The organism is Aristophania sp. ESL1142 (assembly GCF_058107345.1).
On the sequence record NZ_JBYLUH010000002.1, the window covers coordinates 111,119 to 341,804 of the forward strand.

Annotated in this window: 194 protein-coding genes and 4 tRNA genes (2 of these 198 cut by a window edge); 119 read left to right on the plus strand and 79 right to left on the minus strand. The window is 46.8% G+C overall.

The annotated features are described in order from the left end of the window. Nucleotides 1–382: the 5' end (the start) of a helicase HerA domain-containing protein gene (locus AC3B6P_RS08250; protein ID WP_489805655.1), read on the minus strand. 1,094 nt of this gene lie to the left of the window's left edge; the window shows 382 of its 1,476 coding nt (coding positions 1–382); its start codon is at nucleotides 380–382; its stop codon lies off the left edge, out of view. 4 nt (nucleotides 383–386) lie between these two features. Beyond that, entirely contained in the window at nucleotides 387–1,622 is a 1,236-nt protein-coding gene (locus tag AC3B6P_RS08255) for an NAD(P)-dependent oxidoreductase (protein WP_489805656.1), read from the minus strand. A 76-nt stretch (nucleotides 1,623–1,698) separates the two neighbouring features. Between AC3B6P_RS08255 and panC the strand changes: the two genes are divergently transcribed. From panC to AC3B6P_RS08275, 4 genes are all read left to right on the plus strand, one after another. After that, nucleotides 1,699–2,535, plus strand: coding sequence for a pantoate--beta-alanine ligase (gene panC, locus AC3B6P_RS08260; protein WP_489805657.1), 837 nt, complete (start codon nucleotides 1,699–1,701; stop codon nucleotides 2,533–2,535). Between the two features lie 84 nt (nucleotides 2,536–2,619). Further along, nucleotides 2,620–3,534 carry a DMT family transporter gene (locus AC3B6P_RS08265; protein ID WP_489805658.1) on the plus strand — a complete coding sequence of 305 codons (915 nt, stop codon included), beginning with the start codon at nucleotides 2,620–2,622 and terminating at the stop codon, nucleotides 3,532–3,534. Nucleotides 3,535–3,675: 141 nt separating this feature from the next. After that, entirely contained in the window at nucleotides 3,676–4,785 is a 1,110-nt protein-coding gene (locus AC3B6P_RS08270; RefSeq protein ID WP_489805659.1) for a glycerol dehydrogenase, read from the plus strand. Nucleotides 4,786–4,924: 139 nt separating this feature from the next. Further along, on the plus strand, nucleotides 4,925–5,533 hold the full coding sequence (locus tag AC3B6P_RS08275; protein ID WP_489805660.1) for an HAD family hydrolase: 609 nt from the start codon (nucleotides 4,925–4,927) through the stop codon (nucleotides 5,531–5,533). An 80-nt stretch (nucleotides 5,534–5,613) separates the two neighbouring features. Here the strand turns inward: AC3B6P_RS08275 and AC3B6P_RS08280 are convergent, their stop codons facing one another. After that, nucleotides 5,614–6,093: a 5-fold beta-flower protein gene (locus AC3B6P_RS08280; RefSeq protein ID WP_489805661.1), complete on the minus strand. Its 480-nt coding sequence runs from the start codon at nucleotides 6,091–6,093 to the stop codon at nucleotides 5,614–5,616. Nucleotides 6,094–6,751: 658 nt separating this feature from the next. Next, a complete protein-coding gene (locus AC3B6P_RS08285) occupies nucleotides 6,752–7,654 on the minus strand; it encodes a diacylglycerol/lipid kinase family protein (protein WP_489805662.1) in 903 nt (300 codons plus the stop codon). A gap of 620 nt (nucleotides 7,655–8,274) precedes the next feature. Here AC3B6P_RS08285 and AC3B6P_RS08290 point away from each other — a divergent pair. Continuing rightward, a complete protein-coding gene (locus tag AC3B6P_RS08290) occupies nucleotides 8,275–8,532 on the plus strand; it encodes a GTP-binding protein (protein WP_489805663.1) in 258 nt (85 codons plus the stop codon). Between the two features lie 131 nt (nucleotides 8,533–8,663). Here AC3B6P_RS08290 and AC3B6P_RS08295 read toward each other — a convergent pair whose 3' ends face one another. The 4 genes from AC3B6P_RS08295 to AC3B6P_RS08310 all read right to left on the minus strand — a co-directional run bounded on the left by AC3B6P_RS08295 (nucleotide 8,664) and on the right by AC3B6P_RS08310 (nucleotide 9,946). Then, a complete protein-coding gene (locus AC3B6P_RS08295; protein WP_489805664.1) occupies nucleotides 8,664–8,984 on the minus strand; it encodes a HoxN/HupN/NixA family nickel/cobalt transporter in 321 nt (106 codons plus the stop codon). Then, nucleotides 8,954–9,262: a hypothetical protein gene (locus AC3B6P_RS08300; protein ID WP_489805665.1), complete on the minus strand. Its 309-nt coding sequence runs from the start codon at nucleotides 9,260–9,262 to the stop codon at nucleotides 8,954–8,956. The genes AC3B6P_RS08295 and AC3B6P_RS08300 overlap by 31 nt, the downstream gene beginning before the upstream one ends. Nucleotides 9,263–9,305: 43 nt before the next feature. Further along, nucleotides 9,306–9,662: a hypothetical protein gene (locus AC3B6P_RS08305; RefSeq protein ID WP_489805666.1), complete on the minus strand. Its 357-nt coding sequence runs from the start codon at nucleotides 9,660–9,662 to the stop codon at nucleotides 9,306–9,308. Nucleotides 9,663–9,781: 119 nt separating this feature from the next. Beyond that, nucleotides 9,782–9,946: a hypothetical protein gene (locus AC3B6P_RS08310; protein WP_489805667.1), complete on the minus strand. Its 165-nt coding sequence runs from the start codon at nucleotides 9,944–9,946 to the stop codon at nucleotides 9,782–9,784. Between the two features lie 839 nt (nucleotides 9,947–10,785). Between AC3B6P_RS08310 and AC3B6P_RS08315 the strand changes: the two genes are divergently transcribed. Beyond that, complete coding sequence (locus tag AC3B6P_RS08315) at nucleotides 10,786–17,088, plus strand: autotransporter-associated beta strand repeat-containing protein (RefSeq protein WP_489805668.1); 6,303 nt, start codon at nucleotides 10,786–10,788, stop codon at nucleotides 17,086–17,088. 616 nt (nucleotides 17,089–17,704) lie between these two features. On the opposite strand, the gene wrbA is transcribed toward AC3B6P_RS08315, so the two are convergent. Then, nucleotides 17,705–18,301, minus strand: a complete 597-nt coding sequence (gene wrbA / locus AC3B6P_RS08320; RefSeq protein ID WP_489805669.1) for an NAD(P)H:quinone oxidoreductase — start codon at nucleotides 18,299–18,301, stop codon at nucleotides 17,705–17,707. 622 nt (nucleotides 18,302–18,923) lie between these two features. On the opposite strand from wrbA, the gene AC3B6P_RS08325 reads away from it, so the two are divergent. Beyond that, the gene (locus AC3B6P_RS08325) at nucleotides 18,924–20,852 is read left to right on the plus strand and encodes a P-loop NTPase fold protein (RefSeq protein WP_489805670.1); all 1,929 of its coding nucleotides are present in this window, start codon (nucleotides 18,924–18,926) and stop codon (nucleotides 20,850–20,852) included. A gap of 302 nt (nucleotides 20,853–21,154) precedes the next feature. Here the strand turns inward: AC3B6P_RS08325 and AC3B6P_RS08330 are convergent. Then, a tRNA-Arg gene (locus tag AC3B6P_RS08330) sits at nucleotides 21,155–21,231 on the minus strand. A 193-nt stretch (nucleotides 21,232–21,424) separates the two neighbouring features. Here AC3B6P_RS08330 and AC3B6P_RS08335 point away from each other — a divergent pair. Further along, entirely contained in the window at nucleotides 21,425–23,050 is a 1,626-nt protein-coding gene (locus tag AC3B6P_RS08335; RefSeq protein ID WP_489805935.1) for a dihydroxyacetone kinase subunit DhaK, read from the plus strand. Between the two features lie 44 nt (nucleotides 23,051–23,094). Here AC3B6P_RS08335 and AC3B6P_RS08340 read toward each other — a convergent pair whose 3' ends face one another. After that, nucleotides 23,095–24,156 carry an alpha/beta fold hydrolase gene (locus tag AC3B6P_RS08340; protein WP_489805671.1) on the minus strand — a complete coding sequence of 354 codons (1,062 nt, stop codon included), beginning with the start codon at nucleotides 24,154–24,156 and terminating at the stop codon, nucleotides 23,095–23,097. Here AC3B6P_RS08340 and polA point away from each other — a divergent pair. Together polA and AC3B6P_RS08350 are read left to right on the plus strand one after the other, a co-directional pair. Further along, nucleotides 24,150–26,927, plus strand: a complete 2,778-nt coding sequence (gene polA, locus AC3B6P_RS08345; protein ID WP_489805672.1) for a DNA polymerase I — start codon at nucleotides 24,150–24,152, stop codon at nucleotides 26,925–26,927. The two genes, AC3B6P_RS08340 and polA, sit on opposite strands and share 7 nt — an antisense overlap. A gap of 19 nt (nucleotides 26,928–26,946) precedes the next feature. Next, the gene (locus tag AC3B6P_RS08350) at nucleotides 26,947–27,570 is read left to right on the plus strand and encodes an SCO family protein (protein ID WP_489805673.1); all 624 of its coding nucleotides are present in this window, start codon (nucleotides 26,947–26,949) and stop codon (nucleotides 27,568–27,570) included. Nucleotides 27,571–27,642: 72 nt separating this feature from the next. Here the strand turns inward: AC3B6P_RS08350 and purD are convergent, their stop codons facing one another. Further along, complete coding sequence (purD, locus tag AC3B6P_RS08355) at nucleotides 27,643–28,875, minus strand: phosphoribosylamine--glycine ligase (protein WP_489805674.1); 1,233 nt, start codon at nucleotides 28,873–28,875, stop codon at nucleotides 27,643–27,645. A gap of 63 nt (nucleotides 28,876–28,938) precedes the next feature. On the opposite strand from purD, the gene xseA reads away from it, so the two are divergent. Together xseA and AC3B6P_RS08365 are read left to right on the plus strand one after the other, a co-directional pair. Next, the gene (xseA, locus tag AC3B6P_RS08360) at nucleotides 28,939–30,462 is read left to right on the plus strand and encodes an exodeoxyribonuclease VII large subunit (protein ID WP_489805675.1); all 1,524 of its coding nucleotides are present in this window, start codon (nucleotides 28,939–28,941) and stop codon (nucleotides 30,460–30,462) included. Further along, on the plus strand, nucleotides 30,459–30,830 hold the full coding sequence (locus tag AC3B6P_RS08365) for a hypothetical protein (protein WP_489805676.1): 372 nt from the start codon (nucleotides 30,459–30,461) through the stop codon (nucleotides 30,828–30,830). Before xseA ends, AC3B6P_RS08365 begins: the two co-directional genes overlap by 4 nt. Before the next feature lie 79 nt (nucleotides 30,831–30,909). Here AC3B6P_RS08365 and AC3B6P_RS08370 read toward each other — a convergent pair whose 3' ends face one another. Then, nucleotides 30,910–33,570 (minus strand): Rne/Rng family ribonuclease, encoded by a 2,661-nt coding sequence (locus AC3B6P_RS08370; RefSeq protein ID WP_489805677.1) that lies wholly within the window; start codon nucleotides 33,568–33,570, stop codon nucleotides 30,910–30,912. Between the two features lie 631 nt (nucleotides 33,571–34,201). Between AC3B6P_RS08370 and AC3B6P_RS08375 the strand changes: the two genes are divergently transcribed. The 9 genes from AC3B6P_RS08375 (at nucleotide 34,202) to AC3B6P_RS08415 (ending at nucleotide 44,292) form a co-directional block, all read left to right on the plus strand. After that, the gene (locus AC3B6P_RS08375; protein WP_489805678.1) at nucleotides 34,202–35,062 is read left to right on the plus strand and encodes an N-acetylmuramoyl-L-alanine amidase family protein; all 861 of its coding nucleotides are present in this window, start codon (nucleotides 34,202–34,204) and stop codon (nucleotides 35,060–35,062) included. 214 nt (nucleotides 35,063–35,276) lie between these two features. Next, nucleotides 35,277–36,851 (plus strand): 2-isopropylmalate synthase, encoded by a 1,575-nt coding sequence (locus tag AC3B6P_RS08380; RefSeq protein ID WP_489805679.1) that lies wholly within the window; start codon nucleotides 35,277–35,279, stop codon nucleotides 36,849–36,851. Between the two features lie 58 nt (nucleotides 36,852–36,909). Beyond that, nucleotides 36,910–37,677, plus strand: a complete 768-nt coding sequence (locus tag AC3B6P_RS08385; RefSeq protein ID WP_489805680.1) for a sulfite exporter TauE/SafE family protein — start codon at nucleotides 36,910–36,912, stop codon at nucleotides 37,675–37,677. Between the two features lie 182 nt (nucleotides 37,678–37,859). Continuing rightward, nucleotides 37,860–38,903 (plus strand): rod shape-determining protein, encoded by a 1,044-nt coding sequence (locus AC3B6P_RS08390; RefSeq protein WP_489805681.1) that lies wholly within the window; start codon nucleotides 37,860–37,862, stop codon nucleotides 38,901–38,903. A 30-nt stretch (nucleotides 38,904–38,933) separates the two neighbouring features. Further along, entirely contained in the window at nucleotides 38,934–39,869 is a 936-nt protein-coding gene (locus tag AC3B6P_RS08395) for a rod shape-determining protein MreC (protein WP_489805682.1), read from the plus strand. 30 nt (nucleotides 39,870–39,899) lie between these two features. Beyond that, complete coding sequence (locus tag AC3B6P_RS08400; protein ID WP_489805683.1) at nucleotides 39,900–40,400, plus strand: hypothetical protein; 501 nt, start codon at nucleotides 39,900–39,902, stop codon at nucleotides 40,398–40,400. 76 nt (nucleotides 40,401–40,476) lie between these two features. After that, nucleotides 40,477–42,423: a penicillin-binding protein 2 gene (mrdA, locus tag AC3B6P_RS08405; RefSeq protein WP_489805684.1), complete on the plus strand. Its 1,947-nt coding sequence runs from the start codon at nucleotides 40,477–40,479 to the stop codon at nucleotides 42,421–42,423. Nucleotides 42,424–42,456: 33 nt separating this feature from the next. Continuing rightward, nucleotides 42,457–43,626, plus strand: a complete 1,170-nt coding sequence (gene rodA / locus AC3B6P_RS08410; protein ID WP_489805685.1) for a rod shape-determining protein RodA — start codon at nucleotides 42,457–42,459, stop codon at nucleotides 43,624–43,626. A 12-nt stretch (nucleotides 43,627–43,638) separates the two neighbouring features. Beyond that, nucleotides 43,639–44,292, plus strand: coding sequence for a LysE family translocator (locus AC3B6P_RS08415; protein WP_489805686.1), 654 nt, complete (start codon nucleotides 43,639–43,641; stop codon nucleotides 44,290–44,292). Nucleotides 44,293–44,336: 44 nt separating this feature from the next. On the opposite strand, the gene glyS is transcribed toward AC3B6P_RS08415, so the two are convergent. Both glyS and AC3B6P_RS08425 read right to left on the minus strand, forming a co-directional pair. Beyond that, the gene (gene glyS, locus AC3B6P_RS08420; RefSeq protein WP_489805687.1) at nucleotides 44,337–46,442 is read right to left on the minus strand and encodes a glycine--tRNA ligase subunit beta; all 2,106 of its coding nucleotides are present in this window, start codon (nucleotides 46,440–46,442) and stop codon (nucleotides 44,337–44,339) included. Continuing rightward, the gene (locus AC3B6P_RS08425) at nucleotides 46,435–47,340 is read right to left on the minus strand and encodes a glycine--tRNA ligase subunit alpha (RefSeq protein ID WP_489805688.1); all 906 of its coding nucleotides are present in this window, start codon (nucleotides 47,338–47,340) and stop codon (nucleotides 46,435–46,437) included. The genes glyS and AC3B6P_RS08425 overlap by 8 nt, the downstream gene beginning before the upstream one ends. A gap of 319 nt (nucleotides 47,341–47,659) precedes the next feature. Here AC3B6P_RS08425 and AC3B6P_RS08430 point away from each other — a divergent pair, with 319 nt between their 5' ends. From AC3B6P_RS08430 to aspS, 3 genes are all read left to right on the plus strand, one after another. Further along, nucleotides 47,660–48,436 (plus strand): DUF2076 domain-containing protein, encoded by a 777-nt coding sequence (locus AC3B6P_RS08430; RefSeq protein WP_489805689.1) that lies wholly within the window; start codon nucleotides 47,660–47,662, stop codon nucleotides 48,434–48,436. A 49-nt stretch (nucleotides 48,437–48,485) separates the two neighbouring features. After that, the gene (locus tag AC3B6P_RS08435) at nucleotides 48,486–50,057 is read left to right on the plus strand and encodes an FAD-dependent oxidoreductase (protein WP_489805690.1); all 1,572 of its coding nucleotides are present in this window, start codon (nucleotides 48,486–48,488) and stop codon (nucleotides 50,055–50,057) included. 109 nt (nucleotides 50,058–50,166) lie between these two features. Beyond that, nucleotides 50,167–51,966: an aspartate--tRNA ligase gene (gene aspS, locus AC3B6P_RS08440; RefSeq protein ID WP_489805691.1), complete on the plus strand. Its 1,800-nt coding sequence runs from the start codon at nucleotides 50,167–50,169 to the stop codon at nucleotides 51,964–51,966. A gap of 46 nt (nucleotides 51,967–52,012) precedes the next feature. Here aspS and xth read toward each other — a convergent pair whose 3' ends face one another. Both xth and erpA read right to left on the minus strand, forming a co-directional pair. Beyond that, a complete protein-coding gene (gene xth, locus AC3B6P_RS08445) occupies nucleotides 52,013–52,783 on the minus strand; it encodes an exodeoxyribonuclease III (protein ID WP_489805692.1) in 771 nt (256 codons plus the stop codon). A 46-nt stretch (nucleotides 52,784–52,829) separates the two neighbouring features. After that, on the minus strand, nucleotides 52,830–53,168 hold the full coding sequence (gene erpA / locus AC3B6P_RS08450; protein ID WP_489805693.1) for an iron-sulfur cluster insertion protein ErpA: 339 nt from the start codon (nucleotides 53,166–53,168) through the stop codon (nucleotides 52,830–52,832). Nucleotides 53,169–53,319: 151 nt separating this feature from the next. Between erpA and AC3B6P_RS08455 the strand changes: the two genes are divergently transcribed. The 10 genes from AC3B6P_RS08455 to AC3B6P_RS08500 all read left to right on the plus strand — a co-directional run bounded on the left by AC3B6P_RS08455 (nucleotide 53,320) and on the right by AC3B6P_RS08500 (nucleotide 64,340). After that, the gene (locus AC3B6P_RS08455; protein WP_489805694.1) at nucleotides 53,320–54,510 is read left to right on the plus strand and encodes a deoxyguanosinetriphosphate triphosphohydrolase; all 1,191 of its coding nucleotides are present in this window, start codon (nucleotides 53,320–53,322) and stop codon (nucleotides 54,508–54,510) included. Nucleotides 54,511–54,652: 142 nt separating this feature from the next. Continuing rightward, on the plus strand, nucleotides 54,653–56,440 hold the full coding sequence (argS, locus tag AC3B6P_RS08460; RefSeq protein WP_489805936.1) for an arginine--tRNA ligase: 1,788 nt from the start codon (nucleotides 54,653–54,655) through the stop codon (nucleotides 56,438–56,440). Continuing rightward, nucleotides 56,441–57,460 carry an SPOR domain-containing protein gene (locus AC3B6P_RS08465; RefSeq protein ID WP_489805695.1) on the plus strand — a complete coding sequence of 340 codons (1,020 nt, stop codon included), beginning with the start codon at nucleotides 56,441–56,443 and terminating at the stop codon, nucleotides 57,458–57,460. Between the two features lie 9 nt (nucleotides 57,461–57,469). Continuing rightward, a complete protein-coding gene (locus tag AC3B6P_RS08470) occupies nucleotides 57,470–58,216 on the plus strand; it encodes a segregation and condensation protein A (protein ID WP_489805696.1) in 747 nt (248 codons plus the stop codon). Continuing rightward, a complete protein-coding gene (scpB, locus tag AC3B6P_RS08475; RefSeq protein ID WP_489805697.1) occupies nucleotides 58,209–58,817 on the plus strand; it encodes an SMC-Scp complex subunit ScpB in 609 nt (202 codons plus the stop codon). Before AC3B6P_RS08470 ends, scpB begins: the two co-directional genes overlap by 8 nt. Continuing rightward, complete coding sequence (gene tatB, locus AC3B6P_RS08480; RefSeq protein ID WP_489805698.1) at nucleotides 58,810–59,388, plus strand: Sec-independent protein translocase protein TatB; 579 nt, start codon at nucleotides 58,810–58,812, stop codon at nucleotides 59,386–59,388. Before scpB ends, tatB begins: the two co-directional genes overlap by 8 nt. Beyond that, nucleotides 59,381–60,241: a twin-arginine translocase subunit TatC gene (gene tatC, locus AC3B6P_RS08485; RefSeq protein ID WP_489805699.1), complete on the plus strand. Its 861-nt coding sequence runs from the start codon at nucleotides 59,381–59,383 to the stop codon at nucleotides 60,239–60,241. The genes tatB and tatC overlap by 8 nt, the downstream gene beginning before the upstream one ends. Nucleotides 60,242–60,245: 4 nt before the next feature. Continuing rightward, a complete protein-coding gene (serS, locus tag AC3B6P_RS08490; protein WP_489805700.1) occupies nucleotides 60,246–61,508 on the plus strand; it encodes a serine--tRNA ligase in 1,263 nt (420 codons plus the stop codon). 290 nt (nucleotides 61,509–61,798) lie between these two features. Continuing rightward, the gene (locus AC3B6P_RS08495; protein ID WP_489805701.1) at nucleotides 61,799–62,527 is read left to right on the plus strand and encodes a gluconate 2-dehydrogenase subunit 3 family protein; all 729 of its coding nucleotides are present in this window, start codon (nucleotides 61,799–61,801) and stop codon (nucleotides 62,525–62,527) included. A gap of 43 nt (nucleotides 62,528–62,570) precedes the next feature. Continuing rightward, nucleotides 62,571–64,340, plus strand: coding sequence for a GMC family oxidoreductase (locus AC3B6P_RS08500; RefSeq protein WP_489805702.1), 1,770 nt, complete (start codon nucleotides 62,571–62,573; stop codon nucleotides 64,338–64,340). Nucleotides 64,341–64,407: 67 nt separating this feature from the next. Here AC3B6P_RS08500 and AC3B6P_RS08505 read toward each other — a convergent pair whose 3' ends face one another. Then, nucleotides 64,408–66,867 carry a helicase-related protein gene (locus tag AC3B6P_RS08505; protein WP_489805703.1) on the minus strand — a complete coding sequence of 820 codons (2,460 nt, stop codon included), beginning with the start codon at nucleotides 66,865–66,867 and terminating at the stop codon, nucleotides 64,408–64,410. A 238-nt stretch (nucleotides 66,868–67,105) separates the two neighbouring features. On the opposite strand from AC3B6P_RS08505, the gene AC3B6P_RS08510 reads away from it, so the two are divergent. Both AC3B6P_RS08510 and gorA read left to right on the plus strand, forming a co-directional pair. Then, the gene (locus AC3B6P_RS08510; RefSeq protein ID WP_489805704.1) at nucleotides 67,106–67,999 is read left to right on the plus strand and encodes a ferredoxin--NADP reductase; all 894 of its coding nucleotides are present in this window, start codon (nucleotides 67,106–67,108) and stop codon (nucleotides 67,997–67,999) included. A 25-nt stretch (nucleotides 68,000–68,024) separates the two neighbouring features. Further along, complete coding sequence (gorA, locus tag AC3B6P_RS08515) at nucleotides 68,025–69,413, plus strand: glutathione-disulfide reductase (protein ID WP_489805705.1); 1,389 nt, start codon at nucleotides 68,025–68,027, stop codon at nucleotides 69,411–69,413. Between the two features lie 123 nt (nucleotides 69,414–69,536). On the opposite strand, the gene AC3B6P_RS08520 is transcribed toward gorA, so the two are convergent. Further along, entirely contained in the window at nucleotides 69,537–69,977 is a 441-nt protein-coding gene (locus AC3B6P_RS08520) for a hypothetical protein (RefSeq protein ID WP_489805706.1), read from the minus strand. A 238-nt stretch (nucleotides 69,978–70,215) separates the two neighbouring features. On the opposite strand from AC3B6P_RS08520, the gene AC3B6P_RS08525 reads away from it, so the two are divergent. The 4 genes from AC3B6P_RS08525 to gltX are packed head-to-tail and all read left to right on the plus strand — an operon-like array spanning nucleotide 70,216 to nucleotide 74,652. Beyond that, nucleotides 70,216–71,613, plus strand: a complete 1,398-nt coding sequence (locus tag AC3B6P_RS08525) for a class II 3-deoxy-7-phosphoheptulonate synthase (protein WP_489805707.1) — start codon at nucleotides 70,216–70,218, stop codon at nucleotides 71,611–71,613. A 41-nt stretch (nucleotides 71,614–71,654) separates the two neighbouring features. Further along, on the plus strand, nucleotides 71,655–72,830 hold the full coding sequence (locus AC3B6P_RS08530) for a nicotinate phosphoribosyltransferase (protein ID WP_489805708.1): 1,176 nt from the start codon (nucleotides 71,655–71,657) through the stop codon (nucleotides 72,828–72,830). Between the two features lie 14 nt (nucleotides 72,831–72,844). Further along, a complete protein-coding gene (locus tag AC3B6P_RS08535; RefSeq protein WP_489805709.1) occupies nucleotides 72,845–73,282 on the plus strand; it encodes a hypothetical protein in 438 nt (145 codons plus the stop codon). A 35-nt stretch (nucleotides 73,283–73,317) separates the two neighbouring features. Further along, the gene (gene gltX / locus AC3B6P_RS08540; protein WP_489805710.1) at nucleotides 73,318–74,652 is read left to right on the plus strand and encodes a glutamate--tRNA ligase; all 1,335 of its coding nucleotides are present in this window, start codon (nucleotides 73,318–73,320) and stop codon (nucleotides 74,650–74,652) included. Nucleotides 74,653–74,703: 51 nt separating this feature from the next. Here gltX and AC3B6P_RS08545 read toward each other — a convergent pair whose 3' ends face one another. Next, complete coding sequence (locus AC3B6P_RS08545; protein WP_489805711.1) at nucleotides 74,704–75,489, minus strand: RNA methyltransferase; 786 nt, start codon at nucleotides 75,487–75,489, stop codon at nucleotides 74,704–74,706. Nucleotides 75,490–75,493: 4 nt separating this feature from the next. Beyond that, nucleotides 75,494–76,864: a cysteine--tRNA ligase gene (gene cysS / locus AC3B6P_RS08550; RefSeq protein WP_489805712.1), complete on the minus strand. Its 1,371-nt coding sequence runs from the start codon at nucleotides 76,862–76,864 to the stop codon at nucleotides 75,494–75,496. 92 nt (nucleotides 76,865–76,956) lie between these two features. On the opposite strand from cysS, the gene AC3B6P_RS08555 reads away from it, so the two are divergent. Beyond that, nucleotides 76,957–78,339, plus strand: coding sequence for an MATE family efflux transporter (locus AC3B6P_RS08555; RefSeq protein ID WP_489805713.1), 1,383 nt, complete (start codon nucleotides 76,957–76,959; stop codon nucleotides 78,337–78,339). Here the strand turns inward: AC3B6P_RS08555 and AC3B6P_RS08560 are convergent. Beyond that, the gene (locus tag AC3B6P_RS08560) at nucleotides 78,336–79,541 is read right to left on the minus strand and encodes an MFS transporter (protein ID WP_489805714.1); all 1,206 of its coding nucleotides are present in this window, start codon (nucleotides 79,539–79,541) and stop codon (nucleotides 78,336–78,338) included. The genes AC3B6P_RS08555 and AC3B6P_RS08560 overlap by 4 nt on opposite strands. Nucleotides 79,542–79,936: 395 nt before the next feature. Between AC3B6P_RS08560 and rpsD the strand changes: the two genes are divergently transcribed. Continuing rightward, entirely contained in the window at nucleotides 79,937–80,554 is a 618-nt protein-coding gene (gene rpsD, locus AC3B6P_RS08565; protein ID WP_489805715.1) for a 30S ribosomal protein S4, read from the plus strand. 100 nt (nucleotides 80,555–80,654) lie between these two features. Next, the gene (gene prfC / locus AC3B6P_RS08570) at nucleotides 80,655–82,205 is read left to right on the plus strand and encodes a peptide chain release factor 3 (protein WP_489805716.1); all 1,551 of its coding nucleotides are present in this window, start codon (nucleotides 80,655–80,657) and stop codon (nucleotides 82,203–82,205) included. A 3-nt stretch (nucleotides 82,206–82,208) separates the two neighbouring features. On the opposite strand, the gene AC3B6P_RS08575 is transcribed toward prfC, so the two are convergent. The 9 genes from AC3B6P_RS08575 to aroB form a co-directional block, all read right to left on the minus strand. Then, the gene (locus AC3B6P_RS08575; RefSeq protein WP_489805717.1) at nucleotides 82,209–83,099 is read right to left on the minus strand and encodes an endonuclease/exonuclease/phosphatase family protein; all 891 of its coding nucleotides are present in this window, start codon (nucleotides 83,097–83,099) and stop codon (nucleotides 82,209–82,211) included. Further along, a complete protein-coding gene (locus AC3B6P_RS08580; protein WP_489805718.1) occupies nucleotides 83,086–83,763 on the minus strand; it encodes a carbonic anhydrase in 678 nt (225 codons plus the stop codon). Before AC3B6P_RS08580 ends, AC3B6P_RS08575 begins: the two co-directional genes overlap by 14 nt. A 180-nt stretch (nucleotides 83,764–83,943) precedes the next feature. Then, nucleotides 83,944–86,580 carry an alanine--tRNA ligase gene (gene alaS / locus AC3B6P_RS08585; RefSeq protein WP_489805719.1) on the minus strand — a complete coding sequence of 879 codons (2,637 nt, stop codon included), beginning with the start codon at nucleotides 86,578–86,580 and terminating at the stop codon, nucleotides 83,944–83,946. A gap of 149 nt (nucleotides 86,581–86,729) precedes the next feature. Beyond that, complete coding sequence (locus AC3B6P_RS08590) at nucleotides 86,730–87,089, minus strand: GtrA family protein (protein WP_489805720.1); 360 nt, start codon at nucleotides 87,087–87,089, stop codon at nucleotides 86,730–86,732. A 157-nt stretch (nucleotides 87,090–87,246) separates the two neighbouring features. Beyond that, entirely contained in the window at nucleotides 87,247–88,392 is a 1,146-nt protein-coding gene (locus AC3B6P_RS08595) for an OmpA family protein (protein WP_489805721.1), read from the minus strand. 304 nt (nucleotides 88,393–88,696) lie between these two features. Further along, nucleotides 88,697–89,812: an OmpA family protein gene (locus AC3B6P_RS08600; RefSeq protein ID WP_489805722.1), complete on the minus strand. Its 1,116-nt coding sequence runs from the start codon at nucleotides 89,810–89,812 to the stop codon at nucleotides 88,697–88,699. A gap of 325 nt (nucleotides 89,813–90,137) precedes the next feature. Next, entirely contained in the window at nucleotides 90,138–91,250 is a 1,113-nt protein-coding gene (locus AC3B6P_RS08605; protein WP_489805723.1) for an OmpA family protein, read from the minus strand. Between the two features lie 306 nt (nucleotides 91,251–91,556). Then, the gene (locus tag AC3B6P_RS08610; RefSeq protein WP_489805724.1) at nucleotides 91,557–92,669 is read right to left on the minus strand and encodes an OmpA family protein; all 1,113 of its coding nucleotides are present in this window, start codon (nucleotides 92,667–92,669) and stop codon (nucleotides 91,557–91,559) included. Nucleotides 92,670–92,884: 215 nt separating this feature from the next. After that, entirely contained in the window at nucleotides 92,885–94,537 is a 1,653-nt protein-coding gene (gene aroB / locus AC3B6P_RS08615) for a 3-dehydroquinate synthase (RefSeq protein ID WP_489805725.1), read from the minus strand. A gap of 184 nt (nucleotides 94,538–94,721) precedes the next feature. On the opposite strand from aroB, the gene AC3B6P_RS08620 reads away from it, so the two are divergent. From AC3B6P_RS08620 to AC3B6P_RS08630, 3 genes are all read left to right on the plus strand, one after another. Then, nucleotides 94,722–94,934 carry a hypothetical protein gene (locus AC3B6P_RS08620; RefSeq protein WP_489805726.1) on the plus strand — a complete coding sequence of 71 codons (213 nt, stop codon included), beginning with the start codon at nucleotides 94,722–94,724 and terminating at the stop codon, nucleotides 94,932–94,934. A gap of 32 nt (nucleotides 94,935–94,966) precedes the next feature. Continuing rightward, entirely contained in the window at nucleotides 94,967–95,854 is an 888-nt protein-coding gene (locus tag AC3B6P_RS08625) for a tyrosine recombinase (RefSeq protein ID WP_489805727.1), read from the plus strand. A gap of 90 nt (nucleotides 95,855–95,944) precedes the next feature. Next, complete coding sequence (locus tag AC3B6P_RS08630) at nucleotides 95,945–96,913, plus strand: acetyl-CoA carboxylase carboxyltransferase subunit alpha (protein WP_489805728.1); 969 nt, start codon at nucleotides 95,945–95,947, stop codon at nucleotides 96,911–96,913. 20 nt (nucleotides 96,914–96,933) lie between these two features. Here the strand turns inward: AC3B6P_RS08630 and AC3B6P_RS08635 are convergent, their stop codons facing one another. Then, nucleotides 96,934–97,686 (minus strand): competence/damage-inducible protein A, encoded by a 753-nt coding sequence (locus AC3B6P_RS08635; protein ID WP_489805729.1) that lies wholly within the window; start codon nucleotides 97,684–97,686, stop codon nucleotides 96,934–96,936. A 100-nt stretch (nucleotides 97,687–97,786) separates the two neighbouring features. Here AC3B6P_RS08635 and AC3B6P_RS08640 point away from each other — a divergent pair, with 100 nt between their 5' ends. Next, nucleotides 97,787–98,674: an SMP-30/gluconolactonase/LRE family protein gene (locus tag AC3B6P_RS08640; RefSeq protein ID WP_489805730.1), complete on the plus strand. Its 888-nt coding sequence runs from the start codon at nucleotides 97,787–97,789 to the stop codon at nucleotides 98,672–98,674. Between the two features lie 12 nt (nucleotides 98,675–98,686). Here AC3B6P_RS08640 and AC3B6P_RS08645 read toward each other — a convergent pair whose 3' ends face one another. Both AC3B6P_RS08645 and AC3B6P_RS08650 read right to left on the minus strand, forming a co-directional pair. Next, complete coding sequence (locus AC3B6P_RS08645; RefSeq protein ID WP_489805731.1) at nucleotides 98,687–99,115, minus strand: (deoxy)nucleoside triphosphate pyrophosphohydrolase; 429 nt, start codon at nucleotides 99,113–99,115, stop codon at nucleotides 98,687–98,689. Further along, nucleotides 99,112–100,005, minus strand: coding sequence for an ATP-binding protein (locus AC3B6P_RS08650; RefSeq protein WP_489805732.1), 894 nt, complete (start codon nucleotides 100,003–100,005; stop codon nucleotides 99,112–99,114). The genes AC3B6P_RS08645 and AC3B6P_RS08650 overlap by 4 nt, the downstream gene beginning before the upstream one ends. An 85-nt stretch (nucleotides 100,006–100,090) precedes the next feature. On the opposite strand from AC3B6P_RS08650, the gene yajC reads away from it, so the two are divergent. Next, nucleotides 100,091–100,444, plus strand: a complete 354-nt coding sequence (gene yajC, locus AC3B6P_RS08655; RefSeq protein WP_489805733.1) for a preprotein translocase subunit YajC — start codon at nucleotides 100,091–100,093, stop codon at nucleotides 100,442–100,444. A 73-nt stretch (nucleotides 100,445–100,517) separates the two neighbouring features. Here the strand turns inward: yajC and AC3B6P_RS08660 are convergent, their stop codons facing one another. Then, on the minus strand, nucleotides 100,518–101,126 hold the full coding sequence (locus AC3B6P_RS08660; protein ID WP_489805734.1) for a superoxide dismutase: 609 nt from the start codon (nucleotides 101,124–101,126) through the stop codon (nucleotides 100,518–100,520). 107 nt (nucleotides 101,127–101,233) lie between these two features. Then, nucleotides 101,234–102,118 (minus strand): NAD(P)-dependent oxidoreductase, encoded by an 885-nt coding sequence (locus AC3B6P_RS08665; RefSeq protein ID WP_489805735.1) that lies wholly within the window; start codon nucleotides 102,116–102,118, stop codon nucleotides 101,234–101,236. 216 nt (nucleotides 102,119–102,334) lie between these two features. On the opposite strand from AC3B6P_RS08665, the gene rpoZ reads away from it, so the two are divergent. The 19 genes from rpoZ to gloA all read left to right on the plus strand — a co-directional run bounded on the left by rpoZ (nucleotide 102,335) and on the right by gloA (nucleotide 120,872). Next, the gene (rpoZ, locus tag AC3B6P_RS08670; RefSeq protein WP_489805736.1) at nucleotides 102,335–102,700 is read left to right on the plus strand and encodes a DNA-directed RNA polymerase subunit omega; all 366 of its coding nucleotides are present in this window, start codon (nucleotides 102,335–102,337) and stop codon (nucleotides 102,698–102,700) included. A gap of 148 nt (nucleotides 102,701–102,848) precedes the next feature. After that, nucleotides 102,849–105,098, plus strand: a complete 2,250-nt coding sequence (locus tag AC3B6P_RS08675) for a RelA/SpoT family protein (RefSeq protein ID WP_489805737.1) — start codon at nucleotides 102,849–102,851, stop codon at nucleotides 105,096–105,098. Nucleotides 105,099–105,114: 16 nt separating this feature from the next. Continuing rightward, complete coding sequence (acpS, locus tag AC3B6P_RS08680; protein WP_489805738.1) at nucleotides 105,115–105,540, plus strand: holo-ACP synthase; 426 nt, start codon at nucleotides 105,115–105,117, stop codon at nucleotides 105,538–105,540. A gap of 87 nt (nucleotides 105,541–105,627) precedes the next feature. Further along, nucleotides 105,628–106,443, plus strand: a complete 816-nt coding sequence (gene lepB, locus AC3B6P_RS08685; RefSeq protein ID WP_489805739.1) for a signal peptidase I — start codon at nucleotides 105,628–105,630, stop codon at nucleotides 106,441–106,443. Nucleotide 106,444: 1 nt separating this feature from the next. Further along, on the plus strand, nucleotides 106,445–107,197 hold the full coding sequence (rnc, locus tag AC3B6P_RS08690) for a ribonuclease III (protein ID WP_489805740.1): 753 nt from the start codon (nucleotides 106,445–106,447) through the stop codon (nucleotides 107,195–107,197). A 4-nt stretch (nucleotides 107,198–107,201) separates the two neighbouring features. Next, the gene (gene era, locus AC3B6P_RS08695; protein ID WP_489805937.1) at nucleotides 107,202–108,095 is read left to right on the plus strand and encodes a GTPase Era; all 894 of its coding nucleotides are present in this window, start codon (nucleotides 107,202–107,204) and stop codon (nucleotides 108,093–108,095) included. Nucleotides 108,096–108,181: 86 nt separating this feature from the next. After that, nucleotides 108,182–108,919 (plus strand): UMP kinase, encoded by a 738-nt coding sequence (gene pyrH / locus AC3B6P_RS08700; protein WP_489805741.1) that lies wholly within the window; start codon nucleotides 108,182–108,184, stop codon nucleotides 108,917–108,919. Between the two features lie 76 nt (nucleotides 108,920–108,995). Further along, nucleotides 108,996–109,562: a ribosome recycling factor gene (gene frr / locus AC3B6P_RS08705; RefSeq protein WP_489805742.1), complete on the plus strand. Its 567-nt coding sequence runs from the start codon at nucleotides 108,996–108,998 to the stop codon at nucleotides 109,560–109,562. Nucleotides 109,563–109,617: 55 nt separating this feature from the next. Then, a complete protein-coding gene (uppS, locus tag AC3B6P_RS08710) occupies nucleotides 109,618–110,316 on the plus strand; it encodes a polyprenyl diphosphate synthase (protein ID WP_489805743.1) in 699 nt (232 codons plus the stop codon). Continuing rightward, a complete protein-coding gene (locus AC3B6P_RS08715; protein ID WP_489805744.1) occupies nucleotides 110,313–111,113 on the plus strand; it encodes a phosphatidate cytidylyltransferase in 801 nt (266 codons plus the stop codon). Before uppS ends, AC3B6P_RS08715 begins: the two co-directional genes overlap by 4 nt. A 44-nt stretch (nucleotides 111,114–111,157) precedes the next feature. Next, nucleotides 111,158–112,348 carry a 1-deoxy-D-xylulose-5-phosphate reductoisomerase gene (gene dxr / locus AC3B6P_RS08720; RefSeq protein ID WP_489805745.1) on the plus strand — a complete coding sequence of 397 codons (1,191 nt, stop codon included), beginning with the start codon at nucleotides 111,158–111,160 and terminating at the stop codon, nucleotides 112,346–112,348. After that, on the plus strand, nucleotides 112,323–113,420 hold the full coding sequence (gene rseP, locus AC3B6P_RS08725) for an RIP metalloprotease RseP (RefSeq protein WP_489805746.1): 1,098 nt from the start codon (nucleotides 112,323–112,325) through the stop codon (nucleotides 113,418–113,420). Before dxr ends, rseP begins: the two co-directional genes overlap by 26 nt. 178 nt (nucleotides 113,421–113,598) lie before the next feature. Further along, complete coding sequence (gene bamA, locus AC3B6P_RS08730; protein ID WP_489805747.1) at nucleotides 113,599–116,130, plus strand: outer membrane protein assembly factor BamA; 2,532 nt, start codon at nucleotides 113,599–113,601, stop codon at nucleotides 116,128–116,130. A gap of 45 nt (nucleotides 116,131–116,175) precedes the next feature. Next, entirely contained in the window at nucleotides 116,176–117,090 is a 915-nt protein-coding gene (locus AC3B6P_RS08735; RefSeq protein ID WP_489805748.1) for an OmpH/Skp family outer membrane protein, read from the plus strand. A 21-nt stretch (nucleotides 117,091–117,111) separates the two neighbouring features. After that, nucleotides 117,112–118,161 (plus strand): UDP-3-O-(3-hydroxymyristoyl)glucosamine N-acyltransferase, encoded by a 1,050-nt coding sequence (lpxD, locus tag AC3B6P_RS08740; RefSeq protein WP_489805749.1) that lies wholly within the window; start codon nucleotides 117,112–117,114, stop codon nucleotides 118,159–118,161. 117 nt (nucleotides 118,162–118,278) lie between these two features. Further along, a complete protein-coding gene (gene fabZ, locus AC3B6P_RS08745) occupies nucleotides 118,279–118,749 on the plus strand; it encodes a 3-hydroxyacyl-ACP dehydratase FabZ (protein ID WP_489805750.1) in 471 nt (156 codons plus the stop codon). Nucleotides 118,750–118,754: 5 nt separating this feature from the next. Next, a complete protein-coding gene (gene lpxA / locus AC3B6P_RS08750) occupies nucleotides 118,755–119,615 on the plus strand; it encodes an acyl-ACP--UDP-N-acetylglucosamine O-acyltransferase (protein ID WP_489805751.1) in 861 nt (286 codons plus the stop codon). Beyond that, entirely contained in the window at nucleotides 119,609–120,472 is an 864-nt protein-coding gene (locus AC3B6P_RS08755; protein WP_489805752.1) for an LpxI family protein, read from the plus strand. Before lpxA ends, AC3B6P_RS08755 begins: the two co-directional genes overlap by 7 nt. Nucleotide 120,473: 1 nt before the next feature. Then, nucleotides 120,474–120,872, plus strand: a complete 399-nt coding sequence (gene gloA / locus AC3B6P_RS08760; protein ID WP_489805753.1) for a lactoylglutathione lyase — start codon at nucleotides 120,474–120,476, stop codon at nucleotides 120,870–120,872. On the opposite strand, the gene AC3B6P_RS08765 is transcribed toward gloA, so the two are convergent. Further along, nucleotides 120,847–121,068 (minus strand): hypothetical protein, encoded by a 222-nt coding sequence (locus AC3B6P_RS08765; protein WP_489805754.1) that lies wholly within the window; start codon nucleotides 121,066–121,068, stop codon nucleotides 120,847–120,849. The two genes, gloA and AC3B6P_RS08765, sit on opposite strands and share 26 nt — an antisense overlap. Nucleotides 121,069–121,209: 141 nt before the next feature. Between AC3B6P_RS08765 and rpmH the strand changes: the two genes are divergently transcribed. The 6 genes from rpmH (at nucleotide 121,210) to argB (ending at nucleotide 125,482) form a co-directional block, all read left to right on the plus strand. Further along, nucleotides 121,210–121,344 carry a 50S ribosomal protein L34 gene (gene rpmH, locus AC3B6P_RS08770; protein WP_018979184.1) on the plus strand — a complete coding sequence of 45 codons (135 nt, stop codon included), beginning with the start codon at nucleotides 121,210–121,212 and terminating at the stop codon, nucleotides 121,342–121,344. A gap of 11 nt (nucleotides 121,345–121,355) precedes the next feature. After that, complete coding sequence (gene rnpA, locus AC3B6P_RS08775; RefSeq protein ID WP_489805755.1) at nucleotides 121,356–121,700, plus strand: ribonuclease P protein component; 345 nt, start codon at nucleotides 121,356–121,358, stop codon at nucleotides 121,698–121,700. A 4-nt stretch (nucleotides 121,701–121,704) separates the two neighbouring features. After that, complete coding sequence (yidD, locus tag AC3B6P_RS08780) at nucleotides 121,705–121,926, plus strand: membrane protein insertion efficiency factor YidD (protein ID WP_489805756.1); 222 nt, start codon at nucleotides 121,705–121,707, stop codon at nucleotides 121,924–121,926. A 161-nt stretch (nucleotides 121,927–122,087) separates the two neighbouring features. Beyond that, a complete protein-coding gene (gene yidC, locus AC3B6P_RS08785) occupies nucleotides 122,088–123,845 on the plus strand; it encodes a membrane protein insertase YidC (protein WP_489805757.1) in 1,758 nt (585 codons plus the stop codon). A 5-nt stretch (nucleotides 123,846–123,850) separates the two neighbouring features. Beyond that, nucleotides 123,851–124,513, plus strand: a complete 663-nt coding sequence (gene yihA, locus AC3B6P_RS08790) for a ribosome biogenesis GTP-binding protein YihA/YsxC (RefSeq protein ID WP_489805758.1) — start codon at nucleotides 123,851–123,853, stop codon at nucleotides 124,511–124,513. A gap of 57 nt (nucleotides 124,514–124,570) precedes the next feature. Next, complete coding sequence (gene argB / locus AC3B6P_RS08795; RefSeq protein WP_489805938.1) at nucleotides 124,571–125,482, plus strand: acetylglutamate kinase; 912 nt, start codon at nucleotides 124,571–124,573, stop codon at nucleotides 125,480–125,482. A gap of 32 nt (nucleotides 125,483–125,514) precedes the next feature. On the opposite strand, the gene AC3B6P_RS08800 is transcribed toward argB, so the two are convergent. Next, the gene (locus AC3B6P_RS08800) at nucleotides 125,515–126,522 is read right to left on the minus strand and encodes a GGDEF domain-containing protein (protein ID WP_489805759.1); all 1,008 of its coding nucleotides are present in this window, start codon (nucleotides 126,520–126,522) and stop codon (nucleotides 125,515–125,517) included. 138 nt (nucleotides 126,523–126,660) lie between these two features. Here AC3B6P_RS08800 and dapD point away from each other — a divergent pair, with 138 nt between their 5' ends. Next, nucleotides 126,661–127,491, plus strand: coding sequence for a 2,3,4,5-tetrahydropyridine-2,6-dicarboxylate N-succinyltransferase (dapD, locus tag AC3B6P_RS08805; RefSeq protein ID WP_489805760.1), 831 nt, complete (start codon nucleotides 126,661–126,663; stop codon nucleotides 127,489–127,491). Between the two features lie 2 nt (nucleotides 127,492–127,493). After that, on the plus strand, nucleotides 127,494–128,642 hold the full coding sequence (gene dapE, locus AC3B6P_RS08810; RefSeq protein ID WP_489805761.1) for a succinyl-diaminopimelate desuccinylase: 1,149 nt from the start codon (nucleotides 127,494–127,496) through the stop codon (nucleotides 128,640–128,642). 8 nt (nucleotides 128,643–128,650) lie between these two features. On the opposite strand, the gene truA is transcribed toward dapE, so the two are convergent. From truA to def, 3 genes are read right to left on the minus strand one after another with little or no spacing between them, the layout of a single operon-like run. Then, nucleotides 128,651–129,487 carry a tRNA pseudouridine(38-40) synthase TruA gene (truA, locus tag AC3B6P_RS08815; protein ID WP_489805762.1) on the minus strand — a complete coding sequence of 279 codons (837 nt, stop codon included), beginning with the start codon at nucleotides 129,485–129,487 and terminating at the stop codon, nucleotides 128,651–128,653. Further along, entirely contained in the window at nucleotides 129,438–130,358 is a 921-nt protein-coding gene (fmt, locus tag AC3B6P_RS08820) for a methionyl-tRNA formyltransferase (protein WP_489805763.1), read from the minus strand. The genes truA and fmt overlap by 50 nt, the downstream gene beginning before the upstream one ends. A gap of 4 nt (nucleotides 130,359–130,362) precedes the next feature. Continuing rightward, a complete protein-coding gene (gene def / locus AC3B6P_RS08825; protein ID WP_489805764.1) occupies nucleotides 130,363–130,914 on the minus strand; it encodes a peptide deformylase in 552 nt (183 codons plus the stop codon). A 201-nt stretch (nucleotides 130,915–131,115) separates the two neighbouring features. Here def and AC3B6P_RS08830 point away from each other — a divergent pair, with 201 nt between their 5' ends. Both AC3B6P_RS08830 and AC3B6P_RS08835 read left to right on the plus strand, forming a co-directional pair. Continuing rightward, on the plus strand, nucleotides 131,116–131,637 hold the full coding sequence (locus tag AC3B6P_RS08830) for an Hsp20 family protein (protein ID WP_489805765.1): 522 nt from the start codon (nucleotides 131,116–131,118) through the stop codon (nucleotides 131,635–131,637). Then, nucleotides 131,630–131,887 (plus strand): DUF1150 family protein, encoded by a 258-nt coding sequence (locus AC3B6P_RS08835; protein ID WP_489805766.1) that lies wholly within the window; start codon nucleotides 131,630–131,632, stop codon nucleotides 131,885–131,887. The genes AC3B6P_RS08830 and AC3B6P_RS08835 overlap by 8 nt, the downstream gene beginning before the upstream one ends. Before the next feature lie 69 nt (nucleotides 131,888–131,956). Here the strand turns inward: AC3B6P_RS08835 and lptB are convergent, their stop codons facing one another. The 6 genes from lptB to AC3B6P_RS08865 all read right to left on the minus strand — a co-directional run bounded on the left by lptB (nucleotide 131,957) and on the right by AC3B6P_RS08865 (nucleotide 136,170). After that, nucleotides 131,957–132,700: an LPS export ABC transporter ATP-binding protein gene (lptB, locus tag AC3B6P_RS08840; RefSeq protein ID WP_489805767.1), complete on the minus strand. Its 744-nt coding sequence runs from the start codon at nucleotides 132,698–132,700 to the stop codon at nucleotides 131,957–131,959. Continuing rightward, nucleotides 132,700–133,623, minus strand: a complete 924-nt coding sequence (locus AC3B6P_RS08845) for an LptA/OstA family protein (protein ID WP_489805768.1) — start codon at nucleotides 133,621–133,623, stop codon at nucleotides 132,700–132,702. Before AC3B6P_RS08845 ends, lptB begins: the two co-directional genes overlap by 1 nt. A gap of 6 nt (nucleotides 133,624–133,629) precedes the next feature. Next, nucleotides 133,630–134,373 carry an LPS export ABC transporter periplasmic protein LptC gene (gene lptC, locus AC3B6P_RS08850; protein WP_489805769.1) on the minus strand — a complete coding sequence of 248 codons (744 nt, stop codon included), beginning with the start codon at nucleotides 134,371–134,373 and terminating at the stop codon, nucleotides 133,630–133,632. Beyond that, nucleotides 134,370–135,347: a KpsF/GutQ family sugar-phosphate isomerase gene (locus tag AC3B6P_RS08855; protein WP_489805770.1), complete on the minus strand. Its 978-nt coding sequence runs from the start codon at nucleotides 135,345–135,347 to the stop codon at nucleotides 134,370–134,372. Before AC3B6P_RS08855 ends, lptC begins: the two co-directional genes overlap by 4 nt. Before the next feature lie 11 nt (nucleotides 135,348–135,358). Further along, nucleotides 135,359–136,006 (minus strand): ribonuclease D, encoded by a 648-nt coding sequence (locus AC3B6P_RS08860; protein ID WP_489805771.1) that lies wholly within the window; start codon nucleotides 136,004–136,006, stop codon nucleotides 135,359–135,361. 77 nt (nucleotides 136,007–136,083) lie between these two features. Continuing rightward, nucleotides 136,084–136,170: transfer RNA gene (locus AC3B6P_RS08865), tRNA-Leu, on the minus strand. Between the two features lie 310 nt (nucleotides 136,171–136,480). Between AC3B6P_RS08865 and AC3B6P_RS08870 the strand changes: the two genes are divergently transcribed. The 4 genes from AC3B6P_RS08870 to AC3B6P_RS08885 all read left to right on the plus strand — a co-directional run bounded on the left by AC3B6P_RS08870 (nucleotide 136,481) and on the right by AC3B6P_RS08885 (nucleotide 145,732). Further along, on the plus strand, nucleotides 136,481–137,911 hold the full coding sequence (locus AC3B6P_RS08870; protein WP_489805772.1) for an NAD(P)-dependent oxidoreductase: 1,431 nt from the start codon (nucleotides 136,481–136,483) through the stop codon (nucleotides 137,909–137,911). Next, the gene (gene gltB, locus AC3B6P_RS08875) at nucleotides 137,912–142,426 is read left to right on the plus strand and encodes a glutamate synthase large subunit (RefSeq protein WP_489805773.1); all 4,515 of its coding nucleotides are present in this window, start codon (nucleotides 137,912–137,914) and stop codon (nucleotides 142,424–142,426) included. Between the two features lie 90 nt (nucleotides 142,427–142,516). Next, a complete protein-coding gene (locus tag AC3B6P_RS08880; protein ID WP_489805774.1) occupies nucleotides 142,517–144,346 on the plus strand; it encodes a M3 family oligoendopeptidase in 1,830 nt (609 codons plus the stop codon). A gap of 18 nt (nucleotides 144,347–144,364) precedes the next feature. Further along, nucleotides 144,365–145,732 carry an ABC1 kinase family protein gene (locus AC3B6P_RS08885; RefSeq protein WP_489805775.1) on the plus strand — a complete coding sequence of 456 codons (1,368 nt, stop codon included), beginning with the start codon at nucleotides 144,365–144,367 and terminating at the stop codon, nucleotides 145,730–145,732. Between the two features lie 8 nt (nucleotides 145,733–145,740). On the opposite strand, the gene AC3B6P_RS08890 is transcribed toward AC3B6P_RS08885, so the two are convergent. Then, nucleotides 145,741–146,052: a hypothetical protein gene (locus AC3B6P_RS08890; RefSeq protein ID WP_489805776.1), complete on the minus strand. Its 312-nt coding sequence runs from the start codon at nucleotides 146,050–146,052 to the stop codon at nucleotides 145,741–145,743. Nucleotides 146,053–146,161: 109 nt separating this feature from the next. Between AC3B6P_RS08890 and uvrB the strand changes: the two genes are divergently transcribed. The 7 genes from uvrB (at nucleotide 146,162) to AC3B6P_RS08925 (ending at nucleotide 154,231) form a co-directional block, all read left to right on the plus strand. Continuing rightward, a complete protein-coding gene (gene uvrB, locus AC3B6P_RS08895) occupies nucleotides 146,162–148,294 on the plus strand; it encodes an excinuclease ABC subunit UvrB (protein ID WP_489805777.1) in 2,133 nt (710 codons plus the stop codon). 2 nt (nucleotides 148,295–148,296) lie between these two features. Continuing rightward, nucleotides 148,297–149,196, plus strand: coding sequence for an aldose epimerase family protein (locus AC3B6P_RS08900; RefSeq protein ID WP_489805778.1), 900 nt, complete (start codon nucleotides 148,297–148,299; stop codon nucleotides 149,194–149,196). Nucleotides 149,197–149,219: 23 nt separating this feature from the next. Further along, on the plus strand, nucleotides 149,220–149,708 hold the full coding sequence (gene greB / locus AC3B6P_RS08905; RefSeq protein ID WP_489805779.1) for a transcription elongation factor GreB: 489 nt from the start codon (nucleotides 149,220–149,222) through the stop codon (nucleotides 149,706–149,708). Between the two features lie 28 nt (nucleotides 149,709–149,736). Further along, on the plus strand, nucleotides 149,737–150,726 hold the full coding sequence (gene gshB, locus AC3B6P_RS08910; RefSeq protein WP_489805780.1) for a glutathione synthase: 990 nt from the start codon (nucleotides 149,737–149,739) through the stop codon (nucleotides 150,724–150,726). Nucleotides 150,727–151,251: 525 nt separating this feature from the next. Next, nucleotides 151,252–151,896, plus strand: a complete 645-nt coding sequence (locus AC3B6P_RS08915) for a class I SAM-dependent methyltransferase (RefSeq protein WP_489805781.1) — start codon at nucleotides 151,252–151,254, stop codon at nucleotides 151,894–151,896. Nucleotides 151,897–152,032: 136 nt separating this feature from the next. Then, on the plus strand, nucleotides 152,033–153,262 hold the full coding sequence (locus tag AC3B6P_RS08920; protein ID WP_489805782.1) for a cbb3-type cytochrome c oxidase subunit I: 1,230 nt from the start codon (nucleotides 152,033–152,035) through the stop codon (nucleotides 153,260–153,262). Nucleotides 153,263–153,268: 6 nt separating this feature from the next. After that, a complete protein-coding gene (locus tag AC3B6P_RS08925) occupies nucleotides 153,269–154,231 on the plus strand; it encodes a heme o synthase (protein WP_489805783.1) in 963 nt (320 codons plus the stop codon). A 210-nt stretch (nucleotides 154,232–154,441) separates the two neighbouring features. On the opposite strand, the gene AC3B6P_RS08930 is transcribed toward AC3B6P_RS08925, so the two are convergent. From AC3B6P_RS08930 to AC3B6P_RS08955, 6 genes are all read right to left on the minus strand, one after another. After that, nucleotides 154,442–155,671 carry a Tim44 domain-containing protein gene (locus AC3B6P_RS08930; RefSeq protein WP_489805784.1) on the minus strand — a complete coding sequence of 410 codons (1,230 nt, stop codon included), beginning with the start codon at nucleotides 155,669–155,671 and terminating at the stop codon, nucleotides 154,442–154,444. A 469-nt stretch (nucleotides 155,672–156,140) separates the two neighbouring features. Then, nucleotides 156,141–157,052 (minus strand): Tim44 domain-containing protein, encoded by a 912-nt coding sequence (locus AC3B6P_RS08935; protein WP_489805785.1) that lies wholly within the window; start codon nucleotides 157,050–157,052, stop codon nucleotides 156,141–156,143. Nucleotides 157,053–157,056: 4 nt separating this feature from the next. Then, on the minus strand, nucleotides 157,057–158,403 hold the full coding sequence (locus tag AC3B6P_RS08940) for a TldD/PmbA family protein (protein ID WP_489805786.1): 1,347 nt from the start codon (nucleotides 158,401–158,403) through the stop codon (nucleotides 157,057–157,059). Then, nucleotides 158,400–159,665, minus strand: a complete 1,266-nt coding sequence (locus AC3B6P_RS08945; RefSeq protein ID WP_489805787.1) for a M16 family metallopeptidase — start codon at nucleotides 159,663–159,665, stop codon at nucleotides 158,400–158,402. Before AC3B6P_RS08945 ends, AC3B6P_RS08940 begins: the two co-directional genes overlap by 4 nt. 22 nt (nucleotides 159,666–159,687) lie before the next feature. Then, nucleotides 159,688–161,088 (minus strand): threonine synthase, encoded by a 1,401-nt coding sequence (gene thrC, locus AC3B6P_RS08950; protein WP_489805939.1) that lies wholly within the window; start codon nucleotides 161,086–161,088, stop codon nucleotides 159,688–159,690. Nucleotides 161,089–161,112: 24 nt separating this feature from the next. Continuing rightward, nucleotides 161,113–162,168 carry a hypothetical protein gene (locus AC3B6P_RS08955; protein ID WP_489805788.1) on the minus strand — a complete coding sequence of 352 codons (1,056 nt, stop codon included), beginning with the start codon at nucleotides 162,166–162,168 and terminating at the stop codon, nucleotides 161,113–161,115. 101 nt (nucleotides 162,169–162,269) lie between these two features. Between AC3B6P_RS08955 and AC3B6P_RS08960 the strand changes: the two genes are divergently transcribed. Continuing rightward, the gene (locus AC3B6P_RS08960; RefSeq protein ID WP_489805789.1) at nucleotides 162,270–164,015 is read left to right on the plus strand and encodes a tetratricopeptide repeat protein; all 1,746 of its coding nucleotides are present in this window, start codon (nucleotides 162,270–162,272) and stop codon (nucleotides 164,013–164,015) included. 207 nt (nucleotides 164,016–164,222) lie between these two features. On the opposite strand, the gene AC3B6P_RS08965 is transcribed toward AC3B6P_RS08960, so the two are convergent. Then, nucleotides 164,223–165,617 carry a PepSY-associated TM helix domain-containing protein gene (locus AC3B6P_RS08965; RefSeq protein ID WP_489805790.1) on the minus strand — a complete coding sequence of 465 codons (1,395 nt, stop codon included), beginning with the start codon at nucleotides 165,615–165,617 and terminating at the stop codon, nucleotides 164,223–164,225. A 432-nt stretch (nucleotides 165,618–166,049) separates the two neighbouring features. On the opposite strand from AC3B6P_RS08965, the gene AC3B6P_RS08970 reads away from it, so the two are divergent. Continuing rightward, nucleotides 166,050–168,185: a TonB-dependent receptor gene (locus AC3B6P_RS08970; RefSeq protein ID WP_489805791.1), complete on the plus strand. Its 2,136-nt coding sequence runs from the start codon at nucleotides 166,050–166,052 to the stop codon at nucleotides 168,183–168,185. On the opposite strand, the gene glnD is transcribed toward AC3B6P_RS08970, so the two are convergent. The 6 genes from glnD to tsaD form a co-directional block, all read right to left on the minus strand. Next, complete coding sequence (glnD, locus tag AC3B6P_RS08975; RefSeq protein ID WP_489805792.1) at nucleotides 168,169–170,922, minus strand: [protein-PII] uridylyltransferase; 2,754 nt, start codon at nucleotides 170,920–170,922, stop codon at nucleotides 168,169–168,171. The genes AC3B6P_RS08970 and glnD overlap by 17 nt on opposite strands. Nucleotides 170,923–171,022: 100 nt before the next feature. Then, the gene (gene mutS / locus AC3B6P_RS08980; RefSeq protein ID WP_489805940.1) at nucleotides 171,023–173,671 is read right to left on the minus strand and encodes a DNA mismatch repair protein MutS; all 2,649 of its coding nucleotides are present in this window, start codon (nucleotides 173,669–173,671) and stop codon (nucleotides 171,023–171,025) included. Nucleotides 173,672–173,800: 129 nt separating this feature from the next. Next, nucleotides 173,801–175,360 carry a murein biosynthesis integral membrane protein MurJ gene (murJ, locus tag AC3B6P_RS08985; protein WP_489805793.1) on the minus strand — a complete coding sequence of 520 codons (1,560 nt, stop codon included), beginning with the start codon at nucleotides 175,358–175,360 and terminating at the stop codon, nucleotides 173,801–173,803. Nucleotides 175,361–175,385: 25 nt separating this feature from the next. Then, entirely contained in the window at nucleotides 175,386–175,895 is a 510-nt protein-coding gene (locus tag AC3B6P_RS08990; RefSeq protein WP_489805794.1) for a glutathione peroxidase, read from the minus strand. 53 nt (nucleotides 175,896–175,948) lie between these two features. After that, the gene (locus AC3B6P_RS08995; protein WP_489805795.1) at nucleotides 175,949–176,926 is read right to left on the minus strand and encodes an NAD(P)H-dependent glycerol-3-phosphate dehydrogenase; all 978 of its coding nucleotides are present in this window, start codon (nucleotides 176,924–176,926) and stop codon (nucleotides 175,949–175,951) included. After that, the gene (gene tsaD / locus AC3B6P_RS09000; RefSeq protein ID WP_489805796.1) at nucleotides 176,923–178,020 is read right to left on the minus strand and encodes a tRNA (adenosine(37)-N6)-threonylcarbamoyltransferase complex transferase subunit TsaD; all 1,098 of its coding nucleotides are present in this window, start codon (nucleotides 178,018–178,020) and stop codon (nucleotides 176,923–176,925) included. The genes AC3B6P_RS08995 and tsaD overlap by 4 nt, the downstream gene beginning before the upstream one ends. A gap of 85 nt (nucleotides 178,021–178,105) precedes the next feature. Here tsaD and hemC point away from each other — a divergent pair, with 85 nt between their 5' ends. Together hemC and AC3B6P_RS09010 are read left to right on the plus strand one after the other, a co-directional pair. Continuing rightward, nucleotides 178,106–179,152 carry a hydroxymethylbilane synthase gene (hemC, locus tag AC3B6P_RS09005; RefSeq protein ID WP_489805797.1) on the plus strand — a complete coding sequence of 349 codons (1,047 nt, stop codon included), beginning with the start codon at nucleotides 178,106–178,108 and terminating at the stop codon, nucleotides 179,150–179,152. A gap of 18 nt (nucleotides 179,153–179,170) precedes the next feature. After that, on the plus strand, nucleotides 179,171–179,854 hold the full coding sequence (locus AC3B6P_RS09010; protein WP_489805798.1) for a uroporphyrinogen-III synthase: 684 nt from the start codon (nucleotides 179,171–179,173) through the stop codon (nucleotides 179,852–179,854). Between the two features lie 34 nt (nucleotides 179,855–179,888). Here AC3B6P_RS09010 and secB read toward each other — a convergent pair whose 3' ends face one another. Next, on the minus strand, nucleotides 179,889–180,416 hold the full coding sequence (gene secB / locus AC3B6P_RS09015) for a protein-export chaperone SecB (RefSeq protein WP_489805799.1): 528 nt from the start codon (nucleotides 180,414–180,416) through the stop codon (nucleotides 179,889–179,891). 209 nt (nucleotides 180,417–180,625) lie between these two features. On the opposite strand from secB, the gene AC3B6P_RS09020 reads away from it, so the two are divergent. From AC3B6P_RS09020 to AC3B6P_RS09050, 7 genes are all read left to right on the plus strand, one after another. Beyond that, nucleotides 180,626–181,342 carry a Tim44/TimA family putative adaptor protein gene (locus tag AC3B6P_RS09020; protein ID WP_489805800.1) on the plus strand — a complete coding sequence of 239 codons (717 nt, stop codon included), beginning with the start codon at nucleotides 180,626–180,628 and terminating at the stop codon, nucleotides 181,340–181,342. Between the two features lie 105 nt (nucleotides 181,343–181,447). Further along, nucleotides 181,448–182,656 (plus strand): murein transglycosylase A, encoded by a 1,209-nt coding sequence (mltA, locus tag AC3B6P_RS09025; RefSeq protein WP_489805801.1) that lies wholly within the window; start codon nucleotides 181,448–181,450, stop codon nucleotides 182,654–182,656. Beyond that, entirely contained in the window at nucleotides 182,653–183,477 is an 825-nt protein-coding gene (locus AC3B6P_RS09030; RefSeq protein ID WP_489805802.1) for a DNA-methyltransferase, read from the plus strand. The genes mltA and AC3B6P_RS09030 overlap by 4 nt, the downstream gene beginning before the upstream one ends. Then, complete coding sequence (locus AC3B6P_RS09035; protein WP_489805803.1) at nucleotides 183,474–184,046, plus strand: Smr/MutS family protein; 573 nt, start codon at nucleotides 183,474–183,476, stop codon at nucleotides 184,044–184,046. Before AC3B6P_RS09030 ends, AC3B6P_RS09035 begins: the two co-directional genes overlap by 4 nt. Before the next feature lie 125 nt (nucleotides 184,047–184,171). Continuing rightward, entirely contained in the window at nucleotides 184,172–185,302 is a 1,131-nt protein-coding gene (locus tag AC3B6P_RS09040; RefSeq protein WP_489805804.1) for an ABC transporter substrate-binding protein, read from the plus strand. After that, nucleotides 185,289–186,374 (plus strand): FecCD family ABC transporter permease, encoded by a 1,086-nt coding sequence (locus AC3B6P_RS09045; protein ID WP_489805805.1) that lies wholly within the window; start codon nucleotides 185,289–185,291, stop codon nucleotides 186,372–186,374. Before AC3B6P_RS09040 ends, AC3B6P_RS09045 begins: the two co-directional genes overlap by 14 nt. Beyond that, nucleotides 186,374–187,186, plus strand: coding sequence for an ABC transporter ATP-binding protein (locus AC3B6P_RS09050; RefSeq protein ID WP_489805806.1), 813 nt, complete (start codon nucleotides 186,374–186,376; stop codon nucleotides 187,184–187,186). The genes AC3B6P_RS09045 and AC3B6P_RS09050 overlap by 1 nt, the downstream gene beginning before the upstream one ends. Nucleotides 187,187–187,224: 38 nt before the next feature. Here AC3B6P_RS09050 and hemF read toward each other — a convergent pair whose 3' ends face one another. After that, nucleotides 187,225–188,139, minus strand: a complete 915-nt coding sequence (gene hemF, locus AC3B6P_RS09055) for an oxygen-dependent coproporphyrinogen oxidase (protein ID WP_489805807.1) — start codon at nucleotides 188,137–188,139, stop codon at nucleotides 187,225–187,227. 238 nt (nucleotides 188,140–188,377) lie between these two features. Here hemF and AC3B6P_RS09060 point away from each other — a divergent pair, with 238 nt between their 5' ends. Continuing rightward, the gene (locus tag AC3B6P_RS09060) at nucleotides 188,378–189,256 is read left to right on the plus strand and encodes an S-methyl-5'-thioadenosine phosphorylase (protein WP_489805808.1); all 879 of its coding nucleotides are present in this window, start codon (nucleotides 188,378–188,380) and stop codon (nucleotides 189,254–189,256) included. Nucleotides 189,257–189,327: 71 nt separating this feature from the next. Here the strand turns inward: AC3B6P_RS09060 and AC3B6P_RS09065 are convergent, their stop codons facing one another. Further along, nucleotides 189,328–190,032 (minus strand): dienelactone hydrolase family protein, encoded by a 705-nt coding sequence (locus AC3B6P_RS09065; protein ID WP_489805809.1) that lies wholly within the window; start codon nucleotides 190,030–190,032, stop codon nucleotides 189,328–189,330. 248 nt (nucleotides 190,033–190,280) lie between these two features. On the opposite strand from AC3B6P_RS09065, the gene groES reads away from it, so the two are divergent. Next, nucleotides 190,281–190,571, plus strand: a complete 291-nt coding sequence (groES, locus tag AC3B6P_RS09070) for a co-chaperone GroES (RefSeq protein ID WP_489805810.1) — start codon at nucleotides 190,281–190,283, stop codon at nucleotides 190,569–190,571. Between the two features lie 54 nt (nucleotides 190,572–190,625). Beyond that, nucleotides 190,626–192,275, plus strand: a complete 1,650-nt coding sequence (gene groL / locus AC3B6P_RS09075; protein ID WP_489805811.1) for a chaperonin GroEL — start codon at nucleotides 190,626–190,628, stop codon at nucleotides 192,273–192,275. Between the two features lie 95 nt (nucleotides 192,276–192,370). Here groL and AC3B6P_RS09080 read toward each other — a convergent pair whose 3' ends face one another. Then, nucleotides 192,371–195,331 (minus strand): ATP-dependent DNA helicase, encoded by a 2,961-nt coding sequence (locus AC3B6P_RS09080; RefSeq protein ID WP_489805812.1) that lies wholly within the window; start codon nucleotides 195,329–195,331, stop codon nucleotides 192,371–192,373. 113 nt (nucleotides 195,332–195,444) lie between these two features. Here AC3B6P_RS09080 and AC3B6P_RS09085 point away from each other — a divergent pair, with 113 nt between their 5' ends. Together AC3B6P_RS09085 and AC3B6P_RS09090 are read left to right on the plus strand one after the other, a co-directional pair. Continuing rightward, nucleotides 195,445–197,031 carry a lysine--tRNA ligase gene (locus tag AC3B6P_RS09085; protein WP_489805813.1) on the plus strand — a complete coding sequence of 529 codons (1,587 nt, stop codon included), beginning with the start codon at nucleotides 195,445–195,447 and terminating at the stop codon, nucleotides 197,029–197,031. A 26-nt stretch (nucleotides 197,032–197,057) separates the two neighbouring features. Continuing rightward, complete coding sequence (locus tag AC3B6P_RS09090) at nucleotides 197,058–199,091, plus strand: lysylphosphatidylglycerol synthase domain-containing protein (protein WP_489805814.1); 2,034 nt, start codon at nucleotides 197,058–197,060, stop codon at nucleotides 199,089–199,091. Here the strand turns inward: AC3B6P_RS09090 and AC3B6P_RS09095 are convergent. Then, nucleotides 199,040–199,642: a 2'-5' RNA ligase family protein gene (locus AC3B6P_RS09095; protein WP_489805815.1), complete on the minus strand. Its 603-nt coding sequence runs from the start codon at nucleotides 199,640–199,642 to the stop codon at nucleotides 199,040–199,042. The two genes, AC3B6P_RS09090 and AC3B6P_RS09095, sit on opposite strands and share 52 nt — an antisense overlap. 131 nt (nucleotides 199,643–199,773) lie before the next feature. Here AC3B6P_RS09095 and AC3B6P_RS09100 point away from each other — a divergent pair, with 131 nt between their 5' ends. From AC3B6P_RS09100 to cyoD, 5 genes are all read left to right on the plus strand, one after another. After that, nucleotides 199,774–200,541 carry a Bax inhibitor-1/YccA family protein gene (locus AC3B6P_RS09100; RefSeq protein WP_489805816.1) on the plus strand — a complete coding sequence of 256 codons (768 nt, stop codon included), beginning with the start codon at nucleotides 199,774–199,776 and terminating at the stop codon, nucleotides 200,539–200,541. A 448-nt stretch (nucleotides 200,542–200,989) separates the two neighbouring features. After that, a complete protein-coding gene (gene cyoA, locus AC3B6P_RS09105; RefSeq protein WP_489805817.1) occupies nucleotides 200,990–201,946 on the plus strand; it encodes a ubiquinol oxidase subunit II in 957 nt (318 codons plus the stop codon). 14 nt (nucleotides 201,947–201,960) lie between these two features. Next, on the plus strand, nucleotides 201,961–203,958 hold the full coding sequence (cyoB, locus tag AC3B6P_RS09110) for a cytochrome o ubiquinol oxidase subunit I (RefSeq protein ID WP_489805818.1): 1,998 nt from the start codon (nucleotides 201,961–201,963) through the stop codon (nucleotides 203,956–203,958). 17 nt (nucleotides 203,959–203,975) lie between these two features. Next, nucleotides 203,976–204,587 (plus strand): cytochrome o ubiquinol oxidase subunit III, encoded by a 612-nt coding sequence (gene cyoC, locus AC3B6P_RS09115; protein ID WP_489805819.1) that lies wholly within the window; start codon nucleotides 203,976–203,978, stop codon nucleotides 204,585–204,587. Beyond that, nucleotides 204,587–204,922 carry a cytochrome o ubiquinol oxidase subunit IV gene (cyoD, locus tag AC3B6P_RS09120; protein ID WP_489805820.1) on the plus strand — a complete coding sequence of 112 codons (336 nt, stop codon included), beginning with the start codon at nucleotides 204,587–204,589 and terminating at the stop codon, nucleotides 204,920–204,922. Before cyoC ends, cyoD begins: the two co-directional genes overlap by 1 nt. A 160-nt stretch (nucleotides 204,923–205,082) precedes the next feature. On the opposite strand, the gene fdxA is transcribed toward cyoD, so the two are convergent. The 3 genes from fdxA to AC3B6P_RS09135 form a co-directional block, all read right to left on the minus strand. Continuing rightward, on the minus strand, nucleotides 205,083–205,415 hold the full coding sequence (gene fdxA / locus AC3B6P_RS09125) for a ferredoxin FdxA (RefSeq protein WP_489805821.1): 333 nt from the start codon (nucleotides 205,413–205,415) through the stop codon (nucleotides 205,083–205,085). A 101-nt stretch (nucleotides 205,416–205,516) separates the two neighbouring features. Continuing rightward, a complete protein-coding gene (locus AC3B6P_RS09130) occupies nucleotides 205,517–205,786 on the minus strand; it encodes an RNA-binding S4 domain-containing protein (protein WP_489805822.1) in 270 nt (89 codons plus the stop codon). A 9-nt stretch (nucleotides 205,787–205,795) separates the two neighbouring features. Beyond that, nucleotides 205,796–208,270 (minus strand): helicase-related protein, encoded by a 2,475-nt coding sequence (locus tag AC3B6P_RS09135; protein WP_489805823.1) that lies wholly within the window; start codon nucleotides 208,268–208,270, stop codon nucleotides 205,796–205,798. A 106-nt stretch (nucleotides 208,271–208,376) separates the two neighbouring features. Here AC3B6P_RS09135 and AC3B6P_RS09140 point away from each other — a divergent pair, with 106 nt between their 5' ends. The 4 genes from AC3B6P_RS09140 (at nucleotide 208,377) to AC3B6P_RS09155 (ending at nucleotide 212,103) form a co-directional block, all read left to right on the plus strand. Next, nucleotides 208,377–209,780 carry a leucyl aminopeptidase family protein gene (locus AC3B6P_RS09140; RefSeq protein WP_489805824.1) on the plus strand — a complete coding sequence of 468 codons (1,404 nt, stop codon included), beginning with the start codon at nucleotides 208,377–208,379 and terminating at the stop codon, nucleotides 209,778–209,780. Between the two features lie 170 nt (nucleotides 209,781–209,950). Then, the gene (locus AC3B6P_RS09145) at nucleotides 209,951–210,364 is read left to right on the plus strand and encodes a MarR family transcriptional regulator (RefSeq protein WP_489805825.1); all 414 of its coding nucleotides are present in this window, start codon (nucleotides 209,951–209,953) and stop codon (nucleotides 210,362–210,364) included. Nucleotides 210,365–210,521: 157 nt separating this feature from the next. Then, the gene (locus AC3B6P_RS09150; RefSeq protein ID WP_489805826.1) at nucleotides 210,522–211,667 is read left to right on the plus strand and encodes a DegT/DnrJ/EryC1/StrS family aminotransferase; all 1,146 of its coding nucleotides are present in this window, start codon (nucleotides 210,522–210,524) and stop codon (nucleotides 211,665–211,667) included. Then, complete coding sequence (locus tag AC3B6P_RS09155) at nucleotides 211,657–212,103, plus strand: BatA domain-containing protein (RefSeq protein ID WP_489805827.1); 447 nt, start codon at nucleotides 211,657–211,659, stop codon at nucleotides 212,101–212,103. The genes AC3B6P_RS09150 and AC3B6P_RS09155 overlap by 11 nt, the downstream gene beginning before the upstream one ends. Before the next feature lie 20 nt (nucleotides 212,104–212,123). On the opposite strand, the gene AC3B6P_RS09160 is transcribed toward AC3B6P_RS09155, so the two are convergent. Continuing rightward, complete coding sequence (locus AC3B6P_RS09160) at nucleotides 212,124–213,308, minus strand: AI-2E family transporter (RefSeq protein ID WP_489805828.1); 1,185 nt, start codon at nucleotides 213,306–213,308, stop codon at nucleotides 212,124–212,126. A 45-nt stretch (nucleotides 213,309–213,353) separates the two neighbouring features. Then, nucleotides 213,354–215,249, minus strand: coding sequence for an ABC-F family ATP-binding cassette domain-containing protein (locus tag AC3B6P_RS09165; protein ID WP_489805829.1), 1,896 nt, complete (start codon nucleotides 215,247–215,249; stop codon nucleotides 213,354–213,356). A gap of 129 nt (nucleotides 215,250–215,378) precedes the next feature. Between AC3B6P_RS09165 and ndk the strand changes: the two genes are divergently transcribed. Then, complete coding sequence (gene ndk, locus AC3B6P_RS09170) at nucleotides 215,379–215,801, plus strand: nucleoside-diphosphate kinase (protein WP_489805830.1); 423 nt, start codon at nucleotides 215,379–215,381, stop codon at nucleotides 215,799–215,801. Between the two features lie 74 nt (nucleotides 215,802–215,875). Here the strand turns inward: ndk and purN are convergent, their stop codons facing one another. Continuing rightward, nucleotides 215,876–216,472, minus strand: coding sequence for a phosphoribosylglycinamide formyltransferase (gene purN, locus AC3B6P_RS09175; RefSeq protein ID WP_489805831.1), 597 nt, complete (start codon nucleotides 216,470–216,472; stop codon nucleotides 215,876–215,878). A gap of 3 nt (nucleotides 216,473–216,475) precedes the next feature. Then, a complete protein-coding gene (purM, locus tag AC3B6P_RS09180; protein ID WP_489805832.1) occupies nucleotides 216,476–217,537 on the minus strand; it encodes a phosphoribosylformylglycinamidine cyclo-ligase in 1,062 nt (353 codons plus the stop codon). A 73-nt stretch (nucleotides 217,538–217,610) separates the two neighbouring features. Between purM and AC3B6P_RS09185 the strand changes: the two genes are divergently transcribed. Genes AC3B6P_RS09185 through AC3B6P_RS09195 form a run of 3 tightly spaced genes read left to right on the plus strand, consistent with a single transcriptional unit; the run spans nucleotide 217,611 to nucleotide 222,080 of the window. Then, the gene (locus tag AC3B6P_RS09185) at nucleotides 217,611–218,372 is read left to right on the plus strand and encodes a DnaA/Hda family protein (RefSeq protein ID WP_489805833.1); all 762 of its coding nucleotides are present in this window, start codon (nucleotides 217,611–217,613) and stop codon (nucleotides 218,370–218,372) included. Further along, nucleotides 218,369–220,597, plus strand: coding sequence for an RNA degradosome polyphosphate kinase (locus tag AC3B6P_RS09190; RefSeq protein ID WP_489805834.1), 2,229 nt, complete (start codon nucleotides 218,369–218,371; stop codon nucleotides 220,595–220,597). Before AC3B6P_RS09185 ends, AC3B6P_RS09190 begins: the two co-directional genes overlap by 4 nt. Further along, complete coding sequence (locus AC3B6P_RS09195; protein WP_489805835.1) at nucleotides 220,584–222,080, plus strand: Ppx/GppA phosphatase family protein; 1,497 nt, start codon at nucleotides 220,584–220,586, stop codon at nucleotides 222,078–222,080. Before AC3B6P_RS09190 ends, AC3B6P_RS09195 begins: the two co-directional genes overlap by 14 nt. 7 nt (nucleotides 222,081–222,087) lie before the next feature. Here the strand turns inward: AC3B6P_RS09195 and AC3B6P_RS09200 are convergent, their stop codons facing one another. From AC3B6P_RS09200 to AC3B6P_RS09225, 6 genes are all read right to left on the minus strand, one after another. Beyond that, nucleotides 222,088–224,745 carry a DUF4175 family protein gene (locus AC3B6P_RS09200; RefSeq protein WP_489805836.1) on the minus strand — a complete coding sequence of 886 codons (2,658 nt, stop codon included), beginning with the start codon at nucleotides 224,743–224,745 and terminating at the stop codon, nucleotides 222,088–222,090. 8 nt (nucleotides 224,746–224,753) lie between these two features. Then, the gene (lysA, locus tag AC3B6P_RS09205; protein ID WP_489805837.1) at nucleotides 224,754–226,073 is read right to left on the minus strand and encodes a diaminopimelate decarboxylase; all 1,320 of its coding nucleotides are present in this window, start codon (nucleotides 226,071–226,073) and stop codon (nucleotides 224,754–224,756) included. Nucleotides 226,074–226,210: 137 nt separating this feature from the next. Further along, complete coding sequence (locus AC3B6P_RS09210) at nucleotides 226,211–227,398, minus strand: MFS transporter (RefSeq protein WP_489805838.1); 1,188 nt, start codon at nucleotides 227,396–227,398, stop codon at nucleotides 226,211–226,213. A 179-nt stretch (nucleotides 227,399–227,577) separates the two neighbouring features. Continuing rightward, nucleotides 227,578–227,654, minus strand: a tRNA-Arg gene (locus AC3B6P_RS09215). Nucleotides 227,655–227,688: 34 nt separating this feature from the next. Continuing rightward, nucleotides 227,689–227,765 (minus strand) — tRNA-Arg (locus tag AC3B6P_RS09220). Nucleotides 227,766–227,846: 81 nt separating this feature from the next. Then, on the minus strand, nucleotides 227,847–228,224 hold the full coding sequence (locus tag AC3B6P_RS09225) for a hypothetical protein (RefSeq protein ID WP_489805839.1): 378 nt from the start codon (nucleotides 228,222–228,224) through the stop codon (nucleotides 227,847–227,849). 141 nt (nucleotides 228,225–228,365) lie between these two features. Here AC3B6P_RS09225 and guaA point away from each other — a divergent pair, with 141 nt between their 5' ends. Beyond that, nucleotides 228,366–229,961 (plus strand): glutamine-hydrolyzing GMP synthase, encoded by a 1,596-nt coding sequence (gene guaA, locus AC3B6P_RS09230; RefSeq protein ID WP_489805840.1) that lies wholly within the window; start codon nucleotides 228,366–228,368, stop codon nucleotides 229,959–229,961. 717 nt (nucleotides 229,962–230,678) lie between these two features. Further along, a protein-coding gene (locus AC3B6P_RS09235) for an autotransporter domain-containing protein (protein WP_489805841.1) crosses the window boundary here: on the plus strand, nucleotides 230,679–230,686 show its 5' portion. Its footprint extends 6,403 nt past the window's final position; the window shows 8 of its 6,411 coding nt (coding positions 1–8); its start codon is at nucleotides 230,679–230,681; its stop codon lies beyond the right edge, outside the window.

The following is a 230,686-nucleotide window of genomic DNA, read 5'->3' on the forward strand; positions in this document are numbered from 1 at the left end:
AAAGACCCGTCAAAAAAGCGCCTACAGCACGTAACTGTCTCTCTGCTTCAAGAGATTCAAGGTTGAGAATGACTGAGACGCGGTGGATACGCGCTCTCTCTCCTGCTGCTTGCAGAGCAGCCTCGCTTTGTGCCTCTACATTAATAACCAGGTGATCGTAAGGCTCCGCCAGGGTAACAAAATCCCCCTCAGGGTCGATAATGATCTGTTGTACGAGAGTCGCCGTTTGTTCCAGTAACCGCCTGAGAAGGTGAGATTTCCCGGAGCCTGAATTGCCCTGTACCAGTAGGCGTGTGGCAAGGAGTTCTGGCAGGTCAAGGAAGGCGTCAGCGCCGGAGTGGTCTCGACCGAGATTAATAGTGGCAGGAGAAGCTATCGTCATGGTTTTATAGTTTAGTCGTCAATGAAGAAGAGAGCCAGTGTTCAACACCCTGGCTGACAATATAAGCAGTTGAAAAACAGGCCTGGAGTAAATAGCCACCGGTTGGTGCTTCCCAATCCAGCATTTCACCACAGGTGAAGACTCCTGGGTGAGTTTTTAGCATAAAATTGTCGGTCAAAGCAGAAAAACGTAATCCGCCAGCCGTAGAAATGGCGCGGTCCAGACTATCTGTCGCGATCAGGGTGAGCGGGAAGTTTTTAACAGACTGTCCTAATGACGCAGGGTCAGTCTGTTCACGTGGAAGATGTGTGATGAGAGAGGATGAAAATCTGTCAAATTTCAGAGCCTTGCGCAGACGGTTTGTGAGCGTTTCCCGAGGGCGCTGCCGGGCCAGACGGGAGGCTATGTCGGCGCTGGTTAAAGAGGGTCTGAAATCAAGGGAAAGTGTTGCAGAACCCTGTTTTTTGATTGTCTCGCGTAAAAGGGGAGACAAGGCATAGAGGGGAGCGCCTTCCAGACCTCTTTGTGTCACAGTCAGGTCCCCTCTTGCTTTCTGCCCGGCAAAGGTGAGTAAGATAGACTTTAAATGAGCGCCTTCATGTTTCTGGTAAAACTCAACGGGCCAATCAGGCATAAAGCCACAATTTGACGGTTCGAACGGGGCACATAATCCTGCAAAAAGAGCTGACCAGTGGCCGTCACTTCCCAGACGGGGCCAGCTTGCGCCTCCTAGCGCCAAAATACAGCTATCAAAGGGGCAAGTGACAGCGCCTTGTTCATTTCTGAAATAAGCTGTCTGCCCTTTTATTTCAATGAGCTCATGATGAGGGTGGAAAGTGACTTTCAGTTCCTGCAATCTCTGAAGCCACGCGCGCAGGAGGGGGGAGGCTTTGAGCGTCGAAAGGAAAATACGTCCTGAACTTCCTTTAAAGCAGGGCTGCCCAAGATCTTCGGCCCACTGAACCAAGGATTCTGGCGGAAAGGCACGTATGGCAGCTTCCAGCTGAGAGCGCGCTTTCCCATATCGGGTAATGAAACGGTTAAGCGGTTCACTATGAGTAAGGTTAAGCCCGCTTCTTCCAGCCATGAGAAATTTTCGACCGGGGCGGTTCATATGGTCAAAAAGATGGACAGAATAACCTTTTTGCGCCAAACATTCCGCGGCAAAAAGGCCGGATGGACCAGCTCCGATGATGACAATCATAGGGTTGACTGGATGTGTGACAGAGGCTGAGGTCATCAGAAGAAGAGGGTCTTTCAGAGTGATTGATGTGTTACTCTATAAAGGGCCAAGACGTTATTGAGAAGGATTGAACATGAAGCATTGCACGACGATCAAGAGCCTTCGTCAGGCACGTGCGGACTATAAACAGGTTGGTTTTGTGCCTACAATGGGTTTCCTCCATGAAGGACATCTTTCTCTCGTAAGGCGTGCCAAGGCAGAAAATGATGCTGTGATTGTCAGTATTTTTGTCAATCCTACCCAGTTTGGGCCGCAGGAAGATTTTGATAGCTACCCTCGTGATATTGAACGTGATCTTGCGCTTCTGGCAAATGAAGGGGTTGATGTGGTTTTTACTCCTGACGCAGCAGAATTCTATCCTCCCGATTTTGCAACGACTATAGAGGTCGGAGGTGTTGCAATGCAGTTGGAAGGTGTGTCCCGGCCAGGACATTTTTCAGGCGTTGCCACTGTTGTGACGAAACTTTTTAACATTGTTCAGCCTCAAAAAGCCTATTTTGGTCAGAAAGATGCTCAGCAATGTGCGGTGATCAAAAGGTTTGTCAAAGATCTGAATATCCCTGTGGCCCTTACAATTGTTCCCACAAGGCGTGAGGAGGATGGTCTTGCCAGCTCCAGCCGTAATGTAAGATTGAGCAAAGAAGAACGTGCCTTGGCACCAGGGTTGTATAAGGCCCTGAAGGGGGTGCAGATTCTTTTTCAGTCAGGGGAGCGCGATCGGGAAGTTCTGGAATCAAGGCTGAAAGAGCTGTTGCAGCAAAACAACATTCCCCAGCCCGATTATGCCGTTATTATTGACTCTGCAACCTTTGAACCGGCCAATCCTGTCACAAATGATGCTCTGGCTCTTCTGGCGGTTCCTTTTGGTACAGTCAGGCTTATTGACAATTTGCCGTTAGGAATGAAGTAAGACCTCTCCCTTTATAATCGAGAGCTAAGGTTACTCGTTTTTAGAGGGCCTCTTCTTACTTTACATATAGGCGAATGAAAAGCCATGAGGTTTAATCAGCCGACTCTCGGTGTTCTTCTGGCTTTGGCTGGCTTTGCCTCCTTTGCTATTAGCGATATGTTCTCAAAACTGCTCGCAGGTCAGCTAAATCCCTTTGAAGTGGCTTTTTCTGGCGGAATGTTTGGGGTGCTCCTTCTTCCCTTTGTGAAGAAAAAGCATGAGAGTTATGCTGATATCATACCTTATAAGAGGGAGGTTCCCCTCTGGCTGTTACGCGCATTGGCAGTTTTTACAGCGACAGCGGTAAGTGTAGAGGCGTTCATGCTGCTTTCTATGCCAGAAGCTTTATCGCTGATATTTTTGATGCCTTTTATGGCGAATATTCTTTCGACCATTTTTCTGAAAGAACGTATTTCCATCGCCTCATGGCTTTCTGTCTTTATCGGATTTATTGGTGTTCTAATTGTATTAAGGCCAGGTGTCAGGCCTTTTAATCTGGGGTATGCCTGCGCTCTTATCTCAGCACTGGCAAATGCGGTTAGTGTCGTTGCCTATAAAGTAGCAACAGGTAAAACGAGTCGTCTGGAATTATTTGGTTCTTCCCTTGCGGGGCCTCTTATTGGCAATGGTTTTTTAATGATGGGCCATTTTACCTGGCCACGCGATATTACGGCATGGATTTACTTATTCGGATATGGATTTTTAGCAGCATTAGGTCAGCTTTTATTAATGACCGCAGCGCAGAAGACACCTGCAAGTCGCGTTTCCCTCGCACAATATAGTCAGATGATCTGGGCTGTTCTGTTCAGTCAGACCATTTTCCACGATCATATGGATCGCTGGACGGTGATTGGTGTTGTGATCGTGACGTTATCCGGTACGGTAAACTGGCTTGCACGTTCCCTGGTATCAGGAATATCGGGAAAGTTTCCTTTTTCTAAAGAACAGGGAAAAAGCTAGAATTCCATATCATAAGGCGTTTTTAAAGTTTAAATAACTATAATTTTATATTCCTCATGGCGAATATGCTGGAAGGGAAGTAGGTAGGAGGTATAGGCTGGAAAGGTAACGAAGAAACATTAAAGTCAGGGAGTATGAAAGATGCCTCACGAAATTCCTCGTTCAGTCACATCACCTAAAAAATTTATGATCGGTAGTGGGTTACTTGCCCAATTGCCGGATTTTGTGAAGGATTTCGGTAATAATGCCCTGATTATCAGTGATGTTTTTATTGTTGACCGCGTTAAGAAGGAAAGCGTCACAGCTTTGGAAAAAGCTGGTCTGAAGGGTTATGCAGAGCAGTTTGCTTTTGAATGTACCGATGATGAAATCAAACGTCTGGGAGGACTGGCAACGGCAAAAGGTGCCAATGTTATTGTCGGTGTTGGAGGTGGTAAGACGCTTGATACAGCAAAAGCTGTCGCGCATTATTACAAATTACCAGTCATTCTCTATCCTACGATTGCCTCGACAGATGCTCCTTGTACAGCGCTGGCTGTGATTTATACCAAGGAGGGCGCGTTTGACCGTTACCTCTATCTTCCGCAGAATCCCGATGTCATCATCGCTGATATTGATATTCTGGCAGCAGCTCCTGCCCGTTTCTTTGCAGCAGGTGTTGGAGATGCTCTGGCAACCTATTTTGAAGCCCGTGCCTGTTATAGAGCAGATGGCCTTAATCTTGTTCTGAAAAGGCCGTCACATGTCGGACTGGGATTGGCAAGAATGTGCTATGAATTTTTATGTGCAAATGTTGAAAAAGCGATGTACGGCATTCGCAATCACCTTTCTACACCGGCTGTCGAGCAGACCATTGAAGCGACAATTTACCTGAGCGGCATTGGTGCTGAATCAGGAGGGCTAGCCGCAGCCCATGCCATTAATAATGGTATGAGCAGTGTGCCTGACCTGCATAAGGCTCAGCATGGAGAAAAAGTTGTGTTCGGTCTGCTGACGCAGCTTGTTCTTGAAAACGCGCCAACCGAGGAAATAGAGTCTGTCATTAAGGTTATCAAAGCAGCAGGGTTGCCTATGACCTTGGCAGAGATCGGGGTAAAGACGTTTAAAGAAGCAGAATGGCGTAAAGTGGCTCATCTTGCCTGTGCTAAAGACGATACAATGGGGAATATGCCCTTTAAAGTAACGGAAGAGATGGTTTACCGTGCTATGGTTGCAGCAAATGCAATGGCGGAATCTTACCGTAAAAACTGAGTCACTATGCATTCCCCTTTTTGTAAGATCCAAAATATTTCGAAAAGGGGGGTGATGCTCCTGCAAGAGGGAAGCAGAAAAATCTCATAGCCTGTAATTAAGATATTATTATAAAATATATGTGTGGAGTATTATTTAGGTGGTTTGTGAAATAGACTTATCAAATTATGAATTTAAGGCGCTTATATTTGACTGTGATAATACGCTTGCCAAAACGGCACCCCTTCATTTTTCCTCTTTTGGGGTAGCGTTGAAAAAAGCTGGTTATGATCTTCCCCGTGACTGGTATTATGAACGTGTCGGGGTCTCAGGTGTTGATATGCTGAGAGAGTTTAAAAAAAGTTTTGGTGCCTGTTTTGATGTCGATAAAGTTAATCAGGAAAGCTCACTCTTATTTCGGCAAAATATAGAGCATGTGGAGGCGATTGCTCCAGTGGCCCAGATTGCACGGGATTATTATCGTAAGGTTGCGATGGCTGTTGCTTCAGGAGGGGAGCGTTCAGTTGTGGAAATCACTTTGCAGGCTATTGGTGTCAGAACACTTTTTACGGATGTTGTAACAGTTAATGACGTCCGCAAGGGAAAACCTGCCCCTGATCTGTTTTTACTAGCGGCTCAAAAAATGGGGATCGACCCCGCCTATTGCCTTGTTTTTGAAGATAGTGACGAGGGGATTATTGCTGCTCATGCTGCAAATATGCAGGTCATTGACGTCCGTAAGGCTCTGGGCCCATCATATTTGCAATAGATAAGTTACAGCGTTATAGACTTACGAACCCCGGACTGACTTTTCACAGACAGTCCGGGAAATTTTTCAGAGTAGGAGCGCTATTTTTGAGCGATTTCCTTGCTCTTTATGGATAGAATAATCGCACCAAGGGCATCATCGCCTTCTGGAACACTTCCTGCAAAATGCCCTTGGGCATCTTCAAGCATTCCATAGTGACTGACGCTCCCTATATAGGACCCTTGCTTATTCTCGACTTTCCCGTCAGTTCTCAGGCGGCCACTATAAGTGCCATTACTATCTTCGAAGTTTCCGTTTTCATCAATACGCCCGGCATAATCTCCTTGGGCATTTTCGATCTTGCCATCATTTTTTATGCTGCCGGCATAGTTTCCATCACGGTCTTCTACTTTCCCGCTAGTATCTATGCGCCCTGCATATTGACCTGAGGCATCAGTCAGTTTCCCTTCATGGCCAACGCCCTTTATATCCTCGGCGTAGGCGGAATGAAGAAGGCTGCTAGCGGTTATGAGAGCAGCCCCTGATGTAAGTGAGGAGGTTAGAAGTGCTTTTATTTTCATAGATATCCTTTCAATTCTGTAACGCTATAGGCGAAATCCCTTCATAGTTTTTGGTCCAACACAGAAGCCGAATCACAGAAATGTTCATCAAACTTCTGGAGGAGAGACTTCCCAGCGCTATTATACCACTCCATTATAGACCAGTAGAAAAAATATTATTTAAATCACCATAATTTGGTTAGTGTGAAAAATAATGAGTAATTATGTTAAAATAATGTCAGTATTTTTCTGTATAGAAAAGAATAATTTTTTATTAAAATAATATAGTGTTTCTTGTGTAAATTTATTTTTGGTACAAAAAATATTAATACCTTGTTTAGTAAGGATATATTTTTGTAGATGAGGAAAGATAGAGATTTTTATATTGTCCCTCATTGGTTTGAGGGTTTTGTCACGGGGTTATTTCTCTGGCAGAAGTAAGCCAAGGCGGTCAATATGCACATGATATTGACCTGTGGAGCCGAAATTAGCGAGCTTGAAGATGATGGTAGAATATTTGACGGATATCATCGAGGTGCCGTCAGTAGGGTCAAGGCATGCTTGGATGATATAGGCTAGACCGGAGGTGTGGATTTCATCAAAAATCAACATTAAAGGTGAACGATTTTTGAGACTGACATACTTTTAGCAAATATTTCATTATAAAAACAATTCTTCTTTACGGGGCAATGATTCTTAGAGGTTTGTCTGAGACGCTGATATCAGCTTTAGAGATTTCATGAGCATCACCGTCAATTTGTAGATCTATTTTTTGATGGGCGGGAATCTGAGCATTTTGAACGGTTCTTATTTCTATAAATTCATTTTTATTCCGAAATAAAAAGAAGGAAATAATAGATTTCAAGAAGGAAAACATTGTTTGGCAGCGAAATAAGATCACTTCGAAATTGTGAAATTGCTGAGGGGAGGTAGGAATGATCTGAAATTTACCTCCATAATAACGTCCTTTGGTTATAATAGCAGCTGTCAGATTCTCTTCTTTATTATCAAGAAAGAGTGTGAAGGGCGTGAATTTATATAATAATATGCATTTCAGGGCTGAAAGAACATAGGCTGAGCGTCCAATATATTTTTTAAGATGTGTGGAAACATTCCTGACAATCCAGCCATCCGGTCCTATCCCGGCCATCTGTATGAAGATGGTCTTTCCCTCTGGGGCGTTTATAATACCAGGCCAGATTTTCTTTGCCGCTGATTGCGTGAAAATCCGTTCAATCATCAGGGTATTTTCGTAATCATTGAAAGGAATTTCCAGTTCCCGAGCCAGGACGTTGGCTGATCCAATGGGGAAAATAGCCAATGGGACAGAAGAGCCAAGGAGCTGTTCTGCAATTTCGGAAATTGTACCATCCCCACCACCAACGATGATCAGGTCAATGTCGCCCTGGGCCAAAGCCTCTTTTGCGACCCCTCCTCCATGACCGGGATAGGCCGTAGGAGAGAGGGCGACATTCCAACCCAGTTTTTGCAGATTCTTTACAAATAACTGCAATCGCCGTGGCTTATAATGGCCTGCTACAGGGTTGAAAATCAGCAGAGCGTGTTTAGAGGAAAGGAGCATAATCAGGCTTTAAATAGGATAGCTCTTCAGGTTAATGGCCAGGAACATGGATAATATGTGAAGAAACATAGTCCTGGTTATATATTTTGTGAATGAAGTTTTTTAAAAAAACCATTTAGGAAAAAGCACTTATTTCTTTCCTTAAATGCACATTATATCATGTTTTCTGGTTCGTATTGCTCTTAGGGAGACTGATAATCGACAGGACTCAATACTCTTTCTTATAAAGAAGTACGTGACCATTTTGCTCTCAGGATGCTGCATGAAGAAGGGCGCTCTGTGCTGATCTGTCTGGGGTAGGGAGGGTGTACACGCCTGCTTTTTCTGCGCTGTTATCAAGGCAGTCATTCTGCGTAGGCTAAGATGACGGTGAATATTTCTGGAGGTATGGCAGCGGGCGACCTGTGTCAGGGATATATAGAGCTATGTGAAAAACTTTTCCCCCGCCTTGCTATAATGGGTGGGAAAACTTGTTACGGTAATGCTTGTGTTGGTAGCTTTTCAGGCAGAAAGAAGTCGGAGCCTGGAGCATCTTATGAAAAGGCTCTTGCCGTTTGTAAGAGATAATCGCCTGATGCCTTCTTCTTGGCGTTATTGAGGAAGAACAGGATTTTTGAACGATGAAACTGACTCTACGTGAAAAAGGTAAATTACTAGTGGCTATCGCGGCTATTGTTGCCCGTAAGAGGCTTGAGTGGAGTGACTTACTGGTGATTAACAAAACTGATCTTGCATCTTATGTCAGGGCAGATCTGGGGATTATGAAACGTGATAGCCGCAAGATGAGGGGGAACAAACCCTTCGTTTTTACAAATATCCGTGCAGGAGAAGGTGCTGAGGTTGTTATACGCTTTATCCGCGAGTGGGGTGGCTTTTAAGTGGTTTGTTTCTGGTATGAAAGCTATATCCAACCCATAAAGATGAAAACAGGAAAAGGATAAAACCACCAATTTCTTCTGTATGGGCTCCGTACTAGTTCAGGGTTGATAAAAGAAAACTGGCTTTTATATCAAGCAGTGAAATCAGTTCGATCCCGCCGATAAAGAGGGCAATGAAGCTTGAAAGCAGTGTGATGCTCAGGCGGTAACGGGCGCGCCCTTTTACAGGAAGGGAGTTTTTTTCCGCCAGGCACGAACATCAACAGATTATCCAGACTGTCTATCAAGGCCATGGCACCAGTAAAGAGCAGTGGGAATAATAGACAGGGAAGAAACATCATTCCTGCATGATGATGTGCTGACGTAAGACTCAACAGGCTGATTTCACTCGCGGTATCAAACCCTAACCCAAAAAGCATACCTAATAATAAAACCTGCCAGCCTCTCTCCATCTGCGTGATTTTGTTACTATGGACTGCCCTGAGCGGTTAAAAGGGATTTCGGTTTTGAGTGCGCGAAACTGTTGCCAGGCGGAAGAGGTTGTCAGGACACCTATCATTATGAGGAATCCGCCAGATATTGCATCGCCTATGAAACTTCCTTTTAAGTGAAGCCATTGAAATAATAATGAAGACAGAGCAAGAAAAAGAGAGGTTGCCATAAGGATGATTATTGAATGTCCAAGAGAGGAATAGGGTCCTATGAAATAAGGCTTTTGTTCATCTTCCATAAAGTGGCGGGTTATGGTGTTAATTGCTGCAATATGGCCTGCGTCAGTGCATGGAGCGCGCTGAAGGCCACGTTAGGAGCGCAGTGCTGAGCATCAGAGTGTCATGTGTTGAAACGAAAATAGTTGTCCCCCAAAGGAAGAGATTACCGCCAATGAGGGAACTTATAAGTAGAAGAGGTGTTGCAATAAAAGCGATGGTAACGGTAATGATGGCATAATAATTCTGCAAAGCAGGGCCAAAATTATTTTCATAACTTAATACAGAAAGAATTGTTGTGAATAGGAAAACCGTAACACCAGCAGGGTAGATTGTCGGAAGTATTTTCCGTCTATATTCTGGCTCTGTAGGAGAAAGATCAAAGAGATATTTATTAAGTGTAATATATGCACAGGCTGTCATGATCCAAGCAAAGGTACAATCTGTATAGAGACTTAGAATGGATTGAAGAATTGAAAAGATGTTTCTTTCCATAAGCAGGTTTATGACAAGGAAGATGACCTGGTCGAGAAAATGTCCTGTTAGGTGGATATAGGCGCTGGTCCATGCGAGAGGTCCATCATGGCCAGGACAACACCGACTGAAAGTGTAATGACAGGAAGGTTGAGGGACTGCTGGCCCGAAAGCACTTTAAATGAAAGAAATTGACACACCAGATAGGGGTGTGATGGCATAAGATAAATCACGGAGCCCAATATGAGAAGAAGTCATAATGGTATGATCCAGACCTGCATTTTGGTCAGGGCTTTCATACCATATGGGGCAAATAGGATGCATGTAATAAAGCTCGCAAAAACAAGTAAGTAGGGATGGAGCCAGCATAACCAAACCCGGCACCGCGTGAAATCAGATCAAGGTCGATATTGTAACGTGCTACATACCAGGCAAGAAGGAAGCTGCCGGCGAAAATAATGACATCTGCTATAAGAATCCCCAGAACTACATTTAATGTTCCATAAGATAAGGCAATAGAAACGCCGACCGAGAAATCAGCCAGATAGGCAATCCCTCCTAAAGCTATAACGGCTATTGTGATGGGAGACCAGTGCTGATAGCGTATGGAACATAACGCAAAGAATAATCATCTTGTGAACGGTTTTTATCTGAAGGTTACAAGAGAAGTCTTTTGGCATGATGGCTCTCTTTCGCTTCTTGTAATCATAAGAAACTAAATAACATAATAATTTCGATACAGAAATATTTTAAGATAGGTTAGTGTGTCGCTGTACAATCAGGAGTCTGTAAAGAGATTGACGTTGCTAAAATGCTACAACATCCAGATAAGAAAAATTAAAATATTACATAATGGTTTCATGTAGTGACATATTAATTTTTTTATGAAATAAAATTTATTAATTTTCAATAAGTTGCATAATTTATTAAGAATTTATTAATTTAGTAATCAAATTAAAATTAGAAAATTGAACAGGCAATAATCATTTAATTGTGGATTTATTAAGGATTCAGGAAAATAATGCCGTAAGATGAATCAGAGTATTTCTCAATTTTCTTTGTGAGGTATGCCATGTCTTTCCGTGATTCTGATAAAAAATCTGAAACTTCTGCGTGTTCTATATTAAATCCTGCCACGAAAATGCCAAGAAATTTGAGGGTTTCACTTCTTTCTGCAACGGCACTTCTGCTTGCAGTGCCTTATACACACGCTTTGGCAGATTGTACCTCTGGTGCGTCAGTAGTGTGCATGGGGTCCACGGGATCGATTTCAGGAACACCGTCAGATACAACGGCCTTGATTGGAGGGGGGCCAGACGACACGACGACAACGTCTGTTTCGATTGGGGTGGGTGCTTCAGTTGCTGCGCCAGCTGTTGTCATTAGTACTGGCTCTGGGACGGATAATACGGCGGTAGGGGTGGATGCTCCTGTTCAAACGGGTGGAGGTCGGAATGTTATTAAGATTAGCGGTGCTGTAACTGGTGGAGGGCAAGAGGTCGAGGGACCCTATGGTACAAGCGGCAATGTTATTGAATTTGGAAGCAATACTGATTTAGTTATAAACCCGTCAGGCTCAGTTATATCGGCTGATAATGGTGGTTATCCTACTAATGTAGAAGCTGTAAATCCATTTGGTAGCAATAATCGTATTATTAATCATGGAACTATTGCGACTGATAACGGATCCAGTGCCATCTGGTTTGAAGCAGGTCAAGGGGGAAGTGACGGTCATAATATAATAGATAATTATGGAACGATCAGATCAGGCGTTAATGGTGATCAGGACGTTATAGGCAGTACTGAGGGGAGTCTTACGCTTGTTAATAGAGAGGAAGGTAAGATTCTGGGTAATGTCGTACTTGTTGACGGTGAAAATAACGATGTTACCTTATATAATGGGTCCGTTATTTCTGGGAATCTGTATGGCGGTGGAGAGCAGGCAATATTAAACCTGACTGGAGAGTCGGGAACAGATGTCCTGCCAGATGGCTCAAATTCAGCTGTGAAGGGTGATATTTACGGTTTTGGCACCGTCAATAAAACCGGTAAGGGCACGTGGGTCATGGGGTCTGAAAACACGGATTTAGCTGACTTCAACCATGATCCTTATACAGATGCAACGAAAGATTTCCAGATTAATGCAAAAGAAGGGACCCTCATTATTGCTGGAGATGCTGGCTTTCATAACGAGACGAATAAGGCGGTTGCGGAAATTGAAGCTGGTGCCACATTGCAACTTGGGAATGGCGGCACATCTGGCAGTGTAAACCAGATTACGAAAAATGACGGCACATTGGCCTTTAACTGGTCAGACGACAGGACCTATGACAAGGATATTACTGGCACAGGTGGTATCCATAAAATGGGGACAAATACAGTTACTCTGACAGGAGACAAGGAATATTCCGGTCAGACAGAGATTGATGCTGGTGGGACGTTGCAACTCGGTGACGGGACCACAGACGGGACAATTAATAATACTTCCAAAATTGTAGATAACGGCACGTTAAAAGTTAATAACAAGAACAATACGGTGCTTCATGACATTAGTGGAAGTGGTAATTATGAACAGACGGGGAATGGTAGTTCAACCCTGACAGGTTCAAATACGTATACAGGAAGTACAACAATTGATGCTGGTGGAACGTTGCAGCTCGGTGACGGGACGAAAGACGGATATATTGAGAATACTTCCGGAATTACCAATAATGGCACGTTAAAATTAAATAACAGCTTTATGGAAGCACATGGGATTAGCGGAAGTGGCAATCTTGAGCAGGTTAATGGTTTCACAAGCCTAGAAGGGGAGAATAGCTATACAGGGAGCACTACGATTGATGGAGGAACATTACAACTAGGATATGGCAATAAAGATGGTACGATTAATAATACTTCTGGAATAGCTATTGGAAGCAGTGGTTATTTATCAGTCCGTAACAGCGGTAATACTGATCTGCATAATATTTCCGGTCAAGGTGGTTTGAAACAGGCCGGAAAAGGGACGACTACAATCACGCAAGATAATAGTGATTATCATGGGGCTGTAACGATCTCGGATGGTACACTGAAACTAGGCGATGGAACTACCGATGGAACAATTAATAATAGTTCAGGGATTAATATTGCTTCCAGTAGTACGTCTTCTGGAAAATTACTTATTGATAATAATGGAGACACGCTTCTTCATAACGTCACAGGTTTGGGCGCCCTGGATCAAGATGGGAAAGGTACCACGATTCTAACAGGCGATAATGCCTATGGTGGGGACATAACTATTAATGATGGTAGGTTTCAGCTCGGTGATGGAACGACGAATGGGCACATAACGGGCGTTACGGACAATAGGGGACGTGTTACAAAAGGTAAAATTACCGATAATGGAATATTGGCGGTTAATAATAGTGATGAGACGACGCTTAGCGGGATTTCGGGAACTGGGTCTTTTGAACAGGATGGTTCTGGTAAAACCATATTAATAGGCACGAACAATTATTCAGGCTCAACAACTATCAAAGAAGGTAGCACGTTAGAGTTCCAAAATGCGCTTGGTGGGGCGATTAATAAAAGCTCCAATATTGTTAATGATGGCAAGATGGTTATTGGCAAGGGGATAGGAGTAAGTTCGAAATTTCATAATATTAGTGGAACTGGTTCCGTTGAAGTGGGAAATAGTGGAAGCGCTACTCTGATAGGAGATAATAGTTATACAGGCGCTACAGTCATTAAAGCCCCCGATCAAAATGGAGATCCCAAGAGTACTTTACAGCTAGGTGATGGGACTGAAGATGGTTATCTGACGGGTACATCGGGAATTCAGGATGATGGTCGCCTGAACATTCGAAATAATGGTGAGACCCATTTACATGATATTAGTGGCTCAGGCGCTGTACTTCAGCAAGGCACCGGGAAAGTCATTCTGACGGGTCACAATACTTATGAAGGAACGACCGATATTACGAATGGTAGTTTCCAGCTTGGTGATGGCACCACAGATGGGAGCTTTAGAAATGACCATTTAACTATGACTGTAGGCTGGGATAATGGTAAACCAGCAGAATTTATTGTTAATAATAACAATGAGACCACTCTGAACTTTGTTGGTGGGAGCATGGTCGGTAGGGACCAAGGTGTTTTTGAGCAAAAAGGTAAAGGAAAAGTAATACTTCTGGGGACTATCGGCTATACAGGCACAACAAAAATTGATGAAGGAAGTGTCCTTCAGATCGGTGATAATACGACCCAGAACTGGACCGCGTTTGGCAGTACGTCTCACATCATTGATAATGGTGAACTCATAATGAACACCAACAATGATGCATTTCACCAAGGTCTGGCACCTGTTTTGACAAATATTACAGGTACAGGTGGCTTGACCATTGAAGGCAATGATACAATTACCCTTCAGGATAATGCAGGCACTCCACTGGGTGGGGCCAGTACGTATGAAGGGGCGACTGTCATCAATCATGGTGCTCTGAAGCTGGGTAATAATGGTAATGATGGTACGATTGCTAATACATCTGGTATAGCCATCAATAATGACGGGGCGCTCATTGTCGATAATCAGGGAGCTACAGGCCTGCATAATATTTCCGGTATAGGCGCTTTAAATCAGATCGGCACAGGCACAACCACAATCACCGATGCCAATGATGATTACACAGGTAAAGTCACGATTAATGGTGGTATATTGCAGCTTGGTGATGGCACGACGGATGGATCGATTAATAATAGTTCCAGCATTGAAAATAATACGGACTTGGTTGTTAATAACCAGGGAGACTCCACGCTACATGAAATCAGTGGGACAGGTAAGCTTGAGCAGAATGGTACTGGCACAACCTCACTGGTCGGTGATAACAGCTACACGGGCGCAACCAATATCAATAATGGCACCTTACAGCTTGGTGATGGCACGACGGATGGGCAGCTGACAGGTACATCTGGCATTGTTGATAACGGCACCCTGGCAGTTAATAACCAGGGCGCTACGACCTTACAAAATATTAGCGGTACAGGTAACTTTGAGCAGAAAGGCCCTGGAACGACGTCTTTAATTGGGGATAATAGTTATCAAGGTGCAACCAATATCAATAATGGCACCTTACAGCTTGGTGATGGCACGACGGATGGGCATCTGACTGGCACATCTGGCATTGTTGATAATGGCATTTTGGCGGTTAAAAACCAGGGTGATACGACCTTACAAAATGTTAGTGGTACTGGTAATTTTGAACAGAATGGTAATGGAACCACGACCTTTAAAGGGGAAAATGGTTACACTGGAACCACGACGATCAGTAGTGGCATATTGCAGCTTGGTGATGGCACAACGGATGGATCGATTAATAATAGTTCCAGTATTAAAAATGATGCGACCCTTGCCGTTAATAACCAAGGGGCTTCCACGCTGCATGAGATCAGCGGGACAGGTAAGCTTGAGCAGAATGGTACTGGCACGACCTCATTAGTTGGTGATAATAGCTATACGGGCGCAACCAACATTAATGAAGGTACCTTACAGCTTGGTGATGGCACGACGGATGGGCATCTGACCGGCACCTCTGGCATTGTTGATAATGGCACCCTGGCAGTTAATAACCAGGGCGCTACGACCTTACAAAATATTAGCGGTACAGGTAACTTTGAGCAGAAAGGCCCTGGCACCACAATTCTGACAGGTGATAATGCTCTGAGTGGAGCAACCACTATTAGTCAGGGCATGTTGGATGTAGAAGGTTCGTTAGAGAGTTCGGAGGTGACGGCAAAAGCGGGTGGAACTTTAGCTGGCGTTGGAACTGTCGCGAGTGTCACGGCTGAATCAGGCTCTACGATCAGACCCGGTTCTGAGGGTGGAAAAGAGGTTGGTGAATTGACAGTAAATGGCGATTTCCACCAGCAATCCGGATCTACCTATGTGACTAAAGTCGTTCCGAATGATCCAGATGGCAGCACATTAACCCAAGCAGATGAGAATGTAGCTGACCATATTAATGTTAGTGGAGAGGCTACACTTGATTCAGGTTCAATCTTGCATGTGCAGAAAGCCGGACCAGGTATTTATGCAGTGGGCACAAAATATAATGTGCTAACAGCTGCTGGAGGTGTGTATGGGACATATGATACAGAGGGTCAGTTAACTGCTTTCTATACATTAACGGCGACTTATGACCCGAATAACGTCTATCTTGAAATTATTCAGGACAGAAGTTTCGGGGAAGCTGCCAACACGAGGAATCAGATCGCAACATCTGCGGCTCTGCAATCTCTCAAAGATGACAATCCGGTTAAGGAAGCTGTTGGTTCTGTTGATAATGATGAGGAAGCCCGTCAGGCTTTTGACGCTCTGTCTGGTGAAATTCATGCTTCAGTTCGTACTGCCCTGATTGAAGAGAGTTATTATACACGTGATGCAGCGATTGATCGTCTGCGGGCCATTGATTGCGGTCCGGCTGCTGGAACGACCATGAAAGTTCATCATATAAACGATAAGAATAATAAAAAAGATAATGGAGACGAAGCCTGTGAGGGATCTGGTCCAGCGGCATGGATGCAGGCCTACGGGTCATGGGGTAGTAATAGCGGAAACGGTAATGCGTCCAGGCTACATCATTCATCTGGTGGTTTCGTGATGGGTGTTGACACACCGATTGGTGACTCAAACTGGCATGCTGGTGCCATGATCGGCTATGGCTTTACAGGGTTTGATGTTTCGGGTCGTCGGTCTAATGGCCATAGTAATAATGTGACTATTGGTGCTTATGGTGGGACACATTGGGGGCATTTAGGCTTACGTTTAGGGGCTTCTTATACATGGAATATCATGCATATGGGCCGTACAGCCACATTCAGTGATTATTCCCGCCGTTTGAATAGTGATTACAATGGTGGAACAGCACAGGCTTTTGCTGATCTGGGTTATCGGATTGATCTGTTTAAAACGACGACTCTGGAACCGTTTGCCAATGTGGCCTATGTCAATCAGGAAACTGATAGCTATACAGAGCATGGAGATTATCATGCCGCGCTTCATGGCAGAGATCAGGATACAGGCGTGACTTATTCAACCTTTGGGCTGCGTATGGCTTCACAGTTCAAAATGAATAAGGCGATACTGATCCCGAACCTGACTGTTGGTTATAGACATGCCTTTGGTGAGTTAACGCCCACAGCAAAACAGCGTTTCCTCTCAGGTGGTGGTGATAGCTTTACGGTCGCTGGTGTGCCTTTGGCCAAGGATACAGCCCTGGTTGATGTTGGCGTAAAAGCTAAAATCACGCCTAACATGACAGCGGGGATCTCCTATGTTGGGCAATATGGCAGCAGCTATAAAGATAGCGGCCTGCGTGGGGACTTCTCCTGGAAGTTCTAATAGGTCAGAGCATCATCTCTGCTGGAAAAACACCCCGGGATATAAATTTCCTGGGGTGTTTTTATGATATCCTCTTTAAATCTGCCTCTCTTTATGGATGTGGTTTTCAAATCCTGAAAAGGAGGCACTCATGCTCCCTGTCGTGGACTTCCGATATTTACTGATAGGTTGCTCTTTCGTGCTTACTCTCGCAAGAAGTCCGGGAGGTATCAGATAATCGCCAATAAAGGGCTGCGGAAAGGATAAAGAAGACCCTGATTTAAGCGGCATAGAAAAATATATGGTTCGAAGGGTTAGGTCTGCTTAAATGGGGATTTACTATTCTCTTATTACATCAGGCAGTTAGGAAAGGAAATTATATCGAAGAGGCTCTTGAGTAATGTTATGGATGCAATAAAGTATAATGAAATAATATTTATGGATATTAAGAATATGTTTAAATAAGTAATTTAATATATAGTATTTATATATTAGTTTAATAACTTTAAAAAAATATTATTATGTCAGAATATGATATGGATGTGTGCAGGAACCATTGATCTAATTTAAGAAGGCTCTATGAAACCTTTAAAATCATAATCAATGGTCCTGTAACATTTATGCTTTTGCAAAGATGTTAAGCAAGCTTCTTTGTGATATTGGCAACGTGTTGGCCCAGGAATTCAGCACCGGCTAATTCATTTTTAGAGGGTTGTCGAGAGCCATCTCCTGCTGCAATGGTTGTGGCCCCATAGGGTGCGCCACCTGTAACTTCATCAAGGTCCATCTGTCCCTGAAAACTATAGGGCAGGCCACTAATGACCATACCGTGATGGATCAGATTGGACATGAGGGAATAAAGTGTTGTTTCCTGTCCGCCATGCTGCGTAGCTGTAGAAGTGAAAACAGCGCCCACTTTGCCAATCAGGGCCCCTTTAGCCCATAGGCCACCTGTCTGATCCCAGAAATTGGCCATCTGAGCAGGAAGGCGTCCAAAACGTGTGGGTGCCCCTAAGATGATCGCGTCATAATGAGGGAGGTCATCTGGCGAGGCGATAGGGGCAGCCTGCTCGGTTTTGAAATGATGGGCTTTGGCAGATTCGTCAGAAACAAGCTCTGGCACGCGTTTGATATCAACGTCCAGCCCGGCTTTTTTGATCCCTTCAGCAACGGCATAGGCCATTTTTTCCACATGGCCATAGGAAGAATAATAGAGGACGAGAACTTTAGGCATGTAATTTTCTCCTTTTTGCAGAAATTGCAAAAATAGTTATGACTGTAGGGCAATGTCGGTTTCGTGTCTCATGCAGAGACTTAATGAAAACCTGCCCGGGCTAGTCATAATAAGGGTCAGGAACCCACTCGCCATGATAATACTTTTATAGAAAAAAGACATATTTCATGATGGTCTAGGATAGAATGATCCCAATAATTATGACCTAAAAGGGCCGTAGCAAAGCTGCCAAGCGACAATAAAAATGACAGGCAAGAATTGCACCTATTAGAATCAGAAAGCCACTAGTTAGTCCGATTGTAAATGCGAAAGTGGTAAAAAAGGAGCTTAAATGTGTACTGCTTAACTAATCGCGTCCTATAGAGACAAACATCACGGGAAAAAACAGGCAGAACAAACACTCAATGAGATTACTTACACAAAAACGTAGCATGTGTGTCTGTCTTCCGAAATATATATATCAAAACATCGGTGCGCATATTATGAAACAACGTGGCTGACAAAAAATGTAACAAAGCGTTTCAATATTATTCTAAGATAGCCGTTAAAATAGATTTAAGATTTTTGGGCATATGACTGGGTCGTGTAATTTTACGTTAGACAAGGCTGAGACATAAATATTATGACAAAAAAGCAATATGATTGGGCGGGGCCTAACGCTGCGATTGTAGAAAAAATAAATGATTATTGTGATGGAAAATATAAACCCCCTTTTGCACTTATGCTTAACGGGCAATGGGGGAGTGGAAAAACCTGGCTAATTCACAAAGTCAATGATGAAAGATCAAAAGCCAGAACTGGCGATTACCAGAGTGAAATATATGTTTCCCTTTATGGAATGAAAAGCAAAGAGGAAATTGCTCAGTCCCTTTACGTTGCCATGCACCCTATTATGGGTGGGAAATTGGGGCAGCTAGGTAAAATCATTTTCAAAGGGTTGTTAAAAACGACAGTAAAAATTGATTTATCTGAAATAGAAAAAGGTGACGAGCTTACGTTATCTCTTGACTCCCTTGGGAAGACAAATGACTCAAAAGCCCTTAATGCTCAGAATAGAGTAGTCATCTTTGATGACTTAGAGAGAGCAAATATGGATGTTTCTGACATCCTATCCTTAATACAACCCTTAGTCGAATGTCAGGAAAATCGTGTTATTATCATTGCGAACGAGGAAGAAATCTATCGTGATGAAAATGATAAAAAAGAGCGTTATAAACTCATTAAAGAAAAAACGGTTTATCTGACATTAAAGATTGAATCTCATATCCAATCAGCATTTGATGCGGCTATAGATAAAGTTTCTGAAGGAAGTTTCAGGGACTTTATAAACAGTAACAAAGATGAATTTTTAACTTTTTTCTCTGAAATTAAAATTGATAATTTGCGTACTTTATCTTTTATTATGGTTTTTGGTGAAGAATTATTTGGTAATATAGATGAAAAGTATATTGCTGATGAAAATAGAGAGAAGATTGTTGATTTGATAAAATTTCTGTACATTATAATATTTGAGCAAAGGATACATAATAATTCATTTGATGATTTGCTTAAGGTTTATGCTTATAAATATACAGGTACGACAACCAACGGTGATTCAGGAGAAAATACATCTTTAAAACAGATAACTGAGCATATGAAATCAGTAGGTTATTATAAACTCTTCTGTGATATGAAGGCATTCTTTAAGATAATTTATGCTTTTGTAGGTCAAGGGATTTTTAAGAAAGAAGAATTTTCTAATATACTGGGTCCCTTCTTTGGAGTTAATGAAGGAGTTCCTTCTTGGAAAAAATTATGGTTTTTTGATCATTATCCTGAAAATACTTATGATGACCTTATAAAGGAATTTTTAGATGATTTTGAAAATAAAATTTATCAGGATGAGCAATGTTTGCATGTCTGTGGAATATATCTATTCTTATATAAGATAGGCGTCGATGAAATAAGAAAAGGTGATCCCATAATTATTTTAAAAAAATACTTAGAAAAGACCTTAGAAGAACAAAAAATTTCTGACGAACAAATCAATTTTTATATTACATGCATCAAATTTCCGTTTGATGATTACCAATTTGGTAATTTGTCTTACAAATGTTATAAAAGCAAAGAATTTGAAGAATTATTAATATTTTATAAATATAAATTAAAATTATTATTAGAGAAAAATTTATGGAATAAACTTGATTATTTAATAAGTGATAAGAAATTTGAGGGGATCAAAGAATTTTTTCGTTATGCCGACTACTCTTTTTTTAAGGAGAATCCGTTCTTGAGCAAATATGACGTAAAAGATTTTTTTAACCGTTTAAAAGGCATGCCAGTTGCTGAACGGCATGCTATCTTTTTAAGAATTGCTCAACGGGCAAAGTCTTTTGATTCGAATAAAGGCAATATGAAAGCAGAAGCGGAATGGATTGATAATTTCGGTCAGTTGATTAAGGCTGAGGCCAATAATCCAGATTGCCACCCTCTTCGAAGATCTGCTTTCGATATCGAATTAAATATTTATGAAAATTTTCTTAAAAATGGCCATAATCTTTCGTATATATAAGAAATAGTTGGCATATTTGTAAAATAAAACTTAATGAAGTTTTATTTTCCTATCTCATTTTCTTTGATTTTATTATGAATATTTCTTATTTTACTAAAATTCTGACTGTTCTTTTAAGAATTTATCACAGGGATAAGAGGCGAGCTTTGGTGATGCTGCCAAAATTTACTGACTCCCTCAAATTTCCTCTACAATAAGATATCCGTTCAGCTGAGCAGGATCGAATAATCTGCTTATGCTCAAAATAATACAAAAAAGAATATATCTTTCAAAAAGGTAATTTTTGGAGAAATTTGTCTCGCTGGTGGACCCGGCGCGATTCGAACGCGCGGCCTTTGCCTTCGGAGGGCAACGCTCTATCCAGCTGAGCTACGGGTCCAGCGAGGCCTTCTTTTAGAATGTCAAAGCCTGTTTGGCTAGTCCTTAAATTGTGCCCTAGACTGCTTTTGGTATAAAACGCATCTTCAAAATATCAGTTTATATATCTGCCATTCTCGTGGTAAGCCAAGCAACGATAAAAAAACCTGTCGTTCGTCACAGTTTAAATAGTCCATGGCTATAAGAGGTTTATGATGAAGCGTTTCTGTAACCACCGTAATCTCATTGTTAAAGAAGCTATAAATGGTCTGATTCGTTCGTCATATGGCGTGCATTTGCAGAAGTTGCATGGCGATGAAGGTGTGAATGTCGTCCTGCGGAAAGATTGGGATAAAAGCCGCGTTGCTATTGTCTCGGGGGGAGGTTCTGGTCACGAGCCTGCTCATGCTGGGTTTGTTGGCGAAGGGATGCTGACAGCAGCTGTTTGCGGTGCTTTATTCGCTTCTCCCAGTGTTGATGCCATATTGGCCGCCATTCTGGCTGTTACGGGTGAGGCAGGCTGCCTCCTTCTGGTCAAGAATTATACGGGAGACCGCCTGAATTTCGGCATTGCTGCTGAGCAGGCCCGGGCAATGGGCTATAAGGTTGAACTCGTCATGATTCATGATGATATCGCCTTGGGGCAGACGAAAAAGGCCCGAGCCATTGCCGGCACGGTTCTTGTGCAGAAGATTGCCGGTTATAAGGCAGCGCAAGGTGCCTCTCTGGAAGAAGTTACCCATTATGCTCGTGAGGCTGTTGAGGGTGTGAAGTCCCTTGGTCTTGCTTTGACAGATTGTGATGTTTTTGAACCTGACCATTGCAGTCGCCTTACAAAAGGCGAGATTGAATTGGGGCTGGGGATTCATGGAGAGCCAGGTGCCAAACGTTTATCTATGGCCTCTCTTGATGAGTTGACAAACCATGTTATCGAAACACTAGCTCCTTCTTTACAGGATCAAGAGCTGATCCTGATGGTGAATATGCTTGGTGCTGTCCCGGTTATTGAGGCACAGGCAATCATGGATTCAATTGCAAGAAACGCGTTTTCGTCCCGTATTAAATGGGTGATTGGTCCAGCGCCTCTGATGACCGCGCTTGATATGGTCGGTTTTTCATTGACGATCATGCCAGCAAGCAAAATCTTTGTAGAAGCACTTTCAGCCAAAGCAGAAGTGCCGAGCTGGCCTGGGATTGTGCCGTTTGAAGCCCAGATTCCCTCAGTGCCCATGCCGGAACTGCCAGAGACCTTCAGATATTCTCCCTCTTCTAATGCTCTAATGGAAAAAGCGATCAAGGAGGGGGCCCGTATCCTTGAAGAAAATGAACAGGCTTTAAATGCTTTGGACGAAAAGATTGGTGACGGTGATGCTGGTTCCACGTTTGCTGAATCAGGCAGGCAGATTCTCAAGGCCCTTCCACGTCTGCCTCTCAATTCTCCCAAAGAGTTATGCGAGACCTTGAGTAACCTTCTGGCGCGCTATTCTGGTGGTTCCAGCGGTGTATTGCTCTCAATCCTGTTTTCAGCAGCAGGTCGTCATGAAGACTGGAAAGAAGGATTACTAGCTGGTGTGAAGCTCATGCAGCATTATGGTGGTGCTTCCTTAGGGGACCGTACTATGATTGATGCCCTTCTTCCTGCTTTTGAAGCACTTCAGAAGACTGGAAAATTATCTGATGCAGCATGTGCAGCACGTGCAGGTGCAGAGCGGACAAAATCCATGAAAGCCAAAGCAGGACGTGCCTCTTACGTTCCAGAAGACCAGCTCGCATCTATCCCTGATCCCGGTGCTGAAGCGATTGCACGTTTGTTTGAAGGGCTTGAGAAAGCCTTTTCCTGAAAAAAATATGTCTCTTCCGGCAGGACTGTAATATCTGCCTGAAATCAGGGATTATGGGGCATATCCTCCCATAGGGCGGCAGTAATATCGCCGCCTGATGGCAGGAATTTATCAGGTGTCAGGAGCCATGAGGTGATATCAGCACTGACTCGCGTGCGATTTCGGCTCAAAAGATGGTAGCCATTATCCAACAGGTCAAACCGTGTTGTGGAGGGTAAGGTCTTTCGCATGAAACTATAAGCGCGAGGCGGGACGAACTGGTCATGCATGCCCCATATAACGAGCAAGGGCATGGGGGCTTCAGCCAGGTGGGCAGATGATTCTGACATCAGATCTGTCAGGCCATAAAGAGCATGTACAGTTGTGTCGTGATGCGTTAAAGGGTCAAAATAAAGACGTCTTAATGCACGGTAATTATCAGATGCCACATGATGTCCCGGCACGTCAGATTCCGTTAGGACCATCTCAGGTGTCAGTCCATTCCAGATTGTGAGGAGAGGTTTTAAAGGGAAAGGGAGGGTCATAATGGCAGGAGAGAGCAAAATCGTTCCTGACAGAAACTCTGTGCTTTTCGCACTGAGTAAAGCTAGTGCGCCTCCCATACTTTCACCCATGAGATAAAGGGGCACTTCAGGATAATTTTGATGAATCCAAAGAGTTTCTTCTTTTACGTCATGGATCAATAGAGGGATAGGTGCCCATCTTACGCTGGGTGTGACAGCCCCAAACCCCCTGATATCAGGGGCAATAATCATAAAGCCCTGACGGTTTAAAGCAGGAGCAATGACCTCCCAGGCATCACGGCTATCATTAAAGCCGTGTAAAGCCAGGATAATGCCCCGGAGTGAAGAGGTCGCTTTATAAAAACGCAATGGGATGAGTGTGCTGTCACGCATCTTTAATGTTCTGTCAGGGGGGATCAGGACACTTTCCTGCTCTGTATGAGGAAGGTTTTGAGGAACAGGAGGTGTTGCGCAAGCTGAGACACAGAGAAAAAAGAGGATTATGCTCTTTGACGGGCATTTTAAAAAATGTGTGAATATCGCTATCATAGGCGCATAAGTAAAGGTCATAGAGGCAGAGAGCCAGGAGAGTGAATGTGACATCAGCAAAAAAACATATAGTGCTGGTCGATGGGTCTGGATTTATTTTTCGGGCTTTTCATGCCCTGCCTCCTATGAGTAGCCCCGATGGTACACCTGTCAATGCTGTCTATGGGTTTACCAATATGCTGTCACGCCTGCTTAAAGAATATGAAGGTCAGCCGGTTGCGGTTGTTTTTGATGCGGCTCGTGAGACATTCCGTAATGAGATTTACCCTGATTATAAGGCGCATCGTCCTCCTGCTCCAGAAGATTTAGTTCCCCAGTTTGCTCTTATCCGTGAAGCCACAGAGGCCTTTAACCTTCTAGCAATTGAACTTCCTGGTTGGGAGGCTGATGATCTGTTGGCAACATATGCACGTCAGGCTGTTGAACAGGGAGGGGCGTGTACGATTATTTCCTCAGATAAGGATCTGATGCAGCTTGTGCGTCCTGGTGTCCGGTTAATGGACCCAATGAAACAAAAGCCCATTGGAGAAGCTGAAGTCGAAGCAAAATTCGGTGTGCATCCTTCTCAGGTGGTCGATGTTCAGGCCCTTATGGGGGATTCGACTGATAATGTGCCTGGTGTCCCGGGTATTGGTCCCAAAGGGGCGGCTCAGCTGATTGGGGAATATGGAACGCTTGAGGCTGTGCTAGAAGCGGCTCCGGGCATGAAACCCTCAAAAAGGCGGCAAAATCTCATTGATTATGCTGAATCTGCGCGTATTTCGCTCAAACTTGTGCAGCTGGCTGATGATGTGCCGGTGCCTTATAATCTTGATGAAATGGAGTTGCGTAAGCCTGATGAGGCTGTTTTACGTGCCTGGCTGGAAAAAATGGGTTTCGGGTCAATTCTCCAGCGTTTGGGCCTGAAAAATGGAAAGCCAGCCAGTGCGGTTGCCGCAAGTTCTTCGTCATCGCGGGATGTGAAAATAGATAAAGAGCTTCTTCAGACGGCCATAAAGGATATTCCTTACGGTCCCTATGAAAGCATAACATCGCTGGCACGCTTGAAAGAATGGGTCAGGGAAGCCCAGATAAAGGGTGTTGTCGCCGTTGATACAGAAACAGATAGTCTTAATGCTCGCAAAGCGCAGCTGGTAGGGATTTCTCTTTGCGTATCAGCTGGGAAGGCCTGCTATATTCCCTTGCGTCATGAAGGTACATTGGAGGCTCCTGTTCCCAACCAGCTTTCTGTTGAGGAAGTGATCGCATGTCTTAAACCTCTGATGGCTGATGAAACTGTTTTGAAAATCTTTCAGAATGCGAAATATGATCTGACAGTTTTCGCTACCGCTGGGTTGGGCCATATCACACCGATAGATGATACGATGCTGCTTTCTTATGCGCAGTCGGCTGGTGAGCATGGTCAAGGGATGGATGAGCTCTCTCATCTGCATCTTGGGCATGACCCTATTTCTTATGACGAGGTGACAGGCACAGGGCGGCAACGTATCTCCTTTGCGCAGGTTCCTCTGGAAAAAGCGACTGCTTATGCGGCTGAAGATGCTGACGTCACGTTAAGGTTATGGTCTGTTCTGCGTCCTTCTTTGCGGGAGCATCAGGCCGTGACATTATATGAAATGATGGAAAGGCCCCTGATTAACGTCCTGATGCGTATGGAGGATGAAGGGGTTCGGGTCGATGCAGTAGAATTGCGCCGTTTGTCAGAAGATTTCAGTCAGCGTATGGCATTCATTGAGAAAGAGCTTCATGAGCTTGTTGGTCGTCCTTTCAATTTAGGGTCTCCTAAACAGTTAGGTGAGATTCTTTTTGATGAAATGAAACTTCCTGGTGGAAAAAAGACTAAAACCGGCTCGTGGGGGACTGATTCCAGTGTGTTGGAAGAGCTGGCAGGACAAGGTCATGAATTGCCGGTCAAAATTCTTGCTTGGCGTCAGATGGCGAAATTGAAATCCACTTATGCAGATGCCCTTGTCAAATTAATGGATCCGCAAACACAGCGCGTTCATACCACATTTCATATGGCAGGGACGTCAACAGGTCGTCTTTCATCCAATGAGCCGAATTTACAGAATATTCCGATCCGGACCGAAGAAGGGCGGCTTATCAGGCAGACTTTTATCGCGTCTCCCGGACATTTGCTTGTCTCAGCTGATTATAGTCAGATCGAGCTGAGGCTTCTGGCTGATGTTGCCAATATTGAGCCACTGATAGAAGCCTTTCATCTTGGCCAGGATATTCATGCTCGCACGGCTTCTGAAGTATTTGGTGTTCCACTTGAAGAAATGGATAGTCTGACAAGGCGGCGTGCTAAGGCAATCAATTTCGGAATTATTTATGGCATATCCGCCTTTGGGCTGGCGCGTCAGCTTCAAATCTCGCCAGGCGAGGCCAAGAGCTATATAGAAACATATTTCCAGCGTTATCCAGGTATCCGTACTTATATGGAAAACGCCAAGGAAGAAGCTCGTTCTTTGGGGTATGTAACAACCCCATTTGGGCGCCGCTGCTATGTTCCTGGGATCAAAGATCGTAATGGTGCAAGACGTGGTTACGCCGAGCGACAGGCAATTAATGCGCCATTACAAGGCGGGGCTGCTGATATCATCAAGCTTGCCATGGTCAGGATTGACCAGGTGATTAGGGAGGAAAACCTGCCCGGCCGGATGGTTTTGCAAGTGCATGATGAACTTCTTTTTGAAGTTCCGGAAGATAAAGCACAAAACTTTGCAGAACAGGTTAAAAAACAGATGGAGACTGTCGCCCAGCTTAAAGTAGCTCTTGCTGTTGAGACGGGTCTTGGGCGTAATTGGGCTGATGCTCATTGATGTTATGGAAGAATAGAATATGACGAATGCTAGTACTACCTTAAAACGTGGGGCATTACTGATGGGGCTGCTTTTTATCATAGCGGCTGTTATTGGCTTTGCAGCATTTGAAGTCACATCTCACATGGGACAAAAGCATCTTGTTAAATCTAATGGCAACCCTGTTGGGGGGAGCTTCAGGGTAGTTACTCTGACTGGGAGTACAGCGACTGATAGCGATTATCTTGGTCACTGGCTGTTAGTATGGTTTGTCGATCCGCGGTGCCCTAAAGAACTCTGTCAGCCTCAATTAAAAAAACTGGATCAAGCTCTGATGCGCCTAAAACAGGAGCGTCATCCAATTGTGCCAGTAGTCGTATCGCTTGATTTTTCGGCACCTGATACTGACGATTTAGAAGATTATTTCAAAGAGGCCTCTGCCAATATCATGCCTTTTTATGCAACCGAAAACATGATTCGCGCTATGACAAAGCTTTATCATGCGCCTTTAATCATGGAGCAGGGAGGTTATTTTGCGCCCGCTCCTGAATATGTTCTCATGAACCCGCAGGGACGTTACGTGTCCTCTATACCGACGGCTATTTCAGCGGAAGAATTATATGTATCTTTATCGAAATCAATGCAGCTTCCGATAAGGAATTAGTATCACTCTATTATTTTGTCGTCGTTGGGAATATTAAAAAGAGGAGGTTTGGAACCTCCTCTTTTTTTATGATTAAACGCCGATATCGCTACGCAGCATTTTATCATTCCATTGAATGGCCGCGGCTGCTTCATAGGCTCGTTTGCGGGCTTTTTCAGCTGTTTTGGCTGTAGCGCATATTGTCAGGACGCGGCCTCCAGTCGCGATGAGTTGGTTATCCTGTAATGTGGTACCTGCATGAAAAACATAAACGCCAGGTTGTGCTTCAGCTGTTTCAATGCCTGTAATAACACCTCCGGTTGCAGGTTTATCGGGATAACCTCTTGCAGCCAGCACAAGTGATAGTGATGGCTGGTCTGAAAAAGTGACACTATCATGGGAAAGGCGTTCATGGGCGAGGGCGTCCAGAGCTGGGAGGAGGTCGCTCTCAAGGCGGATAAGAAGGGCTTGCGCTTCAGGATCTCCAAATCTGACATTATATTCAATGAGTTTGGGGCCATCTTCTGTGAGCATAAGGCCGGCAAATATAACGCCTTTGAAAGGTGTTCCACGTTTGACCATTTCAGCAAGCATCGGCCTGACTGTGAGGTCCAATGCCTTTTCTTGTGCTTCAATATCAAAATTGGGTGGTGGGCAGACGGCCCCCATACCACCTGTATTAGGCCCCTTGTCACCGTCATAAGCACGTTTATGGTCACGGGCAGCACCAATCAGGACAGCTTCCTTACCAGAACAGAAAGCAAAAAGGGAGACTTCCTTGCCAAAAAGACATTCTTCAATGACAAGAGGCAATTCCAGTTTATCAATAGCTTCTTCCGCTTCCAGTAATGTCTGGGCAACGACGACGCCTTTTCCGGCGGCGAGCCCATCAGTTTTGATAACTATGGGAGCGCCCTGTTCACGGACATAGGCAATAGCTTCTTCCTTGCTGGTTTCAAAGCGTTTCCATCGTGCTGTAGGAATTGATGCTGCATCAGCGATTTCTTTTGTGAAGCTCTTGCTGCCTTCAAGCTGTGCTGCGGCCATGGACGGACCTGCACAGGCAATGCCTGCTTTCTCACACTGGTCAGTAATGCCGGCGACGAGGGAGACTTCAGGCCCCGGAATAACGAGATCAATTTTTTCTTTCTGTGCGAAAGAAACAAGCCCCTCAATGTCATCAGCCTTGATATTGACGCACTCGGCAATTTTACTCATTCCGGGATTGCCAGGAGCTGCATAGAGTTTTGTGAGGAGCGGAGAACGGGAAATAGCTTGTGCCAAAGCATGTTCCCTACCACCAGATCCTATAAGAAGAACACGCATGAGACTATCCTTTATCAGAAATTCGGGCTTCGTTTCTGTGTTTCTTTAGCATAAAATAGTGTCATGATGGAGAGCGCTTATAGTGATAAAGCAGATGAGTCTGCTCAAAAGATATCGAATATCACCGAATATTCTGTTTCAGATATTTCCGGCGCGATCAAACGCACCCTTGAAGGTACGTTTGGTCGCATAAGGGTGAGGGGAGAAATTACAGAACTCAAGCGCTATCCATCAGGTCATATTTATCTTTCATTAAAAGATGAGAATGCCAAAATATCAGGTGTTATCTGGCGGGGAAGTGTATCCCGTCTGGGACTTGTGCCAGAAAATGGCACTGAAGTGATTGCGACGGGACGTATTTCCTCTTATGGGGAGCGTTCGAGTTACCAGCTTATTATTGACAGGCTGGAGTTTGCTGGTGAAGGGGCACTCCTTGCACGCATCGAGCAGCTAAGGCGTCAGTTTCAGCAGGAAGGTCTATTTGACCAGGACCGTAAAAAGCCCCTCCCTTTTCTGCCTCATCGGATCGGTGTGATTACTTCAAGGGCTGGCGCGGTACTGCATGATATATGTACGACATTGGCACGTCGCTTTCCATGCGAAGTCATACTCTGGCCGGTTGCTGTGCAGGGAGAGGGAGCGGCTTCACAGATTAAACTGGCTCTTGAAGGCATTGTTAAGCAGGATCTTTCTCCAGATGTCATTATTGTTGCCCGTGGTGGAGGTTCGCTGGAAGATCTAATGGCTTTTAATGACGAGCAGGTCATTCGTGCTGTTGCTGCCTGCCCTATACCCATTATTTCAGCCGTAGGTCACGAGACGGATACGACCCTGATTGATTTTGTTTCTGATCGGAGAGCACCTACACCAACAGCGGCAGCAGAAATGGCCATGCCTCTGCGTTCTGAACTTGTTGCAGATCTGGCACATCGTACAGCACGTCTGACCAATAGTTTCGTTGCAATTAAACAAAGACTGCAAATGCGGCTTGAACGACTTATTGCGTCATTGCCAGATCTGCCGTCATTGCTTGATGTTGCCAGAATGCGCCTCGATGACCGTAGTCAAAGACTATTTCTGGCCTTGCCGGCACAGTTGATGAGGGCGCGTGCTGCTCTGAATGATAAATCCTGCACACTTCCTTCATTGGCTTATCTTCTTGAAAGAAAAAATATAACTCTTTTAACGGTGCAGGAATCTCTTCATGCTGTCTGGCAGCAATTTATGCAGAACGAACAGATGAAGTTGCTCCGTGTTGCTCTTAGGCCGGAAGTTTTGCGAGATCGTCTTCAGTATGAAGCAATGCGATTACAGGGCGTAGGGCGCCATCTTATGGCAGTGTCACCACGTGCTATATTGGAGCGTGGATATGTTATGGTGCAGGATGAACGGGGAAAAGCAGTCACTTCTTCTGCGTCATTGAAAAAGAAGGCTCTGATATCCCTTCACTTTGCTGACGGAAGACGTGAGGCCCGGCTTGACCCGTCTTTGTCAGAGACAGAAGTCGTGGAGAAAACGAAATCTGTCAAGAAAATGGTGCCTAAAACAGCGAAAATGCAAACAACACAAGGCGAGTTGGAGTTATGACAGTTTCATTTAAGGAAATAGCGATCCTGTCTTGTTTATGTCTCTTGGCTTCCTGTGCACATAAGCCTGTCCCGGGGCCGGTGACCGGGCAGAGTGTGCAGCCACAGACATTTGCACCAGATATGGTCGCTGGTAATAATGACAATATTCCCCCTGCTTCCTCTGCGCGCCGTAAAAAATTTAATGTGCCATCAGCTCCCTTGACGACGCCTTTATGTGGTTCGGCTTTGCAGGAGCAGGCCCAGACAGGGCAGAAAATTTATGCCCAGAGTTTGGCAAGTGGGAATAATTGTTCAATGAATGCGTGTTTTCAGCCCCTGACAGGGGTGTATATCTCCCAGACGGGTAATCCTGTCGTTTGCAGATAGGCTGGGTAAGTAAAATAAATTGATGTCATTAAAAATGGCCGGAACGATTAAGTCCGGCCATTTTTTAAAGGAATCTGGATTAGCGTTTCCACCATCCAACACGTCTTTTGCCTGGACGCGCTTCATCAACATTAATCGGCTGTGGTGCTGCCCTGTTTTCTTCCAGCACCGGCTTTGTTTCCTCTGTAACTGTTGGTTTCGCCTCTTCGGTCTTCTTGCGTGAAGTCGTTGTGCGGCGTCGGCGTGCAGGTTTCTTGACCTCTTCAGCCTCGGCAGTGATTTCAGGTGAAAGAGTCTCTGCTACATCAGTTTGAGACCCCGCTTCCTGAACAGCTTTTGCTGGACGTCGCCGTGTTGGTCTTGCAGGTTTAGCAGCTACTGCGGTAACTGCTTCTTCAGGAAGAGTGATGACTTCCTCAGTGATCACTTCTTCCGTTTTGCGATTGCGGGTAGGGCGTCTTCCCTGGCGGCGCCTGGGTTTTTCCTCTCCAGTCGCTTCTGACTGTTCTGCCACGACCTGCCGTGATTGCTTCGTGTCGTTCAGTTCCTGCTCGTCATGCTGCTCAATGGCTTCAAAGATATCATATCCACCAAATGGGTCAGCTGGCGTTGGTCCCTGATAGGCAGGACGGGGAGATTGGCTTACTGGGTTATTCCCAACGGTTTCTTCCCTGCGTTCCCTGCGGGGGTTATTCAAGCGGCGGGTACGGGTCCGGCGTCGTCCTGGAGCAAGCTCCTTGTCCTCATCAGGGATGGAAATTTCTGGTGTCTGCTCAGTAATTTCTGCTTCGACAGCAATAATGTCATCCGGTCCTACTTCTGACAGAGAGGAAAGGTTTCTGTCCTGGTGATCACGAGCCTGATTATTGCGGCGTCCGTTCCTTCGGCGACGACGGCGGCCATTCTGTTCTGAAGGCTGCTCTGCTGTCCCATCATTTTCGGGGAAATCAGAGACTGGAGCATGAGAAGGGACTTCACCTTCAGTGATCTGGATTGTCCGGAATTTTTCTGGGGCTGAAGGGCGTGTTTGTGCCCTGTTTTCAGGGATGTGCCTTTCACGACGCTGCGTTTCAGTCCACTCTATTTTTACTTTTGTTCCAACAGAAGTTTCAGCGAGTGCCTCATCGGTCTTGAATGTGATCGCGACATTATGCTGCACTTCAATCGTGTTAAGCCAGTCACGCTTTGCATTCAGCATATAAAGTGCAATGTCTGACAAGGTAGAAACACAAAGTGCTGTATTGGGGTGTCTCGCTGCTGCTTCTTCAATAGAGCGCAGGACATGTAGGGCATTGCTCTCAATACCCCGAACAGTCCCTGTGCCATGGCAGTGTGGGCAAGGGGTCAGCATTGTCTCAGCCAGAGATGGATGAAGGCGCTGACGAGACATTTCCAAAAGACCGAAATGTGAGATGCGGCCGATCTGAATTCGGGCACGATCTTGTTTCAGCGCATCTTTCAGACGGCGCTCTACCTGGACGTTATGGCGCCGGTTCTCCATATCAATAAAGTCGATGACAATCAGCCCGGCAAGGTCACGCAGCCTCAATTGTCGCGCGATTTCATCAGCGGCTTCAAGGTTTGTGCGGACCGCAGTTTCTTCGATATTACGCTGGGAGGTGGATTTGCCAGAGTTTACGTCAATCGAAACAAGGGCTTCGGTCTGGTTAATGACCAGATACCCGCCTGATTCGAGCTGCGCAATGGGGGAATACATGGCATCAAGGGCTGCTTCAACATTGTAATGAGAGAACAGTGTCTGCCCTCTATTCTGCCAAAGTTTTATCTTGCGGGCATTGTGCGGGATGAGCAGTCGTGCAAAATCCCGCGCACTTTTCCAGGCTTTTTCCCCGTCGATATAAATATCTTCAATATCGCGTGAAAACAGATCCCGAATGGCGCGTTTGATAAGGGTAGCTTCTTCATAGACCAAAATCGGGGCGATGGAAGAGAGCGCATGAGCACGGATATCATCCCATAACTGCAGTAGATAATCGCAATCCTTGACGATTTCCTGCTCAGGGCGGCCAGCGCCGGCTGTGCGGATAATCATGGCCATGGAACGGGGCAGTTCCAGCTGGTTGATAATGTCTTTGAGGCGTTTGCGGTCTGTGTCAGAGGTGATTTTACGCGAGACCCCGCCGCCACGTAAGGCATTGGGCATAAGCACGCAGTAACGGCCAGCCAGTGAAATATAGGTTGTCAGGGCAGCGCCTTTATTGCCACGTTCTTCCTTGACGACCTGCACAAGAATAATCTGCCGGCGGCGGATGACTTCTTGAATTCTGTAATTGCGTAAAAAACGGGAGGTTTTGCGGGAGGCTGTTTCCTCATCACCTGTGTCATGCTCTCCGCTGACCATTTCTGGTGAGTCATCCTCCTCCTCGTCAAAAGACTCATCATCTTGGCTAGATATGTCTTCTGAATAAGGTTCTGATTGTTCCTGGAGGGTTTCTTCTTCCTGCAGGGCAAGAAGCTTCTCGCGGTCTGCAACAGGGATCTGGAAATAATCAGGATGAATTTCACTAAAGGCTAAGAAACCATGGCGGTTTCCGCCGTAATCCACAAAAGCAGCCTGAAGGCTTGGCTCAACACGGATGACTTTTGCGAGGTAAATATTCCCCTTTAACTGACGGCGGGAAGAAGATTCAACATCATAGTCATCAATATGTCTGCCATCCATTACCACAACGCGTGTTTCTTCAGCGTGTGTGGCGTCTATGAGCATATGTTTTGTCATAAAAGACTAAACTCCGAGGTGCGCTGCTTTATTCTGGCAGTCTTAAAATGGCACCGAAAATTGTGACGGAGACAGGGGCAGGGTATGGATGTGACATCAGAATGAGTGGAGAGCTGCCTCCCATTTTCAGAATTGATGTCAAGCGCTTTGAACAATACCGGCCCCTGCAATATGTGTCCGGCTTTTATAGAAGAGCCGGAATTACTAAAACTTCCGGGTTCTCCTCACTTTTTTGAGTTAGGAGGAGCAAACCGGTTTTAAAATTTATCTACAAACACTTTACGGCCAGGGTGAGAGATGATTCGCTCTTTATACAAGGCCATCTTCAACACCAAACAGTGGTAAAATGTCACAGTTCAGGCTCGCGGCCGCAGGGTCTCAGTCCTGTTTTGGGCGATGACGCCCACTTATTTCCGGGTGTGCACAGCCTGACGGGAAGGGCATCTGCATCGATAGCCTTAACATTATGGAAAATGGCCTAAAAAAACCGTAAAGGCAAGCTTGTTAAAACAAAACGATATTATCATGTGCTTTGTTTGTTCATGGAGAAAGAAAAATGGCTTATGATCATGCCGTAATAAGAGCAGAAACCAAGGAAAAATGCGCTAATAACGATTACTGGTAGTGATATATGTTGCGAAGACGTATTCTAACTGGATGGCTTATGGCGGTAGCCTGTCTGCCTGAAAAATTATGGGCAAATACGCGTAAGTTACCATTATCTCGGCCCATTTCCCCCAATATTTCTCATAAAGGAAGGGTGCTACATGTGCCCGCGATCAACCGTAAGGCACCTCCACCGAAACCAGTGATTATGCTTGATCCCGGACATGGCGGGAAAGATCCTGGAGCGATAGGGGTTTCGGGGACTTACGAGAAACATATCGCGCAGGCAACGGCTCATGAACTTCAGAGAATTTTGCAGGCTTCAGGTCGTTATAATGTGGTTCTGACTCGTTCTGAGGATAAATTTATTCCCCTGCAAGGGCGTGTTGAACTAGCGCATAAACATAGGGCTCAACTTTTTATTTCCATGCACGCAGATGCTCTGCTGGATCATTCTGTCAGAGGAGCAAGTGTCTATACACTCTCAAGTGGCGCTTCAGACCGTCAGACGGCGTTTCTGGCCAATAGGGAAAATAGTGCTGACCGTTTTGCCTCAGCATCCTTTCATGGTCTATCTCCCGAAGTGGAGCAGATTTTAGCTAGTCTTGTGACAGAAGAAACCAGGGCAGGCTCAGCCCATATGGCTAATAGTGTTGTCCGTTCATTCCGTAGTCGTATTAAGCTGCTGACTCATCCTTCCAGACACGCAGGATTTATGGTGCTGAAATCGGCTGATATTCCGTCTATTCTGGTGGAAATGGGCTTTATGTCCAATCGTCTGGATGAGGAGGCCTTACGGCAGGGGGCGCACCGTCAGCAGGTCGCGCTGGCAATGAAGCAGGCTATTGATGCTTATTTTTCCTCGCAGAAAAACAGATTTGGTTAATAACTATTGCTTGGGAGACTTCTAAAGTTAAATAACCTGCTTGCGTTATCTTGAATGATTGTCTAATCACTATCAGTGATATGAAATTCTGTTCTTGCCTTTTTTTACGACTTATTAGCCCCTGAGCACTCGTCCGCACGGGTTTGTCGGGCTGTGTTCAGGGGGACCGGGTTGAAAACTTCTTTTTGATTCAGTTTAGACAAGGCATATTTTCATGGCATTCCAGCATCCTTCTTTTGGTAAAATCACAGATGATCGCGTAATTATTTTTGACACGACGCTTCGTGACGGGGAGCAGTCTCCCGGTTTTTCGATGAATCTGGAAGAGAAATTACGTATTGCGCAGGCTTTGTCGGAACTGGGTGTTGATGTAATTGAAGCGGGTTTCCCTGTTGCGTCTAGCGGGGATTTTGAAAGTGTGCAGTCTATTGCTGAACACGTTAAAGGCGCTGTGATCTGTGCCTTGGCACGAAGTGGGGGCAAGCGTGATATTGAAGCAGCTGGTGAGGCGTTAAAAAAAGCTGAACGTCGTCGTATTCATAATTTCATCTCAACATCACCGCTTCATATGAAATATAAATTGCGGATGGAGCCTGAGACTGTTCTTGAAATTATCGCTGCGGGTAATCAGCAAGCGCGTCAGTTTACCGATGATGTTGAATGGTCAGCTGAAGATGGATGCCGTACAGAGCCGGATTTCCTGTGTCGTAGTGTTGAAGCCGCGATAAAAAATGGCGCAACGACGATTAATATTCCCGATACTGTCGGTTTTTCTGTTCCTGAGGAAATTCAGTCCATTTTTGCAATGTTACGCGAACGTGTACCCGGAGCTGATCAGGTCATTTTTTCCTCACATAACCATAATGATCTGGGCCTCGGCGTCGCAAATACCCTGGCGGCTCTTCAGGGAGGAGCGCGCCAGGTTGAGTGCACGATTAATGGTATTGGTGAGCGTGCAGGCAATGCAGCGTTAGAGGAAATTGTCATGGCCCTGCGTACAAGGCGTGACCATTTCGGTCTGGTAACGGGGATCACGACGGAACGTCTGCTGAGTCTGTCACGGTTGCTGGCGGGGATTACGGGGTTTGACGTGCAGCCTAATAAGGCAATCGTTGGTCGTAATGCCTTTGCCCATGAAAGCGGTATCCATCAGGATGGCGTATTAAAACATGCGGCGACTTATGAAATTATGACGCCGGAAAGTGTCGGCTGGACCAGCTCATCAATGGTAATGGGGAAACATTCAGGCCGTGCGGCCTTCCGTGATAAATTGAAGGCTATGGGCTATGATGATCTGGCTGAAGAAGCGTTTATGGATGCCTTTAAACGTTTTAAGGATCTCGCAGACCAGAAGAAAGTGGTTTTTGAAGACGATATCCGTGCCCTGATTGATGAAGGTGGTCGAAGCAATGAGCATATAAAGTTGATTGACTTAACTGTTCAGGCAGGGACAGCGCATCCGGCTAGGATTACGCTGACATTATCGATCGATGGTCGGGAAGAAACTGTTGAAACAACAGGAAATGGCCCTGTGGATGCAGTCTTTAAAGCCATTAATGAGGCATTTCCTCATCAGGCGACTTTGGGGCTGTTCTCGGTTGCTAACGTGACGCAGGGGACAGATGCACAGGCCCTGACAACGGTTCGCCTGGAAGAGAATGGGCGGCTTGTAGATGGTCAGGGGGCTGATGTTGATACGGTCGTTTCTGCGGCCAGAGCCTATCTGCATGCCCTAAATAAACTGCTCGTCAAACGTCAGCGTTCAGTGCCAGAGGATATTGCCTCGTAAACTATAGTTTTATAGGGAGCCCTCCTTGGGGGCTTCCTCCAGCTACCGGAGCATAAGTATGACACATGGGTGGGTATTTACAGCGCTGGGATTATTGGTTGGTTTCCTGATAGGAATGACGGGAGTGGGCGGTGGTTCGCTCATGACGCCTCTATTAATCTTTCTGTGTGGTTTTAAACCGCAGCTAGCAGTTGGGACCGACCTATTTTACGCTGCATTGACAAAATTTGCGGGGACACTGCTTAACCGGCATCTCGGAACAATTAACTGGAAAATTGTGGGTTTACTGTTAACTGGGAGTATTCCTGGTTCGGTGCTTTGTCTGGTTGCTCTACATTATTTTTCGGCAGATACCCTCTCATCACATTTGACCCATGTAGTATTGGGGGTTGCACTTTTAATTACAGCTCCGGCAGTTATTTTTAGACCACAGCTTCATAAATGGGCGCAGCGTTATACCGTTGAAGGCAGCCGTAAGGTGCTGGTTCTTACTTGGATGCTTGGTTTTCTACTAGGCACTATAGTGACACTTTCTTCGGTTGGGGCAGGAGCAATTGGTATGGCAGCGCTCCTGATCCTTTACCCGGCTTTACCGGTCACGACATTGGTCGCAACTGATATTGCCCACGCTGTGCCTCTGACTCTTATTGCAGGAGGGGGGCATTGGTTTGAAGGAAGTGTCGATTTTGGAGTCTTGCTACGTCTACTTGCTGGATCCATACCCGGCATTGTGCTTGGGACATTGTGCGCCGGACGACTTAATGAACGATTTCAGCGTTGGTTTATGGGAATTCTACTGCTGATTATTGGCTTAAAAATGATTTAGAAATTATTTTTACACTTTCTGCCCTGAAAGGCTTGATTCATAAGGGGGGCTTAGGGCTAATAAGGGGCTCGACTGGTTTACCCGATTTGGGGGAGCAAACTGATTGTTCCTCGTGACTGGTAAATGGTTTCTGATTAATTGTTCTGACTTCTCTATAAGAGAGGTTTTGCCAGGAGTTTCGGATGTTTTCTCGTCTGCTGGGTCTCATGTCGGCTGACATGGCCATTGACTTAGGCACAGCCAATACGCTCGTTTACGTAAAAGGCAGAGGTATCGTTCTTAACGAGCCTTCGGTTGTTGCTGTTTCTGACACTCGCGGGCGCCGTCAGGTGCTGGCAGTTGGCGATGAAGCAAAACAGATGGTTGGCCGGACTCCAGGTAATATAACAGCGATCCGTCCTTTGCGTGATGGTGTGATTGCTGATTTCGAAAGTGCGGAAGAAATGATTAAATATTTCATCCGTAAAGTGCACAATCGCAGTGCCTTTTTCAGTCCTCAGATTGTTATCTGCGTTCCCTCCGGTTCAACGGCTGTCGAGCGTAGAGCTATTCAGGAAAGTGCAGAAAGTGCAGGGGCCCGCAAGGTTTACCTGATTGAAGAACCCATGGCAGCCGCTATTGGAGCGGGTCTTTCCGTGACAGAGCCTTCTGGCAGCATGATTGTTGATATCGGTGGCGGGACGACAGAAGTTGCGGTGATCTCCCTGGGGGGGATCGTCTATGCCAGATCGGCCCGTGTCGGCGGTGATCAGATGGATGAAGCGATTATCGCCTATATCCGCCGTAATTATAATCTCTTGATCGGTGAAAGCTCTGCCGAACGTATTAAAATAGAACTTGGTGCGGCTTCCCCTCCAGCAGAGGGGGGTGACGGTCCTCTTCAGACACTCAAGGGTCGTGATCTGGTCAATGGTGTTCCGCGCGAAGTGACAGTAGGGCAGGCTCAGATTGCTGAAGCTCTTGAAGAGCCAGTTGCTCACATCGTAGAAGCGGTGGCGACTGTACTTGAAAACACACCTCCTGAGCTGGCGGCTGATATCGTTGAAAAAGGGATTGTGCTTTCAGGTGGTGGTGCGCTGCTGCACCGTCTTGATGAAGTTTTGCGTGATGCAACAGGTCTTCCAGTTATTGTTGCTGAAAATACACTTTCGTGCGTGGCTCTGGGAACAGGGCGGGCATTGGAAGAAATGCCACGACTTAAAACCGTTTTAAGCAGTATGTATTAAAGTTTCCGAAAGGGGGTTCAGCCTTCAAGAATGTTATCCATTCAGGCGAGACAAATATTAGCAGGTTTTATTTTACCCATACTGATCGTAATCTCTGTAGGGATTATATTTATCGGGCATGTGTGCCCGTCTGCTGTTTCTTTTGTTCGCCTGAGTGTCATGGAGGAAATGGCGCCTGTTTATTCGGTCATGGTCTACCCGCAAAAGCAGGTTCAAAACTGGATTTCTGACTTTAAGGGTGTGACACATCTTACGGCAGAAAACAGGCGGCTGCGGCAGGAAAATCACGATCTGCAAACTCAGATTGAGCTTGCAAGGAAGATAGAGACGGAAAATACACGTTTAAAATCTCTGCTGCATTGGGGTGTAGACCTTAAAATCAATTATGTTGCAGGGCAGGCTATACGTGATGAAACAGGGCCGTATCTGAGGGCTGTGCTGCTTGATGTGGGCGGACAACATAATATTCGAACAGGCAGTATTGCTGTTGATTCTCTCGGATTAGTGGGGCGAGTCAGTGAAGTTGGACCGCATATTGTGAGAGTTCTGCTTATTACGGATTCAGCAAGCCGTATTCCTGTGACGATGGTTTCTTCCCAGAGTGATGCCATTATGACAGGTGATAATTCCAGTTTACCCCGTTTACTTTATTATTCACCAGACCACAGGCCAGTTGAGGGTGAGCAGATTGAAACCCATTCCCAGCAGGGATTGCTTGGGGGGGTTGTTGTTGGTCACGTGCATTATAACCAGGCTGGGCGCCCGGTCGTGGTGCCGGTTGCAGATCTTTCCCATCTTTCTTTTCTCAGGGTTTTTGATGGTGGGACACCTTCTGATGCCCCACCTGCTGAAGGCAGGGTAAGAGAGCGCGTACCTATTGAGCCCCTGGCACCTCAGACATCGGAGCCCTCTAGTTGGCAGGGACTAGAAAAATTCTGGCCTTTTCCTCATATAGGCAATGGCTGATATCAGCGTAAGAAAGTAGAAGGAAGGGCAATGATAAGGCGTTTCTGGCGGCAGCTTGTTCCGTCTCTCATTATTATTATCACGGCTATCTTCTTTTCAGCGCCTTTTGCCTTTCCCGGGCAGAGCGAGCTACAGACGGCGCTTATTTTAGGAGAGGTCTGGTTCTGGACGCTTTATAAACCTGCGACACTGCCTTTTCTTTCCGTGTTTGTCTGCGGATTAATCGCAGAAATTTTTCGGACATCTCCTTTTGGTGTTCTGCTTTTATGGATGCTTGTAACAGCGGGTGTCGCTGATAGTTCCCGTCTGAAGCTTTCGCGAGGGGGCTTTTTGCGTTCATGGGGATTTTTTTCGGCTACGATGATTGGAGGCGTCGTGGTGGAGTGGGGGTTCATGTGCCTTAGGGCAGGCAATATCCTTTCCCCTATATTGGCTTTATTCCAATTGGCGCTTTCCGTAGGACTTTATCCCTGTGTCCATGTCTTTTTTCTGGGCATGCTAAAGCTTCCTGGGCGTAATAAAATATTATAAGTCATTTGCAGAATAACTGCTAATTCGCTAAATTGATGTCATCTAAGACCCTTGATGGCCAAGCACTCTATTTTAAATGTTTGTTAACCTTTTCAGACTGCGTCTCAGGGCCAATAAAGAGGCGGGACGCCACCCATCGAGTCGTGGAGACGAGGCTTCGCGTGCTGGGAGAAGTGTGTTCACACGCAGGGCTCTCATGCTTATGGGAGCGCAGGTGGCTGTTGTTGGCGTGCTAGGTGAGCGTCTTTACTCTTTGCAAGTTGTCAAAGGGGATGCGTTAAAGGAAAGGGCTATCCGTAACCGTATCAGCAAAAGGTTACTCGCTCCACCGCGAGGCACAATCTATGATCGTTCAGGCGTGCTTGTGGCCGGGAATCGCTTGAATTGGCGTGCGCTTCTCATGCCTGAGGAAACGACAGATATTCAGGGTGTCATAGATCATTTTTCAACAATTGTGCCCCTTGATGAGCATGACCATGTCCGTATAGAGCATGATCAGAAGCACCTTCAACGCTATGTTCCCCTTATGTTGAAGGAGTTTTTAAGCTGGGATGACATGGCACGCATTGGTCTAAATGCTCCACAACTGCCAGGTGTCATCATCGATGTGGGGACGACGCGGGAATATCCCCATAAAGAGCTTATGGCCCATATTATCGGTTATGTGGCTCCACCTAATGAAAAAGATGTCGAACATGATGGCGCTTTGGCCTTGCCGGGTATGCGTGTTGGACGGGCTGGTCTTGAGCAGACACAGGAGGCATCCCTTAAAGGGGAACCTGGATCAGTTGAGATGGAGGTCAATGCTCCGGGGCGCGTTATTGGTGAGATAGAACGTGTTGAAGGCGTCCCTGGTCATAAGCTCGGTCTGACGATTGACACAGTATTGCAGTCACAGGTTCTTTCACGATTAGGGGACAGGATTGCAAGTTCTGTCGTTATGGATTGCAGGAATGGGGAGATCATGGCTTTAGTCAGTACCCCTTCTTTTGACCCGACATTATTCGATAGTGGTGTCAGCCATAAACAATGGAAAGAGTGGATTGATGACCCTCATACGCCACTCGTTGATAAGGCCGTGGCTGGTGTTTATCCGCCAGGATCTACTTTCAAGCCAGCAGTAGCTCTGGCTGCCTTGTCGTCAGGAAAGGTTTCTCCTACAGAGCGGATTCATTGCCCGGGTTATCTTGATATGGGAGGAGTACGCTTCCATTGCTGGAGCCGTTATGGTCATGGTGCCTTGACCATGCATGAAGGGCTTAAATATTCCTGTGATGTTTATTTTTATCAGGTTGCCCGCCGCTGTGGGATGGAAGAAATAAAGAAGGCTTCAGAAAGTCTTGGTTTAGGAACCAAACTCGGGATTGAGTTGCCACATGTTCAGTCAGGCATTATCCCAACCCCTCAATGGCGCCGCAAGCATGGACATCACTGGAATGGTGGTGACACTGTTAATGCAGGGATTGGGCAGGGTTTTGTGCAGGTAACGCCTCTTGCTCTGGCTACTTATGCATCCAGTCTGGCATTGGGGAAACGTGTTTACCCGCATCTTCTGAAAACGATTGACGATCATGGCCGCTTGGACACAGATCACCTTACGCCTACAGAGCTTCCTTTTACAAAAGAGCAGCTTGATATCGTGCGGGGTGGCATGTTTGCGGTGGTGAATGAACCGCATGGAACAGCGCCGGCAGCACGTCTTGATATCCCGGGTGTCCTGATGGCGGGCAAGACGGGGTCAGCGCAGGTCAAGCGTGTTTCACGGGCGATGCGCGAAAGTGGTCATTTTAATTCCATGAGTTTACCGTGGGAATATCGTCCTCACGCGCTGTTTATCTGTTTTGCTCCTTATGATAACCCGCGCTATGCTGTTTCAGTCGTTGTGGAGCATGGTAATGCAGGGGCTGCGGAAGCAGCACCTCTGGCAAAACAGATCATGACCGATACATTATTGAGAGATCCTGCCAGCCGCTCAACAATGACAAGAGGTGTCGTAGCAAGCGCCGATTCTTTTGATGATTAAGGATCATTATCGCACCTTTTGGAGAATGGTCTTATGATAAACGCAACAATTCCTAAAACGATGAAGCGTTTATTACGTTCAGAGCCTAACTTTCATATTTTTTCGCGTTTTTTGCGTATTAACTGGGTGTTCGTCTTGCTTGTCTGCCTGCTGGCAGCGGTAGGTTATATAGCCCTTTATTCTGCTGGGGGGGGGAACGCCAAACTTTATGCGGAGCCTCAGGCCATAAGATTTGGTTTCGGACTGATTATGATGATCTGTCTTGCCTTTTTTCCTCCTCGTATGCTGCGCTATTTATCGGTGCCGCTTTACGGAATATCTATTATCCTTTTAACGCTGGTCCTGAAAATAGGGCATGTTGGTAAAGGGGCAGAACGCTGGATTAATTTGGCAGGGTTTCAGTTCCAGCCCTCTGAATTTGCTAAAATAGCTTTAGTTTTGATGCTGGCTACATGGTTTCAACGGATAAACCGTCAGGAAATGGGCAATCCATTAAGATTAGTTATTCCTGCCTTATTGACGCTTTTACCCGTCGTTCTTGTGTTGAAAGAGCCGAATCTTGGAACGGCAACCATTATAGGGTTGCTCGGTGCCTCTCTCTTTTTTGCAGCAGGGATGAGGTGGTGGCAGATTATCCTTATTGTTGCGCCTCTGCCTTTTTTAGGGAAATTTGTATATGCACATCTGCATGATTATCAAAAAGCCCGTATAGAAACATTTCTAAATCCTGAACATGACCCTCTGGGTGCAGGATATAATATCATCCAATCGAAAATCGCTCTTGGTTCAGGTGGTATGTGGGGGGAAGGGTACCTGCATGGAAGTCAGGGACAACTCAATTTTCTGCCTGAAAAGCAAACGGATTTTATTTTTACAATGATTGGAGAGGAATGGGGGTATATAGGCGGCATTGTTGTCATAGGGCTTTTAATGCTGATTGTGCTAAGTGGCATGTTTATGGCTTTGCGCTGTCGTAACCGTTTTGGGAAATTATTAGCGCTGGGCATTACAATGGATTTTTTCTTCTATTGTGCCGTAAATCTCTCCATGGTGATGGGAGCTATCCCTGTAGGGGGTGTACCATTGCCCCTGATTTCTTATGGGGGATCTGCTATGTTGACCATGATGTTCGGTTTTGGTCTTCTCCTTTCTTGCTGGGTTCATCGTGATGATCCTGATCCGGAATCAAAACGTTTTTTCTGACTGATTTTTCTTATGCTTCATCATTATGTAATCCCCTTACTTGTTTTTGGGGTTGCCTCGGTTATTTTTGCCATGACACCGGGTCTTGATACGGTCATGGTTTTACGGACTTCTACGAGAGAAGGCCACATAGCGGGGATAGGGGCTGTGATAGGGGTTGGCCTCGGGCTAATGATTTGGGGCAGTGCAGCGGCGCTGGGCCTGTCTGCCTTGATAGCAACTTCCCAGACAGCCTTTTCAATTCTGAAATATCTAGGTGCTGCCTATCTGACATGGCTTGGTGTTCAGGCACTATTCCGGCCAAGGACTGCATTGGATGCAGAGGGGGAAAGCAAGGATGTTACAAATAACCGGAATCTGTTCGGCAGAGGTGTGCGCAGGGGGATTTTATCAAATCTGCTTAATCCCAAAATTGGTATTATTATAATGACGCTATACCCACAATTTATTCCGCCTCATGCTGATGTTGCTCTGTTTACGGTCCTTATGACCATAATTCAGATCATTGTTGCGTCTTTATGGTTGTGTCTGCTTGTATTCCTGACAATTCCACTGGGTAGATTTCTGAAAAGACCAAAGGTTGTTCAATGGTTGGACCGCGTTGCGGGGCTGATTTTTATCGGCTTTGGTATCAAGCTGATAGGTACGCATAATCCGGTAGCTTAAAAATGTTCCCCCTGAGAAATTCTGTCTTTCTCAGGGGGAATTATTCAGCCGTCTATTTTATTAAAATCTGCGATGGAAGAGGCTTCCTTACAGAAAGAAGCCAGGAGTAGAAGTCTGTTTTTGCGCTGCTCAGCTTCTGGGGCATTGACAGTGACTTTATCAAAGAACTGGTCCATGAAGGGGCGTAATTGAGCCAGATGCTTCATCGCACCAGTGAAATCATCCTTCTCAAGGCATGTTTGCAGCATAGGGGCAGACTCAAAAAGGGCTTTTTGTAGAGCATGCTCTTCATCTTGTGTAAAAAGAGTAGGATCGGCCTTGCCCGTATGAGGGCCATCTTTTTTATTTTCAATGCGCAGGATATTGGCCGCTCTGCGGTAAGCAGCGAGCAAGTTCTGGCCATCTTCATGTTCAATCATGTCAGAGAGTGCTTCGACACGATTTAAAAGTCTGACAAGATCACCATCAAGATGCTCCTTAAAGAGCGAATTTCCTTCAAGAGCAGGTGTTACGGCCAGTGTCGCATCAAGAACGTCATGTCGTTTCCCCTCTGTTTTAAGTTGTACTTTAAGCCGTTCAGTGAAAAAGGCCTCAAGTGTTTTTAAAGCACTATCAGATGTCTGCCGGTCAGAAAGGCAGGAAGCTGCCTGAGCGAGTAATAGGCCAAGGTCGAAACGCAGTTGATGATCGCGGATAATACGGATCACTCCAAGGGCGGCTCTCCGCAGGCCATAAGGATCTCCCGAACCTGTTGGCACTTCACCGATCCCATAAAACCCGGCCAGCATGTCCAGACGGTCAGCAAGGGCGACCGCAGCGGAGACTGGCGTTGAAGGCGTATCATCGTCTTGGCCACGGGGTTTATAATGTTCGGAAACTGCGAGAGAAACGGCCTGATCTTCTCCATCATGGGCCGCATAATAGCCCCCCATAATGCCTTGCAGTTCCGGAAATTCTCCAACCATGCCTGTTGTAAGGTCGGTTTTTGCCAGAAGGCCTGCGCGTTCAGCTTGTGCTTTCTCTGTCGAGGAGAGATTCATGGCCTCGGCGATAAGCCCCGCCAGATGGCTTATACGCTTTGCACGTTCTTCTTGTGTGCCTAATTTGGCATGGAAGGTGACGGCTTTGAGGTCATTGACGCGGTCAGATAGTTTCGTCTTGCGATCCAGATCCCAGAAATGACGGGCATCGGCAAAACGGGCGCGCAGAACACGTTCGTTCCCTGCGATACATAAAGCGCCATCATCCTCAAAAGTGCGGTTGGCAACAAAGGCGAAATAGGGTGCAGCCTTGCCTTCATACGTACGTAGGGCAAAATAGCGTTGGTTAATGCGCATTGAAACCTGCATAACCTCAGGAGGAAGGTCCATAAATTGCAGGTCAATCTGGCCTAAGAGCGAAACAGGATATTCAACAAGTCCACTAATTTCTTCCGTCAGGGAGCTATCTTTGGCCAATTCAAGTGATTTCTGTCGGGCCAAGGCATGAACGCCCTCTTCGATAAGGGCACGACGCTGACTATCTTCAACAATGACAAAACGCTTTGCCAATTCCTGACGCCATTGTTCCGAGCCTGTAACGGAAAAGGAATCAGGGGCAAGGAAACGATGGCCTTCAGAGATGTTGCTAGAGTGTAAACCGTGAGCTTCATCTTCTTCACGCTTAAGCGAGAATTCTACAATAGTGCCATCCAGCAGACATGTGATCCGGTGAAGCGGACGGACCCATGAGAAATTTGACTTACGTCCCCAGCGCATGGCTTTCGGCCAGGGGAAATTCCATAAAATATCAGGAAGTGATTCTGCCAGCATGGCAGAGGCGGGCCGTTCGGGAAGTTTCCGCTCTAAAACCCAGAATCCGTCCTGTTTTTTCAAGGTCTCGCGGGTAGCATTATGCTTACGCATGAAACCTTCCAAAGCCTGCTCTGGGGCACTTTCTCGCGGGCCGCGTTCACTCTGCGTGCGCGCTGGCAGGAAAGGATCAAGCGTAAGGGTTAGTGCAATACGGCGTGCGCCATAAGCAGGGTGAAGTTCCCTGGGGTTAAGTTCAGAAAGGGCTTTTGTGACAAGTCGTGCAAGGTCATTGGCGGCACGAGCCTGCATTCCTGCAGGGATTTCTTCGCTCAAAAGTTCAAGAAATAATTCAGCCATGAATATTTGCTCCCTCAGAGCGTTTTTTGTCTTCGGCTTCTTCAGGGGCAAGCCATGCTTCGCAGGCGGCCTTGGCCAAAATACGGACTCGTGCAATATAGGATGCCCGTTCAGAGACGGAGATGACACCTCTGGCATCCAGCAGGTTGAAAAGATGTGAGGCTTTCAGACATTGGTCAAACGCAGGCTGTGCAACACCAGCCTCGGAAAGACGGAGGGACTCTTTTTCACAATCATTGAAATGTGAAAAGAGCATAGCCGTATCAGCTAATTCGAAATTATAGCGGGAATAATCTCTTTCGGCACGGAGAAAGACATCGCCGTATGTAAGGCCTTTGCCATTGAAATCGAGGTCATAGACATTCTCTACACCCTGCACGTACATGGCAAGACGTTCCAGTCCGTAGGTCAGTTCAGTTGAGGGCATGACAGTCGGAATTCCGCCAACCTGCTGGAAATATGTAAATTGCGTGACTTCCATTCCGTCACACCAGACTTCCCAGCCCAGTCCCCAGGCTCCGATAGTCGGGTTTTCCCAATCATCTTCCACAAAGCGGATGTCATGTTTTTCAGGGTCGATACCAATTGCACGATAGCTTTCCAGAAGGAGATTCTGGCTTTCTTGCGGTGTTGGTTTCAGCAGGACCTGATATTGATAATAATGTTGAAGCCGGTTGGGGTTCTCACCATAACGTCCATCAGAGGGACGGCGACATGGTTGCACGTATGCGGCTGCCCAGGGTTTTTTACCTAAAGCACGTAATGTCGTGTAAGGAGAGAGGGTGCCTGCTCCAAGTTCTGTGTCATAAGGTTGCAGGATTGCACATCCTTTTTGAGCCCAGAAAGTGTGAAGGCGCAGGATCAGATCCTGAAAGCAAGGAGGCCGGGTGATAGACAAGTCTGGAGGCTCCGTTCATAAACATAAATAAAAGCAAATTTCCTTCATATTACATGATGGTCAGGCACATCACTAGAGTAGATGAGAAAGTGAGAGCTGATGAAAAGGATTTTATGACAGAAGATTAATCAAAATTATCTTATGATCTTTGCTATTAATTAAAGAGATGATTTTCTGAAATGCCTGTTGGGATAATGCTCTTGCCAGTCGAATGGAAGCGCATCATATCTTCCCTCAGGAATGATGGAGAGACCGTCTTTTGGCTTTCTTTTGCAGCTGAATAGAAAAGGCGGGTGATTGGATATAAGGAGGCACTATTATGAATTCAGAAGAACGGGACCTTATCAGCCGTTTCGTTGCTCGTGTAGGAGCCGGTCAAGGCAATATTGGAGGGCAGAGCGGGCAGGTTGCCCTGGCTCCAATTGACCCGGAAGCTGACCGTTTTATTGAAGAGAATTTCCAGAAATATCCTGAAGCACGCTATCGTATCACGCAGTTGGCTGTCGTGCAGGAAGCGGCTCTGGCTCAGGCCCAGAACCGTATTCGTGAGCTTGAGTTCCAATTACAGCAGGCGCGCAGTCAGGTTGCGCAGAGTCAGCAGCATTCGTCTGGTGGCGGTTTTTTAAGTGGCCTTTTTGGAAATCGTCAGACGCAGCGTCCTCAACCACAGAATAATTATCCACCAGGATGGGGGCCACAAGCAGGCGCACCACAGGGAGCAGCAGGCTTTCAGCAAGGACGGTATGCACCTCCTCAGGGTTATCAGCCTGGAATGTTTCCCCGTTCTGGTTCAGGGTTTCTTGGGTCGGCGCTTTCTACGGCAGCTGGTGTTGCGGGTGGCATGATGGCGGCAAATGCGCTTGAAGGCCTGTTTTCAGGGCATCATGATGCTGCTGGTGCCGCTGGTGTGGGAAGCAGCGATAATACAGGTGCTTTTGGAGCGCCTGCTTCGTCAGATCCATTTGATGGCACGGGTACAGAGGCATCGGGTTTCAGTGATGGTGATTTTTCACAACCAGATGATTCCTCTTTCGGTGGGGATGATGGCGGTTTTGATGATGGGGGCTTTGACGGCGGCGGTTTCGACGATTTCTAGGCCATATTTTTTTGCCTGAGAAGCTTGCCTGAAACAGAGGAAAGACAGGATGACCGACACCAATACCGATACGGACGCCATTGCGGGGCAGACATTCCACGATGTCATTGCTTTGGATGAGCTTGAAGAAGGGAAGATGTACCCGCTTTCAGTAGCAGGTATTTCGGTCGTTCTTGTGCGTGAAGGTGATACGGTCAGGGCCCTGGGTGGTAAATGCCCACATAAGGGGGCCCCTATGGAGCAGGGAGCTTTTTGCCGGACGAAAGCCCATGGCGATGTGTTGGTCTGTCCATGGCATAAGGCGGTGTTTGATAGTGAGACTGGCTCTGTTGTCGAGCCAGTCGCTTTTGCTCCGCTTCCTGTCTATCCTGTTGAAATTATCCAGGGCCGTGTGCTGGTCGGGGCTGTTGCGGAATCTGAGAGAGAACCTGCTCCTGTTAAGGAAAACGAATCAGTATTGATTATTGGCGGAGGTGGGGCCGCGGCAAGCGCGGTTTATACCTTGCGACAAGGGGGCTTTGCAGGAAACATCACCATGGTGTGCGGTGAGAGGAAGCTTCCTTATAACCGTACTGCCCTCAGCAAGACGGTATTGCTGAGTGATCCTGAGAAGATAAGAGTGCCTGTTCTGCTCGATGAGACCTATTATGAAGAGCACAATGTTACGATTATTAATGATTGTGTAACAGGTTTTGACAGTGCAACGCAGGTAGCGACCCTGTCATCAGGTCAGACAGTGCGCGGTGGCCACGTGATTCTGGCTATGGGGGCGAGGCCCAACCTGCTTGATCTGCCGGGAAGCGAACTTGCAGGGGTGAAGCATCTTGGCACACTTGATGATGCCTATTCTATTTCTTCAGAAATAAGACCGGAAGATACTGTCATATTGATTGGGGGAGGATTCATCTGTCTGGAAGTTTCTTCAGCCTTGCGGCAGAAAGGTGTAGGTGTGACCATCATCAGCCCAGAAGCCGTTCCGATGGAGGAGCAATTTGGACGGGAATTAGGTTCCAGGCTTTTGCAGCTTCATGAAGAAAATAGTGTTGCATTCATCCATGACAGTAAAACCGTCAGAATCCTTGGAAAGGAAAAAGTTGAGGGTATAGAGCTTGATGATGGAACGACATTGTCATGCTCGCATGTTATTCCTGCTCTGGGGGGGTATCCTAATACGGATTTAATCAATGACCTTCCCAAAGACGACAAAGGCGCTTTGATTGTTGACGAGGCCATGAGGGTTCGGGGTAATATTTATGCAGCGGGTGATGCCGCCTCTATAAAATGGGGAGAGAAAACATGGAGCTTCCCTCACTGGCGTCATGCCCTTGTCATGGGCAGGATTGCTGCACGTTCTATTTTAGGTCATTCACCTGAAGATGTGCCCACACCGTGGTTCTGGACCCAGCAATTTGGCAAAAAGCTTGAATATCTGGGATGGGGGGAACCCTTTAATCATGTGACAATTGAAGGGGATCTGAGGAGCTTCGAGTTTCTGGCGACATTCAGAAATCAGGGAGCTATTGTAGGGCTTGTCAGTTCTGGTAAAGCTGTTGAAATGGCAGAAGCCGCGGTAAACTACAAAAAATTTATTAATGAAAAGATTGGTGATACGCCAACGTAAATGTCTTTTAGGAGAGAAACTCTTGACAGATGAGGGTTGCCTCGGCTTCCTGCCTTTTTGAGATCGTCTTGAGTTTATAATTTATAGCCGGAGCAATGAGGGTTTATCCATGCATCAATACCGTACTCACACCTGTAATGCCTTGCGTGTGGAGGACGCGGGAAAAACCGCACGGCTTTCTGGCTGGATCCACAGCAAGCGTGACCATGGGGGGCTGCTTTTTATTGATTTGCGTGACCATTATGGCGTGACGCAAATTGTTGTTCCGGCTGGTGGCGAGCTTCTGGCCCAGGCAGAACGCCTTCGTGTAGAAAGCGTTATTACTGTGACGGGTGAGGTCGTCGTGCGCGAAGATGGGCAGCGTAATGCTCACCTTCCGACAGGTGATATTGAGTTACGTGCCCATGAAATTACGGTGCAGTCTCATGCAGATGTCCTACCTTTCCAGGTGGCAGGACAGGAAAATTACCCTGAAGATCTACGTCTGAAATATCGGTATCTTGACCTGCGCCGCGAGAAAATGCAGCGCAATCTTCTCCTGCGGAGCCGTGTGATTTCAAGCATGCGTCGCCGAATGCAGGCTCAGGGATTTGTCGAGTTTCAGACACCGATCCTGACAGCATCTTCTCCAGAGGGTGCACGTGACTTTCTTGTGCCAGCACGTTTACACCCCGGTAAATTCTACGCTTTGCCTCAGGCGCCGCAACAATTTAAACAGCTTGCCATGGTGGCAGGCTTTGAGCGTTATTTCCAGATTGCTCCCTGTTTCCGTGATGAAGCCTCACGTGCTGACCGTAGTCCTGGTGAGTTTTATCAGCTTGATTTCGAAATGTCCTTTGCAACACAAGAGGATGTCTTCGGTGTGTTGGAGCCAGTTCTTGCCGGGCTTTTCGAGGAATTTACCCCTGAGGGATGGAAGATTACGGAAGGGGCTTTCCCGCGTATTCCTTACGCAGATGCCTTAAGAGATTATGGCTCTGATAAGCCTGACCTGCGAAATCCTCTTATCATCAAGGATGTGACTGAGATCTACGAGGGGTCCGGCTTTGGTCTCTTTGCCAAAATTGCAGCATCAGGTGGGCAGGTTAAGGCGATTCCGGCACCTGGAGCAGGCGAGAAACCACGTGCCTTCTTTGATAAACTGAATAACTGGGCGCGTGAGCAGGGTGCTGGTGGCCTTGGCTATGTCATTTTTGAAGAAGATGGTGGCAAAGGTCCGATTGCAAAAAATCTGGAAGCCGACCGTCTGGCAAGATTGCGCGAAGTTTGTGGTTTGAAAGCGGGCGATGCTGTTTTCTTTGCCGCCGGGAAAGGCGATGAAGTTACGAAATTTGCCGGTGTCGTACGGACAAAAATTGCGACAGAGCTTGATTTGATTGAAAAAAATGCCTTCCGTTTCTGCTGGGTGGTTGATTTCCCCATGTTTGAGCGGAATGAAGAAACCGGGCAGGTTGATTTCTCCCATAATCCATTTTCCATGCCTCAGGGAGGGCTGGAAGCGCTTGAAACGCAGGACCCTCTTACAATTAAGGCCTATCAGTATGATATCGTCTGTAACGGTGTGGAATTGTCCTCAGGGGCGATCAGAAACCACCGCCCTGATATTATGCTCAAGGCCTTTGCCATTGCAGGCTATGGGCCAGAGGTTGTTGAAGAGCGCTTTGGCGGTATGTTGAATGCGTTCCGTTATGGAGCGCCACCTCACGGAGGGGCGGCTCCGGGTGTTGACCGTATTGTCATGCTTTTGGCAGATGAGCCTAATATCCGTGAAGTTATTCTTTTCCCACTTAATCAAAGTGGTGAAGACCTCATGATGGAAGCGCCAGCCCCTGTTGAAGCCGCGCGGTTGAAAGAGCTTTCTCTGAAGCTTGATCTGCCAAAACCAAAAAGCTCAGTTTCCCACACTTAAGAGACTGAAACGGAGGCCTCCCTTTCATATTTGAAAGGGAGGTTTTTTATTTGAGGGTAACAAGAAGGGGTACATGATCGGAGGGTTTTTCTTTTCCTCGTTCATTTTTGTCGATTTTTACAGCTTCAAGTTTGTCTGTCAGGGAGGGAGAAAGCAGGGCGTGGTCGATTCTTAAACCGGAATTGCGTTGAAACGCGGCCGCCTGATAGTCCCAGAATGTATAGAGTTTCTCATCCGGGTGGAGTGCGTGCACTGCATCAGTCAGGCCAGACCAGATAAGACGGCGGAAGCCAGCCCGGCTTTCGGGAGCAATGAGTGCATCCCCTTTTGAAAGAGCGCCGGGAGCAAAATCTTCATCTGTCGGACAGACGTTATAATCACCGATAAAAACAAAAGGACATTTTTCCTGTAGGAGTGCCTTGCCTCTGTGATAGAGGGCATCAAGAAAGGATAATTTGGTCCTAAAGCCTTCTTCTCCACCTGAATTTCCGTTTGGAAGGTAAAGATTCCCGATCCTAATATCACTGATTTCAACTTCTAGATAACGTGCAGAAGGATCTTCAAAACCTGGAAGATGCTCAGTGATAAGTTCCATAGGCTGGCGACTGATAAAAGCGACGCCATTATATGATTTTTGCCCTTTTACAACGCAATGAAAGCCGTTTTCTTCAAAAAGAGGCGGAAACTGCCCTGTTTCACACTTGATTTCCTGTAAGGCGAGAATCTGGCATTCAGGATGGCTGTGAAGCCAGTCCAGAACTAGAGAAGACCGCATACGGATAGAGTTGATGTTCCATGAAGCAAAACTGAAGGACATATGAGGCAAAGGCTTTCAGAGATTTTTAAAATGATCAGAGGCGCATTTATGCAAGAGAGAAGCTGCTGCCACACCCGCAGGAGGATGCTGCATTGGGGTTATGAACAACAAAATGGGCTCCCATGAGTTTATCTGTAAAATCAAGTTCAGCGCCTTCTAGGAGAGGTAAACTAGCAGAATCGACAACAACATTTACGCCTTCTGATGTAATGAGCGTGTCGTCCTCTTGGTGGTTTCTGTCCAGTTTGAACTGATATTGGAATCCGTTACATCCCCCGGCATTGACGGCCACGCGGAGCGCTAGCCCTTCTTTATTCTCCTGTGCCTCCATAATCTCAATGATACGGGCACGGGCAGCAGGGGAGATACGGAAAGTCTTTGTCATGAATTTTCTTTCCTGTCGAAACAGGAAACTCTCAATTTTGGAAATGGAAGTCAGTCACTCACGCTTGACTATAAGGCAAGCCGGGTCAAGAATCGACGATAATAATCGTGGTCGTTCCCGATAATAAAAACGGTAGAATGAAAGGTTACTTATGGTTGTGCCTTATGCTGTCCAGCTCCAGAATGCCCGTGGTCGTCTTTATGAGGAAGAAAAATCTCCTGAAACCAGTTCATTTTGTGTCAGGTCTCCCTGGCAGCGCGATCGTGATCGCATTCTTCATTCAACGGGTTTTAGGACGTTGCAATATAAAACGCAGGTTTTTCTTAATCATGAAGGTGATTTCTTCCGTACCCGTTTAACCCATTCTCTAGAAGTCGCTCAGATTGCGCGTTCAGTAGCGCGGAATCTTGATGTTAATGAGGACTTGACCGAGGTGATCGCTCTGGCGCATGACCTCGGTCATACGCCTTTTGGTCATGCAGGAGAGGATGCCCTGTCAGAAGCTATGAAAGGGTGGGGTGGTTTCAGTCATAATGCCCAGTCATTGAGATTGGTCACTGAGGTGGAATCTCGATACCATGATTTCAACGGCCTTAACCTGACATGGGAGACCCTTGAAGGATTGGCCAAACATAATGGCCCGGTTAAGAAACCTTCCGCCTGGCTTGTCGAGTTTGATGAACTCTATCCCCTGGATTTAACTCGCTACCCCTCAGTAGAAGCACAGATTGCAGCTATTTGTGATGATATTGCCTATCACGGACATGACCTTGATGACGGGCTTCGGGCAGGGCTTCTTAGTTTTGAAGACCTTGAAGAAGTGCCATTACTCAAAAGCTGCCTCGAAGAAGCCAGACAGCTGGGCTGGTCTTCTTTTGAGCCATTAGAACGGGATCAGAGATTGCGCCACGAGTTGGTAAGACGTGTGATCAACACCCTGATTCGTGACCTGACAGAGAATAGCCTTGCCCTTTTAAAAGAGCTGGCTCCCCAGAATATTGATGATATCCGAAATGCCAAAGGGAGCGTCATCGCCCTTTCAGCGGAGATGACTCAGAAAAATAAGGAAGTGCGTAAATTTCTTTATGCCAAAATGTATCGTCACTGGCGTGTCATGCGTATGGCGCGCAAGGCAAAACTGGCATTGAGAGAAATCTTCTCCATTCTTAGTGAAGAGCCGCGTCTTTTACCCAGCCCCTGGCGTGAAAAAGCGCTTGCTAAACATGGGGTAGAAGAAGAGGGAGCCTGCCGGCGGGTGATTGCTGATTATATTGCAAGTATGAGTGACAGGAATGCGATGGAGGAACACAAAAGACTCACTGATTTATCCGTTATTGTTTAGGGGGTGATAAAAAATATGACTGCCCTTATAAGAGCCATTATAAAACATTCTTTGTAAAAAGCCTTTAAGCCGAGCGGTCCTCTTTTGTCCGTTCGCTCCAGACAGGAACAAACATATGCCCGTTTCTACAGCGTCATCGACAATGTCAGACTGTTTTTTTACCCAGATGCTGGAGAAAGTCGTAGAGTGTGTGAGAGAACTTTTACCCGAGCTACCAGGTGATGTTTTTGCCCGCATTGAACTGACACCGACAAGAGATCCTTCCCATGGGGATATGGCTACAAATGCCGCTTTGTTAGTGGCAAAACCGGCCAAGACCAAACCACGTGATATTGCTGAGAAACTTGCAGTCCTGTTGGCAGGACTTCCTGAAATTGAAAAAGTTGATGTTGCCGGGCCAGGTTTTGTTAATCTGACTTTAAAAACAGCATTCTGGCAGAAAATTGTTCCTGTTGTGCTGATGAAAGGTGAGAAGGCGTATGGTCGTTCTTCTATCGGGCAAAATAAGAGGGTCAATGTAGAATATGTCTCGGCCAATCCGACGGGGCCAATGCATGTTGGGCATTGTAGAGGAGCTGTTGTAGGGGATGCTTTGGCAAACCTTATGGAAGCGGCAGGGTTTAAAGTTACCAAGGAATATTACATTAATGATGCCGGGACGCAGGTCAATGCGTTAAGCTGGGCAAGTTACTGGCGTTATCTTCAGGCGATAGGGACATTCATTCCGGCAGAAGAATTCGATAAGATATCTCCCAACGGCCTGCAATATCAAGGTGATTATCTGATCCCTGTGGGAGAGGCTCTGGCTGAAACCTATGGGCGTTCTCTTGCCAATGAAGATGGAAGCCCGGCATCAGTCTCACTTTGGTTTGAGACAGTCCGTAAAGTGACCCTTGAGCATATGATGAATATGATTAAGGAAGATCTTGCTGCCCTTGGTATTCACCATGAAATTTTCAGTAGTGAAGCTTCAGTCCTTGCGGATGGTGATGTAGATAAAGCAATTGCCGTTCTTGAACAAAAAGGACTTCTCTATCAGGGGGTTCTGGAGCCACCTAAAGGTAAATTGCCAGAGGATTGGGAGGCACGTCCCCAGACACTTTTCCGCTCAACTGATTTCGGAGATGATACAGATCGCGCTTTGAGAAAGGCAGACGGGACCAATACCTATTTTGCCAATGATATTGGTTATCATGCACGTAAGGCACAGAGGTCTGACCTTATCATTGATGTGTTGGGTGCCGATCATGGTGGCTATGTATCGCGTATGCGGGCAGCAGTCAGCGCCCTGACTGATGGAAAAACGGACTTTGAAGCCGTTCTCTGCCAGATTGTGCGGGTTGTAAAAGATGGTGAACCTGTCAGAATGTCAAAGCGTGCGGGGACTTTTGTGACCTTGCGTGACTTGCTTGATGAAGTGGGACGCGATGCGGTCAGGTTTATTATGCTGACGCGTAAGGCAGATGCCCAGATGGAATTTGACCTCAATGCTGCTGTTGCCCAAACTCGTGATAATCCGGTCTTTTATGTTAATTATGCCCATGCCCGCTGCTGTTCTGTCCTGCGTCATGGGGGCGAGTTGTTTGGAGAGGAAAAACTTTCAGAAAAGGCACTTGCTCAATCAGATCTTTCTGGTTTGACGCTGCCTGAAGAATTGGCCGTTTTACGTCGTATCGCAGCATTCCCTCGTCAGATAGAAGCTGCAGCCTTGGCGCGTGAGCCGCACCGGATTGCAACATATTGCATTGACCTGGCATCCGATTTCCACACGCTCTGGAATAAAGGGCGGGAAGATACGCGTTTGCGTTTTATCCAGGAAAATGCTCCAGAAGAGACATTTGCGCGCCTGGCTCTGGTTTCAACCATTGCCAGGACCTTAAGAGCAGGGCTGGCCATATTAGGCGTCGAGGCTCTGGAGGAGTTACGTTAAATGTATGAACGTGATGATGAAAAAGGGGCTGACATAACGCCGCCCCAGCCTGATGAGCGTCTTGGGGGGGGTAATTATGCTGATGGACCGCGCTCACGTCTGGGAGGTACACCCGGAGCGGAGAGACCGGAAAGGCAGTTCAATAAACCCCGGCAGAGAAATGTCCTGCTCTCTCTTCTAGGACAGGACCCGGCAACCCGTAAGCTGATGGGGGGGGCGCTGATCATTGTTGTTCTGCTCCTTCTTTCTGTCGGGGCATGGTCCCTTTTTGGAGAAAAGCATCCTCAGGGAGTACCCGTAATTGCCCCTCCCCCTCTTGCGGTGAAGGACCGTCCGTCTGATCCTGGAGGAATGCAGGTTATGAGTGATGATTCCCTTCAGGGAGATGTGACTGGTAAAGGTGAGGTGCATTTGGCCCCACCAGCAGAACAGCCAGATGAGCGCATTCTGGCACATAAGGATGGCCAGTCAGTCACACCGTCTGCCCAGCATCCTTTGCAGAGTGATATTCCTTCTTCTGATGGCAGTAATACGGTTCCAGGGGTGCCTTCTACGGCGTCTATTGTTCCTCCTCCGCAGGAACCTGCCAAGGGCGTTCAGTCAGATATGCTTCCTTCTGATGGGGTTAAGTCAGAGGTTACCCAACCAGAGGGTGGGCAGGAGCCAGCAAAATCTCCAGACAAAACTGCCGTAAATGAGCATGTTAACCGTCATGAGGTGAAGAAAGAAATCACTTCCCAGACCCTGCCGCCTCCCAAGCCATTGTCTGAAACTGGTTCTTATCAGGTGCAGCTTGCTGCTCTGGATAGCAAGGAAAAGGCAAAGCAGGTCTGGTCTCAGCTCCAGAAGCGTTTTCCCGAAACTTTTGGAAGAAGAACGCCCCTTTATAGCCAGACAAGCCGTAATGGACATAATTTTATCCGTCTTAGGATAGGTGGTTTTGCCGATTTGAAAGCTGCGAAAGCATTCTGTTCACAGTTGCAGGCACATTCCGTCTCTTGCACACCCGCTTTCTTTTAGGAGTGCAGCGTGACGGAGAGTCTTCATCTTCGTTTGGAAGGATATGAGGGACCGCTTGATCTTTTGTTGGAGCTTGCACGCCGGCAAAAGATAGATCTGGCTGAAATTTCGATCCTGCAATTAGCCAATCAGTTTCTGGCAGTTGTGGAAGAGGCAGAGGACGAAGCGCGTAATTTTGACCTGGAAGTCACGGCCGACTGGCTCGTTATGACAGCCTGGCTTACCTGGCTGAAATCTCGCCTCCTGCTAGAAAGCCCTGAGCCAGAAGTGGAAGAAGCGGTCGATCTGTTGCATGTGCGCCTTATCGAGCTTGAGCGTATGAGGGAGGCTGTCAAATGGCTGGAAGCACGACCTCGTCTGGGGGAGGACGTGTTTGAACGCCCTGTTGCAGAAGAATATGTTGAAATTGACCGTTTGCAGCTAAAAACGGACCTTTCTTCCTTAATCAAGGCTTATCTGGCAGCAAACAGGCGCCGCCAACGCAAGCAGGTTTACCGTCCTCGCAGGTTTCATTATTGGAGCGTTCAGGAAGCTCAGATGGTTCTTTCCCGTTTATTGGGGCAGGAAGTCAGCGTGCGCTGGCAGTCCCTGACTGCGTTGGTCCCGACATTACAGGAGCAGAATGACATTGAAATGAGGGCAGCTATTGCAGGTGCTTTTCTGGCAGGGTTGGAAATGGCGAAAGGAGGTCGTGTGGAGCTGAGGCAACAATCAGCTTTTACAGCTATTGAATGGCGGAGCAGGAGAGATGCCTGACGAGCAGGAACAGCTCAGAAAGCGTGCTCTGATTGAAGCCTGCTTGTTTGCCAGTGCAGAGCCTGTTTCGTCCCAGAGCCTGTTATCTTTTCTCCTGTCGCAGGATTATCACATTGAGAAAGAAGAACTTCTTGAATTAATTACGAAGATTCAGAAGAGTCTGGAGCCTCATGCCTTCGAGCTATGTTCTGTTGCACGAGGATGGCAATTTCGAACGAAAGCCGAGTTTGCACCCGCTCTTACAAAAATGATCGAAAAACCGCGCCGACTTTCACGTAGTGCTATGGAAACCCTGGCCATCGTCGCGTATCATCAGCCTTGCACAAGAGCCGATATTGAAAATATCCGAGGCGTTAGTCTGGGGCAGAACATTCTCGATACCCTTCTGGAAGAAGAGCTTCTTATGCCCAAAGGCAGGCGGGAAGTGCCGGGGAGACCAGTTTTGTGGGGGACTACCTCTCACTTTTTGAGGCTTTTCGGGCTGAATGGTTTAAGTGACCTTCCCCGGAAAGAGGAGCTGGTTATTGACCAGAACTGGATGAATGATGAAGGGGATGGCATAATGCAGGGCGGAGAGGAAACAGGCAAAAGCGATGTTTGACTTCAGCTGGACAGAAATTGCCCTTTTTGCTGTTGTTGTGCTGATTTTTATCAAGCCCAAAGATCTTCCTGTTGCCATGCGTACTCTCTCAAGGGCGATAAAGGCGATACGCCGTATGGCGGGTGAATTTCAGCAGCATGTTGATGAAATGGTGCGTGAAGCAGATCTGTCAGAAGCACGCGAGCAGGTCAGGGAGCTACGTCAGTTCAATATTCGTGATCAGGTTAAGAAAGCTCTTGATCCTGATGGAAGTCTCAAAGAGAGTCTGACGTTTGATGAGCCGGATTTTACGGCTACCTTGCCACCTGCTCCGGCGCCTCTTCCGGTTATGGAGGACCACAGACCGGGAGAAAGTCAGCCTTATAATGCACGAATGCAGGCCCAGGCTGATGCTCTGAAAAAAGCCCCTGCGATCATCCCTCCGGCTACAGCAGTCCGTTTAATTGACGAGGCAGAATATTGGCACCCACCAGCTATTATCCCACCAGAAATCGCATTACATAACGGTAAGCGTGTACGTATAATTTCGGCTCCATCTATGGCTAACGCTGACAAGAGGCAGCATGGTTGATTCGCAAAACACAATTCATGATAAAGCGATGCCGTTGCTGGATCATATTGTCGAATTAAGAAAACGCATTATCTGGTCCTTGGCGACGTTTATCATCGCTTTTGGGATATGCTACCATTTTTCAGGTGAGATTTATCGTTTTCTTTCAGCGCCTCTGGCTGAAATTATGCGTCAGAAAGGGGAACAGCCCCACCTGATCTATACAGCTTTATATGAAGCTTTTTTTACCTATGTGAGAGTGGCGGTTTTTGGGGCGATTTTTTTATCTTTTCCCATGATTGCGATCCAGGCCTGGATTTTTATTGCCCCAGGTCTTTATCGTAATGAAAAGAAGGCTTTTGCCCCATTTCTTATTGCGACGCCCTTATTATTTCTTTTAGGGGCAGCCTTGGCATATTATGTAGTTTTTCCGTTTGCTTGGCGTTTCTTCCTTTCTTTTCAGCAGGCGGGGGGAGATGCTCAGATGGGCATTGAGTTACAGGCACGCGTTTCTGAATATTTGAACCTTGTAACAAAAATGATTCTGGCTTTCGGAATCTGTTTTGAGCTTCCGGTTGCACTGACATTGATTGTTAAAGCCGGGCTGGTCAAAACGGACTCTCTCAAAAAAGTGAGGCGTTATGCTTATGTGGCGGCTTTTGCAGTAGCAGGGGTTATTGCACCACCTGACGCAATTACCATGTTAAGTCTCGCGATTCCGCTTGTCGGGCTTTATGAGCTTTCCATTCTGGCTGCTCGTCTGGTTGAACCTCGCTACGATACTGAATGTGACGAAAATCATATGGAAAACGCAGCTTCAGAGTTTTCCAAATTGGAACAGATAGAAACTGATAAAACTGGGGGAGCAACCTGAACCTATGCATGACCTTAAAAAATTAAGAGCTAATCCCGCTGCTTTCGACGAGGCTTTGGCCAGGCGTGGGATAAACCCCGTGGCAATGCGTCTGGTGCAGGAAGATGAAGAGCGTAGGGCAGCTTTATCAGAGCTGCACCAGGCTCAGGCAGAGCGTAAAATCATTGCGCGCGATATCGGTCAGGCAAAGAGGCAGGGGCAGGATAGTACTGCATTGGAAGAGAAAGCCGTGCAGCTTCGCGATCATATAGCCACGCTTGAATCCCGTTCTGATGCACTTACCCAACAGATTGAGAACGTCCTGAAGACACTTCCCAATCAGTTAGATGAGTCTGTCCCTGATGGGCGGGATGAAAGTGAAAATATTATCGTTCATCAGACAGGTGAAATTCCAGAATTTTCCTTCACACCGAAACAGCATTTTGAATTGGGAGAAAATCTGGGGCTGATGGATTTTCCCACAGCAGCCAAATTATCTGGAGCGCGCTTTGTCATGCTCAAAGGATCTCTGGCGCGTCTTGAGCGGGCTATTGGGCAATATATGCTTGATACTCATACGCAGGAATTTGGTTATCAGGAAACAACTGTTCCGCTTCTTGTTAATGATGCGGCCATGTATGGCACTGATAAACTCCCTAAATTTGCTGAAGATTCTTTCCATACGGATGATGGCAGATGGCTTATTCCCACAGGGGAGGTCCCTCTGACGGCAACAGTGATGGGCGAGATGCTGGCAGCAGATACCTTGCCTATCAGATTAACGACGCTCTCTTCCTGTTTCCGTTCTGAAGCTGGCTCGGCTGGGCGTGACGTAAGGGGCATGTTACGGCAGCATCAATTTACAAAATGTGAGCTTGTTTCAATCGTAAAGCCTGAAGAGAGTGACGCTGAGCATGAGCGTATGACCAGAGCTGCCGAGACAATTCTTGAAAGATTAGGTTTACCTTACAGGCGTGTCCTGCTTTGTGCAGGTGATACAGGTTTTGGGGCAGCCAAGACCTTTGATCTCGAAGCATGGCTTCCCGGCCAGCAGGCATGGCGGGAAGTTTCATCCTGCTCCAATACCAGAGACTTTCAGGCAAGACGTATGAATGCCCGTTATAAAAGCGAGAATGGGCCTGCTTTCGTCCATACATTAAACGGATCTGGCCTGGCTGTTGGCCGTGTCATGATTGCCTTGATGGAAGTCTATCAGACTCAGGAAGGCAAAATCAGGATTCCAGCGCCTTTGCAGCCTTATATGGGAGGCCTGGAACAGATCGGATAAGGTAGAACGTCAAAAGTGATGGATCGGTAATGTCTCAAACCCTACCTGATATTTCAGGTGGGGTTTTTATTTGGTCAAGAGAAAGTGATTCTTCATCAGGTTCTAATATCCTGTAACCTTCATACCAATCATACGGAACGATATCTTAATTCATATGATTATATAGTGAATAATTGGAATGATCCTGCGTCTCTGATTAAGAGTTCTTCTTTTGGAAAAGAATTTTCGGGACCTCTGGAGAGCAGTGAAAAAATTGGGGGCAGTGTCCCTGTATGACAGAGGGTGGCATAGTGAATCGTAGAGACATGCTTAAAGGTGGTCTGGTTCTGGTAGCCAGCACTGCTCTGGCTTCAATTTTCAGGCCCGCAGGCGCTGCAGCCAGGATCTTTGTCGGTGGGCAAAAATGGCCTTCCCCTCCAGGGCCCGTTCCGCAACCTGTTGACCCCGCAAAGAGCGTTTTCTTTACTCAGAAAGAAGCTGATCTGGTCAAGGCTGTGTATGACCGTCTGATCCCTGCTGATGATCTTTCCATAAGTGCGTCTGAGGCGGGATGCGTGATTTTTACTGATTATCAGCTTATTACCGCTTATGGCAGGGCGGAGCATCGTTATAAATTAGGCCCTGTCCAGAAAGGGACGCCAGAACAGGGTGAGCAGTCTGTGGTGACGCCGGCGGAATTATACCGCAAGGGGTTAAAAGCAATGGAAACACATTGCCATTCCCTGTATGGCAAGAGTTTTACTGCCCTGACCGACGAAGAAAAAGACCGGTATCTTGAAAAGATGGAAGCAGGTCAGTTCGATTATGGTGATGTTGAGAGTGGCAAGTTATTTGCTTTGATGCTCTCCAATGTCAAGGAAGGCTTCCTTGCTGACCCGCTCTATGGCGGAAATAAAGGCATGGTCGGGTGGAAAATGATCGGTTTCCCCGGTGCCCGGTACGATTACCGCGATTATATCACGATTAAAGGTCAGAAGGTCACGCTTGAACCTGTAAGTCTCCTAGGGCGCACAGCCTGAAAGAGCCTTTGCCAATCATCTCCAGAATTACGAGTAACGTGCCATGGATTATAAAAGACCCAAAGCAGATGTTGTCATTGTCGGACTGGGCTGGTCGGGCTCTATTATGGCAGAAGAGCTGACACGTCATGGTCTTAATGTCGTTGCGATTGAGCGTGGTGCCTGGCGGGAAACCAGCGCGGATTTCCCTACAACGACAGACCCTGACGAATTGCGCTATGCTGTCAGAAAAGAAATCCTTCAGCCTGCTTCAGTTGAAACCTACACATTTCGCAATCATAAAGACCAGACAGCCCTGCCGGGGCGGGAATGGAATAACTGGACACTTGGCATGAATGTTGGTGGGGCAGGCACTCACTGGGCTGCTGCTGCCTGGCGTTTTTCTCCCTGGGATTTCGAAGTGGAAAGCAGGGTTAAAGAACGGTACGGAACGAAACAGCTTGTTGACGGGTTGATCGTGCAGGATTGGGGTGTCAGTTATACCGAGCTTGAACCCTTTTATGACCGTTTTGAAAAAATTGCCGGTATTTCCGGTACAGCAGGTGTGCTGAATGGGGAAAAGCAGCCAGGGGGTAATCCTTTTGAAGGGAGCCGTTCAGCACCTTATCCAACTCCAGCTTTGGTACGTTCTCGCTGGAATGATATTTTCGCTGAGACAACAACCAAAATGGGGTACCATCCCTTTCCGGTTCCTGCGGGAATTTTAGGGGCTGATTATACCAACCCATTAGGGGTTCACATGGCTCCCTGTACTTATTGCGGTTATTGCCAGCTTTATGGATGTGGCAACTGGTCCAAATCATCGCCCAATGCCTGCGTTATGCCTGCCTTAATGCAGCGTAAGAACTTTTCCATGCTGACTGAATGTGAGGTGCTGCGTATTGAGAAAAGTAAGGATGGTAAAACAGCGACCGGAGCCACCTTTATTGATTCAGACGGGAATTATGGATTTCAGCCCGCAGATATTATCGTGATTTCAGCATATCAGCTTGATAATGTCCGCCTTCTCATGCTGTCCAGATTTGGTAAAATCTATGATCCCATTACAGGAGAGGGTACCTTGGGAAGGGCCTATAATTTCCAGACGCTCTCATATGGTTTTTTGAATCTCGATAAGGAATATCTTAATCCCTTTATGAATACAGGGGCGCTTGCAACCCAGATTGATGATTTTAATGGCGATAATTTTGATCATTCGGGTTTGGGATTTATTGGTGGGGCGGGGATACAGTCTCTTTCAAATACGGGATTGCCGATCAGCCTGTCAGATCAGGTCCCACCAGGTCATAAACAGTGGGGGTCAAGCTGGAAAAAGGATTTTAAGGAAGCCTATCAGACATGGGCCATGATTCAGGGGCAGGGGACGAGCTATTCACATCATGATCAGTTCCTGGACCTGGATCCGACTTATAAAGACCGTCATGGTCAGCCTTTATTGCGCATGACTTATGATTATAACCTCAATGACCGCCGTTCAGGCGCTTATATTCGCGATCGGTGTCTTGATATTGCGAAATCTGTGGGGGGAAAGAATATAAGGGCAGTCTCTTTTGCTGATGACCATTATTCCCCTTATCGTCCTTTTGATAGTTCTCATACAATTGGTGGAGCGGTTATGGGGCTTGACCCCGCAACGTCCGTGTTGAATCGTTTCCAGCAACATTGGGATGCCCATAATCTCTTTGTAACAGGGGCGTCTTCTTTCCCGAATAATGCAGGTTATAACCCGACAGTGACAATTGGAGCCTTAACCATCCGTACAGCCAGAGCGATTATTGAACGCTATCTTCAGTCTCCAGGGTCTTTAGTATAGGGGTCAGCTTATAATCTCCAGTAAGTCTCCTTTTTTCGGAAGAAGGGGACTTGCTGAGAGATATTTACTATTTAACGGGACTTTTTTTCTTTTTTGAATGAATTTTTTTCGGTTTATGGGGGGCATCTGCATGGTGAGGCTTTTTGGTCTCACTTGCATCTTTCCTACCTGATTTGTGGCGTTTCTGGTTAAATTTACGCGCAGTTTCTTTCATGCGGCTTTTGGTACGCAGTACGCTTTCAATCCAGTCATTGAGGCGGGCTGCATTTTGTTCAGCATCCTGCAATGCCGGATAATATTCTGGAAAGCGCATGGCCAGCCAGCGCCAGCTGACCAGACGTTTATGCCGTTTTTCTGCACGTTCAAGCTCACTATTACCAGCATTGGCTGGATGAGGGAGTTTTCCGGTGCCGGGAGGATGGATAATTTGTCCCCGTGCATGAGCGGCGGCCCATTCAATCAGCCGTGCTATGCCATTATCACGTAAATCAACCGGGCACATCGCATAGGTCCAGCGTGTATTTAAATCGAGCTTATCGACGCCTTCGAGGGCAGACGCAATCTCAAGGGCCTGTTCCATGTCAGCCAGACGATAATTGGGGTCATCAGGTCGTAAAACGGCTCGTTTAATGCGTGTCAGAACACCATAAAGACTATCAGAGCCTATTTCCTGAGCAACAGCCTGGACAATATCAGCATCTGGTTGCACGAGTGGCCGGAGTTCCTTTAATTCCTCAGGAGGGGCGTCAAGCATATGACGCACGAAAGAAGGGCTGCCTCCTCCATCAAGAACGCAGACAAGCCCTTCTTCATGCTTGCCGTAACGACCTGCGCGACCACCGATCTGTTTAACCTCCTGTGAAGACAGGTTCCGTGTGTTTCGGCCATCATATTTACGGAGTGTACTGAATATCACCCTCTTAATGGAGAGATTAAGCCCCATGCCAATGGCATCTGTCGCGATGAGTATATCAGCTTCACCATGATTGAATCGCGCAGCTTCAGCACGCCTGACTTCCGGGCTTAAGGCTCCATATATAACAGCAACGCTTTTATTCTTCTCCAGTAATTGTGCCCGGTAATCAAGGACATCCCGCCGGGAAAAAGCGATGAGTGCATCACCGGCACGCATGTCACCAAGGGCGAGGCTATGACCTGCCTTGAGGGGACTTTTCCGCTCAAGATGGATTTCATCAACGGGGTCATTGCAGAGTGAAGCAATCCGTTTCACCAAAGGAATACAGTCAGCTGCGCCTAAAATGAAAATATGCCGGGCAGGGACACCCATGATTGCTGCTGTCCAGGCGGCACCACGATCAGGGTCCGTCAGCATCTGGGCTTCATCAATAATGGCTACATCTACAGGGTTATGAAAGGGACACATTTCCACAGTTGCAGCCAGATGGCGGGCTGTTGGATCAATAATGCGTTCTTCTCCCGTTGTAAGAGAAACGGCAACACCACGGTTTAACAGTGCCTCTCTGAATTCATGAGCTAAAAGGCGCAGAGGGGCTAGAGCAATTCCCGACTCAGCTTCAGCTAATGCTTTCAAGGCTGTATGTGATTTTCCAGAATTTGTCGGACCTGTAACAAGCGTAATACGTCGTTTTAAAGCGCGGGCTGTTCTGAAATGGGCAGCAAACCGGTCCAGTGCCGCAACGCGGGCAATGGCTTCATTCCCAATCTTGCTTTCAGCAACAGTGCCCTTGGCGCTCTTGTCTTTTTTCGACAAACCTTTTCGCCATAAAGGTACTTCGGGAAGGAGTTTTCTGATTTCGACGGGGTCAAAGAGAAAAATCTCCAGACCATCAGAATGTGTTTCACGTTTGGCAATAGGGAGACGGTTTTCAGCAACCCACCTGAGCACTTCACGAATGGAACAATGCAGTATCGCAGGGAGCTTATCATATTCAACAAGTGTATTTTCCCATTCTTCCAGACGGGCAAGTTCTGCCTGACGGCGCAGCTCGGCGCGCTTGCGGATTTCTTCCTGTTCCTGCTGCTTTTTTTCTTCTGCGAGGATGAGGTCATCTTCAAAACCCAGATCAATCCCTCCAAAAGCCTGGGCAATCGTTCGCGAGAGCTGTTCAATTTGTCTGGCAGAAAGGTGGGTTCCTTTATCAGCCAAATCTGATCTGACTTCTTCCATTACGTCTCTCGGGCGATCAGCCGTCTCACGCCAGCGTTCTTCCAGGACCGAATCGAGCAGGGCAGATAATGCTTCTTCTCTGATAAGCGGGTCGTTCACACGTTCTGCCGCGGTGAGGACGTCATGTTTCTGCACCCAGATATGACCCTGCCCATGAGCCATTTTCATTAGAGTACTGGCCCATTGTCGTCTTCTTACCTGGCAAAGTGCATGCAGCAGTTCAGCGGGCGTGATCTCTGTTTTTTCTGAATTAAGCCTTCTTGCAATCTGCCGCAGAAGTGCTGGGCGTTCTTTGGTGGTAATGCCAAGATTTCCTTCCCATTTTGCCTCAGCATGAGTGAGGGCTGTTTCAGCAGGGGAAGGGGCGTAGTCATTCATGGAAAAAACCTGTGGAAAAATTTGTGCCAGGGCGTTTTTGTCGGCAAGAAAGGGAAGAGGGGCGGAGGGTGTAAAGCTGCTTTTAAAATATCTGTTTTATATGTTTTGAGTGGGTGAAGGTCTATGACGGCTTTCCGTCCCTTATGATAATAGGGTAGAAACATGTCATAATTAACGTTAACGGGCTTTCTGCCTTAATTCCTTTTGTTCTTATTGTCCAATGGAGACAAAGACGGATATGACCACACCATTCCCGACTGATTCGGCCCCTGTTCCAACACTTGATGCCCCTTTGAGTGGCCTTGTTCCTTATGAAGGACATGACCGCCAATATCGTCTGGCAAAACCAAGCAAGGAGTATAGCCACCTTTATCCGGCAGAAGTAAAGCAGGTTCATCATTGGACGAACCGTCTGTTCAGCTTTACCACGACTCGTGATCCCGGGCTGCGTTTTGAAAATGGTCAGTTCACCATGATCGGTATTGAAGTTGACGGAAAGCCGCTTTTGCGTGCCTATTCGATTGCTTCAGCCAATTATGAAGATCAAATGGAGTTTCTTTCCATTGCTGTGGAGGATGGTCCTCTGACATCCCGCCTGCGTCATGTTAAAGTTGGTGATACGGTTCTGATCGGTCGTAAGCCTGTTGGCACATTGTTGCTCGATAACCTCAAACCAGGTCGCAATCTGTATTTCCTCTCAACCGGGACAGGTCTTGCCCCTTTTATGAGTCTGATAAAGGACCCTGAAGCTTATGAGCGTTATGAGAATGTTATTTTAACGCACACGGTGCGTGAGCGTGGAGAGCTTGCTTATAACGATTTCATTACAAAAATTTTGCCAGAAAATGAATTTCTGGGGGAAGATGTCAAAACAAAGCTGAAATATTATCCTGCTGTGACGCGTGAAGACTTTCCTGTGCAGGAGCGTATTACAAGCCTGATCCAGAGTGGACGTATTTTCCGTGATCTGAATATTCCAGAACTGGATCCTGAGCTGGACCGGGTTATGATCTGTGGTTCGCCTCAAATGCTTGCCGATACAGAAAAACTTCTTGAAGACCGTAATTTCGTAGAAGGTAACATGAATAATCAAGGTTCTTACGTCATTGAAAAAGCATTTGCCGAGCGGTAAGTCTTTTCAATAAGGAGCTAAATTGATGCAGGAATTTGATCTCTTTATCATCGGTGCAGGTTCAGGCGGGGTACGTTGTGCCCGTATTGCGGCCCAAAATGGTGCCAGGGTCGGAATTGTCGAAAGACAGCATTGGGGTGGAACCTGCGTCAATATTGGCTGCGTACCAAAAAAACTGATGGTTTATGCTGCTGAGGCAGGGCGCGCCATTCATGATGCACCTGCCTATGGGTGGGATGTCTCCACCAGGGGGCATGACTGGCCGCGTTTTATTGAAGCAAAAAACAAGGAAATCGAACGCCTCAATGGGATCTATATTTCCTTGTTGAAACGCTCTGGCGTAGAGCTTTTTACAGGCAATGCCAGTCTGACAGATGCTCATACCATCACAATTACGCCCTCATTACTGGAGCCAGAAGCCCAGCCTCAAACGATTAAAGCGAAGAAAATTGTACTTGCGACGGGCTCAACACCAGTGCGGCTGGATTTCCCAGGCTCAGAATATGCTCTTGTATCAGATGATCTCTTCACTTTGCCTGCGCGTCCTGAGCGTATTGCCATTATAGGCAGTGGTTATATCGGGCTTGAATTTGCAGGGATTTTTTCTGGTCTGGGGTCAGATGTGGAGCTTGTTTATCGTCAGCCTCTTCCATTAAAAGGATTTGACCAGGATCTGCGTGAGCAGATGCGCACGCTGATTGCCCAGAGAGAAATTACTCAACATCATGAAGTGACGCCGCATAAAATAGAGAAAACGGCAGATGGATTGGTGTTATCACTCTCCAATGGCAAGGCCATCGAGGTAGATGCCGTTTTAATGGCAACGGGGAGACGTCCTGCCATAGAGGGTCTTGGCCTAGATAAGGCAGGGATAAAAGTCGTCAATGGTGATGTCGTCATCAATGAAGACTTCACCACATCTGTACCGTCTATTTATGCAATTGGAGATATTACAAACCGTTATAATTTAACGCCGACAGCGATTGCTGAAGGGCATATGCTGGCAGAAGCTCTTTTCCATCCGCAAGGGCGTGAATGGTCTTTCGAGACAACTCCGAAAGCTGTTTTCTTTTCTCCACCTCTGGCCAGTGTTGGAATGAGTGAAGAAGAGGCTCAGAAACAGCATGATCTTGAGATTTATACCGCTGAATTCACCCCAATGGGGCAGATATTGCCGCATCGGCCAGGCAAGTGCTACATGAAACTTGTGATTGATGCCAGAAGCGGGGTTATACTCGGGGCTCATATGATTGGCCCAGATGCTCCAGAAATAATCCAGATCATGGCTGTCGCAGTAACAGCCGGCCTGACTAAAACAGAAATGGACCGCACAGTAGCTCTGCACCCGACATTGGCTGAAGAGTTCGTGACGATGCGTCTGCCTGACAGAAAAGTCCCCCGGGCGCGCTCTTAATTCCAGAATCTGTATTTATAAACCGGGCAGATTAGAAGTCCGGTTACACTATCCAGGATGAAAAATGTAAGGCAGATTAACGATATTCTGGTCTAAATTTTTCTGCCTCACAGGATCATAGCCCTAAAACTGGAAGCCATTCCCACGGGGGGCAACCCAACCATTTCCGGTTGCATCTCCCATTTCGCCCTGTTGTGTGGGATTGCTGTCGCGATAGGCAGTACCGAATTTGCTGAGGTCAGTCCCAGTTGTTTTATCACGCTGGACTTTGGCCTGATGGTCAGGGTCGGGGCCGTTTTGGAACTCCATAGAGGGTGCTTCTTGATAGCCGGCCGGTGGAGGACGTGTCCCACGGGCGTGATAATGCTCTCCTCCATGCACGCTCTGCGCCTTTGGTGCAGGTTTGGGAGTATTTTCACTGGATTCCTGGTCATATGGCTGGCCAAAATGCACTTCCTGAGCGATGGCCTTTGTAGATAAGGTGCCAATTCCTTGAGAAAGACCAAGAATGAAAGCCGTCGAGCTGATGAGTGAAACGACTTTGCGACCTATAAGTAATCTCATGATTCTTCCTGACGAAGAGAAAAAATAATTCACCCTATAATTGACCTCAAACACAAAAGCTTCAACCCCCAATAGTCAGGAAGTCGTTAATGATTGGCAAAATAACGGAATTTCTGCTCTTTATAACCTGATCAAAAACTCTATTTTAAGGCGGTTATATTTTGCGCCATAGCCAAAAACCCGGATAGAGTATAATTTGTAGGCCCGATAAGCCGCGACGAAAGCTGGAGAATAAAGAATGGCAGAGGTTAGTAAAACCCCTGAGACCGCAACAACCACTGCCCATAATGGGTGGCTACCTGAGAGCTGGCGCACACGGCCAGTGCGTCAGATGCCATCTTATGCTGATCAGACATTACTTGGGACTGTAGAAGCACGTCTTTCGAAATATCCTCCGCTTGTTTTTGCCGGGGAAGCACGGCGTTTGAAATCCCGTTTGGCGCAAGCAGGGCGGGGGGAAGCTTTTGTATTGCAGGGCGGAAACTGCGCTGAAAGTTTTAATGAATATACAGCTGATATCGTACGTGACACTTTCCGTGTCTTGTTGCAGATGGCAGTTGTACTGACATTCGGGGCGAAAGTGCCTGTTGTGAAAATCGGCCGTATGGCAGGGCAATATGCGAAGCCACGCTCGTCAGATATGGAAACGGTGGACGGTCAGAGCCTGCCTTCCTACCGTGGTGATATCATTAATGGCCCTGAATTTACAGCAGAAGCCCGCGAGCCTGATCCACGCCGGATGGAAACAGCTTATTTCCAGTCAGCAGGGGTCATGAACCTGCTGCGTGCTTTTTCCAATGGCGGTTACGCGAACCTTCACCGTGTGCATGGGTGGAATCTGGATTTTGTAGCGCGTTCTCCTATGGCTGAGCTTTATCAGGATCTTTCCAGCCGTATTGATGAAGCCCTTTCTTTCATCAAAGCCTGTGGTTTAAATGGTGATTCAGCCCATATAGATGAAACTGAATTTTACACGTCCCATGAAGCGCTTTTATTACCCTATGAGCAGGCTCTGACGCGGATTGATAGTACGTCTGGACGCTATTATGACTGTTCAGCCCATTTCCTGTGGATTGGGGATCGTACTCGCCAGCCTGATGGGGCGCATGTCGAATTTCTCCGGGGTGTTGAAAATCCGATCGGCATAAAGGTTGGTCCCACCACGACAATTGTAGACCTTGAAAAACTGCTCGAAATTCTCAATCCATTGGATGAAGAAGGCCGTATTACGCTGATCTCCCGTATGGGGCAGGCAAAGATTCATGATTATCTGCCGCCCTTACTGGAAGCGGTCCAGAGAACAGGCCGTCATGTGACGTGGTTATGTGACCCGATGCATGGAAATACGACAACAACTACAGCCAAGGTCAAAACACGTTCTTTCGAGGATGTTCTGGCAGAAGTGATCGGTTTCTTTGAAGTTTTTAAACAAGCAGGGTTGCGTCCTGGTGGTGTGCATTTTGAAATGACAGGACAGAATGTTACAGAATGTATCGGCGGGGCGCATCGTCTTTCAGAAGATGATCTGGGTCTACGTTATGAGACATTCTGTGATCCGCGCCTGAATGCAGAGCAGTCACTGGAAATGGCTTTTCTGCTGACAAAGGCACTGACTGAATCGAGAGGTCGTCAATAAACGATCCTTTTTTAATCTCATGTCTGCGAAAGAACGCGTTCATGGCAACATCAGAAGAAGCACTTGCATCTGCTTTGGGTCCGAAACTGACACTGTCTGAAGATGAAATTCTTAGCAGGACGGATGCCTATTTCCAGCGGACACGTGAGATTGTAAGTCATTTTGGTGATGAGCGCGTTACTTACGCAGTTTTTATTCGACGCCCTGTTATTGCGGCCTGCGGCCTTGCTTTGGCCTGGCTAAAAAATGTCGCACAAACACAGGGGTTTGGAATTGAAATTGAAGAGCATTTTCCTGAAGGAGCGTGGGTTGGCGCGGGGGAAGTCCTTTTTTACCTGAGTGGTAATTTTTCTGATCTGGTTTTACTGGAAACGATGGTTCTGCAAAAAATAGGAGCGGCCTGTGTCGCAGCCTATAATGCCTATCAGATGGCGGTAACATTGCCAGAAGTTCCATTTCTGGCGATGGAAGCGCGTCATTGTGCAGGTGCTGAAATGCAGGAGCTTATGGCTTATGCAGCGTCTGTTGGATCACGGGCTGCGCAGAAGGAGGGAGCCAGAGGATTTATTGGTAACGCCAATCACGGTACGGCCGGCTTTTTCGGAATGGAAAAGGGACTGGGGACGATGCCTCATGCCCTGGTTGGCTACGCAGGCTCAACAGTTCGGGCTGCGGAAATGTATGCGGAGCTTTATCCAAAAGATCAATTGGTTGTTCTGGTGGATTATTTTGGTCAGGAAATTAAGGATACATTGGCTGTCTGTCATCGGTTTCCAGAAAGGGCCAGACGTGGTGAAATCAGTATCAGGCTTGATACGCATGGGGGGCGTTTCCTGGAGGGGTTGGATACATCCTCTTCTTATGAAGTTCTAGAACGCCATAATCCGGGGATTATCCGCCATTATTGTTCTGATAAGGAAAGACATTATCTGGTGGGTATGGGCGTCTCGGCTGCAGCAATATGGTATATGAGAGAGGCGCTTGATAAAGCTGGCTTTCCGAAAGTAAAGATTATTGTTTCCTCTGGTTTCAGTATTACAAAATGCATTACAATGAAAAAGGCCCATGCCCCTATTGACGTTGTAGGGACAGGCTCATTTCTGCCTAAAAGCTGGTCTGAAACCTATGCAACGGCTGATATTATCGTCTATGGAAAGCAGATGCGCGTTAAGGTCGGACGTGAATTTCTTCTGAACAGATTTCGTCAGAAACTATAGTTAAAGCAGAGGTCATGAGTAATACGGAAACAAAGCCTGAATCCCAGCAATGGGTTGTGAGGATTATTGATCAGTCAGGCGCAACAGATGATGATACGATTGAAGAAGTCAGAGGATTTCTCGATCTGGCTCATGCCAATGCTTTTGCGCGTGCCTATGTTCGCGACAGTGTTGAACGTTGCCGCGTGCCAGGGGCAATTGGGCGGGAAGTTCTTGAAAGCTGGTTTTCTTTCGGAGAAAATGCTGAAGTGCTTGAGGCAGGAGATGATGGCTGGAAAGCCACTTCTGAGCTGGATGATTTTGTATCTTCACCTGCAACGGTCATGGAACGCGATTGGCGTAGTCTCGACCCGCGAAGGCTGGTTGAAGAAGATGAATTATTTGACGATCAGAGAGAAGATGAGGATGACTCTGATGATGCGTTGGACCTTTCTGAACTGGTCCGGCACTAAAGAATATGATTTAATTAATTGAGAATATAGCTGCTATGAAACTTCGCTTTGCTCCGTCCCCGACTGGTTCCCTTCATGTAGGGAACGCACGGCTTGCTGTCGCTAATTATCTGTTTACACGCAAGCATAAAGGCACTTTTTTATTGCGTATGGATGATACCGATACGCAACGCTGTAAAAAAGAATATGAAGAAGCGATCAGGCGTGACCTTAAATGGCTTGGATTGGACTGGGATGAAGAAGAGTGGCAGTCTGAAAGGCTGGACCGTTACGCAGAACAAGTTGAAGCTTTAAAAGCATCTGGCCGACTTTATCCCTGTTTTGAGAGCGAGCTGGAGCTGAAGTTTAAAAGAGAACAGCGTCTGCGTGCCGGGAAGCCCCCTATTTATGATCGCGCCATGCTCAAAATGACGGCTGAACAACGTGAAAAGGCAGAGGCGAATGGTAAAGTGCCTTATTGGCGCTTTAAGCTCTCAGATCAGACCCGCCAGTGGAACGATCTTGTGATGGGGGAGATGAGTGTTAAACTGACAGCGATCTCTGATCCAGTCCTCATTCGTGCGGATGGGAGTATTCTCTATACGCTGGCATCCGTGATTGATGATCTCGATATGGGTGTGACTCATATCATGCGTGGGGAAGACCATATTACAAATACAGGCGTCCAGCTTGATATTGCAGAGGCATTAGGCGCGAAGCCAAAGCATTTTACGTTCGCCCATCTCCCTCTTCTGGTTGGAGGAAGCGGGGAAAAACTTTCCAAACGCTTGGGCGGTCTAGCTCTCTCAACCCTGCGTCATGATGGCGTGGAACCACAGGCGATCGTGTCTTATCTGGCTCGCCTAGGGACGTCCGATGACCCTGAAGTGCTATCGATGGATGAGCAGATTGAGCGCTATGATATCGGACACGTTTCCAAATCAGCAGCGCGTTTTGATATGACACAGCTCCTCGCTCTGAACCGCCGCACCTTGCACAATCTTTCTTTCGAAGAGGTTAAAGGCCGTTTGCCTGAGGGGGCGGATGAGGCATTCTGGCTGGCTATTCGTGGTAATATTGATCTGATGGCGGAAGTTCCACATTGGTGGGACGTATTTCATGGCTCTATTGTTCCGGTTTCCATGCCGGAAGAAGGTGAGTTTCTGACAAAAGCCAGAGACCTTCTGCCGCCAGAACCATGGGATGAGACATTCTGGAAAAGCTGGATCGATGCTCTCAAGGCTGAGACGGGCCGGAAGGGAAAACAGCTCTTCATGCCATTGCGTCTGGCCCTGACGGGAGAAGAAGCCGGGCCAGAGCTTGCTCATATTATGCAGGTTATGGGGCGTGCAAAGGTTGTACAGCGTTTAAATGATGCTTTGACAAGCTGAAGTTTTAGAAAAAGACGTAAAAGAAAATGCCCCTTTTGAAAGGGGCATTTTTTATGGGGTCTCAACAAAACGTCCATAATCATGAGAAAGGGCGCGTACAACACCATGAAGTGTGCGTAGTTCTTGTTCTGTCACTTCGCCACGGGCGAAGAGATGGCGGAGATTACGGATCATGCCGGGCTTTTTCTGCTCATTGCGTAAGAAGCCGGTTTTTTCCAGATCACTGAGAAGATGATTCATGAAATTATTCACTTCGCCCTTTGTGGCGACGTGGGTTTCATTAGTCATTAAGACACGTTCTGGTGTCTGGTCTTCAGTCAGAAACCATTCATAGGCCATAATCAACACAGCTTGTGCGAGGTTGAGTGACATGAAACCAGGGTTAAGAGGATAGCGGATGAGTGCATCCGCTCTGGCCATATCCTCATTATCCAACCCTGCACGTTCAGGGCCAAAGAGGATGCCTGCCTTAAGCTTGCGCTGACTGATTGCCCGTAATTCCGTAGCGGCGCCGCGGGCAGTCATTAAAGGCTTTATGATATGACGAGGGCGAGGGCAGGTTGCGAATACACGGTGCAGGTCAGCAATAGCATCATCAACCGTCTCAAAAACCTGTGCTTCTTCGAGGATACGGTCTGCCCCGGAAGAGGCATACCAAGCGCGCTCCTGCGGCCAGCCATCGCGTGGGGCAACAAGGCGGAGGTGAAAGAGTCCCCCATTGGCCATGGCACGGGCTGTTGTCCCGATATTAACTGCCAGTTGCGGGCGCACCAGAATGACAACAGGGTCATAAGGGCCTAAAGGGGCCAGGTCGGCACCACCATCACGTCCTGTCATGGTTTTATCCTTTGCGCCATGTCGTGCCCTGTGGGCCATCTTCCAAAAGAATATTCTGAGCCGCCAGTTCATTGCGGATTTCATCAGCGCGTGCAAAGTTTTTATCTTTTTTGGCAGCCTGACGCTCAGAGATTAAAGCTTCAATCTTATCGGTAGAGAGAGCAACATCTCCCTGAAACCACTCAGAAGGAGGCATCTGGAAAAGCCCTAGAAGCCTGCCCCCATTATAAAGGTCATTCGCAGCCTGCTGATTCCCTGCCATGGTAAGATCAGCAAGTTTGTGCAGCTCTGCAAGGGCCTGAGCTGTATTCAAATCCTCATAAAGAGCGTTAAGTAAACTTACGGGAACGGCTTTATTTTCGGTTAAGGGTGGTGTTTTTTCCAAAGCACGATAAAAGCGGTCGAGCGTTTTGCGGGAGTCTTCAAGTTTTTCCCATGAGAAATCCAGCGTCGAACGATAATGTGAACCGAGGTAAAGAAGACGCAATGCTTCAGCAGGGAAACGCTCCAGCACCTCTCTGATGGTGTGAAAATTCCCCAATGATTTGGACATTTTCTCCCCATTGGAGAGAAGCATGCCAACATGGATCCAGTAACGGGCAAAATGGCTGCCGGGATGGGCGCAGAGTGATTGTGCGCGTTCATTTTCATGATGAGGGAAGAGAAGGTCATTCCCCCCACCGTGAATATCAAAATTTTCTCCCAGATAATGTTGGGCCATGGCAGAACATTCAATATGCCAGCCCGGTCGGCCCCTGCCAAAGGGGCTTTCCCATCCTGGTTCATCGGGGGTGGAGGGTTTCCATAAAACAAAGTCACCGGGGTCACGTTTATAGGGCGCAACCTCGACCCGGGCGCCTGCGCGCATATCATCGAGCGAACGCCCAGAGAGCGCGCCATAATCAGGGAAAGACCTTACATCGAATAAAACGTGACCTTCAGCGATATAAGCGTGGTTTTGTTCGATTAACTGGCCGATCATTGTGAGCATGTCAGCAATATGTGTCGTTGCACGAGGTTCAACATCGGGTGGCAGAATGGCCAGAGCTTCCAGATCCTGATGGAATTCCTTCGTCGTGCGGTCTGTCAGGGCGGAGATATCTTCTCCCAGATTGTGTGCACGCTGTATGATTTTGTCATCAATATCGGTGATATTGCGTACAAAAGTAACGTGTGGATAAAGTGTTCTTAGAACACGTACCAGAATATCGGCACAGAGCATGGCCCTGAGATTGCCAAGATGCACCCGATCATAAACGGTTGGACCACAGAAATAGAGTTTGATATGCGCAGGGTCTGATGGAACAAAACGCTCCAGCATATGACTGTGGCTGTTATAAAGACGAAGGGTCGGGAGAGAAGAAATGTCATTCATAAAGTGATCAATGCATGAGCAGAAAGTTTTGAGCAATTGTTTTCATACAGCAAAATACTTGTTTTGCATAAGAAGCACGTTATGAGTGAGATATGACCTCACAGACTTCACCAAATTCCACACAGATTTCATATAGCAGACACGCTCTCTCGCTTATTCGTGTCGGCCTGCCCCTTGCATTGTCTCAGCTTTCTGAAATGGCTATGGGCGTGACTGATACCGTCCTTTTGGGTGGGTTAGGCGTTTCAGCGGTAGCCATTGGTGGGATTGCCAATAATTTCTTTTTTACAACCATGGTTATTTTTCAGGCACTTCTGGGAGGGGTGGGCGTTATGCTCTCCCATGCCAGAGGCGCGCAGGACCATGGTCGTGATGGTGCTCATGACGGCAGAAGCATTATGAGTGCAGGTTTTGTTTTGGCCATGCTCGCTTTTATTCCCTGTTTTATGATCTTGTCATCTTCAGGGTGGCTGTTTGCGCTAATGGGTGAGCCGAGTGAAGTCATGGATAAAGGTGTTCATTTCATCACGATCCTCCTTTATTCGCTCCTGCCTCATATCATGGTGCTTGGACTCTTCCGGGTGGCGTTGCCCTCATTGGGGGCAGAGACCTTACTGCTTTGGATCATGCCGGCAATGGCCCTTTGCAATGGGGTGACGAATGCGGCCCTGATTCATGGCTGGTTCGGGCTACCAGCTTATGGATTATTTGGCTCGGCAAGGGCGACGACGCTGACGGGATGGGCGATTACAATTGCTATGGTCATTCTCTGCTGGTATCGCCCGGAAGTAAGGTCTGTCATGTACCCGGCCCCTATAAAACTTCCTGTCCTTAAGGAGCTGTCACGTCTGGGATTTCCCATGATGGCATCTGCTGCTGCGGAGCTTCTGATGTTTCAGATTGCAACATTGCGGGCGGGTAGTTTGGGAACGCAAAGTCTGGCGGCTCATCAGGTAGCGCTGAATACAGCTTCGCTTCTTTTCATGGTGAGCCTTTCTATTGGACAGGCAACCAATGTGCGCGTAGCTTACTGGCGTGGCGCTGGTAAAATGGATCAGGCGCGGCGCTCTGCCCGTGCGGCTGTGGTGCTTGTGTTGTTATGGTCTTTTACGACAGGAACTGTTTTGGAATTATTTCCAGAAGTTATCGCTCATTTTTATTTCAGAGGAAATTCGATAGATCCTGCAGCTATAGCAATGACAATCATACTTCTTAAAATTGCTGGCATCTTTCAGATGGTTGACGGTTTACAGACTGTCTTTGGTGGTGCCCTGAGAGGCTGCGGTGATGTTTATGCTCCAATGCTCCTGACAGTTGGCAGTTACGGCATTATGGGGCTTGGCCTGGGAGAATATCTAGCCTTTTATCAGCATGATGGTGTTGCTGGGTTATGGATCGGGCTGGCATCAGGGCTGGGCGTTGCAGCCCTGGTGCTGGGGTACAGGGCTTACCGGGTTATGTATCGCATCCCTTAAGCAGGGATGCGTTTTTTGACAATGAGTGCGATCAGGTAAATGCCTAATCCACCTGCTGACAGGATGGCTCCTCCCCATCCAACGGCATGGAAACCAAACCCGGCATCAATAAGTCTGGCAGCAAACCATGGTCCTAGTGCATTAGCACAGTTGAATGCTGACTGGTTGAGAGCTGCTGCCAATGTCTGGGCATCACCTGCAACATCCATCAGGCGTGTCTGAAGAGCAGGGCTGATGATGATGCACCCAGCAGGGATCAGGAAGCAAAAAGGAAGGACCAGCCATTGATAAGGTAAGGCTATCCAGAAGCCCAGCATAAAGAAGATGCTGGCAAGCAGTGCAAAAATAACAGTTTTATCAAGATTGCGATCAACCATTGCACTGCCAAAGGCATTGCCTGCAACAAGGCCAAGACCACAGACAACCTGATAAAGAGATATGGCCCAGTGACTGAGGTGAGTGACTTCAGAAAGGGCAGATGTCAGGAACGTATAGACACCAAACAACCCAGCAAACCCGATAGCCCCTGTAAAGAAAGTCAACCAGACCTGTGGAATAAGCAGGGCCTTTAATTCAGTTAGTGGGTTAGCGCCAGGTTGGGGGTGATCCATCGGGACAAAATAGATCATGCTTGCAATACAGATCACACCGACTGAAGCAATCAGTATATATATGACATGCCAGGATACATATTGGGAGAGAACGGTAAAGGAGGGGGCTCCGATCACGGTGGAAATCATGATGCCAGTAAAGACGAACCCGATGGCACGCCCCCGATGGGAGTAATCAACGAGTGAGGCAGCAATCAAAGCAGCAATGCCAAAAAACGCTCCGTGGGGCAGGCCCGTAATAAAGCGGAGGATTTCAATAGAAGGGAGAGAGGCACAGAGGATGGTGCCAAGATTTCCTACAACAAAGAGGCATATCAGCAGGATCACCATCATCTTGCGAGAGAGTTTGGCCCCAGCTACGGCTAGAACAGGTGCGCCTACAACAACCCCAAGGGCATAGCTTGAAATTGTCGTAGAGGCTTCTTCAACAGTCAGATGGAGAGAATCGGCAAGAGGCTGTAAAATGCTCATTGTGCCAAATTCAGTCGTGCCGATGGCAAACGTCCCTGTAGCAAGGGCAGCTAAAGCAGGTTTTACACCATGAATAGGGCGCACATGTTCAATCTCATCATGCGCAGTTTCAGCATCCATAACTTTAAAAATCCAATAGTGATCAGGAAAACCTTTTAACCTTCCGGGAAGAAAGTTTTACTGCAAAGTAAATCATACTAACGGTCAAGATGATGACTTGAACTATATATTTTGTTTTAAGAAAAGGTGAAAAATATTTTCAGAAATAAAAGAGGGTTTGCAGAAAGCAAAAAGAGCTGAACTGATTGACAGAGGCTCCCAATTCGTGTAACCGCCCATCTATTGCCGGGAAAGTGGGTGTTTCGGCAGTTTATGATAAAGACAGGCTGTGTGTCTTTTCTTGGCTGTAGCGTTATATCCCGTTCTGCTTCATGAAGGAGGCAGAGACTACCGGTGCAACAAAGGGTCTGTCCTCACAGTATCGGGCAGGTCCGATTGAGAACTAGGGATTACCTGTGTCCAAGCGTCTTGCGAGTAAGTATAAAATCAACCGTCGTCTCGGTGCCAATCTGTGGGGCCGTGCAAAATCTCCTGTCAACCGTCGTGAATATGGTCCTGGCCAGCATGGTCAGCGTCGTCGTTCCAAGCCTTCTGACTATTCTGTCCAGCTGATGGGTAAGCAGAAGCTTAAAGGTTATTACGGCAATATCAGTGAGAAACAGTTCCGTCGTTATTATGATGAGGCTGTGCGTCGCAAGGGTGACACATCAGAGAACATGATCGGGCTGCTGGAGCGTCGTCTGGATGCCGTGATCTATCGCATGAAATTTGCAATCACGCCTTTTGCTGCCCGCCAGTTCGTTAACCATGGTCATATTCTGGTTAATGGTAAGCGCGTCAATATTCCATCTTACCTCGTCAAGGAAGGTGATGTGATTGAAGTGCGTGAAAAGTCCAAACAGCTTGCTGTTCTGCTTGATGCCGTTCAGAGCGCTGAACGTGACGTGCCGGAATATATGGAAGTGGATCATCGCCAGATGAAAGGCACATTCCTGCGCGTGCCTCAGCTTTCTGACGTTCCATATCCTGTGCAGATGGAACCAAATCTGGTCGTCGAGTTCTACTCACGTTAATAACTGGTTATACGGTTACAGAATTTATCAGTTGCGGAGCGCCGGGCGGGAATTTCCGCCCGGCGTTTTGTTATTATCGTTTCCTTGGTAGTAGGCTTTCATGTCCGACACACTCTCTCCGAATGAATTATCGCGTGAAATTTCCAGACGCAGGACTTTTGCGATTATTTCTCACCCGGATGCCGGTAAAACAACATTAACAGAGCGTATTCTGAGAGCTGGCGGGGCGATTCAGATGGCTGGGAATGTTCGTGCCAAAGGGGAGAGAAGGCGTACCCGTTCTGACTGGATGGGCATTGAGCGTGATCGTGGCATTTCGGTTGTGACGTCTGTCATGACATTCAATTATGGAGGGTGCGTCTTTAATTTGTTGGACACACCGGGCCATGAAGACTTCTCTGAGGACACTTACCGGACATTAACGGCGGTTGACTGTGCTGTGATGGTGATTGATGCTGCTAAAGGAATTGAGGCACGGACTCGTAAATTATTTGAAATCTGTCGTTTGCGCGACATTCCCATCGTCACATTTATCAATAAGATGGACCGTGAGGCCCAGGATTGCTTCGCCTTGTTGGATGAAATTTCCAATAGTTTGGCTCTGGACGTTTCGCCAGCGACCTGGCCTGTTGGGCGTGCTTCCAAATTTATCGGGACATATGACCTGCGGACTAAAGAGCTGCATGTTAAAGAACCATTGGCAGAGAATGATCCCCGTCGGGAAGAGCTGGAAGAAGAATGTGCCCTGGCAGAGGGTGTTTTGCCTGCTTTTGATAAGGAAGCCTTTGATGAGGGCCATTTAACACCAGTTTTCTTTGGGTCTGCCATGAAAGAAATCGGTGTGACAGATCTTCTGGATGCTCTGGTTGCTTATGGTCCTCCTCCACGGGCCCAGCAGACAGAGACAAGAGAGGTTAAGGCTGATGAAGATAAAGTTACGGCACTTATCTTCAAAATTCAGGCCAATATGGACCCGAATCATCGTGACCGCATGGCTTTTGCGCGCGTCTGTTCCGGCCGTCTGACCCGTGGAATGCGTTTGAAGCATGTCAGGATCAACAAGCAGTTTGCCCTGCACACGCCACAGTTTTTCTTTGCCCAGGATCGTCAGTTGGTCGAAGAGGCTTTTGGTGGAGATGTGGTTGGAATTCCCAATCACGGAACATTACGGATTGGGGATACGCTGACAGAAGGAGAAGATCTGCGTTTTACGGGGGTGCCTTACTTCGCACCTGAGATTTTACGGCGCGTGCGCCTTGATGATGCAATGAAGGCGAAAAAACTCCGTCAGGCCCTGACAGAGTTAGCCGAAGAGGGTGTCGTACAGCTTTTCCGCCCGCAGGATGGTGCTCCTCCAATCGTCGGTGTTGTCGGAACTCTTCAGCTTGATGTGCTGCAATCCCGGTTGGCTTCGGAATATAATGTGCCAGTGGGGTTTGACAGCACACCCTATAATCTTGCTCGCTGGGTTACAGGTGAGAAAGAGGCAGTAGAAAATTTTGCATCTCTTAATCGTACAGCTATGGCTGATGATATTGACGGCGATCCGGTTTTTCTGGCGAGTTCTTCTTTTATGATGAACCGGGCAGCAGAAATGAACCCGAAATTAGCCTTCCATGATATTAAACAGATTGGAATGTCTGGAGTGTAAATTTCAGGGAAGATCCAGTGTAACTGAGACAGGGCAGTGATCGGTGATCATGGCCGTGTTTTGGTCAAAGCGGAAGGTTAATACGCGCAGGCTGTCGGAGACGAGCCAGTTCTTCGTTGATCCTCCGAGAAGAATATGGTCGATAAAATAGCTCTTTCCACGACATGGACTAGCCAGACCTGCGGTAACGGATTTTAGTGGGGCATCTTGCTGCAAAGCCAGGAAGGCAGGGTCTTTCGGGGTGAAACGACGATTGAAATCACCCAGAATAATATAGGGAACACCTTCATCTTCCCGGTCCAAAATCCAGTTTTCAACTATGGAAAATTGTTTAACCAGAAGAGAACAGGAATGTCTGGGATCTGAGAGCGGGCGCGTCCAGCAGCCTGCTTTGAGGTGGACAACCAGGAGGCGTACTATTTTGTTATTGTCATCATCACGTAGGGTTACATCCAGACCGCTGCGTAAAGCGTGTCTGGCTCCAGGTGGTTCTACGTTAAGTGCAGTAATATCTGGATTAATCGTAGCTGAGATATTATTGCGTAGTACGAGCCCAACACGTTGGACTATCTGATCTTTGCTTAGAATGAAATGATAATCGTGAGGATCGAAAACTTTACGCAGAGCTGCTTCGTTTTCGACCTCTTCAACCGCGATAATGTCGCTTTTCAGGCGTGTGGCATAAAATCGCAAACGGTCGAAATCCCCCTCAGAACGAAAGGGGATATTGGCTGGAACTTCCCTATCCCCCGGTGAACGAAGGGTCAGCCAGTCCAAATTCCATGTCGTCAGCTTCAGTCTATGGGCCGAAGCAGGGAGTGACCATAGACTGAAAATCAGACAGAAAACTGAAAGAAACTTTCGAAGAATAGTCGAAGAGTCAGGATTTCGCACGTTTTCTTAAAGCATCCAGTTCTTCTTTTGCAGGGCGGAATTTTCCAGTTTCTTCGTCATAAACAAAGATTTTTCCATTCTGAATATCGTAATACCAGCCCTCAATACTGACTTCATTGCGGGCTAATGCTCCCGCAACGATAGGGTGTGTTTTCAGATGCGTTAATTGCAGCATGACATTGGCTTCGGTCAGAGAACGTATTTCTGCAGGGCCTGCATCCTCAGCTTTCAACTCAGCATATTGGGCCTTGGCTGCTTCGGCGTTTCTGAGCCATTGTCTTACAGTTGGCATTGTATCAAGCTTGGAGTGGTTCAGGTCAAGCAGGGCATTCATAGCTCCGCAATTTGAATGGCCACAAATGATGATATTTTTTACTTTAAGACTGCCAACAGCATATTCAATCGCTGATGATACCCCTCCGATCATATTGCCATAAGCCGGGACAATATTACCGACATTACGAATCAGGAAAAGTTCTCCAGGTTCAGTCTGGGTAATCATGCCTGGGCTGATACGGCTATCTGCACAGGTGATGAAAAGAATTGGAGGGGACTGGTCATAGGCAAGACTCTGAAAAAGCCGCTCATTACGAGGGTAGATTTCTTCCTCAAACTTGCAGACACCTTCGAGAAGCTCAGTGAGGGTATTTCTATGAAAAGCCATAATAAGCTCCTGTTATTTATTTCGATAAAAGAATTATAAAATAATCCTGTTTATTTTATCTGAAGATGTTGTCTTTCCTCTAGAATATGCCTCACAAAGAAAAATAGGCACCTTAAATTTTCGTAAGGTGCCTTTTAAAGGATGTGGAGGAAACAGGCGTGATGTTTAAAAAAGACTGATTCAGATCTGTTCGATTTTTGAGCGGATCATGTCAAATACTGCTTTTTCAGCGATTTCGGTACCGCCAGCCTGAGCCATGTCCGGCCGGCCTCCACCACCTTTGCCCCCCATAAGGGGTGCTGCTTCTCTTACCAGTTCAACGGCGCTTATGCGGTCTGTCAGATCAGGAGAAATGGCGATGACAAGACTGCCACGTTCATTTGCGCTGGATAAGAGGGCGACAATTCCTGAACCAAGCTGTTTCAATAATGTTTCTGCCAGGCCCTTCAGATCTCGTGGATTGATATCGCCTAAATTACGGCCAGCAAATTTGACATTATTGACTGTCTCGATGGCTTCAGTATTACCACCTGTGGCCAGTTTATGCTGAAGAGATGAAATTTGGGCATTGAGGTTCTTGCGTTCTTCAAGAAGACCTTCAAGGCGTTGCGGCACTTCATTGGGAGCAACTTTCAGAAGGTCAGCAATCTTCTGTAACAAAGCCTCGGTTGAGTTCGCAGCTTCTTCCGCTGCAATTCCACAAACAGCCTCAATACGTCTAACGCCTGAGGAAACACCAGTTTCAGAAAGAATACGGAAAAGACCAATATCGCCAAGTCTTTCGACATGTGTGCCACCGCAAAGTTCAATGGAATAAGCTGAACGATCTCCTTCACCATTCCCCATTGTGACAACGCGCACTTCGTCTCCATATTTTTCACCAAATAGGGCCATTGCACCTTCAGCAACTGCCTGATCTTTAGTGAGAAGACGAGTCTGAACCTCGGAATTCTGGCGAATCAGACTGTTAACTTCCTGTTCGACAGCTTTCAGCTCCTCTGCGGTCAAGGGGCGTGGCTGGCTTATATCGAAGCGAAGTCTGTCAGGAGAGTTTAAACTGCCTTTCTGTGCAACATGTTCACCGATCTGACGTCTGAGCACTTCATGAAGCAGGTGAGTAGCTGAATGGTGGGCACGAATCCTTGTGCGGCGTTCATGATCAATCTCAGCATGGACTGTCATGCCAGGTTTGAGAACACCCTCTATGACTTTGCCATAATGAACGACGAGATCCCCGTTTTTCTTTTGCGTATCAGTAATTTTAACGAGGAGATGATCGCCTGTTAGCGTGCCATGATCCCCGACCTGGCCGCCGCTTTCACCATAAAAAGGCGTCTGGTTCAGGATGATGGCGATTTCAGAACCGGCAGGAGCTTCAGCGAGTTCATCCTGTCCGCGGAAGATAGCCTGGACTTCAGCATCAGCTGTTTCTGTGACGTAACCAAGAAACTCTGTTGCACCCAGCCTGTCACGAGCATCAAACCAAATGGTCTCTACACCGCTATCACCTGATCCAACCCATGCCGCACGGGCACGTTTGCGTTGCTCAGCCATAGCCTCTTCAAAGCCTTTTTCATCGACTTTATGGCCTTGTTCACGCAGGACATCCTGTGTCAGATCAAGGGGGAAACCGAACGTGTCGTATAATTTGAAGGCCACAGTACCGGCAAGTGTGCCATTTTGAGGTAGGCGGGAAACTTCATCTTCCAGCAAGGCAAGGCCACGGGTCAGAAGTGCTTCGAAACGTTCTTCTTCGCCTTTTATGGTTTCCGTAATGAGAGCTTTATGCTGGGAGAGTTCGGGATAAGCATTTCCCATTTCCTGAATCAAGGCAGGGAGCAGACGATAGAAAACCGGCTCTCTGGCACCCATGATATGAAGGTGGCGCATCGCACGGCGCATGATACGGCGCAGTACATAGCCCCGTCCTTCACTGGAAGGCAGCACACCATCAGCTATTAGGAAAGCAGTTGAGCGTAAATGGTCGGCGACAACACGGTGACTTGTTTTAAAGCGGCCATCCGCATCCTGATGGAGTGTTTCAGCCGAGGCTTCAATTAAAGCGCGCAATGTGTCTGTATCGTAATTATCGCATTTACCCTGCATCACTGCGGCAAAGCGTTCCAATCCCATGCCGGTGTCGATGGAAGGCTTGGGTAGATTTGAACGCTTGCCGCCGGCTTCTTCCATAAATTGCATAAAGACGAGGTTCCAGATTTCTACAAATCTGTCACCATCTTCATCTGGGCTTCCAGGAGGGCCACCAGCTATCTGTGGCCCATGGTCATAAAAAATCTCGGAACAGGGACCACAGGGTCCGGTATCGCCCATACGCCAGAAATTATCTGTCGTTGCGATGCGAATGATCTTGTCGTCTGAAAAGCCAGCGATCTTTTTCCATAAAGTCGCCGCTTCTTCATCCTCGGCATAAACTGTAGCCAGAAGCTTGTCTTTGGAAATGCCAAATTTCTTTGTAAGCAGGTTCCAGGCAAATTCTATTGCCTCAGCTTTGAAATAATCCCCGAAGCTGAAATTCCCCATCATTTCAAAGAATGTATGATGGCGGGCTGTATAGCCGACATTATCCAGGTCGTTATGTTTGCCGCCTGCACGAACGACCTTTTGTGCGGTTGTAGCCCTTTTATAGGGGCGTGTTTCCTGGCCCGTAAAAATATTCTTGAAAGGAACCATCCCTGCATTGGTAAACAGCAATGTAGGATCATTCTGTGGAACCAGGGAGGCTGATGGGAGGACTTGATGCCCCGCAGCAGCAAAGTGGCTAAGGAAAGCGGAGCGGATGTCGTTCGTGCTGGTCATGGTTTGGTATTTCTGCTTCCAGACATAGACGGAAAATTATCTCTTTTCCTAACCGATTGTTACGGTCTTGAAAATGGATAAGAGATTCTGGCTGTTAAAAATAAGATCCTTTTAACAAAGGGAAAACAACAATAATATTTCTTAATGGGCTATGTGGCAGAAAATACACAATATTTTGTTAAGAGAAAATTGATCAGCATCCCTCCTAGTGCGCCGCAAAAAAGAATAATCAGATTTTCCTGTGCCAGTGAAGGAACATAATAATGAAGGGTGAGAGTGATGCCACGATTAACGCAAAAGCCTGGGATCGTGGCTAGAAGAAATCTTCCCCATTGTACAGAAGCCTTATGGTGGTCATGGCTTGTTTTGCGAAATGTCCAAAGACGATTGAGTAGCCAGTTCCAGGATGCAGATAGGATATAGGCACAACTTATAGCGGGCGGAAAAGGCAGGACGAGAAGTAAAATTTTTAGAAAGAGCCAGTCAATAATAAGTCCTGATGTTCCCACGACTCCGAAACATATAAATTGTGAAAAGATGTCCCGGTTTATGGAAGGGTTCATGAAAGTTTCTTAATTATTTATGGTTCCAGAAAAACATACAAAAAAGGGCACCTCTTAGTAAGAGGCACCCTTTTTGTGAGACCTTGCGGAAGGTGTTGTGAGATTATTTAAGGATAATCTCGACGCGACGGTTCTGAGGTTCACGCGTGTTAGGTCCTGTAGCGACGAGAGGGTGAGCCTCCCCATAGCCATGGATGTCGATTGCTGTAGCAGGGACACCATCACGAACGAGCTCAGCTTTTACGCTGTTGGCGCGACGCAGTGAGAGGCCCATATTGTATTTTTCCCCACGAGGACCTGGGTGAGCAGCGGAGTTATCGGTATAACCGTTAACTTCGATGCGAGTGGTCTGAACGTGAGTGGAAGCCTGAGCTGCCTGAGCGACGATTTCGCGAGCGCGAGGTGTCAGGTTAGATTTATCCCAGTCGAAGAAGACGAGATAGGTGCGTGCTGCTGTTCTCTGAGGAGGAACGACGACATGGGCAGGTGCTGGAGGAGGAGGAGGTGCATTGTTGAATGCATAACGCAGCCCGAGGATAAACTGGTGCTGGTAACGTGAACCTGTATGCACCCTATGATTCTGGTGACTACCATCATGATATGTGCCGATATTCACACCTGAACCGCTGCCTGTTTGAGCGAGGAAACGATATTGTGTGGTAAGGGCAAGTCCCGGAACACCAGGGATGTCATAAGCGGCACCGACGATTGCCTGTGCAGCGAACCCGCCGCCAGTGGAGCGCATAATATTTCCAGAGCCGCCCGTGAATCGGCTGGAATCTCCATGGATACGGTATTTTTCCCACATATAACCGGCACCGACACCAACGAACGGTGTAACGGGAACATCAATACCAAACTGGGCAAGATCAATATCATAGAGGACATTAACGAGGGCGCCATAGCCTTGGTTAGCACCACCGGTTTTCACTTTGTGTGAAGAATAGCCAGGAGTATGACCTCTTACGGAGCTATTGTTGCTTTGGGCATAAATGCCTTCCAGTTCGACGCGGATCCCGTTACCGAAGCCCCAGCCTGCTGACAGGAAGCCGGTATAGCCATCTGATTGATGAACTTTACCTTTAATGGAACCTTGTGGATTTGCTCCTTTATCTTTGAAAGTCTGGCTTTGTGTCAGATTATAGCCGGCACCAAGGTCTACATACGGGCCAGTGATGGTGCTCGCCAATGCCAAGGTAGGTGCAGCTGCCAAAGCGGTCACAGCAAGAAGTGCTGTACGTATACGCATTCTCATTCGTCCTTAATAAAGCTAAATTTCATAAATCAACGCGTAAGGCTCAGTTGCGGTTTTCCTGAAGCAGGGTCAAGCCTCACGTGGTCAATATTGGTTAATATAAAGCCAACATATCCTTTTCAAAAGGTAAATACTGTTAATAGGTTATGAGAATATATTAACGTGTTGCGTAAAAAACACAAAAATATCTTTATGAGGAATATGGAGCTCTGAAGATAATGAAACACAATGCAACAAAAAGGGCACCTCTTAGTAAGAGGTACCCTTTTTGTGAGATCTTGCGGAAGGTGTTGTGAGATTATTTAAGGATAATCTCGACGCGACGGTTCTGAGGTTCACGCGTGTTAGGTCCTGTAGCGACGAGAGGGTGAGCCTCACCATAGCCATGGATGTCGATTGCTGTAGCAGGGACACCATCACGAACGAGCTCAGCTTTTACGCTGTTGGCACGACGCAGTGAGAGGCCCATATTGTATTTTTCCCCACGAGGACCTGGGTGAGCAGCGGAGTTATCGGTATAGCCGTTAACTTCGATGCGAGTGGTCTGAACGTGAGTGGAAGCCTGAGCTGCCTGAGCGACGATTTCGCGAGCGCGCGGTGTCAGGTTAGATTTATCCCAGTCGAAGAAGACGAGATAGGTGCGTGCTGCTGTTCTCTGAGGAGGAACAACGACATGGGCAGGTGCTGGAGGAGGAGGAGGCGCATTGTTGAACGCATAACGCAGCCCGAGGATGAACTGGTGCTGGTAACGTGTGCCCGTATGTATACGGCCACCTGAACCATCATGATATGTGCCGATATTTACACCTGAACCACTGCCTGTCTGTGCCAGGAAGCGGTATTGTGTCGTTACAGCAAGACCTGGAACGCCTGGGATGTCGTAAGCGGCACCAACGATTGCCTGTGCAGCAAAACCACCACCTGCTGAAGTCATTATATGACCGACTGACGAATTGTGGAGATGATATTTTTCCCACATATAACCGGCACCGATACCAACGAATGGCGTAACGGGGACATCAATCCCAAACTGTGCGAGGTCAATGTCATAAAGGACATTAACAAGAGCACCATAGCCTTGGTTTGAGCCTTTTATCCCACGACTCTCGGAAGTGCTACCTGGTGCGTGAGCCCGTAGTTTACCGTTATAAGACTGAGTATAAATACCTTCAAGTTCGAGGCGAAGACCGTTACCGAAGCCCCAACCGGCTGAAAGGAAGCCTGTGTAACCATCTGTCTGGTTTGTATGTCCACGCATCTGGTTAGTAATTGAGGTACCTTTAAATTTCTGATGCTGTGTCAGATTATAGCCGGCACCAAGGTCTACATACGGGCCAGTGATGGTGCTTGCCAATGCCAAGGTAGGTGCAGCAGCTAATGCTGTCACAGCAAGAAGTGCTGTACGGATATTCATTTTCATTCGTCCTTTAAAACAACAATTTTATTAATCTACCTGTCAGACTGATTGATGTGTTCAAAAGCATCAGGTATCTGTGGGATTAATGGTTATTAACATTAAATAAACATATTGTCTTTAAAAGGTTAATGTGAATTATTTCACTATTAATTCATGGTTATGTCACCCAAAAGTCACGTACTGTTATTAAGTATCTTATTTATACTATATAATTTCCTGTGTGTTTAAGAAATTATCTTTATGATTTTCCTGAATAAAATAAGGATGCCCCCGTGTAGGGGGGCATCCTTATTAAAGTGAGATCGTAAAGGCCGTATCGTGATTACTTCAGGATAATCTCGACGCGCCGGTTCTGAGGTTCACGCGTGTTAGGTCCTGTAGCGACGAGAGGATGAGCCTCCCCATAGCCATGGATGTCGATTGCTGTAGCGGGGACACCATCACGAACGAGCTCAGCTTTTACGCTGTTGGCACGACGCAGTGAGAGGCCCATATTGTATTTTTCCCCACGAGGACCTGGGTGAGCAGCGGAGTTATCGGTATAGCCGTTAACTTCGATGCGAGTGGTCTGAACGTGAGTGGAAGCCTGAGCTGCCTGAGCGACGATTTCGCGAGCGCGAGGTGTCAGGTTAGATTTATCCCAGTCGAAGAAGACGAGATAGGTGCGTGCTGCTGTTCTCTGAGGAGGAACAACGACATGGGCAGGTGCTGGAGGAGGAGGAGGCGCATTGTTGAACGCATAACGCAGCCCGAGGATGAACTGGTGCTGGTAACGCGAACCTGTATGGACGCGATGACCACCATCTGCATGATATGTGCCGATATTCACACCCGAACCACTGCCTGTCTGAGCGAGGAAGCGATATTGCGTGGTAAGGGCCAGGCCAGGAACGCCTGGGATGTCGTAAGCGGCACCAACGATTGCCTGTGCAGCAAAACCACCACCTGTGGAGTTCATAATCCGGCCTACACCGCTTCCTGAATTGCCGTGGATACGATATTTTTCCCACATATAGCCAGCACCGATACCGACGAATGGTGTGACAGGAACATCGATACCGAACTGGGCAAGATCAATATCATAGAGGATGTTGACGAGAGCACCATAGCCCTGGTTACTACCACCAGTCCTCGTTTTTCCGTTGCCAACACCATGATGGCTTATGGAGTTGTTATTGCTTTGAGTATAAATACCTTCGAGTTCGAGACGAAGACCATTACCAAAGCCCCAACCAGCTGATAAAAAGCCCGTATAACCATCTGATTGATGAACACGCCCTTTTGTACCCGTTGATTTAACTTTGTATGTCTGGCTTTGTGTCAGATTATAACCGGCGCCGAGATCAACATATGGTCCAGTGATAGTGCTTGCCAATGCCAAGGTAGGTGCAGCTGCTAAGGCAGTTACGGCAAGAAGTGCTGTACGTGTACGCATTCTCATTCGTCCTTATAAAACTACGAATTTGTATGATCTACGTTTCAGACTGGTCGGTGGTATCTAAGAAAAGACACAGCCCTACGAGATCGATGCTAGTTAATATAAGATGAATATATCCTTTTTAAAAGGTAAATAGCATGAATGGATCGTGAAATTGGAAGGTTGTGTTGTAAAGAAGACACGGTGTATACTTTCTCTGAGAATAGAAAATAAAGAGTATTTCTGGTAATTTTATAAGAAAAAAAGGGCACCTCTTAGTAAGAGGCACCCTTTTTGTGAGACCTTGTGGAAGGTGTTGTGAGATTATTTAAGGATAATCTCGACGCGACGGTTCTGAGGTTCACGCGTGTTAGGTCCTGTAGCGACGAGAGGGTGAGCCTCCCCATAGCCATGGATGTCGATTGCTGTAGCGGGGACACCATCACGAACGAGCTCAGCTTTTACGCTGTTGGCACGACGCAGTGAGAGGCCCATATTGTATTTTTCCCCACGAGGACCGGGGTGAGCAGCGGAGTTATCGGTATAACCGTTAACTTCGATGCGAGTGGTCTGAACGTGAGTGGAAGCCTGAGCTGCCTGAGCGACGATTTCGCGAGCGCGAGGTGTCAGGTTAGATTTATCCCAGTCAAAGAAGACGAGATAAGTGCGTGCTGCTGTTCTCTGAGGAGGAACGACGACATGGGCAGGTGCTGGAGGAGGAGGAGGTGCATTGTTGAATGCATAACGCAGTCCGAGGATAAACATGTGCTGATAGCGTGTGCCTGTATGGACACGGTTACCGGCTGTGTCTCTGTAGTTGCCGATATTGACACCGGACTGGCTGCCTGTCTGAGCGAGGAAACGGTATTGTGTTGTTACAGCAAGACCTGGAACGCCTGGGATGTCGTAAGCGGCACCGACGATTGCCTGTGCAGCAAAACCACCACCTGTGCGAGACATGGACTTCATGCCATTAGCGGCAGAAGACCCCTCATGCAGACGATATTTTTCCCACATATAACCAGCACCGATACCGACAAACGGTGTGACAGGAACGTCAATGCCGAATTGTGCGAGGTCAATGTCATAAAGGACATTGATCAAACCGCCATACCCTTGGTTGGAGCCATTGGCACGGCTTCTTGGAGTGCCATTTTTACCACCGAAAATGGTGTTGTATGACTGAGCGTAGATGCCCTCGACTTCCAGACGGAGGCCGTTACCGAAGCCCCAACCACCGGCGAGGTAGCCAGTATAGCCATCCATTTGATGGAGGTGGCCATTAGCTCCTGTAGCCGGGGTCGACATGTGTTGATGTTGTGTCAGGTTATACCCACCCCCAAGGTCTACATATGGCCCAGTGATGGTGCTTGCCAGTGCCAGTGTAGGCGCGGCTGCCAAGGCGGTTACGGCAAGGAGTGCTGTACGTGTAAGCATTCTCATTCGTCCTTGTTTAATGTTTAATCATAAACACTCATTCACGTCAGACGATCTGTTATTATCAATAGCAGCTCACCCAGACGATATAGGACAAAAATACCGGACTGATAGTTAATAATTTCTGGACAATTATTTAATAAAATCCCCTTTTGAAGAAGAACATTATCACCTGTTGCATGAAAAACACGATTTTATGTGAGTATAGAATAAGGTTAACCCAGACATCCTTCTTCAAGATAGAGAGCTTTAACCAGTTCGGTATCAACTTTGCGGCAGGTAAAAGCCTCTCCAATACCGTGAAGAAGTATGAAGGTCAGGCAACCATCATGGACTTTTTTATCTCGTGTCATATGTTCCAGGAGTGCCGAAACCTGGAGTTGATCAGGTAAGTCAGAGATTTTTCCGGGCATATGAAGCGCCTCAAGATGGGCATCAAGACGTTTAAGGTCGTTTTCAGGTGCTAATCCCATTTTAACAGAGAGAGCCATAGCCAGATGCAGTCCGATAGAGACAGCTTCTCCATGGAGAAGGCGCCCGTCATAGTGGAATTCAGCTTCCAGTGCATGGGCAAAACTATGGCCGAGATTTAAAAGTGCTCTTCCGCCTTGTGAGGCTTGTTCGCGTTCATCTGCACATACGACATGGGCCTTAAAGGCACAGGCTTTTTGAACGGCTTCGCCTAGCAGGACTGTATTACCATCTAAAAGGGCTTTTCCATTTTTTTCACACCAGGCAAAAAGTGCCGGGTCAGAAATAAGCCCTGCTTTGACGATCTCTGCATAGCCGGCAATAAGCTGGCGTTTGGGTAAGGTTTCAAGTGTTGTGATATCTGCCAGAACGAGTTGTGGCTGCCAGAAAGCACCAACCAGATTTTTGCCGATTCTGGTATTGATCCCGGTTTTCCCTCCGACAGAGCTATCCACTTGGGATAAAAGTGTGGTTGGTATCTGAATAAAGGGAACACCACGCATGGCAGTAGCTGCGACAAACCCTGCAAGATCTCCTACAACCCCGCCTCCCAGGGCGATGATGGTTGAACGACGTTCAAGCCCAAGTGCCAGGCAATCTTCCATCACACGTTGGTATGTCGCGAAAGATTTGCTTTCCTCCCCCGGGGAAACGGCAATTATGTCAAGGCGTACAGCGCTGTGTTCGAAAGAGGATTGAAATGTAGCAAGATGATGAAGTGCCACCGTTTCATCTGTGATGACAATGGCATGATTATTTTTAAGAAATGGTCCAATGTAAGCTGCGGCCTTGCTGAGAAGGCCATGGCCTATGACGACGTCATAATGATGATGGGGCAGGCTTACAGAAACTTTTTGAGGGGCCTCATAAGTCTCGAGAGCTGTGATGAGTTTCTGAACTGCTTCATCCACGGTTTCTTCTCCAAAATTAACGACCATATCTGCCTGGGCATATAACGGATGCCTGACAGATGCGAGGCGCTGTAATGTTTCGTGCAGGCTTTCTCTTCTTTGATGTAGAACTGGCCGTTTGGCTTTGTTGTGAATCAGGCGTGCGTGGAGGGTTGAGAGGGGAACATGTAACCAGATGGAGCGTGTGCCGGTCGTGTTTTTTACAAGCTCACGTGTGCGTTCATCCATCCAGGCACCGCCACCAGTCGCCAGGACGCAACTTGCGCCATGAAGAAGGCGGCGGATAACTTTATGCTCTCCTTCGCGGAAATGTGCCTCTCCGTGTGTTGAGAAAATTTCTGCAATGGAACAACCGGCAGCTTTTTCAATTTCACTATCAAGATCAATAAAAGGGAGCTTGAGTGCATGGGCAAGGCGGCGCCCTAATGTTGTCTTACCAGCCCCCATATGGCCAATCAGGACGATAATCCGTGGAATTTTCGTCATTTAAGTCCGGTTCCCATAGATAAAGATAATAAAAAACTTTCTATCACGAAGTGTGAGAGAAACCATAATTTTGTCCTGTATGACTTTATGAGATTGTAAAATTCCAGTAAATTCAAAGGCGTTTTGACGCTTTATGCAATATTTCCGGCAAGTTTGCGTCTAAAAAGTCATGAGGGTAATGAATATGTTTCGGTCAGCAAAAGGAGCTTTTGTGATAACAGGGCTCGTTATCCTTCTTATAGTGGCGGCTCTAGGTGGTGGGGCTGTGTATCTTGGACAGGTAAAGCCGCCAGTACAGGTGAAAATGCACCATGTTCTAAAACAGGCACAACAAAACTCACAGCTGGATACGCATTCTTTGCCTGACCTGCCTCCTGTTTCACCGCCAGGGGAATAAGATAAGTCAGTGAAAGATATTCAAGGCTGATAATGGATCCTTTAATTGAGCGGTTTCTTGAAATGTATGCTTCAGAAAAGGGGGCAGCATTCAGAACGAGACTCGCTTATCAGGCAGACCTCGAAGATTTTGCTGTATGGTGTGGTCAAAGAGTTTTTGCTGAGATACAGCCAGAAGATATCCGTGCCTATTTGGGAAAGAAGGCTGAAGAGGGATTGAGTGACCGCTCCTTGGCGCGGCATCTTTCCTGTCTGAAACAGTTTTATCGATTTTTGTTTCAGGAGAAACTAATATCCTTTAATCCGGCTTCCGATATTTCAGGGTTCCGTTACAGAGCTTCCCTCCCTCATCCTTTAACTGAAGAAGAGGTGAAATGCCTTATTGAGAGTGGGTCCTGTCATCATGATGACCCCCGGCGTGATATCGTGGCCAGGGCAGCTCTGGAGCTCCTTTATACAACGGGATTGAGAATTTCAGAGCTTTTATCGTTGCCTTCAACAATTACACAGCGGGAAGAAGGTATGTTGCTGATTAAAGGGAAAGGGGGGCGTGAAAGACTTGTCCCATTTTCCGAATCGGCTCGTAATGCCGCTGAAGCTCTGGTTCATTATGATGCAATCCTCGATAGTCCCTGGCTTTTCCCTGGTCGCAAGCCTGGTAACCCTTTAACAAGGCAGGGTTTTGACAAGATTCTACGTGCCTGTGCTCTAAAGGCTGGCATAGATCCACAAAGGGTCAGTCCGCATGTTCTGCGTCATTCTTTTGCAACGCATCTTTTAAATCGTGGGGCGGATTTACGAGCATTACAGATGCTTCTGGGGCATGTTGATATCGCTACAACCCAGATTTACACACAGGTTATGAGTGAGCGTTTAAAAGAAATCATGGTTCATTATCATCCATTATCGTCAGAGTCCTGAGAGTGAAGTCAGAAATGACGGATATAAATTTGGGGTGTTTGATTAAATAAAGACTGTTTCTTCTGCTCTGCTCATGCTATCGCGCAATCTATGCGCCAGTTCCTAGATTTTGAAAAATCAGTCGCCGAGCTTGAAACCAAGATCGACGAATTACGCCAGATGGGACGCCGTGAAGACGGGTTTGGTCTGGATGGTTTAGACATTGATGAAGAAATAATGCGTCTGTCTGAAAAGGCCGATAAGCAGCTTCGTCTGGTCTATGGTAAATTAACGCCTTTGCAGAAAGTGCAGGTCGCAAGACATGCTCAGCGCCCACATGCATTGGATTATATTGCACGTCTTATGACTGATTTTACGCCCTTGGCTGGAGATCGTGTTTTTGGGGACGATCAGGCAATGGTGGGAGGGCTAGCTCGTTTTCGTGGCCAGCCTGTGGTGGTTTTGGGAACGGAAAGAGGTTCTGACACCGAAAGCCGCCTTAAGCATAATTTTGGTATGGCCAGGCCGGAAGGATATCGTAAGGCTCAGCGCCTTATGCAACTCGCAGCCCGTTTTAGTCTGCCTGTATTAAGCTTTGTCGATACTGCCGGAGCATGGCCCGGAATTGATGCCGAAGCCCGCGGACAGGCAGAGGCAATTGCACGTTCAATTGATGTTTCACTTAATCTTCCTGTGCCTGTGATTGCAACAGTGATCGGAGAAGGTGGATCTGGTGGGGCGATTGCGATTGCTGCGGCAGACCGCGTTTTTATGCTGGAACATGCAATTTATTCGGTTATTTCTCCTGAAGCTGCGGCGTCTATTTTGTGGCGTGATGCCAAATTGGCTCCAGCTGCGGCTGAAGCATTGAAACTGACGGCACAGGATCTGAAGAAATTCAACCTGATTGATGAAATTGTGCCGGAGCCTGTCGGAGGCGCTCAGCGTCAGCCGGAATCTGTCATTGAGACAGTAGGGAATATGATTGAAGCCGGTCTGCCTGATCTGATCGCACTATCGCCAGAAATGCTTCTTGAGAAAAGGCGGGAACGTTATCTCGCTATGACCAGAGAGCATTGATACTGCTTTGGAATGAATTTTTAGAGAGGCTCCCCTTCAAAAGGGGTAGCCTCAACTTTTTCAATAATTGATTTTAATTTGGCACCTGCTTCTTTAACCATCGGGGCATCATAGCCTTTTACGACAAGAGCAACGCCATGTCTGCCATCCCTGCTGAAGGGATAGGAGCCAAGATCCAGCTCTGGGTACGCATCCTGCAGCTCACTAAAGGATTTTGCGATTCTGCTTTCGTAAATATCGAAACCATACCAGGCCTGTGAGCATAAAGGTGCTCCCTGGGGTAGGCGTGGAATTTGCCATTCAACCATAGACCGGAAGATGGAGGGGACACCTGCCATGACATAAATATTGGCAACAGAAAAGCCAGGGGCGACTGAAACGGTGCTCTTGATTGGCGTTGCCCCTTCGGGAAACCAGGCCATACGTTGGCCTGCTTCGTTAAAAGTACCTGGTTTGAAGGCTTTTTTGAGTAGATCAAATGTTTCCTTATGGCAAATGAAGGGGAGCCCAAGCGCCTTGGATATGGAGGCACTTGTTATATCGTCGTGAGTGGGGCCAATGCCACCGCTTGTGAAAATATAGTCAAATTTGATGCGGCACTCATTAACGGTAGATATGATACGCTCTTCATTATCAGGGATGGTTCGGATTTCGTCGAGTTTAATCCCTTGATGGTTGAGGGCTTGTGCAAGTGTGACTGTATTGGCTTCCTGAGTCCGTCCAGAGAGGATTTCGTTGCCGATCACAATAAAACAGGCTGTTTTGGGAGGCATGTCGTATTAAATCCTTTGCTTTGGAACTATGGAATCTTCTTCTAAAGACTAGAGACTATAAAAGAAAAGGGATAGCATTTTCAGGGGTAAGATTCTTGTGATGAGATCAGTTTTAAATGAACCTGTCTGTATCCTTGATCTGAAAGCCAGATTGGGAGAGGGGCCTTGTTGGAGCCCTCAGGAACATAGTCTCTATTTCGTTGATATTCTGGGTCATAAGCTGCATCGTTATCAACCAGAAAAGGGGCATATGGATTCATGGCAGGCACCTCCCCATACAGCTTTTATCCTACCTGTCAGTGATGGGACATTCATCATAGGACATCAGGAGGGTCTCTCCCGCTTTATTCCGGAAACAGGTGTATTTTCTCTGCTCTGTAAGGTTGAGAATGAAATGGGAAGAAACCGGCTTAATGATGGCTGCATTGATCATGTCGGGAGACTCTGGTTCGGGACAATGGATATGAAAGAGGAGCTGCCAACAGGGGGCGTTTTCTGTCTCGAAAGCATGGGAAAACGTCTCTCGCTCTGTCAGATTGATGAAAATTATATTGTCTCAAATGGACCAGCTATTTCTCCAGATGGAGCGGTCCTTTATGTTGCTGATAGTCCCCGGCAATCTATTTATGCTTATGATCTTGATGAAAATGGTCATCTTTGCCGAAAAAGGATTTTTGCCCGTTTGCAGCAAGGTTATCCAGATGGCCTTGTTACAGATACGGAGGGAACTCTCTGGTGCGGTGTCTGGAATGGGGGGCGTATCGCCCGTTTCCGGCCTGATGGTCGTGAATTGCCCTTTATTAAAATGCCAGTCAGTCATGTGACTAAAATCTGTTTCGGTGGGGCGGATTATAGGACTGTTTATGTCACAACCGCCAGAAATGGGCTGAAGGAAGAGGTGCTCTTGAAAGAGCCCCAAGCAGGGGGGCTCTTTATGTTCAGGACAGAAATTCCAGGGTGGGAGCAAGCGCGCTTTCCGGCTTTTTAAAAGCGCTTTTTATCAGAAAGAGGAATGTCTGAAGAAATTCTGAAGTTTGGGAATGAGAGGCCGGTCAGGCTCTGGCATGGCATATTGTCCAAGTTCTGAAGTTGAAACCCATTTAAAGACTTGTCCTTCCCGCCCCCTTAATGTGCCGCTCCATTCTCTTAATGTGTAGAGAACCATTAAGAGATGGAATTTCTCGCACTCTTCGCTGACAAAGGTGAAGGGCTGCAAATCTTCTTCTTTGACGGCAATATCAAGCTCTTCCAGTAACTCACGGCAGAGAGCGTGTTCAGGGGATTCTCCGGCTTCAATTTTACCTCCGGGGAATTCCCATAAACCTGCAAGAGGTTTCCCCTCAGGGCGTTGTGCGAGTAAAATATGCTGGTCATTATTGATTAGAATAGCTGCTGAAACCATGACCAGACGTTTAGAGGCAATTGTCATTTGGCGATTTTGGCTTCAAGTTCAGCTGCAAGGGCTGTAATGAACTGACTTGCAACACGCCCAGAGCGGCTGCCCCTGGCTAATGACCATTGCAGAGCTTTTTCTGCAAGTGTTTCGTCATTAATGGGTAATGATTTCGCGTGGGCATAGGTTCTGACAATCGTCAGGTAATCGTCCTGGGAGGCACTATAAAGTCCGATCCATAGACCGAAACGGTCAGAAAGGGAGACTTTTTCTTCAATGGCTTCACCCGGATTGATGGAAGAACTGGCTTCATTTTCAATCATATCGCGTGGCATGAGATGTTTGCGGTTAGATGTTGCATAAACCACAACATTTTCCGGTCTGCCCGCAATCCCACCATCCAGAACTGATTTGAGGGATTTATAATCCGCATCCTGTGATTCAAAGGAAAGATCATCACAAAACAGGATGACACGTCTTTCAGTCTGTCTCAGGAGAGCGAGTAGCTGGGGGAGTGTGGAGAGCTCATCACGGGGAATTTCAATAAGAGCTAAAGGTGTTTTATGTTTTTCACGCTGTGTTTTATTAACTTCCAGCACGCAGGCTTTGACGAGCGAGGATTTTCCCATGCCTCTCGCTCCCCATAACATGACATTATTCGCCTCACGCCCAGCAGCAAAATGTTGTGTGTTGTCAAGCACGATCTCACACTGTCTCTGAATGCCACAAAGATAGGAAAGAGGCACTGCTTGTACTTTCTGGACCGGTATCAGCAGGCCTGTACTTCCTCCCCATAGAAAAGCGTCAAGAGAATGGTCTTCAAGCAGGGCTGTATCGATTTTAGGAGGAGCCATACGCTCCAGACTATCTGCAATACGGTTCAGAATTGGTAATAAATCTGTCATGGGTAAGGTTTGCTGTGACATAATAACTCTTGATTGAACGCTTGACGCCAGTTCTCCTCACGATATGGTCGCAAGCATTAATTAGCAAGATGGAAGCGCGAATCTTATGTACACACTCCTGTTTTCAACCGCTTATGCAGCTGATCAAGCTAGTGGAGGCGGAGCTTTTTCAGTGCAGGCTCTTATGCAATATGCGCCGATTATCCTGATTTTTGTGGTGTTTTATTTCCTGTTAATCAGACCACAGCAGACACGTCAGCGTCAGTTGCGTGAAAAACAGGACGGGCTACGTCGTGGAGATAAAATCGTAACGGCGGGTGGTATTGTCGGTGTTGTGCAGGCGACACGCGAAGATTCACCAGAAATTGATGTCGAAATTGCTCCTAATGTTCGCGTAAAAATTGTTCGTAGCACGATTACGACGGTTATTCCGCGCGACAAACCAGCAAATGATGCCTAATCCAGGTTTATAAGCGGTCTGTAAAAAAGCCTCTATAGCGGTGAAAGCTATGGAGGCTTTTTTATTATAGGCTTTAGGCTGAAAGAAGCTGGGCCTCAGCGAATTCATAATTCGCCAGATTATCAAGGAAGTTTGTAGTATAGTCTGGACGACGGTTACGGAAGTCCAGGTAATAGGCATGTTCCCAGACATCAAATGTCAGAAGAGGGCGATCTGTTTTTTCAGCAACAGGTGTACCTGCATTGCCTGTCTTTGTGATTTTCAGTTTACCTTCAGGACTTAGGACCAGCCATGCCCAACCGGAGCCAAACTGGCTTGTGGCAGCCTGTTTGAAATCAGCCTTGAATTTCTCAACTGAGCCGAAATCTTCATTGATTTTCGCTTCCAGTTTGGAAGGGATCTTGCCCCCTTTAGGTGACAAACATGTCCAGAAAAAGCTGTGATTCCAGTGCTGCCCGGCATTATTGAAAACAGGTGTTAGCTCAGCCTTGTTGAAAGAGAGCTGGACTAGTTCTTCGAGCGACTTCCCCTGTAAAGAGCTATTGCCTTCAACAAGACTGTTTAATGTGTTGACATAAGCCTGATGATGTTTCCCGTGATGATATTCTAATGTTTCCTGGCACATGCCAGCCTGAGCAAGAGCGTCAGCTGCATAAGGGAGGGAGGGAAGGGTAAAAGACATAAACATACTCCTTGATTTACAGAGCTGTCAGCAAAACAGCTCAGCTTGGTACATTAGCTATGTAGTGCGGAGACACTCGTCAAGCGTGAAGCCTGCTTCTGCTTGTTTTAAGAACGGGAGGCTGAGAGGGCGGCTTTTTCAAGCTCCCCAATTAACGCCGAATAATCTTCATCTTTATGGTGTTCGTTAGAGCGTGAAAGTGCCTGCGTGGTGTCTGCCATAGCAGAAAGGGTCGCAGATGTATTCTTTCCAGCATCAAGGAGAAGTTTCATGTCCTTGAGCATGAGACGTGTCGGAAACTGGGCAGGAAAAGATCTGTTCTGTGCCATTTTAAGTTTGCGCTTGTGATGCGGGCTGATAACGGCGAGCTCTTGTAAGCTATTATAGAGGACATCCCGGTCAATTCCGGCAGCCAGACCGTAAGAGACGCCTTCTGCAACCACATTGAGTGTGGCTCCCATAATACCGTTAATGACAAGTTTAAGACGTGCGGCTGAGCCAGCAGGACCTGTATGGATTGTAAGGCGGCCAATGCAATCAAGAATAGGTTTTGCCCGTTTGACTACAGCTTCATCGCCTCCTGCAAGCATGATAAGCTCGCCTTTTTCAGCCTCTGGTGTGCTTCCTGACATCGGGCAGTCAAGGGCCTGAACATGGTACTCACACAAAAGCTTAGCCAGATGGTCTGCCCATTTAGGAGAAACAGTTGATGTATCAAGGATAAGCTGATTTTTTTTAAGACCAGCCAGAAGACCGTTCTCACCCTCGAGCATCTTTTTTTCTGCATGATCATCAGGAACGCAGAGAATGATGACATCTGATTTCTCTGCAATTTTGCGTGGGGAGGATAGCATAGGGACAGGAGATTTTTGCCCGAGAACCAGCCCAGAAGGCGTATAGGCTATAACATTATAGCCAGCTTTGGTCAGGTTCTTCCCCATTAGGGAAGCCATTGCACCATAACCGACGAAACCAATGATCTGGTCGTTCATTTTCTGCTCCAGACTGAAATATTAATAAAAAAGACCGCTCTATCGTCTTGTCATTCTAGCTTATATAAGAGTGTTTGTGAGGCGAGTAGCGAAAACGTGATAGCGCTTGCGGGCTGCATAAGCGCTGCTTCTTTTGATTGCGTTGCACGGTAGAGTCGTGATACTCATCGCAAAAGTACTTTCCCTTCTTTGGTTTAAATAAAGGAATTCTGCCCTATGGCACGCGTGACTGTTGAGGACTGCATTGAAAAAGTTCCAAACCGTTTTGAGTTGGTTCTTCTTGCTGCCCAGCGTGCAAGAGGGTTAAGTCGTGGTGAAGAGCTGACTATTCCACGGGAAAATGATAAAAACACGGTTCTGGCTTTGCGCGAGATTGCAGAAGAAAATGTATCTCTCGAGGGACTTCGCGGTGCGATTGTCCGCTCAATGGGGAATCAGCCGGAGCTTGAGCCTGCCGATGAAGAAGTCATGGATTTGATCCCGACAGACCAGAATATTTTTGGCCTTCAGGATGTTACCGCTGAGGAAGAAGCGAGCCATATGGCTTCTGATGAAGCTTCAAAACGCTCCAGAAGACGCTGAGGAGCAGCGTCACAGTTTCTGGTTTTCCTGAATGTGAAGGTGGGCTTTGATTATTTATCCCTCATTTCCGTTCAGAGATGTTTTTTTTGAAAAAGACAATGGGGCAGGTAGCCCCGTTGCGTGCTGGCTTGTTCACAAGAAAGGAGAGGTGGGTTTCACAGCTCCCGATTTTCATCCTCCCATTACAGGGCTGTTAAGGCGTGTCGCCGAATATTGTAGTGAGGCAGACCTCAAGGATATTCGAGATGCCTATGAGATATCGGCGGAAGCCCATAAGGGGCAATGTCGTGATAATGGTGACCCTTATATAACCCACCCTATTGCTGTGGCCTCCATTCTGGCCGGTATGGGAATGGATAAGACCTCCATTATTGTGGGACTTCTTCACGATACAGTTGAGGATACCGATGTCACCCACGAAAAACTGGAAAAGCGCTTTGGTTCAGATGTAGCCTCTATCGTAGATGGGGTTACAAAACTGACGCGGCTGGAGCTTCAGTCTGATCGCACAAAACAGGCTGAGAATTTCCGCAAGCTTGTATTGGCGATGTCACGTGATATTCGTGTTCTGGTCGTTAAACTGGCTGACCGTCTGCATAATATGCGGACCCTCCATTATGTCACAAGTGAGGAACGTCGGCGGAGAATTTCGCGGGAAACACTTGATATTTACGCTCCCTTAGCTGAGCGTATTGGTATGGATCGGGTCAAGACCGAGCTACAGAATATTTCTTTCGTCAATCTTGAGCCCGAAGCTGATGCAACAATTCGGGCACGGTTGAATTATCTGCGAGGGCAAGGCGCAGATATGATCGAGAAAATTGTTAACGAGCTGAAACAACTTTGTCATGAAGCAGGGATTAGTGACGTCGAAGTCACGGGGCGCGAAAAATCAGCTTATTCCATCTGGGAGAAAATGAAGCGGCGGAATGTCGCTTTTGAGCAACTTTCAGACATTATGGCATTTCGCATTATCGTGCCTACCCGTGAGAATTGCTATATGGCCCTTGGTGCTGTGCATGCGGCCTATCCGATGATAGCTGGGCGTTTTAAGGATTATATTTCCACGCCTAAAGCAAACGGATATCAGTCCCTCCATACAGGGGTTACGTTATATCGTCCGCAAAGCCAGAAAATCGAAATTCAGATTCGGACCGAAGCCATGCACGATCTGGCAGAAAATGGCGTGGCGTCTCACTGGTCTTATAAAGAGAATATCGATTCTAATACAAATAAGGAAATGCTGTCGCAGAATTTTGGCAGTTATACACGTAAATTACGTTGGGTTCAGGACCTGCTTGAAATTCTGGAAGATAGTCAGGAGCTGAACGAGTTTCTCGAAAATACAAAACTTGAACTTTATCAGGATCAGGTTTTTTGTTTCACTCCTAAAGGAGAGCTGATCTCCCTGCCGAGAGGCGCGACACCGGTTGATTTTGCCTATGCAGTGCATAGTCAGGTCGGGGACTGCTGTGTGGGGGCCAAGGTAAATGGTCGCCTTGTGCCATTACGTTATGTTCTTGAGAATGGTGACCAGATTGAAATCATGACGGCACGGGGCGGGCAGCCTTCACCTTCCTGGGAACGTTTTGTCGTCACGGGGAAGGCGCGTGCGCGTATTCGACGTTTTGTTGCAGCGCAGCAGAAGCAGGTCCACCTAGATAATGGCAAGGCTGCTGTTGCCCGTGCTTTTCGTCAGGAAGGTGTTGCTAAATCTGACAAAATTCTTGAAGAGCATCTGACCGACTTACGGCAGCACTCTCTCTCTGATTTATATATAGCCGTTGGAAGCGGACAGATACTGGCCCGGGATGTTGTAAAGGCAGCTTATCCTGAACTGGGGCGCCGTAATCGTGCGCCACGGATGGTACCGGGGCTTTCTCCGTCAGCACCGGGGGGCAAAGGCGGTAAACTTGAAAAGAAGGACGACCGTCATGAAGGTGAAATCCTCAGTGATATAGGTCGGGGAGTCGAGATACATTTTGCGGGCTGCTGTCGTCCCGTGCCCGGAGACTCCATTGTTGGTATCATAGCGCAGGGGAAAGGGATATCAGTCCATCAGAAAGACTGTCATAATCTGAATGCTTTCTCCGAAACTCCGGAACGTTTGATGGAAGTGGATTGGAATCCTGCCCTGCTTGAAAAAAAGGGAAATTGTCGTTACGTAGCTCGTCTTTCTGTGGTGGCGGGGAATGATCCTCATATTCTGGCATCCATGACGAATGTGGCTTCACGCCACGATAGTAGTGTCGTCAATTTGAGAATAGCGCACAGGCAGCTTGATTTTATGGAGATTTTTGTCGATGTGCAGGTCTGTAATCTTGCTCATCTGACGACCATTCTTGCGGCTTTCCGGGCAGAGGAAGGGGTGATCCATGTTGAGCGTGCGAAGAGTTAAACAGAAAGTGTGAGTCATGATTTTGGGTATTGGGGCTGATATTTGTCTGATAACACGCTTGAAAAAAATCATAGATCGTTACGGAGACAGCTTTCTTAACAGGGTTTTTCTTCCGGAAGAGCGGGCTTATGTCGAGCAGCTTTCAGAACAGATGCGTTTTGGGGGTTATGCTAAAAGATGGGCGGCGAAAGAAGCATGTGCCAAGGCGTTAGGGACAGGTTTCTCCCAAGGGGTGCAGTTTCGTGACATCAAGGTTACGTCAAACGCTTATGGTGCTCCCGGGTTAATCCTGTTAGGAGGAGCAGAATCTGTGCTTGCACGTCTTTTGCCGAAAGGGTATGAGGCGCAACTTTTTTTGACAATGAGTGATGATGCCCCCTATGCACTTGCAAATGTACTGATCCAGGGCGTGCCCTGTCAGGAAGGAAGTCACGGATCGTAGGGGAAACTCCCTTCAGTCTGGAGCGTGTCAGTAGGTTGATAGAAGTGGAAGTGTCTTAGGAATATGAATGAAACAGGAAAAAATGATATGAAGGAAAAAAAAGAAACGCTTGCTAGTTTTATAAGCCAGTGCCTGATTATCATTGTTGGTGTTTTTCTGGTCCGCTCTTTATTGATTGAACCTTTTAATATCCCTTCAGGTTCCATGATACCGACCCTGCAGATCGGTGATTTTGTGGCTGTTTCCAAATATAGTTATGGCTATTCACGTTACTCTTTTCCATTTTCGCTTCCCTTATTTAAGGGGCGCGTCATGAGCAGCCAGCCACATCGTGGTGATGTTGTGGTGTTTCGCTACACACAGGATACGTCGATTGACTATATTAAACGTGTAATTGGTCTGCCGGGTGACCATGTGCGTATGGAAGAAGGCAATCTCTTTATCAATGATCGCGAAGTGACACGCGATTCACTGGGACATTATGAAGTAAAAGATGAACGGGGGCGTTTGCTGAGTGGCACGCGCTACCGTGAAAATCTTCCTGCCTCGAACGGGGGTTCTGTCGTCAGGCATGAAATTCTGAAAATGAGTGAAGATGATGATGCCAATAATACTCAGGAATATGTCGTTCCTGAAGGTTGTCTGTTCATGATGGGTGATGACCGTGATGATAGCTCGGATAGTCGTTTTCAAGGGGGAAGAGAGACAGGTAAATGTGCTGCCCCTGCTGGAAATGATTTTCTGAAGGCTTCTGACCATGATCTCGGTTTTGTCCCCATGGAAAATCTTATTGGACGCGCACAGAGGGTGATGTTCTCAATTGATCTGAAACATCCAGCCTGGGAATTCTGGTATTGGCCAGGTGAAATCAGGTGGGGGCGCACTTTCCACGGTATAAATTAATATGGATCGCAATGAAATTCTGGTGGCCCTTCAGAAACGTCTGGGCCACGCTTTTGAACATGATCTTTTGTTACAGGAAGCATTGACACATCGCTCGGCTTTGGCGCGGCGACCGGGCAAGAGGCACAGCAAGATGGATATCCATGAGGCCTCTCATGGGCACCATGGTGCTAAAACGTCAAATGAACGACTTGAATTTATCGGTGATCGTGTTCTGGGATTGGTGATTGCGGAATGGCTTTTTGAGCGTTTCCCTAAAGAACATGAGGGCGCTTTAGGAGCGCGTCATGCGCATCTGGTCTCGCGTCCGGTCCTTGCGGATATTGCTCAGACAATTGGTCTGGCAGAAGCTTTGCTGATTGCACGTCATGAAGAGGCCGCTGGCATTAGAGAGCTTGCAAGTGTGAAGGCTGACGCCATGGAAGCGATTCTCGGCGCTGTATATCTCGATGCAGGGTTGGAGAAAGTTCGCCGGTTGATTCATCGTTTCTGGAAACATGCCATAGACCGGGAAAAAATGCCTCATAAGGAGCCTAAAACGCTGCTCCAGGAATATGTTCTGGCAAAAGGTAATAATTTGCCTCATTACGAACTTGTCTCAGCGGAAGGGCCGTCCCATGAGCCGGTTTTTCTTGTAAAGGTTACGGCATTGGGGCGCAGTGGACACGGTGAAGCCCGGAGTAAAAGACTTGCGGAGACAGCCGCCGCCGTCGATCTTCTTAAAAATCTTGGACAGGAAACAAAGAGTGTCTGATCAAATTCAAACATCCTGTGGTTTTGTTGCTTTGGTTGGAGCGCCTAATGCCGGCAAATCAACTCTTCTAAACAGAATGGCTGGTGCTAAACTTTCCATTGTCAGCCCCAAAGCACAGACGACTCGTTTCCGTACGCTTGGTATCGTCATGCGGGGGGAAAGCCAGATTATTTTTGTCGATCTTCCTGGTATCTTCAAGCCGAAGCGCCGGTTGGACCGGGCAATGGTTAATGCAGCCTGGAATGGCGCGCAGGATGCAGACCTGACAATATTCCTGGTCGATGCCCGTAAGGGGCTGAAGGATGATGTCCGCGAAATCGCAGAGAAACTTCAAAAAAGCGAACGGCCTGTCTGGCTGGTTCTTAACAAGACTGATCTTGTTTCTCCAGAGACATTGTTACCTTTGACGAAGGAACTTTCCGGGCTTTTGCCTGCTGAGCATGTTTTCATGATCAGCGCCCAGACTGGAAAGGGCGTTGAGGATCTGCTCGATCGCCTGGCAGGCTCTCTTCCTTCTGGTCCATATCTTTATCCCGAAGATGATCTTACGGATTTGCCTGATCGTCTTCTGGCTGCAGAGATCGTGCGCGAACAGGTCTTTTTCCAGACTCAAGAAGAAGTTCCCTATCAGACAACGGTTGAAACCGAGAGCTATAAAGATCGCCCTGATGGGTCTGTGCGCATAGAAGTAACAATTTACGTCTCCCGTCCTGGACATAAGGCGATTTTGATTGGTGAGAAGGGAAGGCGTATTCGGGAAATAGGCATGAAAGCACGTCAGCAGCTGGAAACGCTTTTGGGGCATCCCTGCCATCTCTTTTTAAATGTAAAAGAACGTGCTGGCTGGGATGAGGAAACAGCCAGATTGAAAGCACTTGGTCTGTCTGACTTTGCATAAAGAGATCATTCTGACAGCCCTTGTTGAGTCCGAAGCAGGCTTGTAAGAAAGGTCCATGTGCGGATTTTATGGGAGTATAGCGAATCATGAATCATAATCTTCAAAAAGAAAATCTCCCATATAAAAGAGTTTTGCTTAAAGTGTCAGGTGAGGCACTTATGGGGCATGGCGAGTTTGGGATTGACCCTGCCATGGTTGAAATGGTTGCTGATGATATTACAAATGTGGCCAATAGTGGTGTGCAGGTCTGCCTGGTTGTCGGAGGTGGTAATATTTTTCGCGGTGTAGCCGCTGCAGCCAAGGGAATGGACAGGGCACAAGGTGATTATGCCGGGATGCTCGCAACAGTCATTAATGCCCTGATGGTGCAGAATGCCCTTGAACGACGCAATATGGAAACGCGAGTCATGTCCGCAATTCATATGGCCTCTATTGCAGAGCCTTATATTCGTCGGCGCGCTGTCCGTCATATGGAAAAGGGCCGTATTGTGATATTTGCAGCTGGCACAGGTAATCCTTTCTTCACAACTGATACGGCAGCAGCACTCCGGGCGAGTGAAATGGAATGTGATGCCCTCTTTAAGGGGACGCAGGTTGATGGTGTCTATTCTGCAGATCCCAGAACAAATCCTGAGGCCATTCGTTATGACTATTTGAGTTATACAGAGGTCCTGACACGTGATCTCAGAGTGATGGACGCAACGGCGATCAGCCTGGCCCGTGAGAATAGTCTGCCGGTCGTTGTCTTTAATATGCATGTCCCCGGAGCTTTCAGCGCAGTAATTAAAGGGGAAGGTCGTTTCACAAAAATCAGGGAGTCCTGAGTAATCTTACAGTTTCAAAGACTGTTTTCTGAATTTTTAGTGAAAGAGACATTTTTAATAAAAAGGAATTCTCATCATGAGTGCAGAGCTTAAAGAACTTGTCGCAGACTTGCAGCGTCGTATGGATAGTGCTTTGGAAAGTCTTCGTCGTGATTTGTCTGGTTTGCGGTCTGGGCGGGCAAGTCCAAATCTTCTTGAGCCAGTACGTGTGGAAGTTTATGGTTCTGTTGTTCCTTTGTCACAGGTTGGTTCTGTTGCGGTGCCTGAAGCGCGTATGCTTACAGTTTCTGTCTGGGATCGTAGTGTCGTTGGCGCTGTGGAAAAAGCTATTCGTGATAGCGGATTGGGCCTTAATCCGGCTTCTGAAGGTCAGACAATTCGTGTTCCCATTCCACAGCTTACAGAAGAAAGACGCAATGAGCTGGCAAAGGCTGCTGCCCGTTATGCTGAAAATGCCCGTATCGCTGTGCGTGGTGTCAGACGTGATGGTATGGATAAAACCAAGGCCCATGAGAAAAAGGGTGAAATCAGTCAGGACGACTTAAAAAGCTGGGGCGATTCAATCCAGAAACTGACTGATGATTATATTGGTCGGGTTGATAAAATCCTATCAGAAAAAGAACGCGATATTAAACAGGTTTAATGGTTCTTATTTGCTCGTGTCTTCTCCCGATAATAATTTAAAGTGCCAGGAACAGATGCCCACACATGTTGCCATTATTATGGATGGTAACGGGCGATGGGCGCGCTCTCGTGGGGCATCTGTCGCCTATGGGCATCGAGAGGGGGCAGAGGCCGTCCAGAGATGCGTGCGCGCAGCGATCGCGCATCGCGTGAAATTTCTGACCTTATATGCGTTTTCTTCAGAAAACTGGAAACGTTCACCAGAAGAAATCAATAATCTGACATCTCTTTTGCGCTTTTATTTACGTCACAAACTTTCTGAATTACACAAGCAGGATGTGCGCTTGCAGATTATTGGCGAACCAGAGCGTTTCGGGGGGGCTATCCTTGAAGAGCTTCGTAAAGCGGAACAAAAAACCAGTCAGAATAAAACATTAACCTTGACACTGGCTCTGTCTTACGGTGGGCGTGCAGAGATTATCGCAGCTGCGCGCATACTTTCCCAGGCAGCTATTGATGGGAAATTGAAGCCTAATGATATTGACGAAGGAACATTATCAGCTCACCTCCAGACACATGATATGCCGGATCCCGATATCATTGTCCGGACTAGCGGGGAGCATAGGCTTTCCAATTTTCTTTTATGGCAGTCTGCTTATTCAGAGCTTTTATTTCTTGATATATTGTGGCCAGATTTCAATGAAAGCCATTTTGGCGAAATTATCGACTGTTATACAGGCCGTGACCGTCGTTTTGGAGCACGCCCATCATGAAACCATTTGCACAATGGAGTGAGCTCCAGAAGAGACTGGCTTCAAGTTTCGTCCTGATTCCTGTGGCATTATTCTGTTTGTGGTATGGGAAATGGTACTATAATGCCCTGATCTTACTTGTTATGATTGGTCTCGTTTGGGAGGGAGAGACTCTTCTGAAACAGCCTATGAATAACTGGCGGGGCGCGTTATTTCTTCTATGGCCTCTTGCTGGAGGGCTTATAGCTATAAAAGGTGATTTTCTTAGCCTTTTATATTTTTCCTTGTCTGCCCTGCTATTTGGTTTTCGTCCCTGGTTCCCGATTGTCATTTCGATTCTTGGTGGTGCTTCATTATTATATCTGAGAGCAAGAGCTGAGGGTTTCTGGGAAGTTTCTCTTGTTATAGGGGCTGTTATTGCGAGTGATAGCGGGGCCTATATTACAGGTCGTCTGATTGGAGGGCCAAAGCTGGCTCCACGTATTTCGCCTGGTAAAACGATTTCAGGTGCAATAGGGGGAATGCTGACCGCAACAATATTTTCAGGCCTTCTGATAGGCTGTGGGACGGAAAGCTGGTCTGTGTCGCCTTTTTTCTGGGGCGGGGTTTTAAGTCTGGCCGCACAAAGTGGAGACCTGACAGAAAGCGCTTTCAAACGACGTATTGGTGTTAAGGATTCGGGAAAGCTTATTCCAGGTCACGGGGGGCTTCTGGATAGGTTTGATGGATTGCTGGCGGCCGCCCCGTTAGCGGCGTGTCTGGCCCTTCTTTCAGGGGTAAGTCCTTTCTGGCAGCTTGGGCTATCATTTATAAAATAAAATTCTGGCGAATTTGGCGATAATGTAAGAGGAATTCAGTAATCATGACTGCTGGGGTACAGGCTAAAAGACGTCGCATTAGTGTGCTGGGTAGTACAGGAAGTATCGGGACTTCGACAGTCGATCTTCTTAAAACGCTTGGAAATGAGATTGAAGTACGCGCATTAGTCGGTGGGAGTAATGCAGCTCTTCTGGCGCAGCAGGCACGGGAATTAAAAGCTGAACTAGCTGTCATCAATGATGAATCCCGTTTGGGGGAGCTGAAAGAATATCTCAAGGGGACTTCAATAAAAGTTGGGGCTGGCCGTCAGGCAGTTATTGATGCTGGTGCGCTAGAAGCTGATTGGACCATGGCGGCTATTACAGGAGCTGCTGGTCTGGAGCCGACATTGGCCGCCGTACGTAATGGGCATGCTGTAGCCTTGGCTAATAAGGAAGCCTTGGTTTGTGCTGGTGATCTGATGTTGAAATTGGTCGATGAAGCTGGTGCAAAGCTTCTGCCAGTTGATTCAGAGCATAATGCCATTGCGCAGTCTTTGGCTGGCTGTGATATGACGCAGGTCGATAAGCTCATTCTGACTGCTTCAGGTGGTCCATTCAGGTGCTCTTCTCTGGAGGAAATGGCAGCAGCAACACCAGAAAAAGCCTTGCGTCACCCAACATGGTCTATGGGAGCAAAGATAACGATTGATTCTGCTTCAATGGCGAATAAAGGGTTGGAAGTCATTGAGGCGGCCCGTCTCTTTGGTGTAGGAGAGGAGCGAATTGACGTCATCGTGCATCCGCAATCGGTAGTGCATGGGATGGTTTCTTTTAAAGATGGGAGTTTTGTCGCGCAGCTGGGAAGTGCTGATATGCGTATTCCTATCTCTCATTGTTTAGCATGGCCAGATCGTATGAGGACGAATTGTGAACGTCTGGATCTAGCAAAATTGGCGAAACTGGATTTCGAGCCTGCTGATGAAGTGCGTTTTCGTCCATTAGCCCTGGCACGTCAGGTTCTGCGTGCAGGCGGGGTGGCGCCTACTGTCTTCTCTGCCGCTAATGAGATTGCTGTAGAGGCCTTCCTCTCAGGGCGTATCCGCTTTCTAGGTATTGGCGAGCTGATTGATGCCAGTTTGCAGGCCATGACCGAAAACCCCACCCCTTCAACGCTGGATGACGTCCTCTTCTGGGACCAGCGGGGGAGGACTCTCGCAAAAGAGCAGATTGAACGAGTCAAAAGTCATGCATAGTTTGTACGATATTGCTGTCGGATTACTGGTTTTTGGTGTCATCGTCTTTATTCACGAAATGGGGCACTATCTGGCAGCGCGTTGGTGCAAGGTTCGCGTAGATGTTTTTTCTATTGGCTTTGGTCCGGCATTGTTCAAATGGAAAGACCGGGTTGGTACGGACTGGCAGTTAAGCGTTGTGCCTTTAGGGGGGTACGTCAAATTACATGGCTTTGAGGGTGATGCCAGTGCGGAGCATCCAGAAGGTAACCCGGATTCTTTTCATAGTAAGCCTGTTTGGGCGCGGGCTCTGGTTACTATTATGGGGCCAGTTTTTAATATTATCCTGACAACTCTGCTCCTTGTAGTCATTTTTAGTCTTTATGGGCGTCCTGAGGTTAAGCCGGAGATCAGCATGATTGCGCCGCATAGCCCGGCCGAACAGGCTGGTTTACAAAAGGGGGATAATTTTACCCGATTTAATGGGAAGAAGATCCTTGGCGCTGCGGATCTGCAATCTCTTATCGCGACTCACCCTGGGGCAAAGGTTACGTTGGGAATTCTAAGGGAAAATCAGCCCAAAGATGTTTCGGTAACACTGGCTAACCTTGAACGGGGAGGAAAGCATTACGGACAGTTAGGTATTGGTTTTTCTGCAGCACAGGCCAACCCTATGCCGATCTATAAGGCTATTCCTTCAGCAATAGAAGGAACGGGGAAGTTATTTTCCCAGATCTGTGAAAGTCTGTGGCAGATTGTCAGCGGGCAGAGAAGTCCTCGTCAGTTAGCAGGAACAATTGGTATTATTGCCATGTCTGGTCAGGCAGCAGATAACGGTATGGCTAGTCTTTTGTTCTTCGTTGCAATGCTTTCAGCAAATTTGGGACTGATTAATCTTTTCCCAATTCCTATGCTTGATGGCGGCCATTTGCTTTTTTATGCAGTAGAGGCAATCAGAGGCAAACCACTTTCCATGAAAGTAAGGGAAATGGCCTTGCAGATTGGTCTTATGCTCGTTATAGCGCTGTTTTTATACACAGCCTACAACGACGTAAGAGGGTTAGGGTGGCTTAAATGGTTGGGGTCCCATTAATAAACTTGACCTTGACTATAGAGTTTTAAATTTGAGCAGTTGGAAAGAGTGCATCTTTTGTTTAAAAAGAATTTGCTCTTTTAATAGAGGCTCTTGCGTGTAAAGATGATTTTCAGGTGATTCTGTCATTTTGGTGAATAGGATCATCTGTGAAATCTGGAAACGAGGGATACCGGTTTTGTCAGGATTGTGCTCTAAAAGTTTCCGGCCTGTAGCTATTAGGTTGGCTTTACTGGCTTCAGCGTGTCTACTTCCGGCAGTATGTCATTCGGCAGAAGCACAGACATCTAGCCGCCAGGATGCGAGTCCCTCAAAAACACGCAAGCATAAAGTTGCGACGCAGCAACATGTTTCACCCGATAGCATTATCCAGTCTATTGTGGTGAAAGGTAATTCACGTATCGAAACAGGAACTGTCCTGTCATATATGGTCGTTGAGCCAGGGGATGCGTTTGATAAAAACGACCTGAACCGTTCGTTGAAAACACTTTATGCAACGGGTCTCTTTCGTGATGTAACGATGCGCCGTCATGGGGGGACGTTAATTGTCCAGCTTGTCGAAAATCCTGTTGTGAACCGTATTGTTTTTGAGGGTAATCATGCTCTCAAGGATAACGAGATTCTTAAAGAGATTAATCTTAAGCCCCGTGCTGTGTTTTCTGCCCAGACAGTGGCGTCAGACCGGCAGAAGATCTTAGGGATTTATGCTAAAAAAGCACGTTATGGTGCAACGGTAACGCCGCAAATCATTCGACTATCCAATAACAGGGTTGATGTGGTGTTTCAGATTAATGAAGCACGCCAGACCCTCGTGAAGAAAATTACGTTTATAGGTAATAAGGCTTTTAGCGAATCGGCACTTGCCAGCGTGGTTTCATCAAAAGAGACGGCATGGTACCGTTTTTTCTCGTCTGCAGATGAATATAATCCAGAACGTATCCGTTATGATGCGGAGTTATTGAGACGTCATTATCTCCATAATGGATTTGTTGATTTTAAAATGATTGACGCAACTGGTGAGTTGTCGCCTGATCACAAGACGTTTTACATTACGTTCACGCTTAATGAAGGCCCACGTTATAAATTGGCCAAAATTGATGTGCGCTCGGATGTGCATGGCGTGACAAATAAAATGCTCAAGCAGCATATCGAGTTATTTGCTAACCAGTATTATGATGGTACGGCAATTCAGGATAATGCTAACGACATGCAGGAATGGTTACAGGAGAGTGGCCACCCCTTCGCACTTGTTAGGACGGAAATTGCGCGCAATCCTGAGAAAAAGACGATTAATCTTCTTTATGACGTTGTACAAGGTCCACGTATTTATGTTGAACGTCTTGATATTAATGGCAATACAATAACCCGCGACCCTATTATCAGGCGAAATCTGCCTATGGCAGAGGGTGATGCCTATACGCCTTATGATCGTAAATATGCCAAGCTCGGCCTTCAGGATATGGGGTATTTCAAGTCTGTAACCGTTGATCAGACACAAGGCTCAGCGCCTGATAAAACGAACCTGGCAGTTAATGTGACTGAAAAACCGACTGGTGAGTTCTCCCTGGGCGGCGGTTACTCAACAGACGTTGGTGTGATGGGTAATCTAGGTCTTAAACAGCATAACCTGCTCGGTACAGGTATTGATGCCGGTTTCTCTGGAACTGTTGCCTATTATGAGAAGCAGGTGGATCTTTCTGTAACGGATCCGAATTTCCTGGGGCGTAATTTCGTCGCGGGTGCAGATATTTATTATATGCAGAATTCGGGCCAGACATATCAGAGCTATGATGAAGACCAATATGGTCTGTCCTTCCGTATGGGATATGCCTTTAACCGCTATCTATCACAATCATGGACCTATTCTCTGGTTAATCGTAAAGTCAGTCATACCCATCCGAGAAGAAAATGGTGTGGTGGGGGTAAAGACCAACCAGGGTGGTGTAATGATGAGATGTCCTCGGTCTATGTTCAGGATGCAGCCGGTTGGTCGCTCCTTTCACAGCTGAGTACCACTCTGACCTATGATCGCCGTGATAATACGGTTGATCCTCATTCGGGTTATGTTATTCGTGCAACGGGTGATTTCGCCGGTATTGGTGGGAACTCGAAATATCTGCGTGGAAAATTCAGTACTGCTTATTATATTCCCTTGGATCGTCTTACAGCTAGTCATGACTGGACGATTCAGCTCAGAGGTGGCGTAGGCTATATGGGCGATTGGAGCGGAAGCAGTAACCGTAACATTATTGATAACTTTTATCTCGGTGGTGAAAATCTCCGCGGCTTCCTGCAGGGGGGAGTCGGGCCTCGTTCAGGGCATTATCATTGCAGTAACGGCCAGAATGGCTACTGTCCTGTTGCGGGTCAGGAAGATCTGCTTGGCGGGCGCTTTATGTATACGGCGTCTTTCCAGCTGAATTTTCCATTCCCTTACGGCGAGAGCCTGGGGATGAAAGGCCGCGCCTTTATTGATGCAGGTAGTCTGACCGGGACACGTGTAAAACGTCACCATACAAGCCCTACACAGGATAAAGGAAGTTACACGCCCATTAACGGCAATACTTATACGCCACGTGTGGCAGGCGGTCTTGGTTTCTCCTGGAAAAGTCCATTTGGTCTGGTTAATATCGATGGTGCTGTGCCTATTCATAAGGAACATGGCGATAGGGTCTATCCTTTGCGCTTTGGTTTTGGCCAGCAATTCTGAAAATTTTTGTGATAATTTTCTGTAGTAAGTTCATAGAGGTGTTTTATGGTTATGCGTTTTAAAACCCGTCTGTTTGTAGCCTGTTCACTTCTTGCTGTTAGTGCTGCGGCTCTTCCGGCATTTGCAGCAGAGTCTCCTAAGGCTAATAATCCAGGCTGGTTTGTGCCTAAAACTGAGCAACCTCACGCACCTGCTCCTGCTGGACGTCATCACAGAGCTCCGGCACCGGTAGCGGCTCCAATGGAAAGTGATGACGAGGATTCAGTTGTAGAGCCTTCAGGGCAGAATCCTCCTGTGCTGCCTTTGCCACCTGTTCCTGTGACATCTGCCATTGCCAAGGAAAACCCACCGCCAGCTGCTGTAATTGGTGTGATTAGTGTTCCTGGTGTTATGCAGCTTTCAACAGCTGCTCAGGAAATGCAGCAGGTTCTGGGAGAACGTCGCGATAAGTTGGCGCAGGAAGTTCAAAAAGAAGAGGCTTCCTGGCGGGCTGAGCAGCAGAAGCTGCAGGTTCAGGCCCGGACATTGACGTCAGACCAGATTCAAATTCGTGAACGTCATCTTCAAGAACGTCGCGCCAGGGATCAGCGCGATTTTGGTAATAAAGCTCGTATTATACAGGAAGCTTATCAGGTTGCTTTCCACCAGATAGAGCGTGAGCTGGAGCAGAGAAATGGTATTATTGCCCGCGTTGCTGCCGCTCATAATATGAATCTGATCCTACATGCTGAGCAGGCTGTTCTGCATGTAGGGGAGCAGGATATTACTGAGGAAGTTGCTGAACGTTTGAATAAAATCCTTCCTCATGTTTTCATTCCAGCTGCAAATGTAGATCCTGAAGTGTTGGCAAAGTCAGGAAAAATGCCAACGACAGCGGATGAAGAAAAGGAACTGCAACAGGCTGAATCGCCTAAAGTTGTTGAAACTCCGCCACAATCAGTTGTTCGTCAGAAACATTGATCCTGAGTTTATCAAAAGCTCATGGATCACGCTTTAGAAGAACGCTCTAATACTGGAGATCCCCGTTTTTTTTCAAGACGGGGTCCTTTTGCCCTTTCTGTGATTCTCTCACATCTGAATCTTGATGTCTCATGTGAGCATCCAGACAAAAAGCGGGAATTCAGTAATGTTGCACCGCTTCATACGGCGGGTTCTTCAGAAATCAGCTTTTTGGATAATCGTCGATATGTTGATCTGCTAGATGAAACAAAGGCCGGTGCCGTTATTGTAGCGCCTGCCTTTAAAGAAAGAGTTCCAGCAGGCTGTATAGCTCTTGTATGTAAAGAGCCATATCTTGCCTGGGCACGTTTGGCGCAGCTTTTTTATCCTTTACCTCCTTCAAGAGGAGAGATCCATCCGACGGCAGTTCTGGGAAAGAATCTTTCTCTGGGAAAAGGTGTTCAAATAGGTCCTCTTGCTGTGATTGGCGATAATGTGACGATCAAAGATGGATCTATCATCAGTAGCCATGCAGTTATTGGTAATGGGGTAGAGATTGGCGCAAATTGCCGGATCGGCTCTCATGCCACGGTCTCGCATTCCCTTTTGGGAGACCGGGTGATTCTGTTTCCGGGTGTCCGTATTGGACAGGATGGTTTTGGCTTTGCCATTACAGCTCAAGGGTTTGAAACAGTCCCTCAGCTGGGGCGTGTCATCTTGCATGATGATGTTGAGATTGGAGCAAATTCGACAATTGACCGTGGTTCCATGAAAGACACAGTTATTGGCGCAGGATCTAGAATCGATAATCTCGTGCAGATCGGCCATAATGTTCAGATGGGGCGATGCTGTATTATTGTGTCACAAGCCGGGGTTTCCGGTTCTACGACTTTAGGCGATTTTGTTACTGTTGCGGCGCAGGCTGGCTTGATTGGTCATATTCATATTGGCTCTAAAGCCCGTATTGGAGCGCAATGTGGTGTTATGTCTGATATCAAAGCTGCATCGGATGTGATAGGGAGCCCGGCAATGCCTTTCAGGGAATTTTTTCGTAATGTGGCGACTTTACGCAAATTGTCTCGTAAAGAGTGACCCTGATAGTATTTTAACGTAAATTTTGTTAGATATTGGCACTATTTCTGACAGAGTGTTTTTTTGAGCAGGCAACAGTCAGTGATATTGGGAATTAAGTCAGGAAAGGTATTGCAAGTGAACGCAAAATCGGATCAGGATCATATCGTTCCCGAAACCGTAGATATTCTGCAAATCATGCAGGCTATCCCACATCGTTATCCGTTCTTGCTGCTTGATCGTATGGAAGAGATCAAGGCAGGTGAATCAGCCGTAGGGATCAAGAATGTCACTGCGAGTGAGCCTTTTTTTCAAGGACATTTCCCTGCTCGTCCTGTAATGCCAGGTGTCCTGATTGTCGAATCAATGGCACAGACAGCCGCGACACTTGTTGTTTTGACATTGGGTAAAGAGTTTGAAGGCAAGCTTGTTTATTTTATGACAATTGAAGGCGCGAAATTCCGTCGTCCCGTCGGACCGGGGGATCAGTTGCGTATTCACGTCAAAAAAGAGCGGGCAAGAGCAAATGTCTGGCGTTTTCACGGGGTTGCTAAGGTCAATGATGTTGCTGTAGCAGAAGCGACTTTCAGTGCCATGATCATGGGCTAGGCTTTGTGAAGGACGCAGCAGTGGATTCGGCAGCCCCTTTCATTCATCCTACAGCACTTGTCGACCCGAAGGCTTCTTTGGGGACAGATGTTTTTATCGGTCCCTGGTGTATGGTGGGGCCAGAAGTCGTTTTACATGACGGCGTCAAGCTTCATGCTTCGGTTATTATTGAAGGGCGTACCCAGCTTGGCAAAAAGGTGGAAGTTTATCCCTTCACAACCATCGGAATGGCGCCACAGGACCAGAAATATACGGGTGAATCGACCTCCTGCCATGTGGGAGAAGGTACGATCATCCGTGAGAATGTGACCATCCATAGAGGCACTTCGCAGGGTGATGGTATGACGCATATAGGCAAATCGTGTCTGATAATGGCCAATGCGCATGTTGCTCATGACTGTGTGTTGGGTGATGAAGTCATCATCGTCAATAATGTCGTCATGGGTGGTCATGTAAAAATAGGCGATCAGGCGCGCATTATGGGCTCTGCTGCGATTCATCAATTCGTCAGGATTGGAAAAGGTGCCGTTATTGGTGGGCTCTGTGGTGTTGAAATGGATGTCCTGCCTTATGGAAGTGTATTAGGAAATCGGGCACGTCTCGTAGGGCTGAACTGGGTCGGTTTGAAACGCTCCGGAGTCGGCAATGATGAGATGCAGATTTTACGACGCGCCTTTCGTCAGCTTTATCCACGGCTCGATGATTCAGGTGATGTACTGAGTCACAGAATAAAAAAATTAAGACAGGAATTTGCTCACATAGACCGTATTGTTGAGATGCTTGATTTTATGGAAGCTCCCAGCCGTCGCGGATTGACACGTGCTGTCCGTAGAGAGTTTGACGACTATGCTGAAAGTCTATGCTGATTACACCTCCAGTGATTGGTATTCTGGCTGGCGGAGGGCCACTTCCTTCGCAGTTGGCTAAAAATCTGACGGAAAAAGGGAAAGCTTTTTTTATTGTAGGGTTTGAGGGCTTTGTAGAGTCTAATTTAATTGCAGATTACCCTCATAAAATAATCCGTCTTGCAGCAGCAGGGGAGATATTGCGCGCTCTCAGAGCATATCATTGTAAAGATCTGGTTCTTATTGGCCCCGTTAAGAGACCCTCATGGCGTGATTTACGTCCTGATCTTGAGGGGACAAAAATATTAGCGCGTTTGGGTAAAGCAATTTTCAAAGGCGATGATGGGCTTCTTAGTGCTATTATGACAGTTCTGGAAGAAGAGGGATTTCATATCAAAGGAGCCCATGAATTTCTTGATGATGCTTTAGGGCTGGAGGGTGTCATGGGAGCGATTGTTCCTTCATCAGAGGCATGGCTTGATATCCAAAAGGCAGCGCATATTTTAAAGGTCATGGCGCCTCTGGATGTGGGGCAAGGCTGTGTCGTCCAGAATGGTGTGACATTAGCGATAGAAGCCATAGAAGGCACAGATGCTATGCTTGAGCGTTGCCAAGCCTTTGAGCAGGGGCCAAAAAGAGGAATCTTACTAAAGATGCCTAAATCGGGGCAGGATATTAGAGCAGATATGCCAGCGATTGGACCTGTAACGATTCAAAAAACAGCACAGGCTGGTCTGGAAGGAATTGCGTTCCTAGCAGGGTATACCCTGTTAACGCATAGAGAAACATGTAGTGCAATTGCTGATCGGGAAGGGGTTTTTTTATACGGTCTGTCTCGCGAAATTGTACAACAGTGGCAGGAAGAAAAGGAGACATAATATGAGTTCTTTTTTACATACAATGGTCAGAGTCAGAGACCTTGAGCGTAGCATCGCTTTTTATAATCTATTGGGTATGCGTGAGCTTCGTCGCTGTGAAGTCAGAGAAGGACGTTACACACTCGTATATATTGGTTTTGATGAGAACAAGAATGGTCAAGCTGAAATTGAGCTGACCTATAACTGGGATCAGGAAAAGGATTATGAAATCGGCAATGGTTTTGGCCATTTTGCCATAGGTGTTCCCAATGTTGCTGATGCTGTAGAGAAAGTCCGCCTCGGTGGTGGGAAAGTAACGCGTGAAGCGGGGCCTCTTAAATTCGGCACAACTATTATTGCCTTTGTCGAAGACCCTGACGGTTACAAAATGGAGCTCATTGAGAAAAACGAATCTCCTTAATAACGGCGAGGGTCGCGTCCAGAGAGGCCATGATCATTTGGGCTTCACGGCGGACGTCCTGGTCTTTATGATTCGTAAGGTGGTCGGCAACCATGACTGCCGGTGAGAGTTTATTGCGTAAGTTATGTCGAAACTCTGATAAAAAGGTTTCTATAGCTTTTGGATCCATGGAAGGCTTTGTGATGCTGTCAGTCATGGTTATCTCCTCGTGTTAGGATTGACACTTTAGGACAAGCCGCTTAAAAGCACCACAAAATAGCTGGAAATTGCTTAGGGCGTTTGGCGTCCGATCTTTTGATATGTTTCGACATATCTGTGTTTTAGGGGAATGAAGAGAATGAAGCGCACTTATCAGCCTTCTCGTTTGGTTCGTAAACGCCGCCATGGCTTCCGCACACGCTCAGCGACAGTCGGTGGTCGCCGTGTTCTGGCTAATCGCCGTGCTAAAGGGCGTAAAAAACTTTCAGCCTGATTGGTGAATAGATGATCCGTCTGACCCGTCTGAAAAAAAGGGCGGAGTTTCTGAAGATGGCTCAAAAAGGAACAAAGGTTGTTACACCTGGTCTAATAGGCCAGGTTGCGGCTTTTGGGGATTCCTTGGAAATACGTGTTGGGTTTACGGTTACCAAGAAAGTTGGTAACGCAGTGATTCGTAACCGCGTAAAGAGGCGGCTCAGGGAAGCCTGCCGCCTTGTAGTAAAAGAGAATGCGCCTCTTGCAGGAAGCATGGTTTTGATTGGACGGAATCAAACGGTAGATAGGCCGTTTGATGCATTGAGAAATGACGTTCAAAAAGTCATGAGAGTGATGAGCGAAAGGGGGGCATGAAAGAGTGAGAAATATTCTCACAAAAGCATGTTTATTCCTGCTCGTAATTTATCGTACTGCCTTTAGTCCCTTTTTAGGACGTAATTGCCGTTTTCACCCCACATGCAGCGCTTATGCAGCAATTGTTATCAAACGATATGGGCCTTTTAAGGGAGGATGGCTTGCTCTAAAACGGGTTATGAAATGCCATCCCTTTCATCCAGGCGGGGATGATCCTCCGCCATAAAGTTAAAAATAGTTGTTTAAAAATGCTCCCATCCTGTTTTTTTGGTTGAGAGAATTACCACTTTGTGGAAAAACCTTCTGGATCGTTTAATAGGGTTATTTTCCGTCTCCTATAAGGGAGGGTTAGCCCTTATGGTATGATGAAAGAGTGGCTTCAGCTCGATGGAAAATAATAAACGTATTCTTTTAGCCGTCATTATTTCGGCAGCAATTCTCTTGGGGTTTAACTTATTGATGCCCAAGTCCCCTCAGCATGAAGAAGGGGCTTCCAAGCCGGATACGACGAAAACACTTGTTTCTGCCCCGGCTGCGTCCTCTGAAAAAGTGGCTTCTGAGGTAGGGAATGGTTCAGTTCAGCCTGATATGGACCATGCTGAACATCGTTTGATTGTATCAGGTGATGATATTGAAGGATCAATTAATCTTCGTGGGGCTCGCCTCGATGACCTGGTCCTGACTCGTTATAAAGAGAGCCTCTCGCCTGGCAGTGCTCTGGTGCGTCTGTTGGATAAAGCTGGCAGTGAAAAGCCAAGCTATGTCTATCTGGGCTGGAGCAATGGTGAAGGGTCTTCAGCCAAGCTCCCCGGGTTACAGACACTTTGGCAGAGTGATAGTGATAAACTGACGCCAGATCATCCTGTGACATTAACATGGAATAATGGGGAAGGGATTGAGTTCCTGATTCATGTAAAGCTGGATAAGCATTACATGTTCTCTGTACAACAGGAGGTTAGAAATTCCTCAGATAAGCCGGTTTCCCTGAGGCCCTTCCAACGGGTTCAGCGTGATTATCTGCCGGAATCTACAGGTTCTTATACCGCCTATGAAGGCCCCATTGCTGTTATGAATGGCAGCTTGGCAGATAAAGGCTATAAGGATTTACGCAAGGCTGTTTCAGAGCCTGGACAGATTGCCTGGCAGGCAACAGGTCAAGGGGGCTGGGGTGGTATTACAGATAAATACTGGCTCACCTCTATCGGAGCTGATTCCTCCTCAATCGTGACAGCACAATATGCTTATCATCCTATCGGCAAAGGTGTGTATCAGGTTACATTCCAGTCGCGTGATGCCCAGACAATTCAGCCAGGGGCTTCCTTGGGGCAAGGGAGCTATATTTTTGCTGGAGCAAAAGTTCCGAGCTTGTTGAAGAATTATGAGAAAAAATATTCTCTACCCAAATTCGATAAATCTATTGATTTTGGTTATTTGTTCATCCTTACGCGGCCTATTCTCTACGTGTCGCATTGGTTGTACATTCATATAGGTAATTTTGGTCTTGCCCTGATGGCCCTGACCCTGATTGTAAAAATCATTCTATATCCGCTTGCAGTTAAGGCAGCGGTCTCTTCAGCCCGTATGCGCCTTTTAGCACCCAAGATCACAGAGCTTCGGGAAAAGAATAAAGATGATCCCATGGCTGTGAATCAGAAGATTATGGCCCTTTATAGAGAGGAAAAGGTAAATCCGGCAGGTGGATGTTTGCCCATCCTGATTCAGGCACCTATTTTCTTTTGTCTCTATAAGGTGTTGAATCTCAGTATTGATGAAAGACATGCGCCATTCTTTGGATGGATACATGATTTGTCGGTTCCTGATCCAACAAATATACTTAATCTTTTCGGTCTTCTGCCTTTTGACCCGACCGATATAGCCTCGTTCCTTCATGTCAGTATCTGGGGTATTGCCCTAGGCGTTACCTTCTGGCTGCTGCAACGTCAGAGTATGGTCAGTATGGACCCCATGCAGGCCCGTATCATGCAGTTTATGCCGATTGTTTATGTATTCGTCATGTCAAGCTTCCCTGCCGGTCTGATGGTTTACTATACATGGAACAACGTGCTGACACTTGCCCAGCAGGCAATCATTCAACGCAGGACGAAGCTGCCCGTTCCACTCTATAAAGTTAAGACAAAGAAATAAGTTTTATGTCCAAAGAGCAGCCAGGCCCTCCATCGCCAGAGCAAATAGAAGAAGGGCGCAAACTCTTTGCTGGCGAGTGTAATTTCTTTTTTGGCGCGCAAAAACTTGAGCAGCTTCCAGAGGCTAAAAAGCCGGAAGTTGCTTTTGCTGGGCGTTCCAATGTAGGGAAATCAAGCCTCATTAATGCTTTAACTGGGCGGAAATCCCTCGCACGAGCTTCGTCTGAGCCGGGGAGAACAAAACAGCTTAATTTCTTTAATTTGGCTGATAGATTTACACTGGTTGATATGCCGGGTTATGGTTTTGCGAAGGCATCAAAATCCGTCAAGGAAGACTGGCAGGGGATGATGTTTGATTATCTCCGTGGGCGCCCCGCATTAGTGAGGGTGATTTTGTTGATTGACAGTCGGGTTGGATTGAAATCCTCTGATCGGGAAATCTGTGATTTATTGGATAAAGCCGCAGTGGTGTACCAGGTGGTTTTAACCAAATGTGATGCCGTAAAAGTCAATGAGCTTGAAAAACGTCTTGAAGAGATAACACAGTTCCTGAAAATACATCCAGCCGCTTTCCCCTATATTTTACCGACCAGTAGTGAGAAAATGCAAAATATACCAGAGTTGCGCGGGTTATTATCACAATTCGCCGAACCGGCTTTTTCATCGTAGAACTGGTCATAAGGGAGCATAGAGACCATGTCTGGAAAATCCTTTGAGGATCAACTCATGATTCCAGTGCCAGAGGAGCTTCTGGCTGCTGAGGGTCTTACCGAGGCACAGAAGGCCGCGGTCCTTGCAGAGGCCCTTCCTTATCTGCGTCGTTATGCTGGTGATACGATTGTTGTAAAATATGGCGGCCACGCCATGGTGGAAAATGATCTGGCAGCGACATTTGGTCGTGATATTTCACTGTTGAAACTTGTCGGAGTCAATCCAATCATCGTGCATGGTGGTGGCCCACAGATTAACGCAGTTCTGAAGCAGTTAAATATCGAATCACGCTTTATAGATGGTCTTCGTGTGACGGACTCATCCATGATTGGCGTGATTGAGATGGTTCTTTCAGGAACGGTTAATAAACAGGTTGCCGATTTGATTAATCGTGCAGGGGCGCTGGCTGTAGGAATTTCTGGGCGGGATGGCAGGCTTATTCAAGCCCGTAAATTATACCATAATGGTCCTTCAGCTAGCGATCAGCCTTTGGATCTCGGTTTTGTAGGCACGCCTGAAACTATTGACCCCCGTGTTTTATATGCCCTTCTCGGAGCAGGGTTAATTCCTGTTGTAGCGCCACTTGGTGCGGGTGAGAATGGTGAGATATTTAACATCAATGCGGATACTGCCGCAGGGGCAATAGCGGGCTCTGTTGGGGCTTCACGTTTATTGATGTTGACAGATGTCCCGGGTGTTCTGGATGAGAAGGGCAACAGACTGCCAGAACTGACTGCTGATGAAGTACAGTGGCGGATTGAAAAAGGCCTGATTACAGGAGGGATGATTCCCAAAGTGGAAACCTGCCTAAAAGCCGTAAAGGCAGGTGCGAAGGCGGCTGTCATCCTTGATGGACGTGTCCCTCATACCTGCCTTCTTGAGCTTTTCACTCCGGCAGGATTGGGGACTTTGATTAAGGCTGAATAAAGAAGACTGTATCAGTAAAAAATGACGGGACATCAGGCATTCTGATGAGCAAAATGCCATAAACGGCCGCTTTTCCTGTCAGTTGTTTTTTTCAAGGCAAGAGTAGCTTGCTCAAGCAGTTCGTCAATTGTTTCGGGGCTTGATGGCTCGCGGCAACAGAGTCCCATTTGCAGAGATAAAGTCGTTTTTTGCAGAAATGGTGCGACGATACCTTTTTTGGTCATATCTTCAGCCCTTTCAGCAGCTGCGTAACGATCGGCACCATCAAGCCAGATAACGAAAAGAGGACCACCGAGTCGGGCAAGTGAGTCGGTAGGGCGGATCGCATGTTCCAGAACCGAGACACTATGAGCAAGGATTCTTTCTTCCATCTCAGGACCATAGGTTAGAGCAAGGGCTGAAAGACCATTAATCTGCACGATAATCAATGTACCTGCCAAGCTATCGCGATCCAGCCTTGGAAAACGGCGGACAAGAGACTGACGTAATGCAGGCCATGTCAGGACACCCGTCGTCGGGTCGTGGCGGGTCTTTTGTAGGGCTGTCATGTAAAGATTTTCCATTTCCATCAGAAGTGCTGCCACCTTCCAGAAATGTGTAATGATCTGCTCATCATCTTTCTGCCAGGGGGATTTCCGCCAGAGTAGAAGAATGGCCCATTCATGTTGTCTTAATGCCTGATAGCAGGCTAGTGCCTCAATATTATCAATCTTGAAAGTGAAAATATCTTCCTGAGCGGCGTTGGGGGCAGAAAGATGTTGCAGGATTGCTTGATCTATAACCCCTGAAAGCACGGGGGCAGAATTATAGGGGTCATGAAAAATTGTGGCAGTTTTTTCGCTCTCTGTCTGAGCATCTTCAGTAATAGCACATTTGAGTAGTGCTCCCTGACAGTTATAATGGCTGAAAAGAAGGTCAGCAGCGGCGCAAATCCCTCTGTAAGGGGTGACATTACGACGTAAAATATCGAGGAGATTGGAAACTATATCCTGATTTTCAGCGTCCTGAGAGGCCGTAAGAGGTTGTTCAAACACTGACACTGTTCAGCTCCTCCTTTATCGAAAAAGACATAAACTGCCTTTGCAGTGATATTCATTTTCAGTAGTTGACTTCCACGCCTGTGGCCCTCATGGTCCACATTGCTTATTCGTTTATTAGATAGTTTGGGTTAATTCGTCATGCAATATGGTCAACTCCGTCCAAAAATTGAGAGATTATGGGAAGAACGCGATACGCTTTCTCCTCAAACCACCGGTGAAGCACGTAATATCATCGAAGAAGCTCTTAATGGACTCGATTCTGGTGTTATTCGTGTTGCAGAAAATGGTGAAAATGGCGTTGTGGTTCATGAATGGCTGAAAAAAGCTGTTCTGATGTCTTTCCGTCTTTATGATTCAGCGCCAATGGCTCAGGCATGTGGTGGGGTGCCAGGCTTTGACAAGGTTCCTCTGAAATTTAATGGCTGGGGTAAGGCTGAGTTTGATCAGGCAGGTTTCCGGGCTGTTCCAGGAGCGATTGTCCGTCGTTCTGCTTATATTGCACCTGGTGTTGTGTTGATGCCGAGTTTCGTCAATCTTGGTGCCCGCGTTGAAAGTGGTACCATGATTGATACCTGGGCGACAGTAGGCTCATGTGCGCAGATTGGTAAAAACTGCCATATCAGCGGCGGAGCCGGGATTGGCGGTGTTCTGGAACCCTTACAGGCATCTCCTGTAATTATTGGTGATAACTGCTTTATCGGTGCACGTTCAGAAGTGGCTGAGGGCGTGATTGTAGAAACGGGTTCTGTCCTGTCCATGGGGGTCTTTTTAGGGGCCTCAACCAAAATCATCGACCGCGCGACTGGTGACGTCTATATGGGACGTGTCCCTGCTTATTCTGTGGTTGTTCCCGGGACACTTCCCCCTAAAACACCAGGTGGGCCATCCTTAGCCTGTGCTGTCATTGTTAAAAAAGTTGATGAACGGACACGTTCGAAAACGTCTATTAACGACCTGTTGCGCGATTAATTATGACAAAGCCTGTTTCTGATAGTACTGACCCTATTGCCTTATTAAAGACCCTGCTGAGTTGCCGCTCTGTAACTCCTGTAGATGATGGTGCTTTGGGAACTGTTGGTCATGTTCTTGAGGAAATGGGCTTTCATGTAACGCGGTTGGATTTCGGGCCCGACAATGCCCGGACTCCTAATCTCTATGCCCGATTAGGAGAGGGGAAACCTCATTTCTGTTTTGCAGGTCATACAGATGTCGTACCTGTAGGTGAGGGATGGTCTCATGACCCCTTTTCAGGGGATATAGACGGCGCGTTTATATATGGCCGTGGCGCTGCGGATATGAAAGGGGGCATTGCCTGTTTCCTGGCGGCAATAGCACGTTTTCTGAAAGAAAATCCCCTCAGAGGAAGTTGTTCCCTGCTTATTACGGGTGATGAAGAAGGCCCCGCCCATCATGGAACAAAAGAGGTTTTGCGCTGGATGGAAGAAAAGGGTGAAATCCCTGATTTCTGTCTTGTTGGTGAGCCGACCAATCCTCATGAAATGGGAGAGGTGATCAAAATAGGACGTAGGGGCAGCCTGAATGCTGTTATTACAGTCAAAGGGAGAGAAGGTCATGTTGCTTATCCCCATCTTGCGGATAATCCGATTCATAGACTAATTCCTTTGCTGGATGCTCTGACCCGTGATCCTTTGGATCAGGGAAGTGAATGGTTTGCTCCTTCCTCTTTGCAGATTACGAGTGTGGATGTTGGTAATCAGGCAACAAATGTCATTCCTGCAAAAGCGGTCATCAGGCTTAATATCCGTTTTAATGATCTTCATAGTGGGAAATCTCTTTCAAACTGGCTCCAAACGCTGATTGAACGCTTTACGCCTGAGGCAGAGATGGAGATTGCGATCAGCGGTGAGTCTTTCCTCACGCAACCAGGGGATTTTGTCAGTCATATCTCTGGTGCTGTAGAAGAGGTTACAGGCCGTAAACCCCGTCTGGATACAGGAGGGGGAACGTCAGATGCCCGCTTTATCACCCGTTACTGCCCTGTTGCTGAATTCGGCCTTGTGGGGGCGACAATGCATAAACGCGATGAATGTGTCTCTCTTGAGTCCCTGGAAGTTCTGACAAGGATTTATCAGGAAGTTATAACGCGTCTTGGCCTGTAAGCCTGCCTTCAAAAATCTTTGAAAGGGTTGTCGGGATAGCCGACGTCAATAAAGCATAGCCCGCTCGCCGGAGCCGTTGGGCCCGCTTGACAGCGGTCGCGGGCTTCCAGAACTTCCAGCATTTTCTCAGGAAGCCACTGTCCTTTTCCAACAAGCGATAATGTGCCTACCATGTTTCTGACTTGATGATGCAGGAAAGAGCGTGCCTGCGTTTCAATAATAATGAGGTCGTCCTGCCTTATGACTGTAAGCTCATCAAGTGTCCTTATGGCATTTTTGGCCTGACAGGCTGCGGCTCTGAAAGAGGAAAAATCATGTCTGCCAAGCAGATGGTTAGCCCCTTCCTGCATGGCTTTTTCGTCAAGTAATGGTTTGACGTGCCATACAGTGTTCTCACTAAATGTTGGGCGTGAAGGGCGGTTTAGAATCGTGTAACGATAACGGCGCCAAAGGGCTGAAAAACGGGCATTCCAGTCATCAGAAACGGGGATAGCTTCAAGGATGACGATCGGATGGGGCTTCAGGTGAAAGTTGATTCCATCACGTAGAGAATGTGCTGCAATAGGGCGATCTGCAGGCACGTCCATATGGATGGCCATACCAGAAGCATGAACCCCAGCATCTGTGCGGCCACAGGTAATTGTCGAAATGGACTGCCCTTTAAAAAGTCTTGAAGCAGCTTCTTCAAGTAACTGCTGGATGGACAGACTATGTTCTTGCCTCTGCCATCCAGCATAAGCGCTCCCATCAAACTCGATCCGTAAAGCCCAGCGCCTCGTTGCAGCAGGAAAGACGTTATTCAAAACGCGTACCTTCCGGCACCATATATCCTCTAAGGAAATCATCAGATTTTATCATGGCCCGACCCGGTTTTTGAAGAGAGAGTAAACGCAAGGCGCTGCCCTTACCGCATGTAATGGTCAGACGGTCGTCTAGCACTGTTCCTGGTGCAGCATTTAAAGAAGGTGTTTCAACAGCGATTTCAGCTGCCCCGATACGGATGACCTGACCATTTAGCGTTGTAAAATTACCAGGCCAGGGCGTAAAAGCACGAATCTGGCAGTCAATCTCCTTGGCTGGACGGGTCCAGTCAATTTTGCCATCGCCCCTCTGAAGGCGTGGTGCATAACAGGCCCCACTATTAGATTGAGGAGTAGGGAGTGGTAAGTTCTCGAGCGTTTCCAATAATGTTTTACAGCCGAGCGCAGATAGGCGGTCATGGAGCGTTTCTGCGGTATCACATGCTGTAATTTCAGTTTCAACCTGTTTGAGGATGGCGCCTGTGTCCAATCCTTCATCCATCTGCATGATGCAGATTCCTGTTTTTTGATCACCAGCTTTTATAGCTGATTGGATAGGAGAGGCACCGCGCCAGCGGGGCAGAAGACTGGCATGGATATTTAAGCAGCCTTTTTTTGGTAAATCCAATATTTCTTTAGGCAGGATGAGGCCATAGGCTGCAACAATAATGGCTTCAGGCTGAAGCTTTTTCAGATAATCCAGCTCTTCTTGATTGTTGCGTAGTTTTATAGGGGTTCTGATCTCAAGGCCATATTTTTCAGCAGTCAGATGCACAGGTTGCTTTTGCATCGTTTTGCCACGGCCTGCAGGGCGAGGGGGCTGCGTGTAAACAGCCAGAATTTCATGACCAGCCTTAATGAGTCCCTCAAGTGCAGGAACAGAAAAATCAGGAGACCCCATGAAAACCAGTTTCATCAGATCAGGACTTTCTCTTCTGTTCTTTAGCGAGACGGCGCATCAGCATATTGCGTTTCAGCGTTGAAAGATGGTCAACAAACAGAATACCATCCAGATGATCTATCTCATGCTGTATACATGTTGCGAGGAGTCCTTCGGCTTCCAACATCGTTTCATTACCGTCCATGTCGTGATAGCGCACTTTAATGGAAGCGGGTCTTTCGACTTCGGCATATTGGTTAGGGACGGAGAGACAGCCTTCTTCCCGAACGGAATATTCTTCGCTTTCCTCAATAATCTCTGGATTAATAAGAACCATAGGTTCTGGCGGGGCATCTTTTTCCGAAACGTCCATAATCAAAAAACGTTTACTGATTCCAACCTGTGGTGCAGCCAATCCGATACCGGGTGCTTTGTACATGGCTGAGAACATAGCAGGTAAAGTTTTTCTGATTGTCTCAATTTCATCAATAGCGACAGCCTTTGCAACCTGTTTCAGGACAGGGTGAGGGGCTACCAGGATAGGCATTGGTTCAATTGTTTCGATCTGATCGAGGAATTCAAATGTTGTCATAGGTGGGAATTTACCTAGCAATGAGATTTTCTTCCAGAGTTAAAATCTGACATTCCTACGAAATGGCTTCGGAATAAGGAAAAGATTTTTCTTGCCTCTTGCACGGTAACCAATAAGTTCCTTAATCTAAAGATAATGAAAGGTAATGCCTTGAAAAGGGTTACCTGTTTTGTCTCGCTCCACGAGGAGGCCTTCTGTCGCGTGTCCAATCGTCTTTTTACGTCCCCGATGTTTCTAGGGTTTGATCATCTTGAGCAGATGCTTGAGAGAGTGTCCAAAACTACGTCTGATGGGTACCCGCCTTATAACATAGAACAAATCAGCCATACGGCATTGCGGATTACGCTCGCAGTTGCGGGTTTTGTCATGGATGATTTACAGATTACCCAGGAAGATAATCAGCTGGTTATCCGTGGCCGACAGGCTGATGATAGTCAGGGACGCGTTTTTTTACATAGAGGGATCGCAGCGCGGCAATTCCACAGGGCTTTCGTTCTGGCAGAAGGGATTGAAATTAGTGGCGCCTGGCTTGATAACGGATTGCTACATATAGATCTTGTGCGTCCCCGTCCGGAAGTTCGTGTGAAGCATATAACGATTTCTCAGGGGAACCAGAAATCTCGTATCTTGTCAGAGGCAGAATCAGGCAAGCAACCTGTGAGGGGTCGCCCTGTTCGTAATCTTCATATAGCTGAAGAGGATAAGGGAGAGGGTAATGGTTAAAAACATGTCCAAAGATAAATCTCCCACTATAGAGAGTTCTACCCTCGCTCAGGAAACGATTATGAGTGGTAAAGAATTCAAAGGATTGGGGATGACACAAACGGCTTATTTTAAACCAACGATTCACGAAGGTGTTAAAATGGTGGCGATCTATGCAGCGGATGGCACCAAGATTGCGGTGGCAGAAGATGAGCAGAGCGCAATGGACGTTATTTTAAAATCACAGCTTATTCCGAGTTTTCTCCAGTAAGGCGTGATGGAAGGAAAACCCTCTTTGAAAAGAGGTAAATAAGGGGACTGTGGCATAATTTTGACTGGGCTACATTGTAAAATGTTCGCCCAGATAAACACGCCTTACATCTTCATTCGCAACAATAGCCTCAGGTGTCCCCTCCATGAGGACTTCACCACTATGGAGAATATAGGCTCGGTCAATGACTTCTAAGGTTTCACGGACGTTATGATCTGTAATCAACACGCCGATCCCGCGATCTTTCAAATGTGAGACAAGTTCCCTGATTTCACTGACGGCGATAGGGTCAATTCCCGCTAGAGGTTCATCAAGTAGAATATAATTAGGCTGACTTGCCAGGGCGCGGGCGATTTCCAGACGTCTACGCTCGCCACCTGAGAGAGCGAGCGCAGGAGAATGGCGTAAATGAGTAATACCAAATTCGGCCAGCAGGCCATTGAGCATTTCGTGCCTTTTCTCTGGGTCTCGCTCTACGACTTCCAGAGCAACCATAATATTCTGCTCAACATTGAGACCACGGAAAATACTGGCTTCCTGCGGCAGATAGCCGACTCCGAGCCGTGCCCTGCGATACATCGGTAATTGTGTTATATCAGACCCATCAAGCATGATGGCGCCTGTATCGGCACGGACAAGTCCGACGATCATATAAAAACTCGTTGTCTTACCAGCGCCATTAGGTCCCAATAAACCAACAGCCTCACCACGCTGTACGTGCAGGGAAACATCTTTGACAACAGGTCGCTTCTTATAGGTTTTACCGATCCCGTGAGCGACCAGGCCAGGCCCTTGATATAATTCTGAATACATTATTGATGCGTCTCATTTGGAACGACCAATCCCTGAATAGGCGAATCATGACCTGGTAGCATGGTGGCAATTCCCGTTTTCATATTCACAACAGCCTGTGAGCCATTATTTTGATTCTGGCCCTGCGTGATATGGACATGCCCAATTACGCGAGCAAGCTGCGGCCCGAAAAGATAAACACCTCTATCTCCAGTGGCAACCTGTTTATCCGTTTTAATGATAACGTGTCCCCACCCATAAGCGCGGTCGAGAGAACCGTTATCATGATCCCCATTTTGTTTTTGGCGCTCGGCTTTCTGGGCATCTGTCAGTCCAACTGATTTTAAAATATCAGCAATGACACGTTTGCCTTCATCATTCGTGACAGAAGCATCTCCACGGCCAATCGTAATACGTTCCTTAGGGTAATATTCTACCAGGTCGCGGGCAGTCATGATCTGATGTGGCGTGGTGAATTTCATATGTTGTCCCGTTAATAATATAACGGCCCGGTCAACATCATAAATTCCATGATCTCCCCAGCCTTGACTGTTCTGGTTGTAAAAATGGACATGTCCGATAGCTTCAACACGATAAAGCTCCATATCGCCGCCCATTACATCATTATTGTTTTTAGGTTTGGGAGTGGCTGGGGGGGCTTTATCACGTAAATAGCCGACCAGAATATCAGCATCTAATGTCACATCTCCTCTGACAGCTCTGGCGCCGCCAGTTAGTGTGACTGTCTGCTTGTTATGATCGTAGATCTCTTCCTGCTTCCAATAGAGCTTAATGGGTTCGCCATGCGACTGATCATTGGTCGCTGTTTCAGGTTGTGTCGCTTTGACGGATTCAGAATGAGTCTCAGCTTTACTGCTTAAAGGAGCAAGAAGCAGAAGCAGAGCAAAAAAATAAGATGACGGAAGATAATTACGTTGAGACATTATTGATTATGTCCCTTTCGACGGGGAAGAAGGTGGATCTTTATCGTCATTATGGACAGTCAGACCTGGCCCTGTAAACTGAATTGTCTTGGTATTCTGGTCCAGAAAAGCGCCTTCAGCATCTTGCGTACCAAAAGGCCCTTCTGCATGAACCCAGCTGGCGGTAGCAACAATATTTCTCTTCAGATCAATATCAGCTGTCGGACTGTTAAGAAGGATACCATCATTGCGATATAGCACAACATGACCAGTTAATGTGAGAGTCTGTTCATCTCGCATATAGACGCCTTGGTCAGCACGTATATTCATCCAGACATTATTCTTCATCAGAATGTCGGCGACAGGATATTCCAGATCAATATGGTCCTTACCGATCTGTCTGGCATTTTGCGAGGTCAAAGTATAGGGACGATTTTTCGAATCGATATCGTGGTAGATGGCGTGTTCTATGGCCCCGGTTAAATGTTGAAAGCGCTGCATATCATGGAGCGCTTTTCTATTCAGGCTAACAAGGTGAGAGATTTCGGGCCAGGCTGCGAGTGAAACAAGTATAAGGGCAGCCAAGGAAGGTAGTCCCCAACGTGCTAGTTTTAAACGGGCTTGTCTTCGGGACATTTCAGCGGCAGTGGGAGGACGCCTTACACGTTGGAAGGATTCGCTGCGTATTTTATCAAGCTTGGCGCGGTCCTCGGTGTTCTGGTCTCCAAAATCACTCCTTTGGGCTGGGCGGCGTTCGTCACTATTGCTCATAGAACCCCCGTGCGTAATAGGTCGTGAAGATGAACAATTCCTAAAGGATAATGATGTTCGTTAATAATAAATAAATTACTGATAGGAGGTGAGTGCTGATTCATGAGATGGAGTACATCCTGCACGGTCATGTCTGGTGTAACCGTGACAGGATCCTTGTTCATAATGTCTCCAGCGCATGTTGTGTTAAGGTCTCTGGAAAGAGAAGGGCGCAGATCACCGTCTGAAATGAGGCCGATTAATGTTCCTTTTTCATCAGTAATTCCTACGCAGCCGAAAGCTTTCTGTGTTATCTCCATAATAGCTTGGGAAAGAGACATGGAAACTGGACCAAGAGGCATTGCTGTGCCTGTGTGCATAACATCGCTGACTGGGCGTAGGCGTGCCCCAAGCCGGCCAGCAGGGTGAAAGGCGTTAAAGTCTTTGTCCGTAAAACCGCGTCGGTCAAGAAGGGTTGCCATCAGGGCATCCCCGACTGCCAGTTGCAGAACGCATGATGTAGAAGGCGCCAATCCGATAGGACATGCTTCAGCAACGGCTGGAAGTGTCAGGCAATATGTAGAGGCTTTGGCCAATGTTGAGGAAGGATTGCTTGTGACAGCGATTATGGGAATTTTATATAGTTCAGCATAGTTTAATAAAGGATATAATTCCGCTGTCCCACCTGAGGCTGAGAAAGCTAATAAACTATCACCCGGGCAGATCATCCCCAGATCACCATGTGCGGCTTCAGTGGGGTGAATAAAAAAGGAAGGTGTTCCGGTTGAAGCAAGACTTGCTTGGATTTTACGGGCAACATGCCCGGATTTCCCTACACCTGTAACTGCGATCCGGCCTGAAGAAGACAGAATATGTTCAACTGCCTGGCAAAAAATTGTCCCAAGCTGGCCTTTAAAGGCTGCTTCCAGAGCTTTTAACCCCTGCTGTTCCTTGGCAAGTGTATCAAGGGCTGTTGCGAGGGGAAGGGAAGACATCTGTTTTAATATCAGCCTTTGTGGGAAAATATATCCGGTTCTATATAACCAAGCAGATCTAGTGTGGCACGAGTTGATAGAAAATCAAAACATGATTGAGCTATTTCAAGACGATTTTCACGAATCAGCATCGCCTTGAGCTTATCCCAAAGAGCGTGAAGATATAAAACGTCGGAAGCAGCATAGCTTTTCTGCGCTTCTGTTAATAGAGGGGCACCCCAATCCGAACTTTGTTGCTGTTTGGAAAGATCAATGCCTAATATCTCCCGGCATAGATAAGCAAGCCCATGCTTGTCAGTAAATGTATAGACCAGGCGTGACGCGATTTTTGTGCAGATGACGGAAGTGACCATGATGTCAAAGGAATACTGTAATAATGCGACGTCAAAACGGGCAAAATGCATCAGCTTTGTGACGTCCTTGTTTTCCAGAAGAGCTTTGAGATTAGGACAACCTGCTCCTTTCCCTTCTAGATGAGAAGGGCGAATTTGGACAAGGTGAGCTTGTCCGTCACCGCTAGAAAGTTGGACAAGGCAAAGGCGGTCCCGGTAGGGGTTTAGCCCCATTGCTTCAGTATCAATGGCGACGATTGGTCCGAGATCAAGATTCTCCGGCAAATCTCCGTCATAGAGATGGATGATGTTTTGTTCATTATTCATAAGACACCGGGAGAAAATATGCACATCACGTGGCAGATACTCCTAAATAAAGAGAGTTTTTCTGCCTAATATGAATATGGTGCCCAGAAGAAGACTCGAACTTCCACGTCCTTGCGGACACAGGTACCTGAAACCTGCGCGTCTACCAATTCCGCCATCTGGGCCTTTGTCATCCAGCTTCATATTCCTTAAGATTGAAACACGAAACCAGCGTTGGTGGGATGCTTTCTAGCGACCTCTTGTGGGAACGTCAACTCATAAAAAAGAATAATTTAGAGAGCTTAATTAAATGTTCCGTTTCGGACATATTCTTGAGTGATCATTATGTTAATTTTCCTAAAATGTCGATTACATTCTCGTGAAAGGTAAGCAATGTTGACTATTTATTTGGTTAGTTTATTGTCATCAATGTCGCAGATTTTTAATTTGCTTCCTGCTCTCAGGTAAACAGGTCGTAAACAGGAGACGTGCTTTATGGCTGATCCCATGCTTAAATTTGTGCATCAACCACAGGAGCGTCCTGTTAAGCGGTCCGCTGAACAAAGACGGAAAGATTTTAATGAAATTTATGAAGGATTCCCCTTAGATAAAGCGGAGACACAGGCCTCACGCTGCTCTCAATGCGGGATTCCTTTTTGTGCCTCTCACTGCCCCCTGGGAAATAATATTCCAGACTGGTTGCAGCTTGCTGCCACAGGGCGCCTCAAAGAAGCCTATAGTCTGTCTTCCGAGACAAATAGTTTTCCTGAGATATGTGGGCGTATCTGCCCCCAGGACCGTTTATGTGAGGGTAACTGTGTCATCAATAAAGATTTTAAAAGTGTAACAATCGGTGCCGTCGAACGTTTTATTACAGAAACGGCATTTGATGAAGGATGGGTGACGCCTGATCTCCCCCTTACGGAAAAGTCCCTAAGTGTTGGGATTATAGGTTCGGGGCCGGCAGGGCTGGCATGTGCCGGGAGCCTCAGGGCGAAAGGTTATGACGTTCATGTATATGAACGCCAGGCGGAAGCAGGTGGGTTGCTGCGTTACGGAATCCCCGGATTCAAACTTGAAAAACACGTAGTCAAGCGCCGTATTGATCTCCTGAAAGCTCAGGGTGTTATTTTCCACCTTGGGCAGGAAATCGGCAACAAGCCAGATGCCCTACCTTTCAGTGAAGTTAGAAAGCGTCATCAGGCAGTTTTCCTTGGAACAGGCGTTTATAAAGCGAAACGTGCACATGTAGAAGGGGAAAGCCTGAAGGGTGTTGTTAAAGCACTCGATTTTCTCTGCCAGGCAGAAGCTCCCGAAGCACAATTAAATAGTGCAGGGAGGCGCGTTGTTGTGATCGGTGGTGGTGATACTGCGATGGATTGCGTCAGGAGTGCACTAAGGCAGGGCGCTGCAAAAGTAACATGCGTTTATCGTCGTGATCGGGCCAATATGCCTGGTTCGCGTCAGGAAGTGATTAATGCAGAAGAGGAGGGCGGAGAGTTTCTCTGGCTTGCTGCCCCAGAAGCGTTTCTTGGAAAGGATCATGTTGAAGCAGTCAGGCTGAAGGAAATGCGTCTTGGCATGCCAGATATTGATGGCCGTCGGGCAGTTGAACCTACAGGGCAGCATAGTCAGTTAGAGGCGGATATGGTCATCTGTGCCTTAGGATTTGACCCAGAAGATCTACGTAATTCATGGAGCTGTGATGATCTTGCTGTCACAGCTCATAACACGTTGAAAGTCTCAAGAAACAGCTACGAGACTTCTCTTGCAGGTGTTTTTGCTGGTGGTGACATTGTGCGAGGAGCCAGTCTGGTCGTTTGGGCTATTCGCGATGGGCGGGAAGCTGCAAGGGCCATGGATCGTTATCTTTCAACACATCATTCTCAATTACAGGCTGAGCAGACTCTTGGGGGAGTTCTTTAAATGACAGGTGCGAATTTCGTTCAGGAGTATGAGGCCAATATCGAACGCTTGAAGGGACTATATGATCCTGCGCAGGAACATGATTCCTGCGGCGTGGGCGTTATTGTCAGCCTTGATGGGAAAGCATCGCGCAAGGTTGTTGAGGCGGGGATTGAGGCATTAAGCAATATCTGGCATCGCGGTGCAGTTGATGCAGATGGCAAGACAGGTGATGGTGCTGGTATTCATGTAGAGATTCCCCAGAATTTCTTTGCGGAGGCGATTCACAGCACCGGTATCAGCAAGATTGACGGGATCATTTCTGTTGGCATGGTCTTTCTGCCACGTAATGATCTGGCCTCGCAGGAGCGGGGACGTCAGATCATTGAAAGTGAAATCCTCGCTTTTGGGTATGAGATTTATGGTTGGCGTCAGGTGCCGATCAATACGTCCTGTATCGGCGAAAAAGCGAATGAGACGCGCCCTGAGATCGAACAGATCATGATCCGCAATGTCCTGGGACATGAGCAGGATGAGCTTGAACGTAATCTCTATATTATCCGTCGCAGAATTGAAAAAGCAGCAGCAGCCGCTTCGACAGATCTGTATATCTGCTCCCTTTCGAGCCGGTCTGTCATTTATAAAGGGATGTTTCTTGCTGAAAATCTGACGGATTTTTATCCAGACCTGCTGGATAAACGCTTTATCTCACGTTTTGCACTCTATCATCAGCGTTATTCCACCAACACTTTCCCGACCTGGAAACTGGCACAGCCATTCCGTCGTGTTGCTCATAATGGTGAGATAAACACCCTGTCAGGGAATATTAACTGGATGAGAGCGCATGAGACGCGTCTGTCCAACCCTGATCTTGATCCCTATATGGATTCACTCAAACCTGTGATTCAGCCATCAGGGTCTGATACAGCAGCTCTTGATAATGTATTTGAACTCCTGACATTTGCTGGACGAGATGCGCTGATGGCAAAATCTCTGATGATACCGGCATCGATTGGTGGCAGTACGTTTATCTCGCCGAAGGTGAAAGCTTTTTACCGTTATTGCTATTCTGTCATGGAGCCATGGGATGGTCCTGCTGCAATTTGTGCAACAGATGGTAAATGGATTATTGCTGGTCTTGACCGGGCAGGGCTACGCCCATCGCGTTATTCCATCACAAAAGATGGTTTGCTGATTGTCGGTTCTGAAACGGGCATTGTCCGGATCCCTGAAGAATCTATTCTGGAACGTGGTCGTTTAGGGCCGGGCCAGACGATGGCCGTCAATCTTGCAACAGGCAAGCTCTATAAGCCTGATGAAGTGGAGGAAGAACTCGCTTCGCGGCATAATTATGAAGAATGGGTCAAATTAACACGTGATGTCGCTCCCTTGATTGAAGGGATGGATGAAGAGAGTGCGCTTTCAGAAAGTGAGCTTTTCCATCGCCATCAGGCCATTAGCCGCACTTATGAGGATCTGGAAACCATTTTGCACCCTATGGTTGCAAATGCGGCTGAAGCTATCGGTTCAATGGGGGATGATACGCCCTTACAGATTCTTTCAACACATTATCGTGGTTTGGGGAATTATTTCCGGCAGGGATTTAGTCAGGTGACAAATCCCCCTATTGATAGTTTACGTGAGACAAGGGTGATGAGCCTTGTAACACGTCTGGGGAATCTTGGTAATATCCTTGAAGAATCAGCTTCTCAATGTGATCTTCTTCAGCTTCCCAGTCCTATTCTGACAAACGGGGAATTTGATCGCCTCAGGGATGTCTGCGGGGATCAGGGCGCAGTGATTGATTGTACATTCCCGCTTTCTGACGATAAAGCCGGTCTTAAAAAAGCACTTCATGCAATTTGTAGTCAGGCTGAAGATGCAGTGAGGCAGGGATGTGCTCATATCTTCCTGACAGATGAACATAGTTCTGCTGAACGTGTGGCTGTGCCGATGATTTTGGCTACAGCAGCAGTTCATATTCATCTAGTCCATCATTCTCTGAGGACATTTACTTCCCTGAATGTGCGTAGTTCGACCGTACTGGATGTGCATAGCATCGCCGTGAATATTGGCGTTGGTGCGACGACTGTAAATCCGTGGCTTACGCAGCATTCCATTGCTGACCGGCTTAAACGCGGTTTGTTTGAGCCTATGACGCTACGTGAGGCGATGTTGCGTTATCGCAAAGCCCTAGATAAGGGGCTGCTTAAAATTATGTCAAAGGTTGGGATATCAATCGTATCTTCCTATCGGGGAGGGTATAATTTCGAGGCAATTGGCCTTTCACGTGCGTTGGTTGCAGAATTTTTTCCTGGTATGCCCTCACGTATTTCAGGGATTGGTCTGCCGGGAATTGCCCGTAATGTTCTCAAAGCCCATAAAGCAGCCTGGGCTCCGGCAAAAATTGCGCCCCTGCCTATGGGAGGGCGTTATAAATTACGCATGAAAGGTGAAGCACATGCCTTTAATGCAACGGTAGTTCATCAGCTTCAGATGGCTGTTAATGCCAATAGTTACAAGCTGTACCGTCGTTATGTTGAAGCGCTTGAGGCTTTGCCTCCCATCTCTTTACGTGATCTGTTTGGCTTCAAACCTGTTGCCCATCCTATCTCGGTTGATGAGGTTGAAGGGGTTACACAAATCCGTCGTCATCTTGTTGCACCAGGGATTTCGCTTGGGGCACTAAGTCCAGAGGCACATGAGACGCTGGCAATCGCCATGAACCGGATTGGTGCCAAGTCTGATTCAGGTGAGGGGGGAGAGGATCCTGCTCGTGCTCATCCGCGCCCTAACGGAGATAATGCGTCTTCTGCAATTAAGCAGGTTGCGTCAGGCCGTTTTGGGGTTACGGCAGAATATCTTAATGATTGCCGAGAGATTGAGATTAAAGTGGCACAAGGTGCCAAACCGGGAGAGGGCGGACAGCTTCCTGGGTTTAAAGTCACGGAATTAATTGCGCGTCTCCGTCATGCGACACCGGGTGTGACACTTATCTCTCCTCCTCCTCATCATGATATTTATTCGATTGAGGATCTGGCGCAGCTTATTTATGACTTAAAGCAGATCAATCCTGAAGCGACTGTTACAGTTAAACTGGTTGCAAGAACCGGGATTGGGACTATCGCAGCAGGTGTTGCAAAAGCGAAAGCAGACGCCATTCTGATCTCCGGTCATTCTGGTGGGACTGGTGCAAGCCCGCAATCATCGATTCATTATGCAGGTCTGCCCTGGGAAATGGGGCTGAGTGAGGCACATCAGGTCTTAATGCTTAATCGCCTTCGTCACCGTTTAACCTTGCGTGTTGATGGGGGCATCAGGACAGGGCGTGATGTTGTCATTGCTGCCATGTTGGGTGCAGAGGAGTTTGGTATTGGCACGGCTGCTTTGGTTGCTATGGGCTGTATCATGGTGCGTCAGTGTCATTCCAATACATGCCCTGTCGGTGTGTGCGTCCAGGATGAAGCGTTGAGAGCCAAATTTGAGGGAACACCAGAAAAGGTCATTAATCTATTTACCCTTATTGCAGAAGATGTGCGTAATATCCTGGCGCAATTAGGTGTGCGTTCGCTCAAGGAAATTATTGGGCGGACAGATATGCTGCATCAGGTCTCGCGTGGGGCCGATTATCTGGATGACCTGGATCTAAATTCCCTGCTTGTACAGGCTGATAGTGGGGGATATGCCCGCTACTGTACACGTGAGGGTCGCAATGAAGTGCCAGATACGCTTGATTCAGAGATTATTGCTGACGCACGGCCATTGTTTGAACGCCGCGAAAAGTTACACCTGCATTATATGGTGCGTAACACACATCGTGCCATCGGGACGCGTATTTCTTCTCTGATCACACGCAAATTTGGTATGAATAGTTTGCCGGAAGGTCACGTTACCCTCACGCTTAAAGGTTCTGCAGGGCAATCACTGGGGGCTTTTGCTGTAAAAGGGTTGCGTCTGGAGGTAGAAGGTGATGCCAATGACTATGTAGGCAAGGGACTTTGTGGGGCTACGATTATCGTACGTCCAGGGCAGGGCTCAACGCTGGTCACTCGGGATAATGCAATCATAGGTAATACTGTGCTCTATGGGGCTATTTCTGGGACGCTGTTTGCAGCTGGGCAGGCAGGGGAGCGTTTTGCGGTCCGTAATTCGGGGGCAATTGCCGTTGTTGAAGGATGTGGCTCTAATGGTTGTGAATATATGACTGGTGGCACGGTCGTCGTTCTGGGTGAAGTTGGTAATAATTTTGGTGCCGGCTTCACAGGGGGAACAGCTTTTGTACTGGATGTTAATGGCCAGTTTGAAGGGCGTGTGAATAATGAAAGTGTCATCTGCAACCGGGTTGTTTCCCCGCGCTGGGAGTTACAATTACGTGAGCTTGTCGAGCGTCACGTCAGAGAGACGGGAAGCCTTTATGCTGCAGGCCTTCTGGATAACTGGGCTGAGACACTTCCCAAATTCTGGCATATCGTACCGAAAGATTATGCCAGGATCATAGGTTTTGTTGAGGAAGATCTGACACGTCTTTCCGCCTGACCGGCCCATATAGGCAAAAGGGGACATTTTTTAGCTATAAAAAGAGTTCCCAGAGTTCTTTTGGCAGGGTAAGCTCTGCGTATGATAAATATGCATTCTTACCCTTTATTTTCTTCCGTGAAGTCTTCACAGACATCCTCTGCTGAAAGCCGTGTCCTTCAGGCTCCACGGTGGGATCTCTCTGATCTATATAGCTCGCTTCTGGATCCACGTATTGAGCAGGATTTCCAGGAACTGGAGCAGAAAGCAAAAGAATTTGAAACAGAGTGGAAGGGCAGGATGCATGCTCTCTCCCCTGCCGATTTTGCAAAAGCAATAGAAGAATATGAGAAAATTGAAGAAGGGCTGGGTAAGCTTGGAGCTTATGCACAGCTTCTTTTTGCCGCTCATACCACTGATCCAGAAACAGGGCGTTTCTATCAGGGTATTCAGGAAAGAATGGCCTCTTTATCGGTCCATCTACTTTTTCTCTCACTTGAAATTAACCGCCTTGATGATGCGTTTGTTGCTGATCTCTGCCAGTCCTCGGAAGCAGGAAAATGGGCACCTTTTCTTCGTGATCTGCGGGTTTTTAAACCTTATCAGTTAAGTGATGAAGTTGAGCGTGTCCTGCTTGAGCTTTCTGTGACAGGGCGTCAGTCATGGGTTCGTCTGTTTGATGAAACAATGGCTGCCATGACAGCCAGAATTGGCAATGAGGATCTGCCTCTTGGTGATGTTTTTAATCGCCTGACAGACACAGACCGTCAGAAACGCCAGGAAGCTGCGCAGAGTATCAGTGTTTCTTTGGATAAACAGCAAAAGCTCCTGGTCATGATTACTAATAATCTGGCTAAAGATAAGGCAACGCTGGATAAGTTACGTGGTTATCCACGGTCTGTAAGCAGTCGTAACCGGGCTAATATGGTTGAGGACGAGGTTGTTGATGCTCTTGTCGAAGCTGTAGATAGCTCTTTTTCCCAATTGTCACACCGTTATTATAGGTTAAAGGCACGTTGGCTAGGGTTGGAAAAGCTTGAACATTGGGACCGTAATGCGCCCCTTCCTCAGAGTGATGACACCATTCTCAGCTGGGAAGAAGGGAAGGCAATCGTCCATCAGGCCTATTGTGACTTTGACCCAGAAATGGGCCGGTTAGCAGAAAAATTCCTTACAAATCCATGGATTGACGCTGCTGCGGCACCCGGTAAGTCTTCTGGAGCCTTTGCCCATCCTGTCGTGCCATCTATCCATCCTTATCTTTTAATGAATTATCATGGACGTGCGCGTGACGTCATGACCCTGGCTCATGAAATGGGGCATGGGATTCATCAGATATTGGCTGGGCAAGCGCAGGGTTATCTGAAATCTTCCACTCCTTTAACCTTAGCTGAAACAGCATCAGTCTTCGGGGAAATGCTTACCTTCCAGTCCCTGCTGAAAAAAACAGTCTCTCCCGAGCGTCGCCGCCATCTTATCGCCTCCAAAGTTGAGGACATGTTGAATACGGTGGTACGGCAGATTGCATTTTACCAGTTTGAGGTAAAGGTTCATGCTGAACGCCAGAAAGGAGAGCTTTCAGCAGAGCAGATCGGCAATATCTGGCGCGAAGTGCAACAGCGCAGCTTGGGGCCTGCCTTTAATTTTACACCGGATTATGATCTGTACTGGTCTTATATCCCCCATTTCATCCATTCTCCATTTTACGTATATGCCTATGCATTCGGAGATTGTCTGGTAAATGCGCTTTACGGTGTCTATTGTGAGAAGCCTGAAGGTTTCACAGAGAAATATAAAGCTATGCTTGCAGCTGGTGGGACCCTGAGACACAAAGATCTTTTGCAACCTTTTGGACTGGATGCAAGTGACCCAGCTTTTTGGCATAAAGGCTTGAAGGTCATTAGTGGTTTGATTGATCAGCTTGAGGCTGACTCAGTATAAAAGAAGGAAAGCTGTATCATGGCGCGTGAACGTGATCTCGATAAAACTGGCTTTATGGATAATGTCCAGCGTGTCGTTCGCGCATCTGGTGCGATGGGGGGGGTTGCGGCCCGCCTGGCTGGGTACAAACTCGGTCTCAAAACTGACAAAGAGAAACATGCTGAAGAGTTACGGGCTGCTCTTGGTAATTTAAAAGGCCCCCTTATGAAAGGGGCACAGCTTCTTTCTACCATTCCTGGGGCCTTGCCTGAAGAATATGCTGATGAGCTTGCTCATCTGCAGGCGAATGCACCGCCAATGGGGTGGAATTTTGTCCAGCGTCGCATGAGAGCAGAGCTGGGCAGTGACTGGGAGAAATATTTTCGTTCATTCAGTCATGATGCAGTGGCTGCTGCTTCATTAGGGCAGGTTCATCGGGCTCTTTTGAAGGATGGTGAAGAGGTTGCCTGTAAACTGCAATACCCTGGCATGCAGGGGGCTATGGATAGCGATTTACGCCAGTTAAAGACGGTGTTGGGGCTTTATGGCTTTTTTGGCAATACCATCCGGCAGGATGAAGTCTATGCCGAACTGGCTGAGCGGATGCGCGAAGAACTGGATTATGAGCGTGAAGCAAGTCATTTGCGTCTTTACAGGATTATGTTGCAAGGAATTGACAGTGTTACAGTTCCCAAACCATTTTCTGAGCTGACGACGGCGCGTTTGCTGACCATGAGCTGGGTGAAGGGCCGCTCGATGAAATCAGTGCTTGCAAGCGATCTTTCTCAGCAGGAACGTAATGATATAGCACGGGCGTTGTTTCATGCCTGGTACCGCCCTGTTTATCATTATGGCGTTATTCATGGTGACCCACATATGGGTAATTTCACCGTGCGTGAAGATGATGGTATCAATTTACTTGACTTTGGAGCCGTGCGCATTTTTTCCCCCCGCTTTGTGGGAGGCGTTGTAAGGTTGTTTAATGCACTGCGTGAAGATGATGAGGACGCCGCTTTCGAAGCTTATCAGGATTGGGGCTTTCGCGATCTTTCACGGGAGACAGCCAGTGTTTTGAATGGCTGGGCGCGCTTTTTTTATCGTCCTCTTATGACAGATAAAGAATGTTCCATGGAAGAGAGTAACAAACCTGAAGAAGCCCGTGCAACGCTTGAAGCGGTCTATGAAGGGCTGAAACGCACAGGCGGCGTGACCCTCCCGCGCGAATTTGTCATGATGGACCGCTCAGCTATCGGGCTGGGAAGTGCTTTCCTGAGGTTAGGCGCACGCCTAAACTGGCATCAGATGTTCATGGAGCTGATCAAGGACTTCAATGTCGATACGCTGGCTCTTCGTCAGAGAGAAGCGCTGAAACGTGCTGGTGTTCAGCCAACACGTTCAGGCTTTTGACAGATAGATTATTTCTTGAAAATTTTTCCTACTAGGTCAGATAGTCCTGAAGCATTCTTTTTGCCGTCTTCTCCCTGAGATTGATGGGCGTCTTTGTTAAAAAAGGCGCTGATCTGCTGGAAAACATTATTGACCTTATCACGGCCAGTCTGGAAATTATTGGAAATATCCTGAAGTTTTTGCGACCATTGTTGGGCTTTCTGATTACCTTGCTGGGCCTCTTCCTGTAGCTCCTGAATCAGGGACTGGATTTTTTCAAAACCCTCCTGAACCTTATTGCTGAACTGGCTGTAAGCTTGGGTGATATTTTTGATATCCATGATGGGAACCTCCCTTTCAGCCAGAATTATATCACTCTCTTTCTTAAGAAGGTGATTCCAGGATGAAGATAACTTGCGAAATCACCATTTTATCTCCATCTTGTTTCTAATGAGCACGAAAACATCCTCCCGTAAAAAAAAGAAACCAGTGTCGCCCAGGCAAACGGATTTTTTCCCGGAACGGCAGCCGATTAAGCCCAAAACACGGCGCCTTACAGTGCATTCAGATTATGAGCCAAATGGTGATCAGCCGCGTGCCATTGCAGACCTTGTCAATGGATTGGAAAAGGAAGAGCGCAATCAGGTTCTGCTGGGAGTTACCGGGTCAGGCAAAACATTTACAATGGCTAAAGTCATTGAGGCAGTTCAGCGCCCGACCTTGATTATGGCGCCGAATAAAACGCTTGCTGCTCAGCTTTATGCGGAAATGAAACAGTTTTTCCCGGAAAATGCGGTTGAATATTTTGTTTCTTATTATGATTATTACCAACCTGAGGCTTACGTTCCGCGTTCAGATACATTTATCGAAAAAGACAGCCAGCGTAACGAACAGATAGACCGTATGCGCCATGCGGCGACCCAGGCATTGCTGGAGCGTAATGACGTTATCATCGTCGCGTCTGTTTCCTGTATTTATGGTATTGGCTCACCAGAGCTTTATGCCAGTATGAGAGTTCATCTGGAAGTCGGGGGAAGAGTCGAGCGTGATGACCTGATCAGGTCATTGGTTGAATTACAATATATGCGTAATGACCTTGCTTTTGAGCGGGGAACTTTTCGGGTCAGGGGAGAGGTGATTGATATTTTCCCTGTTCAGAATGAAGATCGTGCCTGGAGAATTAGTTTCTTTGGAGATGAAATAGAGACAATTTATGAATTTGATCCCCTGACAGGGCAGAAAACAGACGATCTGTCAGAAGTGATGCTCTATGCCAATTCACATTATGTTACACCGCGCCCGACCCTGAATCAGGCAATGACGGGTATTGCTCGTGAACTTGATGAACGTCTGAAGCTGTTTAATGAGGAAGGGAAACTTCTTGAAGCAGAGCGGCTACAGCAAAGGACGAATTTTGACCTTGAAATGTTGGAAACGGTTGGTGTCTGTAAGGGGATTGAAAATTATTCCCGTTACCTGACTGGGCGCCGCCCGGGTGATCCCCCGCCGACATTATTTGAATATCTTCCTGAAGATGCCCTTTTGATTATTGATGAAAGCCACGTTGCTGTTCCCCAGATTGGGGGTATGGAGCGGGGCGATTATGCCCGAAAGGCTACTTTGGCAGAATTCGGATTCCGCCTGCCTTCCTGCCTCGATAACAGACCCTTATCTTTTTCAGAATGGGATGCGTTTCGTCCTCAGACAGTTTTTGTGTCAGCGACACCGGGTCCATGGGAGATGGAACAGACGGAAGGTGTTTATGCTGAACAGATCATTCGCCCCACTGGGTTGATTGATCCTGTCACAATTGTCAGGCCTGTTGAAGGGCAGGTTGATGATCTCCTTCATGAAGCCAAAGCTGCCATTGCTCAAAAAGGGCGGGTCCTTGTTACGACCCTGACCAAAAAAATGGCTGAGGAACTGACAGAATATCTTTCTGAAAATGGTGTCCGAGTGCGTTATCTTCATTCTGACATTGATACGCTCGAACGTATTGAAATCATCCGTGACTTGCGCTTGGGGACATTTGACGTTCTGGTCGGGATCAATCTGTTAAGGGAAGGGCTGGATATTCCTGAATGTGCTCTTGTTGCCATTTTGGATGCAGATAAAGAAGGCTTTTTGCGGTCCCGAACATCTCTTATCCAGACGATAGGGCGGGCGGCGCGTAATGTCGAAGGGCGCGTGCTTCTCTACGCTGATAAGATAACGGATAGTCTGCGTTATGCGATTGATGAAACAGCGCGCCGGCGTGAAAAACAGATTGGCTGGAATGAGGCTCACAATATTACACCACAATCAGTCAAAAGCCGTATTGCAGACTCGTTACAAGCTGAAGAAAATGTTCTTGAAAATGAGAAAGAGGCGGAGGAAAAACTATCTCTCGATATTTTGAGAAAGGAAATGCGTAAGGCTGCATCTGATCTTGATTTTGAAAAAGCAGCAAAATTGCGTGATGAGATCTATCGCCGAGAGGCTGAAGAGTTAGGTATGACTGTCAATCCTAAAGAGACAGTATTCCCCCATAATCTGACACCTGCTTTGCCCAAAAAGCGAACCCGAAAAAAGAAGGAAGCGTGATAATGAGTGTGCCTGATGAGCTTCAAACGTCTTTTACTCTCACGCAGGGCAGGGCCTCTCTTGAAATATTACCGCAGGCCGGTGGTGCTGTCAGAAGCTGGCGTTTTGACCAAAAGGAAATTTTCAGTCCTCAACGGAAGATATTGCAGGATACGCAGTTGGTCGCTGCATATCCGGTTGTGCCTTATGCTGGCCCCATAGCCCAAGGGAGATTTTCTTTTGGAGAAAATGATTTTCAGCTAGCTCCTGACGGGGAGGGGGCCTGCGCTCCAGCAGACGGGAATGGCTGTAAGAATCCTTGGAAACTGGCTCATAAGACAGATACTCATGCCATTCTGTTTTTTGATTTTGTGCCTCAATCCATATCGGATACAGACTGGCCTTTTTCCTACAGGGCTGTAGTCTCTTATAGATTGTATGAAAAAGCCCTCGAAATAGAGATGGTTCTTGAAAACCGGGACACGCAGTCTCAGCCAGTCGGGTTCGGTTTTCAGTCCTTTTTATGTGCTGATTCAGCTTCAACGCTCTCTTTTTCCTCACAATCAGTCTGGACGGATAAGGATGGTCTGCCAGACAAGGTTCTTCCTGCAGAAGGGGAGTGGTCTTTTAGCAAAGATGTGGCTTTTTATGAGCGATCTCTGGGGCATGTTTTCACAGAGGTGGGGGGCGAGATTTTACTGAAACGAGGTGGCGGCGGCCCTGATGTAAAGCTTGTTTCTGATTCCATATTCGCTTTTCTCTCTGTCTTTTCCCCCAGAGAGAGTGATTTTATAGCATTGTCACCTGTAACTATGATGGCAGACGGGTTTAATCACCCTGAAATAGAGAAACGTGGTGTCAGAGTTCTCAAAGCCGGGCAGCGCATAGGGGGTAAGATGCGCTTTACACTGACGGATAATTAGTTTTTCCCTTAAAAGGCTGCGACATGGCTGAGAAACCTTCTCTTAAACAATATCTTTCCCCCAAGGGCGCTGAACGCATGCGCGCTGAGTTGAAACAACTTTCTCATGAAGAGAGGCCAAAGGTTGTAGAGATTGTTTCCTGGGCTGCGGGTAATGGAGACCGCTCGGAAAATGCGGATTATCAATATGGTAAAAGGCGGTTGAGAGAGATTGACCGCCGTTTGCGTTTTCTAACTAAAAGGCTGGATGATGCAATTATCATTGATCCTTCCCATCAGACGAATCGGGAACAGGTTTTTTTTGGTGCAACGGTTCGATATGTTGATGAAGAAGACCGTGAGCATGAAGTGACCTTGCTTGGAGTTGATGAGGCCGTACTGGAAAGAGGCGAAGTCAGTCTTGTCTCTCCTGTCGCAAGGGCATTAATGCGGGCTCGCGTCGGTGATGAAGTCACTTTGCAGACACCGTCAGGACCGCTCCTTCTTGAAGTTCTTTCAATCACTTATCCGTAATTCCTGCCTTCATTAAAGGAAATAATCCATGACATCCCGTATATCGTCTCTTCGTGTTGCTGTTCAGATGGACCCTCTTGAAGGTGTCAATATTAATGGGGACTCCAGTTTTGCTTTGATGCTGGAGGCACAAAAAAGAGGGCATAAGCTTTTTGAATATCATCCAACGTCATTGACCTTGACGGAAGGAGGAAAGAGCGGCTCTTTCTCAGGAAGAGTGCAGGCAAAGGCACGTCCGGTTAAAGTGCAGCGCGTAAAGGGTAACCACGCACATTTTGGTGCCATAGAAATGCTTGACCTTGCTACAACAGATGTTGTGCTTATGAGGCAGGATCCTCCTTTCGATATGGGCTATATTACAGCCACGCATATTTTAGAGCATGTGCATGGGATCGGACCTGATAAGACCCTTGTTGTGAATGATCCTGCTGCAGTGCGGAATGCCCCGGAAAAGCTGCTTGTTACACATTTCCCTCATTTAATGCCCCCAACCTTGGTGACATGGGACAAGGAGGCGATTGGCGAATTCCGGCGCCATTATCGTGATATCATCCTAAAACCACTTTTCGGAAATGGTGGAGCAGGCATATTCCGCGTGAAAGAGGATGATGAAAATTTCAGTGCTTTATTGGAAATGCATTTTGCAACTTCAAGAGAACCTTTGATGGTGCAGCGTTATGAAGCCTCTGTAAGAAAAGGCGATAAGCGGATTATCCTTGTAGATGGTGAGGCCATAGGGGCCATTAACCGTGTGCCAGCGCAAGGTGAGGCGCGTTCAAACATGCATGTCGGTGGTCAGGCACAGCCCGTGGGACTAACGCAAAGAGATAAGGAAATCTGCGAAGAGATTGGCCCTTATCTGAAAAATAATGGGCTGATTTTTACGGGTATAGATGTTATTGGCGACTGGCTCACTGAAATTAATGTGACATCTCCAACAGGGTTACAAGAGCTTGATCGCTTTGAGGGCATTAACAGTGCTGGCCTTATTTGGGATGCCATAGAGAAGCGGCTTTAGGAAAAACTGTTTCAAACGCGCCGGTCGGTCATTCACAATTAAGAGATCAGAGAAGGCTAGTTCGGCGGTTCTTCATGTTCTTTGTTGTTTTCCGCCGGTTCCTCTATGTGAGAGGCTGTAGAGTGAGTGGTTTCTTTTTTAGGCCGGAAATCGTCATAGGGGAACGGTAAAAGAGGCTGGGATCCTTCAGTATTTTCATGAGGATGTTCGGGTATTTTATCGCGTGTAAAACGATTTAAGAACCATGATTTTATCCTGTCTTTTTCACGGATATAGATTAGGCCGCCCCATGCAAGAAAGGTGATGATGCCAATGGTGAAATTCAGGAATGAAAAATGAGAAATGATATCCTCCCCCCGCTAGAGTTGCTTCTGTCACTTATCAAGTCTATTTAGTGATAAAGATATGCCGTCAATCTTGTCGAAATAAATTTTAACAGGCAAGTAATTAGAGTGTGTTTGTGCATATAATCATGGTGAGTCCCTGATGGGACAAAGATAAAGACGAACAAGGTCCTATAATTTCATGATGACTTCCGATCAAACTCGTAATTCCCTTGATGCTGATAGCGTCATAAACGCCTATAGAAGATGGGCTGATATTTATGATGTTGTATTTGGCGGCATTTCAGCTTTCGGGCGTAAGAGAGCTGTTGAGGCTGTCAATGCCCTGCCAGGTGACAAGGTGCTGGAAGTTGGGGTAGGGACAGGGCTTTCCTTACCTTCATATCGTATGAATAAGCTTATCACAGGTATTGATCTTTCTGGAGAAATGCTGGCCAAGGCGCGTCAGCGTGTCCGGCAGAAAGGGCTCAGCAATGTTGAGGCTCTTCTAGAGATGGATGCGGAAGAAACCAGTTTTGAAAAAGACAGCTTTGATATTGCTGTTGCTATGTATGTCGCCTCCGTTGCGCCTCATCCGAAAAAATTGCTTGAAGAGCTGAAAAGGGTTGTGAAGCCGGGGGGGTATATTCTTTTTGTTAATCACTTCAAGGCTCATGGTGGCCTGCGTCTTGCCATTGAGCAGATTATGGCGCCTGCAGCGAACACATTAGGATGGCATCCTGACTTTGCGCTTGAGGATCTACTTTCCAATCAGGACATTATAAAAGCAACAATTACACCGGTTCCTCCGCTTGGATTGTTTACACTGGTCACGTTGCCTCATTAAAAGATTAAAAAATTGTCATGATTTTACGTGACAGAAGGTCGGTTTATCATTATCAATTCTGAATTAATGATGTTTTGAATATAGAGGGAATTCTGTCCGTAGGAGAGGATTTCTTCATAAAACCCAGAGGTCGAATGTGATCGGCTATCCAGAGTCAGCAGAATCTTCTATTCCTTCGGCTAGTAATCGTATCGGGACTGCTTACCTCCTCCTGGCCCTTTTTGCTGGGCTTTTGGGGGGAGGAATGGCACTTCCCTTTATTAATATGCATCCCACTGCCGGTTTCCTTGTAAGCCATACGCTTTTAATGGGTTTTTTTGTTGTAGTGCCCGGTATTTTAGGTGGGTTGGCTCACTGGTTGCTGCCTCAATCAATCGGGGCACAAAAGATGGCTTTGCCGTCTTTCTCAATCGGGGCATGGCTCCTTCTTGCCATAGCAGTCATTGTCTTGCCGTTATGGCCTGGTAATGCACTGATGCTTTGGTCTGTAGGAGTGTTGATTCTTGCGATAAATATAGTCGCAACCATTCTTGAAGAGAGAACAAGATCTTATCAGGCCTTGCCATCGATAGTGTGGGCCTTTCTCTTTAACGCTGTTACCGTGATTATTATTGCACCTGTTATTATGGCCCTTCTGGTGAAGGGGAAAATAGATCTTGGTTCAGCGTCCTCATTGATGCGTTTTTTCCAGATTCCAGAACTCAGCCTTCTGCTTCTGCCTGCTTTTGGTGTGGTTTCGCAGGCGCTTTTACCTGTAAAAAGCAGTTTCCCTGTAAAAATAGCACCTTATTTGTTTGGTATAATAGGAATTGTTGCGCCTTTATTGTGGGTAAGAAGCCTTTTTTGTAATTTTCTTTTTAGCGATTCATATTCTATTCTCTATCTTGCGCAGCTAGTGCCGTCTGTTATTTTTCTAGCAACTATATGTATTGCTATATGGCATGCTTCATTTAGGAAAAGTGCTGCACCATATTGGGCCGTTTTATCTGTTATCCTGCTCGGAATTGGGACTATATCTGCTTTATTTTCTTCTCCTTATTCCAATATGTTTTCCTCAATTGGTGATATTACCCAGGGGCACCAATCTATTGTCTTTGGTTGCCTATTATCGCTTTGTGCGGGTTTTTATGCCTGGATGGGACAAATGGTTCCCTTTTTCTCCAGAGGATATCTTGAACTGGGAGTGGGGCATGCCTTTGTAACATTCGCGGCAATGTTGTGCTTTATGATCCCGCAAGCCCAGCTTTTTGCGATTGTACTGACTGGTATCAGTCTGCTTGTATTTGTTTTCATGGGGTGCTTTGCCTGTGCAACTCTAAAAAAGAGGCAGAAGATATTTGCAAAACAGTCTTTCGTAAAAGGCTAGGCCATCATGTCACAAATAATATCGTCGCATTCTTCTGTTGCGAAATTAAAAGAAATATTCAAAATTGAAGGGCAGGATGGTGATGCCTCCCTAAGAGAATGGATCAGTCTGCTAAAACCACGTGTTATCTCTCTTGTGGTATTTACGGGTTGGGCAGGGATGGCTGTTGCGCCCCACCATGTGCCCTTTGTCATTGCCCTTGTCACGATAATGTCCATCTGCCTGGGAGCCGGGGCAGCAGGGGCGATTAATATGTGGTACGACAGGGATATCGACGCTATTATGAAGCGTACGAGTGTCAGACCCGTTCCATCAGGCAGGGTGAGTCCAGAAAGCACTTTGATTTTTGCTATCGTGCTTTCCGTAATCTCGGTGATTCTTTTATGGCTTGCAACGAATGCTTTGGCTGCTGGTATTCTTGCGTTTTCCATTTTCTTTTATGGTGTGATTTATACGATGTGGTTAAAGCGTCGTACACCACAAAATATTGTTATTGGCGGGGCGGCAGGGGCTTTTCCTCCCATGATTGGCTGGGCGGCGTCCATGGACTCGCTCGATGTTTTACCAATCAGCATGTTTGCTATCGTGTTTTTATGGACACCGCCGCATTTCTGGTCGCTTTCACTCTATGCTTGTAAAGATTACGATCGGGCGGGAATCCCGATGCTGCCAGTCATAAAAGGCGCACGTCATACACGCTGGCAGATTTTTATCTATACATTGATCCTGACAGCTGTTTCCCTTGCCCCTAGCCTTGCAGGGCAGTGTGGGTGGTTTTATACGGTTTGTGCGGCTCTCCTTGACGGCGGCTTTATTTTATGTGCTGTGAAAGTTTTACTTGACCAACAGGATGAAAAAGGGGTTAGCTTGACAGGTGACAAGCCAGCTCGTCTGGCATTCAGATACTCGCTGGCTTATCTTTTTTTTCTGTTTAGTGCATTGTTGATTGACAGGATTTTGTTAGCATGATGATTAGACATGATCTTTCATCGCGCCGTCGGATAAGCCGACTTTTGGGAATAGTGCTAGGACTATTATTTATAGCACTGGCTCTTTTCAACATAGCCCTTTATCGACTTTGTTAAGCATGGTCGTTTTTGGAGGTTAACGCCTTCGAGCCGACGGATTGTGATAAAAAACGCCTTCCCTTGTAATCAGGGGAAGGCGTTTTCGTTTAGTTTATCCTGCCTGCTGTATTGCGGAGAGGACCCAGTTTCCTCGTCCGTCTGCTTTAACGAATGTCCAAAGCTCCGTAACAATTTGTGGCTCGGTCTGGCTGCCATCAATGACGTTGCCTAGGCTATCAGTCGTTACGTCAATGAGGCTGTAGCGCATGGCAACTGTAGCGTAAGTCAGATTTCCTTCACGCCATGCTTCGGAAAGATCACCCTGTAAAAACCTTACGTCAGAAAGGATATTACGCGCACCCCGGCTGGAGAGATCAGAAAGCTGTTCCCCGAAATATTGTGCCATTTCAGGTGTCGTCATGCTTTTGAGGGCTGAGATATTCTGGGCACTCCATGCTGCCTGAATTTGCAGGAGCAGGGATTGAAAAGCGATAAAGTCCTCGCGTTCAAGGAGTAAGGGGGAAGGGCGCTGTTGTGGAGATAAGTTATTTGTGTAGCTACATGTTTGTCGTAATTGTGCTTTTATCAAACACAAAACGGCATAAAAGAGCGTAGCTATTTGTATGCAAATGCCCAAAAGATACCCAAAATTCTCAGTATCATTATAAGAAATGTCGTCTCCTATTAAGCCACAAAGACCTGATCCTAAAAAACCATACACAAAGTCAGTTAAGATATAGTGTTGTGCTGGTGCTATGGGAGGGGGATCAGGATTGACGATGACTGGTATGTCCGAAGGTTTCTGAGATGATGTGGTTGGCGTTGATGTTGATGGTAAAGGATCTTCCGAAACAGACGGCTGAGGAACGGTTTCTGAAGATGCTTCATCATCACTTGCCATATTATCATTGTCTGTCGTAACTGGAAGTGGTGGGGGAATCAGAACAGCCGCCTTCCTGTGGAGAGCAGTTCGTTGCTTTAATCTATGAGTTAAAATGGGCTTGTGGATTACTTTTGCATCGGTAGTCTGGCGTTGCAGTAAAGGCGGTGTAATGTCTTTCTTTTCAGGAGGATTTGGCTTGCTTTCCGTAGCCTGACTTACTGTAGAGATATGTTCTTCTTCAATAGTATGAGTGCGATGGGGATGGGAAGGGGGAGTCCAGCTTCTTTCTATGGGGTGAGACCAGCTCGATGTCATTGATGTAGCTTTGGGAGCGCTCCATGTATGAGAGCCACGACTGCCAAATGAGGAGCCACGTCCTGCACGAGCCAAGCTGTCAGAGGGAGATGAAGTTAAAAATATAAGACAGGTAAGAAGGAAAAAACGAAAAAGATGATTCATAAAGTACTTCTCAAGTGAATGTCATGCCATTAGCTCTGGCTGAAGAGTGCTCTAATTTGATCAAAATTAATATTTTATCAATATTGTCCATTATAAGAAAATTTTGAAGTAGATTTACGATATATTATGGTTTAAGTATAAAATAAAAATAGATTATATTTACAAAATTCATATAGGCATATTTATTAATATTTTATAATAAATTTTTACATTTTCATTTTTGATATAGAAGATATAATTGATGAAAAATTATAAAGAATAATATTCAAAAATAAAGTTTATATAATATAGTTTCATAATTTATTCTGTAATCATTTGTATTTTAAATTTATGAATATTATATATGTGTATTATGTTGTTACAAATTTTGTACAATTTGACGGCTATATTTCACTATATAGAAAAATTAAATCATGATTTTTTATTTGTTAACCTATTGTGAGAAAATTCTCACAATAGGTTATAAGTTTTATCCTGCCTGCTGTATTGCGGAAAGGACCCAGTTTCCGCGTCCGTCTGCTTTAACGAATGTCCAAAGCTCCGTAACAGTTTGTGGCTCAGTCTGGCTGCCATCAATGACGTTGCCTAGGCTGTCAGTTGTTACGTCAATGAGGCTGTAGCGCATGGCAACTGTAGCGTAAGTCAGATTTCCTTCACGCCATGCTTCGGAAAGATCACCCCGTAAAAACCTTACGTCAGAAAGGATATTACGCGCACCCCGGCTGGAGAGATCAGAAAGCTGTTCCCCGAAATATTGTGCCATTTCAGGCGTCGTCATGCTTTTGAGGGCTGAGATATTCTGGGTACTCCATGCTGCCTGAATTTGCAGAAGTAGGGATTGAAAAGCGGTAAAATCTTCTGGCCGTAAAGTCACAGGGCTTCTCTGTGGGAATGAAGTGTTAGTTCCGTTATTGCCAGCCTGCTCAGAGGGTTTTCTCCATAGTTTCATTATTAGTGAAATGAAGAAGACAACAACGAGGATCTGAATCAGGACACCGAGAAAAGACCATCCATTGGCAAAACCACCGAAGAAACCGTGTCCGCTGAGCAGGCCAAATAGCCCTGCCCCCAGAAAGCCGCCAGCAAAACCAGTCAGCATGGGATGGCGTGCGGCAAATGACGGGCGGTATCCAGTCATGGCCGGGGCACGGGACATACCCATAGGGGGTGTTGGCCTATTGAGGGTTGGAGGGGTTAGACTCCGCTCCATAGGCCGGGACCAATTCGGTGTTATCGTCGTATTTCTGGGAGCACTCCATGTGCGTGAGCCGCGACTGCCGAAAGAGGACCCACGCCCGGCACGGGCGAAGCCATCGGCAGCCTGCAGAAAGGTAAAAAGAGCCAAAAAGGCAAAAAGAAAGAGACGGGAGGGTTTGTGCATAAAGTTACTCTCCAGCAATTGTCATTCCATCAATTCTGATGGAAGGCGCATTGATGGCGCTTTCCAATAAAAGGTCATTAGCCGGCTCAAACCGGGCAAACATATCATTCAGGTTTCCAGCAATGGTGAAGCCTGAAAGGGACTCTGCAATTTCACCTTTTCTGATCATGAAACCAGAGGCCCCCCGACTATAGTCACCTGTCAGAGGGTTAATGGCATTACCCATCATTTCGGTAATGAGGATGCCTTCCGAAAGCTCTCCGATCATCTCCTGAACTGTCTTGCGGCCAGCGTGAAGAAGAACATTGCTTATACCAGGGTGAGGGCTCCCGGCATAAGACCGGACAGCCCTGCCATTATATGGTATGCCAAGCTGCCGGGCGCAACGGCTATCAAGCAACCAGTTTACTAATCTGCCCTGCCAGGCAAGATTCAGATCATAACTCCCATAACCTTCCATATCGAAAGGACGGGAGCCAAGCCCGCGGGGCAGCAGGGGTTTATCCTCAATAATGATGGATTCAGGGAAGAGTTTTTCCCCTAATTTTCCTTCTAGAAATGATGTTTTCTGCACGAGGGCAGAACCATTAATGGCAGAGAGAAAATGCCCCACCAGAGAAGAGGCCACCCGACGATCAAATATGACTGGTAATGTCGCTGTACGGGGTTTTTGGGGATTTAGCCGCTTTAAGGCCCGTTCTGCAGCTTCCTCTCCCAGAATATGACACGCTTTCAGATCTGAATAATGAAGCGTGCTATGGGTGGCATAATCCCGTTCCATCGCGTCTTTAGGGCCAGCGATAACGCTGATGGTGCGATTAAATTGTGTGCGCTGGTAACAGCCAGAAAACCCGTAACTTGTCGCATATCCAATTGTCGTAGAAGATCGACTGGCTGAGGCTCCATTACTATTGGTAATGCCTTTCTGCTTCAGCGCCGCTTCTTCCATTTCCTGAGCCTGTTTTATCAACTCATCTGTTCCAGGGCTGCTTTTACGGTCAATGAGGTCAAGTTGCTCAATAAACGCAGGGTCAGTTTTCTCCAGAGGGCTTTCAAGAAGACCGTCAAAAGGGGAGGGTGGCAGAGCATCAGCCATTGCGCAAGCGCGCTCAGCGCAGAGAGACAAGGCTTCTGCAGAGAGGTCATGGGTAGAAACAAGAGCCAGTTTTTTATTTTTAAAAACGCGTAGCCCGAGACCGATCTGCTCAGAGTGTTTAATGCCCTCTATGTCACCATTTCTGACAAGGGCATTATCGCTTGAAGATCTGGTAATCAGGACATCAGCATTATCAGCACCTTTCTGACGTGCATATTCAAGTGCTTGCGATAAGAGGGCTTCTATGTCAGTCATTTATTTAATATTTCACGAATATCGTCAGGAGAAGGAATATTTTTTGCCAATCCCATAGTGGTTACTGTGGGGGCAGCGCTGAAAATAGTGCGCGCTATGCGTAAAATATCGTCCTCTGTAACCTGATCAATCCGCGAAACTGTTTCTTCAGTAGGAATAATACGTCCATAAAGCTGAAGTTGGCGCCCGATCTGGGCACAACGGCTTCCGGGGCTTTCCAGTGACATAAGCAATGATGCCTTGAGCTGGGTGCGCGCACGGCTTAACTCTTCTGGGGAAAGGCCGTCCTGAAGTTTGCGAAGTTCGTGCAGCATGGAGGGGACCAGCTCATCTGTCTTCTCTGGCCCGGTTCCCGCATAAACGCCAAAAATGCCGCCATCTTCAAAAGGGCTTGCAAAGCTATAAACACTATAAACAAGTCCGCGTTTTTCACGAATTTCCTGAAAAAGACGTGAGGACATTCCGCCGCCTAGAAGGGTCGAGAGGACCATAGTGCCGTAATAGTCAGCATCCTGATAACCGGAAGAAGGGAAACCTAATAATAAATGAACCTGATCCAGCTTGCGGGGGGTTTGGTGGATCCCGCCCTGATAGAGGGCAGAAACAGCCTTGGGTGGCTTATGTGTAGGCAGGTCCCTAAAATGCTCTTCGACCAGTGAAACAACCGTTTTATGGTCTAATTTACCAGCTGCTGCAATAACAGTATTCTGCGTGCTATAATGCTCGTTCATATAAGCAATGAGTGTATCACGGCTCATGGTGCGGACATTTTCTTCACTTCCTAGAATTGGGCGCCCCATTGGCTGGTTGGGATAAGCCTGCTCCTGGAAATAATCGAAGATAATATCATCCGGTGTATCATTCGCCTGCCCGATTTCCTGAAGGATGACACCGCGCTCGCGCTCGATTTCTTCAGGGCTGAATGTACTATGGGTGAGGATATCGCCAATGATATCAACCCCTAAGGCAAGATCCTCTTTCAGAAGCTTGACATAATAAGCCGTGTTTTCACGTGCCGTATAGGCATTGATTTGCCCGCCAACATTTTCAATCTCTTCGGCAATCTGCATCGCTGTGCGGCGCTGAGTACCCTTAAAAGCCATATGTTCCAGAAAATGTGCAACACCGTTATTCTCTGCTGTTTCATGGCGTGAGCCGGAAGCGACATAAACGCCAAAGGAAACAGTCTCAACACGGTCAATCGTTTCTGTCACAATTCTCAGGCCGTTTGCCAGAGTGGTTTGTTCAATTGCGGAACTCATAAATGCCTTATTTTATATAAAATTAACGGGGCCGAATATGTGCTCTGATAGCGCTTTGCACTTCTTCAAGATTATTGGGCAATGTTTTATAACGTTCCTGACGCGTAAACAAATCAGCTAAATGGGGAGGAAGCTCCGGGTGGAGTCCCGTTGCTTTTTTAACCGCGTCAGGGAATTTGGCTGGATGTGCGGTGGCTGCAACAACCATAGGAACATCGCTTTCTTTATAATGACGTCCGGCTTCTAGTCCAATGGCGCTATGAGGGTCTGCACAATAATGTGACTCTTCATAAAAGCGACGCATGGCAGCAATGGTTTCATCATCATCAAGGCGTAGGGCATTAAAGTTTTCACAGATTTTTTTCCACGCATCCTGAGGGACAGCCATGCGTCCTGTCTGGCGGAATTCCTGCATGATGGCACTGCAGCGGTCAGCATCACGGTCCAGCATTTCAAACAGCAGACGTTCAAAATTAGAAGAAACCTGAATATCCATGGATGGAGAAAGGCTGGGATCAACGTTTGTAATGCTCATGTCATTATTGAGCAGAAAGCGGGTCAGGATGTCATTTTTGTTTGATCCAACGATATATTTCCGAATAGGCAGCCCCATTTTTCCTGACGCCCAGGCAGCCAGGATATTGCCAAAATTTCCGGTTGGAACGGCAAAGGAAACTTCTCTGTCTGGTGCTCCGAGAGAGAGGGCAGACCGGATATAATAAGGGATCTGGGCTGCGATACGGGCCCAATTGATCGAATTGACTGCAGATAAAGAAACTTCCTGCCGGAAGGTTTCATCTGCGAACATGGCTTTAACCATATCCTGACAGGTATCAAAATCACCTTCAATAGCGATATTGAGGACATTCTCTTCCATGACAGTTGTCATCTGGCGGCGTTGTACATCTGACGTGCGCCCAAAGGGATGCAGGATGACGATTTTTACACGTGCTTTCCCCTTAAAAGCCTCGATAGCGGCTGAGCCTGTGTCTCCTGAAGTTGCCCCTACAATTGTGACTGTGCGGTCTTCTTTTTCCAATACATATTCAAAAAGTTGGCCGAGCATCTGCATCGCCATATCCTTGAAAGCAAGGGTGGGGCCATGGAAAAGTTCAAGCGAGAAAAGCCCGTTTTCGACTTCGATAAGGGGAACGATCGCTGCATGATCGAAGTTTTTATAGGCGTCATGGGCCATGGTCCGCAAATCTTCGAGGGGGATACTTCCAGCAGAGAAAAGCGAAATAACTTCAGCGGCAAGGTCGGGATATGAGAGACCACGCCATCTCAGAAAAGTCTCGCGGGAGATTTGGGGCCATTCTGTCGGAAGGTATAACCCTCCATCAGGTGCTAATCCGCTGAGTAATATGTCAGAAAAAGAGGGAGCCCTGTCATTGGTGGCGTTGCGGGTCGATCGATAAAGCATCATCTATCCATCAAAATGTAAGGATCAAGGTAAGTTAACGATGAGTAGTTTTAACGGCTGTTCTGTCTCGCTTGATGTATTTGGATCATCCGCAGCATTGACCAGAAGGGCAAGTTTCGCCTTCGAGGAAGTTCCTGCTGGAATAAATACCATATCTTTTGCTTGCGTAAGCTTTATATCATGAAGCAGGCGCATAGGAAGGTGTTTCTGAGGGATGGTGAGCAGGTCTCCATGATCGACATCTGCCATATAAAGGGTGTTTTCCGGAGTGATGGCAAGGCCACCAAGGCAGTATGAATTCCGCCATTTGACCATTGCTTCTAGCAGTTCAGCAGGTCCCGTAGTCGGGTCATTTAACAGGACGGTTTCAATCATGAAAAAAGGACCAGGGGGCGTTTGATAGAAAAGTTTTTTTCCATCCTGGCTTAAAGCAAGGTAGCGGACATTGCCGACACTTAGAAAATGACCATCAGGTTTTTTTTCTGACCTGCCATTGCGTTTATAGGGGCGTTCCGCAATGAGGCTGGGATAGCTGACCATCAGGCGGCGGGCTAAATGAGTTTTAAGGTCCACGACAATAAGGGCAGGAGCACCTTCATCAGAGAGATAGGCAAAATCACGACCGATCTGCAAATTAGGAATATGGCTTGTCGGTGTTGTCACTTTCTGAAGAGGGTTGTGGCTTTTGACAGCCCCTTCAGGAGAGAGATGATAAAGTTCTGGTGTCTGGCCTTTGGTAACAGCCCATAATCCCTGGTCATTCCCTGTTAACGCGCTGAAAGCGGGCAGACCAGAAAAATGGTGGGTCTGGTCTTGTGTCTGTTCAAGCTGGACAAGGACCCCATCCTTATCAAGGCTATAGAGCCTGCCATCAGGAATGGCAGCAAGAACAGGCAACAACCTTTCTGTAATAGGGTGTTCAGAACTGATCTGTGCTGGCGTGGGAGCCGGTTTTACTTCATCGGCTGGGTAGGCTGCCTTTATGGTGGCCAGACTGCCCAGACAAAGCAGGGATGAGAGAGTCAAATGCCCCAAAAGACGTTGTGTCATAGGGCGCAGGAGCAAGGAAGACATAGTCATGACGCCTATGTTTGGACTTTTTGCAGCATTTGGCAAGATAGTGAAGAGCGACTAAATGGTAATTAATGACCCAAAGTCTCTATTTTAGGGATAAAAATGTTATGATGGCGTTATTGGAACGTGCCCTGAATGCTTTCAAAATGGGCGATTTTGACCAAGCGGCACAAGATGCGCGTTCTTATCTTGGTCAAAAGCCTGATGACCCATATGGTGTGCATATCCTGGCAGCGGTTGCCCTGATGCAAAACATGCCGGCAACGGCAATTGCTCTCATAGGGCGTATTCTCCCTATGTTGGGGGAACTGGATGATCCGGTCATTCTTGGCAGACTTTACCAGACTTTAGGACGTGCCTTAATGCTTGAAGGGCAGTTGGATGCAGCCCGTTCGGCTTTTATTGTGGCTATTCAATATTTTCCTGAAGAAGCCTCAGCGCATGCTGGCCTTGGAGAAGCACTTCTTGGAGAAGGTAAATTATCTGAAGCTGTTTCCGCTTTTGCTCAGGCAGTAAGGCTTGCTCCAAGAGAGGCCGTGCTTTGGGGGTTCCTGGGCAGTGCTTCTATGCAGCTAGGGCAGTATCAGCAGGCAGTCTCAGCTTATGGACAGGCACAGAAACTTCTTCCAGAAGAAGGCAGTTTTTACGCTAATCAGGGAGTGGCCTTTTTCCATCTTGCGCAATGGGATGCAGCTTGTAAGGCTTTGGAGAGAGCCTTTTCCCTAGGGAATTTTACGTGGGAGACAAGACTTACACTGGCTCTTGTAAAATTATCACTGGCAGAGATCATTTCTGCAAAAGAGCTTTTTGAAGATCTGATAAGAGAACAGCCCGATAATTCCGCCTTGCAACTGGCTTATGGAAGTTTTTGTTATGAAACAGGAGCGCGCCGTAAGGCAGAACAGCTTTTCCAGAATATTGAGGCACATGGAAATGAGTCGAAACTTCCGATTAATCAGGAGTTTTCTTCAAAGGCCGCTTTCAACCGAAGTGCTATTTTACTTGAAAGAGGATTATGGGAAGAAGGCTGGGCACTTTACGAAAAAAGAAAAATTTTTACCTCTGAATTTTACCAGACGTTGCTCCCCGAATGGGACGGTTCTGCCGGAGAGGAGGCTATTTCCATACGGCTTGAAGGAGGATTGGGAGATGGTTTATTCTTTTTGAGGTTTTTGCCTGAAGCTGCTTCAAAACGTCCCTTAAGGCTCGATTTTCCTCCAGATATGCTGGATATGGTCCGGCTCATGCCCGCTATGCCGCGTGAGAGACTGGTGCCGGCGGGGCATCCTGTAATGGCCTGGCAAAGTTTGAATAGTCTGCCTTTCCTTCTCCATAAAAAGTCGGAGACAGCACCTTATCTGTCAGTTCCAGGTCAGGCAGAACCTTATTTGATCGGTCTTTGCTGGTCTGGAAATACAGCTTATATTTATGATCGTCGCCGTTCTATATCTGTGTCTTTGCTAGAGCCCTTGCGCTTCATAAAGAATGTCAGGTTTCTGAGCCTGCAAAAAGGAGGGGATGTTCCAGAATGGATGGAAAAAGCGCCTCTTGATCATCTTTCTGATCTGGCAGCCGCTATCCAGCGTTGTGCCCTGATTATCAGTATTGATAGTCTGGTTGCCAATATGGCTGGAGCAATGGGAAAGAATTTATGGTTGCTCCATCGTCAAGGAGGTGATTGGCGATGGTCGCATCATTTCTGGTATCAGAATGTGCGGTTATTTTATTCTGGCAATGATCTGTCAGATGTAAATGAAGGTTGGAAAGTTGCAGTCAAGGTTCTTGAGAAGGCCGTCTGTGAATGGGCAGAGCAAGGCTGTAAGCCCTTATCAGAACGAGAGGAACGACAATAACCGGGCCACAATACCCCCATAAAAAGAGGTCATGGATATTCCACCTAAAAATGAGGACAGTAACAGGTACCGCCAAGCTCACCACCTCCCCCCATAAAGAGAAACGGCGTGGTATCGAGGCAAGAAAAGAGGGGGCTCTTTCATGTTTGCTGGTAAGCGATAATCTTGATAAGGCCCAGCTTATCCAACAGATAAGAAATAACCATATCATGTGTTTTTTCTCATTTTCCGAAAAGCGATCAGAGCTGCCAGACCGATGAGGGCAGCGCATAGATCAATTGCGAAGCAGAGTTTCGTGGCATCTTCAAAGGATCTTGTCATGAGGTCAAGTGGAAACAGGCCAAACCCTGCCAGGACCAGTAAGCAGGGCAGAACGGCATATCTGCCGTTTGTGATAAGGCTGATGAAGTAGCTGCCTCCCCAGAGGCTGAAAAAAGCCAGCATTTCCCACTGATATGTTGCCATAAAAGATGGGGTTGGCAGGCGTGTGAGGGCCAAAAGACATAAGGTCGCCAGAGGAAGCCCCATAAGAGTGCCATCATTCAAGGTTTTATAGAGATGGCAGAGGGGTAGGTTCCCTGGTTTTTTCCCAATTTGTTTAGCGGCCTGTCTGTAGAAAAGAATCAGACCACTGGCTGTCAACAAAGCCCCCAGAAGGCCGGTTAAACTGATATAATAACGTAACCCTCCATGAACCCACCTTACATTATGTATGGCGTGGAATAGGATAATCGTCTTGCATTTATCCAGAGCCGGAGAGGCTTTTCCTTCTTGAGTGATAAAAGAGCGGGACCCACAGAAATGCGTTTCATCACCACGGATAAAATGTAGCCCATCAGGCGTATTAAGAAAAAAACTGCCTTCAATATCATGCCATTCTTTCATACCTTCTCTCACCATAGGTAAAAGCGAAGGAAGCTCAGTATAATGTCTGGAGGGGGCTTGATGATGATTATGGTGTGAACTGATTAATCCGAGCCTATGGAGGTTAAGGATTGTTCCTGAAAAACTGATTATCATCATGACCGGAAGGATGACGCATCCCAATAATAAATGAAGATCCAGCCAGCGCCTGTTCTCCGATGATTGTGGCCTGAAGAGCAGAAGGTCAGGGAAAAAACGTTTCAAATGAATCCAGAGGCCCGTGATGAGCACAAGGATCAGACCTGAGAAAATGAAACAGCCAATCAGGGCACCGTAAAATTTGGGCAGATGGAAAGAACTGTGCAAAAGGACGAAAAAAGTCGCGCCACTATGATTTTCTGTCTTAATGACCTCACCTGTCTCAGGGTTCAAGGCAATGCCAGAAAAAATATGGCCATTGAAATGTAATATTCTTATAACCGGGTCACGCTGGGTGGGAAGACGTAAGAAACTATTTGAATCATGCTGTAATGATTGTGCAAATAGGCTTGTTGCCCGATTAATGCCCTTATCTGTTAAGGGCGCATGGATATAAGTTTGCGGCTCCATCCATTGTTGAAGCTCTGTGCCTGATGTTGCCAATGCTCCTGTAAAAAACAGAATAAATAGAAAAATCCCAGTAGGGTAGCCGATCCATTTGTGAATAAAAGTCAGCCAGGAGCGCAAAAATGGTGTCATGATATCAGTCTGGAAGCAGGATATATTTTATTATCTATGAGACATAAAACGATATAATATTTTTTTCAATATATTTAGTGTACTATAATTTTATCAATTAATACTTCAATTTTATTGAAGATAATGAGAATTTATTTGAAAAATATCAATCTAAGGTATTTTAGGGTTTTGGAGCTGTCAATCTGTATAAAGATTAAGAATGATTGAAAAAGTTTTTTATACGTCTTGACCTCATATTGTGACCGTTAATGCCCGAGAGGACTGATCTTTACCTGATGAATTTATTTTATATCCTTATTATTGCAAATGATTCTTAACATCATTAAAAGAGACTTCCTTTCCCTCTCTTAATTTCAAGTTTGCGCCATGTCTCAATACCAGCTTCACAGGGAAGTAAGCTTTCCCCTTCGTTCCTTATGTCAGATAGGTGTTATGACGTTATCTCTATCAGGGGCGGCCCTGGCTGATGCGGGGCAGCTTGAGAATGAAAAGAAAAAATCTCCGACAGTTTCTGCCGTTGCTTCAGAAGAAACGATCCTTGTGCGTGCCCGTAAACGTGAACAGATGCTCGTAACTTCAGGAGGGCAGTTAGGGGTTCTCGGAGAGAAAAAGGGGCTTGATGTACCGTTCAATATTCGCAGCTATAATGCGAGTCTTGTTGATAACCAGCAGTCCCAGACATTGGGTCAGGTTCTGCAGAATGACCCGTCTGTGCGGACGACCTATGGTTATGGAAATTTTTCCGAGTTATTTATCATACGTGGCTTTCCGGTTTATGGTGATGACGTTGCGATTAATGGCCTATATGGCATTGTGCCACGTCAGATTGTCTCTCCCCAGCCTTATGGGAAGATACAGCTTCTCAATGGAGCCAGTGCTTTTCTGAATGGTGCGGCACCGGGAGGGACGTCCATTGGTGGTACGATCAATCTTCTTTTTAAACATGCTGAGACGACACCTTTGATGCGTATCACGGGTGATTATACAGGAACCGGCATGGGAGGAGGTGTGCTGGATATGGGACGGCGTTTCGGACATGACAAGCAGCTTGGCATGAGGCTGAATGTCGCAGGTATGTCAGGTCAGACATCAATAGATCATGAACGTCGTCATTCTACTATCGTCAGTTTTGATACAGACTGGCATGATGAGAAAACACGGATCACACTTGATATGAATTATCAGAATCAAGGTGTGAAATGGGGCCGTCCCTCAGTGATGGTGTCTGCGGGCAGCAAAGTGCCACGTCCTGTCAAACCATCTCATAATTATGGTCAACCTTGGTCTTATAATGAGCTGAATTATATTTCAGGCATGCTTAATATAGAGCATGATCTTACTGACAATATCATGCTCTATGGAGCATTTGGCGGCTTAGGCGGCGATGAGGCGGGAGATTACTCAAGCTTTACGTTAAAAAATGCAGCAACTGGTGCTGGAACGACAGGGGCTATGTATGTACCCTATATCCAGACCAATGAAAGCACACGTGCAGGTATGAGGGGGCATTTCAAGACAGGACCGCTGAGACATGAAATAAATCTGGGAGGTTCCGGATTGTGGGAGGAGACGGATACAGCCTGGTCAATGGGTTCTGCTACGCCAAGCAATATTTATCACCCCTCTTATGTTGAGAGACCCAATCATACAATGGTTGGAGGTGATGTCAGGAATCCTAAAAGAAAATCAGATGAGCGTCTTTATAGTCTTTATTTTTCAGATACGGTTTCTGTCTTTAAAGACCGCGTCGCTCTTACGGCAGGGTTTCGCTACCAAAATATCATGACGAATAGTTATGATTACAAGACACATATGAAAGACCAGCACTATGACCGGGATGCCATAACACCGGTTGTCGGGTTAGTTGTTCGTACAACACGCCATAGCTCACTTTATTTTAACCGAATTGAAGGAATTGCGCCAGGGCCGCAGGCGCCGACCAATACAGTGAATGCAGGGCAGATCTTTGCGCCATACCGCACTGTTCAATATGAAATTGGCGCCAAATATGACATCGGCCAGTTAAGTGCATCTCTGGCTTTTTTCAGGATGTCCCAACCAAACGCTTACTCAATACCTTACGGGAATACAGGGTCAAATATTTATACGACAAATGGCAGGCAGCGTAATCAGGGGATAGAATTCAATCTGGATGGACAGATTATGAAAGGGCTGCGTTTTAATGGAGGCACTTCCATTACAGATGCCGTGCAAAGACGAACCGCCCGTAATTTATATGATGGGAATAAGGCTATTGGCGTAGCAGCTTATACCATTAACGGGAATCTTGAATATGATATTCCTTCTCTCAAAGGTCTCACATTAACAGGTCGTGTAACACATACGGGCCATCAATATGCTGATAATGCCAATATGGCCAAAGTTTCGAGTTGGACCAGTTTTGACGTAGGAGGCCGTTATGTTTTCATGCTTGATAAGCATCCCATGACAGCACGTCTCAGTGTCGATAACCTGGCTAATACGCGTTATTGGGCTTCGGCTTACGGGGGATATCTGACAGAGGGCCTTCCCCGGACATTCAAGTTTTCTGTTACGACTGATCTTTAAGTACTTCAAGCAGGACCGACCGGATACGGTCCTGATCTTTCTTATCAGTGAATTTCCGTCCTTCCTGGTCGCAGATATAGAATACGTCAACAACTCTCAGGCCATAGGTGGCAATATGGGCAGAGGAAATGACAGCACCTTCCTGATAAAGGGCGTTGGTTATATTATGCAAAAGGGCAGGGCGATCCCGTCCAGAAATTTCCAGAATTGTATAAAGGGCTGACGCGTTATTATCGTAGATGACCCGGGAAGGGATATAAAGCGCTCCCATGCGGCGCGTGAGGGGCAGGGTCGCCGCACTTAACGCTTCTCGGAGGAGGAGGTTATCATCCAACACATTCTGTATCGTTTTTTTTAGTCGTTCAATGTGCGTTGGTTCGTCAAAAGCTTCACTATACCCGTTTTGGATCCAGAATGTATCAAGAGCCATGTCATTAGAAAATGTATGGATACGCGCATCTGAGATTATGGCGCCACACAAAGCGAGAGCACCTGCAATTTTGGAAAAAAGGCCAGGCTGGTTTTTGCAGAAGATCGTCAGCTCGGTGATATCCCGGCTTGGGAGGGGCTGAAGATCAATCATTGCATTTCCTGCATTGCCCTTATTATGGGCTGCGATCAGTCGGGCATGTCGCCCAAGTGTCTCCTGGTCAAAACTCAGCCAGTAACTTGGCTGTCCCAAAGCCATGAAGGTTGTGATGTCTTCATAGCTCAGATCAGCAATCAGAGAGGTTTTGACGGTATTTTTGACCTCATTAACGCGGCTGTCATTCCCCTGGGTCTGTAATCCACCATCAAGGACATCAGCAATACGCGAATAAAGACGGTATAGAAGTGTGGCTTTCCAAGCATTCCAGGCTCTGGGGCTGACAGCGCGGATATCGGCAATGGTTAAAAGTAATAGAAGCTTCAATCTTTCAGGGGACTGGATAATATCAGCAAGATCAAGAATGATATTGGGGTCGTCAATATCACGTGTGAAGGCAGCCTGTGTCAGTAAAAGATGATGGAGTATAAGCCATGAAACGGTATCTGTTTCTTCTCGCGACAGGCATAGTTTCTTGCAGATGAAAGAAGAGAGATCAGCCCCCACGCTCGAATGATCCCCACCATATCCTTTGCCGATATCATGCAGTAATGTTGCCAGATAAAGCTCTTTCCGTGCTTGTAACTCTTTGGTTAGACCGTATGCAAAAGGAATTTCATCAGCCATTTTCCCTGCTTCAATCTGGCGCAGAATTCTGACGGCTTCAATACTATGCTCATCAACAGCAAAAATATGATAGCTGTCAAATTGAGTGCGTCCTACAATGCGTGACCAGTAAATAATAAAACGGCTTAACAAGCCTGTTTCATTAAAAAGAGGCAAAAGGAAGGGGCGTTCTTTTTCATCTCTTCCAGAAGGATGACCATTTTCAAAAGCTGGATCACATAATAAATTGAAAAAAATCTCTGAAGCTTCAGAGTTTCCACGTAGTAATGCGGCAAATCGTTCATTATTGATAAGCTGTTGTATCGCAGTCGGATGAAGCTCCAGCTGGTATTGGCGAGCACAATCAAGAATTTTAAAGAGGTCAGCAGGGTTATCCTGAAATGTTTCTTGCGTGGAAAATGCGAGACGGCCATTAATAAGAGTAAATTGTTCTGGTCCGGACTCAAGTTGGAGAGGCACACCGCTTTGCTGGTTTAAAATATGCAGCATGATCGCAGGTTGTAAGACACGGGCCAGTCTTAAAACGATTCTGGCCATTAGAAAATAATGACGCATAAATCGCTCAACGCCTTTTTGATGCCCATGAGCTGCATAGCCCATACGGGCTCCGATAATGGGTTGGACATCAAAAGTGAGACGCTCTTCATTCCGGCCGGTAATGTAATGAAGGTGAAATCTCACGGTCCATAAAAAATTCCATACTTTCTGGGCACGGTAGCTTTTATGAGGTGAAAGAAGACCAAGTTTGACACAGGTCGGGGCAAGCTCCAGACGGTTTTGCGGAGAATCATGCTCAGGGCTGAGGACGTCCAGGCTTGCGCGGCCTATCCAATTAAGAACCTGAAGATCGCGTAGTCCCCCACGACCTTCTTTCAGGTTTGGTTCTACCAGATAAGGCGTTTCGCCAAAACGTTGATGGCGGATCTCTCTTTCCTTGATTTTTGCATTGATAAAATCAAGAAGAGCAGAATCGGTGAGGTAATTTCGTAACCCTGTCTGTATATCTGTCGCTAAAGCAGATTCTCCATAGAGGGGGCGGAGATAGAGGAGAGTCGTGCAGGCTATCTGGTCGGTCTGGGCATTTAAAAGACAGGTTTTGACACAATGAGTTGCATGGCCGACTTTCAGCCCCAGATCCCAAAGGCTATAGAGGATATATTCGATCCGCTGCAATAAAACAGGTGAAGGGCTAGGACTGGTTATAAAAAGAAGGTCGATATCACTGAAAGGTGCTAATAATCTGGCGCCATAACTACCAGTTGCACAAATACAGAATGCCTCTGAAGGATCAGCTGGGTCCAACCCTGCATCGTCGGCCAGCTGGATAATGATGTTATCCATAGCCGTTGCAAGTGCCTGTCCAGCTTCAACGCCGTTGAGTTTCAGGCTTTCAAAAGTTTTTCTTACTTCTTCACGCTGTTGTCCCAGTTTACGTCTGGCTAGACTCACAGCCTCGTTGCGGGGAAGTCGAAACAAGTTAGAATCAGAACGTCCACCGAAATGATTTAGTGCTGAAGAAGTCATGAAAAAGAGTGCCTGAACGTTAAAAGTGATTAAAACAATGTTAGGGGTAAGTAATGAAAGTAATATTTTCGACTCTGTTTATAGAGGAATTACATTGATGTTACGTTACCGTTTTATAAAAGGCCATATCTTTTAAACGATAGAGCATTTCATGGGCTTGTCGAGGGGTAAGGGAATCCGGTTCAAGTTCGTTAAGAAAATGCTGTAATTCCATCAGGTTATCAGAATTTTCTGTTTGAGAAATAGCAGTAATTTGTTCTTCATTTGAGGAGAAAAGGGGGAGAGGATCGCTGATATTTTCTCCAAGGTCAGTCTGTTCTTTTTCAAAACGTTCAAGAAGTACTCCAGCACGTGATAAAACGGATTTCGGAATACCTGCCAATTTTGCGACATGCAAGCCCCAGCTTTTCCCTGCGAGTCCAGGTTTGACTTCATGCTGGAAAATGACTTTTCCCTCCCATTCCTTAACGGCCATAGTATAAGCGGCAAGTTTTGGAAGACGCCCCATTAATGTCCCTAATTCATGGAAATGGGTTGCAAAGATTGTCCTTGATTCAAGCTGTGAGTGGAGCGTTTCCAATGTTGCCCAGGCGATTGCAAGGCCATCAAGGGTTGATGTGCCTCTGCCAATTTCGTCCACTACAACCAAAGAGCGAGGACCTGCCTGATTTAAGATCGCTGCTGTTTCGGTCATTTCAACCATAAAGGTTGATTGCCCGCGAGCAAGATCATCAGAGGCACCAACACGTGAGAAAAGCCTGTCAACGAGCCCTATTTTGGCCGAAGAAGCGGCAACGGGGAGGCCTGCCTGAGCCAGAATGACTGCCAGGGCTGTCTGACGTAAAAAGGTTGATTTCCCCGCCATATTGGGGCCAGTAAGCAAGATGACGTGCTTTTCAGGAGGAAGTTCACAATTATTGGGGATAAACCGTGCTTCGTTTGAAGAATCTTCTTTAAGGGCATCATCGACAACAGGGTGGCGACAGCCTTGAAGAGAAAATTCTGTTCCGTTTGAAACGGTTGGGCAGCACCATTGTCCTGTATTGAATAACTTTGTGCAGGATAAAAGGGCGTCCAGTTTGGCGAGTGAAATAGCTATTTCATCAAGAGCAGGGGTTGCAAGAATATGATTGCAGAGATCATCAAAAAGATGTTGCTCAAGAAGAGATGTTTTTGCGCCTGCCTCTGTGATGTTCTGGTCAAGCTGAATGAGTTCATCAGTTGAAAAACGGGCAAGGTTGGCTGTACCCTGACGAAAATGAAGTCCCTCATGTTTTTTGAGTTTTCCTGCCGAAGCAGTAGTGACTTCGATAACATAGCCAAGCTGGTTATGATGGCGGATACGCAGATTAGAGATGTTATAAAGTTCGGCTAGGTGTGCCTGTAACTGAGTGATTTTCCTTCGGCCATTATCGCGCAGGTCCCTTAATTTATCCAGTTCGGAATCAAAGCCAGGCGCAATAACGCCACCATCTTCCAGTTTAGCAGGAAGCTCCTGGGACAGGGCGCTGATAAGGCGGTTCAGCAGGGTATCAGCCCGTCCATATAATGTTGCGGCAAGAGAGCGTATATAAGGAGGAAGTGTTTCCTTATATTTTACAAATAATTGAGTGATCGTTTCCGCTGATTTAAGCGTGTCACGTATGGCTGCCAGGTCGCGGGGAAGGGCGCGTTTGCTGGAAATACGACCGAGGGCGCGGGCAGAATCAGGTGTCTGTTTCAGAATGGTCTGGAAGGTTTGTGTTAAGTCAGGGTGCTGGCTCAGCCAGAGCCACCCTCCTTGACGACGCTGGATAATTTCCAGATTTTTACTTGGTGCAGAGAGCCAGCGTGCCAAGAGGCGCATTCCCGCCGCTGTTTCAGTAAAATTGATACTGCTGAACAGTGTACGGTTCGTGCTTCCATCACGCGACTGAAGAATTTCAAGACTTTGACGTGTAGCAGGGTCTATTCCCATTACATTTTCACCACCTTCCTGTAAGGGGCGGCTTAAACGTGGGAGTTTACCAGCCTGACTACGGCGCACATAGGTAATGAGCGTGGCGCAGGCAGCAATCTGTTCATCAGGAAAGTCTCCCAAGGCGCTCATTTCAGTGATGCCATAAGCTTCAAAAAGGGCTTTTTTCATCAGATTGGGGGTAAGTCTGGTCACTGCTGGTGCCACCCGGGATTCATAATCTTGCGGGATAAAAGACTTTTCAGCCAGAATTTCAGAAGGATCTAGCCTGGCCAGTAATTCAGGGAGTGCTTTTAAAGCAAGGGACGTGGTTTCAACATTGCCTGTAGAAATATCAATCCATGCAGCCCCAAGGGGAGCTTTTTGTTTTTTCTCAGCTTTCAGAACGCAGAAAAGCAAATTGCTGCGCCCTGCTTCCAGAAGCTCATCCTCAGTCAATGTGCCGGGAGTGACCACACGTGTAATCTCACGTCGTAAAGGACCTTTCTGTCCTTTGGAAGGGGTTTCAGTCTGGTCGGCTACGGCCACACGGAACCCACGTTTTATCAAACGTAAAAGATAGACAGAAGCAGCCGCAGCAGGCACGCCACACATGGGGATGGGGTTTCCGTCATGTGTGCCCCTATTGGTAAGGGCAATATCCAAAGCCAGAGCAGCGGCCTGGGCATCTCCAAAGAAAAGCTCGTAAAAATCTCCCATCCTGAAGAAAAGGAGGGCATTTGGTTCCTGTTCTTTGAGAGAAAACCATTGTGCCATAGCAGGAGTCGCATTTTTAGAAGATGGGACAGCCATAGGGGTAAAATCTGCGTTGGCAAGAGACATAAGAAGAGAAAACCTGATATTTGTCTGAACGAAATGTTCAAGAAAAAGAAAATTTACGGTGATTAAAGATTTTGATCAAATTCTTCATGCAACCTCTTCTCAGGAGGCTTTTCTGAAGCGGCGTCTGATCATTGCGTAGATGGATTTAAGAGAAAGAAGCCCTGAAAAATGCAATACAACACCATAAAGAGCCATATGGACAATCATTAAACCACCCAGCGTGAGTAGTTTGGAAAAAGCTAATGAATCTACAGAGTGAGGGAAAAAAACATGCAGGCTCCCATAAGCACTAAGTCCCATAAGGAGGCAAGCTAATATAATCTTTCTGATACGTATGAGAGCTGTTTTGTCCGGGCAGAATAGGTTTTTGCGTTTTAAAAGCAGCATCAGCAGGCAAAGATTCACTATGCCTGAAAATGTGCTGGCAAGTGGTGGGCCGATATGTGCGAGAGGGCGGTACAATAAAAGATTGAGCCCCAGATTAAGTGCTAACGTAAAAAGTCCGATATAAACCGGCGTCTTGGTATCACCCTGTGCAAAAAAAGCAGAGGCAAATAATTTAATAAGGATAAAGGCAGGAAGCCCCAGAGCATAGGCCTGCAAACATTGGGCTGAATTGATGAAGTCATTATGGGAGAAGTGGCCATAACCAAAAAGACCACTCATAATCAGCGGGGCCAGTGCGATCAGGCCAGCAGTTGCGGGTAACGTGAGTAACAGGGCATAATCAAGCGCTTTATTCAGACTTTCCTTGAGGGCAGTAAAGTTTTTTGCAACAATATGTTGCGTCAGAAGCGGGAGCAGGGTTGTACCGAGAGCGCTTCCTAAAACGCCAAGGGGGAGCTGGTTAACCCGGTCTGCGAAATAGAGCCATGAAATGGAACCGGCAGGTAAAAGTGTGCCGATGATTGTATCAATCGCCAGATTTAATTGTGTAACACCGGAACCGACCAAACCAGGTGCCATGCGTTTAAAAAGCGTAGCGATATCCTGATTATAAACAGGCCAGGAAAAGGTGGGCAGAAGACGAAATTTTTTTGCTGCCCATATAAGGGCTCCTAACTGGATAATGCCGGAAACTGTAATACCCCAGGCACTGCTGACAGGCACATTATATACCGAGAAAGCACCGATAAGGATTGCAATGATCCCAACAATATTGAAGGTGACGTAGGCAGCTGCCGCTGCACCGAAATGACGGCGTGCATTCAGGATGCCAGCAATAAGGGCTGCACTACAGATAAACACCATATAAGGCATCGTAATGCGGGTTAAGTAAATGGCGAGGTTATAACGACTGGCATCACCATGCTTAAAGCCAGGGGCTATGAAGCTGATGACAGCAGGCATGAATATCTCGCATAAGAGAGCGAAAATAATGAGCCACGTCAGTAAAACAGCAAGAGCCTGCCCTGCAAATTTGAGAGCTTTTTCCTGTCCGTTCTCTGTATATTGGGTTGTAAAAAGAGGCACAAAAGCAGCATTAAAAGCGCCCTCCCCCAAAAGACGACGAAACATGTTGGGGATACGGAAAGCAATCTGATACGCATCCTGCAAGGGACCAGCTCCCAGAAAAATTGCCAGAAGCTGGTCACGGATAAGCCCCAGCAAACGCGAGAGCATGGTCCATCCGCCAACTGTCAGAAGATTGCGTAACAAAATAAGGGGTACCTTCGAGAAGGAATTAACTGATTTTTTTTGTTAATCGGCCAACCGCTTTATAAAAGCGTTTTTTATCAGGCGCTGTTAAAGGGATGTGCCAGGATTGAAGTTTGCCTTCACGATTAATGAGATATTTATAAAAATTCCATCTTGGACGTGAGAGGATACCTCCTTCCTGAGCGAGCCACCGGAAAAGGGGGATCGCATCGGGCCCTTTAACATGTGATTTAGCGGATAAAGGAAAGGTCACACCATAATTTTTCTGACAAAACTCTCGTATTTCCTGAGGGTTATCAAATTCCTGCCCCCCAAAATCCCCACTGGGAATACCGATAATGACGGGCCCGTCAGGGTCATGTCTGCATAGTTTGTCCCATAGAGACTGAAGCGCTTCGTACTGAGGGGTGAAACCGCATTTTGAGGCTGTATTGACAATGATCAGAGGGCGTCCCCGCCATTGGGACAGATCTATTTCTCCTCCATCAAGAGCAGGAAGCGTAAAATCATAGGCTGTTTGAGGCACTATTTTCATCACAAAAGGGGCTTTCATGGGGGAAGAGGAGGGAAAGATGAATCTGAAAAGGCCTATTCCAAACGTGAAGGGCGCTCAAGCAGGTCGTCACGAGCTTGTTCGGGAGTGATTTCGCCTTTTAACAGTCTGTGAACCGCATCTATGATGGGGGTCTCAACACCATAACGAGGGCCAAGGGTGCAAAGCGTCTCTGCTGAAAGAGCACCTTCAGCGACTGTGTTTCGCTGGGAGAGAATATCAGAGAGCTGTTCGCCTTTTCCTAGAGCGATTCCCAGACTGTAATTCCGGGACCCTGCACCTGTACAGGTCAGGATTAAATCGCCAACACCTGCGAGGCCATAGATTGTCCTGCTTTGTCCGCCCATTGCCTCAACAAGGCGTCCCAGTTCTGCTAGCGCACGGGTAATGAGGGCCGCACGGGCATTTTCACCCAGCCCAGCCCCTATTGTAACGCCAGCACCGATTGCAATCACATTTTTAGCGGCACCGGCAAGCTGCACGCCCAACGGGTCCAGACTTGCGTAAAGCCTGAGGGTTGGGGTTGTCAGTCTCCTGGCCATGTCCTGTACAAAAAAACGCTCTGAAGCTGCAAGTGTTGCAGCTGTTGGCAGCCCTTGGGCAACTTCAATGGCAAAGTTTGGTCCTGATAATACGGCGAGGGGATGAAAAGGCATGGTTTCCTTCATGACTTCCAAAGGAAGAAGAGCAGTACCCTTTTCCAGACCCTTACAGCAGGTGATGACCGGGATATGAGGGGGAAGGACTCTCGCCAGTTTCAGGCTGTTTTCTCGCAAGGCCTGAGTCGGGACCACCATCAGGATAACATCGACATTATCAGGGAAAGTAGTTGTGACAGTTACTGATTCTGGAAGTGTGATTTCGGGTAGGCGCTTGAGACATCTTGGGCCTAATTCTGGAGAAGGTTCCGAGCGGGACCAGAGCTGAACGTCACCGATCTGACTATAAGTGCAGGCAAGGCCGATACCCCATGCCCCTGCACCAATGACGCCAATATGAAGCCTGTCTTTCATAAGGTTGTTCCCGTTGAGGCTGAAGGTGTGAAAACCTTCCTCTCAGATAATGGCCAACGTGGTCTTGGAGGGAGTATGAGGTCATCAGGACGCTCTCCCTGTTTTAATCGTTCCAGGGCTGCCCATCCAATCATGACAGCATTATCAGTGCATAACGGCAGAGGTGGTGCCAGGAAATTTTTACCATGTTTTTCAGCGGTTCGGGCCAGTGCCGCGCGTAGTTTTTTATTGGCGGCGACTCCTCCGGCAGCAACAAGGGAAGTTACATGGGGGGCAATTTTGAGGGCATTTTCAAGGCGGTCCTGCATAATATCGGCAACAGCCTGCTGGAAGCTTGCTGCCATATCCGCAGCAATCTGGCGCGGAATCGCACCCTGTCCATAGGGTTCGATCAAACGGGCAACAGCCGTTTTTAACCCTGAAAATGAGAAATCACAGTTGGGGCGGCCTTTAAGAGGGCGGGGCAGGTCATAGGCAGAAGGATTACCTTCCAGTGCCAGTTTTTCCAGGGCTGGGCCGCCTGGCCAGCCTAGGCCAAGCATTTTGGCAACCTTATCGAAAGCCTCACCGGCGGCATCATCAATCGTTCCCCCTAAACGATGGTAGGCACCAATTTCTTCCACAACAACACATTGGCAATGACCGCCTGACATCAATAAAGCGAGGTATGGGAAGGAAAGATTTTTGCAGTCCGCGCTTTTCAGTGCCTCGGGGAGACGTGGTACAAGAATATGGCCTTCAATGTGGTTGACCCCAATAAAAGGCTTGTTTTGCGCCATAGCCAACCCTTTGGCATAGGAGCTGCCAACAATCAGGCCGCCAATTAATCCCGGGCCGGTCGTCGCAGCAAAATAGCGTATATCTTCAAGGGTCAGACTGGCACGTTCAAGTGTAAGATCGACAAGAGAAGGTAAAAGTTCTAAATGCGCTCTTGCGGCAATTTCAGGAACGACACCTCCCAGTGCGGCGTGGCTATCCTGAGACCATACAGATTGTGCAAGGATAGTTCCGCGACTATCAAGAATGGCGCAAGCAGTATCGTCACAGGAGGTTTCGATCGCTAAAAGGGGTGTAAGAGTGGAGAGGTCGTTCATAACGGGCTTATTATGACGAATTTTATCCGTTCGTGACAGTCCCCTATAGAACAGGTTCTGTAAAATCGGCTAAGATGTACAAATTATGAATCTTTCATTCACGCCCTCTCAGGCTCTTCAAAAAGTTGCGGCTGAAGCAATTCGGCGTAATCACGTCACTGCTCCTTCAAGAGCCAGCCGTTTACCATTAAAAGTGGGGACCAGAGCATCACCTCTTGCCCTGGTTCAGACACGCAATTTCCTAACGCGTCTGACACGTTTCTGCCCAGTTTTGCGTGACATGGGGGCTTTCGAAGAGTTTCAGATGAGCACATCTGGGGACCGAAGCGCATTAAGGCTTGCTGATATTGGCGGCAAAGGACTTTTTTCCAAAGAAATCCATGAAGTCCTGTTGGAAGGGGGGATAGATTTTGCGGTCCATAGTTTGAAGGATCTCGAAACTAATTTACCTGAAGGGCTGACCCTGGCGTGCACCTTGAAACGTGAAGATGCACGCGATGTGCTGATATTGCGGGAACGCCAAATCACCCTCAATCAGGATGATCCGCTTTCATGTTTGCCAGAAGGTGCTCTGGTAGGATGTGCGTCAGTCAGAAGGCAGGCTCAGCTTTTACATTATCGTCCTGATTTACGTTTTTGCCTTATCCGCGGGAATGTACAGACAAGGCTTGATAAAATGAATGCAGGACAGTGTGATGCCACGTTGCTCGCATTGGCTGGTTTGCGGCGGCTTGGGATGGAAGACCGCGTGGATGTTATTTTAGAGCCTGATTTCATGGTTCCTGCTTCAGGGCAGGGTATTGTTGGTGTGACTGTCAGGGAAAGTAATACTGAACTGCGCGAACTATTATCTGCAATTGAAGACCCTGAAGCCCGGGCCGTTGCCACAGCAGAGCGTGCTTTACTTGCAGAGCTTGACGGGTCTTGCCGGACGCCGATTGGCGGTTATGCGCGTCTTGAAGGGGGCGTCCTGCATATGAGTGGGCTAGTGGCAAGTGAAGATGGTTCCTTTTATTTACGTAAGGAAATATCTGGCTCTCCGGCAGAATCTGAAGCCTTGGGAAAAGAGCTGGCTGCACAGTTAAGGCGTGATACGCCGGATGATATATTTGCAGCCATAACCAGAAGCTGAATGAAGGTATGAGAAGTCATGTCCCTGAAAAGCCATGTTCTGGTAACACGCCCTGAACCCGGCTTATCGGAATCGTTGTCGGAGTTGAAAAAACGTGGCTGGAAGGGTGTTGCCTGCCCAGCTCTCAAAATTATACAGAGTGATCCTTTCCCGCCATTGAAATGTAGGGCGATCCTTGTGACAAGTGGGCAGGCTCTTGCAGCCTTATCGCGACAGGGGAAAGAGACACTCATTCTGACTGTTGGAGACAAAACTGCCATGCGGGCGCGTCAGGCTGGGTTTAAAAATGTCCTGGCTGCAGGGGGGGATTCTGAGTCCCTCAAGCGTCTCTGCATTGAGCGTCAATTAACGGGGCCAGATATTGTCCTGGCCTGTGGTCGGGGACGGTCTGGTCAGGATTATGGCCAGAGTTTCAGGGAGCAGCTTTCTGTAAAATCGCTTTATGCTTATAAGGTTGAACGCAGCACGTCTCTTGCTCAGGAAGCAATGGCCCTTTTGAAATCAGACGCTGTTGATTCGATCCTCTTTTATTCAGCAGAAACAATGGCTGCCTTTTTAAGTTTATGTCCTTCAGAGGTTAAGAAGGATCACCTGAAAAATGTCAGGGCATTCTGTTATGCAGAGATTATTGCAAAGAAGGCGCTAAACTCTGCCCTGTGGCGTTCTGTTCAGGTTGCGTCTTATCCTCCCCTACATCCGTAATGTCCGGGAGAGAAGGGGAGGTTAGTTACAGAAATCAGGCTTCGCCAGCGGGTTCCGGGAATTCTTGTGCGCGTTTGGCCTGCCAGAGTGATACGAAATCGATGGGCTGAAGGACGATAGGCGGGAAACCACCATCACGCGTGACATCGCTGATAATTGAGCGTGCGAAGGGGAAAAGCAGACGTGGGACTTCGACAAGGAGGATAGGCTCGATGAGGTCTTCAGGAGGGTTTTCCAAAGTAACAACGGCAGCATAGGTTAATTCAGCAATAAAAACCATGCGGTTGGGACTGCCATCTTCAGGCTTGTCAGTAGCTTCAGCACGGATTGCCAGAGCGACTTCATAAACAGATTGATCCTGCTCGATCTTGTTAGCCTGGACATCAATATTGACATTGATCTGGGGTGCATTTCGCAATGTCGTGAAAATGCTGGCTCCGAGAGGCACTTCAAAAGAAAGATCTTTTGTATATTGCAGGTTAATTGCCAGAGGCATGGCTGGCGGGTTGTTTTCAGATTGTGGTGTATCTGCGCCGGCGGGAGGATTGTTCTGTTGGGACATAAGATAAAATCCTTGAGATATTTGCTTTTTTATTTCGTCAATCTGGCCTAGCATGTCTAAAAGAAATGGCCAAGTTCCGTAAAGTTTATTACAAATCGTTCAGTTTTTTTTCGAACTGGTTGAGATTGGGGCGTATTCGTCTTAAATTCAAACTGTAAAGACAGTGTGAAAGGCTCTCTATAATAGTGGGGAGCTGGGTATTAGGACTGATGATGACAAATTTCCCGTGGGATATTGTTTTACTAGCTATCCTGGCGCTTTTGATGGCAGGTACGCTTTTTTGTGTGCTTGGTCGGCGAATTGGTGCGCAAGGTTTGAAGCAGGAGCCCTCACCAGCTGTGCGGTCTCATGAGGCACGGCGTCTGGATGATCAAACGTCTCCTATGCAGCCACCTCCATTGCCTAATCAGGCTATAGCAGATGAGAATCGTACGGAATATGTCATTCCAGAAGGTCATACCCCTCTTTCAGACGAACTGGGGCAGCTGCAACAGAAAATGCCTGGCTTTACAGCTGAGAACTTTCTGCGTCAGGCAGAAGTTTTTTTCGAAAATGTTGTTACAGCCTTTGCAAAAGCGGATTTGCCTTCTCTTCAGGCGCGCCTTACGCCTGAAGCCTTTGAAGACTTCAAATCTCTGATTGATGCCAGGGTGAAAGAAGGGCATCAGGTTTTCTGTGACATCAAGCGGGTGGAAAAGCTGGAATATAAAGGCGTCAAGGTGACTGCTCCGGACGAAGAGACTGGGGAATCTGGGAGCGTCTTGTTCCAGATTGCTATCATTTCATGGCAGATCAGCAATGTCAGGGATTCGGACAAAAATATCGTTGATGGCACAGAGGCCCTGACGGAGTTTCATGATATTTGGGGTATTTCCTGTACCTTACAGGGAGGTGATCTGAAACTGGTTTCTACGGCCGTTTTTTAAGATTATCTGCCCTCTTTAAGTTCGTATTTAATTTCATTTTGAAAAATAAAGTTCTCTGCTGAGGGAGCTTTATTTTTATCTATTAGAGACATTAAGGTTAGTCTGTTGAAATCTTTCATGAAGCCTTTCGCCACTCTGGTTCTTTCCGCACCATTTCTGGCTGGTTGCGTTTCTCAGCATTCAGGGAACGGACTTTTTACCTCAGTTGGGTATGAGGCCATGTCACAATGGAAGCAGGAAGACCATAAGGCACTGCTTTCGATGGTGCTAAAGGAATGTCAACGTCTGGCCGAACTGCCCCCAGAAACGTCTCTGGGTGGGGTGGCGTCATTGCCGAATGGAACTAAAAGTGGTGAATGGGCAGGGGCGTGTACGGCCTTGCCGAAGGGAGACTCTGTCAGTGACGCGGATGCAGAGCGTTATTTCGAAGACTGGTTTCAGCCATATTTAATTCAGAATAGCGCTTTCTATACGGGTTATTACGAGCCACAGATTGAAGCGTCTTTGACCAAAACCTCTGATTATCAGGTTCCACTTTATCGTCGTCCTCTTGATCTTGTCCGGGAAAAGGCGACTGATGGTGAAATCGTCTTCGGGCGTTGGGTTGGACAGGAGTTCAAGCCTTATGATGATCGTGCCCAGATTGATAAAGGGTCTCTCGATGGTAAGGGTCTTGAGATTGCATGGCTGAAAGATCCGGTTGACCTGTTTTTCCTTCAGATACAAGGGTCGGGGCGTCTGATATTACCCAATGGCGATATATTAAGAGTTGGCTATAGCGCGCGTAATGGCCAACCTTATGTGCCTATCGGGAAGATTTTGGTACAGAAGGGGCTTATGGCCAAGGAAGATGTGAGCATGGAATCTATCAGGAACTGGCTGTCTACCAATCCTGATCAGGCTCAGTCATTATTGGAAGAAAATCCTAATTATGTTTTTTTCAAGAAACTTTCCATTTCCCCTTTAGAAGGTCCTATCGGGGCGTTTGGGGTGGAATTAACACCTGGACGTTCCATCGCGGTTGATCATGCCTATTTGCCATTTGCTGCGCCTGTCTGGGTAGAGACATCTTTCCCGGCAGAGTCTTCATCAACAATTGCTGTTGAACAGCAATGGAAGCATCTGACTTTTGCTCAGGATATAGGTAAGGATATCCAAGGGCCTGGCAGGGCCGATTTATTTACAGGCTGGGGTGAGCAGGCAAGTTTTATTGCAGGTAATTTACATCATAAAGGCCGGATGATTATGCTTCTGCCAAGGCCGGCGACTGTGCCGCTTGACTGGACGGCGTTTAGGGATTCGCTTCATCAATGATCCGTACGCGTCGTGAGACGTTAGGCCGTCATTTGCTGATCCGTGGGGATTCGGGTCGCGTGCTTAAACGTTTTGCGCCCGGGAGCGTGGATGTCATTATTACATCACCGCCCTATAATATTGGCCTGGCTTATCGCAGCTATCAGGATAGCAAAACAGAAGAAGACTATCTTGATTGGATGGAGGGGATCTGTAAGCTTCTTCATCGCTCTCTACGTGATGAGGGATCTTTTTTCCTGAATATTGCCGGTTCCAGCGCCCAGCCATGGCTTCCTTTTGAGCTTGTTGTGCGCTTGAGAAAGCTTTTTGTGCTGCAAAATCATATTAGCTGGGTGAAATCCATTGCTGTCAAAGATGTTACATATGGCCATTTCAAGCCCGTTAATTCAAAGCGATATTTAAATCGCAATCATGAGCATATTTTTCATTTGACCAAAAAGGGGGATGTGCCTCTTCACCGGATTGAGGCTGGTGTCCCTTTTACGGATAAAAGCAATATTCACCGCCGTCAGCATATGCAGGATAAACGTTGCCGGGGGGATTGTTGGTTTCTGCCCTATGATACGGTCAGGAGCAAAGAGGAGAAATTCAGTCACCCAGGTACGTTTCCTGTCTCTCTTCCGATGACATGTCTGCGTCTGCATGGGGTGGGACCGGATGTGACGGTGCTCGATCCCTTTATGGGAACAGGGACGACTCTGGTTGCAGCAGAGAAGCTTGGTATAAAAGGGATCGGGATTGAGGCTGATACCAATTATGTCAGGACTGCCCGGGAGCGCCTGCAAAATTGTCTTCAAGAAGAGCGCGGAGCACAAGGGTGAGCAGGCGTTTTCTACAACAGGATGAAATGAATTTATGGCATGCCGTTATGCGCGATGTCATTCCTTTGAAAAATCCTTTTTCCAGAGATGAGCAGCGTCCATCCGGGAAGAGGGAAGAGATATCATCTGAAGAGAAACATTCTCCATTTGTAGCAGAGAAACCAAAAGACATTCTTTTTAGTAAAATTTTACTCCCTACATCCTCAGTGCGTTCCAGGCATCACGAACTCTTTGTCGGGGTTCGTAATCCTGGATTGGATAATACGCAATGGCGGAAATTATCTCGGGGGAAAATTGCTGTCGATAGCAGGCTGGACCTTCATGGATATAGTATTCAGGAGGCTTTTGACCGGTTAGTCTCTTTCATGGCACGGGCTAGATCGGGCCATTGGCGTTGCGTAGAAATTATAACAGGTCTGGGGAGTGGAGAAAAAGGTGGAATGATTCGCCGTGAATTACCGCTTTGGCTGCAAAGAGCTGATATAAGGCCCTCTATTCTAGCGGTTGTTCACCCTCATCATGGAAACCAGGGGTCAGTACGCGTGCTTTTAAAAAGAAATAAAGGTTAAAATCCGTTCATAATCTGAATAAGAAGGATTTTGTCTTGGCGTGTGCTTTTCCAACTCCTATAAAAGACCGGACGCGAATGATTATCATTCCGAAAAAATTTTCCTGACCAGTGGAGAATAAAGCCATGTCTTTAAAGGCGATTGTGCGTACGGCTACGATGATCTCACTCTTATGGGGCGGGAGTGCAGCTTTGAAGACGCAGGCAAGAGATGTGACCGATATTACCGGTCATGTTGTGAAGGTCCCGGATAATCCCAAGCGGATTGTTTTGGGAGAAGGGCGCTTGATTTATGCTTTGGAACCACTGGAAAAGGAGATGCTTTTTGACCGTGTTGTAGGGTGGCAGGGAGAGTTTATTTCGTCAGACAGGGCTTATTATAAGCAGCTTCTTGAGAAATTTCCCCAGGCATCCAAAGTAGCCGTTATCGGTCGAAGCACGTCAGATACAATCAGCCCGGAAAAAATCCTTGATCTGCGTCCAGATCTTGTCATTTTCAGTACAACAGGTCATGGCCCGGGTCAGTCTAGTGATGTGACTACCCGTTTGAAAGCAGCTCATATACCCATTATTTTTGTCGATTTCAGGCAGGCTCCGGTCCAGAATACAACCAAAAGCATCAGCATTCTTGGTGAGGCTCTTGGCCGTGAGAAAGAGGCGCGCTCTTTTAATGATTTTTATAAAAAGCGCCTCACACTTATTGAAGACAGGCTGAAGGATATACCTTCTTCAAAACGTCCGCGTGTTTTCATAAATATGCTTGCAGGTGCGCGCCAGACATGTTGCCATACAGCAGGAAAAGGTAATATGGGGGCCTTTATAGAAGCCGCTGGAGGTCAGAATTTGGCCGCCACTATGCTTCCTGGCTATTTGGGTGATATTTCTGTAGAAGCTCTTATGACGCTTGATCCTGATATTCTGCTCCTGGATGGGACCAAAGGAGCAGACTCACAAAATCCCGGCTTAAAGATGGGGGCAGGGGTCAGTAGAGAGGTTGCGTATAATTCTTTTAAAAAACTTCTGACATTGCCTGAGTTTTCTACCCTGAAAGCCGTGCATAAGAAAAAAGTTTATGGAATCTGGCATACATATTACGACAATCCCTTTAATATTCTGGCGATTGAAGTAATGGCGAAATGGTTCTATCCAGATAAATTCAAAGATATAAATCCAGAAGCTGATCTGCGTGAAATGCAGATGAATTTCACGGCGCTTCCTCCTGGAGGGACTTACTGGATTAGTGATGATGCCCATTGAAACGGGTGAGATAAAAGATCATCACTATGAGGAGCTGGCCTCTCGTCTTACAGGGATGAGAGCCTCTTATCATCGTCTTACAAAACGTAGAACATTGGTTCTGTGGATGTTGGCCCTGTTGATCTGTGGCTCGCTTTTGCTGGATTTTTCTCTCGGGCCAGCGGGGTTGTCTCCATCTCAGCTTTTCCACGCTCTTTTCCATCCTTCTTCGGATACGGCATCCATTATTGTCTGGCAGCTACGTCTGCCCTATGCATTAATGGCGCTTCTGGTTGGTCTGGCCCTTGGCGTTTCTGGCGGAGAAATGCAGACAATCCTCGATAATCCGCTCGCCAGCCCATTTACGCTTGGTGTTTCAGCAGCAGCGGCTTTCGGAGCATCTCTAGCAATCGTTCTGAATTGGAGATTGCCTTATATTCCCGAAAATTGGATGATCCCCATAGAAGCTTTTATGTTTGCAGTGGGGTCAGCTTTTTTACTGGAGCTTGTGTCACGCACGCGCTCACGTTCGACATCGGTTGTGGTTTTATTCGGGATTGCGTTAGTGTTTACGTTCCATGCTTTCGTTGCCCTGATGCAGTTTGTTGCCGATGAAGACTCATTGCAGGAACTAGTATTCTGGACAATGGGAAGCCTGACCAGGGCAGACTGGAGCAAGCTTATGATTCTGGGCATTGGGTGTATCATCATACTGCCCTTTACCTGGCGTTCAGCTTCAGCGATGACGGCACTGCGTCTCGGAGAGGACAGGGCTGCAAGTTACGGCGTGAATGTGCAGCGTTTGCGTATGATGTCTCTTTTGAGGATCAGTATCCTTTCTGCCCTGGCAGTTTCCTTTGTGGGAACGATCGGGTTTGTAGGTCTGGTCGCGCCACATATAGCCAGAAGATTATTGGGAGAAGATCACCGTTATTATCTTCCGGGTGCTGCTTTATGTGGTTGCCTGATTATGTCTCTTTCTTCCATAGCGGCTAAAAACCTGATTCCAGGCGTGGTCATCCCTGTCGGGATTGTAACCGCCCTTGTCGGTATCCCGTTTTTTCTGGGTGTGGTGCTGAGGAAACAGCTTTGATGAAAGTGCTTCCGGACAAAGAGGAAAGATCTCTTTTCCTGCGTGATTTGAGTGTCCATTATGGTTCACGGAAAGTCATAGAAGGCCTGAGTTTATCTCCTATTAAAGCAGGGCGTATAACTGCGGTGCTTGGACCTAATGGGTCTGGGAAATCAACGCTTCTAAGGGCAATTGCCGGGTTGACTAGATCAAGCGGCAGCGTTGATCTGGGGAATGTCCATCTTTCTTCATTAATATCTTCGAAACGGGCAGAATTAAGCGCGTATCTTCCACAGACCTTGCCACCGACAGTTCATTTGCAGGTGCTTGAGGCAGTAATGGTTGCTCGTCGCGCCGGTTCTATGGTCTCAGCTCATGTAGCATTGGAGGAAAGTGTAGAAATCCTTGAACGGCTGGGGATTGGTGCTTTGGCGCTTCGTTATATGGATGAACTTTCAGGCGGGCAGAGACAGCTTGTAGGGTTGGCTCAGGCCCTTGTACGTAGACCAGCCCTTTTATTATTGGATGAACCTCTGAGTGCGCTTGATCTTCATTACCAGATTGCGGTGATGGAAGCTGTCCGTCATGAAACTGAAATGCGGCATTTAGTGACGCTGATCGTTGTGCACGACCTTAATATTGCCCTTCAGAGAGCAAAAGATGTTATTTATCTCAAAGAGGGCAAGTTAATCGCCCAAGGGGCAGTTACAGAAGTAACAACCCCTGAGATATTGGCAGAAGTTTATGGTGTCAAAGCGCGGATCGAAACGTGCTCACACCATAAACCTCACGTCTTGGTGGATGATATTGTTTCAAACCCGCTTCGAACGTAGCAATTGAACGCTTGGGCGGGTTTGACGGCAAAAAATACTCAGGGCCAGCATGTTTCCGGAGGCAGACTCATCAGAATGGCCTCTGTGTTGCCACCCGTCTTTAAACCAAAGACAGTACCTCTGTCATAGAGAAGGTTGAATTCGGCATAACGCCCTCGACGGATGAGTTGAGCCTGTCTGTCTTCATCAGTCCATTTTGTGAACATTCTTTTGCTGACAGCAGCCGGGTAAGCCTTGAAAAAAGCTTCGCCAACATCTTTAGTGAAGGCGAAATCATCTTCCAGTTTATCAGTGCGCAACCAATCATAGAAAATCCCGCCCAGACCGCGTGGTTCTTTACGGTGAGGAAGGTAAAAATATTCATCACACCATTTTTTAAAGCGTGGATAATATGTCGGATCATGTTTGTCACAGGATTCTTTAAAACACTCATGAAAAGCTTTGGCGTCTTCGATTGCTTCAGGGCTTTGGGGGAAGATCGGGGTAATGTCTCCCCCCCCACCAAACCATCCGCGTGAGGTTATGATGAGGCGTGTATTAAAGTGGGCTGCTGATACATGCGGGTTACAAGGGTGAGAAACAAGGGAAATACCTGTTGCAAAAAAGCGGGGGTCTTCTTCAGCGCCGGGAATCTGTTTACGGAACTCCGGTGAGAATTCTCCCCAGACGGTCGAGCAGTTTACACCGACTTTTTCAAAAACACGCCCGCGCATGACAGACATGATGCCCCCACCGCCACTTTCCCTCTCCCAGGCAGTCCGGACGAAACGACCGGCTTCAGAGCGGTCCTTGAGAATTTGTGAATTTCCGGCAACAGCTTCATCTTCGAGTTTCTCGTAGCTAGCACAGATACGATCACGTAAAGCCTCAAACCAGGCTTTGGCCTGTGCTTTCAAAGCATCATGAGGAACATTGGGACGAATAATTTCATTAAAGTTCGATGTCTTAGTCATGAAGCTTATCCTTATTATATCGCCTAAATCCGTTCGAAAACAGGCTAGAAAATATTTTATACCTTGAGTGACTATACTCTTTCGTAATTCACAGAAAAGAGAGAAAGTTATGCGAATTATGAAAATCAGATATTAAATTTGAAAAAAATATATGTCCCTGTGACCTTCTAAACGATAAGACGGAGACTATGAAAGCAGTGTGTTCATAAATTAGAGTGCAAGATGGAGAAATCGAGTTATGCCTCAGACAATTAAGCCTGTTATCGGTGTGATAGGAGGGTCTGGTTTGTATGAAATTGATGGCCTTGAAAACCGTGAGTGGCGGAAAATCTCAACCCCTTGGGGTGATCCATCTGATGAACTTCTTTTAGGCACATTAAACGATGTTCCCTGTGTCTTTCTACCGCGTCATGGACGTGGGCACCCCATTCCACCCTCGGAGCTGAATTTCAGAGCAAATATTGCCGCCCTGAAAAGTGTCGGTGTTACAGATATTCTTTCTGTCTCAGCGGTAGGCTCGCTGAAGGAGGAGCTGGAACCTGGACGTTTTGTTCTGGTCGACCAGTTTATTGACCTTTGTCAGAACCGTGCGCGGAGTTTTTTTGAAACAGGCTGCGTGGCGCATGTTGGAATGGCCGATCCCGTTTCAGCGCGGATTATGGAAGTTGTGGAAAAAGAGGCACTTGCCTTATCTATTCCGCTTACTCGTGGTGGGACTTATGTTGTGATTGAGGGGCCTCAATTTTCGACACGAGCAGAAAGTGAGCTTTATCGTTCATGGGGATGCTCAGTCATCGGTATGACCAATATGCCAGAAGCCCGTCTGGCGCGGGAAGCTGAGATCAATTATGCAACAGTGGCAATGGTGACAGATTATGATTGCTGGCATGATGAGCATGAAAATGTCACAGTTGATGCCGTCATTGCAATTATGAAGAAAAATGCCGATCAGGCGCGTGCGTTGATCAAGGCTGTTATTCCCGTTTTAGGCCGTAATAGGGAAATTGGTCCTCATGATGCTGAAAGGGCTTTGGATAATGCTCTTATCACAGCGCCAGAGGCTCGGGATCCTGCGATTATTGAAAAACTGAAAGTAATTGCTGGACGTGTTTTATAAAATAAAAAAGGGGGGGGAAATCCCCCCTTTTTTATTTTTGTTTGAGAAAAATACTTAAGACCTAATGACGCTTATTGACGCTGCAAATGGTCAGAGAAAAAGCTTAAAGAGCGTTCCCATGCCAGATCGCTAGCGTCTTTATTATAGCTGGGACGGTCTGTACAGCCGAAGCCGTGATCAGCATTTTTATAGAGATAGCTGGGGATATCGGGGCAGTCATGGCTAATCACTTCTCTGTCTGAAGCCGGAATAAGTGTGTCATTTTCTCCAAAATGAAGCTGGACCGGGCAATGGGGCCTGGGTGAAGTGATTCTGGCAATATCACCACCATACCAGGCAATGGCTGCATTAATAGAAAGGTCTTGCGCTGATCTCCATGCAAGATATCCCCCCCAGCAGAAGCCAAGGACCCCAACAGGTAGATTACTGTCCTGAGAGCGCAGAGCTTCCAGGCAGGCTGCAATGTCTTTCAAGGGAGCATCCGGGCTAAGTTTGGCACGGAGTTCCAGTCCTTTTTCCATTCCCGTTTGATCATAGGGTAAAACGATATCAGGCTCGACACGGTCAAAGAGTGCGGGAGCCATAACATGATATCCAGCTTTTGATAAATTCACGCATACCTTTTGGATATAATTGGTAAGACCAAAAATTTCCTGAAGAACGATTACTCCTGCCTTAGGGGAGTTATGGGCTGGTTTTGCCTCCCAGACACCAAGCTGGTGATGATCGATCGTATGAAGCTTTATCATATGCGTATCAATTGTTTGAGAACACATGGAAAATCATCCTTTTTGAGGGATTTCTAGGGAAAACTAAATTGTTATAATGGCTTTGAAAGGATGTAAAACATTAAAAAATCCTTTTTCAGAAGCCTAGCAGTTCTTGACGCTTCAGGGGGGCGATATTATCTCTTCAGAGCGTCTTGAATGAATGTGAAAGACGCACAGAGGTGCGCTGCTGTATATGAGTGCAATAACCCGGCTATGCCGCTTTTTACAAGGGCTGGCCTAAAATGGAGTGATCCATGACGAAATTTCGTCCTCTTCATGACCGTGTTGTCGTTCGCCGTCTGGATGGCGAGGCAAAAACCGCTGGCGGTATCATTATTCCTGATACTGCTAAAGAAAAACCAATGGAAGGCGAAGTTGTCGCCGTTGGTCCTGGGGCACGTAATGAGCAGGGGCAGATTGTTCCGCTTGACGTGAAATCAGGTGATCGCGTGTTATTCGGAAAGTGGTCGGGCACTGAGGTAAAAATCGACGGTGAGGAACTGTTGATTATGAAAGAAAGCGACATTCTGGGAATTGTTGGCTAAAGAGCCTTCCTTTTTATTTCGCTTGTTTGAACCTCTAAGGAGTTAAGTGTTATTATGGCTGCTAAAGACGTAAAATTTGGTGCAGACGCCCGTGAGCGTATGCTCCGTGGTGTTGATATTCTTGCCAATGCTGTGAAAGTGACGCTAGGTCCAAAAGGACGTAACGTTGTTCTTGACAAAAGCTTCGGTGCTCCCCGTATTACAAAAGACGGTGTTTCCGTTGCCAAAGAGATCGAACTGGCTGACAAGTTCGAAAATATGGGCGCACAGATGGTGCGTGAAGTAGCTTCCAAGACCAACGACATTGCTGGTGATGGTACAACGACAGCAACTGTTCTTGCTCAGGCCATTATCCGTGAGGGTGCCAAAGCCGTTGCTGCTGGTATGAACCCGATGGATCTGAAGCGCGGCATTGATAAGGCTGTCAGCCATGTTGTTGAAGAGCTGAAAAACCGCACGAGAAAAATTTCTTCTCCCGCTGAAATTGCTCAGGTCGGTACTATTTCTGCCAATGGTGAGAATGAAATCGGTGAGATGATTTCCCGCGCTATGGAGAAAGTTGGTTCCGAAGGCGTTATCACTGTTGAAGAGGCAAAAGGCCTTCATACAGAGCTCGACGTTGTTGAGGGTATGCAGTTCGATCGTGGCTATATTTCCCCTTATTTCGTCACAAACACAGAGAAAATGACTGTGGATATGGATAACCCGCTTATCCTGATCCATGAGAAGAAAGTTTCTTCACTTCAGCCAATGCTTCCTCTTCTTGAGAGCGTTGTTCAATCCGGTCGTCCGCTGCTAATCATTGCTGAAGATGTCGATGGTGAAGCTCTTGCAACACTCGTTGTCAACAAACTCCGTGGTGGGCTGAAAATCGCTGCTGTCAAAGCTCCTGGCTTTGGTGACCGTCGTAAAGCCATGCTGGAAGATATCGCGATCCTCACAGGTGGCCAGGTTGTTTCCGAAGATGTTGGAATTAAACTTGAGAACGTGACAGTTGATATGCTTGGCAATGCCAAAAAAGTGCATATTGATAAAGAGAACACGACGATCGTTGAAGGGGCTGGTCAGTCTGAAGCGATTAAAGCCCGTTGCGGCCAGATCCGCGCTCAGATCGAAGATACGACTTCTGATTATGATCGTGAGAAACTCCAGGAACGTCTTGCTAAACTGGCAGGTGGTGTGGCTGTTATCCGCGTTGGTGGTAGCACAGAAGTTGAAGTTAAAGAGCGTAAAGACCGCGTCGATGATGCTCTTCATGCAACTCGCGCTGCTGTTGAAGAAGGCATTGTCCCTGGTGGTGGTACAGCTCTTGCCCGCGCAAGCCTGACACTTGGTTCTCTGAAGTTCCATGATGAAGATCAGCGTGTTGGTTCTGAGATCGTTCGTAAAGCTCTCCAGGCTCCTCTGCGTCAGATCGCCCACAATGCTGGTGAAGATGGTGCTGTTATCGCTGGTAAAGTTCTTGAAGATACTAATTACACAACAGGTTTTGACGCTCAGAAGGGTGAATATAAAGACCTTGTTGCTGCTGGTATTATCGATCCAACTAAGGTTGTCCGTACAGCGCTGCAAGATGCAGCCTCTGTTGCTGGTCTGTTGATCACAACTGAAGCCATGGTGGCAGAACGCCCTGAGAAAAAAATGCCTGCTATGCCTGATGAAGGTATGGGTGGCATGGGCGGTATGGGAGGAATGGGCTTCTAATTCAGAAGCACATTTCTTTCTCCCTTCTCTTATACGGGGAAGGGAAGCTGCCTTTGAAAAGAAAAAACTTCCACTCCAAAAGAGTGGAAGTTTTTTTATGCCTGATTGTGTAAGATTTCGTCTGGATGAAGGAAGGGTGTTATTTCTTCGATAGCTTCGGCAAGTTTTAGTCTTTTGACTTCAACACCTTCTGGAAAGGCGGAGAGAAGCCTTGAAGGGAGTCGACGGTCTAGCATAACAAAGACTCCCTTATCATCCTTACGCCTGATTAGACGCCCAAAAGCCTGACGCAACCTCATTCTTGTAATGAAATCATCATAGTCAAGAGGGTTGCCCTGAGAGAGGTAGCGTCGCCTTTCCCTATGGAGAATATCCGGTCTTGGCCACGGAGTACGCTCAAAAACAACCATTCTGAGAGCATTACCTGGCACATCGACACCATCTCTCATGGAGTCAGTACCCAAAAGACAACTATGATGTTCTGTCCGGAAGATATCGACCAGAGTTGCATTATCCATGAGGTCTATATGCTGAGCATAAAGGGTAATTTCTTTATGGCTTAGTGGTTTCTTAATATGTTTGTAAACAGCTTTCAGACGACTTATGGCAGTAAATAATCCTAAGGCACCACCTTGAGCCGTTTCAAACAGATGTTGAAAGGCACGGCTAAGCGATATGATCTCAGGAGAGACATCGGTAATAATATAAGCGCGTGTCTGTTTGCTGTAATCAAATGGGCTGAGCAGGGAAGCCCTGATAGGAGCTTTCAAGAAATGAGGAATACCGACACGCTGTTCGGCTTTCTGCCAGTTCTGTTCTTCATTCCCTTTCTCCTGGCGGTCTCGTAATGTTGCTGACGTTATGACCAGGCCATGTGCAGTGCCCTGCAGGACGCTGGCAAAGGGAATGGTAGGGTCAAGCCAGTGTCGGTGCAGTCCTACATCTATGCCTTCTATTCCCATACGCGGTGCGGAAAATTTATCGCGTCGTACAAAATCAATATAGAGAGGGGTCTCATCCGTTACAGGAGGGGAGGAGATTGCTCTGAGCATGGAGATCCAGCCTTGTAGGGGAGTGAGTGCGCGGCGGTAAAGGCTACGGATCAGTGCCTCAAAACGTTGTATGAATGACGGGTCAAGCTCTGTATTTTCCTCAAGCTGATCCGCCAGATATGAGATGAGGTGCTCAAGCGGTTTTGCGATCTTCTGAAGAGCTTCAATCAATCTCTCTGTTGCATGTCGCAGAGGGTCATTAACTGGATGGAGATCAACTTCCTGACGGTCATATCTTATATCAGGCTCATTGGGGCGTATATTTTCGCGGAGGCGTGCCTCAAGCAGGTTATCAAGCTCTGCAAGAAAATGTTCAGAAGGATTATCCAGTTTTGAGAGAGTTTGAGGAGTTTCTGTCGGATTTTCTGAAAATAAAGCTTGCTGATCCCTGACTTCCTGTACGCGCAGGCTCCATTGGGGTTGGGGTAAGGCAGTTTGTGCAGCTAAGAGAATTTTTTGCAGTTTGTCATTTAAAGGCGGGAAGATTTCCAACAAATCATCAATCCTGCGGCGAAGACCTCTGGCTCTTGAACGGCTACCTTCATTTCCCAAAATCCAACGCCTTAATTCAGCAGCTTCCATGCCTGAGAAAGTCAGAGAGAAGGCATTATCACTGGCATCAAAAATATGATGTCCTTCATCAAAAATGATATGAGTGGGCATACCATTCTCATCCTGAAGATTTGCCGGTGCCTTTGATTGTGGAATAAGCGCATTCCATGCAGCCTGAGAAAGGGTTAAAGCATGATTGGCAATGACCAGATCAGCATAATGAGCTTTGCGAATAGAGTTTTCAATAAAACAGCTGAGATAATGGCCGCAAGCGGAATGGATACATTCACCGCGTCTGTCTGAGATTGCCGCAAGCAATCCTGTACCGAAAAGATCGCTGAACCAACCGGGAAGGTCTCCCCCCTGTAGGTCTCCATCAGCTGTTTTCCTGGCCCATCTTGCCAAAAGTGCAAGGGCGATTAAGGATGGGTTGTTATCTGCTGGTCTGTTGAGAGCGGCAACGACGATTTCTTCAAGATTTAAGAGACAGAGATAATTTTCTCTTCCCTTGCGTATGACGACTTTTTCACGTCTTATAGCAGGGTCGGGGTAGAGGCGTGTCAGCTCCTGTTCAATCTGTCTCTGAAGATGGCGTGTGTAAGTACTGATCCAGACGGCGCCATCATTCGCCTCAGCCCAGAGGCTGGCTGGTGCGATATATCCGAGGGTTTTGCCGGTTCCTGTTCCGGCTTCAGCGAGCACGATATTGGGTTCATTGGGTTTTTCACGCGGCTGGAAAGCATGACTTGTGACAGATGAAAAGTCTGCTTGCCCGACTCTTGTCTCTGCATTGATCCCTAGCATCTCGGCAAGTCTTTTACGGGCTGCTGATGGTGTTACGGTTTGTGAACCGGGTTGCGGACGAGGCGCTTTTTCCTCCCACTGTGGCAGATATTTCCATATTTTAAAGGCTTCTGCTGGATGTAGACTTTCAGATTTATCAGGGAAATGAGTGCTGCCTGTTTCAGGCGTGAGCGATATTCTTACTGAATCTGACCAGCTCCATCCTGCTTTTGCCATAAAATCCGTCAGAGAAAGCAGAATATTATGCTCTTCAGGAACCATGGTAGTTTCATGCAGGTAGGATAATAAATGATGGGCTATGTCATAGAGAATATTGGGTTGTAGAATCTTGTCATCATCTTCAGAAATAAGCCCTAAGGCAAGTGCGAGGCCACGTGGTGTTGGTGTTACGGACCTGGCTGGATATATGAACAGAAAAAGTTCAAGTAGGTCGAACCAGGGTACAGGCTGAGTTTCAGGCGGTAAATTGAGAAGTTTTAGAGTTTCTGGTCCATGTACTAACAGAGGAGGAGGGAAATCCCGTAAGAGGGTGATGAGTTTCTGATTGGGAAGAGTCAGTATTTCTCCGTCTGGTGTCAGCAGGGAGGAAATGGCTGGGCCGGCGATAAGCGCAGGCGCATGAAATGGAGAAAGGAACTGATCAGTCATTTGTAACACTTTATCTATAAAATGCGTTGATGCCGAGGGTGTAATCTCATAGAAAGGCCGGACTTCTTGATCTGTAACCTGAGGCACTCTAAATCTATAGGGCTATGAATACCATGCTGAGCCACTCCCTACCTGATCCCTCTTTGTTAAAGCTCTGGCCTTACGAAGAAGCTCGAAAATTGAGTGAACGGGTCAAAGACAGAGACCCGCAGAAACCTGTTCTGCTTGAAACAGGGTACGGCCCTTCTGGTTTGCCTCATATTGGCACATTTGGTGAGGTTGCCCGTACAACCTGGGTGCGTCAGGCATTTGAGGCTATGACCGGACGCAAGACACGTCTTTTGGCATTTTCTGACGATATGGATGCCTTGCGGAAAGTGCCAACTAACGTACCACAGCAAGAGATGTTGCATCAGCATATAGGGTTGCCTCTCTCACGTGTGCCTGATCCATTTGGGACTCATGAAAGTTTCGCAGCCCATAATAATGCTCTTTTATGTGAGTTTCTGGATAATTTCGGCTTTGATTACGAGTTCGCATCAGCCACTCAATATTATACAAGCGGTGTTTTTGACAAAGCCCTGAAGCGTGTTCTTGAAGTTCATGATCAGATTATTGCCGTGATTGCTCCAACATTAGGGGCAGAAAGAAGGGCGACCTATTCTCCGGTCCTGCCAATTCATCCTGAAACAGGCAGGGTGATGCAGGTTCCTATTCTGGAAGTAAATCCAGATGCAGGAACTGTCATATGGGAAGATGACGCTGGCAAACGCTTTGAGACATCTGTCTATGGCGGGCAGGCCAAAATGCAGTGGAAAGCCGATTGGGCTATGCGCTGGTATGCCCTGGGTGTTGATTATGAGATGTCTGGGAAGGATCTGATTGATAGCGTCAAGCTTTCTTCCAAAATATGCCGTCTTTTAGGTAAGGAGCCCCCTGTAACGCTGACATATGAGCTGTTTTTAGATGCACAGGGCCAAAAAATAAGCAAATCCAAAGGTAACGGGCTTTCTGTTGAAGAATGGCTTCGTTACGGGACCACCGAAAGCCTGGCTCAATATATGTTCCAGCAGCCTAGTCGCGCCAAACGGCTTTATTTTGATGTTATTCCCCGTGCGACAGATGACTATCTGACTTTTGTTCAGAAGGCTGAGGCGCAGGAAGGCGCTGACCTTTATAATAATCCAGTCTGGTTTTTACATAATGGGGATGTTCGCCTTCAGGATACCAGCCCGATTTCTTTTACGGCGTTATTAAACCTGGCAAGTGTTGCAAATGCCCATGAGGCAGAGACGCTCTGGAAATTCTTGCGTCGTTATGATGCTACTCTTTCTCCAGAGACTCATCCTTATTTGGATCGTCTCGTTTCACATGCTTTGACTTATTTTAATGAGCGTGTACGTCCGACAAAGGTTTTTCGCAGCCCGACTGAACAGGAAAGGTTGGCATTGGTAGATTTGGCCCAGGCACTAGCAGAACTGCCGTCTGATTCGACGCCTGATATGGTTCAGAATGTCGTGTTTGAAATCGGAAAGAGATATTTTGATAAGTCAGAACTACGTTCATGGTTTGGGTGTCTTTATGAGGTTTTGCTTGGTCAGAGTGAGGGGCCGCGTTTTGGTATCTTCGCCGCTTTGTTCGGGTTATCTGATACGATTTCCTTAATCAAAGAAGCGCTTGAGCGACCTGTAGAGCCATAAAAGCATACAGGGCAGATTCAGAGTTTATGAGCGGGCCAGGGTATTCTCCGCCTCAGGAGGGGCAGATAGCGGAAAAGGCAGATAAAAAGAGGTTTTCTCTTAAATATCTGCCCCCTCTTGTCGGAGGAGGGCTGCTGATCGCGGCTATTCTTGTTATCTGGCGACAATTTAAGCATTTTTCCCTTGAGAATATCCTTGTCAGTGTCGAAGCACTTCCGCTTTCCTCCTTATGGCTTGGGATTGGGGCGACGTTTCTTGCTTATGGGGTTCTAGCCTTTTATGATGGCCTTGCCTGCCGTCATGTTAAAGCGGGTCTTTCCTGGTGGAAAATCGCCTTCGTTTCATTCTGCGCTTATGTTCTGGCTCATAACCTTGGTTGCGCAGCAATTTCAGGTACGGCAGTGCGTTACAGGCTATACCGAAATTGGGGTGTTCCAGGTCGCAAGATCGCTTCCATTGTTGCCTTCTGCTCATTGACTTACTTTCTGGGCATGATAGGGCTGGTAGGGCTTATTTTATTATGGCAGCCGGGAACAATCCCCCTTCTGTCACATTACGGTCCTTGGTTTCCGGTTGGGTTAGGCGGTGGCTGTTTTCTCATATTGGTCTTGTATGTTTTGGCAGCTTATAAAAGGAAATCCCTTTCGTTCAGGGGGCATAGAATAGATGTTCCTGATTGGAAAATTGCCTTAGGGCAAATTTTTGTCAGTATGGCAGACATGTCTGCCACGGCTTTGATTGCATGGTGTTTGATCGGCCCCTTACCAGCTCAGTCAAGCTTGACGTTTGGTAGTTTTTTAGGAATTTACCTTTTTTCCTATACTGCCGGATTATTGACCAATATTCCTGGAGGATTGGGGATATTTGATGGAACAATGATGGTTGCGCTCTCTCCCTGGCTTCCAGTCTCACATATCATGGCGATGATCCTGATGTTCAGGGTGATGTATTATCTGGTTCCATTAATGCTCGCAGGAGGGGCTTTTGCTACGCATGAGCTCTGTCTTAAAGCCCATTTTTTTCGTGATAAAGCGTTTATACCAGGAAAGCGTGAACAGAATTTACGTCAGTCAGAGGCTTATTTTGCAGTTACAATAGCAGGTACGATACAATTATTCGTGGCAATTACCATTATTGCTTATGCTGTAACCGTTCTTGTACCTCGCTTTTCTTCGGGGGATCATACGAATTTTACACAATTCATGATCATCGCACTGACATTATCTGGTATTGCGCTTATAGCAGTTTCTTTCGGGCTTATGAATCGTATCGCTCTGGCGTGGCGTCTTTCGGTTGGACTATTATGTGTTGTAGGAGTTTTACTGATATTATGTAGGGCAGATTGGGAGATATATGCCATATTATTATGTCCGTTTTTAATTCTGCTCCCGTTTCGTTATAGCTATTATAGAAAAGCGGCGTTCTTTTCTGATCCTTTATCTCCTATATTATTATCGTTTCTGGGGTTGTTTCTGATCGGTTTCTCCGGTGTGTGCTGGATTGCCCTGCAACAGGGGCTTGAAAAACTCTGGCATGTGTCTGATTCTTATAGTCTGATTAACTTCAGAAGCCATTTTTTTATACTAGCGCTGACTTTGGGGTGTTTCCTTACATTCTGGTGGAGCTTGAGGAAGGGGCCGCTTTATCCTCAATATTGGACGCCTCTCATCGCAGCCGCTTATGCCTGCCTGGATACACAAAATAGTTTTCGGAATTTTATTGGAAAACTGTCTCTCCGTCCTGACGGTTTCTTTTATGATGAAAGTAGACAGGCTGCCTTGGCTTTTATGAGGAAAGGTGATTTTGTCCTTGCTTTGGGAGAGCCGGTGGGTAATCCCCTTAAAACACAGGCGGCGATCTGGCGATTGCGTGACTATGCAGAGCAAGAAAATTGTAGCCTGGCCTTTTTACAGCCAGGAGCGAAATATAAAAAACTCTATGAGGCACTTGGTTTGTCACGTTTCGACCTGGGGTCAGGGAGCGTGATCTTCTGTTCAGATGAAAACGCTCATCTTTTGAAAGCCGAACTAGAATTAGTCAGATCTTCCCAGCTTCCGTGATTGATATTAGATATTCTACCCTGAAGAGAGTCATATTCTTCAAGTAAGGAGAATTGACCATATGTCTTGGTGCTGTAATCTTCGATCAGCGCTAGATGATGGACATCAAATTCGGGGAACGGAAAGAGTGCATGCTGGTTTATCCAGCCTTTAAGCGGCAACTCATTGCCTGCTGGCATAGAGCCTAATTCAATAAAAGGTACAAATTTCTTTCTAGGGATTTCAAGGCCAGCGCGATGTAGGGCAAAATTTACCTTTTGGCGGAGCGCAAGCAGGGATGAAGATGTTGTCACTGTAAGGCCGAGCTTGTAGCCATCAGGGGCTATATGAAAGGTGATGTGTTTGATCGAGCAGGGAAACACAGACCAGCGCAGGCGGGAGAGCTCATAATCCACCTCTTCTAGTAAGGTCTGGTTATCACAATGCCCTATTCTGCAGAGAGGAAGAAAAGCATGCGGCTCCTCACGCCATTGACAGTCTATTGTTTTCAATAGCGAGAAAATGGGGGTAAACGAAGAGGGAAGAGGAATTATTACAGCAAGATGACTCATATGTCATATGAGGGTTTCTCAAGGTAAAAGGTCAAGGGCTCCGCCTTGACATAATCATAAAAAACCCCACATCGTTGGGAGCAGAGTCTCATCACAGATTTCTGGTGCATATTTAGCGGGTTAGGAATTCTATGGCATTTCAATATGATTATAATGCAGCCAGTGGTCAGCAGAATTATGCTGCCATGGATGCAGGTCTACGGAGCTATATGCTCAGAGTTTATAACTGGATGGCTGTTGCTCTGGTTGTTACAGGCGGCGTGGCTCTTGCTGTTGTACATACGTCATTGCGCGATCTGTTTTTCCACCTTGTGTCAACGCAATCAGGTACGATGATTGCGCCGAGCTTGCTAGGTTATGTTGCTATTTTTGCGCCATTGATTTTTGTCATGGTTTTATCCTTTGGGGTGAACAGGCTTTCGCGCTCTGCGGCTCAGATGATCTTTCTGGCCTTCAGTGCTGCGATGGGTGTCAGTATGGCGTCTTTGTTCTTTGCTTATACAGGGACGTCGATCGCACGCACTTTTTTCATCACTGCATCCCTTTATGCAGCGGTGTCATTATGGGGATATGTTACGAAAAGGTCATTGACCGGTTTTGGCTCTTTCCTGTTTATGGGAATGGTTGGACTCCTGATTGCGATGATTGTCAATATGTTCTTTCATAGCAATATGGTGAGTTTTCTTGTCTCTTGTGTCGGGGTTCTTATTTTTACAGGCTTCACCGCCTATGATACGCAGCGGATCAAGTTTTCCTACCAGCAGCAATATGCCTATATGGGGCCTGATCTTTTGGCAAAAAACAGCATTTATGATGCTTTGACGATGTACCTCAATTTCGTCAATCTGTTCCAGTTTCTGCTACAATTTCTGGGAGATAGGGGCGATAGCAGGGGATAATTCTACCGCGTAGGAAAAATTAATATTTATGATGATACAAGAAAGGCTGGGGGTATCCTCCAGCCTCTTTTTTGTCTGGAACGAAACATAAAGAGGGGCATTACTGCGACTATTAAAAAATTGTAATCCAAGTTTACTTTTACGTGAAATGAGATAGAATACGCGCTAGACCAATGTTTTCTTTTCAGGAAGCTGATGGGAGAAATCTTATCAGTATTCTGGCTTTTCTTGTGAACAATTGGGCGCAAGTTAATGTAAAGGGGACGGTCGGGAATCTTTCCCGATGAGTTGGTATAAACGTAGGAGTGGGAGGTCTCGCTTCTACCGTCAGGACAGGAACGGAGGAAGGTAACAATATGACGACGTTCTTACGCGCTAGGGCAGTCCTGACAGTGTCAAATTGTTATCTGGCCGTTTTGGGCCAGTACGACAGATAAAGGCAGGATCCATGAAAAAACTCTGGCGATTTTTCCCGGCGTTGCCTGCATTGATGCTTTCTGGGTGCACGGTTGATCTTCTTCAGCCACGCGGCCCTATTGCGGATGGTAACCGCGACATGATGGTCCTTGAATGGGCTGTTATGATGTGTGTTGTCGTTCCAGTCATCATCGCAACATTGGTATTTGCTTGGAAATATCGGGCATCAAACAAAAAGGCCGAATATTGGCCGGATTGGGATAATTCTCACAAGATTGAAACTTGTGTATGGGCTATTCCTATCGCGATTATTTTCGTATTGAGCTGCATCAGCTTCTGGAGCACTCATTTCTATGACCCCTATAAACCATTGACACAGGGGCAGCTTGCCAAAGAGCATGCTGAGAACAATAAACCACTTCGTATTCAGGTGGTTGCTCTTAACTGGAAATGGTTGTTTATTTATCCAGATCTGGGAATTGCTACAGTCAACGAACTGGATGTGCCTACGAAGACAGAACTTAGCTTCGTGATTACATCTGATGCTGCTATGACGTCTTTCTTCATTCCGCAGCTCGGTTCTCAGATTTATGCAATGGCAGGGATGGAAACACAGTTGCATCTTCTGGCACGTGATGTTGGCACCTATCGTGGGATAGCGTCACAATATACAGGTCCGGGGTTCTCTGATCAGAAATTCCAGACTATTGCCATGCCAGCTGAGCAGTTCCAGTCCTGGGTTGAAAATGTGAAAAATGGCGGAAGCCGTTTCGCATCCAGTGAGCCGCTTAATGGCACGACGTACGCAAAAGTATCTGCGCAGCAGGTGAATGCACCTGTGACGTATTTTGCTGATGCGCAGTCAGATCTCTTCGATCATATTATTGCCAAATATAACAATGGTATGGTGAAGGATCCGGCTAACGGCAAGATCATGAGCATGCAGTCTGTCACTGACAATGCTGCTTCTAACGACACCGGCATGTAAGGAAACACCGAAAGATGCTCGGAAAATTAACCTTATCTGACATCCCGTTTGATGTACCCATTCTTGTGGGGACGTTTATCGCGGTGGCAGTCATAGGAGTTGCTGTATTAGCGGCAATTACCTATTTTGGTAAATGGGGATATCTGTGGCGTGAGTGGTTGACAACTGTTGACCATAAAAAGCTCGGTATTATGTATATTGTGTTGGCGATTGTCATGCTTGTGCGTGGTCTGGCCGATGCAATCATGATGCGTACACAACAGGCTCTTGCTTTTAACGGTAACCCCGGTTATCTGCCTCCTCATCACTATGACCAGATCTATTCTGCTCACGGCACGATCATGATTTTCTTCATGGCCATGGCGTTCATGACAGGTCTGTTCAACTTTGTGGTTCCTCTTCAGATTGGTGCGCGTGACGTTGCTTTCCCATTCCTGAACTCTGTGAGCTTCTATATGACATTGTCCGGTGCTGTGCTGGTCAATATCTCGTTGTTCATTGGTGAGTTTGCGAATGTCGGTTGGCTTGCTTACCCTCCAGTTTCAGAGCTGGCCTTTAACCCTGGTGTTGGTATTGACTACTACATCTGGGCTGTTCAGATATCTGGTGTGGGAACATTGCTGACAGGTGTGAACTTCTTCACGACGATCGTCAAGATGCGCGCTCCTGGCATGAAATGGATGGAACTTCCAGTTTTCACATGGACTGCATTCTATTCCATCATCATGATCCTGATTACCTTCCCGGTTTTGACGGTTACTCTGGCGCTGTTGTCATTGGATCGTTACCTTGGAATGCACTTCTTCACCAATGACGGTGGCGGAAGTGTCATGCTCTATATCAACCTGATCTGGGCATGGGGACATCCTGAGGTTTACATTCTCGTTCTGCCAGCTTTTGGTGTCTTCTCCGAGATTGCAGCTGTTTTCTCTGGTAAACCACTTTTTGGTTACAGAACCATGGTTTATGCCAGTGGCGCGATCTGCTTCCTTGGATGTGTTGTGTGGGTTCACCACTTCTTCACAATGGGCGCTGGTGCTGACGTCAATACCTTCTTTGGTATTGCTACGATGCTTATCGCCATCCCAACAGGTGTTAAGATCTTTAACTGGCTCTTCACCATGTATAAAGGTCGCGTACGCTTCGAAGGTCCGATGAACTGGATCGTGGGATTCATGATTACCTTCTCAATTGGTGGTATGACCGGTGTTATGCTGGCTATGCCTACAGCTGACTGGGTTCTTCATAACTCACTCTTCCTGGTAGCTCACTTCCATAATACAATTATTGGTGGTGTGTATTTCGGTTACGTCGCAGGTCTGGCTTACTGGTTCCCGAAAGTCTTCGGCTACAAGCTGAATGAATTCTTCGGAAAATGGGCTTTCCGCTGCTGGTTTGTCGGTTATTATGTCACATTCGTTCCGCTCTATATTGCGGGGCTTGAAGGCATGACACGTCGTCTGAACCATTATGACAACCCTAACTGGTATCCTCTGATGCTCGTTTCCTGTGTTGGTGCATTCATCATCATCCTGGGTACACTTTGCATTGTTGCACAGCTGATTCTGGCTGTTGTTGATGCTGTAAAAGGTAAACGTGATGCGAATGATCTGACCGGTGATAACTGGGGATCTGGTCGTACTCTTGAATGGTCTCTTCCTTCACCAGTACCGCACTATAACTTTGCTCGTATCCCTGTTGTCAGGGGACTTGATACATTCCATATCGAGAAGAAACTCGGCCGTCCGGCACCTGTAACGCCGCTTGAGCCAATTCACATGCCCCGCTATACAGGCGTGGGTGCGGTGATCGGTTTCTTCACCATTCTTCTGGGCTTTGCTCTGGTATGGCACATCTGGTGGCTTGCAGGACTTGGTTTCTTGGGAATCATGCTTTCTGTCATTGCTCGTAGTGCTGACCTCGATGTGGATTATTACGTTCCTGTTTCAGAGATCCAGGCTAACGAAGATGCTTTTGCAAAGCGGCTCGCCGCGGCGCAGGCAGCAGAATAAGGAGGAGATGAATCAATATGTCTACTGACACGACTCACTCGTCCGTAGCTGGCCACGAAGAACACGTCGACCATAACGAAGTTAAGGTCTTCGGGTTCTGGATCTACCTGATGACGGACTGCGTAGTGTTTGGCACACTTTTCACGGTATTTGCCGTGATGTGCCACCAATATGCAGGTGGTCCGACGGGTAAAGAGCTTTTCAATATCACCAATGTCGGCGTTGAAACGGCCATCCTTCTGGTCTCTTCAATCACCTATGGTTTTGCGATGATTAGTGCTTTTGCACAGCGCAAATCCGGGGTTCTGGCATGGTTGCTCGTAACTTTCCTCCTTGGTCTTTCCTTCGTCGTTCTTGAAGTGAAGGAATTTGCCGAGCTGATTGGTGAAGGGAATGGACCAGACCGCTCTGCGTTCCTGTCTTCATTCTTTACACTGGTTGCGACACACGGTCTTCACGTTACGTTTGGTCTGATCTGGATGATCGTTCTGTTCTTCCAGATCATGGGTAAACAGGGACTTGGAGAGCGGATGATGGGCAAGCTTACGTGCCTGAGCCTTTTCTGGCACTTTCTTGACATCGTCTGGATCTGCGTCTTTACCTTCGTATATCTAGGGAGTGTGATGTAATGAGCCAGAATCATGCAACATCTGCAGCAGGTGAGAGCCATGGCTCTTACGGTTCCTACATCACAGGCTTTGTACTGGCAGTTATTCTGACTGTTGCTTCTTTTGCCATCGTCATGACGAAGGCATTGAGCTTCTGGTCAACACTGGTAGTGATAAGCATTCTTGCAGCAATCCAGATTGTTGTTCATGTGGTCTTTTTCCTTCATATGAACACAAGCTCAAAACAGCGTTGGATTGTCATGACATTCCTGATTACAGTTTTCTCTGTATTGGTGATTGTCGCAGGATCACTCTTCGTGTTGTGGGATACACAGATGCATATGATGTCTCGTTAAGAGAGATCTAAGGCACTTAATGTGTTCCGAAAGGAAGGGCTGGGGATTTTTCCCGGCCCTTTTTTATAGCCAAATATGGTTAGATTTTTAAAATAGGCGTTAAAAAAACCTTGGCTCTTATGTAAGTGCCAAGGTTTTTTTAGCAGTATATAAAGTGATTTTAGTCTTGATGGGGCTCTTCTGATAAAAGCTTTGCTTTATCGGGTTTGCCATTCCACTCTTCGGCATCAGCGGGCTGAGTGCCTTTCTGGCTGATATTAGGCCAGACTTTAGCTAACCTGGCATTTGTTTCCATCCAGGGGCCTGATCTCTCATCACTGTCAGGGAAAATAGCTTCTGCAGGACATTCTGGCTCACACACACCACAGTCAATACATTCATCAGGATTGATGACCAGAAAATTTTCGCCCGCATAGAAGCAGTCAACTGGACAAACCTCTACACAATCCATGAATTTGCATTTAATGCAGTTTTCTGTGACCACATAGGTCATTGTCGTCTCCAGTTCTTACGTAGGCCTTCAGATAAAGCCTGATATCAGAATTTTCCAGAATGGTATGCGAAAATAAGGCATATTATGCAAGCATAAAACGCTTATTCGGACATTTCGCGATAGAGTAATGCGGCTTCAGGGGCAGGGCCCCGCCTCGTACCCAGTTTTTCGATGCACCATACTTTGACTATAGAGGGTCTTCCGGGGAGTGGAAATGTCAGAATATCACCGATCCGTAATTTTGTATGAGGTTTGCTTACGCGTCTGCTGTTTAAATGAATATGTTCTTTTTCGATATAACGTGCGCAAAGTTGACGGGTTTTTGCGACCCGAGCATAAAAGAGCCAGAGATCAAGGCGCTGTGAATCCATGTTCTAAACTTATTTCCGAAAACGAAGATTTTTAAGAATGTTAAAAGGTGTCTCTTTTTGTTTTTTGCAGTGGATTCTTGTTCTGAGCTGTTTCTTTTTACCTTTTTTAGGAGACAAGGCAGCTTTTAACATAAGGGGTGCTGGAGGACCGTAAATGTTTTTGGGAAGGGTTTGAGGCGTCTGATAAGCGATATTTATTATTTTCAGAATATCTAACACTGCTTTTTGCTTTACGCCTAAAAGAGAAGCAAGATTATAAGGGGCAGGAAGATTACGCGCATTTTTATCAGAGTCAGGGAGAAGCTTTAGGATTTTCTCAAGTTTAACCACGCTTAGAGTGGCTGTCCCCAGCTTTATGATTCCTGGGGCTAATAACTGTAAATTCTCTGAGTGTCCCTTATGCCAGGCAGCATGAAGATGGAGAAATATTTGCTGAAGGGGCGCTTTAAAAAGTGGTGCGCAGTAAATATAACGTTTACCAACGACAATATTGTCCTGACGCAGGATTCTACGCTGTAATTGTGAAAGTGTATTGTCACTTTTTTGTTTAAGCGTCATACCTCCATCATCATATAAACGATGAATAATTCCTCTCAGCTGCGGATCATTGTGAGTGCATTCGCGGGCTTTCTCAAGAGGAAGTAGCAACTCATCTATGAGCGAAGAGATCATAAAATGCAGATGTTTTAAAATAGTATGACGTTGCGCCATATCCTGAAAGTCACCGGGAAAAAGTGATATTTCAGGGACAAAATAGCTTTTCCCACGTTTTATCTGCCCAATAGGGATATTGTCCCAAATAATAAGGCCCTGAGCCTGAAATGATAAGGCAGAAGGTTTTTCAGTTAAGAAATGTCGGATTAATGACGGCATTTCAAATTGTAAGGCCCGTCTTGCCGTTTTAAGTAAAATCGCTTTTTCAGCTTGGTTGCTAGATTGATCCAGTTCAATGGTAAAACCCTTGATCAGCCCAATATCGTGGCCTTCAACGAGAATATGTTTATCTTTGGTAATTTTATAGAACAGCTCCCCTTTCTGTTCTGAAAAATTCTTAAAAAGTGAGACAGCTCGCTTATTGACGAAGCGGGCCATTAACCGTTCATGAAGGGCATCAGAAAGGTTATTTTCAACTTCGTGGCTGCGTTTCTGCCAGTAATTATTACGGGGCAACCAGTTAGGATGTGCCGCGATATAGGAACAGATGCGCACGGTTTGCAGCCGTTGCATAAGGGTGTCGATATCGGCGTCACTCTGGTTGAGAAAGCGTAATTGCCCCTCAATCCAGTCTGTAGGAATTTTCCCTTCTTTCAGAAGATGTAGAAATAATTTTCCACAAAGTTGTGCGTGACTGTCATCACCCAGTTTCTTGAAGTCAGGAATCTGGCAGACTTCCCATAAAATTCTGGTTGTTTTAGGGGTGAAAACGGAATTTTTAAGCAGGTCTGAAATTGTAAGATATTCAAGCACAGCAAGGTCAGAAGCTTCACGTCCCTTGATAAGCTCAGTTTGGAGGGAGGGGGTCTGTAATGATTTGAGGAGCGTATGTGGATTTGTGAAATCCAGATGGTTTTGCCGCCAATATATTTGTTTTAATGAGGAAAAGTTATGGGTCTCAATCGCTGTAATGGTTTCAGTTGGAAGGGCGTCTGAGTGACTGATCGTGCCAAAAGTTCCATCTTTCATACCACGCCCGGCTCTTCCGGCAATTTGTGCAATTTCCTGCAAAGTCAGTGAGCGATGAACCCGGCCATCAAATTTCCTCAGTGAGGAAAGGGCCACATGGTCAACATCCATATTCAACCCCATGCCGATGGCATCAGTTGCAACCAGATAATCAACCTCACCTTTCTGGTAAAGTTCGATTTGTGCATTGCGGGTACGGGGGCTTAGGCGCCCCATAATTAAAGCGCAGCCACCTTTTTTTTGCCTTATGGTTTCAGCCAGGGAATAAACTTCTGAAGCAGAAAAAGCGACAAGAGCGGTCCTGGGAGGAAGACGCGTGAGGGGAGTAGGTCCTGTATAAATCAGCTTTGATAATCGTGGACGGGTTTCGATAACGATATTTGGAAGAAGTTTTTTCAAAAGTGGGCGGATTATTTCAGCCCCGAGGAAAAGAGTTTCCTCTTTCCCTCTGGCATAAAGGAGACGATTGGTAAAAATATGCCCTCTGTCTGGATCTCCAGCGAGCTGTATTTCATCAATGGCGATGAAATTGACCCTACGTTCAAGTGGCATGGATTCAACGGTGCAGGAGAACCATTTCGCTTTAGCGGGAATAATTTTTTCCTCACCAGTGATAAGACCGACTGACTCTTCACCTTTCAGACGAACAAGACGTTCGTAATTTTCCCGGGCCAGTAAGCGTAAGGGAAAACCGATAATACCGCTTTCATGCCCAATCATACGTGAGAGGGCATAATGTGTTTTCCCTGTGTTTGTTGGTCCCAGAACAGCATGGAGGAAACCAGATGAACTTAAAGTCATGTGCATCCATGCCTTATAGTAGGTAAAATAGGGTAGGGAGCCCGTTATAGGCGAGCCTGAATGAAGGTCATTTTATAGGTGAAGAATGTTGAGTCCAGAAATAGTTTTGCAATCATTATCTTTATCGTTTCCCTTGCTTGAAGGGGAAAATATTTCTGAATCTTTTCCTCTCTTTCTTCTGCATAAAGATGACGAGGCACAGGCACGCGCCCTCTGTGGTGAGGACTGGTCTTATTTGACGTTAGATAAATGTGTTTTAAAAGCTGGAACAATTTTCCTTCTTCCAGGAAAAAAGGGTCTCAGAGGGGCTGTCGCGTTTTATGATAATCCAGAAAATCCTGAATCTTTTGGAGCGCTAGCACGTCAGCTGCCGGGCTTGATATGGTCTATTCAGTCAGAGGATCAGACGCTTCTTGAAAGTGCTTTTCTGGGAATATGTCTGGACGGGTATGATTTTACCTTATCAAAGGAAAAGACAGCGCCAGAGGTAAGAGCGCGTTTTCTTATTCCTGATTTTTTTGCCCGTGAAAGACTAAACTATGTCAAAACGATTGCCAAAGCTGTCTGGATGGGGCGTGATCTCATTAATATGCCCGCCAATATCCTTGGCCCAAAAGAATTAGCCAGTTTTGCTGCTGAAGAGCTTAAAAAACGTGGCGCCTCTGTCAGACTGATAGAAGGGGAGGATTTAAGGAGAGAATATCCTTCACTGGCTTCTGTCGCTGCTGGGTCAGATCGGGGAGGAGTTGTTCTCTCGGCTCATTGGAGTGGAAAGAACGGCGCGCCTCATATTGCTTTGGTCGGGAAAGGGGTCTGTTTCGATACAGGTGGATATGACCTTAAGCCTTCAAATGCAATGCTGAAAATGAAGAAAGATATGGGTGGCGCTGCCTTGATGCTAGGTCTTGCCTGCGCACTCATTGAAACAGGTCAGGAACTGGAAATAGACTTACGTTTAGGTTGCGTTGAAAATAGTATTTCGGGTCATGCCATGAGACCGGGCGATGTCCTTAAAACAAGGAAAGGCCTCTCAGTCGAAATAGGAAATACTGATGCTGAAGGCCGTCTGGTGTTATGCGATTTGCTCACAGAGGTCTGCGAAAAAGATCCAGCCATTGTTCTTGATGCTGCAACCCTGACAGGGGCTGCGAGAGTGGCTCTAGGACCTGATCTCCCGGCTTTATTCTGTAATGATGATGATCTGGCCGAAGAGCTTTTAAAAGCGGGACGTGAGTATTTTGATCCTTTGTGGCGTTTACCGCTCTGGTCTGCATATAATGCATGGCTTGAGAGTGATATCGCTGATTGTAATAATGTAGCGAATAAACCAATGGCGGGAGCCATTACGGCAGCGTTATATTTGCAGAATTTTGTTAAAAAAGGACAAAAATGGGCACATATTGATAGCTATGCCTGGAATGATCAGAGTACGTCATGCCACCCCAAAGGGGGTGAGATGCGCGCATTAAGGGCATTGTTTGGGCTTTTATCCACAAGATTTAAGGCTTAGTTATAAGAAAAAGACATAGCTGTTGAGCGTTAGGCACAATTCTTAATTTGTTACGATTCCATTATGCTTGCAAAACCGTTCTGAATAAGTCATCTCAATGGTAGTTATTGTCGGACTAAGGTCAGGCAGGTGACAATGATTTCAAATGAACGAACATCAAAGGTGGTTCTATGAATCGTGCGAAGAAAACAAACCAGACCTTATTAGTGCTGCGTGATACAATCGTCGAGAGTGTTCGGCGTGAAGGGCCCGATCTTTCAGCGCGTCAGCTTGCTGTGTTCCTGACCTGTTATCTGCAAGATGGGGCACATACGGTCCGTGGTTTGTCAGAGCTGTTGAAGGTTTCTAAACCTGCGATCACGCGTGCATTGGATCGCCTCGGTGAATTAGACTTGGCGCGCCGTAAAACTGACCCGCTTGACCGCCGCTCGGTTCTTGTGCAGCGCACTATGCAGGGAACAGCCTATCTGCGTGAATTAGGTACTATTATGGACCATGCAGCAGCGGGGAATCTTTCTTCCAAATCAGGAAATAATTCCTCTGCCCAAAAGGTAACGGATTTTCGTCTGCGTAAAATTGGTTAAAGATTCGTAACATTTTTTGTTAATGACAGGGAATGTTTTTTTATAAAGACTTTCCCTGAAAATATTTCCCTCTTAAAGCAATGCCTTGGGTATTTTAGACTTTTCACAGATTTATTGATAAAGTTCCGACAAATATGATCGTCGTTAAGGACTTTTTATGGTCGGGTCTGTCTCTTTTCTGAATTTGCCGGCACAACAGGCTCGTCTTGGAAAAGGTTTGAAAGAGCGTGTTGAGCGTGTTTTCGAGCATTGTCAATTTGTTATGGGGCCGGAGGTTGAAGCGTTAGAGCAGGCGCTTGCCTTTTATAGCAAAGCTCGTCATGCCATTGCCGTTTCGTCAGGCACAGATGCTCTTTTGATTACCCTGATGGCAGAAAAAATCGGTCCCGGAATGGCTGTTTTTCTTCCTGCCTTTACATATACAGCAACGGCGGAGGTTGTCTTACTGCTTGGGGCTGTGCCTGTATTTGTAGATATTGACCCTCATAGTTTCCAGATAAATCTGGCTTCCTTAAAGGAACGATATCAAAATGTCTTAAGCGGGAATGTGTTAAAGCCATCTGTGATTATAGCCGTTGATCTTTATGGCCAGCCTGCACCATGGGATGAACTGAAGGCTTTTTCTCTGGAAACAGGTCTTATATTGATTGCCGATTGTGCCCAGTCTTTTGGGGCTTCCTATAAAGGCCGTAAGCTAGGTCAGGAAGCCCTTGCCACGACGCTTTCTTTTTTCCCGTCAAAGCCATTGGGCTGCTACGGAGATGGTGGGGCCATTCTTACCAATGATTCTGAAAAAGCAGAGCTCTATCGTTCCCTGAGGTCTCATGGAGAAGGGAAAGAGCGTTATGACGTCTTGAGAATAGGGCTTAATGCCAGGTTGGATACCGTTCAGGCTGCCGTTCTTCTCGCTAAAATGGAAGTATTTGATGAAGAGCTGGCAAAGCGTGAGGCTGTTGCCAACTATTATGATCAATATCTGCCTAAATGCGTGAAGACGCCTGTGCGTGTAAAAGACAGTCAAAGTGCCTGGGCAGTTTATTGCATAAAGCTTTCTTCAAAACAGGCTCGCGATAGTTTAAGGCTGTGCTTGAAAGACCATCATGTTGCGTCGGCAATTTATTATCCCAAACCGCTTCATCAGCAACCCGCTTATAAAAACTATCATGATGGTGTCTCTCTTCCTGTTTCTGAAGGGATAGGGGAAGTTGTTCTGGCGCTTCCCATTCATCCTGATTTAACTGAGCAAGAGAGCAGACTTGTCGTGACAACCGTTCAGAAATGGGCTGATCAAAATGACTTTTAAAAGCAAAAATGGTTTTCTTCTTGGGTGTGCGCTCCTTGTCCTGATCCCTGTAATACTGATCTGGTCGTTTGCTTGGCCTATGTTACGGCCAGTTCCCTTCCCCTCTCTGATAAAGGGGCAGGAATTACAGCCCATGCAGCGTTCGTTGAATGGAAAGGAAGTTGATATTCTCAATCAGTGGCTTCAGCATCATAGGACGTCATGGGGAACCAAAGGAGAGAAAGCGCCGGCAGGAAACCCCTCAGTCCAGTTTCTACTGGAAGGAGAAAGCGATCATAAACTCTATCTGTCTTTTTGGCATTTTCGTCATGGGGATGATGTAGCGGGGTTTCAGACAGAGGCAGATGGCTCTTTCAGAATGAGCTCTGCCAATAAAGACGAGCTGACAGATTTGATAAAGAACTTCCCTGATGTGTCCTGGAATGCCAGGAAATAACTTTTCAGAAAAGATCAGTTTTAATCCTGATCTTTTTGATCATCATCTATTTTTTGGTTTTCTTCTTTTTTCCGGGCGTCCAGTTCTTCCTGACTGACTTCTGAGACTGCCATCTGGACAGCTTCAGCATTTTCAAGTGGTGGCATTGCCTTATCAAAAACTGCCAGTAACGCTGCTGTAATAGGAGAAGCAAGGACTAATCCGGGCACACCTAATATAGAGCTGAAAACAGTCTGTGAAAGAATGGCAATAGCAGGGGGCATGTGTACAGCACGGCGCTGAATGAGCGGTGCGAGCACATTTCCTTCGAAGAACTGGATGACTGTATAAAGGATTGCAACAAGAAAACACTCTTTAGTGCTGACAGAGAGGCTGATAATCAAGGCAGGCACAGCCCCCATAATGGCCCCGATATAAGGAATGAAATTGCAAAGTCCTGCAACGACACCTAGCGCAAGCGCTAGTGGAACGCCGATCATGGAAAGGCCGAGTCCAGAAAAACAGCCAACAACCAGCATGTCGAGGGCCTGACCAGAGGTCCATGCCCATAAAGTTGCTCCCGCTGAAAATAAAAGATCTCGGGTGACTTCTCTCTGGGGGGGAGGGATCAGGCGTAAAAAGCCGTTAATATAGAGAGAAGGAGAAATAGCAAAATAAAAGGCAGCTATCAGTACGACAAAAATGGTGCCCATTAGACCAAAGGCACTGCTTAGAAAGCCTGTGACAGAGCCAGCGAATCCAAAACCAAGGCTGCTCAGGGGATTATGGCTGTCATTACCGCCGATTGCTGTCGGTAAATGATCCAAAATCAATTTGCCCAAGGTTGAGTGAGATAAATGTCCCTTCAAATCGCCAGATTGTGTAATCAGAGCTGTTTTCAGGCTTATAAACTGGTCGCCAATGGCCGGGCCATTACTCCAGATCAGGGCAGTAAATAAACCGATGATTGTAACGACCACAATGCCTACAGCCGCTGCATAGGGGATAAAAGGAATAAATTTTCTCAATAATCTTGCAAGACCGTGCATAACAATCGCCATCAGGGCAGCTGCGAAAACAATGGTTATAACATCGCCCACGAGCCATAAGGCCAGCATGATAAGCGTCAGGATGATGACAGAGCGTAGGAGTGTCACAAGCTGGTTTAAAGCGCGTGAAGGTGGCTCTTTTTCAGTAGGTTGTGGTCGGTAAAAGAAAAATCCCATGAAAGTGGCACCCTTTATGAAAAAGATCGATGTGAAGAGCAGGTCTTAAATATTACTCTTTTCCAGTTCGTCCTGGGCTTCAAACCAGGATAGCTCTATTTGTTCAAGCATCTGGCTGACTTTGGAAAGTTCGCTATTGAGGTTCGTAATGTCGGAAGTTTTTCCAGAGTTATAGAGTGTAGGTGAGGCGAGCTTCTCTTCAAGTCTTTTTTTCATATCAGAGAATTTTGTCATTTGTGTTTCAAGATCTCTAATTTTTCGCCGTAAAGGGGCAAGCTGTCTTGTGAGCTCCTTCTTTTCTACACGTGTCATGGCCGATTCTGAGGTTTTTCTGCCGTCTGGCTGCTTTGCTGTGATGGCAGATGCAGCACGGCGGGCACGTGTTTCAAGCCATTCCTTGTAATCTGTCATATCCCCTTTGAAAGGGGTGATCGTACCATTTTCAGCAATCCATAAATCATCAGCGACAGAATCAACGAGGTAACTATCATGGCTGATTAAAATAACGGCACCGTCAAAATTGCACAGAGCGCGAATCAGGGCATCACGCGCATCAAGGTCAAGGTGGTTCGTTGGTTCGTCTAATAATAAAAGATGCGGGGCATGACGTGTGGCTAATGAAAGCAGAAGCCGCGCCTTTTCTCCCCCAGAAAGATTTTGCACAGCTGTTTCAGCTCTCATGGAGTCGAGTCCGAAACGCGCAAGTTGCGCCCTGATGGCTGTTGGAGTCGCTTTGGGCAAAGCCTTTGCCATATGGTCGATAGGGCTGTCGCTCATGATAAGTTCTTCACTTTGATGTTGAGCGAAATACCCTACTTTCAGGCGTGGGTTGGTTGATAATTCTCCCTCAAGGGGAGAGAGTCTTCCTGCCATAAGTTTGGCAAAGGTTGATTTACCCTGGCCGTTTTGCCCTAAAAGGGCGATACGGTCCTGCATATCAAGCCGTAAATTAAGATGGCTCAATATGGGTTTTCCGTCATAACCGACCGTAACATTTTCCAACCTGATCATTGGTGGTGGTAAAGCTTCTGGCTCCGGGAACGAGAAAACGGTTGGTGTCGCTTCAATGACTGAATCAATCTGTGGCAGTTTTACCAGGGCTTTCAGGCGTGCCTGAGCCTGCCGGGCCTTTGTGGCTTTTGCTCTGAAACGTGCGACGAAAGCTTCCATTTTAGCACGCTGGGCCGAAAGTTTTTCAGCAGCACGGTTCTGCTGGAGGGCTTGTTCTGTTTTGATTTGGATAAAACGGTCATACCCACCAGGTGTGACAGAAATTTTCCCCTGATCGAGATGAGCAATGGCATTGACTGTATTATCAAGCAGAGAGCGGTCATGGCTGACCATCAAAACAGCCCCTGAATATTTCGTCAGCCAGTTTTCCAGCCAAAGAGTTGCCTCTATATCAAGATGGTTTGTGGGTTCATCAAGAAGTAGTAAATCCGGGGCGAGGAAGAGAGCGCTGGCTAATGCAACGCGCATTCTCCATCCACCGGAGAAATCTGAAACAGAGCGTTGTTGTGCTTCATGGTCAAACCCGAGACCTGCCAGAATAGCACTTGCACGGGCAGGTGCGGCATGAGCGTCAATTGCGATCAGTCTTTCGTGAATTTCTGCCAATTTATGGGGGTCTGTGATGGTTTCTGCCTGAGCCAGGAGGGTGGCGCGCTCTTCATGGCTTTCAAGCACTGTTTCAAGAAGGGATTGCGGTCCAGAAGGCGTTTCCTGCTTAACGCGGCCAATTGTTGCACGATTGGAGAGGGTAATTGTTCCATCGTCGGGGGTAATATCTCCAGCAATAGCTGCCAGAAGGGTTGATTTCCCTACACCATTGCGTCCGACCAGGCCTATCCTGCGTCCCGGGTCTATTGTGAGTGAAGCTCCTTCAAGCAGGGGGCGTCCTGCAATGCGGAGTGTTAAATTATTAATGACAAGAAGACTCAAAAGTGATCCCCAGGGACTATAATTGCAGCTTGGTTTTTAAAAAAATTGGCTCGCACCCTATCAGATTCCTGATTTTTCCTCTAGTGAGTTCTGGAAAGCTTATCCTTTATATTAGAGAGAGGACAAATAATGGCCCTTGAACGCACACTTTCTATTATCAAACCAGATGCAACCGAGCGTAATCTTACCGGCAAAATCAATGCTGTGTTTGAAGATGCGGGTCTACGCATTGTTGCTCAGAAGCGTATTCAGCTGAGCGAGAAAGAAGCCGGCGCCTTCTACGAAGTACATAAAGATCGTCTATTCTTTGGCGAACTGGTTTCCTTCATGATCTCTGGCCCTGTTGTGGTACAGGTTCTTCAGGGTGAGAATGCTGTCGCTCTTCACCGTGAAGTTATGGGGGCCACGAACCCAGCTGAAGCAGCTGAAGGCACTGTGCGTAAACTCTTCGCCAAAAGCATTGGTGAGAATTCTGTCCATGGTTCAGACAGTCTCGAAAATGCCGCTCGTGAAATCAGCTTCTTTTTTGCGGAAACAGAAATTCTCCCCTGATTTTTTCAGGGAGATGATAGGGGAAATTGTTTTCCCCTATCGCTTCATTATCAGAAAGACTTTTCTTAGTCTTTCTATGCAATGGTCTTATCAATAAATTGTGCGAGCACTGCCGGATAAAGCCTGTGCTCTTCTTTGAGAACGCGGTTTCCCAGAATTTCGGCTGTATCTTCAGCAAGAACTGGTACTTTGGCCTGTGCTAGAATAGGGCCTTCATCAACACCATCTGTGACAAGATGTATCGTACATCCATGTTCTTGGACACCAGCTTTCAGGGCTGCTTCATGTGTATGAAGTCCAGGAAATTCTGGAAGCAGGCTTGGGTGGATATTTAACATATGCCCAGACCACTCCCTCACGAGATAAGGCGTTAAGACACGCATATAGCCAGCTAGGCAGATTATTTTAGCGCCTGAAGCACGGACCTGCCTGTCAATTTCCTTTTCATGCGCTTCACGGTCGCGGCCATAAAGCGTGTGATCGACTACGCTGGTGGGGATGCCATATTTCCGGGCAGTTTCAATCCCCGCCGCATCTGGTCGGTTGCTTAAAACCAATACAACGCGTGCCGGATATGCAGGATCAGCGCATGCTTCTAGCAAGGCAGTCATATTACTGCCACGCCCGCTGATCAGGATCGCAATGGGTGTTTTTTCTTTTGTCTTGTTCATTGCTCAGGCAAAGGAAACGGGATTGCTGAATTTAATATTCGTGCAGTCAGATGTTACGTGACCCATAACAAAACCTGTTTCTCCAAGGGATGCAAGTTCTGCCATAACCGCTTCAGGCTTCGAGGTGACAAGCACCATTCCGACTCCGCAATTAAAAACTTTCAGCATTTCTTCTTGTGTAACTGGCCCTTCTTTGGCGAGCCAGTGGAAAACCTTTGGTGCAGTCCAGCTTGCTCCATCAATGATGGCACCATGCCCTTCCGGCAGGATACGAGGCAGATTGCCGGGCAACCCACCACCTGTAATATGGCTGCATCCCTGAATGAGATTTTTTTCATGAAGGTGTAGGACCGTCTTGACGTAAAGGCGTGTTGGTTCAAGGAATGACTGTGCCAGTGTTTTGCCGGGGCTGAATGGTGAAGGGTCGTTCCATCCAAGGCCTGTTTTCTCGACAATACGGCGCACGAGAGAAAAACCGTTAGAATGTACACCTGAGGAAGGTAGACCTATGAGTGTATCACCAGCCTTAATCGTGGCAGGTAGTAATCTGTCCCGTTCAGCCGCTCCAACGCTAAAACCGGCCAGGTCATAATGCCCTTTGCCGTAAAGGCCGGGCATTTCTGCTGTTTCCCCGCCAACAAGGGCACAATTGCTTTCTTTGCAGGCACGCGCGATACTTTCGACAATACGCGTAGCGACCTCAAGGCTAAGCTGGCCTGTTGCCATATAATCAAGGAAAAAGAGGGGTTTTGCCCCTTGCACGATCAGGTCATTGACGCACATGGCGACGAGATCAATGCCGATATTGTCATGTTCGCCACTTTCTACTGCCAGAAGGAGTTTCGTCCCGACACCATCTGTGCAACTGACAAGGACAGGGTCGTTAAATCCGGCCGCTTTCAGGTCGAATAAAGCGCCAAATCCACCTAATCCTCCTATTACGCCGGGACGTGAAGTTGCTTTGGCGGCAGGTTTAATTGCTTCGACCAAAGCATCTCCGGCTGCTATATCCACTCCAGCATCAGCATAGCGTGCGCCGTTAGAAGGTCCAGAAGTCGAAGTCATAAAAAGTAAGCCTTTATTGGGGGTTGATGCTTCCCTTATTCTAAAGCATCCTTGCAAAAGACGAAATAGCTAGATGTGGCAGACAGGATATGAAACAATCCACCCTGATAGTCCGAGGGGGATTATGAGCCGGAATCAGTTACAAATGACACTGGATTTACGGCCCGGAGGGCGGTCTTTCAGTAGCGATTTTATCGCAGGTGCCTCCAATGCTTCAGCCCGCGCCTGGCTGTCACGGGAAAACTGGCCTGAAAATCGTCTCTGGTTATGGGGGCCTTCTGGAACGGGTAAAACACATTTACTGCGTTCCTGGTCTGAAAAAAATCTTGTTCATGTCTATGAAGCCTCAGCGCTTTCTGAAGAAAATTTAGCTGATATTCTGGGCGAGACAAAATATGAGGCGCCTGTTAAGGCAGTTGTGATCGACCATCTGGACGAAGGCCTGAATGAAGTTGCCCTTCTTCATCTGCTGAATCTTGCTTCTTCGCAAAAAGTGAGAGTTGTTATGGCTGCTCGGCAGCCACCTTCCTGGAAGCATTTCAGAGTACCAGACCTGGCTAGTCGCCTTAAAGCAACATGTACAACATTTATTGAAGAGCCAGAAGACAAATTACGAGCAACGCTTCTTTTGTCATTACTGGCCGAGCGACAACTTGTCGTGTCGCAACCAGTGACGGATTGGTTATGGCGTCATTTGCCCCGTACAGGAGAGGCCCTCGTAAGAGCTGTTACACGTCTTGATGAAATTGCCCTTGAAAGAGGAGAGCCGATCTCCCGGTCTCTTGCGCAAGAAGCTCTTGCTGATATGCTGGAATCTAGGGAGAGTGCGCCATGAAGAAAGTTTACTCCGATTCCGCTTCGCGATCTCATATTTCTTTTGGAGAAAAATATATTCCAAATGATGGCGAAAGAGATATCAGACATTCTCCTGAGCGTTTTGTTAATCGAGAGCTTTCATGGCTGGATTTTAATCAGAGAGTCATTGAAGAAGCTGAAAATAAACGTAATCCTTTACTTGAGCGTGTAAGTTTTCTATCAATCAGCGCCCGTAATCTTGATGAGTTTTATTCTGTACGTGTTGCCGGTCTTGTAGGGCAGGTGCGTGAGAATATTTCCACCCTAAGTCCTGATGGTGCAACGCCTGGGCAGCAGCTTGAGGAGGTCCGTCTTAAAGCCAGAGCCCTTAAACAGAATCAGCAGCATATCTGGCAGAATTTACGCAGAGAGCTTGATGAGTCTGGAATCCGGATTATTGAGCCTGACAAGTTAGCCGATAAGGATAAAGAGTGGTTGTCAGAATATTTCGATGACCAGATTTATCCTGTCCTGACACCTCTGGCTGTTGATCCTTCTCATCCATGTCCGTTTATTCCAAATATGGGGCTGGCCCTTGTTTTATCTCTGACCGATCCGCTTAATCATATCCATGTCATGGATGGGATTGTCCTTCTCCCCAGTCAGATATCACGTTTTTTGCGCCTTCCTTCCCAAAGTGATGAGATCAGATTCGTTTTGCTGGAAGATATTATTACACTTTTTGCTTCGCGCCTTTTTCCTGGAGTTTCTATCGAGTCTTCTGGCGTTTTACGAATTATCCGTGATACGGATGTAGAATTCGAGGATGAAGCTGAAGATCTCGTCAGCGCCTATGAAACTGCGTTAAAACAAAGGCGTAGAGGTGTTGGGATACATCTGGAACTTGAGGGAAGTTTACCCGATACATTAGGGCGTGAGCTTTATAAGGAAATGGGGGTTGGTCCTAAAGATGTGATTGTCCTGCCTGAAATGGTAGGGATGGTTGATCTGGCCCAGCTTGTGGTTAATGACCGCCCTGATCTTGTTTTTCCGCCTTATACGCCGCGCTTTCCACAGCGTGTTCTTGATTATGATGGCGATTGTTTTGCAGCGATCAGGGCTAATGATTTAATTGTTCATCATCCTTTTGAAAGTTTCGATGTCGTAGTAAAATTCTTGCAGCAGGCAGCTCTTGATCCGCATGTTCTGGCAATCAAGCAGACTCTTTATCGCACGTCGCGTGACAGCCCTATTGTTCATGCTCTTATTGAAGCTGCAGATGCAGGGAAATCAGTAACAGCCGTTGTTGAATTGCGTGCCAGATTTGATGAGGAGGCCAATATAAGATTGGCACGTGCTCTTGAAGCAGCGGGTGTACAGGTTGTTTTTGGCCTGGCACATTATAAAACACATGCAAAACTAAGCCTGGTTGTTCGCAGGGAAGAAAACCAGCTTCGTTCTTATGCTCATTTTGGTACAGGAAATTATCATCCATTAACGGCGAAAATTTATACAGATCTTTCTTTTTTCACTTGTAATAAGGCTTTAGTCGAAGATTCTGCACGCCTTTTTAATTATGTGACAGGCTGTATCGTGCCTGAACATATGCAGGCTGTTTCATTTTCTCCGATCAATATCCGCCAGACATTGGAAACCCTCATCAGGGAAGAAATTTCACATGTTCAGGCCGGCAGGCCCGGACATATTTGGTTGAAGATGAATAGCCTTGTCGATCCAAAATTAATTGATCTTCTTTATGAAGCATCTCAGGCAGGGGTTAAAATTGTAGCACTTGTGCGGGGCATATGCTGCTTGCGCCCTGGGGTTACGGGGCTTTCTGAGAGGATACAGGTCAGGTCTATTGTTGGACGTTTTCTGGAGCATTCGCGTATTTTTGCCTTTGGCAATGGGCGTCATTTACCGTCACGTCAGGCAAAACTTTTTATCTCCTCAGCTGACTGGATGCAACGTAATATGGATAAGCGCGTCGAGGTTCTTGTGCCAATCACTGACCCGCTGGTTCATGCCCAGATATTGGGACAGATTATGACTGTTGATCTGCGTGACACGCTTCAGACATGGAGAATGGGGCCTAAAGGTGACTGGCATCATGTTTCGATACAGCAGAGGGAGTTTTCTGCTCATGAGAATTTCATGAGTAATCCCTCACTCTCGAAGCGCAGCGGGGGATTGAACCGTATCAAACCCGAGCTTTATACAGTGCCCGAATTAAGTTGGGAGGAGGGAGGTCATGGAGCGTGCTGACCGAAAACGTGCAGCAATCGTTGATCTGGGATCAAACTCAGTGCGAATGGTCGTGTTTGAAGGGATCAGACGTAATCCCCTTATTAGTTTTAATGAAAAACATACGCTGAAATTAGGAAAAGGTCTTGATAAAACGGGCAAGCTAAATGAAGAGGGCGTGCTCAGAGCTAAAGATGTCCTTGTCCGTTATGCAACAATCGCTGCGGTCATGGGGGCAGAGCCTTTCCATATATTAGCGACTGCTGCGGTCAGAGATTCTTCTAATGGCCAGGAATTTATTGATTCAGTTAAGCAGCTTTTGCCCGATGTTACTTTCCGTATCCTTAATGGTGAGGAAGAGGCTGATTATGCAGCAAGTGGCATGTTATGTGCCCTGCCAGAGGCAAATGGTATCGTTGCTGATATTGGTGGGGGCTCACTTGAGCTGATTCATATTGCAGATAAGCGCCATTATGAAGCAATTACGACGCCTTTGGGTGTCATACGCCTGAGGGAAAAGGCAGATGAAGACCTCGAAAAAGCTGCCGCAATTGCATCAGGTCATTTTGAGAGAATCGACTGGCTTTCATCTGGACATGGACGTTCACTTTATCTGGTCGGAGGGGCTTTCCGGGCTTTGGCGAGGCTCTATATCGCCAAATATAATTACCCTCTTAATATTGTCCATTTACTCCGTCTTTCCATTCAGGAGGCGCGGGAACTAGCTTTATGGGCGGGTAGCGTTTCTGAAAAAGATCTGAAGGCTTTGGATAAAATCGGTTTAAAGCGCCTTCCGGATGTCCCTTATGCAGCAATTGTTCTGTTGGAATTGCTGGATCACATCTCGCCTATAGATATTGTTTTCAGCACTGAAGGGTTACGTGAAGGGTGGTACCTGCGTCATGTCGCGTCTTCTTTGTGGAATTTTGATCCATCTCTGATTCTTCTCGAAGAAATGGCCGCGAGGTCAAGCCGACAGGTAATGTCACCTAATCTTTTATATGAATGGACGTCATGTCTTTTTAAAGATGCAGGCGGATTAGGCGAGACCGCGTTATTTGCTACCTGGCGCTATTATGCCTGTTTGATTTCGGATATTGGTGCATTTGCACATCCTGAATATAGAGCAGAAGAATCCTATAGGCTTGTTCTTTATAATCAAGGCGTCAGCTTTGATCATGATACGAGGGCTTTCTTGGCGCTTGTTATGGGGATTCGTTACGGTATCGACCGCAATGATCCTTTGCTTGAGATTTCAAGAAGGATTCTTTCTCAAGAGAAATTTGAGCGTGCGATCCTGTTAGGGGCTCTGATAAGACTTGCTTATACGCTCTGTGCAGGGGCGGATGTTCTTCTGAAATCCTGCCAGCTTTCTCTCAAGAATGATGTTTTGACACTTGATCTGGGAGCAGGATTATTGCGCTCAGCTGGGAGTGCTGTTGAAATCCGCTTGAAGAAACTAGCTAAAGAGTTGGGAAAACCCTTCGCCATTCTGGAACAATAGAGTCATTTCATAAGTTAGGGTGAGAAAACGGTTCCAAAAGCCTTTCAAGGTAATCAAGTTCAGCTTTAGGTCGTGTTCTGTCAGAGGCACGGCGGCGTAATTCACGCTCTATGGAACGGTTTTTATAATTATCAGGGATATGGGCATCCGGGTTATTACCTGGATCGAGAGAACGTCCTAGCGGATCTTTCTTCTTAGAGGCAGTGGACTGACCATCCTCATCTCCATCATCTTCATCTTCGTCTTGCGGTTCTGATGCGCTTCCATTCTTCTGAGGGCTCTGATGGGTTTGAGAGGCGTGGGGAGGTAAAATAAAGCCCAACCGTCCTTGCGATTTATTCTGCATGGAATGCTGGTTTTTCTTCATTTCCTTTTGTGCTTGAGACAGATCCTCGAGGACTTTTTGTTCTGCTAAAGCAGTATGAGGGTCATTTCTCTGGGCAATGAATTTCAGGACTTGCACCATATCTTTTGAGGCGCGTTCAAAGGCTTTATTATCCTTATGAGTGAGTTCTTTCCCGCGTTCTATCAAAATCTTTGTTAAAGTCTGAAGCGCCTGCTGGATTTGATAATCCTCCTGGCGTTGCGTGGAAAATTGCTGTTCCATCACGAGGCCAGGAACCGTTTGATGGTGGGGATGATCAAGGTTTTCAGGAGGGGTAATGCCTAGCTGACGAAGCAAAGAGGCCGTAGACATCTGGGTTACATCCTGCGACTGACTGTCCTGATCATCAGAAGATGTGGCTTGTCGCCGGTGTGTATGGTTTAAAAGTTCTGTTTCTTTTTTAATGAGCGCTTGTAGAGCAGAGCGTTGATCTCTTGCTTCCTGCTGGGCTTTCATCTGTAAGGCAAGGGATTGAAGGTCAGGTTTCTGGGCCTGTCGCATCTGTTCAGCCATATCAGACAGCTTTGCCAGATGGTTCAGGGCCTTTGATGTCTGATTTTGCAGGACTTCCTGCTGGATTTTATGCGTGAGTTTCTGCCAGGGCGTATCCTTGTCAGAAGGTATAGGCAGGATAATCCCGGTCTGATTGGCTTGGTTGAACATGAGATCCATACGCTTATCGAGAGCCGTTTGCAGTCTCTCAAGGTGCGCATGTAATATTTCCTGATCTGAAATGGAAAAAGAGGTTTGTCCTGCTATCTGGTTGATATTATGGAGGACATCCTGATGGGCAGCTCTAAATTCTGCCATTGAAAGGGCAATAGCGGTTCCTGCGTTAGAACGATCTTCCTCATAAAGAGCTAGGAACCACAGGATTTCGCGGAGTTGATCTGATGGACGTGCTTTTTTTGCACTGATGAGGGCCTGCGAGAACGCAGATCTGACATCATAGGACATTGGCAACTGGCTTAGGAGAAGCAGCTCATCAAAGGATTGGGCGTATGTTTCTTCGTGCAGGGACACTCTTTTCCGCAGGTCAATCAGGGCACGTGCAAGTGGGTCAAGAAAAGGACGGGGTGTAAGATCTATCTGTTTGATCGAACTCCTAGCCGTTAAACCGGAGAGGCTGGTTGCTTCTAAATAAGCCTCAACCTTTCCTCCTGCAAAAGGATCAGCAGAGAGATCAAGATTCACCTGGCCTTCATTGGATGTGGGATGATTTTCAAGCGGAAGAACGATATGGCTGATACGGGGTTGATAACCATGTAATGGATGTTGATCTCTTTGTGTGAGAACCAGTTCAATGGATTTCAGGCCCTGTGGTTGACGGGCTATCCAGCTAATAGAGGTTCGCCAACTGTCTTTGAGACTTTTTGGTTTCTCTTTCCAGTTAATAAAAGGCGGAATATCTTTTTCAACGTGGATATTCCAGAAGGCAATGATACGCCCCCTTACAAAAATTTTTATGGTTTTACCTTCAAAAACAAGACCTTCAATTTTCCAGTTCTTATCTTCAAGTTTATGAGCTTTCAGTTTTTCAATGCCTGAAATATGAGGGACTTTTTTACCGCCAGTGATGACAGCATAAAAATGACTTCCCTGTAGGATCGGGGTCTCTAAAGTATGAGTCTGATTTTGCAGAAATAGAATGGTTTTTTTTGTAAAGGCAGGGGGCTCAATCCAGGCCTGTACTGACGCTAAGGGAACAAGGTCGTCATCTATCCCGGGGATGAAACCGGCTTCCAGACGTGAAAGACTATGTTGTCCTGCAAGAAACAGTCCTGCACTATATAAAACTATTAAAACAAGAAGAGTTATGCGTTCGTACCAGTGATGAAAAAAGCGCGGTTTCCTGACCTTCAGAGATGAGAGAGATGAAATGAGGCGGTTCTGATATTCCTGCCAGACCTGAAGATGCGCTTGTGAAGTCAGTGTTTTCGGAGGAGATGCAGGAGAATCATTCAGGCAAGCAAGAGGGCGCCCATATAGAGGAGTAGAACGCTCAATGAGGCGATCAAGCTCCTCTGTCGTTGGAGGAATGGATTTTTTCCGGCGCGTGAAAAAAAGGTAGAAGCACAGCAACAATACAGCCAGTTCTGCAAGACCATGAAATATGTCAGGCAGTTTCTGGGGAAGATGGAAAAGAGATGCCAGGCCCCATAAAAGGATAATCAGGAGCGACCAGCGCAGTTCAGCCCAAACCTGCTCTATCTTCAGGAGACGCAATGCTTTCAGGCGTATCCGTTTGAGATTCTGGTTAAAGGAAGCCCTGGTCGTCATCCTTACGATTAATCCTCAGGCCATGATGGCAAAAGTTCCTGTGCCAGAATTTCTTCCAAAGACTGTCTTTTACGGATAATGGCAGTCTGACCGTTTCTGACCATGATTTGGGTAGCCAAAGGGCGTGAATTATAAGTAGAACTCATTACCGAGCCATAAGCACCCGCATCAAGAATGGCGAGCATGTCACCCTTGGCAAGAGAGGGCAGCGGACGATTGCGGGCGAAAACGTCACTACTTTCACAGACTGGCCCCACAACGTCATATAATTCGGTTTCTTTGCAGGTAGGGTTTTTAAGAGGAACAATTCCGTGCCATGAATCATACATAGCAGGTCGGATGAGATCGTTCATTCCGGCATCAATGATGGCAAATTGCCTTGTACCCTTTTTGATTTCGATAATATCGGTCAGTAAAAGACCCGCAGGAGCAGAAATCCATCGTCCCGGTTCTAAACGTAAGGTGACATCGAGAGGGCAGAGTGTTTCGCGAATAATATTTGCGAGCATGTCAGGTTCCGGTGCGTTTTCATCGCGATAACAGATCCCTAAACCACCACCACAATCAAGTGTGGTAACGCTTAGCCCTTCCTGACGAAGCTCACGTACCATAATGGCCAGTTTTTCATAACCGGTCCTATAAGGTGCTTCAGTCAGGATCTGGCTCCCTAGGTGCACGGCAAGTCCAACCATTTCTATAGCTGAAAGCTCGGTTTGCGCTTTGCGGTAAAGGGCAATGACGTCCTGATGCGCAATGCCAAATTTATTTTCAGCTTTTCCTGTTGTGATTTTGGCGTGGGTACCAGCATCAACATCAGGGTTTACACGAAGGGCTGCGCGTATTTTTCTGTTTGCCGAAAGGGCAAGCTCATTGAGTCTGAAAAGTTCTTCAGCACTCTCGATATTGACCTGTGCAATCCCGAGCATGACGGCTTTGAGAAGTTCTTCATCAGTCTTTCCTACCCCGGAAAAGACGATATCCTCAGCCTTGATACCGGCTTGCAGGGCGCGTTCCATTTCTCCGCCACTGACAATATCAGCGCCATATCCAAGTTGTGCCAGGGAAGAAAGGCAGGCTTTGTGATCCTGTGATTTGACCGCAAAATGAAAATGAACAGTCTGTTTGTAATCCCTGAATGCCTCTTTGAATTTTAAGGCTCGTTCACGCAAGACAGTATCACTGATAACCCAGCAGGGGGTTCCGGCCTCTTTGGCCAGTGCCTGCAAGGGAGTGTTGTCAAAAAGCAGTCCCTTTTGCATATCATAGCGGAGGGAGGGATGACTGGAGCATAGGCTCTCTATCGTAGGGTCAGTATGGTCTGCGGTCATAAAATAGTACTATTGGCCCTGATTTATGAAGAATGTGAATCAAGAAGAGTGAGGCAGTATAAAGTATATAAACCTAATTCTCATAGGGCTGATTGGCAGAGAATTAAAGATTTACGATAAGTGGTGTCTATAGCTTGTCAGGAGATTTTTCTTTGTGATTTAAATGAAAGCCGAATTACTGCCAGAAATCCGATAAGAGCAGCAAAACAGCTTGCCAGAAATATATTCCTATAACCTGAGAGGTCTGCAATAAGTCCGGCTATTGGACCTGTGAGGCCGTAAGATAAATCCTGAAATGCCGAAAAGCCACCGAGAGCAATACCGCGTTCTTGTGGTGTAACCAGATTTATGACCTCACGACCAATTCCAGGATAGATCATTGAACAGCCGACTCCTGTCAGAAAAGCGCCTGATAGGGCGGTTATGGCTCCATTACTGCCCCATATTAATAATTGCCCGAAGGCTTCGATCAGGAGGGAATAAAGTGCAATACGCAGCCCACCGATACGATCAGGCAGGTTTCCACAAAAAAAACGTAACAGAACATAGCCAGATCCAAAGGCGCCAAGGCCCATTCCGGCTCCTGACCAATGATTTTCTGTAAAATAAAGAGCGAAAAAGGCACCGATTGCGGCAAAACCTATGCCTTGTAGGCATATGATCGATCCATGGAGCCAGATTTTTCGCAGAACTCTTAAAAATGAAGGTTTATGGGCGTGTGGTTCTGGCGGAGTAAAAGGGATTTTCATAATCGCGAAAAGCCCGATTGCTGGAAGAATGAAACTGACTAGCATCGCGCTGACATATCCGATATGATGATAAAGGATAAGGCCTAATGGCCCCCCAATGCCAATAGCACCATAAATAGCAGCTCCCACCAATGACATGACCTTGCCAGAGCGTTGTGGGCCAACGAGGGCAATGCCCCAGTTATTAATACCAACCCCAACGAAGCTCTCTCCCAGGCCAAGAATGACTCTTCCGCCTATCAATATGACGAGAGACAGATGAGGATGATCGGTTAGAAAGCCTGCCAAAAGGCAGAACATAGCCCCGGTCATATAAAGGATCAGCCCCCGTCTGACAGAGGGTTTTGAGCCTTTTACGTCAACAAATTTTCCTGCATAACCACGTGTCATGATTGTGGAGAAAAAAGCAATTCCGACAGTCAGGCCCGCCCAGAGGTTATTTAGTCCAAGGTTGTGAGCGACAAATATGGGGGCGATGGGTAAGGTAAGGCCAACACATAAATAGGCAATGAAGAGAATGGCTGTGAGAAACAGCAGATATTTTTGATAAGTGTCTTGATGGGTATCTAAAGACACGCGAATCTCTCCTGTGAATCAAAATAAGATATTGTTTCATATAAATTTTCGGAGCTCAGTAAGTGGGGCATCCATTACTGAGAAAAGCTCTGACTTGTTCAAGCAGAAAGACAAGTTTCGCAATTTGCCTTTATGATAGGAGAAATATCTCCAAACATTAAATTACGATTTTAATGATATGGTGCACCCGAAAGGACTCGAACCTCTAACCCCCAGATTCGTAGTCTGGTGCTCTATCCAGTTGAGCTACGGGTGCATAATTCATGGTAAGAAACCATGCTGGACAATAATGGTGCACCCGAAAGGACTCGAACCTCTAACCCCCAGATTCGTAGTCTGGTGCTCTATCCAGTTGAGCTACGGGTGCGTCTTGCGGCGTCTTCTATCTTCATTAACAAAGCAACGCAACCCCCTTTTGGCGCGTTTTTTTTGTTTTTAATGAATTATCTTATTCACGCTCCAGGGTGATCCGTGCCCGACAACGGGGTGAGGCATATGTCCCACCAATATTATGGCCGATAGGATAAGCCTTGAAGACCTGCCGATAGGGAGTGTTATTCATCCCTTTATCCGTAAGTTCTGCTCGAAAAACCTGATCCCCCTCAGAATAGGGGCCTCTTAAGACGGAAGTGCTGATTCCTGGTGTGAAGACAAGCGTCTTTCCACGCACCCTTAGGAGTGATTCGTCCTGAGTTGGACAGGCACCATCTTCTGTGACGAGTTTGCCTTTCCATGTTCCGTAAGCATTATGCGCCGGGTCGGGAATATCGCTACAGGCTCCCAGCAATGCCAGTCCAGCCAGAGGAAAAAAGAAAGAAAGGCGCATAAAGGCTCCTCATCATGCAGGGATATGATCTAAAAGATTTTATAAGACTACCATAAAAGGATGACGTTTTCGGTTACACCCTTTATAAATACCGAACTTTCAGAAAGAATTAAGCCATATTTTAGAGACGAGGCCAGAAACTTGACGCAGGACAGCGCAGAAAACCTTAATCAGCTTGATCAATCCCTTCATGAAGACAGAATTCTGATTCTTGATTTTGGTAGTCAGGTAACCCAGCTTATCGCACGGCGTGTACGCGAAAATGGCGTTTATTGTGAGATATGGCCTTATACAGTAAGTGATGAAAAAATCAGAGCTTTTCATCCGCGTGGAATTATTCTCTCGGGTAGCCCTGCTAGTGTTCATGACCAGAATGCGCCTCAGATTCCTAAAGTTGTTCTTGAGCTGGGTTGCCCCATTTTAGGAATTTGTTATGGTCAGCAAATTCTCTGCCAGACTCTCGGTGGAACAGTTGAAACACATGAACATCGTGAGTTTGGACGCGCCTATATTATGGTCGCAGAAGAATGCCTGCTCTCACACGGGCTCTGGGCGACTGGTGCTGAAGAGCAGGTCTGGATGAGTCATGGGGACCGTGTTACGTCCCTGCCTGATGGATTTAAGGCTGTTGCTTATTCCGAAGGGGCACCTTTTGCGATTATTGCTAATGATGAGCGGAAGATTTACGGGGTTCAGTTCCATCCCGAGGTTGTTCATACTCCCCATGGTGCAGCATTGATTCAGAATTTTGTCCATCGTGTCGCAGGATGTGCCGGCTCATGGACGATGGCCGGCTTCCGTGACCTGGAAATTGCCCGTATTCGCAAACAGGTTGGTGACAAAAAAGTCATATGCGGTCTCTCTGGTGGGGTTGACAGCTCTGTTGCTGCAAAACTGATTCATGAGGCGATCGGCGATCAGCTGACCTGTATTTTTGTGGATCCCGGTATTTTACGTGCTGGGGAAGCAGATGAAGTTGTCCGCACTTTCAGAGATGAGTTTAATATAAAGCTTGTTCACCGTGACGCTTCAGACCTGTTCCTGGGTGAGCTTGCTGGTGTGACAGACCCGGAAACAAAGCGCAAAACAATAGGGCGCCTTTTTGTAGAAGTCTTTGAAGAAGAAGCTGCCAAGCTGGGAGGCGCACAGTTCCTGGCTCAAGGCACTTTATATCCTGATGTTATTGAGAGTGTGAGCTTTACAGGCGGGCCATCTGTTACGATCAAATCCCACCATAATGTCGGCGGGTTGCCAGAGCGGATGAATATGCAGCTTGTCGAGCCACTGCGCGAGCTTTTCAAAGACGAAGTACGTGCATTGGGCAGAGAGCTGGGGATTCCAGAATCTATTGTTGGTCGTCATCCCTTCCCGGGACCGGGACTTGCTATCCGTATTCCTGGAGATGTGACACGCGAAAAGCTCGACCTTCTGAGAAAGGTTGATTCAATCTATCTGGAAGAAATCCGTAAAGCTGGTTTGTATGATGAAATCTGGCAGGCTTTCGCAGTGCTGCTTCCCGTCAGAACTGTCGGTGTGATGGGTGATGGTCGCACGTACGATCAAGCTTGCGCTCTGCGTGCTGTGACCAGCACGGATGGTATGACCGCTGAAGTCTATCCTTTCAGCTTCGACTTCCTCAACCGCGTTTCCAGCCGAATCGTAAATGAAGTCCGTGGTATCAACCGTGTCACTTATGACATTACCTCCAAGCCACCAGGAACAATTGAGTGGGAATGATTCCGTATTTTAAGGTGAAATAGGTTTGCCGAAAACCCCGCAGAAATGCGGGGTTTTGTTTTGAAACATACACGGATCACTGAATGTATCTCTGAGCATGTTTGAGTTATGATCTGTTTTGCTAGGGTTGTTTACGATATTGCAAAATCTGACTTTAATTTCGAAAATCGCAATTAATAAGAGAAAAAAAAGCAATTAGGGCTAAAATAAGACTTATTTGGTATTGTTTTTCTGGTTATGAAAAATTTGTTTTACACAAAAAATAGCGTCATTTTTACTGGTAACATTGCCTATTTAAAGACGGTCTATAGAACGAACCTTCAGGTTAAAAAAGCATAATATAGCCTCTAACGTGTTGTTTATGCTTAATTTATAAGAAAAAATAATAACTGTACGAAGATTCACCTATTATGCAATTTTCGCATTTTTATTGTGGAACATAAATTAAATTATAGTTAATATAAAATAAAAATAAACAAAATAATATTTGCGATTAAAATATAAGTAAAAATAAATACGAATTATAAAATATAATATTTATTAATTTGTATATTAATATTTTAATTATAGTGATAACAATATGTGGCATATCATGACATAATTTCGTCTTATTCTTATGTATGCTTCCCTCATGATCTATTATCATTTTAGTGTGGGTTGGACATGTATCTGAAAGAAAGCCGTCTCTTCGCATCTTCATCTTTTAGGACATCGCTTTTGGTTGC

Bases quoted from the DNA above. Each gene is read 5' to 3' on its own strand.
- AC3B6P_RS08255 (WP_489805656.1), bottom strand. From the start codon at position 1,622: ATGACCTCAGCCTCTGTCACACATCCAGTCAACCCTATGATTGTCATC.
- panC (WP_489805657.1), top strand. From the start codon at position 1,699: ATGAAGCATTGCACGACGATCAAGAGCCTTCGTCAGGCACGTGCGGAC.
- AC3B6P_RS08265 (WP_489805658.1), top strand. From the start codon at position 2,620: ATGAGGTTTAATCAGCCGACTCTCGGTGTTCTTCTGGCTTTGGCTGGC.
- AC3B6P_RS08270 (WP_489805659.1), top strand. From the start codon at position 3,676: ATGCCTCACGAAATTCCTCGTTCAGTCACATCACCTAAAAAATTTATG.
- AC3B6P_RS08280 (WP_489805661.1), bottom strand. From the start codon at position 6,093: ATGAAAATAAAAGCACTTCTAACCTCCTCACTTACATCAGGGGCTGCT.
- AC3B6P_RS08285 (WP_489805662.1), bottom strand. From the start codon at position 7,654: ATGCTCCTTTCCTCTAAACACGCTCTGCTGATTTTCAACCCTGTAGCA.
- AC3B6P_RS08290 (WP_489805663.1), top strand. From the start codon at position 8,275: ATGAAACTGACTCTACGTGAAAAAGGTAAATTACTAGTGGCTATCGCG.
- AC3B6P_RS08295 (WP_489805664.1), bottom strand. From the start codon at position 8,984: ATGGAGAGAGGCTGGCAGGTTTTATTATTAGGTATGCTTTTTGGGTTA.
- AC3B6P_RS08300 (WP_489805665.1), bottom strand. From the start codon at position 9,262: ATGGAAGATGAACAAAAGCCTTATTTCATAGGACCCTATTCCTCTCTT.
- AC3B6P_RS08305 (WP_489805666.1), bottom strand. From the start codon at position 9,662: ATGACAGCCTGTGCATATATTACACTTAATAAATATCTCTTTGATCTT.
- AC3B6P_RS08315 (WP_489805668.1), top strand. From the start codon at position 10,786: ATGTCTTTCCGTGATTCTGATAAAAAATCTGAAACTTCTGCGTGTTCT.
- wrbA (WP_489805669.1), bottom strand. From the start codon at position 18,301: ATGCCTAAAGTTCTCGTCCTCTATTATTCTTCCTATGGCCATGTGGAA.
- AC3B6P_RS08325 (WP_489805670.1), top strand. From the start codon at position 18,924: ATGACAAAAAAGCAATATGATTGGGCGGGGCCTAACGCTGCGATTGTA.
- AC3B6P_RS08335 (WP_489805935.1), top strand. From the start codon at position 21,425: ATGAAGCGTTTCTGTAACCACCGTAATCTCATTGTTAAAGAAGCTATA.
- AC3B6P_RS08340 (WP_489805671.1), bottom strand. From the start codon at position 24,156: ATGTCACATTCACTCTCCTGGCTCTCTGCCTCTATGACCTTTACTTAT.
- AC3B6P_RS08350 (WP_489805673.1), top strand. From the start codon at position 26,947: ATGACGAATGCTAGTACTACCTTAAAACGTGGGGCATTACTGATGGGG.
- purD (WP_489805674.1), bottom strand. From the start codon at position 28,875: ATGCGTGTTCTTCTTATAGGATCTGGTGGTAGGGAACATGCTTTGGCA.
- xseA (WP_489805675.1), top strand. From the start codon at position 28,939: ATGATGGAGAGCGCTTATAGTGATAAAGCAGATGAGTCTGCTCAAAAG.
- AC3B6P_RS08365 (WP_489805676.1), top strand. From the start codon at position 30,459: ATGACAGTTTCATTTAAGGAAATAGCGATCCTGTCTTGTTTATGTCTC.
- AC3B6P_RS08370 (WP_489805677.1), bottom strand. From the start codon at position 33,570: ATGACAAAACATATGCTCATAGACGCCACACACGCTGAAGAAACACGC.
- AC3B6P_RS08375 (WP_489805678.1), top strand. From the start codon at position 34,202: ATGTTGCGAAGACGTATTCTAACTGGATGGCTTATGGCGGTAGCCTGT.
- AC3B6P_RS08380 (WP_489805679.1), top strand. From the start codon at position 35,277: ATGGCATTCCAGCATCCTTCTTTTGGTAAAATCACAGATGATCGCGTA.
- AC3B6P_RS08385 (WP_489805680.1), top strand. From the start codon at position 36,910: ATGACACATGGGTGGGTATTTACAGCGCTGGGATTATTGGTTGGTTTC.
- AC3B6P_RS08390 (WP_489805681.1), top strand. From the start codon at position 37,860: ATGTTTTCTCGTCTGCTGGGTCTCATGTCGGCTGACATGGCCATTGAC.
- AC3B6P_RS08395 (WP_489805682.1), top strand. From the start codon at position 38,934: ATGTTATCCATTCAGGCGAGACAAATATTAGCAGGTTTTATTTTACCC.
- AC3B6P_RS08400 (WP_489805683.1), top strand. From the start codon at position 39,900: ATGATAAGGCGTTTCTGGCGGCAGCTTGTTCCGTCTCTCATTATTATT.
- mrdA (WP_489805684.1), top strand. From the start codon at position 40,477: ATGTTTGTTAACCTTTTCAGACTGCGTCTCAGGGCCAATAAAGAGGCG.
- rodA (WP_489805685.1), top strand. From the start codon at position 42,457: ATGATAAACGCAACAATTCCTAAAACGATGAAGCGTTTATTACGTTCA.
- AC3B6P_RS08415 (WP_489805686.1), top strand. From the start codon at position 43,639: ATGCTTCATCATTATGTAATCCCCTTACTTGTTTTTGGGGTTGCCTCG.
- glyS (WP_489805687.1), bottom strand. From the start codon at position 46,442: ATGGCTGAATTATTTCTTGAACTTTTGAGCGAAGAAATCCCTGCAGGA.
- AC3B6P_RS08430 (WP_489805689.1), top strand. From the start codon at position 47,660: ATGAATTCAGAAGAACGGGACCTTATCAGCCGTTTCGTTGCTCGTGTA.
- AC3B6P_RS08435 (WP_489805690.1), top strand. From the start codon at position 48,486: ATGACCGACACCAATACCGATACGGACGCCATTGCGGGGCAGACATTC.
- aspS (WP_489805691.1), top strand. From the start codon at position 50,167: ATGCATCAATACCGTACTCACACCTGTAATGCCTTGCGTGTGGAGGAC.
- xth (WP_489805692.1), bottom strand. From the start codon at position 52,783: ATGTCCTTCAGTTTTGCTTCATGGAACATCAACTCTATCCGTATGCGG.
- erpA (WP_489805693.1), bottom strand. From the start codon at position 53,168: ATGACAAAGACTTTCCGTATCTCCCCTGCTGCCCGTGCCCGTATCATT.
- AC3B6P_RS08455 (WP_489805694.1), top strand. From the start codon at position 53,320: ATGGTTGTGCCTTATGCTGTCCAGCTCCAGAATGCCCGTGGTCGTCTT.
- argS (WP_489805936.1), top strand. From the start codon at position 54,653: ATGTCAGACTGTTTTTTTACCCAGATGCTGGAGAAAGTCGTAGAGTGT.
- AC3B6P_RS08465 (WP_489805695.1), top strand. From the start codon at position 56,441: ATGTATGAACGTGATGATGAAAAAGGGGCTGACATAACGCCGCCCCAG.
- scpB (WP_489805697.1), top strand. From the start codon at position 58,209: ATGCCTGACGAGCAGGAACAGCTCAGAAAGCGTGCTCTGATTGAAGCC.
- tatB (WP_489805698.1), top strand. From the start codon at position 58,810: ATGTTTGACTTCAGCTGGACAGAAATTGCCCTTTTTGCTGTTGTTGTG.
- tatC (WP_489805699.1), top strand. From the start codon at position 59,381: ATGGTTGATTCGCAAAACACAATTCATGATAAAGCGATGCCGTTGCTG.
- serS (WP_489805700.1), top strand. From the start codon at position 60,246: ATGCATGACCTTAAAAAATTAAGAGCTAATCCCGCTGCTTTCGACGAG.
- AC3B6P_RS08500 (WP_489805702.1), top strand. From the start codon at position 62,571: ATGGATTATAAAAGACCCAAAGCAGATGTTGTCATTGTCGGACTGGGC.
- AC3B6P_RS08505 (WP_489805703.1), bottom strand. From the start codon at position 66,867: ATGAATGACTACGCCCCTTCCCCTGCTGAAACAGCCCTCACTCATGCT.
- AC3B6P_RS08510 (WP_489805704.1), top strand. From the start codon at position 67,106: ATGACCACACCATTCCCGACTGATTCGGCCCCTGTTCCAACACTTGAT.
- gorA (WP_489805705.1), top strand. From the start codon at position 68,025: ATGCAGGAATTTGATCTCTTTATCATCGGTGCAGGTTCAGGCGGGGTA.
- AC3B6P_RS08520 (WP_489805706.1), bottom strand. From the start codon at position 69,977: ATGAGATTACTTATAGGTCGCAAAGTCGTTTCACTCATCAGCTCGACG.
- AC3B6P_RS08525 (WP_489805707.1), top strand. From the start codon at position 70,216: ATGGCAGAGGTTAGTAAAACCCCTGAGACCGCAACAACCACTGCCCAT.
- AC3B6P_RS08530 (WP_489805708.1), top strand. From the start codon at position 71,655: ATGGCAACATCAGAAGAAGCACTTGCATCTGCTTTGGGTCCGAAACTG.
- AC3B6P_RS08535 (WP_489805709.1), top strand. From the start codon at position 72,845: ATGAGTAATACGGAAACAAAGCCTGAATCCCAGCAATGGGTTGTGAGG.
- gltX (WP_489805710.1), top strand. From the start codon at position 73,318: ATGAAACTTCGCTTTGCTCCGTCCCCGACTGGTTCCCTTCATGTAGGG.
- AC3B6P_RS08545 (WP_489805711.1), bottom strand. From the start codon at position 75,489: ATGACAGGACGTGATGGTGGTGCCGACCTGGCCCCTTTAGGCCCTTAT.
- cysS (WP_489805712.1), bottom strand. From the start codon at position 76,864: ATGAATGACATTTCTTCTCTCCCGACCCTTCGTCTTTATAACAGCCAC.
- AC3B6P_RS08555 (WP_489805713.1), top strand. From the start codon at position 76,957: ATGACCTCACAGACTTCACCAAATTCCACACAGATTTCATATAGCAGA.
- AC3B6P_RS08560 (WP_489805714.1), bottom strand. From the start codon at position 79,541: ATGGATGCTGAAACTGCGCATGATGAGATTGAACATGTGCGCCCTATT.
- prfC (WP_489805716.1), top strand. From the start codon at position 80,655: ATGTCCGACACACTCTCTCCGAATGAATTATCGCGTGAAATTTCCAGA.
- AC3B6P_RS08580 (WP_489805718.1), bottom strand. From the start codon at position 83,763: ATGGCTTTTCATAGAAATACCCTCACTGAGCTTCTCGAAGGTGTCTGC.
- alaS (WP_489805719.1), bottom strand. From the start codon at position 86,580: ATGACCAGCACGAACGACATCCGCTCCGCTTTCCTTAGCCACTTTGCT.
- AC3B6P_RS08595 (WP_489805721.1), bottom strand. From the start codon at position 88,392: ATGCGTATACGTACAGCACTTCTTGCTGTGACCGCTTTGGCAGCTGCA.
- AC3B6P_RS08600 (WP_489805722.1), bottom strand. From the start codon at position 89,812: ATGAATATCCGTACAGCACTTCTTGCTGTGACAGCATTAGCTGCTGCA.
- AC3B6P_RS08605 (WP_489805723.1), bottom strand. From the start codon at position 91,250: ATGCGTACACGTACAGCACTTCTTGCCGTAACTGCCTTAGCAGCTGCA.
- AC3B6P_RS08610 (WP_489805724.1), bottom strand. From the start codon at position 92,669: ATGCTTACACGTACAGCACTCCTTGCCGTAACCGCCTTGGCAGCCGCG.
- aroB (WP_489805725.1), bottom strand. From the start codon at position 94,537: ATGACGAAAATTCCACGGATTATCGTCCTGATTGGCCATATGGGGGCT.
- AC3B6P_RS08620 (WP_489805726.1), top strand. From the start codon at position 94,722: ATGTTTCGGTCAGCAAAAGGAGCTTTTGTGATAACAGGGCTCGTTATC.
- AC3B6P_RS08625 (WP_489805727.1), top strand. From the start codon at position 94,967: ATGGATCCTTTAATTGAGCGGTTTCTTGAAATGTATGCTTCAGAAAAG.
- AC3B6P_RS08630 (WP_489805728.1), top strand. From the start codon at position 95,945: ATGCGCCAGTTCCTAGATTTTGAAAAATCAGTCGCCGAGCTTGAAACC.
- AC3B6P_RS08635 (WP_489805729.1), bottom strand. From the start codon at position 97,686: ATGCCTCCCAAAACAGCCTGTTTTATTGTGATCGGCAACGAAATCCTC.
- AC3B6P_RS08640 (WP_489805730.1), top strand. From the start codon at position 97,787: ATGAGATCAGTTTTAAATGAACCTGTCTGTATCCTTGATCTGAAAGCC.
- AC3B6P_RS08645 (WP_489805731.1), bottom strand. From the start codon at position 99,115: ATGACAATTGCCTCTAAACGTCTGGTCATGGTTTCAGCAGCTATTCTA.
- AC3B6P_RS08650 (WP_489805732.1), bottom strand. From the start codon at position 100,005: ATGTCACAGCAAACCTTACCCATGACAGATTTATTACCAATTCTGAAC.
- yajC (WP_489805733.1), top strand. From the start codon at position 100,091: ATGTACACACTCCTGTTTTCAACCGCTTATGCAGCTGATCAAGCTAGT.
- AC3B6P_RS08660 (WP_489805734.1), bottom strand. From the start codon at position 101,126: ATGTCTTTTACCCTTCCCTCCCTCCCTTATGCAGCTGACGCTCTTGCT.
- AC3B6P_RS08665 (WP_489805735.1), bottom strand. From the start codon at position 102,118: ATGAACGACCAGATCATTGGTTTCGTCGGTTATGGTGCAATGGCTTCC.
- rpoZ (WP_489805736.1), top strand. From the start codon at position 102,335: ATGGCACGCGTGACTGTTGAGGACTGCATTGAAAAAGTTCCAAACCGT.
- acpS (WP_489805738.1), top strand. From the start codon at position 105,115: ATGATTTTGGGTATTGGGGCTGATATTTGTCTGATAACACGCTTGAAA.
- lepB (WP_489805739.1), top strand. From the start codon at position 105,628: ATGAAGGAAAAAAAAGAAACGCTTGCTAGTTTTATAAGCCAGTGCCTG.
- rnc (WP_489805740.1), top strand. From the start codon at position 106,445: ATGGATCGCAATGAAATTCTGGTGGCCCTTCAGAAACGTCTGGGCCAC.
- pyrH (WP_489805741.1), top strand. From the start codon at position 108,182: ATGAATCATAATCTTCAAAAAGAAAATCTCCCATATAAAAGAGTTTTG.
- frr (WP_489805742.1), top strand. From the start codon at position 108,996: ATGAGTGCAGAGCTTAAAGAACTTGTCGCAGACTTGCAGCGTCGTATG.
- uppS (WP_489805743.1), top strand. From the start codon at position 109,618: ATGCCCACACATGTTGCCATTATTATGGATGGTAACGGGCGATGGGCG.
- AC3B6P_RS08715 (WP_489805744.1), top strand. From the start codon at position 110,313: ATGAAACCATTTGCACAATGGAGTGAGCTCCAGAAGAGACTGGCTTCA.
- dxr (WP_489805745.1), top strand. From the start codon at position 111,158: ATGACTGCTGGGGTACAGGCTAAAAGACGTCGCATTAGTGTGCTGGGT.
- AC3B6P_RS08735 (WP_489805748.1), top strand. From the start codon at position 116,176: ATGGTTATGCGTTTTAAAACCCGTCTGTTTGTAGCCTGTTCACTTCTT.
- lpxD (WP_489805749.1), top strand. From the start codon at position 117,112: ATGGATCACGCTTTAGAAGAACGCTCTAATACTGGAGATCCCCGTTTT.
- AC3B6P_RS08755 (WP_489805752.1), top strand. From the start codon at position 119,609: ATGCTGATTACACCTCCAGTGATTGGTATTCTGGCTGGCGGAGGGCCA.
- gloA (WP_489805753.1), top strand. From the start codon at position 120,474: ATGAGTTCTTTTTTACATACAATGGTCAGAGTCAGAGACCTTGAGCGT.
- AC3B6P_RS08765 (WP_489805754.1), bottom strand. From the start codon at position 121,068: ATGACTGACAGCATCACAAAGCCTTCCATGGATCCAAAAGCTATAGAA.
- rpmH (WP_018979184.1), top strand. From the start codon at position 121,210: ATGAAGCGCACTTATCAGCCTTCTCGTTTGGTTCGTAAACGCCGCCAT.
- rnpA (WP_489805755.1), top strand. From the start codon at position 121,356: ATGATCCGTCTGACCCGTCTGAAAAAAAGGGCGGAGTTTCTGAAGATG.
- yidC (WP_489805757.1), top strand. From the start codon at position 122,088: ATGGAAAATAATAAACGTATTCTTTTAGCCGTCATTATTTCGGCAGCA.
- yihA (WP_489805758.1), top strand. From the start codon at position 123,851: ATGTCCAAAGAGCAGCCAGGCCCTCCATCGCCAGAGCAAATAGAAGAA.
- argB (WP_489805938.1), top strand. From the start codon at position 124,571: ATGATTCCAGTGCCAGAGGAGCTTCTGGCTGCTGAGGGTCTTACCGAG.
- dapD (WP_489805760.1), top strand. From the start codon at position 126,661: ATGCAATATGGTCAACTCCGTCCAAAAATTGAGAGATTATGGGAAGAA.
- dapE (WP_489805761.1), top strand. From the start codon at position 127,494: ATGACAAAGCCTGTTTCTGATAGTACTGACCCTATTGCCTTATTAAAG.
- truA (WP_489805762.1), bottom strand. From the start codon at position 129,487: ATGATTTCCTTAGAGGATATATGGTGCCGGAAGGTACGCGTTTTGAAT.
- fmt (WP_489805763.1), bottom strand. From the start codon at position 130,358: ATGAAACTGGTTTTCATGGGGTCTCCTGATTTTTCTGTTCCTGCACTT.
- def (WP_489805764.1), bottom strand. From the start codon at position 130,914: ATGACAACATTTGAATTCCTCGATCAGATCGAAACAATTGAACCAATG.
- AC3B6P_RS08835 (WP_489805766.1), top strand. From the start codon at position 131,630: ATGGTTAAAAACATGTCCAAAGATAAATCTCCCACTATAGAGAGTTCT.
- lptB (WP_489805767.1), bottom strand. From the start codon at position 132,700: ATGTATTCAGAATTATATCAAGGGCCTGGCCTGGTCGCTCACGGGATC.
- AC3B6P_RS08845 (WP_489805768.1), bottom strand. From the start codon at position 133,623: ATGTCTCAACGTAATTATCTTCCGTCATCTTATTTTTTTGCTCTGCTT.
- lptC (WP_489805769.1), bottom strand. From the start codon at position 134,373: ATGAGCAATAGTGACGAACGCCGCCCAGCCCAAAGGAGTGATTTTGGA.
- AC3B6P_RS08855 (WP_489805770.1), bottom strand. From the start codon at position 135,347: ATGTCTTCCCTTCCCCTCGCAACAGCCCTTGATACACTTGCCAAGGAA.
- AC3B6P_RS08860 (WP_489805771.1), bottom strand. From the start codon at position 136,006: ATGAATAATGAACAAAACATCATCCATCTCTATGACGGAGATTTGCCG.
- AC3B6P_RS08870 (WP_489805772.1), top strand. From the start codon at position 136,481: ATGGCTGATCCCATGCTTAAATTTGTGCATCAACCACAGGAGCGTCCT.
- gltB (WP_489805773.1), top strand. From the start codon at position 137,912: ATGACAGGTGCGAATTTCGTTCAGGAGTATGAGGCCAATATCGAACGC.
- AC3B6P_RS08880 (WP_489805774.1), top strand. From the start codon at position 142,517: ATGCATTCTTACCCTTTATTTTCTTCCGTGAAGTCTTCACAGACATCC.
- AC3B6P_RS08885 (WP_489805775.1), top strand. From the start codon at position 144,365: ATGGCGCGTGAACGTGATCTCGATAAAACTGGCTTTATGGATAATGTC.
- AC3B6P_RS08890 (WP_489805776.1), bottom strand. From the start codon at position 146,052: ATGGATATCAAAAATATCACCCAAGCTTACAGCCAGTTCAGCAATAAG.
- uvrB (WP_489805777.1), top strand. From the start codon at position 146,162: ATGAGCACGAAAACATCCTCCCGTAAAAAAAAGAAACCAGTGTCGCCC.
- AC3B6P_RS08900 (WP_489805778.1), top strand. From the start codon at position 148,297: ATGAGTGTGCCTGATGAGCTTCAAACGTCTTTTACTCTCACGCAGGGC.
- greB (WP_489805779.1), top strand. From the start codon at position 149,220: ATGGCTGAGAAACCTTCTCTTAAACAATATCTTTCCCCCAAGGGCGCT.
- gshB (WP_489805780.1), top strand. From the start codon at position 149,737: ATGACATCCCGTATATCGTCTCTTCGTGTTGCTGTTCAGATGGACCCT.
- AC3B6P_RS08915 (WP_489805781.1), top strand. From the start codon at position 151,252: ATGATGACTTCCGATCAAACTCGTAATTCCCTTGATGCTGATAGCGTC.
- AC3B6P_RS08925 (WP_489805783.1), top strand. From the start codon at position 153,269: ATGTCACAAATAATATCGTCGCATTCTTCTGTTGCGAAATTAAAAGAA.
- AC3B6P_RS08930 (WP_489805784.1), bottom strand. From the start codon at position 155,671: ATGAATCATCTTTTTCGTTTTTTCCTTCTTACCTGTCTTATATTTTTA.
- AC3B6P_RS08935 (WP_489805785.1), bottom strand. From the start codon at position 157,052: ATGCACAAACCCTCCCGTCTCTTTCTTTTTGCCTTTTTGGCTCTTTTT.
- AC3B6P_RS08940 (WP_489805786.1), bottom strand. From the start codon at position 158,403: ATGACTGACATAGAAGCCCTCTTATCGCAAGCACTTGAATATGCACGT.
- AC3B6P_RS08945 (WP_489805787.1), bottom strand. From the start codon at position 159,665: ATGAGTTCCGCAATTGAACAAACCACTCTGGCAAACGGCCTGAGAATT.
- thrC (WP_489805939.1), bottom strand. From the start codon at position 161,088: ATGCTTTATCGATCGACCCGCAACGCCACCAATGACAGGGCTCCCTCT.
- AC3B6P_RS08955 (WP_489805788.1), bottom strand. From the start codon at position 162,168: ATGACTATGTCTTCCTTGCTCCTGCGCCCTATGACACAACGTCTTTTG.
- AC3B6P_RS08960 (WP_489805789.1), top strand. From the start codon at position 162,270: ATGATGGCGTTATTGGAACGTGCCCTGAATGCTTTCAAAATGGGCGAT.
- AC3B6P_RS08965 (WP_489805790.1), bottom strand. From the start codon at position 165,617: ATGACACCATTTTTGCGCTCCTGGCTGACTTTTATTCACAAATGGATC.
- AC3B6P_RS08970 (WP_489805791.1), top strand. From the start codon at position 166,050: ATGACGTTATCTCTATCAGGGGCGGCCCTGGCTGATGCGGGGCAGCTT.
- glnD (WP_489805792.1), bottom strand. From the start codon at position 170,922: ATGACTTCTTCAGCACTAAATCATTTCGGTGGACGTTCTGATTCTAAC.
- mutS (WP_489805940.1), bottom strand. From the start codon at position 173,671: ATGGCTGTCCCATCTTCTAAAAATGCGACTCCTGCTATGGCACAATGG.
- AC3B6P_RS08990 (WP_489805794.1), bottom strand. From the start codon at position 175,895: ATGAAAATAGTGCCTCAAACAGCCTATGATTTTACGCTTCCTGCTCTT.
- AC3B6P_RS08995 (WP_489805795.1), bottom strand. From the start codon at position 176,926: ATGAAAGACAGGCTTCATATTGGCGTCATTGGTGCAGGGGCATGGGGT.
- tsaD (WP_489805796.1), bottom strand. From the start codon at position 178,020: ATGAACGACCTCTCCACTCTTACACCCCTTTTAGCGATCGAAACCTCC.
- hemC (WP_489805797.1), top strand. From the start codon at position 178,106: ATGAATCTTTCATTCACGCCCTCTCAGGCTCTTCAAAAAGTTGCGGCT.
- AC3B6P_RS09010 (WP_489805798.1), top strand. From the start codon at position 179,171: ATGTCCCTGAAAAGCCATGTTCTGGTAACACGCCCTGAACCCGGCTTA.
- secB (WP_489805799.1), bottom strand. From the start codon at position 180,416: ATGTCCCAACAGAACAATCCTCCCGCCGGCGCAGATACACCACAATCT.
- AC3B6P_RS09020 (WP_489805800.1), top strand. From the start codon at position 180,626: ATGATGACAAATTTCCCGTGGGATATTGTTTTACTAGCTATCCTGGCG.
- AC3B6P_RS09030 (WP_489805802.1), top strand. From the start codon at position 182,653: ATGATCCGTACGCGTCGTGAGACGTTAGGCCGTCATTTGCTGATCCGT.
- AC3B6P_RS09040 (WP_489805804.1), top strand. From the start codon at position 184,172: ATGTCTTTAAAGGCGATTGTGCGTACGGCTACGATGATCTCACTCTTA.
- AC3B6P_RS09045 (WP_489805805.1), top strand. From the start codon at position 185,289: ATGATGCCCATTGAAACGGGTGAGATAAAAGATCATCACTATGAGGAG.
- AC3B6P_RS09050 (WP_489805806.1), top strand. From the start codon at position 186,374: ATGAAAGTGCTTCCGGACAAAGAGGAAAGATCTCTTTTCCTGCGTGAT.
- hemF (WP_489805807.1), bottom strand. From the start codon at position 188,139: ATGACTAAGACATCGAACTTTAATGAAATTATTCGTCCCAATGTTCCT.
- AC3B6P_RS09060 (WP_489805808.1), top strand. From the start codon at position 188,378: ATGCCTCAGACAATTAAGCCTGTTATCGGTGTGATAGGAGGGTCTGGT.
- AC3B6P_RS09065 (WP_489805809.1), bottom strand. From the start codon at position 190,032: ATGTGTTCTCAAACAATTGATACGCATATGATAAAGCTTCATACGATC.
- groES (WP_489805810.1), top strand. From the start codon at position 190,281: ATGACGAAATTTCGTCCTCTTCATGACCGTGTTGTCGTTCGCCGTCTG.
- groL (WP_489805811.1), top strand. From the start codon at position 190,626: ATGGCTGCTAAAGACGTAAAATTTGGTGCAGACGCCCGTGAGCGTATG.
- AC3B6P_RS09080 (WP_489805812.1), bottom strand. From the start codon at position 195,331: ATGACTGATCAGTTCCTTTCTCCATTTCATGCGCCTGCGCTTATCGCC.
- AC3B6P_RS09085 (WP_489805813.1), top strand. From the start codon at position 195,445: ATGCTGAGCCACTCCCTACCTGATCCCTCTTTGTTAAAGCTCTGGCCT.
- AC3B6P_RS09090 (WP_489805814.1), top strand. From the start codon at position 197,058: ATGAGCGGGCCAGGGTATTCTCCGCCTCAGGAGGGGCAGATAGCGGAA.
- AC3B6P_RS09095 (WP_489805815.1), bottom strand. From the start codon at position 199,642: ATGAGTCATCTTGCTGTAATAATTCCTCTTCCCTCTTCGTTTACCCCC.
- AC3B6P_RS09100 (WP_489805816.1), top strand. From the start codon at position 199,774: ATGGCATTTCAATATGATTATAATGCAGCCAGTGGTCAGCAGAATTAT.
- cyoA (WP_489805817.1), top strand. From the start codon at position 200,990: ATGAAAAAACTCTGGCGATTTTTCCCGGCGTTGCCTGCATTGATGCTT.
- cyoB (WP_489805818.1), top strand. From the start codon at position 201,961: ATGCTCGGAAAATTAACCTTATCTGACATCCCGTTTGATGTACCCATT.
- cyoC (WP_489805819.1), top strand. From the start codon at position 203,976: ATGTCTACTGACACGACTCACTCGTCCGTAGCTGGCCACGAAGAACAC.
- cyoD (WP_489805820.1), top strand. From the start codon at position 204,587: ATGAGCCAGAATCATGCAACATCTGCAGCAGGTGAGAGCCATGGCTCT.
- fdxA (WP_489805821.1), bottom strand. From the start codon at position 205,415: ATGACCTATGTGGTCACAGAAAACTGCATTAAATGCAAATTCATGGAT.
- AC3B6P_RS09130 (WP_489805822.1), bottom strand. From the start codon at position 205,786: ATGGATTCACAGCGCCTTGATCTCTGGCTCTTTTATGCTCGGGTCGCA.
- AC3B6P_RS09135 (WP_489805823.1), bottom strand. From the start codon at position 208,270: ATGACTTTAAGTTCATCTGGTTTCCTCCATGCTGTTCTGGGACCAACA.
- AC3B6P_RS09145 (WP_489805825.1), top strand. From the start codon at position 209,951: ATGAATCGTGCGAAGAAAACAAACCAGACCTTATTAGTGCTGCGTGAT.
- AC3B6P_RS09150 (WP_489805826.1), top strand. From the start codon at position 210,522: ATGGTCGGGTCTGTCTCTTTTCTGAATTTGCCGGCACAACAGGCTCGT.
- AC3B6P_RS09155 (WP_489805827.1), top strand. From the start codon at position 211,657: ATGACTTTTAAAAGCAAAAATGGTTTTCTTCTTGGGTGTGCGCTCCTT.
- AC3B6P_RS09160 (WP_489805828.1), bottom strand. From the start codon at position 213,308: ATGGGATTTTTCTTTTACCGACCACAACCTACTGAAAAAGAGCCACCT.
- ndk (WP_489805830.1), top strand. From the start codon at position 215,379: ATGGCCCTTGAACGCACACTTTCTATTATCAAACCAGATGCAACCGAG.
- purN (WP_489805831.1), bottom strand. From the start codon at position 216,472: ATGAACAAGACAAAAGAAAAAACACCCATTGCGATCCTGATCAGCGGG.
- purM (WP_489805832.1), bottom strand. From the start codon at position 217,537: ATGACTTCGACTTCTGGACCTTCTAACGGCGCACGCTATGCTGATGCT.
- AC3B6P_RS09185 (WP_489805833.1), top strand. From the start codon at position 217,611: ATGTGGCAGACAGGATATGAAACAATCCACCCTGATAGTCCGAGGGGG.
- AC3B6P_RS09190 (WP_489805834.1), top strand. From the start codon at position 218,369: ATGAAGAAAGTTTACTCCGATTCCGCTTCGCGATCTCATATTTCTTTT.
- AC3B6P_RS09195 (WP_489805835.1), top strand. From the start codon at position 220,584: ATGGAGCGTGCTGACCGAAAACGTGCAGCAATCGTTGATCTGGGATCA.
- AC3B6P_RS09200 (WP_489805836.1), bottom strand. From the start codon at position 224,745: ATGACGACCAGGGCTTCCTTTAACCAGAATCTCAAACGGATACGCCTG.
- lysA (WP_489805837.1), bottom strand. From the start codon at position 226,073: ATGACCGCAGACCATACTGACCCTACGATAGAGAGCCTATGCTCCAGT.
- AC3B6P_RS09225 (WP_489805839.1), bottom strand. From the start codon at position 228,224: ATGCGCCTTTCTTTCTTTTTTCCTCTGGCTGGACTGGCATTGCTGGGA.